This window comes from Stappia taiwanensis (assembly GCF_014635285.1).
Taxonomy (GTDB): domain Bacteria; phylum Pseudomonadota; class Alphaproteobacteria; order Rhizobiales; family Stappiaceae; genus Stappia; species Stappia taiwanensis.
On the sequence record NZ_BMCR01000001.1, the window covers coordinates 454,589 to 685,274 of the forward strand.

Genomic DNA, 230,686 nt, shown 5'->3' on the forward strand with positions numbered 1-230,686 from the left:
GGCCGACGGGGGAGTGGAAAATGTCGAGATTTCTTAAGGTTGCGGCCCTGTCGGTCGGCGCGGCGCTGGCGCTGTCGCAGCCGCTCCAGGCCGGCTCCCTCGGTCTTGGAACGCCGGCCACGCCGGAGGAAATCGCCGGTTGGGACATCGACGTGCGCCCGGACGGTGCCGGCCTGCCGGAGGGGCGCGGCACGGTGGCGGAAGGCGAGGCGATCTTTTCCGAGCAATGCGCCGTCTGCCATGGCGATTTCGGTGAGGGCGCCGGGCGCTGGCCGGTGTTGGCCGGTGGTCAGGACACCCTGACCAGCGAAGCGCCGGTCAAGACCATCGGCTCCTACTGGCCGTATCTGTCGACCGTCTACGACTACATCCACCGGGCCATGCCCTATGGCAACGCCCAGAGCCTTTCCGCCGACGAGACCTACGCGGTGGTCGCTTATCTGCTCTATCTGAACGACATCGTCGACGATGAGGAATTCGAACTGTCGAAGGAGAATTTCGCCTCCATCCGCCTGCCGAATGAAGACGGCTTCATCGACGATGGCCGCCCGGATACGCCGCTGGCGAGCGAAGCCCCCCCTTGCATGAGCGAATGCAAGGCCGAGGTGAAGATCACCAAGCGGGCGCGCATCATCGACGTGACGCCGGAGGACGACGGCGAAGTCAGCGGCATGGCCGTCGACTGATCGCGGCGAACGTATTGCCTTGAGATGAAGGGCCCGGCCGCACAGGTGGTCGGGCCTTTTTCATGGGCGCTGCTCGCCTCTAGCGCGCCTGCGGCTTCAGCCGGGCAAGCAGCCGCAGCGAGAGCCGCTGCACCAGCGCCGGCGGCGCGGTCGCCAGCACCAGACCGCTCATCACCAGCAGGAACCCGGCGAAATGATAGGCATGCAACGCCTCGCCCAGGAACACCACCGCCATCAGCACGCCATAGGGCGGCAGGAGATACATGAAGACACCGGTCACCGCCGGGCCCACCACCTTGATGCCATACTGGAAGCAGGAAAACGCCAGCACCGAGGAGACCACGGCAACGCCGAAGATCGACACCCACGCATCGGAGGTGACCGGGAACCGTTCGGTCTCGGCGATCTCCCAGATCGCGAAGGGAAAGAGGGTCACGGCGCCGGCCAGGGCCAGCGCGGCGAACAGCGACAAGGTCGGCACAGAGGTGAATTCCCCCCGCTTCAGCAGCACGGAATAGACCGCCCAACTGAGGGCGGCGAGGGCGAAGATCACGTCGCCGCCGTTGAAGCTCAGGCTGAGCAGGGCCGACAGCGAGCCTTCGACCACGATGGTGATCACCCCGAGAATGGCGAGGACGATGCCCACCGCCTCGCGCGCCGAGATGGAGCGTCCGCGAAACAGCCACTCCAGCAACAGGATCAGCACCGGCGAGGAGGTGTAGATCAGCGTGCCATTGGTGGCGGTGGTGAAGCGCAGGGCGAAATAGACGCCAGCACCGCAGAACCACATGCCGAGCAGCCCCATGATGCCCAGAAGGTCCCAATGGCGCAGCAGCGTGCCCCGATGGCGGACAAGACCGCGATGGGCGAACGGCAACAGGATCAGGAACGCCAGCGTCCAGCGCAGGAAGGCCAGCGTCCACGGCTCGACCGTTTCCACCGCCGCCCGCCCGATCACCATGTTGGAGGAGAAGAACAGCGGCATGACAAACAGCAGCGCGAACGCCCGATGCCGGGGGGAGGACAGGTCAAACATGAGGGCAAACCGTCGCGTCGAAGGGAAAAGAACCATTGGAAGCGGGCGCGGGGCATCCGCCGGGAAACATCAATTTATGAGCCGGGAGCGTTATTTCACAAAAACCGTCGGCTTGCAGGGGAATTCCTCTGCCGTCAGGAAGACACAGGCACCGGCGGCATCGGCCGCGTTGGGGAAAGGGCCGGCGGTCAGCCGGGTACCACCCGTGTCGGCAGCTTCGTCGAGAATCCGGCGGCGAACGCCGGAAAGCAGCTTCGGGTATTTTCCTGTCAGGCCGCTCCAGGCCGCTTCGGCGGCCGCCAGCGATCCGTAGGCGCCAAGATCCACGGCGAAATCGGTGCGGCTGATCCGCTCGCCGCTGATCGAGGCCACCCGCCCGGCGGCCCGCGTCACCGGCAGGGCGTAGCGCTGCGGCGTGTCGTCGGTCTCGCTCGCGCTGGGACCAATCGAGGCGGTTGAGGATGGAGGAGTGCTGTCCTGCGGCGGAAGGACGATCCGCACCGGTGCAGGAGGAGGGACTGGGATGACCTTCGCCGCCGGCGCTGCGACGGAGGCTGCGGCGACAGAGGCTGCGACGGAGGGGGCTTCAGCCGGTTTGCCCTCCGGCTTTTGGGGCAGGGCCGGAGCCGGCAGGGTCGCGACCTTGCCCGCCGGGCCGACAAGCCGCTCCACCGCGGCCAGAATGCGATCGCCAAACCTCGCCACGGGCGCGGGCAGGGCGGCGACCGCAGGTTCCGTGGGGACACTTCCGGTGGTCGCCGGGGTCTTCGGTGTTGTGGCCCGCGCGTCCGGCGCGGATGTGCGCTCTTTCGCCGTCGGTGCGGCGGGGAGCGTTTTGCTGGCCTGGGACACGGGGCGCAGCTGCAAGTCGTCCCTCAGCGAGGCGAGTGCATGTTTCAGCGTCCCGACCTCCCGTTTCAGGGCGGTGATATCCAGCCAGATGCGCCGGTGCTCGTCGGCGGCGTCGCTTCCCCCGGCGGAGGGGTAAAGGCCAACATCCAGCGGCGACACGCCCTTGATCGAGGCGGTGGAGGAGACATCCCCGGACGGCGGCAAGGTGACCTGAGCGAAGCTGCGCACCGTGAAGCCCATTGTCTGGTTGATGAACAGCGAGGAAATACCGACCACGCCGAACAGAATCGCGGCACCACCCCACAGGAGCACCCAGCCCATGTCCTGAGACACGGACCGTCGTGGCGCCTTCCCTCTGCTGGTTTTGAGTGGTTTCACGCCACGGGTCCCGGATTCTCGCTCGCTCCTTTGTAGAGAACTCCAAATATGGTTAACAACCGATAAAATCACCGGTTAAGGTCAGGGGGAACGCGGCGGAAATGCGCCTTTTCAACCGGCTTTTCCCGGGCCCCGGCGGCGTTTGTCACGAAGTGAAACAGGTTTTGATTGTGCGGATGGGCTCTCGCCTCTCTATGAGTGAGCGCCATCGGGCCAGTCCGATGCCAGACTGCGTGAATCAGGAGACAGCAATCGATGTGCGGTATTGTCGGAATTCTTGGAAGCCAGGCGGTTGCCGCTCAGTTGGTCGACGCGCTGAAGCGCCTTGAATATCGCGGATATGATTCGGCCGGCATCGCCACCCTGGATGGCAGCCAGATCGTCCGGCGTCGGGCCGAGGGCAAGCTGCGCAACCTTCAGGAGAAGCTGGAGCGGGCGCCGCTGGCCGGTAACATCGGCATCGGCCACACCCGTTGGGCCACCCACGGCGCGGCCACCGAGCACAACGCCCACCCGCACGCAGCGCCCGGGGTCTCCGTCGTCCACAACGGCATCATCGAGAATTTCCTCGAACTGCGCATGGAGCTGGAAGGGCAGGGCGCGCGCCTTTCCAGTGACACCGACACCGAAACGGTGGCCCATCTCGTGTCGCGGGAACTGGCCGGCGGCGCCGACGCACGTACTGCGGTTGCCCGGGTGCTGCCGCGCCTCAAGGGGGCCTTCGCTCTTGCCTTCCTGTTCGAGGGTGAAGAGGATCTCTTGATCGGAGCCCGGCGCGGCTCGCCGCTGGCCATCGGCCACGGCGATGGCGAGATGTACCTGGGCTCCGACGCCATCGCCCTGTCGCCCTTCACCGACCGGATCACCTATCTGGAAGAAGGGGATTGGGCGGTCCTGACCCGCGCCGGCTGTGAGATCTTCGATGAGCAGAACGCCCCCGTGACGCGGCCGGTGCAGACCTCGCGCGCGATGGCGCAGATGATCGACAAGGGCAACTTCCGCCACTTCATGGCCAAGGAAATCCATCAGCAGCCCGAAGTGATCGGCCATACCCTGTCGCGTTATCTCGATCTGGCTAACATGAAGACCGTGCTTGAAGGTGCGGAAAAGATTGATTTTTCCAAGCTTGACCGATTGATTATTTCGGCTTGCGGGACCGCCTATTACGCCGGGCTGGTCGCCAAGTACTGGTTCGAGAAGGTCGCCCGCCTGCCCGTCGATATCGATATCGCTTCCGAGTTCCGCTATCGGGAAATGCCGGTGAAGGCGGGCGATCTGGCGCTGTTCATTTCCCAGTCCGGCGAAACGGCGGATACCCTGGCGGGCCTGCGCTATTGCAAGGGCGAGGGCATGACCATCGCCGCCGTGGTCAATGTGCCGGAATCGACCATTGCCCGCGAAGCCGATGTGGTGTTCCCCACGGTTGCCGGTCCGGAGATCGGCGTTGCCTCGACCAAGGCCTTCACCTGCCAGCTCTCGGTGCTGGCCGCGCTTGCGGTTCATGCGGGCTATCAGCGCGGGCATCTGGATGACAAGGGCGCGGCGGAGCTGGTGCGCGCGCTTGGCGAAACCCCGGGCTACGTCAACAGGGCGCTTGCGCTGGAAAGCGAAATCGAGGCGCTGGCGCAGCCGCTGTCGCGGGCCTCGGATGTGCTTTATCTCGGCCGGGGCACCAGCTTCCCGCTGGCGATGGAAGGGGCGCTGAAGCTCAAGGAAATCTCCTACATCCACGCCGAAGGTTATGCGGCGGGGGAGTTGAAGCACGGCCCGATCGCGCTGATCGACGAGGACATGCCGGTGATCGTCATCGCCCCGCATGATCCGATCTTCGAAAAGACCGTTTCGAACATGCAGGAAGTGGCCGCCCGTGGCGGCAAGATCATCCTTATCACCGATGAAAAGGGCGCGGAGGCAAGCGCGGCGCTCGCCTGGAAGACCATCGCACTTCCGGACGTGCCGGAGTTCGTCGCGCCAATCATCCACGCGCTGCCCGTGCAGTTGCTCGCCTATCATACGGCGGTCTTCATGGGCACGGACGTGGACCAGCCGCGCAATCTGGCGAAATCCGTCACGGTCGAATAACCGCTTCCAGCAAGAAAAAAACCGCCCGGCGCTGGTCCGGGCGGTCGCGGCTTTGGTTCTGACAAAGCAATGAATGTTATCGCCAATCTATGCATCCATATGATCTTATTGGATTTTCAAACTTCTCGAGTTTGCGGATCAGCGATCCATAAACCTTTCAGTAGGCAATAGGGAAATCCAGTCGCTCTGCATCGTCCCTTCCCGTTTTGGGAAAAATCTTGACAAGAAGAGCTGATTGGCGTAGTTCCCAATTTGGGAAACTGGCGAATGAGGATCATCAAGACCCTTCACTTGCAACACTATGCTCAGAAGCACCCGGAGGTCGCCGCCGCCATTTTGCACTGGATTGCAACGGTCAAAGCTGCGAACTGGCGGACACCGCAAGAGGTGCAGGCAGCATTCAGCAAAGCCAAAACGCTTGGCTCTGACCGTGTTCGATTTGAGCTTGCAGGTGGGAACTATCGATTGATAGCGGCATTCGACTTCAAGAGGCGAGCGGTTTTTATCAAGTTTATTGGAACTCACGAAGAGTACGATAAGGTCGACGCTCGCGCCATCGCACAATACTGATGGAGATATCGATGAAGCCTAAAATCATCAAGACAAAGGCCGAGTATGAGGCTGCGACGGCTGAAATTGAGCGTCTTTGGGGTGCTGAGGCGAATACCTCCGACGGCGATATGCTTGAGCTTCTGATGCTGATTGTCGAGGATTACGAGACCCGGAATTCGGTCGCAATCGATGCTGATCCTGTCAGCCTTCTGAAGGCGCACATGGAAGCGACCGGACGCACGCAATCTGATCTTGCAGAGCTTATCGGTTCGGCCTCGCGTGCCTCGGAAATTCTGAACCGCAAACGCAGCCTCACCAAAGAGCATATCTTCAAGATCAACACCAAGTGGAAGATGCCCGCCAATCTTCTGATCGCGCCCTATGAGCTTGAAGTGGCCTGATAGAGCGATCGGATCGCCGCCAGCGATGACATTCACGCGGGGAGACCAGCCGCGCAATCTGGCAAAGTCCGTCACGGTCGAATAACCGTCGTCAGCAAGAAGAAAACCGCCCGGCACAGGTCCGGGCGGCTTCTTTTTTACGCTCCTGGTCGTTACTGCGCGGCGGGAGCCTCACCGGAACCGGCTTCGCCTGCGGATGTGTCCTCAGGCTCCGGGCACAGCAGGCCGAGCGACCCGACGCTGATGCAGGACTGGCACCAGGTGATGCCCTGGGCCTCCGCCCGTTCCTGCAACTGGGCATCGTCGAGCCCCTCGGGCGGCGGGATGCAAGCACGCCCGCACGGCTCCACCGATGCCCCTTGCGCGGTCAGCAGCGTGTAAAGCTTGCCCGTCGCGCATTGTGCACGGTCCGGTGCGAACTCTCCCAGTGCAGAGGGATCAGCCGGGACAGGGGCAGGGGCCGGCGTCGAGGCGTTGCCGGCGTCATCCGCAGGCGTGCTTCCCTCGCTGTCATCCGGCTTGCTGCCATCGGCCCCATCATCGGCAGGCGGCGCGCCTGCATCCTCCGGCTGACAAGCCTTGAACAGGGCCGCCAGGGTTTCCGGATCGGTGTAGGGGACCCTCGCGTCGCCGAGACCGGCAGCGGAGCGGAACTCCTCCCAGGCGGAGCGGGTGCGCCGGCCGGCCAGGCCGTCGACCGTTCCGGCGTTGTAGCCGGCGGCGTTCAGGCAGGACTGGATCCAGGTGATGTTGTCCTGCGGGGTCGGGCGGGGCCGCTCGGGGGCACAACCGGCGCCATAAGGCCGGTACCCTTCAGCGCAGACACAGCGCCCCTGGTTCGCCGAATAGACGAAGGGGAAGCTGCAGGCCCGGCTGTCACGCCGGACGCATTCACCACCCTCGACCACGTATCCGGACGGACAGATGCAGCCGCCGGCGGAGGGGGAATACTGCCATGGAGCAATACACGCCGGCGGGGGCGCGATCGGCGGAATCGGGACGGGCAGAATGCACCGACGCTGGCGTGCCGAATAGACATAAGGCAGCCGGCAAACCACCGGCGGACGCGGCCTCACGCAGCGGCCATTGCGCAAGACGCGCGGCGGGGCACAGACCACCGGCGGGCGCGGCATCACGCAGCGGCCGTTGCGCAAGACGCGCGGCGGGGCACAGACCACCGGCGGGCGCGGCATCACGCAGCGGCCGTTGCGCAAGACGCGTGGCGGGGCACAGACCACCGGCGGACGCTGGGGCCTCACACAGCGACCGTTGCGCATGACACGCGGCGGAGCGCAGACCGCCGGCGGACGCTGGGGCCTCACACAGCGACCGTTACGCAAGACGCGCGGCGGAGCACAGACCACCGGCGGACGCTGGGGCCTCACACAGCGACCGTTGCGCATGACACGCGGCGGAGCGCAGACCACCGGCGGACGCTGAGGCATCACACAACGGCCATTGCGCATGACACGCGGCGGAACACAGACGGCGGGCCGCAGATCCGGCCGGATATCGGGAAGGTTCGGGCGGAAATCCGGCACCTGGGCCTGTGCGGAGCCAATGGCAAGCAGGGACGCGAGCAAGGCAAGGCATGCGCACAGAAGCCATCCGGCTCGGGGGGCGATCCGCTCTCGGTGTCGGTCCGGCGCCGATCCGGGGGTGTCTGGGCCTCTGATGAACATTCTTCTCACCTCTCGCTTACCTGCTTTGCATGACTCCAACGCACGTTCCTGATGGTCATCGCGCCGAGGCTTCCATCCTGACGATTGTCAGCCATCGTGCCGTGACCCGCGTCACAGCGTCTCACAAGAGCGTGATTTTTGGTAAACGAACTGCGCGGAAAACTTCAGGCCCGCGTCAGGTTTCCGGCGTCGGGCGCGACAGCACATAGGCCGCACAGCAGGCGAGGGTGAGGGCGACGGCCAGCGCAAGCGGCCAGTCCGGCTCGGCGCCGAGATAGAACATGTAGAAACCGAATCCCATGCCGCCGACCGCCAGCATCTTCGCGCGCGGCGCAATCGCGCCATTTTCGCGCCAGGCACGCACCCCGGGGCCGAATTGCGGATGGGAGACGATCCACTCTTCCAGCCGCGGCGAAGACTTGGCGAAGCAGCCGGCGGCGGCAATGAAGAAGATGGTCGACGGCAACAACGGCAAAAAGGCGCCAATCACGCCAATGGCCACCGAGAAGGCACCAAGCGTCATGAAAAACGCACTTCTGGTGCGTTGATGTCGGATAAGCTCGGAAAGCTGGCGCATATTCCCCGTTGCCGCCTGTGTATCAATTCCCCTTTGACCGGGAGTGGCCTATGTAGGTGTCATCATTGTCACGGAAACCCGGGCATGATGGCTGGCAAGAACGATCCGGCCGACTTCGACACAAGATCAAGGTCGGCACAAACAAGGTTGAGCACGCAATGACCGGCAGTTCCGAGGCGGACGATCACGACGATGCAGCGCCGAAACATGCACATTCGAGCGGCATGACTCGTTTGCGCAATTACTTTCTGACCGGTCTGGTCATTGCCGGCCCGCTCGGCATCACCGCCTACCTTACGTGGTCCATCGTTCAATGGATCGACGGCTGGATCAAGCCGCTGATCCCCTCCGTTTACAACCCCGATACATACGTGCCTTTTCCGGTCCCCGGTATCGGACTGATCGTCGCGTTCGTCGGCCTGGTGCTGATCGGCTTCTTCACCGCCAATATCGCCGGGCGCACGCTGGTCTCCTATGGGGAGTTGCTGCTCGGCCGGATGCCCGTGGTGCGCAATCTCTACAGCGGGCTGAAGCAGATCTTCGAAACGGTGCTGGCCGAGCGCTCCAACTCCTTCAAGAAGGCCGCCATCATTGAGTATCCCCGGCGCGGATTGTGGGCGATCGTCTTCATCGCCACCGAAGCCAAGGGGGAGGTGGCGGACAAGCTGCACGCCGGAACGGAGGTGACGGCGGTGTTCCTGCCAACGACACCGAACCCGACCTCCGGCTTCCTGCTGTTCGTGCCGCGCAACGAGATTATCGAGCTGGACATGACGGTGGAGGCGGCGGCGAAGCTGGTGATCTCCGCCGGCCTGGTCAATCCGGATTACGACAAGACCCTGCCGCGCAAAGGGGCCAAATCCGACGCGGACACCGACACCATCCAGACGCCGGAGTCGGTGGACTGACGTTGGGGGCGGGTGTCTATCCCGCCCGCAGCAGCCGGATCGCCTCGTCGCGGGAAAACAGATAGAGCAGGGACCGCAGCGCCGGGCCGCGCTTGCCGGTCAGATCGCCATCGGTCTCCAGCACCAGCTTGGCATCGTCGCGCGCCATGTCCAGAAGGCTCGCGTGCTCGTCCGCCCGGGCGATCTTGAACCCCGGCGTCCCGGACTGGCGGGTGCCAAGGATCTCGCCCTCGCCGCGCAGCCGCAGATCTTCCTCGGCAATGCGGAAACCGTCGTTGGTCTCGCGCATGATCGCCAGCCGGGCCCGCGCCACCTCGCCGATCGGCGATTTGTAAAGCAGAAGGCAGGTGGACGCCTCGGCGCCGCGTCCGACCCGGCCGCGCAACTGATGCAATTGCGACAGGCCGAACCGTTCCGCATGTTCGATCACCATGATGGTCGCATCGGGCACATCGACCCCCACCTCGATCACCGTGGTCGCCACCAGAAGGCGCTTCTCGCCATCCTTGAAGGCGGTCATCGCCGCGCTCTTTTCCTCGCTGGAAAGCCGGCCATGCACCAGCGCGACCCGGTCGCCGAACACCTGCCGCAGCGCCTCGAACCGCTCCTCGGCGGCAGCCAGATCCGATTTTTCCGATTCCTCCACCAGCGGGCAGACCCAATAGGCCTTGCGGCCCTCATCGAGCGCCCGGTGCAGCCGGTCCACCACCTCGTCCATGCGCTCGGACGGCACGGTGACAGTGGTGATCTCCTGACGCCCGGCAGGCTTTTCGGTCAGACGCGAGACGTCCATGTCGCCGAAATAGGTGAGAACCAGCGTGCGCGGGATCGGCGTTGCCGTCATCACCAGCATGTCGACCCCATCGCCCTTGGCCGAGAGCGACAGGCGCTGGTGCACACCGAACCGGTGTTGTTCATCGACCACGGCAAGGCCGAGGTTGTGAAACGCCACATCCCCCTGAAACAGCGCATGGGTGCCGATGACCAGATCCAGCTCGCCGGCGGCCAGCGCCTCCCGGGTCTCGCGGCGATAGCGTGCGCCGTCCTTGCCGGTCAGCACCGCCGCGCGGATGCCGGCAGCCTCGCACAAGGGTGCCAGCGAAGCATGATGCTGGCGGGCGAGGATCTCGGTCGGTGCCATCATCACCGCCTGCGTCCCGGCTTCCACGGCGGCGGCCACCGCCAGAAGCGCGACAATGGTCTTGCCGGCGCCCACATCGCCCTGAAGCAGGCGCAGCATCCGCACCGGTTCGGAAAGATCGGCTTCGATCTCGGCAACGGCGGCGGCCTGCCCGGCGGTCAGCGCATAGGGCAGGGCGGCGAGGATCTTGGCCTTCAAGCCGCCGGAAAATACCCGGGCAATGCCCTTGGTCTGGCGCAGCTTGCGCCGCACCAGCGCAAGTGCCAACTGGCTGGCAAGGAACTCATCGAAGGCCAACCGCTCCAGCTCCGGTGTCACCGCGCTCCACGGCCGTTCCGGATCCGGGTGGTGCAGGGCAAGCAGCGCTTGCCGGAATGATGGCCAACCATGCTGCTGGCGCAAGGCCGGATCGAGCCATTCGTCGAGATCGGGAACGAGGTCGAGCGCTGCTGTCATCGCCTTTTGCAAGGTCTTGCCGGACAGTCCTTGGGTCAGCGGATAAACCGGCTCGACCAGCGGCAGATCGTCCGCGTCCTCCGCCGCGACGATGTGATCGGGATGCACCATTTGCGGCTGGCCGTTGAACCATTCGATGCGGCCGGAGACCACCAGATCGGCGCCGACGGGCAGGGTTTTCTCCAGCCACGCCGTGTGCGCCCGGAAGAAGACCAGTGTCAACTCGCCGCTGTCGTCATGCACCCGGATCCGGTAGGGCGCGCGGCTGGACCGGGGCGGTGCCTGATGGCCATCGACCCGCACCTCCAGCGTGACGATTTCCCCCTCTGGCGCGACGGCGATGCCCGGCCTTGCGCGCCGGTCGATCACCGAGGTGGGCAGGTGCAGCAGGAGGTCGATGACATGCGGCTCGCGCTCCACGCCGGTGCCCAGAAGCACGGCGAGCTGGCGCGCGGTGCGCGGTCCGATGCCGGGAAGCGAGGAAACGGGCGCGAACAGGGGATCGAGTTGGGTGGGCCGCATGGTCCTCTTGCCGGCTGAGGTGGCGAAACAGCGACGGATTGAGTTTCCCGCCGAGGCCGTTATAACCCGCGAACCGGTTGCCGTCTGTCAAGGCCGCTGCTTCGAAACGCAAAGCAAGCGGTGGATGATGGCCCGCGCCGGCGACGATCACCCCCGGGGCGAAGGAACCAGAGCATGGGCGAGCAGTTGCAGACGCCATCGACCGACGACGCGGACCCGAACGCGCCGCGCCGCAAACGGATCCTCTATCGCTGCCAGCATCGCGGCATGAAGGAAATGGATATCCTGCTTGGCGGCTTCGCCCAGCATCGTCTGGCCGAGCTGAAGCCGGAGGAACTGGACATCCTCGAAACCCTGATGGATGTGCCGGATCAGGACCTCTTCAGCTGGATGATCGGCCGGGTGCCGGTTCCGGAGGCGTTCGACACCCCGATCTATCGCGAAATCGTCGCATTGCGCGGCAAGATCTGAAGCGGTCGATCCACGGACGCCGGGCGGCGCGCGCTGCCCGCCGGTGAATGGCAAAGCGTGAAGCGCAAGGAACGAAACGGTGCTTGAGACCCTATTCCAGCAGCAGAGCAACACCGTCGTCACCGGCGTGCCCGATGGCGCGGAGGCCTATGTGCTGGCCCGGCTGCTGGCCGGGGGCGCCAAGGGGCTTTCCTGCCTGTTCATTGCGCGTGACGCGCCGCACGCCCGCTCGGTGCAGGATGCGCTCGGCTATTTCGCTCCCGAGGTGGAGGTGATCGACCTGCCGGCCTGGGACTGCCTGCCCTATGACCGGGTTTCCCCCAACGCCGCGGTGGTGTCCCGGCGACTGGCGACGATGGGGCGCCTTGCCGGCGGCCTTGCGGATGACCGTCAGACCGTGCTGATCACCACCGTCAACGCGGCGCTGCAGCGGTTGCCGACGCGCGACTGGGCGCGGGCGCAGAACTGGCACGCGCTGCCGGGCAACAGCGTCGACATCCAGGCGCTCGTGACCTGGCTGGAGACCAACGGCTTTTCCCGCTCGCCCACGGTGCAGGACACCGGCGAGTACGCGGTGCGCGGCGGCATCATCGACATTTTCGCCCCCGGCATGGCCGCGCCGGTGCGGCTCGACTTCTTCGGCGACACGCTGGAATCGATCCGCGAATTCGACGCCGACAGTCAGCGCACCACCCGCCAACTCAAGCGCATCGAATTGCTGGCGATGAGCGAGACCACCCTGTCGGAGGAGGTGATTTCCCGCTTTCGCAAGGGCTATGTGGCCCAGTTCGGCGCCACCGACCGGGACGACATTCTCTACCAGTCGATCAGCGAGGGGCGCCGCTACGCCGGCATGGAGCATTGGCTGCCGCTGTTCCATGAGCGGATGGAAACCGTCTTCGACTACGCCGAGGGCGCGCCGGTGGTGCTGTCAGCGGCCATCGACGACGTGGTGCGCGAACGGCTCGATCAGGTGGGCGAACACTACGCCGCCCGGCAAGAGGCGATGGGAGCCGGCAAGGCCAGCGGCGCCGTGCCCTACCGGCCGCTACCGCCGGATGCGCTCTATCTCGACCAGAGCGGCTGGAACGCGGCGCTTGCCGATGGCACCTCGGTGCGCCTTTCGCCCTTTGACCTGCCGGCGGATGGCAGCGGCCGGCAAACGGTGGCGCTTGATGGCCGCAAGGGCCGCAGCTTCGCCGCCGAGCGGGCTGCCGGCGACATCAACATCTTCGACGCGCTGACCGCCCATGCCTCCGCCCGGCGCAAGCAGGGCAGCCGCATCGTCATCGCCTGCTGGAGCGAGGGCTCGCGCGAGCGTCTGTCCCATGTGCTCGCCGATCATGGCCTTGACCGGGCCGCGCCGGTCGCCTCCGACGCCGATGCGCGGGCGCTGCCGCAGGGCATGACGGCGCTGGCGATTCTCGGCGTGGAAGCCGGCTTCGAGATCGACGACCTGACCCTCGTCAGCGAACAGGACATTCTCGGCGACCGGCTGGTGCGTCAGAGCCGCCGCCGCGCCAAGGGCGCCAACGTGCTGACCGAGGCGGCCAGCCTGTCGCAGAACGATCTGGTGGTGCATGTCGACCATGGTATCGGCCGCTTCATCGGCCTGAAGACCATCGAGGCGGTGGGCGCGCCGCATGACTGTCTGGAGCTGCAATATGCCGGCGGCGACAAGCTGTTCCTGCCGGTGGAGAACATCGAGCTTCTGACCCGCTACGGCTCGGAAGATACCGAAGCCCAGCTCGACAAGCTCGGCGGCGGCGCCTGGCAGGCGCGCAAGGCGCGCATGAAGAAGCGCATCCTTGAGATCGCCGATGGCCTGATCAAGACCGCCGCCGCCCGGGCGCTGCGCACCGCGCCGCCCATCGATCCGCCGGAAGGCGTCTATGACGAATTCGCCGCCCGCTTCCCCTATGACGAGACCGACGACCAGCTCAATGCCATCGACGCGGTCTTCGCCGATCTGACCTCCGGCCGGCCGATGGACCGGCTGATCTGCGGCGACGTCGGTTTCGGCAAGACCGAGGTGGCGCTGCGGGCCGCCTTCATCACCGCCATGACCGGGCGCCAGGTGGCGCTGGTGGTGCCGACCACCCTTCTGGCGCGGCAGCATTTCAAGACCTTCTCCGAACGCTTCCAGGGCCTGCCGATCACCGTCTGCCACGCCTCCCGGCTGGTGCCGCCCAAGGAGCTGTCGGCCACCAAGAAGGGGTTGGCGGACGGGTCCGTCGATATTGTCGTCGGCACCCATGCGCTGCTCGGCAAGGGGATGAGCTTCCGCGATCTGGGCCTGTTGATCATCGACGAGGAGCAGCATTTCGGCGTGAAGCACAAGGAGCGGCTGAAGGAGCTGAAATCCGAGGTCCACGTCCTGACCCTGTCGGCAACGCCGATCCCGCGCACCTTGCAACTGGCGCTGACCGGTGTGCGCGAGCTGTCGCTGATCGCCACCCCGCCGGTGGACCGGTTGGCGGTGCGCACCTTCATTTCGCCGTTCGATCCGATCGTCGTGCGCGAGGCGCTTCTGCGCGAGCGCTATCGTGGCGGCCAGAGCTTCTATGTCTGCCCGCGCGTGTCGGACCTCGCCGACACCAAGGCGTTCCTCGATGAAACCGTGCCGGAGGTGAAGGTGGCCGTCGCCCATGGCCAGATGCCGCCGGGCGAGCTGGAAGACGTGATGAACGCCTTCTACGAGGGCAAGTACGATGTGCTGCTCTCCACCACCATCGTCGAATCGGGCCTGGATGTGCCCACGGCGAACACGCTGATCGTGCACCGGGCGGACATGTTCGGTCTGTCCCAGCTCTATCAGCTGCGTGGCCGCGTTGGCCGGTCCAAGACCCGCGCCTATGCGCTGTTCACCGTGCCGGCCAACAAGACGCTGACCGCCACCGCCGACCGGCGGCTGAAGGTGCTGCAATCGCTCGACAGCCTGGGCGCCGGCTTCCAGCTCGCCAGCCACGATCTCGACATTCGCGGCGCTGGCAATCTTCTGGGCGAGGAACAGTCCGGCCACATCAAGGAAGTCGGCTTCGAGCTTTACCAGCAGATGCTGGAAGAAGCGGTGGCCCAGCTCAAGGCCGGCGATGACAGCCTTGGCGAGGAGGCCTGGTCGCCCCAGATCCAGGTCGGCACGCCAGTGCTGATTCCCGAGCCTTACGTCCCGGATCTGCAACTGCGCCTGTCACTCTACCGCCGCCTGTCGGAGCTGGCCGAACCGGAGGAGATCGACGCCTTCGGTGCGGAGCTGATCGACCGCTTCGGGCCGCTGCCGGAGGAGGTGGAGCATCTTCTGAAGATCGTCTTCATCAAGGGCCTGTGCCGCCGCGCCCATGTGGAGAAGATCGACGCCGGCCCCAAGGGCGTCGTCATCGCCTTCCGGGGCAACGAGTTCGCCAATCCGGCGGGCCTCGTTGCCTATATCGCCGAACAGGGTGTCCTGGCCAAGATCCGCCCCGACCAGAAGGTCGTGCTGTCGCGCGACTGGGATACGGCGGAGCAGCGGTTGAAGGGCACGGCTGCCGTGCTGCTAAAGCTGGTGCGGCTGGCGGAGGCGGAAAGCAAGGCGGCCTGAGCGGCCGTTTCCGCCTCGCAAGGCGACCAGGGGCGCGTCGTCGTCTCCTCATCGGCAGGTGAGGGCGCGAGAAGGTGACATGCGCGGGAAAATGCATTTCGGCGGGCGCTGGCAACGAAGCATTAAGCCTGATGGCACATAGTGAGGGCCGTCGAGCAGTGTGTTCCTGTCAGGTCTCGTCCCCGTGTCATTCAAAACCACCCGATATCGTCGCAAGACCCTTTGGCAGCGCCTCATCGCCCCGTTCGTGGCGGTCGCCTTGCTGGGCTATTTCGGCTTCCATGCGCTCAATGGCGAGCTGGGGCTTGTCGGCAAGGCACGCCTCGAGCACCGCTTCGCGGCACTGGAAACCGAGCTTGCCGAGCTGCGCAGCCAGCGCGAGGAGCTGGAAAGCCGGGTTGCCCTGATGCGCCCGGAAAGCCTTGATCCGGACATGATCGACGAGCGCGCCCGCGCCAGCCTCAATCTCGTGCACCCGGACGAACTGGCCATTCTGCGCCCTTCCGCAAGAGCGGGAATTTAATCGAAATTCAGTTGAATTGGTCGTTTCAACTGAATTTCGATTAATATCTGAATCTGTCATATAATTCATATGCTAAACGCTGTACGGTTCTCGCCGTACGTGGCCTTTTATTGACATTCGCCATCAGGTACCGTCCGCTAGGATTTTCTAGGGGAAGCGCCGTCCCGCAAGGGACTTAAATCATTGAGACGAGGGACATGGCAGCAACGTCGAAGAAAGCAGCCGCATCGCGCGCGGGAAGCGCCGGGCGGTCCAGGGGAGGGGCGGCGAAAGCAGCGCCCGCGGTCGCGGATTTCACCAAGGAACAGGAGTTCGATGCCTATCGGCACATGCTGCTGATCCGCCGGTTCGAGGAAAAGGCCGGCCAGCTCTACGGCATGGGGCTGATCGGCGGGTTCTGTCACCTCTACATCGGTCAGGAAGCGGTCGTCGTCGGCATGCGCATGGCGTCGAGCGAAGGCGACCAGATGATCACCGGATACCGGGATCACGGCCACATGCTCGCCATGGACATGGACGCCAAGGGCGTCATGGCCGAGTTGACCGGGCGCCGGGGCGGCTATTCCAAGGGGAAGGGCGGCTCCATGCACATGTTCTCCAAGGAAAAGAACTTCTACGGCGGCCACGGCATCGTCGGCGCGCAGGTGTCGCTCGGCACCGGTCTGGGCTTTGCCAACAAGTACCGCGAAAACGGTGCGGTCGCGATGACCTACTTCGGCGATGGCGCCGCCAACCAGGGCCAGGTCTACGAGAGCTTCAACATGGCCGAGCTGTGGAAGCTGCCGGTGATCTACGTCATCGAGAACAACAAATACGGCATGGGCACCAGCATCGAGCGCGCCTCCGCCACCACCGACCTTTCCCATCGCGGCGCCTCCTTCGGCATTCCCGGCGAGCAGGTCGATGGCATGGATGTGCGCGCGGTGATGGCCGCCAGCGAAAAGGCGCTGGAGCACTGCCGCGCCGGCAAGGGCCCCTACATCCTGGAGATGATCACCTACCGCTATCGCGGTCATTCCATGTCCGATCCGGCCAAGTACCGCTCCAAGGAGGAGGTGCAGAAGATGCGGACCGAGCACGACCCGATCGAGCAGGTTCGGGCCCGTCTTCTGGAAAAGGGCTGGGCCACCGAGGATGAGCTGAAGGCCATCGACAAGGAGGTTCGCGAGATCGTCGCCGAGGCGGCCGAATTCGCCCAGACCGACCCGGAGCCGGATGCCTCCGAGCTCTACACCGACATTCTTCTCTGAGGGCGGGGACCTACGATGCCGATTGATATCTTGATGCCGGCCCTCTCGCCGACCATGGAAGAGGGCACCCTGGCGAAATGGGTGAAGAAAGAGGGCGACCAGGTGTCGTCCGGCGACGTGATCGCGGAAATCGAGACCGACAAGGCGACCATGGAGGTCGAGGCGGTCGATGAGGGCACCATCGGCAAGATCCTGGTGGCCGAGGGCACCGAGAACGTCAAGGTGAACACGCCGATTGCCGTGCTGCTCTCCGACGGCGAGGACGCCTCCGCCATGGACGCGGCTCCCGCACCGGCGCCGGCCGCCGCTGAGGCCGCCCCCGCACCGCAGGCGCCCGCGCCCGTTGCCGCAGCGCCGGTCGCCGCGCCTCAGGCTGCAAGTGAGCCGGATGTGCCGGAAGGCACGAAGATGGTCAGCTCCACCGTGCGCGAAGCGCTGCGCGATGCCATGGCCGAGGAAATGCGCCGGGACGGCGATGTGTTCCTGATGGGTGAGGAGGTCGCCGAATACCAGGGCGCCTACAAGATCTCGCAAGGGCTGCTTGAGGAATTCGGCGCTCGCCGGGTGATCGACACGCCAATCACCGAGCATGGCTTCACTGGTCTCGGCGTTGGCGCGGCGATGGCCGGGCTGAAGCCGATCGTCGAGTTCATGACCTTCAACTTCGCCATGCAGGCCATCGATCACATCATCAACTCCGCCGCCAAGACGCTTTACATGTCCGGTGGTCAGATGGGCGCGCCGATCGTCTTCCGTGGCGCCAACGGCGCGGCGGCGCGCGTCGCCGCCCAGCACAGCCAGGACTATGCCGCCTGGTATGCCCATGTGCCGGGCCTGAAGGTGGTTCAACCCTATTCGGCGGCGGATGCCAAGGGGCTCCTCAAGGCCGCCATCCGCGACCCGAACCCGGTCGTGTTCCTGGAAAACGAGATCCTCTACGGCCAGTCCTTCGATCTGCCGGATGTAGAGGACTTCGTGCTGCCGATCGGCAAGGCGAAGATCGAGCGCGCCGGCAGCGATGTTACCATCGTCTCCTGGGGCATCGGCATGACCTACGCCATGAAGGCAGCGGCGGAACTGGAAGCTGCCGGCATCTCCGCCGAGGTGGTCAACCTGCGCACCATCCGCCCGCTCGACATCGACACGGTCATCGCCTCGGTCAAGAAGACCGGGCGGCTCGTGACGGTCGAAGAGGCCTATCCGATGTGCTCGGTCTCCGCCGAGATCGGCTATCAGGTGCAGGAAAAGGCGTTCGACTGGCTCGACGCGCCGATCCTGCGGGTTACCGGCAAGGACGTGCCGATGCCCTACGCCGCCAACCTGGAAAAGCTGGCGCTGCCGACGGTCGGGGAAGTCATCGACGCGGTGAAAGCCGTGACCTACACGGCCTGAGGGGGAGACACAGATGCCGATCAAGATTCTGATGCCGGCCCTCTCGCCGACCATGGAAGAGGGCAATCTTGCCAAGTGGCTGATCAAGGAAGGAGAGACCATCTCCGCCGGTGACGTCATTGCCGAGATCGAGACCGACAAGGCGACCATGGAAGTGGAAGCGGTCGACGAGGGCACCATGGGCAAGATCCTGGTGGCCGAGGGCACCGAGGGTGTGAAGGTCAACGAGGTGATCGCCCTTCTGCTGGAAGATGGCGAGGATGCTTCGGCGCTGGAAGGCGCCGCAAGTGGCGTCGGCGGCGACAATGGCGGCCCGAAGGCCGCCCCGGTGGAAACGCCCGCACCGGCCCCAGCGGCAGCGGTTGCACCAGCTGCAGAAGCGCCGACACCGGCCGCGCCCGCAGCGCCTGTTGCCGCTTCCGGCGAGCGCATCTTCGCCTCGCCGCTGGCCCGCCGGCTCGCTGCCCAGAACGAACTTGACCTCAAGGCCCTGACCGGCTCCGGCCCGCATGGCCGGATCGTCAAGCGCGACATCGACAAGGCCGTCAGCGAAGGCACCGGCAAGGCCGTGGCCGCGCCGGCCGCGGAAGCGCCGAAACCTGCTGCTGCGGCGCCTGCGCCGGCCATGGCAGCCGGCCCGTCCAGCGATCAGGTGCTCAAGCTGTTCGAGGAAGGCTCCTACGAGCTGGTGCCCCATGACGGCATGCGCAAGACGATCGCCCGCCGCTTGCAGGAATCCAAGCAGACCATCCCGCATTTCTACGTCACCGTGGATTGCGAACTGGACGCCCTGCTGGCCCTGCGCGCCCAGCTCAACGCCGCTGCACCGACGAGCAAGGACGGCAAGCCCGCCTACAAGCTGTCGGTCAACGACATGGTGATCAAGGCCATGGCGCTGGCCCTTCGCGATGTGCCGGAAGCCAACGTCTCCTGGACGGATGACGCCATGGTCAAGCACAAGCACGTCGATGTCGGTGTTGCCGTGTCGATCCCCGGCGGCCTGATCACCCCGATCGTGCGCAGCGCCGAGATGAAGCCGTTGTCGGTCATCTCCAACGAGATGAAGGACATGGGCACGCGCGCCAGGGAGCGCAAGCTCAAGCCCGAGGAGTACCAGGGTGGCACCACGGCGGTCTCCAACATGGGGATGATGGGGGTGAAGGACTTCGCGGCGGTGGTCAATCCGCCCCATGCGACGATCCTGGCCGTCGGCGCCGGCGAAAAGCGCCCGGTGGTGAAGGACGACGCGCTGGCCATCGCCACGGTGATGTCCGTGACGCTTTCCACCGACCACCGTGCAGTCGATGGTGCGCTCGGGGCGGAGCTTCTCGCCGCCTTCAGGAGCTACATCGAAAACCCGATGTCGATGCTGGTATAAAGTATACTGAAAGGATTTATACGTGGCAAAAGTAAGTTTAGGGATGAAGAGTCACCCTCTTAGCCGAGAGGAAAATGGTGTTGAATTTGAAATTCATGCTAATGATGGCGCAAAAATAGGTGAATTAGTTGTCAGCAAAGGCGGCGTTCGATGGAAACCCAAAGGTCAACACGATCATTTTTTTGCTGATTGGAAAAAATTCAATAAAATAATGTCTGATGCAGGGCTAAAGAAGAAGTGACGCAACTTGGTTATTTCGGTGCGTTTTCTTCGCTGATCTAAGTGCACGCGGTAGCTAGGTGTGCCTAGCTACCGCTGTCTACGGGATTTCGAAATTCTCGGACGTAAGGCAATGCGCTTCTGTCCGATTTAGCCGTCCGAGCTGGAGGAATTTTCATGAGCGCAACGTCATATGACGTGATCATCATCGGCTCGGGGCCGGGCGGCTATGTGACGGCAATCCGCGCCGCGCAGCTGGGCCTGAAGACCGCGATCGTCGAACGTGAACATCTGGGCGGCATCTGCCTCAACTGGGGCTGCATCCCGACCAAGGCGCTGCTGCGCTCCGCCGAAATCCTCGATCATGCCAACCACGCCAAGAGCTACGGCCTGACGCTCGAAGGCAAGATGACCGCCGACGTCAAGGATGTGGTCAAACGCTCGCGCGGCGTGTCGGCGCGGCTCAATGGCGGCGTCGCCTTCCTGATGAAGAAGAACAAGATCGACGTGATCTGGGGCGAGGCCAAGCTGACCAGGCCCGGCGAGATCACTGTCGGGAAATCGTCCAAGCCCGTGGTCGAGCCGCAGAACCCGGTTCCCAAGGGCGTGAAGGGCGAGGGCACCTACACGGCAAAGCACATCATCGTCGCCACCGGCGCCCGTCCGCGTGCGCTGCCGGGCATCGAGCCGGACGGCAAGCTGATCTGGACCTATTTCGAGGCGATGAAGCCCGATGTCATGCCGAAATCGCTGGTGGTGATGGGCTCGGGCGCCATCGGCATCGAATTCGCCTCCTTCTACCGGTCCATGGGCGCGGACGTGACGGTGGTCGAAGTGATGCCGCAGGTGATGCCGGTGGAAGATGCGGAAATCTCCGCCCTGGCCCGCAAGCAGCTTGAAAAGCGCGGTATGAAGATCCTGACCGAAGCCAAGGTCACCAAGGTGGAGAAGGGCGCCGATTCGATCACCGCCCATGTGGAGACCCGGGACGGCAAGGTGCAGACCATCACCGCCGACCGGCTGATCTCGGCCGTTGGCGTGCAGGGCAACATCGAAGGGTTGGGCCTTGAGGCCCTCAATGTGAAGACCGACCGGGGCTGCATCGTCATCGACGGCTACGGCAAGACCAACGTGCCGGGCCTTTATGCCATCGGCGATGTGGCCGGCCCGCCGATGCTCGCCCACAAGGCGGAGCATGAAGGCGTCGTCTGTATCGAGAAGATCGCCGGGCTGCCGAACGTCCACCCGATGGACAAGGGCAAGATCCCGGGCTGCACCTATTGCAATCCGCAGGTGGCGTCCGTCGGCCTGACCGAGGCAAAGGCGAAGGAAGCGGGCCGCGAGATCCGTGTCGGCCGCTACAGCTTCGGCGCCAACGGCAAAGCCATCGCCCTTGGCGAGGATCAAGGCATGATCAAGACGATCTTCGACAAGAAGACCGGCGAACTGCTCGGCGCGCATATGGTGGGCGCGGAAGTGACCGAACTGATCCAGGGCTTCGTCGTCGCCATGAATCTGGAGACGACCGAGGAAGAGCTGATGCACACGATCTTCCCGCACCCGACCCTGTCGGAAATGATGAAGGAAAGCGTGCTCGACGCCTATGGCCGGGTGCTGAACGCCTGAGGTGGCGGGCAGCCCCGGACTCTTTCCCGGCAGACGGCCAATGCGCCGCCCTTCGGGGCGCTCTTGAGTTGTCGCGGGGAAGGGGTACCCTTGGAAGGCGCCGGGATCGCCCCGGACGCGGAGACACGTGAACGGGGGATAAGGACATGGACATCAAGAACATCGTCATCTGGTGCGTCATCGGCATCATCGCCGGCTGGCTCGCCAGCCTCGTCATCGGCGGCGGCGGTTTGATCCGCTACCTTCTGACCGGCATCATCGGTGCCTTCGTCGGCGGCTTCCTGTTCAGCTTTGCCGGCATCAACATCAATCTGGGCAATGCTTACGTCAATCAGGTGGTGGTCGCCGCCGTTGGTGCAATTGTCGTCGTGCTGATTGCCCGGGTGCTGGCATGAACTTCATTTTCTGGATCGCCATCGGGCTGATTGCCGGCGCGGTGGCGCACCGGGTGTTCGATAGTCGGGGCGGCTTTCTCGGCAGCCTCGTCGTCGGGCTGATCGGCGCCCTGCTTGGCGGAAAGCTGGCGGAAATCCTCAGGTTGAGCGTGACCGGCGGATTCATCGACCAGTTGGTCATCTCGACAATCGGCGCCATCCTTTTGCTGTTTGTCTGGCGAAAAATACGCGGAAACTGATGGCCGGCGACGGCTGCGACCATTGCGGCGCTTGACGCGCACGGCGAAGAAGGACATTTGAGGCGCATGGTTACGATCCTCGACACCGTCTCGACACCGGCGAAGGACGACGCGCGTCCCCGCCATCCGGAAAAAGCGCATCGGCCGGACAATCCGATCAAGCGCAAGCCTGCCTGGATCCGGGTCAAGGCGCCGACCTCGCCGGTCTATCGCGAAACCCAGCAAGTGGTGCGCGGCAACAATCTGGTGACGGTCTGCGAGGAAGCGGGCTGCCCGAACATCGGCGAATGCTGGTCGAAGAAGCACGCCAGCTTCATGATCCTCGGCGATACTTGCACCCGCGCCTGCGCGTTCTGCAACGTGCGCACCGGCATGCCCGGTCCGGTCGATCCGAACGAACCCTCCGGCATCGCCGAGGCCGTCGCGGCGATGGGGCTGGAGCATGTGGTCATCACCTCGGTCGACCGCGACGATCTCGACGATGGCGGCGCCGGCCACTTCGCTGATGTGATCCAGGCTATTCGCGGCCGCTCACCCTCGACCACCATCGAGGTGCTGACCCCGGATTTCCTGCGCAAGCCCGGCGCCCTGGAAACGGTGGTCACCGCCCGTCCGGATGTGTTCAACCACAATCTGGAAACCGTGCCGTCGAAATACCTGAAGGTGCGCCCCGGCGCCCGCTACTTCCACTCCATTCGTCTGCTGCAGCGGGTGAAGGAACTGGATCCGGCGATGTTCACCAAGTCGGGGATCATGGTCGGGCTTGGCGAGGAGCGCAACGAGGTGTTGCAGTTGATGGACGACCTGCGCACGGCGGATGTCGATTTCCTGACCATCGGCCAGTATCTGCAGCCCAGCTCCAAGCATCACGCGGTGGAGCGTTTCGTCACGCCGGAAGAATTCAAGGCTTTCGAGAAGATCGCCTATGCCAAGGGCTTCCTCAAGGTCTCGGCGAGCCCCTTGACCCGCTCCTCCCATCACGCGGGCGAAGACTTCGCGGATCTGCGCAAGGCCCGCGCCGCGCGGATCGGAACCTCGGCGGACGCCGCCAACTAAGCGGGGCCGCGGGGGCGGATCAGCCGCCCCGGCTATCGGCCTTGACTGTGAGCTGTGCCTTTCCCATGCCGGCGCGAACCGCGCCGGCGGCAGCACTTGGGCCAGCACCGAAAACAAGATAGACAGACCCGATCACGAGCACTGCCTCCCATGCCATCCTTTGAGAACCTGCATCCGGTCGCGCATTCAGCGGACGACATGTTCGCCCTTGTCGCCGATGTGGAGAAATACCCCGAGTTCGTCCCGCTGTGTTCTGCCTTGCGGGTGCGCGGGCGCAAGGATCTGGAGGACGGGCGCAGCCTGCTGGTTGCTGACATGACCGTCGCCTACAAGATGTTCCGGGAAACCTTCACCAGCCGGGTGACCCTGTCGCCCGACACGCGGGAGATCCTGGTGGAGTATCTCGACGGCCCGTTCAAGCATCTGGAAAACCGTTGGACCTTCCGCCCGACAGGGGAGGGCCGAAGCGAGATCGGCTTCTACATCACCTACGAGTTCAAGAGCCGGACCCTGGGCACGCTGATGTCGACCATGTTCGACCGGGCGTTCCGCAAATTCTCCGCCGCCTTCGAGGCGCGCGCCGACCTCGTCTATCCGACGGCCTGAGCTTGCGGGCAGGGGGAGGCTCCCCACCTACCAGAGGTGATAGGACTTTGTCTTCTCGCCGGAGTTCTTGTAGTCGGAAAATGCCTTGCTGATGTCCTTGAACCGCTGGCGGCGGGAAACGGCGCCATCGCTGGAGCGCATGACGTCCGCATTGGTGCCGGGAACGCCAATATCCTTCAGCGAGACCTGCTTGTCCGGCTCTTCGCAGACCCGGAACCAGCCCTGCCCTTCGTTGTACTCCAGACCGACGTCGCGCCCTTCCGAGGCCTCATAGTTGAGCCAGCCGACGGTTGCCGCCCGGGCGTAATACTCCCGGCCGCAAAGCGTGATCCGGTACAGGTTCTCGCCGGCCTTTTCAAACACCCGGTGACTGGCGAAAAAGGCCCCGTCCGCCTGGCGCGAGATCATGTAGAACTCGCCAGCCGTGGCAGGCGCGGCGAAAAGCACAAGCGCCATTGATGCATACCGCATGGACCGGATGGACCACATGGAGGTTTCCCCTTCGAGCCTTGAAATTGCATACAAAAATCCGCGCAAGCAACTCATGGGCAGCGTATACGATCGCCCCTGGCAATAAAGCGCTTCTTTAGCCGGTCAAATTTTAAGTACCTCCAGATCCAGCAGACCTTCCAGCGCCTGAGCGATCGCATCGCCGCGAATGGCAGCCCGGCCCCGGTCCTCGAACCGGCGCACCACGTGGCGCACCGGCGCGCCGCGCGCGGCAAAGCCGAAATGCACCAGGCCGACCGGCTTTTCCGCCGATCCGCCGCCCGGGCCGGCGATCCCGGTGACCGACACGGCGATATCGGCGCGCGAAGCCGCCAGCGCCCCTTGCGCCATCGCCTCCGCGACCTCCCGGCTGACCGCGCCCACCCGGCCGATCAGCTCGGCCGGCACGCCGATCATCCCGGTCTTGGCCTCGTTGGAGTAGGTGACGAAGCCGCGATCGAGCACGGCGGAGGAGCCGGCGATTTCGGTGATCAGCCCGGCAATCAGCCCGCCGGTGCAGGATTCCGCGGTGGCGAGCATCAGCCCGCGTTCCGTACATAGCCGCACCAGGGTCTCGGCGGCGGGCAGGAGGGGGGCAAGGTCGGTCAGCATGACGCGTCCTCCGGCAGGTAGTCGAATGGCAGCCGCAAAGTGGCCGTGGCAAGCGTTGCAATGCCTTCCTCCCGCCCGGTGAAGCCGAGCCGCTCGGAGGTGGTGGCCTTGACCGCGACCCGCCCCACCGGCAGGTCACAGATTTCCGCGATCCGCGCCCGCATGGCCTCGCGATGTGGGCCGACCTTCGGACGTTCGCACACCACCGTGGCGTCGAGCAGGGAAATCGCCCCGCCGGCGCGGCGCACCCGCTCGGCGGCGAAGCGCAGGAACTGATCGGAGGGCGCGCCGCGCCACTGCGGATCGCTCGGCGGGAAATGGTGGCCGATGTCGCCGTCGCACAGGGCCCCGAGAATGGCATCGGTCAGAGCGTGCAGCACCACATCCGCATCCGAGTGCCCCTTCAGCGCCCGGTCATGAGGAATGGCGATACCGCCGAGAATGACCTCGTCCCCCGGCTCGAACGCATGAACGTCATAGGCGGTCGCCACCCGCACATCGCTGCACCGGGCGAGCTCCTCCAACTGGATGATCCGGTCCGCCTGCATCAGGTCCTCCATGGTGGTGATTTTGCTGTTCGCCGCATCGCCCGGGCTGATTGCGACCGCCAGCCCCTGCCATTCGGCAACGGCGGCATCGTCGGTCAGCCCTTCGACCCCCGCCGCCGCCGCCCGCCGGTGAGCCTCGAGGATATCGGCGAAGACGAAGCCTTGCGGGGTCTGCGCCGCCCAGAGCCCTGCGCGTTCCACCGTGCCGCGTACCTGAACGCTGCTTTCCGGCGCCGTCACCTCGCCGCGCTTCAGCGTATCGGCCACCGGCACGGCGGCGACCACCGCCCGGGCGCCACCCGCAAGGGCATCGAGAGTGCTAAGGACGACATCACCGGTGACGAAGGGGCGGGCGGCATCGTGAATGAGCACCAGATCCGGCGCTTCTGCGCGCAGGGCCTCCAGGCCGTTCAGAACCGATGCCTGCCGGCTGTCGCCGCCGCCAACCGGTGGACGCAGTTTTGCATGAGCGGAACTGCCCGCCAGCGCCGCATCGTACATCGCGCGATCATCGGCGTGAATCACCACCTGAATCGAGTCGACCCGATCGACCCCGGCAAAGGCCTCGACGGTGCGGCGCAGGACGGCAACACCGCCGATCCGGCGATACTGCTTCGGCGTCTCGCCGCCGCCGGCCCGGGTGCCGCGTCCGGCGGCAACGACAAGAACCGCCACCTTCGTGGCGGATGCAATTTCAGGCATGGTCAATTCCGACCCCATTTTTGGAAAATCGAGTTGCTACGGTTTTGGCGGTTTCCGCGCGGGCCCTCAAGCCTTATGTGCAGTGCGAAAAAATGAGGCTTGCGGGCCAGTCGTGAATGACTATTCTGTAGGCACAATGAAAAGTGCACATCATATGAGCATAAATAGCCAGTCTCCGACGGAGGCGCCGATGCGGATTGCCGATATTCCCGTTCCCAACCGCGCCTTTCTCGCGCCAATGGCCGGCGTGACCGATGTTGTGTTTCGCCGGCTGGCCCATCGCTTCGGCGCCGGTCTGGTGGTGTCGGAAATGGTGGCGGGCGAGCAACTGGCCGACGGCAATGCGGACACGCGCCTGCGCAGCGAAAGCGCCGGCGTCGATCCACATGTGGTGCAGCTCGCCGGACGCGAGGCCCGCTGGATGGCCGAGGGCGCGCGCATGGCCGAAGGCGCTGGTGCGGCAATCATCGACATCAACATGGGCTGCCCGGCGAAGAAGGTCACCTCCGGTTACTCCGGTTCGGCCTTGATGCGCGATCCGGATCACGCGCTGACGCTGATCGAGGCGACGGTGGCCGCGGTCAAGGTGCCGGTCACCCTGAAGATGCGGCTTGGCTGGGACGATGACAGCATCAACGCGCCAGAGCTGGCCGCCCGGGCCGAGGCGGCGGGCGTTGCCATGATCACCGTGCACGGTCGCACCCGCTGCCAGTTCTACAAGGGCTCGGCCAACTGGGATGCGATCCGCCTCGTGCGCGAGCGGATTTCCGTGCCGCTGGTGGCCAATGGCGATTGCCAGTCTGCCGAAGATGCGCGTCAGATGCTCGCTCGCTCCGGCGCCGATGCGGTGATGATCGGACGCGCCTCCTTCGGGCGCCCCTGGCTGCCGGGTACCATCGGCGCGGCGCTCGACGGCACACCGGCGCCGCGAGTGCCGGCCGGTCCGGATCTGGCGGACCTCATCTGCGAGCACGCGGAAGGGATTTTCTCCCACTACGGAACCGAAAAGGGCGTGCGCAATGCCCGCAAGCACATCGCCTGGTACCTCGATGGGGCGGAAACGCCGATGCCGGCGGAGCAGCGCCGGGAGCTGCTGACCGCGACCGTGCCCGCCCAGGTGCTGGCCATGCTGCGAAGCTGGTTCTCCTCGACGCAAATGGGAGTGGCGGCATGAGTGGCGGCGCTGACATGACCTCTGGTGCCCTGATGCCCGGCGGAGGATCGCAGGTGCAAATCCTCGATGCCCTGCCGCATCCGCTGGTGCTGGTCGGCCCGCAAGGGGAGATCGAGGAGGCCAACACGGCGGCGGAGAACTTCTTCCGCGCCAGTGCCCAGGTGCTGCGCCGGCACCCGATTGCCCATTTCGTGCCCTTCGGCAGCCCGCTCCTGCTGCTGCTGACCCAGGTGCGTGAGCGTGGCACCCCGGTCAATGAATACAAGGTCGACATCGGCTCGCCGCGCATCGGCGCGGAAAAGGTCGTCGACATCATGGCCGCCCCGGTGGCCGACCGCCCTGGCTTCGTGGTTCTGATGCTGCAGGAACGGGGGATGGCGGAAAAGATCGACCGGCAACTGACCTCGCGCGGCGCGGCTCGCACCGTCTCGGGGCTCGCCACCATGCTGGCGCATGAGATCAAGAACCCGCTCTCAGGCATTCGCGGCGCGGCGCAATTGCTGGAAGCCTCCGCCGATGAGGACGACCGCCCGCTGACCCGGCTGATCATGGACGAGACCGACCGGATCGTGAAGCTGGTCGACCGGATGGAGGTGTTTTCCGACGAACGCCCGATCGAGCGCGAGCCGCTGAACATCCACGTGGTCCTCGACCGGGTGCAGCGGCTGGCCACCTCCGGCTTTGCCCGCAACCAGACCATCAACGTCGACTACGATCCCTCGCTGCCGCAGGTGCTCGCCAATCGCGACCAGCTCGTGCAGGTGTTTCTCAATCTGGTGAAGAACGCCTCGGAGGCGCTGTCCGGTCAGGAGCACGGGGAAATCACCCTGACGACGGCCTATCGCCCCGGCATTCGCCTTGCCGTGCCCGGCTCCCGGGAGAAGGTCAGCCTGCCGCTGGAGTTCTGCGTGCGCGACAATGGCATCGACGGCGTGCCGGAAGAGCTTCTGCCCCACCTTTTCGACCCCTTCGTCACCACCAAGGCCAATGGCTCCGGCCTCGGTCTGGCGCTGGTCGCCAAGATCATCGGCGACCACGGCGGGGTGATCGAATGCGACAGCCAGCCCGGACGCACGGTGTTTCGCATTCTCATGCCGGCCCATGTGCCGGGCGACGAGCGCTAAGGACAGGATTTCGACATCATGGCAAACGGCACGATCCTTGTCGCCGACGACGACACCGCCATCCGCACCGTGCTGAACCAGGCCCTGTCCCGGGCCGGCTACACGGTGCGTCTTACCTCTAATGCGGCCACCCTGTGGCGCTGGGTCAGCTCCGGCGACGGCGATCTGGTGATCACCGATGTGATGATGCCGGATGAAAACGCCTTCGACGTACTGCCGCGCATCAAGAAGATGCGGCCGGACCTGCCGGTGATCGTCATGAGCGCCCAGAACACCTTCATGACGGCGATCCGCGCCTCGGAGAAGGGCGCCTACGAATACCTGCCCAAGCCGTTCGACCTGAAGGAACTGATCGGCATCGTCGGGCGGGCGCTGGCCGAGCCCAAGCGCAGCCGCACCGAGACCCTGGAGGAGGGGGGCGAGAACATCCCTCTGATCGGCCGCTCCCCCGCCATGCAGGAAATCTACCGGGTGCTGGCACGGCTGATGCAAACCGACCTGTCGGTGATGATCAACGGCGAATCCGGCACCGGCAAGGAGCTGGTCGCCCGCGCCCTGCATGACTACGGCAAGCGCCGCAATGGCCCGTTCGTTGCCATCAACATGGCGGCGATCCCGCGCGACCTGATCGAGGCGGAACTGTTCGGTCATGAAAAGGGGGCCTTCACCGGTGCCCAGCAACGCTCGGTCGGCCGTTTCGAACAGGCCGATGGCGGCACCTTGTTCCTTGACGAGATCGGCGACATGCCGATGGAGGCCCAGACCCGGCTCCTGCGGGTGCTGCAGCAGGGGGAATACACCACCGTTGGCGGCCGGGTGCCGATCAAGACCGATGTGCGCATCGTCGCCGCCACCAACAAGGACCTGCGCCAGCTGATCAACCAGGGCCTGTTCCGGGAAGACCTCTACTATCGACTGAACGTGGTGCCGATCCGGCTGCCGCCGCTGCGCGAGCGCACCGAGGACATTCCCGACCTTGTGCGCCACTTCTTTTCGCTCGCCGAGAAGGAGGGCCTGCCGCCCAAGCAGATCGAGACGGCGGCCGTCGACCGGCTGCGCCGCTATCGCTGGCCCGGCAACGTGCGCGAGCTTGAAAACCTCGTGCGCCGGCTGTCCGCGCTCTATCCGCAGGATGTGATTTCCGCGGCCCTGGTCGATCAGGAATTGAGCCAGCCGGTGAACGGCGTCGCCGAGGAGGAGGCGGAGGAGGGCGCGCCGATCGACCTGTCGGCTTCCGTGGAGCGTTACCTCAACACTTACTTCCAGACCTTTGGTGACGCCCTGCCGCCGCCGGGGCTTTATCATCGCATCCTGCGGGAAGTGGAATATCCGTTGATTGGCGCCGCGCTCGCCGCCACCCGCGGCAACCAGATCAAAGCGGCCGAACTGCTCGGGGTGAACCGCAACACCCTGCGCAAGAAGATCCGCGATCTCGACGTTCAGGTGATCCGCGCCCATCGGTAGCGCCTGATCCGAGAGCACGGTCCGTCGCGTGACGGGCCGCGCCGGCAACGGGGGCATTCACATCTCGTTATCCCTGTCGTATTTTGGCAACATTGTGTGGTAACGGTGCCGCATTCGGTGGACCGTTCCGCCCGTTTCGATTCTTCAAGGTGGTTGCCAGACCGTGATTGCGGACAAATCCATGAGTGACGATCTCCAGATGGAGCGCGGCGGGCGCAACCGGCGTATCCGCAAGCTTGGTCTGGTGTTCGTGATCGCCGCGCTGATTTCGATCACCGCCACCTTCTTCGTGCTGATGGGGGTGACGCCAATCGCCCCCGATGGCATGGCCACAACGGTTGCCATGATCATCAATGGCATCCTGGTCGCCGGGCTGCTCGTGCTGATCGCGCTCGAGTTCATCAGCCTGCTGCAGGCCCGCCGGCGCGGCCGGGCCGCCGCGCGACTGCATGGCCGGATCGTGACCCTGTTCAGCGTCGTCGCCGCCGTGCCTGCGGTGCTGGTGGCGATCCTTGCCACCATCACCCTCGACCGGGGGCTCGACCGCTGGTTCGAGGACCGTACCCGCCTGATTATCGACAACGCGCTGACCGTGGCCCAGGCCTATCTGCAGGAACATGCAAGGGTGCTGCGCGGCGAGTTGATCGCCATGGCCAACGATGTGGACCGGGCCAAGACCGTCTACGATTTCGAGCCGACCCGCTTCGACAGTTTCTTCCAAACGCAGACCTCGCTGCGCTCCTTGCTTGGCGCCTTCCTGATGCGCTCGGACGGCACCGTTATCACCCGGGTGATCGTCAATCCGGACGTCGAAGTTCTGCCGCCGCCGCCGGAGGCGTTCGGTCAGGCCGATGGCGGCGAGCCGGTGTTGATCGCCCCGGGCATTTCCAATCTGGTCGGCGGGGTGATGAAGCTTTCCGCCTATGACGACATGTATCTTTATGTCGCCCGGGCCATGGACAAGCGGGTGGTCGACTACATGCGGCTGGCGCAGGAGGGGGCCAGCCAGTACACGGTGATGGAACAAAGCCGCTTCGGCGTACAGGTCGCCTTCGCGCTGGTCTACACCGGCGTCACCCTGGTGCTGCTGCTCTCCTCTGTCTGGATCGGCTTCGGCTTCGCCAACATGCTGGTCTCGCCGATCCGCCGGTTGATCGGCGCCGCCGATCAGGTCTCCAAGGGCAATCTCTACGTCCAGGTCGAGACCGACAAATCCGCCGGTGACCTCGCCAATCTCGGCGCGACCTTCAACAACATGACCGCCCAGCTTCGCGGCCAGCGCGAGGCCCTCTTGGCCGCCAACGATCAGATCGACCGCCGCCGCCGCTTTACCGAAGCGGTGCTGTCCGGCGTCACGGCGGGGGTGATCGGCGTTGACGACGGCGGCCGGATTACCCTGGTCAACCGCTCGGCGCTGGCCCTGCTCGATGTCGAGGAAGACGACCTGCTCGATCAACCCGTAGGCACCGCCGTGCCGGAACTTGCCGAGATGCTCGGCGAGGTGCTGGCTCGGGAAGACGACCGGATGCGCGAGGAGCAGATTTCGCTTCACCGTCAGGGCCGGGAGCGCACCATCAACGTGCGGGTCACCAGCGAGCAGTCCACGCGCAGCGAGCACGGTTTCGTCGTCACCCTCGACGACATCACCGATCTGGTCTCGGCGCAGCGCACCTCCGCCTGGGCTGATGTCGCCCGGCGCATCGCCCATGAGATCAAGAACCCGCTCACCCCGATCCAGCTCTCGGCGGAGCGGATCCGGCGGCGCTACGGCAAGAAGATCACCGACGACCGCACCGTGTTCGATCAATGCGTTGACACGATCATTCGCCAGGTCGGCGATATCGGTCGGATGGTCGATGAATTCTCCTCCTTCGCCCGGATGCCGAAGCCGACAAAGAGCAGCGCCGATCTGCGCAACACCGTGCGCGAGGCGGCGTTCCTGCAAACGGTCGCCAACCCGGACATTTCGATTTCCACGCAGCTTCCGGAAGAGCCCGCCCGCGCCTGCTTCGATGCGCGGCTTGTCGGCCAGGCGCTGACCAATGTGATCAAGAACGCTGCGGAATCGGTGTCGGCCCTGCCGCCGGAGCAGCTTGAGCATGGCCGCATCACCGTCACCCTGCGCAACCAGGGCGACCTGCTGGCGATCGAGGTGGTCGACAACGGCATCGGCCTGCCGGTGGAGAACCGGCAGCGGCTGCTCGAACCCTACATGACGACCCGCGAGAAAGGCACCGGCCTTGGCCTCGCCATCGTCAAGAAGATCATGGAAGAACACGGCGGCGGCATCGAGTTGCTGGATGCGCCGGCGAATGCGGACGGCTCCGGCGGCGGACGCGGCGCAATGGTGCGGCTGACCATGGCCACTGAGCGTCAGGACACCGCGACGGACGCCACGGACGAACACCTTACCTCGGGAACGGTTGCGACAGATGGCCTATGATATTTTGATTGTCGATGACGAAGCGGATATCAGGGACCTGATTGCCGGTATCCTTGAAGACGACGGCTTCGATACCCGCACGGCCAGTGACAGCGATACGGCGCTGGCCGCGATCCAGGAGCGGCGGCCCTCGCTGGTGGTGCTGGATATCTGGCTTCAGGGTAGCCGGCTCGACGGTCTCGGCCTGCTCGACGTGATCAAGGAGCAGGATCCGGACCTGCCGGTGGTGATCATTTCCGGCCATGGCAACATCGAGACCGCCGTCTCGGCCATCAAGCGCGGCGCCTACGACTATATCGAAAAACCGTTCAAGGCCGACCGGCTGGTGCTGATCACCGAGCGGGCGCTGGAAGCCTCCTCGCTGAAGCGCGAGATACGCGAGCTGAAGCAGCGCAGCGCCGACGCGCTCGACCTCCTGGGCAACAGCGGTCCGATGAACCAGCTGCGCAACACCATCGAACGGGTCGCACCGACCAACAGCCGGGTGCTGATCACCGGCCCGTCCGGCTCAGGCAAGGAGCTCACGGCCCGCAGCATCCATGCCCTGTCGCAGCGGGCGCGCAATCCCTTCGTGGTGATCAACGCCGCCACCATCACGCCCGACAGGATGGAGGAAGAACTGTTCGGCATCGAGGATTCGGACGGCCGCATCCGCAAGATCGGTGCGATGGAGGAAGCCCACGGCGGCACGCTCTACATCGACGAAGTCGCCGACATGCCCTATGAGACCCAGGGCAAGATCCTGCGCGTGCTCGTCGACCAGACCTTTACCCGGGTCGGCGGCGCCGGCCGGGTCAGCGTCGACATCCGCATCCTGTCTTCCAGCGCCCGCAATCTGGAGCAGGAGATCGCCGAGGGGCGCATGCGCGAGGACCTGTTCCACCGTCTGGGCGTGGTGCCGATGCACGTGCCGGCGCTGGCCGAGCGGCGCGAGGATATTCCCGGCCTGGTGGAATTCTTCATGGAGCAGATTTCCGTGGCCTCGGGCCTGCCGATCCGCCGCATCGGCGCCGATGCCATGGCCGTGCTTCAGGCCCATGACTGGCCCGGCAACGTGCGCCAGCTGCGCAACAACGTGGAACGGCTGATGATCCTCACGAGGGCCGATCCGGAGGCGGTGATCACCGCAGACCTTCTGCCGAGCGAAATCGGCGCCGACGCCCCGAACCTGCCGACCAATGGCGGCGGCGAGCATCTGATGGCCTTGCCCTTGCGCGATGCGCGCGAGATGTTCGAGCGGGACTATCTTCAGGCGCAGATCAAGCGGTTCGGCGGCAACATCTCCCGCACCGCCGAATTCGTCGGCATGGAGCGCTCCGCCCTGCATCGCAAGCTCAAGTCCCTCGGCCTTTCGTGATACAAAACGCGCCGAATGGCACACTAAGAGGACGCGCTGACCCATGAGAGTGGTGATTTGTGGAGCCGGCCAGGTTGGCTACGGCATAGCGGAAAAACTCGCCTCGGAGCAGAACGACGTCTCGGTCATCGATTCGTCGCCGCGGCTGATCAACGCCATTCGCGACACCCTCGATGTGCGCGGCTTCGTCGGTCATGGCGCCCATCCAGACGTTCTGGCCCAGGCAGGCGCCGACCAGGCCGACATGCTGATCGCCGTCACCCTTTACGACGAGGTCAACATGGTCGCCTGCCAGGTGGCCCATTCGCTGTTCAAGGTGCCGACCAAGGTCGCCCGCGTGCGCGCCCAGAGCTATCTGACACCGCAGTGGAGTGACCTGTTCTCCCGCGACAACATGCCAATCGACGTGATCATCTCGCCGGAAATCGAGGTGGGCGAAATGGTCATGCGCCGACTGGCCTTGCCCGGTGCGGTGGAGACCATCCGCTTCGCCGACGATCAGGTCGTCGTCGTCGGCGTGATCTGCCGTGAGGATTGCCCGGTCGTCAACACACCGCTGCGCCAGCTCACCGAACTGTTCCCCGACCTTGGCGCGGTGGTCACCGGCGTCTTTCGCGGCAATCACCTGTTCGTGCCCAAGAGCTCCGATTCCCTGCTGGTGGGCGATCTGGTCTATGTCACCGCCCGCCGCGACCGGGTGCGGCGCACCCTGGCGATCTTCGGCCACGAAGAGCCGGAGGCGAACCGGGTGGTGATCGCCGGTGGCGGCAACATCGGCCTTTATGTCGCGCGTACACTGGAACAGCGGCAATCGGCCGCCAAAGTGAAGATCATCGAGCACTCGCGCGAACGTGCGGTGAGTGTCGCCGACACGCTGAAGCGGGCGGTGATCCTGCACGGCAGCGCGCTGGATCAGAAGCTGCTGCTGGAGGCCGATGTTCAGGACGCCGATACGCTGATCGCCCTGACCAACGAGGACGAGGTGAACATCCTGTCCTGTGTCATGGCCAAGAAGCTCGGATGCAAGCGCAACCTGTCGCTGCTCAACAACCCCAGCTACCCGGCCTTCGCCCATGCGCTTGGCATCGATGCCTTCGTCAATCCGCGCCAGGTAACGATTTCCAAGATCCTGCAACACGTGCGCCGGGGCCGCATCCGCGGGGTGCATGCCCTGCAGAACGGCGCCGCCGAGGTGATCGAGGCCGAGGCGCTGGAAACGTCGCCGCTGGTCGGCCGCCCGTTGCGCGACATCGACCTGCCGGACGGCATTCGGGTCGGTGCGATCTTCCGCGATGGCGAGGTGATCACACCTGACGGCAGCACCATCATCCGGGCCCATGACCGGGCAGTGCTGTTCGCGATCGCAGAGCGCGTGCGCCAGGTGGAGCAGATGTTCCGCGTCAGTCTGGAATTTTTCTGATAGGTGTGGGATCGAATGGGGCATCCAAGCGTTTGCGCGCAGTATGCCCGGGGATGCGAAAGACACCGCGCGAGACATTCGGAGGAATGATGAGTCGTATTGCATATGTGAACGGTCGCTATGTTCGCCATGCCGAGGCGGCGGTGCATATCGAGGACCGGGGCTACCAATTCGCCGATGGCGTCTACGAGGTTTGCGAGATCTGGCGCGGCAAGGTCGTCGATGAGCGGCGGCATCTGGATCGGCTGGAACGGTCCTTGCGCGAGCTGTCGATCGCCATGCCGATGTCGCGCGCCGCACTGGCGCAGGTGATGCGCGAGGTGATCCGCCGCAACCGTGTGCAGTCGGGCATTGTCTATCTCCAGGTGACCCGGGGTGTGGCCCGGCGCGATCATGTGTTCCCGCCGGCCGGCACCAAGCCGGCGCTGGTGATCACCTCCCGCGCCGTTCGTCCGGAGGTCGGCGACAAGGCCGCCGAGGCCGGCGTCGGCGTCATCACCGTGCCGGAAAACCGCTGGGAGCGGGTGGACATCAAGTCGGTCGGCCTGCTGCCGAACGTTTTGGTGAAGCAGAAGGCCAAGGAGGCCGGCGCCAAGGAAGCCTGGTTCGTCGACGCGGACGGGTTCGTCACCGAAGGCGGCTCGACCAACGCCTGGATCATCACCACTGACAACACCCTTGTCACACGCCCGGCCGAACATGGCATTCTGGCAGGGATTACCCGACGGGTTGTTCTCGATATGATTGAACGTGAGGGTTTATCGTTTGACGAACGCCCCTTTACCGTGGAAGAAGCGAAGAATGCGAAGGAGGCATTCATCACCGCCGCGACGACCCTCGTCATGCCGGTGGTGAAGGTCGACGATACCGTGATCGGGAATGGGCACCCCGGTTCGTTCGCAAGCGAACTTCGTTCAAAATTCCATGAGGTTAGTGAATTGGAACCAGTTTGAATGCCGCGCTTGACGTTTTGTAAAAACGGGCAGAATTCCCCATAAGGATGCGATAGACTGTCCGCCGCGTTGTCATGCGCCTTCCTCCAGGGCACGTGACTTCGGGCCCGCCGTGCGCGATTGCGCCGGCTGGCCGGGCATGCGAAACGTCGGTGCGGGCGCACCTATAATGCAAAGGCAGAATCAGGAAAAAATAAAACATGGCTGACCGCGCTCAAAACCTTCAGGACACTTTTCTCAATCACGTTCGCAAGCAGAAGACACCGCTAACGATCTTTCTGATCAATGGCGTCAAGCTGCAGGGCGTCGTGACGTGGTTCGACAATTTCTGCGTTTTGCTCCGCCGTGACGGCCATTCGCAGCTCGTCTACAAACATGCGATCTCCACCGTGATGCCGAACGCGCCGGTGCAACTGTTCGATCCGTCCGATGAAGCGGGCGAGAAAGCCGCAGGCTGATTGAAAAAACAGTCACGTCAGACCTCCGGCACCCCTGGCGGGGGCGGTCCGGATCATGCCAGCGACGGCCCGCGTTCCTCGACCGGAGCGCGGGCTGTCGTGATCGTTCCCGTCCTCGATCCTCGCCGTCGCCCGGACACCGGTCCGGAGGCGCCGCGCCGGTCGCCCGAAGCCCGGCTTGAAGAGGCCGTCGGCCTTGCCGCTGCGATCGAACTGGATGTGATCTCCAGCGCCATCGTTAGCGTGAGCGCGCCGCGTCCCGCGACCTTGCTTGGCAGCGGCAAGGTGGAGGATCTCGGCGCCATCGTCCGGGCCGAGGAGGTCGAACTCGTCATCGTCGACCACCCGCTAACGCCGATCCAGCAACGCAACCTGGAAAAGGCGCTGGAGTGCAAGGTGCTCGACCGCACCGGTCTGATCCTGGAGATCTTCGGCGCCCGCGCGAGCACGGCGGAAGGCACGCTTCAGGTCGAACTGGCCCATCTCAAGTGGCAGAAGAGCCGCCTCGTGCGCTCCTGGACCCACCTGGAACGGCAGCGCGGCGGCCTCGGCTTCATCGGCGGTCCCGGCGAAACCCAGATCGAGGCCGACCGGCGGCTGATTCAGGAGCGGATCACCCGGCTGGAGAAGGACCTGAAGCAGGTCAGCCGCACCCGCGAGCTGCACCGGTCCAAGCGGCGCAAGGTGCCGCAGCCGGTGATCGCGCTGGTGGGCTACACCAATGCCGGAAAATCGACCCTGTTTAACCGGCTGACCCAATCCGAGGTGTTTGCCAAGGATCTGCTGTTCGCGACCCTCGACCCGACCTTGCGCCGGATCGCGCTGCCCCATGGCGGCGAGGTGATCCTGTCGGACACGGTCGGTTTCATCTCCGATCTGCCAACCCATCTGGTCGCCGCTTTCCGGGCGACGCTGGAGGAGGTCACCGAAGCCGATCTGATCCTGCATGTCCGCGACATCTCTCATGAGGACAGCGAGGCCCAGGCCGCCGATGTCGCCGACACGCTGGCGCTGCTCGGCCTTGAGGGCGACCAGGACGCGACCATCATCGAGGTGTGGAACAAGATCGACCTGCTGGCGGAAGACCGCAAACGGGCGATCCTGGCCGAAAACGCCCGGCGCCCGAACGGGGCGATCGGCCTGTCGGCGCAAACCGGGGAGGGGGTCGACGCCCTGCTGGCGCGGATCGAGGCGGAGCTTTCCAGCCGAAGCATCACCTATGAGCTGCGCCTGCCGGTCGATGACGGCGAAACCCTCGCCTGGCTCTATCGCAACACGGAAGTGATGGCCCGGCAGGACAGCGAAGACGGTGTGCGGATCAGCGCAAGGGTGAGCGAGCGCCACCGGGGCGGGTTTCTTGCCCGGTGCCGCGGTTACCTCGCAACGCCTGACCCGTTGCCCTCAGCGGATGACGACCCGAGCAACGAGGCCCCCCCCAAAAAATCAACGGGCTACGATCCTGCCTCGGGATCAGGAACCGACTGACTCCGAAGCGGCGGCCTCAGAGGCAGGGACGGCCGGCGCCGTGCCGGTGGAGGTCTCTTCGGGCAGGCGCTTGGCCGCCTGCCACGCCGCCTCCATTTCCTCAAGGGTCATGGCGTCGAGCGTCACCCCTTGTGCTGCAGCGGTGTCCTCGATGGCAGCAAAGCGGCGGCGGAATTTCCGGTTGGTTCGCTTCAGGGCTTCCTCCGGGTCGATATCGAGATGGCGGGCGAGATTGGCCAGGGCGAAGATCATGTCGCCGATCTCATCGGCGATCCGCTCCCGGTCCCGCTGCTCCGCATCGACCTCATCGGCCAGTTCCTCGACCTCTTCGCGGATCTTGTCGAGCACCGGACCGGCCGCGCCCCAGTCGAACCCGACGCGGGATGCCTTGCGCTGCAGCTTTTCCGCCTCCGTCAGCGCCGGGAATACCGGTGGTACGGCGTCGAGAAAGCGCGGTGCCTCCTCGCCCAGCCCCTCGGCGGCGCGTGCCTCCGCCCGCAGACGCTTTTCCTCCTGCTTGATCCGCTCCCAGGCGCCCTTGGCCATGCCGGCGCTGCGCGCATCCTCATCGCCGAACACATGCGGATGCCGGCGGATCATCTTGGCGGTGATGCCCTCCACCACATCGGCGAAGACGAACGCCTGATCCTCCTCGGCGATCCGCGCGTGATAGACCACCTGAAGGAGCAAATCGCCCAGCTCCTCACGCAGATCCGTCATGTCGCCGCGCGCGATCGCGTCGGCGACCTCGTAGGCTTCCTCGATCGTGTAAGGAGCAATGGTGCCGAAGTCCTGCTCCAGATCCCAGGGGCAACCGGTTCCGGGCGTGCGCAACGCCGCCATGATCTCGATCAGTCGCTGAATGTCACGTGCCGGCTGCATGGCAGTCTCCCCGAAATGACGTTGGCCTGTGCCGTGAGGCTGGTCTGTCCCGTGACTTAGATCAGGCACAGCCAAAGGGGAACCGGTTTTCCGCGCGGGGCATTTTGTAAGGTCGCCGGATCGCCAAACGAAAAAGCCCCCGCCGAGGGGATCGGCGAGGGCTTTGTGAGCTTGAAATTTCAGCGCGCGAGGCGGTGGCCGCGTGTCTCAGCGGCCGTTGATGCCGAGGCGAGCGGCAAACGAGGACACCGGCTCACCGAAGCGAAGGGACTTGAACCGGGCGCGCGCGGCTTCGCTATCGGCAACGCCAATATCGGACAGGCTGCGCGCGTCGCGATCCGCCACCTGCAAGGTGTGAACGCGGGATGCGACACCGAGGGTCTGGCCGAGAACCCTGGTCAGATAGGACATGATGTTCTCCTCTTGCGAGATCGACATGGGGACACGCGCTGCGCCAAGCGTCAGCGCCATTGGCCGGGATATGTGCGCATTTGACCTGTCAATCAAACGAAAAGAACTTAAGTATGGGATCAAATAATTTGAACGATCGAGGCTGAGATGGACAACCTGCCGGGCAAGGGCGCGCCGCTGGTCGAAATGGACCTTTACCGTACGTTTCTCGCCATCGCCGAGACGGGGGGATTCACCAAGGCGGCGGAGGCGGTGGGGCGGACCCCGTCGGCCGTTTCCATGCAAATCAAGAAGCTGGAGGGGCTGCTGGGCGTCTCGGTCTTTGCCCGGGAAGGGCGCTCGGTGCGCTTGACGGCGGAAGGGGAGGCGCTGCTCGGCTACGCGCGGCGCATCCTGATGCTGAATGACGAGGCGGTGTCCCTGTTCCGGGCGCCGGCGGTGGAAGGCGAGGTTCGCTTCGGCGCGCCTTCCGATTTCGGCACCCGTTTCCTGCCGAACATTCTCACCCGCTTTGCCCGCTCGCACCCGGCGGTCAATGTGGATGTGCACCTGGACGGCAGCCCGCCGCTCTTGCAGAAGCTGAAGGACCGGCAACTCGACCTGATCCTTTACACCGCGCGCCCCGACAGCGAGCTCGCGCGCGGCGGTGAGATCGTCTACACGGAACCGCTGGTCTGGGCCGGCCTTGAGGGGGGCGTTGCCTATAGCCGCGACCCGGTTCCGCTGGCGCTTTCGGTCTCCGGCTGCCCCTGGCGCAAGGCGGCACGTGCCGCGCTCGACAAGGCCGCGCACCCTTATCGCATCGCTTATCAGAGCTTCCACAGTGCCGGGCAGGAAGCCGCTCTGCTGGCGGACCTCGCCATCGCCCCATTCCCGGCAAGCGTTGTCGAGCCGCCCTTGCAACGGTTCGGCCGGCGGCACGGGCTTCCGGAGATCGGCACCTATCATCTGATCCTCAAGGAAGCAGGCAAGACCGGAAAGGCGACCGACGCCTTTGCCAACCATGTCATCGCCTGTTTCGGCGAAATGATGCATGGACAGGTTGGCGATGACGATGAGGCGGATATCTCGAAAAAAGATTGAAATAACAGATAATTATTCGAATACCCTCACAAACAAAACAAGGACCGCCGCCTTCTCGATCGGCGACCTGTAATGCATGAAGTGAGAAATCACTCTCAACCATCTGAATAAAAACCACTATTCTGATTTTTCTTGAATTCCCACCATGGACGACGATCCGGCCCTGGCCTGCGCGAACCACGCCCAATCCTGCCGCTGCTCGAATCGCGAGACGTTGTTTTTTTCGTCTGAGCAAGGCATCAACTCCGTCCCGAAACCGCTTTTCCCATCTTTTTGCAGGTGCGAAAAGCCGTGCGCCGCGTGTGGGTACGGCTGTGGGGCAGCAAGTTTTCGGCAAGGTTAGGCAGCGGCTCGAACAAGCTGACTGCAATCGTCCCGGAATACACGGTTTACCTACCCGCGCGACGTGTGGCCGAGGGGCGCGGGCCGCGCCGCTCCGGCGAGGGGCGGTTGCCTACCATTTGTCGCAGCGCAAGAAGACGAAATAACAAGCGCAAATTCTCATGAATTTCGTGCGCAGGCGGGTGATGAAGTTTCAGGTATATTTCCTGTTCGCCTCAAAAACGCGTGAGATTAATTAATTTTCCCACAAATTCAGAGGCGACAAGACGGACGGCAATAGCCAGCCGCGAACGGCACCATTTCTGCCGCAAAGCAAAAAAATCAAATTTGAGGCTTTGCGAAATTGACCTGATCGTGTGCTAAATTAAGATCATAGCCAAGAGACAGGCTCGGCGATGTAACCGAATGAGATCAACAAGCATCAGCCATGCTCCCCGATCGGGGAGGGTGAAACTCACCGAGAGACCTCGGCCTTTCGCCGCCTGCCGAACACGCGACACCGCCTCCGCGCGGTCTTCGCACCCCGACAGTTCGACACCGGACAAACTGGAAATGAGGAGGTAGACAGGGCAAATGTCGACCAACAATTCTTCTACGGAATTGCATTCGAAGGTTCCGCAATTGCGGAAGCAGATGAAGGATGGCGCGCTGAGCCGCCGCGAGTTCGTTCGCTTCGCCGCGCTTCTCGGCGTTGGCGCCGGCGCCGCCTATTCGATGGCCGGCCTGCCGAGCCCCGCCTTCGCCGATGACCAGGCCAACATGCCGTTCCCGCCCGATGATCCCAATGCCCAGTCCGGCGGCGTGCTGAAGGTCGCCATGCAGGTGCAGAAGATGGAGGATCCGGCGACCTACTCCTGGGTGGAGATGTCCAACCAGACCCGGCACATCCTGGAACACCTGACGATGACCGGTCCGGACAACGTCACCCGGCCGATGCTGGCCGAGCGCTGGGAGGCCTCGGACGATCTCAAGACCTGGACGTTCTACCTGCGCAAGGGCGTGAAGTGGAACAATGGCGACGACTTCACCACCGAGGACGTGAAGTTCAACTTCGAGCGCTGGATGAACCCGGATCTCGGCTCGTCGAATGTCGGCCTGTCGTCCATCGCCGCGCTGATGGAGGAAAAGGACGGCAAGAAGGTGATGCGCGACGGTGCCATCGAGGTAATCGACGACCACACCATCCGCTTCCATCTGTCGAAGGCGGTGCTGTCCTTCCCCGAGGACATGTACAACTACCCCACGGCGCTCGTGCACCGCAGCTTCAAGCCGCCGTTCTCCGACAATGCCATCGGCACCGGCCCGTTCACGCTGGTTGAGAACACCGTCGGTGACCGCTGCATCCTGAAGCGGGTCGAAGGCATCGAGTACTGGGGCGGCAAGGTCTATCTCGACGAGATCCACTACTACAATTTCGACGAGGACAACCAGCTCACCACCTTCGCCGGCGGGGACGTGGATGCGATCTACGAGTTCGGCGTCGAGCAGATGGAACTGGCCAAGGCGCTGGATGGCAACATCATCGCCGCGCGGACCGCGCAGACCCTGTGCTGCCGCTTCCAGGTGACGGAAAAGCCGTTCGACGACAAGCGCGTGCGCCAGGCGATCGTCAAGGCCGTCGACAACGCGCTGATCAAGGAGCTGGTCTATCCGGAGGGCGGCGACGTTGGCGAGAACCAGCACGTGGCGCCGATCCATCCGGAGTATTTCAAGCTTCCGCCGCTGGTACGGGACGTTGACGCCGCCAAGGCACTGCTCGCCGAAGCGGGCTATCCGGACGGGCTGGAGCTGACCATTGACGTCGGCAACACCGATGGCCCGTGGCACCAGACCGTGGCCGAGGCCATGCGCGACCAGTTGAAGGACGCAGGCATCACCCTCAACGTCAATGTGATGCCCGCCTCGAAATACTGGGAGATCTGGGACAAGACGCCGTTCGGTGCCACCGCCTGGACCCACCGCCCGCTCGGCACCATGGTGCTGTCGCTCGGCTACCGGACCGGTGTTCCCTGGAACGAGACGAAGTACTCCAACCCGGAATGGGACAAGGCCCTGGACGAGGCCGAAGCAACGCTCGACGTGGAAAAGCGCCGCGCCTTGATGGAGAACATCGAGAAGGTGCTTCAGGACGATGCGGTGATGGTGCAGCCGATCTGCCGCCCGGTCTACACCATCGCCAGCAAGGCGGTGCATGGCTACCCGGCGCACCCGACCCAGTATCACCAGTTCAACAAGGTCTGGAAGGCGTCCTGACGCCGATGACAATCCGGCCGGGCGGGGGACAACCTCCCGCCCGGCAGCCCTGCGCCGCGCCGCCTCTCCAGGGCGGCCCGGCACCGGGCTCCAGACATGGTGACCCAATATGCTGAAACTGATCCTGCGACGGCTTCTCCAGATGCTGTTGATCATGGCCGTCGCGTCGCTGCTCTTGTTCGCGATCTTCGACACGCCGGAGTTCAAGAAGCGTCTCGCGGTTCAGGAACTGGGCGGCTTTGCCGTCTCCGCGCTGACGGAGGAGAGCTACAACGCTTGGCTGGCGGAGAAGGGGCTGGATGTGCCCTTCCACACCCGCTACCTGAACTGGGTCGGTGACATCCTGCAAGGCGACATGGGCTTTTCCTATGAAAAGAACCGCCCCGTGGGTCCCTTGCTGCTCGACCGACTGGCGAACACGGGCATTCTTGCCTTCTTCGTCTTCGCGCTGATGATCCCGCTGTCGCTGGTGCTGGGCATTCTCGCCGGAATGAAGGAGGGATCAGCTCAGGACCGAACGATCTCCTTCCTGTCGGTCTTCACCACCAGTATCCCGGAAATCGCCACGGCGATCCTGCTGACGGTGGTGCTGTCGCTCGGCCTTGGCTGGCTGCCGGCGAAATCGGCGATGATCAACGGCTTCAGCTTCCGTGAGCTGCTGCTGCCGGTGCTGACGCTGGTGATCTACGACTTTGGCTATGTCGCCCGCATGACCCGGGCCTCCATGGCCGAGGTGATGACCTCGCAATACATCCGCACCGCCGTGCTCAAGGGGCTGCCCTACCGGCGGGTGGTGATGAAACACGCCCTGCGCAACGCGCTGATCGCGCCCTTCACGCTGATCGTGCTGCAGCTCAACTGGCTGCTCTCCGGCGTGGTCGTGGTCGAGGTGTTCTTCGAATACGACGGCTTCGGCAAGCTGTTGCTGGAGGCCGCCCTGTTCCCCGATGTGGAGGTGGTGCAGGCCTGCACCCTGGTCGCCGTGGCCGTGGCCGTGCTGTCGCAGATCATTTCCGACATCGGCTACACCTTCCTCAATCCGCGCATCCGCTTCGCCTGAAGGACGGGAGAGACCCTCAATGGCTGTTACCGAAATCGAGGCGGGACCTTCGGCGCTGGAGCGCCTGTCGCACCCACGGGCCCTGATCGCCCTGGGGCTGCTGATGTGGCTGCCGCTGATGAGCTATGTCATGGGCGGCACCGCGCTTGGGCCCGCCGCCGACTACATCCTGTTGCCGGCCATTCCGGCAACGCTGCTGCTCTATGTGCTGGGCGTGCGCGCCTTTCGCGAAAGCCGGGTCGCGGTGATCGGGTTGACCCTCGTCTTCTTCTGGCTACTTGCCGCCGTCGCGGCGCCCTATCTGCCGCTGCTCGACCCGAACAAGCCGATCGCGCCCTTCGTCACCCCGCTCAGCGAAAAACGCGACGTGTTCTTCTGGCTCGGCACCGATTTCAAGGGCCGGGACATGCTGTCGCGGATGATCTGGGGTTGCCAGCGGGTGATCGTCTGGGGCGTGTCGGCCACCTTCGTCGCTTATGTGGTCGGCGCGCTGTTCGGCCTGATTTCCGGCTATCTCAGCGGCTGGTGGGATGAGATCATCTCCTTTGTCGCCAACGTGCTCCTGTCCTTCCCAGTGATGGTGCTGTTCATCGTCATCCTCAACTATCTCGGGCCCTCCGGCTTCAACATCGTGGTGGCGGTGACCTTCGCCTCGGCGCCGGCGATCATGCGCATCGTTCGCGGGCTGACCCTCGATATCAAGACCCGCGACTATGTGTTCGCGGCGCAGACGCGCGGCGAGCATCCGCTCTACATCATGATCGTCGAATTGCTGCCAAACGTGCGCGGACCGATCATCGTCGATGCCTGCCTGCGCCTTGGCTACACCACCGTTGCGATCACCACCCTGACCTTCCTTGGCCTCGGTCTGCAGCCGCCCGACCCGGACTGGGGACTGATGATCCGCGAGAGCGCCAAGACGGCGATGCTCTGGAAATTCTCCTACATGCTGCTGGTGCCGGCGCTGGCCGTCTCCAGCCTGATCCTCGGCTTCAACCTGATGGCCGACGGCCTTCGGGAAATGAGCCTGCGGGACTGAGGAGCCACATGATGACCGAACAGACACCGGTGCTGGAGTGCCGCAACCTCTGCATCTCCTATTACACCCGGGCCGGCGAAATCCCCGCCGTCGTCGACTTCAATTTAAAGCTCATGCCCGGCGAGGCCCATGGCATCGTCGGTGAGAGCGGCTGCGGCAAGTCCACCGTGGCGCTGGCGATCATGCAGTACATGGGCCGGAACGGCGCCATCGTCGGCGGCGAGATCCTGTTCGAGGGGCGCGATATGCGCACCATGTCCGAGGAGGAGCTCCGACAAATCCGCGGCTCGAAGATCGCCATGGTCTATCAGGAGCCGATGGCCTCGCTGAACCCGGCCATGACCATCGGCGATCAGCTCGCTGAAGTGCCGATCTATCATGACGGCCTGTCCGAGAGCGAAGCGCTAGCACGGGCGGAGGAGATGCTCGCCAAGGTCCGCCTGCCGGATCCGCGCCGCATCCTGCGCTCCTATCCGCACCAGATCTCCGGCGGGCAGCAACAGCGGGTGGTGATCGCCATGGCGCTGCTGTCGAACCCGCGCCTGTTGCTGCTCGATGAGCCGACCACCGCCCTCGATGTCACCGTGGAAGCGGGTATCGTCGAGCTGATCAACGAGATTTCCGCCGAGTTCGGCACCTCGATGATCTACATCTCGCACAATCTCGGCCTGATCCTGGAGACCTGTCACCGGCTGACGGTGATGTATTCCGGCGAGGCGGTGGAGGTCGGCGACATCGAGGATGTGTTCGACGAGATGCGCCATCCCTATACGCGCGGCCTGTTCGGCTCGATCCCGCTGCCCGGTGCGGACAAGAACGCCCATCCGCTGATGGCGATCCCCGGCCAATTGCCATTGCCGCACGAGCGCCCGCCGGGGTGCAACTTCGGTCCGCGCTGCAGCTTCTTCAAGGGCGGGCTGTGCGATGCCCGCGCATTGCCGATGCATCCCGTGCCGGGCGACGACGATCACCGGGTGCGCTGCGAGCGCTTTGCCGAGATCGACTGGGACCGGGACCTGCCCAAGGGCGAGGCCAAACCGCCGATCAAGGCCGGTCCGGTGGTCCTGTCGGTCAGGGACATGACCAAGCATTACGCCATCGAGACCGGCGGCCTTCTGGCCATGGGCGGGGCGACCCGCACGGTGAAGGCGAACGAGAAGCTGACCTTTTCCGCCCGCGAAGCGGAGACGGTGGCCATCGTCGGCGAAAGCGGCTGCGGCAAGTCGACCTTCGCCAAGGTGCTGATGGGGCTGGAGGACGCGACCGACGGTCAGGTGCTGCTCGGCGACACCGAGCTTGGTGATCTGCCCGTGCAGAAGCGGAGCAAGGACACCATCGCCAATTTGCAGATGGTGTTCCAGAACCCGTTCGACACCCTCAACCCCTCGCACACCATCGGCGCGCAGATCGGCCGGGTGATCCGCAAGTTCGGCGTTGCCCGGAGCGAGGAGGAGGTCAACGAGATCGTCTACCGGCTGCTCGACACGGTGAAGCTGCCGCGCGACTTCGCCAAGCGCAAGCCACGCCAGCTCTCCGGTGGCCAGAAGCAGCGCGTTGGCATCGCCCGCGCCTTTGCCGGCAACCCCAGCGTGGTGATCGCCGACGAGCCGGTCTCCGCCCTCGATGTCTCGGTGCAGGCCGCCGTCACCGAGTTGTTGATGGACATCCAGCGTGAAAACCGCACCACCATGCTGTTCATCAGCCATGACCTTTCAGTGGTGCGCTATCTCGCCGACCGGATCGTCGTCATGTATCTCGGCCGGATCATGGAGCAGGGGACCACCGAGGAGGTGTTCTCGCCGCCCTATCATCCCTACACCGAGGCACTTCTGGCCGCCGTGCCAATCGCCGACACGCGGGTCAAGAAACGGCATATCGTGCTGAAGGGCGAAATCCCGTCGCCGTCCAATCCGCCGAAGGGCTGCCCGTTCTCCACCCGCTGCCCCTACATGATCCCCGGCACTTGCGATGTGGAGCTGCCGCCGAACCGCACCTTCGGTCAGGACCACCGGATCCTGTGCCACCTCCAGCCCTCGGAGCTGGAGGGGATGGAGCCGGTGATCAGCCCCAGGGCGGAGGCCGCCGAATAGGCCGCGTTGACCGGGACGGCGAAGGTGCTACTTTCGCCGCGACCCGCCCAACGGAGCCGCCCCCATGTCCCGCATCGACAGCATTGCCCAGCTGGAGGCCCTTTACGGGGTGCCAGGCGCCGCCTCGACGGTGAAGGAAATCGACTACGTGTCGGAGGACTACGCGGCCTTCATCGCCGCTTCGCCCTTCCTGACGCTGGCGACCTCCGGACCGAAGGGGCCCGACTGTTCACCTCGCGGCGACCGGCCGGGGTTTGTTCGCATTGCCGATGAAAAGACGCTGATGATTCCCGACCGGCGGGGCAACAACCGGGTCGATTCCTTGCGCAACATCATCGCCGACCCGCGCGTCGGCCTATTGTTCCTGATCCCCGGCAGCGGCACCACCTTGCGGGTGAACGGCACCGCCCATCTGTCGGTAGATCCGGAGCTGCTGGCCTCCTTCGCCGTCGACGGCAAGGCCCCGCGCAGCGTGATCGTGGTCACCATCACCACCGTGTTCTTCCAATGCGCCCGGGCCATCGTCCGCTCCGCGCTCTGGGATCCGGAACGGCAGGTGGCCCCAGATAGCCTTCCGACCCCGGGCAGCATTCTGGCGCGGCTGAGCAAGGACACAGTCGGCGGTGCGGAGTATGACCGGGCGTGGCCGGAACGGGCGCGGAAGACCCTCTGGTAACGCAAAGGCCCCGCAAGGGGCGGGCGAGGGGAAAGCCCGCGCCGCCAGAGCCTCATTCCGGGCGGCAGATCTCACCGCGCAGAATGCCCCTGCCGGTCTTGACGAGCAGCAGCGCGATCACCACCGCCAGCACCGCATAGGTCGCGTACATCGCCGCCATGTGAAACTCCGACCCGGTGCGGGTGCCGAAATGGGCCGAGGCGATGGTGAAGGCGGCAAGCGGGAAGGAATAGGCCCACCAGGACATGGTGAAGGGCAGGCGGAACAGCCGGTGCACCTGGGTCAGCAGGATCAGCACGAACATCAGCGCGACATAATAGAGCACCCGGGCCAGCGGATCGAGCACGCCGCCGTTGATTTCCTGCCAGGCGATGAAGCCGGCGGAGGGCGGGGCGATCAGAATCACCAGGGTCGGCAGCAGCCGTTCCGGCAGCGGGTTGTGAAAGATCAGCCGGTTGAACACCAGTGTCAGGAACACCAGCCAGAACAGGATGCCGACGGAGAAGAAGAACCAGGACACTTCCACATAGCCAAGGCGCACGCCGGCGACCGGCACCAGCACATTGCCGACGGCGGGAATGAACCAGGCCGGGGTCAGATGCGCCTGTTCGAACGGCCGGTGGCTGATCCAGGCAGAAACGACGCCAAGGGTCACCGCAAGATGGGCGACGGTCGCCGCGCACCACAGCCCATGCGCCAGCGGCTCCGACACAGGCAGCAGGCCGGCGGAGATCAGAAGCACGCCGATGGTGATTGCCGGGAAGAAGGCGATGCGCACCGGATGGTTCCATTCCGCGCGCAGGGCCGCCGGATAGCGCAGGCCCTTGGCGATGAAGAAGACCGCAATGGCGAGGAAGACCAGCGCCGTTGCGCCGATCACCAACCGGCTGGCGGTGAAGGGAAGGTCAAGCGCCAGCTCGATCTGCCGGGTGGCAAGGCCGAACCCGGCCAGCCCCATCACCGCCGCGAAAAACGTCACCGGGAAATGCATCAGCCTCGGTTCCTCGGCTTCGCTTTCCATCCGTTCGACCACCCCGTCCGTCATTGCCATCCTCTGTCTGCCAGTCACACGGGCCGCGTTGCGCCGCGCCGCGCCGTCGCCCTTACTTGCACAGCTTCGCCTGCGGCAACAGGGCACAGATCGTCTCAGGTGAATATGTTTCACCGAACAGTTTTCCCAATCGCGCATGCCATGACTTGACGAGCGCGCGCGCGCCGTGGTGACTGACCCTCATCCCTGACCCCATCTTGAGGATGCCGATGCGCACTCAGTCCTGTCTCGCGATCATCCTGGCCGCCGGCCTTGGCACCCGCATGAAATCGCAGCTCCCGAAAGTGCTGCACGAGGTCGGGGGGCTGTCGCTTGTCGGGCATGTGCTCGGAAGCGTGCGCGCTGCGCAATGCGACCAGGTGGCGGTGGTCATCGGGGCCGAGATGCCGGAGCTTGCGGGCCATATCGCGGCGCTGGATCCCGCCGCCTCAATCCATGAGCAGGTGGAACGGCTCGGCACGGCCCATGCCGCCCGTAGCGCCGCACCGGCCTATGCCGAGCCCGCCGATCACATCCTCGTCCTGTTCGGCGATACCCCGCTCGTCACGCCGGAAACGATTGCCCGGGTGCGTCAGCGCCTGACCGCCGGCGCCGATGTGGTCGTCCTCGGATTCGAGGCCGCCGACCCGACCGGCTACGGCCGGCTTTTGACGGAGGGCGACAGCCTGACGGCGATTCGCGAGGAAAAGGACGCCAGCGCGGCGGAGCGGGCGGTCACCTTCTGCAATTCCGGGATTATGGGCTTTCGCGGCGCGCACTTCGCAGGCGTGCTGGAGGCCATCGGCAACGCCAATGCCCAGAATGAATTCTACCTGACCGATGCGGTCGAGATCGCGCGGGCGCAAGGGCTCAACGTCGCCGCCGAAACCGCGCCGGAAGCCGAGGTCCAGGGGATCAACACCCGCGTTCAGCTCGCGGCGGTGGAAGCGGAGTTCCAGTCCCGCTGCCGCCAGGCCGCGATGCTCGGCGGTGCCACCCTGATCGCGCCGGACACCGTGTTCTTTTCCCATGACACAAAGCTCGGGCGCGATGTGGTGATCGAGCCGAATGTGGTGTTCGGCCCCGGCGTGTCGGTCGCCGATGGCACCCGCATCCGTGCCTTTTCCCACCTGGAGGGGGCTGACGTGGGCGCCCGCGTCACCGCCGGGCCCTATGCCCGTCTGCGTCCGGGGGCGCGGATCGGTGCAGGTGCGCATATCGGCAATTTCGTCGAGATCAAGAATGCGCGGGTCGATGAGGGCGCGAAGGTCAACCATCTCAGCTACATCGGCGATGCCACCGTCGGCGCCAAGGCGAACATCGGCGCGGGCACCATCACCTGCAATTACGATGGCTTCGGAAAGCACCTGACGGAGATCGGCGCCAACTGCTTCGTCGGCTCCAACTCCACCCTGGTCGCGCCGGTGCGCATCGGCGATGGCGCCTATCTCGCCGCCGGCAGCGTCGTCACCGAGGAGGTGCCGGCCGAAGCGCTGGCGCTTGGCCGCGCCCGCCAGACGGTGAAGCCGGGCAAGGCGGAAGAACTGCGCACCCGCTTCGCCGCCGCCAAGGCGGAAAAGGCCGCGAAGCAGGGAAAGTGACGCCCGAACAAGGGTCAATGCACCCTGGGATCGGGGAGCGAGAAGAGAAGCATCTCCAATGGGCTGGAACCGAGAGGCCGTGGCCCTCCGGTCCCGGATCGCTGCCCCACGCAGCCTTCGTCACACGTTGTAATGGGCGCGGTACCAGTCAACGAAGGCCTTGACGCCATCACGCACGCTGGTTTGCGGCCGAAACCCGGTGACCTCGATCAGGTCTTCCACATCCGCCCAGGTCGACAGCACATCGCCCGGCTGCAGCGGCATGTAGTTGCGGATCGCCTTGCGCCCGCAGGCTTCCTCAATGGCCTCCACGTAGCTCATCAGCTCCACCGGCTGCGAATTGCCGATGTTGTAGAGCCGGTAGGGTGCGCCGCCGCTGCTCGCCGGGTCCGGATCAAGCGGCTGCCAGTCGGGATCCTCCGCCGCCGGCCGGTCGGCGATGCGAACGATGCCTTCAACGATATCGTCCACATAGGTGAAGTCGCGCACCATCTGACCGTTGTTGTAGATGTCAATCGGCTCGCCGGCGAGGATCGCCCGGGTAAAACGGTAAAGCGCCATGTCCGGCCGCGCCCAGGGGCCGTAGACGGTGAAGAAGCGCAAACCCGTGACCGGGATCTTGAACAGATGCGAATAGCTGTGCGCCATCGCCTCGTTCGCTTTCTTCGTCGCCGCATAGAGCGAGATCGGATGATTGCCGCCGCGATGGGGTGACAGCGGCATCGCCCCGTCGAGCCCGTAGACCGAGGAGGTGGACGCATAGACGAGATGCTCCACCGGAAAGGCACGCGCCGCCTCCAGCACCGTCAGGAAGCCAGTGACATTGGCGTCCACATAGGCCTGCGGCTCGGTCAGCGAGTAGCGCACCCCCGGCTGGGCGGCGAGATGAATGATCCGCGACGGCGCTTCGCGCTCCACCAGCGCCAGCACCGCCTCGCGATCCTCCAGCGACATCCGCGCTTCCTGAAACCGGTTGGAGCCGCGCAGGATCGCCACCCGCGCCTCCTTCAGCTCCGGATCGTAATAGGGGCTGACGCTGTCGAGACCGACAACCCGCCAGCCATCGGCCAAGAGCCGCTGGCAGACGTGAAACCCGATGAAGCCGGCGGAGCCGGTGACAAGAACAGTGCGCATCATGATCCGGTGGTAAGACGGCGGGAGCGGCGAGGGGCCTCCCGTCAGAAAAGGCCTGTCACGAGTTGAGGATCTCGGCAAGCAGGGGGCGAATCTGGCCGGCCAATTCCTCATTGTCCAGCGCGTAGGCGATATTCGCCGCCAGGAAACCCGGCTTGGAGCCGCAGTCGAAGCTGCGCCCCTCATAGGCGACCGCGCTGAAGCTTTGCGTCTGCATCAGGGCGATCATCGCATCGGTGAGCTGGATCTCTCCGCCCGCGCCGGTTTCCTGGGTCTGCAACAGGTCGAAGATCTCCGGCTGGAGAATGTAGCGGCCGGTCAGGCTGAGGTTGGACGGGGCGGTTCCCGGTGCCGGCTTTTCCACCATGCCCTTGATGGAAATCTCGCGGCCGCCATCCCAGTCCTGCGGATCGACGATGCCGTAATTGTGGGTCTGATCCGGCGCAACCTCGTCCACGGCGACCACATTGCCGCCGCGCTCCTCGTAGGTATGCACCATCTGCGCCAGACAGCCGACCTCGGCCTTGACCAGAACGTCCGGCAGCATGACGGCAAAGGGCTCGTTGCCGACGAGATCGCGGGCGCACCAGATGGCATGACCCAGACCGAGCGGCGCCTGCTGCCGGGTAAAGCTGGTGGTGCCGGGTGCGGGGCGGATCGCGTCGAGCAGCGCCATCGCCGATTTCTTGTCCCGCTCCATCAGCGTGTGTTCCAGCTCATAAGCGATGTCGAAGTGATCCTCGATCACCTGCTTGTTGCGGCCGGTGACGAAGACAATGTGCTCGATGCCGGCGCTGCGCGCCTCGTCGACCACATATTGAATGATTGGGCGGTCAACGATGGTCAGCATTTCCTTCGGCACTGCCTTGGTCGCGGGCAGGAAACGGGTGCCGAGACCGGCGACCGGAAGAACAGCCTTGCGAATTTTCGTGGGAGCCATGAACGTGCCTTCTCAAATATGCTGAGCCTGAAACGGCAAATGCGTTTGTATCCCGGCTCGTGCCAGGAACCAAGTCGAAGCGGCCTGCCGGTAACGATCCCCCCCCCATTCCCGGCCTTTGCCGGCCTCGCCAAGCCCGCCGGTGCTTGCGAACGGGGGGGGATGCGTTTAATCAACCCGGGAACTGCCGGCCACGGGGGCAATGTAGGAGCTGATTCCGAAATGACGGTTAATTGCAACAAGACCGTGCGCGCGGGCGCGGTCGCTTTCGACAATTCGGCACCGATTGCCCTGATTGCCGGCCCTTGCCAGATGGAAAGCCGGGCGCATGTGCTGGAGTGCGCCGCCGCGGTGAAGGAAATCGCAGGTGCGCTCGGCATCGGCGTCGTGTTCAAGGCCTCCTTCGACAAGGCGAACCGCACCTCGATTTCCGCAAGCCGGGGCGTTGGCCTTGACGAGGCGCTGCCGGTCTTTGCAGAGATCCGTGAAACCTATGGCATGCCGGTTTTGACCGACATCCACTCGGCCGACCAGTGTGCGCCGGTGGCGGAAGTCGTGGACGCGCTGCAGATCCCGGCCTTCCTGTGCCGCCAGACCGATATTCTCGTTGCCGCCGCCAAGACCGGAGCGGTGGTCAACGTCAAGAAGGGCCAGTTCCTCGCCCCTTGGGACATGAAAAACGTGCTGACCAAGGTTCTTGAGAGCGGCAATCCCAACGTGCTCCTGACCGAGCGCGGCGCGTCCTTCGGCTACAACACGCTGGTGTCCGACATGCGCGCGCTGCCGGTGATGGCCGCCACGGGCGCCCCGGTCATCTTCGACGCCACCCACTCGGTGCAGCAGCCCGGCGGCAAGGGAAGCTCCTCGGGCGGCGAACGCGACATGGTCGCGGTGCTGGCACGCGCGGCTGTTGCCGTCGGCGTTGCGGGCCTGTTCATCGAAACCCATCCGGATCCGGACAATACCATCTCCTCCGACGGGCCAAACATGATTGCGCTCAAGGACCTGAAGGGACTTCTTCAGGAGTTGATGGAGATCGACGCGGTGTCCAAGAAGTACCGCGCCACCGCCTGACCCTCCGCCGCCGACCGGCGGCGGGCTTGCCCCCTTTCATCCCGCTTCCGGCCAGCCGCCGCGAAGCAATCCCCTCCGACCTCCGGCCCACAATCACCCAGCCGGACCGACATCTTCAGGGAGATGACTATGACCGCTATCGTGGACATCATTGGCCGCGAAATTCTCGACAGCCGTGGCAATCCGACCGTGGAAGTCGACGTTTACCTGGAGGACGGCTCCTTCGGCCGCGCCGCCGTGCCGTCCGGCGCCTCCACCGGCGCCCATGAGGCGGTTGAGCTGCGCGATGGCGGCTCCCGCTATCTCGGAAAGGGCGTCACCGCGGCGGTCGATGCGGTCAATGGCGAGATCTTCGACACGGTCGGCGGCCTCGACGCGGAAGACCAGATCAAGATCGACGAGGCGATGATCGCCCTCGACGGCACCGAGAACAAGGCCCGCCTCGGCGCCAATGCGATCCTCGGCGTGTCCCTTGCCGTCGCCAAGGCGGCCGCCGATGCCAGCGGCCTGCCGCTCTACCGCTATGTCGGCGGCAGCGGCGCGCGCGTGCTGCCGGCGCCGATGATGAACATCATCAACGGCGGCGCCCATGCGGACAACCCGATCGACGTACAGGAATTCATGATCATGCCGGTTGGCGCACCCTCCCTGCGCGACGCCGTGCGCATGGGCGCGGAGGTGTTCCACACCCTGCGCAAGGCCCTGAAGGATGCCGGCCACAACACCAATGTGGGCGATGAGGGCGGCTTTGCTCCCAACATCGGCTCCACCGACGAGGCGATCGGTTTCGTCATGAAGGCGATCGAGACGGCCGGCTACCGCCCGGGCGAGGACATCTGCCTTGCGCTCGACGCGGCGTCGACCGAGTTCTTCAAGGACGGCAAGTATCACCTGGCCGGCGAAGGCAAGGTGCTCGGCCCGGACGAGATGGCCGCTTATCTCGCCGATTTCGTGAAGCGCTACCCGATCATCTCCATCGAGGACGGCATGGCCGAGGATGACTGGGCCGGCTGGAAGGCGCTGACCGAGATGACCGGTGACCGCTGCCAGCTTGTCGGCGATGACCTGTTCGTCACCAACTCCGCACGCCTGCGCGAAGGCATTGAGAAGGGCGTGGCCAACTCCATCCTGGTCAAGGTCAACCAGATCGGTACGTTGACGGAGACCCTGGACGCGGTCGAGACCGCCCACAAGGCCGGCTACACCGCCGTGATGTCGCATCGCTCGGGCGAGACCGAGGACGCGACCATTGCCGATCTTGCCGTTGCCACCAACTGCGGACAGATCAAGACCGGCTCGCTGGCGCGCTCCGACCGGCTCGCCAAATACAACCAGCTCATCCGCATCGAGGAAGAGCTCGGCCAGCAGGCCCGCTACGCCGGCAAGGGCATCCTGCGCCGCTAAGCCGGTAGCCCAATAGCAGACAAAAAACGGCGGCCCATGGAATGATGGGCCGCCGTTTTGCGTTTCAGGCTCTGAACCGGTGGAATCAGGTGTCGCTTCCAGGCCGGGTCTCATGAGCGTGGCGGATGGCCGCCGCCAAGGTTTCCGGCGCTTCCGCCCCCATCACCATGAAGCGCTCATCGATGATGAAGCAGGGAACGCCGCTGACCCCGATGGCGCGGGCATTGTCGAGATCCCGCTGCACCTTGTCCTTGTCGGAATCGGTCGGCAGCAGCTCCGCCACCAGATCCGACATCATGCCCACATCATCGGCCGCCTGAATCAGGGTTTCCGGGTCGGTCAGATCGGCCCCTTCCACGAAATAGAGCTGGAACAGCCGCTCCGCCATTTCGCTCTGGGCGTTTTCCGCGCGGGACCACAGGATCAGCCGGTGGCAATCGAGGGTGTTGGGCGATTTGCGAATGCGGTCGAAGGCGAAGGGAATGTCTTCCGCAGCACCCGCCGCCCGCACGGGCTCATAGGCAGCCTCGGCCCGCTCCGCGCCGCCGAATTTCTCATTGAGATATTGCGCCCGGTCCTTGCCTTCCGGCGGGAGCGTCTCATCGAGCTGAAACGGCATCCAGCGCAAGGACACCGCGATATCGGGCACTTCGGCCAGGGCCTTTTCCAGCCGGCGCTTACCGATATAGCACCACGGGCACATCACATCGGACACGATATCGATACGCAGGGGATCGCCTTCTTCCATCAAACAGTCCTTCAGCGTTGACGGCACCCGAGGAGTGCGGGCGGGCGTCTGTTCCGGATCCGCGCGCGAGCCGCCTCAGAGGAAGCTGGTCGCGCTCACGATCGATGACAGGCGACGGGCCAGCCGGCCGACGGCGGACGCGTCGCGCAGGACGACCATGTCGCCCAGCCCTTCGACCGTAGCAACAAAATCTTCCTCGCGCGAGGCAGCCAACGCCGCCGACCGCAAGGGATTGTCGCCTGCGGGAAGAAACGCTTCGTCATTCGCCGCGCTCCGCCACAGCGGATCGGGATGAAACGAGGCAAGCGGCACGGCCAGCGGCTCGCGGCCTTGCAGGGCCAGAAGCCTGGTGAGTTCAGAAAGGTAGCGATCATAGCCGGCACGCGGCAGCCGACCACGCTCGCCCAGATGCCGGTGGCGAAAGCGGCGCAGCAACGCGCCGGCCAGATGGCGCCGCGCCCCGGCTCGGATGGCGATCCGCACCCGCTCCGAAAGTTCGGCTGGGTTCAGCCCATGGGCCAGCACATCGCTCGCGCCCGCCGCGTGCAACCGGGCCGCGTCCGCACCATTGCGCGCACAGGCGATCACGGGAAGGTTGATATACCTGGGGTCGAAGCGCAGGCGGGTCACATAGTCGACCGCCATCTCCGGCGGACAATCGATCAGAACCGCATCGAACCGCCGGCTTTCCAGAAATTGCGTCGCCATGTCGAACGTAAAGGCGCCGACGATTTCGAACCGTCCCGCGCCCACGCCGAACACCGCGCCGAACCGATGGCTGAGACCGAGGGCCAGAAGGCCAATGGTCGAATGCTCTGGCGCACCGGCCGGCCATTCGCCCGGCAAGGGGCCGAACACCTGCCGCCGCAGCCGGATTTCACTGAGACGGCCGACCTCGCGGATCATGTCGCCCAACCGGTCCGCGAACAGCGGGGCCGAAAGGCTTGTGTCCGCATAGGCGGCAGGGCGCACGGTCCCGTCATGCTGTCCGGCGCGCCCGCCGATGACGAAGACAGGAAGTTCCAACCCGCGAGCCCGGGCGAGGTGCACCAGTTCCGCCAGCGGGCTGTTGCGGATCGGCGCGGGGGCATGGCCCCGAAAGTGGACGACGGCATCGGGAAACCGACTATGCTCCCGTGCCAACTGGAGGGCTTCCTTCGACGTTAGCTCGAACCAGCCGACCAGCCCGTCAGTCAGCCAGGGCCGTGCCTGAGGCATCTCCGCATCGACTTCGATTTCGATGGCAACCGATGGCGCAACGCCGGCGCCGCTGCGCGGCAACGGCCCCAGTTTAGCGGGCACGGCATCGCCTCCCGCTGGAGTGGAGAGAGGCTTCAGTCCGCACGGCCACCGCTGTCACCCTCGTTTCACGCAACCGCAGCATGGCGCAAGCTCACCCGGTCCGACAGGGCCGACCGGTCGACCGCACCGTTCTCCTTGCGCGGCAGGGCAGTCAGCGACAGGATCCGGTGCGGAATTTCCGCCAGGCCGGCCCGCTCCGCATCGAGATAGGCGAAGAACCCTTCAATATCGAGATGGAAGCCGTTTTGCGGCACCAGGGCAGCATAGACCCGGGCGCCGAGAATGCCGTCATCGACCAGAAACGCGGCCGCCTCCTTCATGCCGGGGAAGGCACCATAGAGCGCATCCAGTGCGGGCAGGGAGAACACGCCCGGCGCGGAGTTGCCGGGAATGCCAACGCCCGAAACCCCATGTTCGGACATCCTGACGGGCAGAAGCGTATCGACGAACCCCGCCTTGTCGGTGGGGATCCGCACCCGCGAGGACGGCCAGGCGGAATCGGCGACCATGGCACCGCGCACCTTCAAGGTGTTCGGCCCGCTGCCGCCCTCCATCTCGGTATCGACCTCGATTTCCAGGAGCGCGGGGCCATTGGCGGCACTTGACGGCGAACCGATCCGACCGCTGCGGAATGGACGGGGCAGGGCGCTGCCCTCCCGGCGGCGGGCGATCATCGCGAACTCGTCGATCACATGCAGATCGACGAGGTCCCGATTGGTGGCGCGCGGAACGGGGGCGGCCGAATGAGCGCTCCACACCGCGACAACCCTGCATTCCATGTTGTCCAGACGCTTCTCCAGACTGCCGACGAGGCTGCCGGGGCAAAGGACGCAATCGGCACCGACGGCATCCACATGCGCGGCCAGCCGCCGCAGGGACCGGGGCTGGTGCAGATGCAAGGTGCCGCCGGAGAGCAGCCAGGGCATCAGCCCGGCGCCGATCCCGGCCATGCCGGTCACCGCATAGGGCAGTACGAATTTCGGCGCCTCCGGCAGGGAAAGCTCCAGATAGGGCATCAAGCCTGCGGCAATCCACTGATTGTGGCTGCGGGCGATCGGCAGCGGCTCGCCGCTGGTGCTCTGGGTCCAGGTCAGCGTCGCCACATGATCGGCGGCATCCGTTCCCCTGCGCGGCAGGTTGCCCGACAGATCGCCCATGCTGTCCGCACTGGCCCCGAGCACTTCGCCAAGCTCCATCACCCCATCGGGGACATCCCGGCCCAAGCCGAACACGAACCGCAGGGAGAACATTTCCGCCGCCGCGTCCCGCGCTTCCAGCCCGAGGCTCCGCCCGCCGAAGCTTTCGCCAGCGATCAGCGCCTTGGCCCCGGCGCGGGACAGGGCTTCCAGAACGTTCTTCTGGCGCCAGTAGAGCGGCAGCGGGGCCACCACCAGTCCGGCCCGCAAGGCGGCGAGCAGGGCGATGACACCATCCACCGTGTTCGGCGTCTGCAGGCCGATCACGTGATCCGGCTGAAGCCCCACCGCACCGAAGAAGCTGGCAAGCTGGGTGATTTCCTCATCCGCCTGGCCATAGGTCAACTGGCGTGCGGCACCGGGAATCCAGCCCGCGCGATCCGCCGGGTCGCATAGGGCGAGCCGGTCCGGATGGGCCATCGCGGTCTTGCGGAACAGCGCGTCGAGGGTGACGCGGCCCCAGATGCCGCTCTTCTGATGCGCTTCAATGGTCTTCAGCGGTGTCAGGATCATCGCAGGTCTTCCAGCGCCTATTGCCCGGCCTCAGTGGCCCACCAGGTTTCGAAACGAGGCCCGGAAACGGCATGTTTCCCGGGCCGGCTGATCTTGTCCCAACGGGCCACCCACTTTTCCGGCAGGTGAAACAGCGGAACCACATAGTGGCCCGAAATCAGCGCCCGGTCGAACGCCCGCACCGCCGAGACGAAATCGCCGGCGCTGCGCGCGGCCAGCATCGCGGTGATCATCGCATCCACGGCGGCGCTCTGCACCCCGGCATAGTTGAAGGAGCCCTGCTGCCCGGCGGCGGCACTGCCCCAGCGGTAGCGCTGTTCATTGCCGGGCGACAGCGACGCAAGCCAGGTGTTCAGCACCATGTCGTAATCGAAGCTCTGACGGCGACGCTGATACTGGGCGCTGTCGGCGCTGCGCACCGTTGCCTTTATCCCGACCAGCGCCAGCACCCGCTGATAGGCGAGCGCAAGCCGTTCCTGATCCTTCGCCGCAACCAGCATCTCGAAGGTGAGGGGAGCACCGTCCGGCCCCTTCATCTCACGCCCGTCGATGGTGTAGCCGGCCTCTCGCAGCAGACCGACCGCCGCGCGCAGAACCTTGCGATCGCGCCCGGACCCATCGGCCTCGGTCGGGCCCCAGCGTCCTTCCAGCACATCTGGCGCGATCTCTTCCATGTACGGCTCAAGCAGCGCCCGTTCGCGCGCATCGGCCGGACGGCCGCGCGAGGACAGGATGGAGTTATCGAAATAGCCACCGGTGCGCTGGTAGAGCCCATGATAAAGGTTGCGATTGACCCATTCGAAGTCGAACAGCATAGCCAGCGCCTGCCGTACGCGCGGGTCAGAGAACACCGGCCGGCGGGTGTTGAAGACAAAGCCATACATGCCCGCCGGGGTCCCCAGCGTGAAGCTGTCCTTGATCACCTTGCCCTCGGCCACCGCCGGGAAGTCGAAGCCGGTCATCCAGCGCGCCGGGTCGGCCACCGGCAACAGCGAGACAAGGCCCTTCTTGAAGGATTCCAGCAGGGTGTTCTCGTCGCGGTAATACTCGATGCGCACCGTGTCGTAGTTGTAAAGGCCGCGCCGAATTGGCAGATCCTTCGCCCAGTAGTCCGGATTGCGCCGATAGGTGATGTGATTGCCCGGCTCGACCTCGTCGATGATGTAGGGACCGGAGCCGAGGGGCGGCACCAGCGTGCTCTTGTCGAAGGTCTGCGGGTCAATCGCATGGCGGGCGAAGATCGGCGACAATCCGACCAGGAGCGGTAGTTCCCGGTCGGATCCGTCCTCGAAGGTGAAGCGCACACTGCGCGGGCCGGTCTTTTCCATCGCCGTGATGCGGTTATAGCGGGCACGGAAATGCGGACGCCCCTTGTCTCGCAGGATCTCGAAGGAAAAGATCACATCCTCGACGGTGACGGGCGTCCCATCGGAAAACCGCGCCTTTTCGTTCAGCGTGAACTCAATCCAGTCGCGCGCCTCCGGCATCCGCACCGCCTCGGCGAGCAGGCCATAGAGCGAAAAGGGCTCGTCCATGTTGCGATCGAGCAGGCTTTCGATCACCAGCGCGCCATAGTCGGAATCCCGGATGCCGCGCGCGGTGGTCGTGCCCCCTTGCACGATGAACTGATTGAGACTGTCGAAGCTTCCCTGCACCCCATAGGTGACCGCCCCGCCCTTGGGAGCATCCGGGTTCGCATAGGGAAGATGCGAAAAATCCGCCGGCAGGGCAGGCGCCCCGTGCATGGCGATACCATGGGCGGGTGCCGGCATCTCGTCGGCGGCCAGGACGGCGCTCGATGCGCACACCCCCAGGGCACCGGCTACCAGGACCCGCGCGGAGGACAGAATCAGGAAGCGAAAGCGTTTCATCATGGTCAGACCGTAGCGGCTCAATCACTTTGTTATGGTTAACACAATGTCAAAATCCCAATCTGGTGTGGAGCCCCACCCCAGCCAAGGGATTGAGGGCCCGGCGCGGCCAGTCAATCCGGGGTGAAGGTGATGCAAATTCGCACAGGTGCCGAGTTTTTTGTCCTCGCGTGGGATGTGGTGCGGCAGATTTCGCCGGTCATTCTGGATATTTGAGTAGCAAGGCTGTAAAGATGCGCGCGGAGCAGACAGGTCAATGTCTCGCCGCAATCGCCACGCACATGAAGGGCGAACGCGAGTTATCACGGCGCGACGGATCTAGAAGCCACTTCGGTTTCAGTGCGAGGCAACGGCGCGTCGCATCCAACCGCGCCGCAGCGACACCACGGACGTAGGGACGCATTTGATGGTTATGAGTTTCAAGACGCAACTGGCGGGGCTGTCGATTGCCGCTGCCGTATTCGCCGCGGCACCGGGCGCCCTTGCCCAGACCGTTGAGCCGGCCGCGGACTCGCCGTGGGTCAAGGTCTGCAACACCGACCCGCAGTCCAAGAAGGAAGTCTGTGTCGTCACGCAGGAGCTGCGCACCGACACCGGTCAGTTCCTTGCTTCCGTCGCCGTCCGTGAAATTGGCGGCGAAGCCCGCAAGACGCTGCTGATCGCCGTGCCGCCGGGAATGCTGATCCAGCCGGGCCTGCGCGTTCAGGTCGACGCCGGCAAGCAGAACGAAGCCAAGTATGGCATCTGCTATCCGAACGCCTGCTATTCCGAGCTGGTCATCAACGACGAGTTCATCACTTCGATGAAGAAGGGCAATGCGCTGATCCTGACCACGCTGAACCAGCAGGCCAAGCAGGTCCCGTTCCAGCTCACGCTCACCGGCTTCACCAAGGTCTACGACGGCGCGCCGATCGACGCTGCCGCACTTCAGCAGAAGCAGCAGCAGTTGCAGTCGGAGCTGCAGAAGCGGGCCGAGGAGGCCCGTCAGAAGCTGATCGACAAGCAGAACGAGGCGACCGGCGCCAACTGACCGGCCAGCCAGATTTGAAGACCCGAAAGCGCCGCAGTTCGACTGCGGCGCTTTTTTGTTGGCCGGCCTTGTGCAAGCGCGTCCCTTGACTGGCATCCATTGCCAAACAAGGACAGGAAAGCGGAAAAAGGGGCTCGATCCCCTGACAGTAAGGCACCCTCCTTTTGGGCGCATGGAAAGGGTGCTAGATTGACCAGTGCAAGAGGGGAGATTGGCCCAGTGCATGGGCCTCCTGCGCCAGCACCTGCGGAACCATTGGGGAAGGCCCGCAGTTGTTATCCTGAATATGCGGCCGTCCTGTTTCCAAGGAGCTACGCCATGCATTCACGTGATACCTCACCCCACCCCAAAACTCTTTCCGGAGGCGCGGCGCTGTCTGCCCTCGGCGCCTGTCTTCTTCTGGCCGCTCCCGCCTTCGCGCAGGAAGCTCCCGATGCGAAGGCGATGATCGCCGATGCCTTGCGGGCCGCGCCGCCAAGCATTGCCAAAACCGCCACGGTTTCGGACCTGGAAGGCAATATCCTGCGTGAAGGAAACAGCGAGTACACCTGTTATCCCGCCCCACCCACCGTCGCAGGCCCCATGTGCATGGACGCCGAATGGCGCCGCTGGATGAAGGCATGGATGGGAAAGGAGCCATTCACGGCCGAACGGGTGGCCATCGCCTACATGCTGGCCGGTGACATGCCCGGCGGCGGCGCGAGCAACATCGATCCGGCAGCCGACACCCCGACCGCCGACAATCAGTGGGTCGTCGAGGGACCGCATATCATGATCATCTCGCCCGACCCAGCGGCCTATGCCGGGTTGCCGACCACGCCGGACACCGATGGCCCCTATGTGATGTGGAAGGACACTCCTTACGTCCACATCATGGTGCCGGTTGCGGAAAGGCCGGAACAGCGCAGCATTCAGTAAAAACGCGCAAATGAATGACGCGGCCCGGAGGCGCCTTGCCGTCCGGGTCGTCCACCGAACCGCTCAGGCGCTCAATGAGACGCTGGCAGCGGGTTCGAAGCTGTTGCTAATGCAGCTCTACGTCTCGGGGCAGATAGGAGCCGTCGGCCTGTTGCTCGAAAATCTCGTCCACCTGCGGATGGCGCACCGGTTCGCCGCTCTCGTCCGGGACGAGGTTCTGCTCCGAAACATAGGCGACGTATTCGGTTTCGGCGTTTTCCGCGAGCAGATGATAGAAGGGCTGGTCGCGGTCCGGACGCACATCGTCGGGGATCGCCTCCCACCATTCCTCCGTGTTGCCGAAGGTCGGATCGACGTCAAAGATGATGCCGCGGAAGGGATAGACCCTGTGGCGGACAACCTGACCGATCATGTATTTCGCAATGCGCATCTTACTCTTCGACCCTTTCCGCGCCCGAAGGCGCGGTGGTTCAACGGGCGCTCTACAAGTCACGCCCGCTTGCCATTGTCAAGCCCTGGCGGGAAGAGGCGTCAAGCCACCTCCCGCAAGGGCATTTTATCTCATTCCGCGGCGTAGACCCGAGCAAAATCCGGGTCTTTTTCCGTCACCAGCCGGGCCAGATCGTCGATCACCTTGGCCTGCTTCCAGGTGGCGTCATCCTGCATCTTGCCGTCGATCATCACCGCGCCGGTGCCATCGGGCATGGCCTTGATGATCTTGCGGGCAAAGGCGACCTCGCCCGGCTCCGGGCTGAACACCTTCTTGGCGATATCGATCTGGCTCGGATGCAGCGACCAAGCCCCGACACAGCCCATCAGGAAGGCATTGCGGAACTGCGCCTCGCAGGCGGCTGCATCCGAGAAGTCGCCGAACGGGCCGTAAAATGCCTTGATGCCGGCGGCCATGCAGGCATCCACCATCTTGGCGACCGTGTAGTGCCACAGATCCTGCTGGAAACCGGCGCGCGGCGCGCCCTCGGCCGTGCCGTCGGCCAGCACCATGTAATCGGGATGTCCGCCGCCGACCCGCGTCGTCTTCATGCCGCGCGAGGCGGCAAGATCGGCCGGGCCAAGGCTCATGCCATGCATGCGCGGGCTGGCCGTGGCGATGCTCTCCACGTTCTTCACGCCTTCGGCTGTTTCCAAAATGGCGTGGATCATGATCGGGCGGGAGATCCCGGCGCGGGCTTCGAGCTGCGCCAGCAACTGATCGAGATAGTGAATGTCCCAGGCGCCCTCGACCTTGGGCAGCATGATCACATCCAGCTTGTCGCCGACCTCGGTGACGATCTCCATCAGATCATCGAGCACCCAGGGGCTGTTCAGGCAATTGATCCGTGTCCACAGACCGGTGGAACCGAAATCATTTTCCCGTGCCATCTCGATGAAGCCGCGCCGCGCCGCCGTCTTCTGATCGGCGGGAATCGCGTCCTCCAGATTGCCCAGCACCACATCGACCCGGGAAATCAGATCGGGCACCTTCGCCCGCATCTTCTCCACATGCGGCGGCACGAAATGAATCATCCGCTCCAGTTGCACGGGCAGGTCGCGAAGCGGCGCGGGTGCACCGATCGCCAGCGGTTGGTAAAATGCGCGGGGTGTCTTCAAGGGGTCCTCCCAACAAAAAGCCAGCCTCCCGCCACCACCTCTTGAGAAAATGGCCGGAGGGATCAGATCGCAGATGCTCCCTGTCTATACCGCTTTTGCTGCGGTGCAAACAAACTCATGCCGGATGGCTGGGCCGCATCGGCCGAAAGGGCAGGGAAGTGGAACGGCTCAGCGGGCTGGACCGTCGATCCATTTGCGCATGATCCACATCCACTGTTCCGGGTATTCGCGAATCCATGTCTCGAACCGGGCGTGGTAGCGGCGGGTCGCCTCCAGCGCATCGGCCTTGCGGTCGCCGCTCTGCGGCATGGGCACCACCTCGGCCTCAATGCGGAATCGGCTGCCGGGCAGGCGGATTACCCGGCAGGCGATCAGCGGCACCCGGGCTGCGAGCGCGATGGTGGCCGGATAGGGGGTGGCATAAGCCTCCCGGCCGAAAAACGGCACGACCACACCGCGCAGATCGCGCAGATCCGCCAGCATCGCCACCCGGCCGCCGGAGCGGGCAAGGCTGAGAAGGCGCCGCGCGGTGTCATGTCCCTTGGCGAAAAGACCGGCGGGATAGACCGGCGCCCGCAGGTCATGCAGCAGGGTTTCGGTGAGCGGGTTCTTCAGCGCCTGATAGACCCCGGCGGTTTGCCATCCGGCGGCATGCCCGCCAAGCGCGGTCACCTCCCAATTTCCGGCATGCATGGAGACGATCACCGCACCGCCCTCGCCAACCGTCTCGCGCACCCCATCCACGTCGAACTCGAAACGGGACCGGTCGGCGACGATCCGGTCCAGCTGCAGGGTTTCGGCCATCACCTGACCGAGGTTTTCCCATGCATCGCGGGCCAGCGCCTCGCGCTGGTCTACGGGCATGTCGGGAAAGGCATGGCGGATGTTCTCCAGCGCCCGCTGATGCCGCCGGTTGAACGGAGCCACCCAGCGCCAGCCCTTGCCGATCGCCCGGGCGGCCATGGTCGGCGGCATCAGCCGCACCAGGGCAACGCCCGAGCGCAGCAAGGCCCACTCCAGCCAATAGCGAAGCCGCCGCAACACCCCATGCCGGGGGGCGGAGCCACGTGCGCGATCCATCGCCGTCATCCTGTGCGCCCGGTCCCTTTGCGTCCCGTTGCGGTGCGGTAAGGTGCGGCGTTGACCGCCCCCCGCGAACCCGATAGGCCTCGTGGTGCTTACCCAAGCACCGGAAGGAAGGCAACCTGCCGCGCCAGCTTCGGGGCGATCCGGTTCGGAGATTTCGATGAACAGTGTGATTTCCTTGGCACTTCCGTTCTTCGGGCTGATCTTCCTTGGCATCGCCGCCGGCAAGTTTCGCAAGATACCCGCCGAGGGTCTTGCCTGGATGCAGTTCTTCGTCATCTACCTCGCCCTGCCGGCCCTGTTCTTCCGGCTGCTAGCGCAAACGCCGATCGAGGAACTGACCAACGTCGCCTATGTGGCGGCAACGACCTTCGCCACCTATTGCGCCTTCGCCCTGGCGTTCTGCGTCGGCGTGTTCGCCTCGCGCGGCAATATCTCCGAGGCGACGATCCAGGCGCTCGCCGGGTCCTATTCCAACATTGGCTACATGGGGCCGGGGCTAACGCTGGCGGTGCTCGGACCCGCCGCCGCCGTGCCGACGGCACTGGTGTTCTGCTTCGATAACATCCTGCTGTTCACCCTGGCGCCGCTGATGATGGCGCTCGGGGGAACGGAAAACCATCCGCCGCTGGTCACCGTCCTGACCGTGCTGCGGCGGATCTTCACCCACCCGTTCATCCTCGCCACCATCGCCGGGGTGCTGGCCGCCGCCGTCGGATTTCAGCCGCCGCAGGCCATCGACACGCTGCTGACCTATCTTTCGAACGCCGCCGCCCCTTGCGCCCTGTTCGCCATGGGGGTGACGGTGGCCCTGCAACCGCTCGGGCGGGTGCCACTGGAAATGCCGGTGGTGCTGGCGGTCAAGCTGGTGGTGCATCCGCTGATCGTGCTCGGCCTTTTGAACTGGGTCGGCGGCTTCGACCCGGCCTGGGTGGCCACGGCGGTGCTGATGGCCTGCCTGCCGCCGGCGGCGAATGTCTTCGTCATCGCCCAGCAGTACAACGTCTATGTACAGCGGGCGTCGAGCGCCATCCTGATCGGCACCATTGCCTCCACCATGACCGTATCTCTGTTCATTTATGCCATTACCGAAGGAATCCTGCCCTTGCGCTGAACCGCCCGACCGGGAAGGATCATGCCCCAGACCACAGAGTGACGGGATGGATTTCATGCATGACCAGCCGCTGTCCGGGATCCGGGTGCTTGACTTCACAACGCTGCTGCCCGGGCCGCTCGCCAGCCTGATGCTGGCCGAGGCTGGCGCCGAGGTCATCAAGGTCGAACCGCCAGGCGGGGAGGCGATGCGCGGCTTTCCGCCGAAACACGGCCCGGCAAGCGCGCTCTACGCCATGCTCAACCGGGGCAAGACGACGCTGGAGATCGACCTGAAGGCGAAGGATGCCATCGAGCGCATCCATGCGCTTCTGCCCTCCGTCGATATCGTCATCGAGCAGTTCCGCCCCGGGGTGATGGACCGCCTCGGTCTTGGCGCCGAAGCGTTGCGGGCCCGCCATCCCCGTCTGATCTATTGCTCGATCACCGGCTTCGGGCAGTCGGGACCGCGCGCGCCGCAGGCCGGCCACGACATCAATTATCTGGCGCTCAGCGGCCTGCTTGCGCTTTCCCATGGCCCGGCGGAGGCGGCCGTTCTGCCCCCTGCGCAGATCGCCGATATCGGTGGCGGCAGCTTTCCGGCGGTGATGAACATCCTGCTGGCGCTGCTCAGGCGCGAGCGCGGCGGCAGCGGATGCCATCTCGACATCGCCATGACCGACGCCATGTTCACCTTCGCCCTGTTCGCCCAGGCACGTCTCGCAGTCACGGGCCGCGCGCCGGACAATGGCGCCGACCTTCTGACCGGCGCCTCGCCGCGCTACCGGATCTATGCCGCCGGTGATGGTGCGCCGATTGCCGTCGGTGCGCTGGAACAGAAATTCTGGGAGGCGCTGTGCGAGGTGATCGGCCTGCCAGAGCCCTTGCGCGATGACCGAAAGGATCCGGCGGCAACGATCAGGGGCGTTGCCACGTGTTTCGCCGCCCGTTCCGGCGCCGACTGGGCCGATGCGCTGCACCAAGCCGACTGCTGCGCCACACCGCTGGCGAGCCTTGCTGAGGCCTTCGCCGATCCGCATTTCCGCGAGCGCGGCCTGTTCGATTTTCAGGTGGAAACCGGGGAGGGGGAGATCCCCGCCATTCCGCTGCCGATCGCCCCAAGGTTTCGCGGCGCGCATCGGGCAGCGTCCCCCATCGTCAAGGCGATGGCGCCGCTGGACGAGCGGTAGACCGCCTTTGCGGGGAACGGGGCGGCGAGCGGGATCAGCCCCCGTTGCCGCCGATGGAGAGGCCCCGCATCAGCCGGGGACGGCCCAGCGACGGGGCGATGCCCTCGCGCATCATCATCCGGCGCAACGGCCCGATCCGGCCAATGGCGTAAAGCCCGAGACCGCGCAGTGCCTGAACCGGCAAAAGGTCCGACAGAAGCGAGCGGTTGAGCAGATCGACGGCGGCAACGCGCGAAGCGATATCCGGCCGCCGCGCGCGCTCATAGCGCTCCAGCGTGGCCGCACCGCCGATATCCTCGCCGCGTGTCTTGGCCGCCACCAGGATTTCGCCAAGGGCCGCCACATCGCGCAAGCCGAGGTTGAGCCCCTGCGCGCCGATGGGCGGAAACACATGGGCCGCTTCGCCGATCAGGGCACAGCGCGCCGCGCCGAGCCTGTTGGCGCTGAGCCCGCCGAGCGGGTAGATATGCCGCGCCCCGGCGATCCGCATGGCGCCCAGAACCGAATGCGCGCGCCGTTCCAGCTCCGCCGCCAGCGCATCGTCCGGCAGCGCCTTGAGCCGTTCGGCCTCTTCCGGTTCGACCACACAGACCAGTGAGGAGCGGTTGCCCTTCAGCGGCACCAGCGTGAACGGCCCGGTGGGCGTGTGGAACTCGGTCGAATGATCGTGATGGGGAACGTCATGTTCCAGATTGACGATCAGCGCCGCCTGCGGATAGCGCCAGTCGCGGGTGTCGATGCCGGCGGCTTCGCGCACCATCGAGCGGCGCCCGTCGGCGCCGACGACCAGCGCCGCCGTCACCGTTTCGCCGCTGTCGACGGTCACCGAGGCGCCCGTGGCATCCGAGCGGATCGCCTCGACCCGGCCGATGACCCGCACCAGGCCCGGCGTTTCCGCCGCAGTGGCGCCCAGCGCTCCGTTGAGATCGCGGTTGCGAATGTTGTAGCCGAAGGCGGGCAGGTCAAGTTCGGCGGCATCGAACACGGTCTCGGGCGCGCGAATCAACCGTCCGGTATCGTCAACGATGCGCATATGCGCCAGCGGCGCGGTGTGCGGTTCGATCTCCTGCCAGAGATCAAGGGCACGCAACAGCGCCACGGAAGAGTCCAGCAGCGCGGTGGTGCGGTCGTCCTCAGGCGGATCGGCCGGAGCCACCAGCGCGGTGGTGAACCCGTGGCGCGCCAGAAGGATCGCCATGGTCAGGCCGGACGGCCCCGCGCCGATGACGGCGACATCCACCCGGACCGCCGCCGTGTCCTTTTGTGTCGCGCTTCCCATGTGCCGGCTCCGTCGGTCGATGTGTTAGATTCTGCCGGAGAATGGCGCGCGGCGACGGATTTGCAAGTCCCCCCATCGGGCATATGGTCGCATTGGGAGGGTTACGGCTCAAAAAAGCCGGGCACAATGGCCTAGAAGCGGTACGACGCCGCAATACGAATTCGTGCATCCGTGCTGCGATGGCGGCGAACCGGTTTACAGAGTTGCGAAGGATTTTCTGCCCACCATGACCCAGATCTACGGAGAGTCCGGCAAACAAGGCACATCCCCGGGGCTATGGTCCCGCAGCCCCAGGATCGTGGTCTTTGCCGCCGTTGCGCTCGCCGCGCTGGCGGGCTGGGCCTATCTGGGAGCTATGGTCGCGGCCATGGTGCCGATGATGGACATGGGCGAGCTCGGCCCCGGCATGGCCATGTTCAACGCCTTCAACATCTTCGCCGGTCTGCCAGCGGAGGCGCGCGCGGCGCTCGCCGCCATCTGCCTGCCGGAAGGGGCGAGCACCTTCGGCATGCCTGCCTCGCAGATCTGGAACATTGCCGACGCGGGGCTTGTGTTCCTGATGTGGGTGATGATGGCGCTGGCGATGATGCTTCCCAGCGCCGCGCCGATGATCGCCCGCTTCGCCGAACTGCCGCAGCCGATGGTGGATCGGCCGGGCCGTGTCGTCCCAGTCATGATGCTTGCCGCCGGTTATCTGTCGATCTGGGGCGGCTACGGCCTTGTTGCCACGGTGGCCCAAGGGGTGCTGACGGCAGCGCGGATGATGTCGCCGATGATGTCCCCAGCCACCATGGTTCTGGCGGGAACAACATTGCTGGCCGCTGGCATCTATCAGTTCACCCCGGCGAAGATGGCCTGTCTCATCCGCTGCCAGCGGCCGATCCCGTTTTTCATGGAACGCCGACCGACGTCGCTGTTCGGGGTCTACCGGCTCGGCCTCATCCAGGGGCTTTTGTGTCTCGGTTGCTGCTGGGCGTTGATGACGGTGATGTTCGCGGTGGGTGTGATGAATGTGTTGTGGATCGCCGTGCTTGGCCTGTTGATGACCGTCGAGAAGACCGTGTTCCGGTTCTGGATCCCGCGTGCCATCGGTGTGTTCCTGATCGTCTGGGGCCTGTTCGTTCTCGCCCTTTCCGATGCCGGACAGAAGATCCTGTTCGGGTGAAAGGTAGCTTTTTGGAACATTTCCCTTGCAATTGGGGTGTTGTTGCAGTTGCGGAAACGCCCTTGTGCGGGCATACGGAAGATTGAACAGATGCGCCGCTGTCTTTTTTTGCGCGCGCTCGGCAACGATTTTTAGTACGAGGCAGAGCCCGTGGGAAAAGGCAAGATGGCAAATATTGACCAGACGGGCGCGGTGGCACGGGTTCCCAGCGCCCACCCCTTGTTCCTGATCCATGTGCTGACCGCACTGGGTGCGCCGATCGCACTTCTGGCGCTTTTGGCCGGCGCCCAGGGCAACTGGCCCATGCTGTTCGTCTGGCTTGGCATCGCCCTTGTGGTGGACGGGGTCGACGGCCCGCTGGCCCGCCGCTTCGATATCGCCCGGCGGATGCCGCAATGGTCCGGCGCCTCGCTCGATTTCGTCATCGACTATGCCACCTATGTGTTTCTGCCCGCCTTCGCCCTTGCCGGAAGTGGCATGCTGGACGGGCCGTGGAACTGGATCTGCGGCGGTCTGGTGGTGTTCACCGGCGCGCTCTACTTCGCTGACAACGCGATGAAACAGCCGGACGGCTCGTTCAAGGGCTTTCCCGCCGGCTGGAACATGGTGGTGTTCGGGCTGATGGTGCTGTCCTCCTCGCAGGTCTTCACCGTGCTGTTCGTCCTGGCCCTGTGCGTTTTGACCTTCGCGCCGATCCGCTTTGTTCACCCGGTGCGGGTTGCCCGCTGGCGTGGCCTCACCCTGACGATCACCCTGATCTGGTTCATCGCCGCCGGCTTCGCCGTCGCCAACGGCATGTCGGCCGAGGGCCTGGTGAAATGGGCGCTGTCCCTGTCGAGCCTCTACCTGTTGCTGGTTTCGGCCGTACACCAGCTCCTGGAGCAGTTGCGCTGACGCTCCGCGCGATCTGACGGACCAGCAGGCACGGCAATGATGGACCTTCTCGGCAACCCGGCGGTTTGGGCAAGCCTCTTCACCCTGACGGTGATGGAAATCGTTCTCGGTATCGACAACATCATCTTCATCTCCGTCATTGTCAGCCGGCTGGAAGAAAAGGCCGCCAAACGCGCCCGGCAAATCGGCCTGGCGCTGGCGCTGATCTTCCGGATTGCCCTGTTGTCGATCCTGACCGTGCTGATCGGCCTGACCGAGCCGGTGTTCTCCCTGTTCGGCGAAGCCTTCTCCTGGCGCGATCTGATCCTGCTGGCCGGCGGGTTGTTCCTGATCGTCAAGGGCACCCACGAGATCCATCAGGGCATCGAAGGCGGCCATACGGAGCAGTCCGGCGCGGCAGCGGTGGGCTTTGGCGCGGTGATCGCTCAGATCATCGTCATCGACATGGTGTTCTCGGTCGATTCCATCGTCACCGCCATCGGCATGGCCCAGCACGTCGAGGTGATGGTGGCCGCCGTGGTGATTGCGATGATCGCCATGTATATCGCCTCCGGACCGATTTCCGCCTTCGTGCAGCGCCACCCGACCACCAAGATGCTGGCGCTGGCCTTCCTGCTGCTGATCGGCGTTGCCCTGGTGGCGGACGGCCTCGGCTTCCACATTCCGCGCGGCTACATCTACTTCGCCATGGCGTTTTCCGCCGGTGTCGAGATCATCAACATTCTCGCCTCGGCCCGCCGCAAGGCGGGATAGGCGAGGGGCTTGCCGCCAGCGGCGCGCGGCTCCATGATCCGGATACGAACACGAGTTCAATCATCTGGAGCAAAACATGGTTCACGCGATCACGGTGCATGAGACGGGCGGTCCCGACGTTCTTCGCTGGGAAGAGGTGTCCGTCGGCGCACCGGGGCCGGGCGAGGTGCGCCTGCGCCATACGGCCGTCGGCCTCAACTACATCGACACCTATTTCCGCTCCGGGCTCTATCCCGCACCGGCCGGTCTGCCGTTCATTCCGGGCAACGAGGGCGCCGGCGTGGTCGAGGCGGTCGGCGAGGGGGTGACCCATCTTTCCGCCGGCGACCGGGTGGCCTATGCCGGCCCGCTCGGCGCCTATTCGGAGGAACGGCTGATCGCCGCCGACCGGCTGGTGCGCATTCCCGAAGGCATCGACGACCGCACCGCCGCGGCGATGATGCTGAAGGGCATGACCGCCCGCTATCTGCTGCGCCAGACCTACAAGGTCACCAGCGAGACTGTCCTGCTGTTCCATGCCGCCGCCGGCGGCGTCGGGCTCATCGCCGGCCAATGGGCGGCAACGCTCGGCGCCACCGCCATTGGTACCGTCGGGTCGGATGAGAAGGCCGAGCTGGCGCGCGCCAACGGCTACGCCCATGTGATCAACTATCGCACCGAGAATTTCGTCGAGCGGGTGAAGGAGATCACCGGCGGCAAGCTCTGCGACGTGGTCTACGATTCCGTTGGCAAGGACACCTATCCCGGCTCGCTCGACTGCCTCAAGCCGCGCGGCCTGTGGGTGTCCTTCGGACAGTCCTCCGGGCCGATCGAGGATTTCAACCTCGCGATGCTGTCCGCCAAGGGATCGCTGTTCGCCACCCGGCCGACGCTGTTCAGCTACATCGCGGAACGCGCCGATCTGGAGGAAACCGCAAATGACCTGTTCGATGTGGTCGGGTCCGGCGCGGTGACCATTGCGGTCAACCAGGACTATCCGCTGAAGGACGCCAAACGCGCCCATGAGGACCTTCAGGGGCGCAAGACCACTGGCGCCAGCGTCTTGCTGCCCTGACAACGGCTCGGGAGACGGGCGTGGCCAGAAATTGGTCACGCCCGCGACCTCCCACCCGTCACCGGAGGCCTGTTTTCGTCCATGGACCGCGTCCGCCATCTGCATGGTCCGGCCCTGCGCTACTTCGCCGCCGTGGCCGAAGCCGGCTCGATCCGCGCCGCCGCGCGGGAGTTGCATGTCGCCTCCTCGGCGGTCAACCGGCAGATCCTCTGGCTGGAACGCACGCTCGGCCATGAGCTGTTCGACCGGCTCGGCCGGGGCGTGCGGCTGACCGAGGCCGGCGAGGTGCTGCGCGCCCATGTGCTGCGCACCCTGTCCGACTTCGAGGCCACTGCCGGGGAGCTCGATGCGCTGACCGCCATGCGTCGGGGCACGGTCGAGATCGCCACGGTCGAAAGCGTTGCCGAAAGCCTGCTGCCGGGGGTCATCGCCGCCTTTCGCGACAAGTTCCCCGGCGTTCATGTGTCGGTACGCCTGGCCAGTTCCGACAAGGTGGCCGCCGCCATCATTGCCGGCGAGGCCGATGTCGGCTTCACCTTCGAGCCGCCGGAGGACAATCGCCTCGCCATCGCCTTTTATCAGGACCTGGCCATCGGCGCGGTGATGCATCCCCGCCATCCGCTGGCCGCCGAGGCCCCGCTGTCCTTCGGCCAGTGCCTTGCCTATCCGGTGTGCCTTCCCGCAAGGGGGCTCTCCTTGCGCAAGCGTATCGACGTGGTGCTGTCCGAAACGCCGATCCGGGAGCGCGCCCATGTGGAAGCCAACTCCCTGAAACTGATGAAAGCAATCGCCCGCAGCGGTGATACCATTGCCTTTCAGACGATCCTGGGGCTGGAGCGGGAGATCGCCGAAGGCTCGCTCCTGTTTCGCACGCTCACCGATGCGCCCTTGCAGCGGGACCGGTTCACCATTCTTGCCACCGCCCACCGGGCGCTCAGCCGGGCGGCACAGGCCTTTTTCGATCATTCCGTGGCCGCATTGCGTGATCGGCTTTCCCTAATCGATGCCGATCCGGCATCATAGGGAACGCGAATCTGTTCTGGTGCCGATCTGCGTCCTGTTGCACTCTTCAGGTTTACGGGGCACCGGGTCGCAACCGGAGGTCGGACGCCGGGGCGTACTGCCCCCCGAGACTGGACGGGCTGGAGACGAAGGGGCAGGGGGCGGACCTTCACCCGGCCGGGTTTGTCATTCACACTGGAGCATGTTCCGGACCGAATTTCAGGTTCTCGAACAGGAGCATGCTCGACACTCAAGAGGCAGGATCTCTTTCCGGGGCCAAGGGGGGCGCCGAGGGAGTTTCAGAAGGCGCGGAGCCGACAATGGGACGACTGACCACCCACGTTCTCGATACGGCGCTTGGCCGGCCGGCCGACGGTCTGGCTCTCACGCTCTGGCGGGCGAGGGGACAAGCGGGCGACGGAGACTTCGAGCAGATCTGCAGCGCTGTGACCAACGCCGACGGGCGGGTCGATGCGCCGCTGCTGGAGGGCGATGCCTTCAAACCGGGGATCTACGAGCTCCGCTTTGAAGCCGGCGCCTATTTGCGCGCCCGCCACGGCACGGCGGGCGCCTTGCCGGATCCGTTATTCCTCGATGTCATCCCGCTGCGCTTCGGCATCGCCGAGCCGCAGGCGCATTATCATGTGCCGTTGCTGCTGTCGCCTTACGGCTATTCCACCTATCGGGGGAGCTGACCGCCATGCGCCATTCCATCCGCTTCCTGCATCGCGGAAAGGTCGTCGACCTGTCGGAGGTCGGCCCGACCGAGACGGTGCTCGACTATCTGCGTCTGCGCGCCGGATTGCCCGGCACCAAGGAAGGATGCGGCGAGGGCGATTGCGGCGCCTGCACCGTGGCCGTCGGCCGGCTGATGGAAGGCCGGCTGGTCTACCAGCCGATCAACGCCTGCATCCAGTTCCTGGCCATGCTCGACGGCACCGAACTGGTGACCGTGGAGGATCTGGCCGAGGATGGGCGGTTGCATCCGGTGCAACAGGCGCTGGTCGCCTGTCACGGTTCGCAATGCGGCTTCTGTACCCCCGGATTCGTGATGAGCCTCTTTACCCTCTATCACGCCGACGATGTGCCGCCGACGCGCAAGACCGTCACCGACTGGCTGGCGGGCAACCTGTGCCGCTGCACCGGCTACCGGCCGATTGTCGAGGCGGCCTTGCGCAGTTGTTTCAACGAGATCGACGACGCCTTTTCCCGCCGCGCCGCCGAAACGGTGAGCGCCTTGCGGGCGCTTGCCGATGGCGAGGATGTGTGGATTGGCGACGCGGAGCGGTTCTTCGCCGCGCCGCGCACCCTCGACGCGCTGGCCGAGCTCTACGCCCGCCATCCGGATGCAACTCTGGTGGCCGGCGCCACCGATGTCGGGCTCTGGGTCACCAAACAACTGCGCGATCTGCCGAAGGTGATCTGGATCGGCCGGGTGGAGGATTTCGACCGGGCGGAGGAAACCGCCGGCGGCGTCTTGATGGGCGCGGGCGCCACCTTCGCCGATGCCGAACCGCTGATGGAGCGGATCGACCCGGATCTTGGCGCGCTGTGGCGGCGGATCGGCTCCAAACAGGTGCGCGCCTCCGGCACGGTCTGCGGCAACATCGCCAATGGCTCGCCCATCGGCGACAGCCCCCCGGCGCTGATCGCCCTCGGCGCCACCCTTGAGCTGCGCAAGGGAGAGATCGCCCGCACCCTGCCGCTGGAAGACTTCTTCATTGACTATGGCAAGCAGGACCGGGAGCCGGGCGAGATCGTCACCGGGCTTTACGTGCCCCGGCTCGATCCCAATCAGGTGTTTCGCTGCTACAAGATCTCCAAGCGCTTCGATCAGGACATTTCCTCGGTGCTGTGCGCCCTGCGCCTGACCCTGGCCAATGGCACCATCACCGAGGCGCGCATCGCCTTCGGCGGCATGGCCGCGACCCCGGCCCGCGCCGAGCTGACAGAAACCGCCCTGATCGGCGCCCGCCCGGCCGAGCCGGCGAGCTGGGGCGGGGCCCTGCGCGCCCTTGCCGATGACTTCTCGCCGATCAGCGACATGCGCGCCAGCGAAGGCTACCGCCGGGAAGTGGCACGCGCCTTGCTAGCGAAAGCCCTGGTGGAAATCGGCGGCACACCGGAGGACAAAACGCGGGTGACTGGCCCTAGAGTTTCGGAGGCGCCCCATGCGGCATGAGGAGATGCAGCCGGATTTCTCGGAAATCCGCCAGCCGCGCCCCCATGACAGTGCCGTCCGGCATGTCACGGGCGAGGCGGTTTACGTGGATGACATCCGCGAGCCGTCGGGCACCTTGCATGTGGTGCCAGGTTGGGCAGATGACGCGGTTCGCGGCACCATCGCCGAGATCGACCTGACGGCGGTCCGCGCCGCGCCCGGTGTCGTTTCCGTGTTGACCGCCGCCGACGTCTCCGGCGCCAATGATGTGTCGCCCGCGCTCGGCGATGAACCGATGTTCGCCACAGACGAAATCTCCTTCTGGGGCCAGCCCGTGTTCGCCGTCGTCGCCGAAACCCGGGAGGCGGCCCGCCACGCCGCGCGGCTGGCGCGGATCGTCACCGATGCGCTGCCGCCGCTGCTGACCATTGAGGACGCGCTGGAGGCGAACGAAACGGTGCTGCCCGACTACCAGTTCCGCAAGGGCTCACCGGAGACCGGACTGGCAACGGCCGAACGCACCCTGACCGGATCCTTACGGATCGGCGGGCAGGAACATTTCTATCTGGAAGGTCAGGTGTCGCTGGCCGTACCGGGCGAGGAGGGGGACATGTTCGTCCATACCTCCTCCCAGCATCCGAGCGAGACCCAGCATGTAGTCGCCCGCGTGCTCGGCGTGCCCGATGCCGCCGTGACGGTCGAGGTCCGGCGCATGGGCGGCGGCTTCGGCGGCAAGGAAACCCAGGCCAATCACTGGGCGTCCATCGCCGCCACCGCCGCCCGGGTCACGGGCCGCCCCTGCAAGCTGCGGCTCGACCGTGATGACGACATGATCATGACCGGCAAACGCCACGACATGCGTGTCGACTGGACCGTCGGTCATGACGCGCAAGGGCGAATCCGTGTGGTGGACCAGCGCATCCATGCCCGTTGCGGCTATTCGGCGGATCTGTCGCTGGGCGTGGTCGACCGGTCGATGTTTCACGCCGATTCCTCCTATTTCTACCCGGACGCGCTGATCCGCTCCCGCCGGCTGAAGACCCACACCTGTTCCAACACCGCCTTTCGCGGTTTTGGCGGGCCGCAGGGCATGCTGGCGGCGGAGCGAATGATGGACGCGCTGGCGATCACCCTCGGGCGCGATCCGCTCGATCTGCGCAAGGAGAATTTCTACGGCGCAGGCCGCGACACCACCCCATACGGGATGCATGTCGAGGAACATGACACGCTGCATGCACTGGTCGCGCAGCTTGAGGAAAGCGCCGATTACCGCGCCCGCCGCGCCGAGATCACCGAGGCCAATGCCACCAGCCATATCCTCAAGCGCGGGCTGGCGCTGACCCCGGTGAAATTCGGCATCGCCTTCACCCTGAAGCATCTCAACCAGGCCGGCGCGCTGGTGCACCTTTACACCGACGGCTCGATCCACCTCAATCACGGCGGCACCGAGATGGGGCAGGGGCTGTTCCAGAAGGTGGCGCAGGTGGTGGCCGAGGTGTTCGGCGTCTCGCTCGACCGCATCCGCATCACCGCCACCCACACGGGCAAGGTGCCGAACACCGGCCCGACGGCCGCCTCCTCCGGCACCGACCTTAACGCCATGGCCGCGAAGATCGCCGCCGAGACCATCCGCGACCGGCTCATTGCTTTCGCCGTGGAGCATTTCGACGCCAATGCGGACACAATCTCGTTCCGCGACAATCAGGTTCTGATCGGCAACCGCTCGCTTTCGCTCGGCACGCTGGCGAAGGAGGCGCATCTGGCACGGGTGCAGCTCTCCTCCACCGGCTTTTACAAGACGCCGGACATCACCTGGGACCGACAGAGCGCCAGCGGGCGCCCGTTCCACTATTTCGCCTTCGGCGCGGCCTGTTCGGAAGTGACCATCGACACCATGACCGGCGAAATGCGGGTCGACCGGGTCGATATCCTGCATGACGTCGGCCATTCCCTCAATCCGGCCATCGATCTTGGCCAGATCGAGGGTGGTTTCGTGCAAGGCATGGGGTGGCTCACCACCGAGGAACTGGTGTGGGACGACAGCGGGCGCCTGCGTACCCATGCGCCCTCCACCTACAAGATCCCGACCGCCTCGGATGTGCCGGAGGATTTGCGCGTCGCGCTCTACGCCTCGTCCGGCAACCCGTCTCCGACCATCCATCGCTCCAAGGCGGTGGGCGAACCGCCGCTGATGCTCGCCATCTCGGTGTTCAGCGCGATCACCGACGCTATATCCAGTATCAACCCGGGCGTCGTGCCTGAGCTCGACGCCCCGGCGACGCCGGAGGAAATCCTCAAGGCGGTCGCCCGGATCAAGCGGACAAAGGCAACGAGATGACCCCCTGGCCCGCCATCGTCACGGCCCTTCGGACCCATGGCACCTGCGCCATGGTGACGGTGCTTGACGTGGCCGGGTCGGCGCCGCGCGAGCCCGGCGCGCGCATGGTGGTCGCGCCGGATCTGACGTTTTCCGGAACGATCGGCGGCGGCACGCTGGAATATCAGGTGATCCACAACGCCGCCGAGGCGGCCGCTGCCGGCCAGGACCGGTTCGCGGTGCAGCGTTTCTCTCTCGGCCCGGACCTCGGCCAATGCTGCGGCGGGCGGGTGAGCATCGCGATTGAGACCTTCACCCGGAACCGGCTGGCGGAAGCAACCCGGATGGCGGAACTCGGGGAGGGACCGTTTGCCACCGTCCTTTCAGTCGATCCGGCGGGGAACGTCGGCGCACGGCACCTCCTTGATGACCCTGCCGAGCGCACCTTTGGCCTTCATGCCGGTGAACTCGTGGAACGCTTCGGCGACACTCCGACGCCCGTGATGCTGTTCGGCGCCGGCCATGTGGGCAAGACGCTGGTGCTTGCGCTGGCCATGCTGCCGTTCAAGGTGGAGTGGATCGACAGCCGCGCCGATGTCTTTCCGGCCGCGGTTCCGCGCAATGTTACCTGCCGAACGGCGGAGCGACCGGAAGAGCTTGTCGGCATGGCCGCCCCCGGCACTCTGGTCTTGATCATGACCCACAGCCACGCGCAGGATCTGGCCATCGCCGATGCGGCCCTGCACCTGGCAGCCATCCGCCATGTGGGGATGATCGGCAGCGCCACCAAGGCGGCACGAATGCGCTCCCGCCTGCGCGCGGCCGGGCATGGGGAGGCGGCGCTCGCCCACTTCGTCTGCCCCATCGGCATTGCCGGCATTTCCTCGAAGGAGCCGGCGGTGATCGCCGCCTCGGTGACCGCCGATCTCTTGATGCGGCGCGAGGTGCTGTCGTCCGTCGTTGACACCACTGTCCACAATTATGACGGCAAGACGCTTGCCCACAGGATGCGAGCCGGATGATAAGGGGGTGGGGGACGCTATGACGCAAGACCATGAGACGAATCCGCCGCCCGGCGCAGGAACACGCCGCAGTGGCGAGGTTCTTCTGGAGGCGCGCGGCATCACGAAGCAGTTCGGTGACGTGCGCGCCAATGACGACGTGTCATTGGTCCTGCGCGCCGGAGAAATCCATGCCTTGCTCGGCGAGAACGGCGCCGGCAAGTCGACCCTGGTCAAGATCCTGTACGGCGCGCTGGAGCCCAATGCGGGCACGCTCCACTGGCGCGGCGCGCCGGTGCGCATCTCCAGCCCGGCGGAAGCGCGCGCCCTCGGCATCGGCATGGTGTTCCAGCATTTCTCGCTGTTCGAGGCGCTGACCGTCGCGGAAAACATCGCCCTTGCCCTGCCGGGCGGCACCCCGTTGCGCGACCTTTCCAAGCGGATCCGCAGTGTCTCGCAGGACTATGGTCTTGCCCTCGACCCGGACGCCATCGTTGCCGATCTGCCGGTTGGCATCCGCCAGCGCATCGAGATCGTGCGCTGCCTTCTGCAGGAACCGAAACTGATCATCATGGATGAGCCGACCTCGGTGCTGACGCCGCAGGAGGCCGACCAGCTGTTCCTGACCCTGGAACGGCTGACGGCGGAAGGCTGCGCCATCCTCTACATTTCCCACCGGCTGGAAGAGGTGAAGCGGATCTGCCATCACGCGACCATCATGCGGCACGGCAAGGTGGTGATGGAATGCGATCCCGCCCAGGAAACCGCCGGCTCGCTCGCCCGACTGATGGTCGGCTCCGCCGTTCACGACCTGAAGCGCGGTGCGCAGGCCGCCGAGGGCGGGCCGCGTCTTGAGCTTCGGGGGCTGTCCGCCCCGCCGGACGGGCCGTTTTCCGTGGCCTTGCAGGACATCAACCTGTCGGTGACGGGCGGCGAGGTCGTGGCCATCGCCGGTATCGCCGGAAACGGGCAGGGGGAGCTGTTCGATCTTCTCTCCGGCGAGCGGCGCGCGCAAGACAGCGGCGCCATTGTCATCGACGGCACCGCCAGCGGTCATCTCGGCATCACCCTCCGGCGCCGGCAGGGCTGCGGCTTCGTGCCCGAAGAGCGGCTCGGCCATGGGGCGGTGCCCGGCCTCAGACTGTCGGAGAACATCGTTCTGACCCGGCACGGCACCGGCGATGGGCTGGTGCGCGGCGGCATGCTCGACATGGGGCTGGCCCGGCGCATGGAACAGCGGATCAAGTCCAATTTCGATGTACGCATGTCGCATGACGACCCGGAGGCGCGGGCGCTTTCCGGCGGCAACCTCCAGAAATTCGTCATTGGCCGTGAGCTGGACCGGACGCCCGGCGTTCTGGTGGTCAATCAACCGACCTGGGGCGTCGATGCCGGCGCCGCCGCGCTGATCCGCCAGGAACTGATCGACCTGTCGCGGCAGGGATCAGCTGTTCTGGTCATCAGCCAGGATCTCGACGAGATCTTCGAGGTCGCCGACCGGATTGCCGTGATTTCCCGCGGGCACTTGTCGCCGGCGGAACCCGCCGCGCAGCTGACGCGGGAGCGGATCGGCCTGCTGATGGGCGGGCTGGAAGAGGGGCAGGGGAAGGCAGGTCATGCGGCTTGAGCTGGAAAAGCGCGCCGAGCATTCACGGACCATGGCGGTGCTCTCACCGCTGCTTGCCCTCGTTCTGACGCTGATCAGCGGCGCGATCATGTTCGCTCTGCTCGGTCAGGACCCGGTGCGCGCGCTCTATACCTTCTTTATCGAGCCCCTGACCGCCTCCTGGTCGCTGCAGGAGCTGGTGGTCAAGGCGGCACCGCTGATCCTGATCGCCGTTGGTCTGGCTGTCTGCTACCTGTCGAACACCTGGAACATCGGCGCGGAAGGGCAATTCACCTTCGGCGCGATTGCCGGCTCGCTGCTGCCGATCGTGTTTCCCGGATTTGAATCGCCGCTCACCCTGCCCCTGATGCTGCTCATGGGCATCGCCGGCGGCATGCTCTGGGGCGCCATTCCCGCCTTTCTGAAAATCCGTTTCGGCGCCAATGAGATCCTGACCAGCCTGATGCTGGTCTATGTGGCCCAGCTCTTTCTCGACTGGCTGGTGCGCGGTCCCTGGCGCGATCCGGAAGGCTTCAACTTCCCTGAAAGCCGTCTGTTCTCCGATGCGGCGATCCTGCAGCCGCTCGCCGATGGCCGGATGCATGTGGGCGCGCTGTTCGCGCTGCTTGCCGTCATCGCCATGAGCGTGATCCTGATGAAGACCCTCAAGGGCTTCGAGGTGCGCGTGCTCGGGCAGGCGCCGCGCGCCGGACAGTTCGCCGGCTTTTCCCGCAACAAGATGGTGCTGTTCGCCTTCCTGCTGTCGGGCGGGCTGGCCGGCCTTGCCGGCATCAGCGAGGTGTCCGGCTCGATCAACCAGCTCACACCGGTGATTTCGCCCGGCTACGGTTTCACCGCGATCATCGTCGCCTTTCTCGGCCGGCTCAATCCCATCGGCATCTTCATCGCCGGCTTCCTGCTGGCCCTGTCCTATCTGGGCGGGGAGGCGGCGCAGGTCTCGCTCGGCCTGTCCGACAAGACCACCCGCGTGTTCCAGGGCATGCTGCTGTTTTACGTGCTCGCCTGCGACACGCTGATCCTCTACCGCATTCGCCTGACCAGGGCCTACGCACCGTCGGGAAAGGAAGCCTGAGATGGGCGGGTATGAATCCATCATCCTCACGGTCATCACGGCGGCAACGCCCTTGCTGCTGGCCGCCATCGGCGAGCTGGTCGTGGAGCGATCCGGGGTGCTCAACCTCGGCGTCGAAGGCATGATGATCGTCGGTGCCGTCCTCGGCTTCGCCGGCGCCCAGGCCACCGGTTCGGCCTATATCGGCGCACTCTGCGCCCTTGGCGCGGGCATGGGGCTGGCACTGCTGTTCGGGTTCCTGACCTTGCACCTGGTGGCCAATCAGGTGGCCACCGGTCTTGCCCTGACCCTGCTCGGCCTCGGCCTGGCCGGCATGATCGGCGAGGCCTTCGTCGGCCAGCCGGGCATCCGGCTTGAGCGGCTGCACATCCCTGGCCTCAGCACGCTGCCGTTCATCGGCCCGGTGCTGTTCGGTCAGGATCTGCTGGTCTATCTCTCCCTGGCACTTGTCGCCGGCGTGTCCTTCGTGCTGTTCCGCACCCGCGCCGGGCTGATCATCCGCGCTGTTGGCGACAATCATGGCTCCGCCCATGCCCTTGGCGTCTCGGTGATCCGGGTGCGCTATTTCGCGGTGCTGTTCGGCGGCGCCTGCGCCGGTCTTGCCGGCGGCTACCTGTCGCTGGCCTATACGCCGCAGTGGGTCGAGGGCATGACCGCCGGCCGGGGCTGGATCGCGCTGGCGCTGGTGGTGTTCTCCACCTGGCGGCCACTGCGGCTTCTCGCCGGGGCCTATCTGTTCGGCGCCGTCGGCATTCTCCAGTTTCACGCCCAGGCGGGCGGGGTGGCGATTCCCTCGCAATTCCTGACCGCCTTGCCTTATCTTGCAACCATTGTGGTTCTTGTCATCATTTCCCGGAATCGTGTGCTGACCCGGATCAACACGCCGGCCTGTCTCGGCCAGCCCTTCGTTCCCGACCGGTAGACCCGCACGACACCACAAGATGAAGCGGGACATGCCATCCGCCGCTTCTTTTTGCTTGAAAACAAAACGGATGCTCAACGGGGATGTGGAGTTCACAGATGCGTAAACTTCTCAGCATGGCCGCCGCGGCGGTTCTGAGCTTCGGGGTTGTCGGCGCCGAAGCCGCCGACAAGCTCAAGGTCGGTTTCATCTATGTCGGCCCGATCGGCGACTATGGCTGGTCCTACCAGCACAACCAGGGCCGGCTGGCCATTGAAGCCGCCCTCGGTGACAAGGTCGAAACGGTCTACATCGAAAACGTGTCCGAGGGACCGGATGCGGAACGCGCCATCGAGCGCCTCGCCCGTGACGGCGCCGGCCTGATCTACAGCACCTCCTTCGGCTTCATGAACCCGACCCTGAAGGTGGCCAAGAAGTTCCCGAACGTGAAGTTCGAGCATGCCACCGGCTATAAGCGGGCGGCCAATGTCTCGACCTATTCGGCCCGCTTCTACGAAGGCCGCTATGTGATTGGCCAGATCGCCGCGCGCATGTCGAAGACCGGCACCGCCGGCTACATCGGCTCCTTTCCGATCCCGGAAGTGATCCGCGGCATCAACGCCTTCATGCTCGGCGCGCAGTCGGTCGACCCGGACTTCAAGGTCAAGATCGTCTGGGCCAACAGCTGGTACGATCCGGGCAAGGAGGCTGACGCCGCCAAGGCACTGCTCGACCAGGGTGTCGACGTCCTCGCGCAGCACACCGACAGCCCGGCGCCGCTACAGGTCGCCGAGGAACGGGGTGCAATCGGCTTCGGCCAGGCTTCGGACATGATCAAGTTCGCGCCGAAAGGCCAGCTGACAGCGATCGTCGACGACTGGAGCGTCTACTACGTCAACCGCACCAAGGCCGTGCTGGACGGCACCTGGGAAAGCACCGACACTTGGGGCGGTCTGGATGCCGAGATGGTGCTGATGGCGCCCTTCACCAACATGCCGGAAGATGTCGCCAATGCCGCCAAGGAGACGGTGGAGAAGATCCGTTCCGGCAAGCTGCATCCCTTCACCGGCCCGATCTACAAGCAGAACGGCGAACTCGCCGTGGCCGACGGCATTCTGCTTGACGATCAGGCCATGCTGGGCATGAACTGGTACGTCAAGGGCATCGACGACCAGCTGCCGCAGTAAGCGACAGCGCCTTTTTACCGAAGCGCGGCATCGGGAAACGCTCCCGATGCCGCAAGATCTGCGGCCTTGAAATCGGCGCCGCTGAATTCGGCCCGTCCCGTCCCGCGCTTTGACACGAGCCGCGGACAGGACCTTCGGCCAAACAGCAGGGACGGGGGACATGCAACGTCAACGTCGGAACAGGGCAGGGCACCGCACCCGACGTCGCCCCGGTCGCCCCCTTGACGCAGCATTGCTTTCATCCAGCATTTCAGCTAGCTGCTCAAATCTCACCACTTGTTTCGCTTTCCCGGCAGGACCGCACTGCCGAGAGGGTGCGCAGCCAGCCCAACAGGCGCGCGTCATCACGCGAATGGGGCGCTGATCTGATGTCTCCGGAAAACCACTCAGACGACCAGACAGACGATCAGGCCGGCAGTTCTCCGGACCGACAGCCGAACGCCGCCTCCGCCACTCCGCTCTTGCCCAGCCTCGGTTCAGCGATCGACACCAGATGGGCGGAACAACTCGCGTTTCTGAAGACCCTGGTTCGGATGCCAAGCGAGATCCCCCCCGGGGACATGGAGCCTTTTGCCGGCGACATTGCCGATGCGCTGCAGGCTCTCGGTCTCGAGGTGGAGCGCCACCCGGTGCCCGAGCCTTTTGTCCGCCAGACCGGCATGCGCAGCGTCACCAACCTGATTGTTCGGCGTCGGTTCGCCGATGGTCACGGCCCGGTGGTTGCCCTGTGTAGCCACGCCGATGTGGTTCCGCCGGGGGAGGGGTGGCGTCATGCGCCCTATGGGGCCTCGGAAGTGAACGGTCTCCTGTTCGGGCGCGGTACCGCCTTCGGAAAATCGGACATCGCCGCCTATGCCTTCGCGCTGCTGGCTCTTGAGGAAGAAGCGCGCGCTGAAGACGCGGCGCCCGGAGGCGCGAAACTCTCCGGCACGGTCGAGCTGCATATCACCTTCGATGAGGAAGCCGGCGGCTATGTCGGCCCGAGCTGGATCCTCGGGCAGGAACTGAGCAAGCCGGATTTCGTCATCGCGTCCGGATTCAGCCGCTTCGTCACCACGGCCCACAGCGGCTGCCTGCATCAGGAAATCATCGTCCGCGGGCGCGCCGCCCATGCGGCCGAGCCGGGGGCCGGTGTCGATGCACTGGAGGCAGCCTCGCGCATTCTGCATGCCCTTTACCGCGAGCGCGACCGGCTCGCCGCCTGCCGCAGCACGCTGGATCCGGACATTGCCGCGTCGCTCACCATCGGCCTGATCCAGGGCGGGGTGAACACCAATGTGGTGCCGGATCGGGTGCTGATCCGTCTGGATCGCCGGCTGCTGCCGGAGGAAGACGGGGAAACCGTCGAGCGGGCTCTGGGCACCCTGATCCAGAATGCCGCCGGCGAGCAAGAGGGGCTTGAGGTCGAGTGCCGCCGCATCCTTCTGGCCGAGCCACTGCGTCCCGTCACCGGCGTCGGCGAACTGGCAAGCGCCGCGCACCGGCACATTCGCGAGGTCTTCCCCGACGCGGACACCCGCACCAGTGGATCACCGATCTTTTCCGACGCCCGTCACTACGCCGCCGCCGGCATTCCGACGATCCTCTATGGCAGCGGCCCGACCTCACTGACGGCAGCCAACGCCCATGGCGCCGATGAACATGTGGTTCTTTCCGATCTCAGAGCCGCCACCGTCGTCGTTGCGGCGACCTTGGGCGATCTTCTGCGCACCTGACGCCGTGTGCCTCGCCCGTCCACGCGTGGCAGAGGCGAGGGGATCGCGAGCAACACCTCTGCAACCTTTTCGATATATGGTATTTTACGGATTGGCGAAAAACGACCTTAAGGTCGTCCATCCATAGTCGCCTCGCCTTCAGAACCTGCACCATTGGCCTGCTTGTAACAGCGGGCTAACGGTGCTTGCGATACGTCCTGGATCATGCACCTCGATTTTCAGACCCTATATGTTGTCATCATCCTGAATTCGCTGAGCCTGATCGTTGTCTGGGCAGCGATTGTCTGGGTCAACAAGCCGTTTCTGGCCGCGCGCTACTGGCTGGCATCGCTGGTGATGACGAGTATGGGCGGTGCGTTTCTGGCGCTGGACGATGCGCCGACGGCAACCGGCATCACCGGCTTTGGCATTAGTCTGATCGGTGCCGGCTTTGGTGTGATGTGGCAGGGAGTTCGTGTCTTTTATGGTCGAAGGCCGCGATGGGGCTTGCTCGCGCTGATCGTTCTGGGAAGCGCTCTGGCCCTCGCCTTGGTCCTGTCCAGCCAGCACCGCGCTCAGCAAAATGTGGTGTTCGCCGGCGTCCAGATGATACCGATATTCCTCGTGGTGATGGCGCTTGTGACCTTGCGCCCCAGGAAGCTCGGCGCCCTGGTGGCCGCCGGCGCCGCTATCATCGCCTTCGCCGGACACGCAGGCGAGGCGGGGAGCAACATTGCCCGGCTCATCGGTTTCATGCATGACGATACCTATTATGATTTCGCAGCCTGGTTCCTTGTCGCCGTCGTGATCGGATGCAGCCTCTGGAACCTCGGTTTTCTGCTCATGGCGATCGATCGGCTGAAGGCCGATCTGGCCCATCTCGCAACCCGGGACGACCTGACGGGCCTTCCAAACCGTCGCGGCTTCCGCGAGATGGTGCGCCTGTGCGAACAGGAGGGGCGGCGGCGGCGTCTGGGGGCTGCCGTGATGATGATCGACCTCGACAATTTCAAGTCCGTCAACGACCGCTACGGCCATGCGGCCGGCGATGCCTGCCTTGTGCATGTGGCACGGCTTGCGCAAAGCATCGAGCGCCCGGGCGACTTGCTCGCCCGATTGAGCGGCGATGAATTCTGCCTCCTGCTGCCGGACACGGACATCGCCAAGGCCGCGCGGGTGGCGGATCGGCTGCGGGAGGCGGTCGCCTCCAACCCCTTCGCCTGGCACGGTCACCTGATCCCGCTGTCGCTCAGCCTCGGCCTCAGCACCTGGTGGCCCGAGACCGGCGACGACATTCGCGACGCGCTGCATCGCGCCGACCTCGCTCTTTATGAAACCAAGCATGGCGGCCGCAACGGCGTGACCGTTCACCAACCCGAAGCGTCCCCGTTCCCCCTGGCCGGCAGGGCGATCTTGTCCCGACCGGCGGCGGTCTCGTGATGGAATGGCTATGTCTGGGTCCCGTCCATTCCACTGGCGCCAATCTGTGTCGATGTTCCCAACACTCAAGACTGAAGCCGAGTTCCGGGAGCCGAAGGTATAGACCCTAGGGAAATCTAGAGAACATCAATAAAGGGGCAGGGCAGTGTCATCTTCTTTTCAGCGTGAATGGCTCACGGACCTTCTCGAAACCGCACCTTCTGTTGTGTTCTTTGCAATATTGAGATCTGGACACGATTTGGAATTGGCTGGATGGATCGGGACCGGACTTTCCGCCATGGTGTTATTTGGCTTTTTAGCGTCCCGCGTGCGTTTTAACCCGATCTTACTCGGTATCAATATTCATCTCTTCATCGTTACGCCACTCATCGTGTCAGTGTACCAATTCGGATTTCCTGAGGTCGGAGCGACACTGACCCGCTATTCACAAAGCGCCGTCCTTGTCACCATCCTTCTTGTCGGTATAGCGCTAACTCTATTGTCTCGTGACGGCTTCATCGGCGCTGGCGAGCTTTCACCCACGGCAGCGCAGAGCCATTCAGCAAAATTACTCATCGCGACATTGGCCGCAACGGCCTGGGCAATCACTCACCACGAGAGTGTCATCACGGGGGTTGCCTTGCCCATTATCGCGCTGTTCGGCCTCCGCCGTTTCCTGATTGCACGATGGCTAGATCGCAACAATCAGATCACCGGCATTGCTGCCGTTGGGAGCGGCGCAATGTTCTCAAACGGACCTGAGAGCGGTGCCGTCTCGTAAGTCGCTTTCAGCTCGCTCCCAAACACATGGTAGTCAGTCCGGAAACCTCGACAGGCGGGGCTCAGACCGCCCCCATTTCCCCACATCCATCCGCGACAAACTTAATTCGCATAAGATATATTATGGAATATTTTTGGATGGACGCGAAAACGGCGAATGATCAGTGGTTTCAGACGGTTGCCCGCCCGCGGTTTGAAATGGTAGCCCGTCAGAGAGTTCAGATGGTTGCCAGTCAGAGAATTCGGGTGACCGCTCAGGTCTCATCGCCGAAGCGATCATCATCGGCCGCCATCCACCCACCAAAGCCGGCACCGACGTTGCCCGCGTCCTCCACGTCTTCCATCAGCGATGCAATGCTCGGCGCCTCGATGACACGGCGCGACAGGCCCACGGAAAATCCGGCACGGCACAGCGCGGCAATTTCCTTCTGCCGGATGGCGAAATCCGCATCGCTCCGGCGCCACGGTCCGATGCGCTTCTTGCGCGCCGCGATACAGGCCGCCGAGAGATCGTCACCAGATCGCGCATCGTGCATCAGCCGCTCGATCAGATCCGCATCGACACCCTTAGCCGCGAGCCCCATGCCGATCCGCCGCGCGGACCGGCCCTTACGGCGCTCACTGGCGATCCGCGCCTCGGCATAGGCCTTGTCGTCGATCAGCCCGGCACGAACGCAACGCGCCACCACCGGGTCGATCAACGGCAGATAATCGGACGGATCGGTTCCAAGCTGCATGGCCAGACGGCGCAGCTTGCGTGCCAGCACCTGGCGCAGATTGGCTTCGCTGGAGCCGTAGCGATCCAGATACGACAGCGCCGAACGCATCAGCCGATCCTCGCTCGGCGGGACCGGTTTGCGCGCCATCAGCCGGTGGTCGCCCGCGCCATCGCCGGCACTTCGAACCGCATCCCGTCATAGCCGGGCTCCACACCTGGCGGCAGTTCACGCTCCAGCGTGCGGTAGTCCAGATCCACATGCATGTTGGTGAGAATTGCCCGCTTTGGTCCCATCTGCGCAATCCACCCCAGCGCATCGTCGAGCGAGAAATGGCTCGGATGCGAACTGCGCCGCAAGGCATCGATAATCCAGACGTCGAGGCCGGAGACGCCGTCGATTGAAGAAGGCGGAATATCTTTTACATCAGGCAGATATGCGACGTTCTCAAAGCGAAACCCGAGCGCGGGAATATCGCCGTGGTCCACCTCGAACGGGGTGAAACGGATTGGGCCGCCCGCCCCATCGATGACCTGTTCGCACCCGGCAACAATCCGGTGCTCGCTCAGGATCGGCGGATAGCTGGAGCCTTTCGGCGTGTGAAAACCGTAGCCGAAAAGCGCGTTCGCCCGCTCGGAGGTCAGCGCATCCATATAGACCGGAATGCGCTTGCGATGGGTGATCGCCAGCGGCCGCACATCGTCGATGCCATGCAGGTGGTCCGCATGGGCATGGGTCAGAAGCACCGCGTCAAGATCGGTCACCGCCGCATCGAGAAGCTGCTGACGCAGGTCCGGTCCGGCATCGACCAGGACGGTGGTTTCCCCTTCCGGGCCGATGCGCCGCACCAGCAGCGCGCAGCGCTTGCGCCGGTTGCGCGGCTCGTTCGGATCGCAGGCGCCCCAGATGTTGCCGACACGCGGCACGCCCGCCGACGAGCCGCAGCCCAGAATGGTGAAATGCAGGGTCTCGCCGGTGGGATTGCCTGTCGTCATGCCAGCTCCACCTTCGGCACCTTGGAAAACAACCGGAAGAAATTCTCGGTGGTCTGACGCGCCATCTCTGCCTCGTCGACGCCACGCGCCTCCGCCAACACCTTGTTGGTATGCGCCACATAGGCCGGCTCGTTGCGCTTTCCGCGCCAGGGCTGCGGCGCAAGATACGGCGCATCGGTTTCGACCAGCAGGCGATCCGCCGGCAGTTCGGCGGCGATGGCCCGCAAGTCTTCCGAGCGCTTGAAGGTAAGGATCCCGGAGAAGGAGACGTAAAGCCCCAGCTCGATCCCCGTCAGCGCCAGATCCCGCCCGGAGGAGAAGCAATGCAGCAGGGCCGGGAAGGCCCCCTTCCCCATTTCCTCGCGCAGGATTGCCGCCATGTCCTCGTCCGCATCGCGCGAATGGATCACCAGCGGCAGGCCGGTCTCGCGGGCGGCGGCGATGTGCCGACGAAGCCCCATCGCCTGCGCCTCGCGCGGCGCCTTGTCGTAGAAATAGTCGAGCCCGGCTTCGCCGATGGCGACCACCTTGTCATCGGCGGCAAGGCGGACGAGATCGGCCGTGGTCACGTCCATTTCCTCGCCGGCGCTGTGCGGATGGGTGCCCACCGAGCAGTAGACGCAAGGGTAACGGTCGGCGATGGCCTTCACCTGATCGAACTTGGCCACCCGGGTGGAAATCGTCACCATGACGCCGACCCCGGCGGCATTTGCCCGAGCGACGATCTCGTCACGCTCCGCGTCGAAATCGGCGAAGTCGAGATGGCAATGACTGTCGACCAGCATCACGCTTTTCCACCATCGGTTTCCGCTTCCGCCTCGACATAGCGGGGGAAGACGCCCGCCGGCTTGGGCAGTTCGGTACCGCCGGCCAGCCGCCCCGCCGGGCCGAGCCGGTCAAACGTCCGCGCTTCCGCCGGCACGCTCAGAAGATCCAGCAGACGGCCGGCGCTCTCCGGCATCACCGGCTGGGCGAGGATCGCCACCTGGCGGATGATTTCCGCCGTGACATAGAGCACCGTTCCCATCCGCTCCGGATCAGTCTTTTTCAGCGCCCAGGGTTCCTGTCCGGCGAAATAGCGGTTGGCGTCGGCGACAACCGCCCAGACGGTCGACAGGGCCTGATGGATCGCCTGACGCTCCATCGCCGTGCGGCAGGCCTCCAGCATCGCATCCGCCTGAGCCAGGATTTCCGTATCCGCCTCGCTGAAGGCCCCGGGCGTCGGCAGCGTGCCCTGACAATTCTTGCCGATCATCGACAGCGAACGCTGCGCCAGATTGCCCAGATCGTTGGCCAGATCCGCGTTGATCCGGTTGACGATCGCCTCATGGCTGTAGTTGCCATCCTGGCCGAACGGCACCTCGCGCAGGAAGAAATAGCGCACCTGATCAAGGCCATAGTGCGACACCAGCGCGAACGGATCGATCACATTGCCGACCGACTTCGACATCTTCTCGCCGCGGTTGAACAGGAAGCCATGGGCGAACACCCGCTTTGGCAGCTCGATGCCGGCGGACATCAGGAACGCGGGCCAGTAGACCGCATGGAAGCGGACGATGTCCTTGCCGATCACATGAAGGTTGGCCGGCCAGTAGCGCCAGTTCTCGGCGTTCTCATCGGGGAAGCCGAGCGCGGTAATGTAGTTGGTCAGCGCATCGACCCACACATACATCACATGCCGCTCATCGCCCGGCACCCGTACGCCCCAGTCAAAGGTGGTGCGCGATATCGACAGATCCTTGAGCCCGCCCTTGACGAAGCTCATCACCTCGTTGCGCCGCTCGTCCGGACCGATGAACTCCGGGCAGTTCTCGTAGAGCTCCACCAGCCGGTCCTGATAAGCGGACAGGCGGAAGAAATAGCTTTCCTCCTCGACCCACTCCACCGGGCTGCCTTGCGGGCCGTAGCGCACCCCATCGGCGCGCAGCTCCGTTTCGCTTTCCTGGTAGTAGGCCTCGTCCCGCACCGAGTACCAGCCGGAGTAGCTGTCCTTGTAGATGTCGCCATTGGCATCCATCCGCCGCCAAATCTCCTGGCAGGAAGCATGATGGCGCGGTTCGCTGGTGCGAATGAAATCGTTGTTGGAACAACCCAGGGCCGCGACCATGTCGCGGAACCGCCCGGCGTTTCGCTCCGCCAGTTCCTCCACCGGCATATCCGCCGCCCGTGCGGTCTGAAGCATCTTCTGGCCGTGCTCGTCCGTTCCGGTCAGGAAGAACACATCACGCCCATCGAGCCGGTGAAACCGGGCGATGGCATCGGTCGCAATCGCCTCATAGGCATGGCCGATGTGCGGCACGCCGTTCGGGTAGGAAATCGCGGTCGTGATGAAAAAGGGCGGGCGGTCGGTCATGGCCAAGGTTCGGGTCCGGCGGTTCGCTGTCATTGGGTGGCGCGAAGAACGACTGTGTTCATCCGCGCTTCGGAAGGAATGGCCGGATGCCAAGCGATCCGGCGGGAAATCATCTGTCATGTCCTGTCGGCAACGGCAATCGTCGCCGAAACGTTTGTCTCCACATGGCCTTGCGGCAAATCCGGTTCCGGTCGCAACCTAATGGATTTCCGCCAGATCGCGAAAAACATTCAAGACAACCTGCTTGCGGTCGAGATTGAAGGCGTCGGCCTCGCGCGCGGCGCGGGAGGCTTTTTCCCATACCTCGCTCACCCTGACAAGGCGGTCCAGCGGCACGTCGGCCCCGCCGTGCATGGACTGGTGCAAGTGCTCATCGACCAGCGAGCGGAACAACTGCCAGGCATCCTCCGCGCCATTGGCGGCAACCGCATCGGCGAAGCCATGCAACCGGGCAATATCGGGCCGGGGCAAGGCCTGCGCCAGTTGGCGGAACCGGTCGGCCAGATCGAGCGCGCCGCTGCCAGCGAGCTGGATTGCCTTGCGCAGGCTCCCTTCCGCCAGGGCCGCCGCACGCCGCGTCTCGTCGCCATCGGCGCCGCTCACGCCAAGCCGCTGCAGCCCTTCGGCGATTTGCGGCTCGCTCAAGGGGCGCAGATTCAAGGTCCGACAGCGGGAGCGAATGGTCGGAAGCAACCGGCCCGGCGCATGCGCCAGAACCAGGAACAGAGATTGGCGCGGCGGCTCCTCCAGCACCTTCAGCAAGGCGTTCGCCGCATTGGCGTTCATGTCATCGGCGGCATCGACAATACAGATCCGCCAGGCACCACCAGACGCCGTCCCGCCAAAGAACGGCACCGTCCGGCGTATCTCATCCACGGTCAGGTCCTGTTTGAACTTGTCCTTGGCTTTGCGTTTGGCATCGTACGGGCGGCGCAGATGCAGCAGTCCCGGATGCGCCCCGGCCACCACCTTGCGCGCGTCCGGATGATCTGACGACAGCGCAAGATCCGTGGCGGCCAACGCCTCCGCCGCATGCCGGTCGGGATTGGCGAAGACGAATTTGGCGAAACGGAACGCCAGCGTCGCCTTGCCGATTCCCTTCGGGCCGGCAAGAATCCAGGCATGGTGCATCCGCTCGGAGCGATAGGCCTCCAGCAGCGCCGCCTCCGCGTGGCGCTGCCCCACCAGGAACGAGGATTCGCGCGGCAGCGGCACGCCGTCGATTGCGTCTGGCTCCGTCTCATGCGCATCAAGAATTGGGGCCAAGGCCATGGAATTAATCCTGTTTCTGTGCCGGCGCCCCTGCGGTAGCGCCATGCGCTCGCCGCCGGAGATCATCGGCGAAGCGATGCTCGACCCCCTCGCGAATTTCGCGCGCCACCGCCTCGGCGGGAAGCGCCCCATCGACGACGATGAACCGGTCATGCTGCGCCTTGGCGAGTTCGAGAAACAACGCCCGGCGCCGGGCGTGAACGGCGGTTTCCTCCGCCTCGAACCGGTCCGGATCGCCGGTCTGTTCCGCTGTCTGGCGTGAGCGCACCCGCGCCAGTCCCACTTCCGGCGGCACATCGATCAGCACCGTCAGATCCGGACGGCGCCCCATGATCGCCAGGGTTTCCAACTGATCGAGGAACGCCGGGTCCACCCCCGCTTCTCCCTGGTAGACCCGGGTTGAATCGGAGAACCTGTCGCACAACACCCATTTGCCCGCGGCAAGCGCAGGCAGTATCCGCTCATCCATATGGTCGGCGCGGGCGGCGGCGAACATCGCCGCTTCCATCTGCGGACCGAGCGCGCGGATCTTGCCGGAGAGCAACAGACGCCGGATCGTCTCCGCAGCCGGCGAGCCGCCGGGCTCCCGGGTCACCTCGACCGGGATGCCCGCCTCCTGCAGAAAAGCAGCCAGGCGCGCGATCTGGGTGGACTTGCCCGCACCCTCCCCGCCTTCGAAGGTGATGAAACGTCCTTCGGCCGGCACGTTTCCCGCAGTCATCGCATCATCCCTTGTCGAGCCACCAGCCAAAGAGGGTTTCCCGTATCGCATCCATGGCCCGGTCGCTGACACTGCCTTGCGCAACATTGCCGGCGGTGACGAGCGGTGCGCGGAAGCGCACCTCTCCCTCGTGCAGAAGGCGTAGCTCGCCAATGCTATGCCCCTCACGGACAGGCGCCTTCAGCGGCCCTTTGTAGACCACGCGCAGCCGAAAGGCGCGCCGGTCGCCGCGCGGCAGCAGCACCCGAACCGGCTCGACCGTTTTCAGCGCCACCGCCGAAGCCGTGCCGCCGAACACCCGAGCCTCGGCGACGGTATCGCCGGCCGCATAGAGATCAACCGTTTCGAAGTCCTTGTCCACGCTCTCGAAAAGCCGAGCAAGCGCTTTTGTGCGCGCTTCGGCCGAAGAATGACCTGCCACCACGCCGATGAACCGGCCCTCGCCACGCAGCGCCGACCCAACCCCATTGTAGCCCGAGCGTTCGGACGTGCCGGCGGTGAACCCGTCAAGCCCCCGGATTTCGCCGATCAGCGGATTCCGGTTGCGCTGGTAGATGCCATTCCAGGTGAACTCTTCCGCGCCATAGAGCGGATACCAGTCCGCATGCCGGCCAAGGATGTACCCGGCCAGAAGGGCAAGGTCGCGACTGGTGGTTACCGCCTCGGGCGCGTCGAACCCCGCCGGATTGGCGAACCGCGTTCGCGTCATGCCGATCTCCTTGGCCAGCGCATTCATGCGTCCGGCAAATTGCGTCTCGTCGCCGGCCAGCCCCTCGGCCAGGGCGATGGCGGCGTCATTGGCATTCTGGATGATGAGGCCGCGCAGGAGGTCGGCAACCGGCACCTCGCTGCCCAGCCGGGCAAACATGGTCGGCCCGCGCGCCGGCGCGCCGCCATCGCGCCAGGCATGTTCGCTGATTTTAAGGGTCGTCTCCGGCGTCACCTCACCGCGGGAAAGCGCCTCGAAGACCACGGCCGCGGTCATCAGTTTCGCACTGTCGCCAGGCGCAAAGGGCGCCTCCGGTGCCTCGCTGGAAAGCAGCGTGCCGGTGCTGGCATCGACCAGATAGGAAGACGTCACCTGATCGGCCGCGAATGCCTTGCCGGACGGGATGACGCCGGGCAGGAGTGGAGCACACACAAGCGGCATGGCAAGCGACAACGCCATCGCGGACTTCAAGATGCGCGGCAGCATTCAACCTCTCCTACCGGATCGCACGCTCGCAAGTGTCACGAATGCCAGATCCGCAGGCGAGCCTTGTCGTGCGACAATAGCCGGGCCCTCGCTCGGGCACCACCGGCGATCTCAGACATGATCCGAGCTCGAAAAGCAAACCACAAATGGCCGAATGCGAAAACCGCAAGGGCTTTCGCATACGAGATGCTTGGGAGTTCACCGAATCAAAGGAGGCGCTTAGCGATCCTGAAGCGCAACCAGCTTCAAGGGAGCACCGCCACCGACACTCATGACCGCCTCATAAGCACCGGCGATGCGCGGCGCGGCGCGGAACGACGACACCGCAGAGCCCGCCACGAACGTGCGCGGCGCAACCTCCGGCAAAGCATGCCCAGCCCCAGCCGGCGCCAACGTGCCGGCATTGGGAATGGCCAGATCGCCAGCGGACGCCACCGTCACGCTCTGACTGGTCGTCTCGTAGGCCACGGCTGGATCGAAGGCAGCGGTGACCGTGCGCCCAAAGGCGACCCTTGCGGCAAGCACTGCTTCATAGGGCCGCACACGCGGCACCGGAGCCGGACCGACAAGCGCCGCCGGCAAGGCCGGCGCGGCCTTCGGCTCGGCCATCGCCAACATGGTGCCCGGCATCGTACCACCCGGCTGGCTGGCACCCGGACCCTGATAGGAGGCCATCAGATACTCGTGATCGCGGCCATCCATCCGGGCCTTGCCCAGATATTCGATCTTCACCTTGGCAACGCCATTCGACTTGTAGTCAAGCATGGTCGCCGCCCGCTCGGACAGGTCGATCTTGCGATTACCGTGGAACGGACCGCGATCATTGACGCGAACGATCAGCGAGCGCCCGTTCTTCAGATTGGTCACCCGCGCATAAGACGGTAAGGGCATGGTGGTGTGCGCAGCGGTCAGCGCATTACGGTCGAAGATCTCGCCGTTGGCGGTCATCCGGCCATGAAAGGTCGGCCCATACCAGGATGCCAGACCGACGGCCTTGTAGTTCGGATTGGCCTTCGGCTTATACCACTTACCGGCCACCTTGTAGGGCTTGCCGACCATGTAGCGGCCACCACCCTTGGGCACGGCCTTGCCATCGGCCACCACCTTGGGGCTGGCCGGAACACCGTACTTCTTCTCGCTGAACTTGACTTTCTTGTCGCTTGAGGAGGTCGTCCCGCAGCCCGCCAGCGCCAGACACAGCGCCGACACCGCCAGCACAGCAACGGTGCTCCGGTGATTTTGGGGGAAGGTGACGCCGTTGGTGTTGCCAACGGGCATCCCGGTCTTGCCGCTCTTGATCATGCTGCCCTACTCGATACCTGAACCGGCCACGCGCCTTTTCGGCACATCTCTCGCTTGCCAACGCAACGCACACACTCAGGCGCGCGAAACCGCGGGAAAACCAACCGGTTGGACTCCTGCATTCGACCCATCGATGCCGCCCCCCCAATGGCGCATCGCAAGATAAAATACGGCTACAGGTATTACTTTAGGGTGAAGCCGGCGTCGAGGTGCCGCGCACGTCTGGATTGCCGTTTTTCCACAGGGTGATGCAAAATTGCCTCAGTTTTCTCGCCATCGAGGGCCGAAAGCGGTGTGCAGCGCCTCCCCCAACCGTTGCGAGCGATACGCCACACTGTGACGCCGATCACATCCCGAGACCGCCCCACCCTCTACAACACAGGACGTGGCGCGAGCCCCCGCGCCCCAACGCCGGACCAACCGGCGCAAACCGCCGATCCGGTCGTCCCTGCCTCGACCTTCCGGATCGGCGGTTTTTTTGTTCGCGGGCCCGACAGCGTATCTTCAAGGAAAACGTCACCTTCGGCGAGCGAGGGCGCCGGCGACGCACGAGTTTCCCGTGCAAGCGCCTTGACAAAAAGACCCATTCCGCCGAAACGAGAGACCTTCGCGGAAGAGTGGCCGAGTGGTTGAAGGCACCGGTCTTGAAAACCGGCAGGCGGGTAACCGTCTCGTGGGTTCGAATCCCACCTCTTCCGCCATTTTTGCACTGTCCGCCTGCGGTTCTGGTGGCCTGGCTCACACCTCCCGCGTTGTCCCTCATATTGACAACCACCACCATCAACCACACAAAAGCGAATTATCCGCGCGTATGTCACCACAAAGCCCACACGCGCCGACTGGTCCCGGAGCAAGGCTGTCATGGATTGCGAAGACGGCCTCTATCTTTCCGTTTATGCGCATGTCGACCGGCTCTGCCGCACCCGGAACATCCCTGTCCGCCACGATCAGAACATGGCCCTCTGGCGGAAGACGGGGGCACATGTAGAGCTCCTTAGATACTGGGAGTTTGAACGCTACTCGGGACAGAAGCACCATTCAGCCTCTTTCGTCGACCGGGCGCAGGCACTTGCCCTCGTTGATACCCTTCTGCTTGAGGCCGGCGTTCGGCGGGATCAGCTCATGGCCATCATCGGCACCCCGGGCCTGTCCACGCAAGACGACCGCCTGTTATGCCAGGAGGGCTTCAATCCCCATACGGCCGCGCATCTTTTCGGCGCGCTGTTGTTTGATACAGAACGCTATTTCCGCGGCGACATGATCGGCCTGGCGATGGACGGCGGCCCGGACGCGGTTCTGACCCGGCCCGGGATGGGAGACCCGATCTATGCCGGAGCGGTTGTCCGCCAAGGCAAGACGAAGCTGTTTCCGGTCCCCTCGCCCGGTCCTTTCTGGTCGGCGATGCGGACGGTGACCGGGATGGAAGAAGGATCGCTGATGGCGTTGGGCAGCGCCGCAACCGTTGAGCTTGTCGCTCCTCCCTCGCCTCCGCCCCTCGTCATGACAATGAGGGACTTCAAGGCGGCATTCGACTGGGTGCGACAGCTCCACGAAGAGGTTTCCGCCCTGACCGCAGATGACCGCGAGACACGCCATACAGGCTTCGATCCGCGCTTCAGCGAAGCGGAGAACCGGATTTCCATTCTGGCCAAGATCGTCCAGGCCCGATCCATCCAGCAGGTCTGCGACACGCTGAAGAAGATCATCCACACCGAGGGGCTGGATCCTGCCGCCACCACCCTCGCCATAAGCGGCGGGTTTGCGCTCAATTGCCGCGCCAATTCCCAGGTCATGCAGCATTTCGGTTTCGCCCGCTTTCAGGCGCCACCGGCGGTTAACGACAGCGGTATCTCGCTGGGCTACGGATTGCTTTATTTCCTCCGGAAGATGCAGCGCTTCCACTTCAGGGGCGGACCGGCAGGCATGGGGGCGCTTGCGACCGCCCTCCCCCAGAACGATCCACCCGACCTCGATAGGATCCTGGATGATCTGATGGCCGGCCCGGTGGTCTGGATCGAGGGCGGCGCCGAAATGGGCCCCCGCGCCCTTGGCCACCGGAGCCTGCTGGGAGATCCGCGAAATCCGGCGGTGAAGGACCGGCTGAACCAGATCAAGCGGCGCCAATGGTGGCGACCGGTGGCGCCGGTCATTCTCGAAGAGCATGTCGATGCATGGTTCGAGAGGGCAGATCACTCTCCCTACATGCTACGCACCTTCACCCTTCGCCCCGAACGCGCCGCACAGGTCCCGGCGATCTCTCATCTCGACCGGTCCGCGCGCATCCAGACACTGGCGCGCGACGAGGCGCCGAGGCTCTACGGCGTGCTCACCGCGTTTCATCAGCGGACCGGCGTGCCGATGGTGTGCAACACCTCGCTCAACGACAGGGGGGAACCCATCATCAACACGCAGGACGAAGCCCTTGCCTTTGCCCGGCGCCGGGGTGTTCGCATAGTCTATGTTGATGGCCGGCGCCATGAAGTGCCAGCGGATGGGATGGAGGATGCAAGCCCCCTCCCCGAACGACGGCACGCGGCGCTGTTCCGCCACGATGCCTCGCAGGACGACCGCCTGGAATGCGAAGAGAACCCGCACGGCCTCGACCGGACGGCTCTGGCCATGCACAGGTTCCTCCCCGCATTCCAAGCGCTCGACATCCGCGACAAGGCCGATGCGGAGCGCCTGCGCCGCCATTCCCGCCGCCTGGCAAGAACAGAGTTCCTGCCCTGGGAGCTTATCCTGTAGCGCCGGCCACCTGACTGAACCGGGGTGTCAACGCGCTTAACTCGACCTTCATATCGGCCGTGGGCGAGAGCACCAGCTTGCTGGTCAGCCCCATGCGGTCCGCCTCTGAGGTTGTCCAGGCGAACCGGTCGAGCAGCACCGCCAGAACCGTTGCCATCTCGTACATGACACTGCGCGCCGCCACACAGGTATGGCGCCCGGCGGCAAAAGGCAGGAACGCCATGGGATGCTTCAAGGGCCGCAGGAACCGTCCAGCATCGAAACTGTCCGGATCGTCCCACAAGCTCCGATGGCGATGGACCGCGTAGATCGGAATGACAATCACGCTGCCTTGCGGAACCTTCCGGCCGCACAGTTCCGTCTCCTGCGCTGCTGTACGAACGGTGGCCGCAGACGGCGACAACAGCCGCATCGTCTCCCGGAACACCGCGAACAACGTCTTCATTGTCGTGATGGCATCCGTCGAAAGGCTTCCCGCCTCGGCCACCGCCTCGCGGACTTCATGCCGGAGACGGGATTGCAGCTCCGGATCCTGCCCCAGGATCCAGAAACACCAGCTCATGGTCAGCGCCGTGGTTTCCTGTCCGGCATAAAGCAGGGCAAGCCGGTTGTCGTGCAGGTAAGGCTCCTCCAGCGGTCGCGGTCGCGGTGGGGTCGCGCCGGCCAGATCCACCCCGGCGATGGCCTCCGGGCCCGGGCCTCGGGCTTCACAAGCGACCGCCAGATCGTGGATATGCCGCATTGCTCCGCGCAGATCGCCAGCGTGCTGCATCCGCACCAACCCCTCCGCCATTCCCGGCAGATCGTACGGGGTCTCCCCCTCCGCCCCATCGCCGACCAGGGTGCGGTAGACGACATCGACGGAAATCGCCGTGAAGAAGCGCTCGATACCGTCGACCGGAGAGCTGGCGCAGGCCTGCAAGGTCACATGCCGCGCAACCTCGACCAGCAGCGCCCACCGGCTGCTATGGAACAGGGGATTGATCGCCCGGCGGATTGGCAACCAGTCCTGATCATTGGCGGCGAAGATCGTTCCCGTGCCCGTTTCACGGGCGGCGGAATGACGATAGATCGGCAGCCACTTGGGAAACTCCGCTTCCCTTTCGACGATCACCCGCTTGATTTCCTCCGGCGCCGCCAGCAACGCCACGGTCTTGCCCGCCTTCTCGCCGATGCAAAGGGGCTCGTCCAGAATTTCCGCCGGCCAATTCGTCTCCGGAGACCGACATGCCCTGATCGGCGACCCAAGGCTCGCCTTGGTTCCGTTCAGCGCGAGCTTCGGCACATGGATCATCAACTGGCCTCGAATGGGTAGGGAAAGAGGAAGATCTGGCCAACGGTCTCGATCATGCGCAACCAGCCTTCAAAGGAGGACGCGCCTGCCAGATGTTTTTCCGTCGGCCGGAAGAGCGTTGACCACCCGCCGCTGTAGAGGCGGCAATGGGTGCAATCCACATCAGGGGTGCAGCATTTCACCTGCCTGGCCGTGCCGGAGGCATCGAAATACCGCAAGGGCTCGCGAATGCGTGAACCGCAGTTTTCCGCAAGACCGCTTTCCGGGTCCATTTCATAAAGCGGCCCCGGCTTGGTGATCAGGTCGCAATATTCTTCCGCAAACAGCACCGTTCCGGGAAACCGTTGCATCGCGCTGCGAATAGACTCTGATGCCTTCTTCAGGTCGTCATCGGAAAATACCGGCCGCGTCCGAGTTGGCCCGAGACGAAAATAACTCGAATCCGCCGGAGCCCCCTTGTCGAGCTTCTCCAGATACGTCTTCGTCGGCGAGAACATCGAGAAGGTGACCTTCAGGCCATGGTCTTCACTTGCCTGCACCACATCATTGATGTCGTCCAAGTTCCACGGAGACAGGGTGAACAGCATGATGGCACGCGGATCGCCTGCATAGTTCCGCATTGCCTTGCGCAAAACCGATCCACCGCGCAGCACCGCATCGTCGGTTTCGTTACCCCAGACGGAAACGCCAATACGAAACCGGACCTCATCCGGGATACGGATCGTTCCGTTCGTACCTATCTTTCCGAAGCGGATGTTGCGCGATGCTGCTTTCAGCCGCTCGGGATAGAGCGCCGGCTCGGCGCCGACGAGATAGGCCATCGACACGCCGCGTTCGCGTTCGCCCGCGAAGAACGTGCTCCACGCCGTCTCACTCATCTCCGCGCTCGCGGACTTGCGGGCGGCATCCTCGAAATAATAGCAGCCCTCGCACCAGAGATTGCACTTCTGGCTGACCTCATAAAAACTCGGACGTCGGAATGCGCGAATAATCCGCCGGGCGTCCCCATAGCGCTGTTCCAACCCCGGATAGTCGCGGACAATCTCCCGGATCCGCCCCTGGATATAGCGCGCCTGAGCCGCTGTCGTATCCACGCTCGCGGCGCGGCGGGTGCGATCCGCAACCTTGCGCGGCGTCCCGAGAGCATCACGCTTGCGGCGTGTGTCGTCTGGCTGTTCGTGGGTCACTTATGGATGATCCCAAAGAGTGTGTATCGTCGACCGACGTACCCAGACACATAGGAGCGTTCGCTCATCCAGTCACCACATCTTATACTTATACGTGTACTGATGTCACGTGCATTCATTAGATTGATCTCAGCAACATTGGTAACGGCGTGACATGGATCAGGGGTCAAAGCGACAGGTTGGCGGGGCTAGCGCCGAGGTTACGGTGCACGAAACCTGAAGGACCGGACGCATGATCGTGTGGCGCAGAGCGCGCATCCAAACCAATACGACAGATGAGCAGCAGAGGGCGTGACGATTACCACACCTCTTCCACTGTTAAAAATATCAATAATCGCCCCATCAACAAGAAACCGACTCAGCGGCGATCCGCCGCTTGCCTCGTCCCGCAACCGCGGAACAACTCTTCGAGGAGCCCGGCTCCAAGGCAAAGATTTTCCGGGCTGGATTGCAAGGTCGCTTCCACGAGCTTGCCATAGGCCCCGATCCACTGTTTGATCCACGCCTCGCGATCAAGGGAGTAGTCGGCATCCGGCAGACGGACCAGTTCGATCCGGATTCGGCCGTCGGCAAGATAGGATTGCACCCAGTAGCTCGGAAGGTTCATCTTCCAGGCAAGCTTGGGAAGAAAACTTGGCACGCGTAGCGGCGCGAAATCAAAGACCTGAAGCTCTGTGGTATTGGCTGCCAGGGCTTTTTCGTCCATGCTGGCAGCTCCCGGTAGCACCTGATCCAGAGTGGCTGCAACCGGAGAGCCCGCGCGAACTGCGCGGAGCAATTCGCGCGTCGAAGCCATATCAGCCCCCAACCGCAATGCAGCCCTCGTGACCAGATGATCGCGTCGCAACTGCGCGTGAGCAGACGCCACACGAAGCTTCGGGAACGATTGCAGAAGCCGCCATACGACTGCGTTGGGCCCCTGATGTGTGCCAGCCACCAGAAACGGTCCCGACCGTCGCTCGTGTTTTTCCAGAACGCCTATGTCGGGAAAATCAATCAGGTCAGCAAGTTCATCCAGTTTCTCCGGGTACTCCGTATAGCAATGAGAGACGGCCTGTCGGACAGTCATTCCCTTGAGGATCTGCTTCAACCAATGTTCGTAGGCGCCATCGGGTGGAGATGAAATCCGTCGTGCAATCGCAACGTCTTCGGGATGGAGACGCATGGGCCGGAGGCCATCCCCTCGCAGGATCGCTTTCAGAGAAGGCCCTCCTGCTGCCGAAGAGATGTTCTCTGGGATATCTTCGACGTCGTTTTGTTTAAGAAACCCATGTTGGATGGAGACAAAATAATGCCTGTTCGCAGCTGTTAAATTCTTGAGAGACAATGCCGCATCCACGGTTCTGGCGAGAGCAGGCCCGTCATTGCGCAGCATCTGCAATACACACATGCGTCTCAGGAATTGCTCCTTTACGTGAAGCGCCGGCGCCGTGACGATCGCCTCCTCAAGCCTTGGCAGCAATGCGTCGGCCTCGGTGCGCCGACCGTCCATGACAAGCTTGCCTGCCAAGTCGAAAAGATGGGGCGCCCGAAGCTCGGGGAAGCCCCGCACCAGATCAAGGCAACGATCGAGCTTGTTGATCCGGAGAAGAAACTGGAAAAGATAGCCGAGGACCTCGACCGAGTTCGGGTTTTCCCGCAAGAATCCCACGAGAATGACAGCTACGCCGCCGAAATCCAGGTTGAATTGCCGTCTTCTGGCGCGTGCGATCGCGAACGCGCTCGATCCTTTAAGGCCCCCCAGAAGATCGCTTTCAAGCGTCGAAAGATCAACCGGGGCTGCGGGGAGTTCGCAGCAAGCCAAATAGAATGACAGCTTGGCATCGAGGCTGTCCGGAAAGTCGTCAACCCAGCTTCTGGAAAGGTCGATAGCCTTTGAAATCTCCCCATACTGCAAGCAGAGGAGAACTTGCTGCCTACGGCCGTTGTTATCGAGAACCGGTGTGCCGATGAAGCGTCGAAAAACCCCAATAGCGCTGTCGTAGCACCAGTTTTGCACCAGAGCATCGATCAGCCTTTGGGCGACGACAGAGGACTGAGGGACTTGCCGGAATAGGGCCTGCAGTTGCTCGACCGTACCTTCCCGGTCGCTTGTTTGGGCGAGGATGTCCGCTCTCTGATTGAGCAGCTGGGTATCATCGGAAAAGATACTCAACGCTCGGGAATTCGTTGCGAGTGCCTCCTCGACATCGCCACAGGATAGGCAGTGTCCCGCGAGTTGTATCAACGCCACCCGGTTGCGGGGCTCCGTGGCCAACACAGCGTCGAGCAGCGACCTGCTTTCCTCATGCGCACCAGCGAGGCGCAGGGAGATTGCGAGCTGCAGCCGGGCTTCGACGTACTCCGGATGTTGTGCGGCAAATTCCCGCAAATGCGCCACGCTCTCATCCAACCGCTGCGCTTGACGCAGCAAGATTCCTTGCTTGACCTTCAGGTCGAGATGATCGGGGAAAAGCGCCTGTACCACGCCCAATGCGTCCAGCGCCTCGGCAAACTGCTGCCGGTGCGCAAGCGTATCGACCTTGGCGACCAGTGTCGCCCGTTGCCGGGGCTCAATCTCAAGTACGGCGTCGAGCAGCGCCGCGCTTTCGTCACAGGCACCGGCGAGGCTTAAAGAGACTGCGAGCTGCAACCGGGCGTCGACACGCTCCGGATGCTGCGCGACAAGGTCCCGCAAATGCGCCACGCTCGCATCAAGCCGCAGTGCCTGCCGCAGCAGGACGCCGCGCTTGATCTCAAGATCAAGCTGATCCGGATAGAGCCCCCGTGCGACATCCAGCGCAGCCAAGGCCTTCGCGAACTGCTGCCGGTACGCCAAAGTATCGACCCTGGCGTTCAGCGCCGCCCGATGGCCAGGCTCTGCGGCAAGGACAGAATCCAACACCGCAAGGCTTTCATCATGCATACCAATGAGACGCAGCGAGACGGCAAGCTGCACCTGGGCAGCGCCGTGCTTCGGATACCGCGCAACAAGCGCCCGCAAATGCCCCACGCTTGCATCCAGCTGCCGTGCCTGGCGCAGCAGAACGCCCCGCTTGATCTCAAGATCGAGCTGATCCGGATAGAGCCCCCGCACGGCATCCAGCGAAGCCAAGGCCTCAGCAAACCTCTGCCGGTGCGCCAGAGTGTCGACCTTGCCCACCAACGCCGCCCGATTTTCGGGGGCCCCCTCAAGGACAGCGTCGAGCAAGGTCAGGCTTTCCTCATACGCACCGACAAGGCACAGCGAAGCGGCAAGCTGCAGCCGGCCCCGGACATTCTCGGGATCTTGCGCCATCAGCGCACGAAAATGCGCCACGCTTGCCTCGAGCTGCTGTGCCTGGCGCAGCAAAACGCCTTTTTCTATTTCCTGTTTGCTCACGTTGCCGCCGGTTTTTATCTGAGAGTCCTCTTCTCTCCCAGAGCAGACGGTCACTGTCAAGTTGCTATAAATCATAGAGAAACCGCTGAGGTTGCGCGAGAAAACCTGCTGAAACCGGCAATGACTGGAAGACGCACCCCTTGATTTTCAGCGCGCAGATGTGGTCGATTGCCGGGCCTTTTCCGGAGATCCCTCAATGCGTTCCATCTATCCGATTGCCCTGGCGCTTCTTCTCAGCGCCTGCCAGACCATCTCCGGTCCCGTGGACATGGTCCACAAGACCGGCTCGATACATGAGCAGCGTCAGGATGCGGTCGATCAGTGCCGCATTGCGAGCATCAACAAGATCCCCCAGATCATCGGCACCGAGACGGTTGGCGGTAGTTACATCCCCGGGACGACCAATTGCTATGACACAGGGTTCGGAGTGAGCTGCAACACGTTCGGCGGCGGCTACACACCCCCTCAGAGCTACAGTTTCGACGTCAATCAGGACCTCAGGGAGCGCGAGATCCGACGCTGCCTGCGGCGCAAGGGCTACGAGATCTATCAGCGCCCCCTGTGCTCCTCGGATGACTTTCCCTATGATGTCAACGCGCCGCAGCCCCCTGCCGATCGGATCGCCTGCGTCACCTCCTCACTGCTGTAACGCACCGCTCAAGACTTGGAGCGCGCGGGGGGTACTCGGCTCGCGCGCGCCTTCCTTCCTCCTTGGACAGGCGGGAGCCGCACACCGGATCCGCCTGTCCAACCTCGTGCGTTACTCTCCAGCCTGATAGAAGGCTGCCGGCTTGTCTGCCGCACCGCCGAAGGCATAGACCGTGTAGCGTGCGGACGGATCTTGCCCCATGCCGAGCGAGCCCGCCGGCATTCCCGGCACGGCGATGCCCCGTACATCGGGTTTCTCCGCGCGGAGCTTGTCGATCGCCTCAAGCGGCACATGCCCCTCAAGCACGTAAGACCCCATCACCGCCGTGTGGCAGCCTTCAAGATCGGCGGAGACACCCGCCTGTTTCTTGATCGGCGTCAGGTCCTCCATATCCTTGACGGTAACCTGGTAGCCGGCGGCGCGCATGGCGTCGGTCCAGACCTCGCAGCAGCCGCACCAAGGGGTCTTGTAGACGGTCATCGCCGCCCCTTCATCGGCATGAGTGGCTGGCGCGGCAAGCGCGACAAGCGGAGCGGAGACAAGAAGAGCCAGCAGCGGCCCAGAGAGGTGCAGGGAAAGTTTCATGACAGATGACCTTTCGGGTCTTGGGAGTGTGGCAAGCGCCGCCCCTGACGCGATGCATCGTCAGAGGCACCAGCGCGCAGCCGAAGGCGGGCAGTATCGAGAGAGACAGACGGAAGACGCATTGGGTCTCCAATCCCCTTGAACGGAACCATCCGCCCTGTTTAAGGCGGACCCCGTTTCGGTTCAGGAGATCGGAGGTCGCAAGGTCAGCGGCGGCGCGAAGGCAGTGCCCTCGCGCAAGACCAAGGAGCTGTCACGCACCCGCTGGCGCTCCAGGTTCAGCACAGACAGCGGCAGGATAAAGAGGCAATCGGCCTGGCAATGCCCCGCCGCCATATTGTCGGCAAGCTCCGCCAGCGCACAGCACCCCATTGTCGCAGCCGTGCTCATGCCACGATGCCCGGCGGAGATGCCTTCCGCCCTATCCGGCCCCGACATCTTGGCCGCCATTCCGGTGACCACTTCTGATGCCGCGAGCGGACCCGCCGCCGGCAGGGCATGGCCCAGCAGCAGAACCGCACTCAGCAGCAGCACCAAAAAGGTTCTCATGGACCGGGTCCAGCGGGGTTGGGAAAGAAGGTCAGGCAACGTCGAACCACGTATTCATGCCAGCCGCCGCATGTTCAAGCATATGACAATGCAACAGCCACTTGCCCGGATTGTCGCAGATAAAGGCAACCCGTGTCGTTTGCCCCGGGCCGATCAGGAAAGTGTCCCGCCACGGGCGCCCTTCGTCAACCGTGCTGCCGACCCGCTCGGTGATCCGGAAGTGGTGCCCATGCACATGCATGGCGTGGACGAAGGCGGTGTTGTTGATCGTCTCCAGAAGAATGGTCTCGCCACGCCGTGCCCGGAACAGCGGTTCGTCCGCCAGATTGGCCACACCGTTGAGCGCCCACATCTGGCCGGTGCGGCGAAGATCCTCCCCTTCCAGTTGTCGGCCGCGATAGACGATGTCATCGAGCCGCCCCATCATCCCGCCGGTCATGTCGAGGGTGACAGTGCGGGCGGCGCCCATGTCCGGCTCTGGCAGGTCGTTGACCGAAAGCACGGGCGCCGGCGCGCTCTGGCCCGCGGTCCCGGTCACCCGGAAATCGGCGAGCGGATAGGGCTGCCCCTGCGACAGCTCGTCCAACGAAAAATCCTGACCGGCCTCGGGCGTGACCAGAAGATCGACGCGCTGGGCCGGCCCCAGAAGGAACGGTGCGTAGTCGAGCGTCGCCGGCTCTGGCAGAGCCTGCCCGTCATAGGCGAGCACCCTGGCGCCGAAGCTGGCCGGATCGAGTTGCAACACCCGCGCGTTCGCGGCGTTGATCAGCCGCAAGCGATGCGGCCGGTTTGCGGACAAGGACAGCACCGGGCGAATGGCGCCGTTGACGGTGAGCAGATTGCCAAGCCGTCCGCCATGGCTCCAATCCATCAACGCGCCGAAACTTGCCGTCTCAAGCGCGCCGCTGCCATCGACCCGCCAATCGTCCAAGAGCAGGACATGATCCTGCTCGGGGGGAAACACCGGCCCCTCCTCGTCGACGATCAGCGCCCCGTAGAGCCCGCGCGCCACCTGGTTCCAGCTCCGGTTATGGGCGTGATACCAATAAGTTCCGGCATCGGGCACGACAAAATCGTAATCGAAGGTGCCGCCCGGCGGCACCGCTTGCTGGGTCAATCCGGCGACGCCATCCATCGCATTGACAATGCGGATGCCGTGCCAGTGAATGGAGGTCGCCTCCTCAAGCTCATTGATCAGCCGGGCCTGCACGCGCTCGCCCTTGCGCAGCCGGATTTCCGGTCCCGGCGCGCGGCCATTGTAGGTCCACAACGGGGAGACGGCGCCGCGCTGCCCCAGCAGCTTCTGCTCGGCCCGGCGCGCCCGCAGCTCCAGAACGCCATCGGCGGCGAAGGCACCGTGCCAGGTCGCGAGTGAGGTTGCGGCGACCATAGCCGCGCTCTGGGAGAGAAACTGGCGCCTGCCAATCATCATTCGTTCAAACCTGCCATTGGCCGCCATGCGCGGCACCCTCACCGTGTCCCCCAGCGCCGAGGCAGCAAGGTGAGGCTTCCAGCAGGAGGAAGGTCAAGCCCCTTGGAGCATTCGGCCTATTTCTCCAGCGTCTTGCGTCGCTCTTCATACTCGGCGACATCGATCTCGCCGCGCGCAAGCCGTTCGCGCAGGATCTCCTGCGCATCGCTACGCGTTCGCTCTCCGATTCCGCGCCGGGCGAGCCAGATCCCCCCAAGGATGGCGACCCCGATCAAAAGGATCCAAAACAACATCATGAGGCCCATTCTCCATCCTCCTATTCCCGGGCCATCGCCCCACATGTGACCACCAGCCCCCCAAAGACTGCCAGCGGCCTGAGCCGGGGCCGAACCGGCTGAAGCCAGCAAAACGCCAATACTTCCAAAAGTCGCTTTCATCGCGGCCTCCTTGCGCCCCCGATTTTCACCACGGCCCACCGCAAAATCACAACCGGATATTGCGCAACCGCAACGCATTGGCGATCACCGACACCGAGGAGAGGCTCATGGCTGCGGCGGCGATCATCGGCGACAACAGGGTTCCAAACAGCGGATAGAGAACACCGGCAGCAACCGGGACGCCCAGTGAGTTGTAGACAAACGCAAAAAAGAGATTCTGCCTGATGTTGCGGAGCGTCGCGCGGGCCAGCTTGCGGGCACGGACAATGCCATTGAGATCGCCCTTGACGAGGGTCAGGCCGGCACTTTCCACCGCGACATCAGCGCCGGTGCCCATCGCGATCCCCACATCGGCACCGGCCAATGCCGGGGCGTCATTGACCCCGTCCCCGGCCATGGCAACGGAGCGCCCCGCTGCCCGCAGCTCCTCCACCAGTGCCTGTTTGCCCTCTGGCAGAATGCCAGCACGCACATCGTTGATCTCAAGCCGGCCCGCGACCGCGCGGGCCGTGCGCTCGTTGTCGCCGGTTGCCATGATGATGAAAAGGCCAAGCGCATGCAGCTTGCCGATCGCTTCCGCCGTTGTTTCCTTGATCGGATCGGCCACCGCCACAAGACCGAGCAATTGGCCGTCGGCGGCAACGAACATTGCCGTCTTGCCGACATCGCGCAGGTCATCGGCAACCGTCTCCAGACTTGAGGTGGACAGGCCGAGCTGCGTCATCAGGGCCGGATTGCCGAGCGCAGCCACCCGCCCCGCCACCACACCGGTCACGCCCTTGCCGGTCACCGCGTCGAACTCACTCACAGCCTGAAGCTGCAAGTCCCGCGCGCGTGCGCCGTCGACAATGGCATCGGCCAGAGGATGTTCCGACCCGCGTTCGAGGCTCGCGGCGAGAGCCAGAAGGTCATTCTCGGCGCCGCGCCCCTCCCCACCTCCGCCCCTGCCGCCGGCGATGGCAACGACATCGGTCAGCCTTGGCTTGCCTTCCGTCAGGGTCCCGGTCTTGTCGACAATCAGCGTGTCCACCCGGGAGAAGCGCTCCAGCGCTTCGGCATCCTTGATCAGGATGCCGGCCTGTGCCCCGCGCCCCGTTGCCGTCATGATCGACATGGGCGTTGCCAACCCCAGCGCGCAAGGACAGGCGATGATCAAGACCGACACTGCCGAGACGATGGCGAAGATCATCGCCGGATCCGGACCGACCAGCGCCCAGACGGCAAAGGCAATCACCGCGACCAGCACCACAGCCGGCACGAACCACGCGGAAACCCGATCGACCATTCCCTGAATGGGCGCGCGCGAACGCTGGGCCTTCGCCACCATGCCGACAATCCGCGACAGCATGGTCTCCGCCCCGACCCGCTCGGCCCGCATCACCAGGGTTCCGTTCTTGTTCAAGGTGCCGCCGGTGAGCCCGTCGCCCGCGCTTTTCTCCACCGGCACCGGCTCGCCGGTCAGCATGGATTCATCGACGGACGAGCGCCCGTCCAGCACCACGCCATCGACCGGGATTGCCTCCCCTGGCCGAACGCGCAAGCGGTCGCCGGCAATCACCAGATCAAGGGGGACCTCCTCCTCCAGATCGTCCGACCCGAGGCGGCGCGCGGTCTTGGGAGCCAGATCGAGCAGCGCGCGGATCGCCGATCCGGTGCGCTCGCGGGCGCGCAGCTCCATCACCTGGCCAAGGAACACCAGCGCGACAATCACCGCCGCCGCCTCGAAATAGACCGGCACATGCCCCCCTTCGAGCCGGAAGGACGGCGGAAAGGCGAAGGGAAACAGCATCGCCACCACGCTATAGCCATAGGCAGCCCCGACCCCGAGGCCAATCAGCGTCCACATATTCGGGCTGCGATTGACCACCGACTGCACCGCCCGGACGAAGAACGGCGCGGCGGCCCAGAGAACCACCGGCGTTGCCAGCGCGAACTCCACCCACAGGCTGACGCCCTCACCAATCCATGCCCTGAGCGGCAGGCCGAACATCGGCGCCATTGCCAACACCAGGAGGGGCAAGGCACAGGCCGCGCTGATCCAGAACCGCCGGGTGAAGTCGATCAACTCCGGGCTTGGCCCTTCCTCCGCTGCGGGAACACCCATCGGCTCCAGCGCCATGCCGCAAATGGGGCAAGCGCCGGGCGCATCGCGTATGATCTGCGGATGCATCGGACAGGTGTATTTGGTCCCCGCAGGCGCCGGCGCCTTCTGCCCGTCTCCACCCGTGTATTCATCGGGAGCGGCCGCGAACATGTCGCGGCAGGACGTACTGCAGAAGTAGTGGCGCTCGCCGCCGTGATCGAGACTCGGTGCCTCCGGTCCTGGCATGACCACCATGCCGCAGACCGGATCGCGCACCCCATCCCCCTTGCCCTGACCTTCATGCGCCATCGCCAGGCTCCGTCTATCACGATGCGTGCAATGTAGGGCTTCCAGCCGCAGGAAGGTCAATGGTGGCCAAAAATGACTGTTTCAACAGGGGCATGGACAGTGCGTCAATTAGCTCCGGTGCGGAGGATTGACACCCTGGCGGAGCACGCAAAAAAAATGAGCGCGACCTGCACAAAATGGTGACAAAAGCACGACGATGCGCTAATGTGCCGTCCCATAAGAGAGCAAGAAAGCTGCAAGGCTTCCCTTGCCAAAATAATCGGACATCGCGGTCTGAGTCTTGGGAGGAAGCGCCTTCAGGCGCGTCGTTATGACAGCAGCCCGTGTAACAGATTAAAATCTGCTCTGCACGTTTGAAGGTTTGATACGCGAAACCTGAAAAGCAAGGCCTCTGGCCTTGCTTTTTTTCTTTTCAGACCGAAAAACAGAAAAGATGATCGACGAAACCGTCCGAACATCTTTCCCACCCTCTCCCTGCCTCTTTCAATAGGCGGCACTGGGATCTGCCTTCGCGACAAACGTGTTCCGCTTGGGCAGGGAGAGGTCAGCTTCGGGCCGCGAACCACGCCTCCAGAGGCATGATCACCGGCGGCACACCATTGGCTTTTGGCCAGGAATCCACCGCATAGGCAACCCCGCCGGGACGCTCCGCAACGACCGCCGTGGCATGCGGATAGCGCCCATCGAGGAAGAAACCGCGCGCCACCGGCACGCGCACCTCATGATGGCGCAGATAGCCATTGCGGGCGGCCACGAGCAAGACGCTGGTGGTGTTGGTGGCCTCGTCGATACAATCCATTTGCCCGGGCACCCCGGCGTTGTGCAAATCATAGCCGCCAATATCGGCGCTTGATCCGACCTCCGCGCCGATCCGCTTTTCCGACCAGGCAATCGCCCGTGCGATGGCCTTGCGCTCTTCCCGTGCCGATGTCTTGCCCTTGGCCAAGATGGTACGCAAGGTCCGCAGATCCTTTTCCGTGAACTGAACCGGCGTCTTCCGGGCGCAACCGAACGCATGGCACACATAGATCCGGTTTTCGCCGCGCGGCATCACCCCATCATGCGCTGCGTACCAGCTGCCCGCGTGCCCGTTCACCTGGCCGCTGCACCCGGCGGCGAAAAGCAGGCTCAGCGCCAGCGCCGGCATTGCCCTAGACCGTCCTTGATGTCTCATTCTTCCTCTCGATCATTCCTCAGGTGTTATCTCCTGTTTCGTTGCCTCTGACCAGCCGACGCGCTACATCCCTCGCAGAACCGCCACGCGCCAGGGCGGAGCGCAGATCACGACCGCGCTCCCCCGCCGCGATGGCCCCTTCCCTCATCCACGCAAAGCGAAGGATCTCATGACGATGCAGCCTGTTCATGTTATCGGCGGCGGCCTCGCCGGTTCGGAAGCTGCCTGGCAAATCGCCCGGCGCGGCATTCCGGTGGTGCTGCACGAAATGCGCCCCGTAAGGGGCACGGCCGCGCACAAGACCGAGGATCTGGCGGAGCTGGTCTGCTCCAATTCCTTCCGGTCCGACGATGCCGACCACAACGCGGTGGGGCTGCTGCACGACGAGTTGCGCCGGTCCGGATCGCTGATCATGTCCTGCGCCGACGACCATCAGGTGCCCGCCGGCGGTGCGCTCGCAGTCGACCGGGACGGCTTTGCCGCAGCCGTCAGCGCCGCCCTTGCCGCCCACCCGCTGATCACCATCGAACGCGAGGAGATCACCGCGCTGCCGCCGGAGGACTGGGACAGCGTCATCATCGCCACCGGCCCGCTGACCTCCCCGGCGCTTTCGGAGGCGGTATTGCAGGCAACCGGCGAAGATGCCCTGGCCTTCTTCGACGCCATCGCGCCGATCATCCATTTCGATTCCATCGACTTCGACACCGCCTGGTTCCAGTCGCGCTACGACAAGGTCGGCCCAGGCGGGACCGGCAAGGACTACATCAACTGCCCGATGGACAAGGCGCAATACGATGCCTTCATCGATGCGCTGATCGAAGGCCCCAAGGCCGATTTCAAGGAGTGGGAGACCAACACCCCCTATTTCGATGGCTGCCTGCCCATCGAGGTGATGGCCGAACGCGGTCGCGAAACCCTTCGTCATGGCCCGATGAAGCCGATGGGCCTGACCAATGCCCACAAGCCTGACGAAAAGCCTTATGCGGTGGTCCAGCTCCGGCAGGACAACGCCCTTGGCACGCTCTACAACATGGTCGGCTTCCAGACCAAGCTGAAGCACGGGGCGCAGCTTGAGATCTTCCGCATGATCCCCGGCCTTGAAGACGCGGTATTCGCCCGCCTTGGCGGCCTTCACCGCAACACCTTCCTCAACTCGCCGAAGCTGCTCGACGGCACCTTGCGCCTGAAGGCCCGTCCCGCCCTGCGCTTTGCCGGCCAGATCACGGGCTGCGAAGGCTATGTGGAATCGGCCAGTATCGGCTGCCTCACCGGCCTGTTCGCCGCCAGCGAACGGCTCGGCCGCACCCTGCCGCCGCCGCCGCCGACCAGCGCGATGGGGGCTCTGCTCGGTCACATCACCGGCGGGCATATCCTGCGCGACGAACCCGGCCCCGGATCCTTCCAGCCGATGAACGTCAACTTCGGCCTGTTCCCGCCCATCGAGACACCGAAGGCCGACGCCGAGGGCCGGCGCTACAAGGGCAAGGAAAAGTCCAAGGCCAAGAAAGCCGCGCTGACCCGGCGTGGCCGTGCCGATTTCGCCGACTGGATGACAGCGCATGTGCCGCCCGCCACGGCGGAATAAACGCCGCATTCATTCTCGCACGGCGTAAAAAACCCGCCGCGATCCCCTGTCGCGGCGGGTTTTGTTCTTCGCCCCCCCCCCCAAACGGCCGGACATCAGGCCACCGAGGCGGCGGCCTCCTTCGGCTGCGATGGCAGGTCTCCCCCCGCCGGCCGCGGCTGATCTTCGGCCTTGACCTCCGGCAACCCGCCATCGCGCCCCAGATAGGTCACATTGGAAGGGAAGGCAAAGTCCGAACCGTTGGCCTGGACAATGCGGCCAACCTCGAACAGGAGTTCCTGCTGGATTTCCATGAACTGGTTGCGGTCAGAGGTTCCGATGAGGGTGTAGATGCTCACATCCAGAGAATAGTTGCCATAGGCCACGAAGGTGACACGCAGCACCACCTGATCCAGCACCTTGGGATGCTCCGCCATATAGGCCCGGATCTGCTCGATGATCCGCTCCAGTGCCTCCGGGCTGGTCTCGTAGCGCAGGCCAATCGTGTGCATGAACAGAGACCTGTCGCGGCGGCTCATGTTGACGATCTTGAACTTCGCCAGATCAGAATTCGACACCGTGATCAGCGAGCGGTCGAGCGCGCGGATCCGGGTCGAGCGAATGCCGATGGCCTCAACCGTGCCGGACATCCCCTCGAATTCGCAGTACTCACCAACCCGGACCATGCGGTCGGCGTAAAGGATGATGCCGCCGATCAGGTTCTCCAGGGTCGGCTGGGCGGCAAGGGCGACCGCCAGACCACCGACACCGAGACCGGCGATAACACCGTAGATCGGAATGCCGATCCGCGTTGCCCCGTAGCCCATGACGACCACTGACAGCGTGAAGCCGAAGGCACGGAACGCCGTGCGCAACAGACTGGAATCCAGGCTTTCGGCGGACATCGCCGGGTTCTTCATCACCCAGCTCGCGATCAATTCGATAGTCTGGTAGAGGAGCCATGCCATGGTGGTCCACATCAGAACCGTGGTTACGGTGCTGATCACAACCATCGGATCCCCAGTGATGTTGACTTCCTGTTCGACCAAATAGCGGAACGAGGCAAGCGTCGCCATGAACAGAAGCGGGAACTGAAGCCGGCGCACCTGACGGCGGAAGTCTGAGGTTGGAACGGCGCGCCACCGATTCCACCGATGGACCAGCATCAACAGCGTGACCGAGATCACAATCAAAGCCGCAAGTGCAATCCACTGCCAGTAGGTCTGCGACATGAACTCCGTTCGCAACCAAGGCGGACCGGCAAGGATCACATCGTACCAGCGTGGCGCTACAAGATTGCCGGGGGTGTAGATATAATATTTGTAGAGGTCGATCCCCTTGTCCGAACGGGCGGGAAACTGCTTGATCAGTTCATAGTCGTCGGGGATACGCTCCACGGCCTCCCGTGTAACGAGGTAGCTCCCTTTCCCCTCCGTCGCGGCAAATTCGATATCCGTTCCGGGAATGGTCCAGCGGTCCGGAAGGCTGTCGCGGTTCATGTGATAGTCGAACGATCCAGCGCTTTCGCCAGGCACCGTACTTAGCTTGGGCAGGTGAATTCGGTCGAGAATTTCCTGAAACTGCAGAACGATCTCAATGCTGGCGCTCTCGCGCGCGGTCTCGGCAATATCGCCAAGGTCGAAGATCCCGGCAGCCTTGGCGATCAGTAGCCGGACAAGCGCGAGATCCCGCTCCTGCTCCTCGGAAAGCCGAGGCTGTTTGCTTTCCTGAAAGTCCTTGGCCACCCGCATCCAGATGGTTGAGGCCTCGCGCATGATGGCTAGGAAACTGCCGAGTGAAGCGCGCGGGCTCGAGGTGTCCGGCGGAACGATCGGATAGTCGCGCAAATAGCTTTGGATGTCGATCTTGGTAACCGTGCCAGCCGGCTCCGCCGCTTCCAGAGACGAGTCATCGGCCGTTCCAACCACATGCACAGGCGGCGGAACGACCTCTTCCCCCAGTTGTTCGGCGCTTGCTACCGGCACGAGGGGGCTGGGCATGACAATTGCCCCAAGCGCCAGCCAACCGGCGGCCAGCATCCCGCCAAATGATGCCGCCAGCGATCGCCCCTGCTTCCTCATTTCCACCACCCGAAAAATCTCCAACCGAATTTGTAAAGCGATCAATAGCGCAGAATGTTGAAGAGCGGGTTACACCGGCCGCATGTTCTGCGTGCGAGCTTGTGAAGGCTCAGACGCGCTTGCCCGCACGCCGCCAGGACCGCCACAAGATCCACTGCCGACGCAGGCGCGACAGCTCCGGCGGATTGGCAAACAGGTCGAAATCCGCGCGCGCCATCCGCTCCAGCAATGGCTCGACAAGGCAGACTGGAAGGAAAGCCGGCACCACCGCCGTAGGCAACCCATCGATCCGCGCGCGGGTTCTGGCAAGGTGCGAATGGGCAATTCCGGCGAGCTCCCGCAAGGCGGACTTCAGCGCCGGGGTGCACTCTCCCCGAAACACCGTTTCCCGGTCGACCCCATGGGCATCGAGAAGATCGGCAGGCAGATAGAGCTGGCGCCGCGCGGAATGCCAGGGTAAGGCCCGCATCAGACCGGTCAGCGCGTAGGCAACCCCCGCGTGGCCGGCGATCTCGGCGGTATCAGGGTCGGCGCCCCTGGAAAGAACAATCGCGGCAAGCTGGATCAGCGCCGACGACGTCTCGCCGGCATAGCCTTCCAGATCGCCAAGACACGGCATCGGATCGTCATAAAGATCGAAGATCCGCGCATCGATCAGATTGAGAAAAGCGTCGAGCGGCAGGTGATAGGTCTCGATGGTGCGGCGAATGGCTCCGGCCACCGGATGCTGATCCACATCCCCGCCTGCGGAGGCCTGCAAGGCATCGCGCCACCATTGCAGCCGGATCTCCCCGGGCATCGGATCGGACACGATCTCCCGCGCCCGAGCAATCTCCATGTTGAAGGCGTAAAGCGCCGCCAACCCACCTCGCTCGGCCTCGGGAGCGAACAGCAGCGACAGGTATCGGTCAAAATCATGCTGGCGGACGAGCGCCAGACAGTGCTCGTCGCCGGAAGTCTGGTCAGCGCTCATGGGACGACACCTAGGGCTCCACGCGCCTCAGTCCACGGCCAGCAGGACCGTGGCAACGGCACGGTCCTCCGACAGAAGAACATTGTAAGTGCGCACCGCCGCACCGGTGGACATCGGATCGGAGCGAATGCCGGCCTCCCGCAGGGCAGCCTTGAGATCCGCCGGGATCGGCACCAGCGTCTCGCCCGTGCCGACCAACAGCACCTCGATATCCCCAGCTTCCTGGAACACCCGATCCAGCGCGGCGGCATCGATATCGGCGACCGCCCGCGCATCCCAGCCGTAGATCCCACTTGGAACGCAGAGGATCGAACCGCGGTGCGACATTTCCGCGAAACGGAACCCGCCTTCACCATAGGCGTCGATCGGAACCCGTCCCGGGAAATGGGCATCGCGGATCACGATGCCTTCGCCGCGCTTTGCCATATTCGTCTCCTGGCGTCGCCTCGCCGACGGCGCGCCGCCCTCAGGTCGAGGCAGCCTTGTTGTCTTCGCCCGATGCATCGCTGGCGTCGCTGTCCGGTCCCGTCACGGCGGACGGGCGCAGCTTGAGTATGATCAGCATCGGCGCGGCCAGGAAGATCGAGGAATAGGTGCCGATCACCACGCCGAAGATCATCGCCAGCGTGAAGGAGCGAATCACCTCGCCGCCAAAGGTGTAAAGCGCCAGCAGCGCCAGCAAAGTGGTGACCGAAGTCATCACGGTGCGCGACAGCATCTCGTTGATCGAGCGGTCGAGCAACTCCGGCAGCGGCATCTTCTTGTAGCGCCGAAGGTTCTCGCGGATCCGATCATAAACCACAACGGTATCGTTCAACGAATAACCGATGATGGTCAACACCGCCGCGATACTCGACAAGGAAAACTCCAGCTGCAGCACCACGAACAGGCCGACAGTGATGATGATGTCGTTCACCGTGGTGACGATCGCGCCGATGGCGAAGTGCCACTCGAAGCGGAACCAGATGTAGAACAGGATCACCAGCAGCGAGGCAACCACGGCAATGGTGCCAGCCTGGGCCAGCTCGCCGGACACACGCGGGCCGACAACCTCGACCCGCCGGAATTCGACGCTTTCGCCAAAGGTCTCGCGAACCAGCGATACCACTGATTGCTGTGCCAGCTCCCCGCCTTCGGGCTGCTGCACCCGCACCAGCACTTCATCCGGCGCACCGAACTGCTGTACCTGCACATCGCCCAGATCGAGCGTGCCGAGCTGGGTGCGGATGCCGGAGATATCCGCCGGCGATTCCATCGTCTTCATCTCGAAGACCGTGCCGCCCTTGAAGTCGATGCCGAAATTCAGCCCGACGGAAAAGAACAGACCGATCGATGCCAGAATGAGCACGATGGTGAGCGGATAGGAGATGGTCCTGAGCCGCATGAAGCGGATCTGGGTGTTGTCCGGGATGAGTCTGAGTAGCATGTCCTGGGTCCCCGGCGGTCAGATCGGCAAGCGGCTTGGGCGCTGCCAGCGCACCCAAAGGGCGACAAGAAGCCGCGAGAAGGTAAAGGCGGAAAACACGGTGGTGAAGATACCGATTGCCAGCGTCACCGCAAAGCCGCGGATCGGTCCCGAACCAAGCTGGAACAGGATCAGGGCCGCGATCAGCGTGGTGATATTGGCATCCAGGATGGTGCCCAATGCCCGCGAATACCCGGCGTCGATCGCGCTGATGGCCGACCGACCGGCGCGCGCTTCCTCGCGAATACGCTCGAAGATCAGCACGTTGGCGTCCACCGCCATGCCGATGGTCAGGACGATGCCGGCAATGCCCGGCAAGGTCAGCGTTGCCTGAAGCGTGGTCAAGGCACCAAAGATCATCAGGATATTGGCGATCAGCGCCAGATCGGCGATCACACCAAAGCGGCCGTAAGCCAGGATCATGAAGACAATCACCAGCGCCGCGCCGATCAACGAGGCGATACGGCCCGCATCGACCGAATCCTGTCCGAGCCCCGGACCGATGGAGCGTTCCTCGACCACCGTCAGCTTGGCCGGCAACGCGCCCGCACGCAGCAGCACCGCCAAATCATTGGCACTTTCAACCGTGAAGCTGCCGGAGATCTGCCCCGAACCGCCGGTGATCGGCTCGCGGATCACCGGAGCGGAAATCACCTCGTTGTCGAGCACGATGGCAAACGGGCGTCCAACATTGCGCTGGGTCACCACGGAGAAGGTCCGGGCGCCAGAGGTGTTGAAGCGGAAGTTCACCACCGGCTCGTTGGTGCGCTGATCGAAGGAGACCTGCGCATCGACGAGGTCCTCACCGGACAGAAGCGGTGCTTCTTCCAGCAGGTAGGGAATCGGCGGATCGTCGGCGGAATACGTCACGACGGAGCCCACTGGCGGACGCGACTGCATCGCCTGTTCCGGGCTCATCGACTGATCGACCATATGGAAGGTCAACTGCGCGGTCTGGCCCACCAGCTCCTTCAGCCGCTGCGGATCGCCCTCACCCGGCGCCTCCACCAGGATGCGGTCCTCGCCCTGACGCTGAATGCTCGGCTCCGTGGTGCCGAATTCGTCAAGACGCAGACGGATCACCTCGATAGACTGCTGGACGATCGAACTGATGCGCTGCGACAGCCCCTGCTCGGAATAGGCGAAACGGATCAGCCCGTCTTCCGACACGGTCATGTCGAATTCATCGACCGCCTGCCCGCCGAAGAGATTGGCGACCAGCGGGTTCTTCAACTCGGCCAGCCGCTTTTCCGCTTCGGCCAAACGCTCCAGGTCGCGAATGCGCACCTGCGCGCCATTCCCCTGCACGCCGAGACCAGTATAGCCGATGCGCGGATCATCGCGCAGCGTCTGCCGAATATCGCCGACCAGCGTCTTCAGCCGCTTGGCGACATAGTCCTTGCGATCGATCTCATAAAGCAGATAGGCCCCGCCCTGCAGATCGAGGCCAAGCACGACCTGGCGCTTGGGCAGCCAGTCCGGCCAGGCCTTCAGCGTGTCCGAGGAGAAAAAGTTCGGCAGGGTCGTTACCAACCCGGCGAGGACGACGAGGACGATCAGGCTGATCTTCCAGCGTGCAAAGTAGAGCATGGCGTGGCCGTTTCTGGTTTCCCCGCGCCGCCCGGAGTGGCGGCGTGCGGCGGGGAGCGTCTATCCTTGGCGGCGTGTCAGCCGTTGTCCTTGACCGGCTCCGTCTTGGAGCGGACTTCCTGGATCATGCTGCGCACGGTGCGCACCTTCATGCCCTCGGCGACCTCGATCTGCACTTCCGTCTCGTCGACCACCTTGGAGATCTTGCCGATCAGGCCGCCGGCCGTCACAACCGTATCGCCGCGGCGCAGATTGGCGACCATTTCCTGGTGCTGCTTCATGCGCTGACGCTGCGGGCGGATGATCAGAAAGTACATGATCACGAAAATCAGGACGAACGGCAGGATCGACATCAGCATTTCCTGCGTGCCGGCACCACCGACACCTTGCGCATAGGCAGGCGAAATCAGCATCTTCAATTCTCCTCGGCCAGCGGGATGGATTCGCACGGCGACGCGCGCTCAGACCCCGGCACGGCAACTGAACCTCAAGTGGCGCGGACTATACAAGCCATACACGGGTTTGCAAGACGAACCGGAGACGATCCGCACTGGCGAACCGCGCCATCTTTCGAGTGTGCCGGCGAACGTGCTACAGGACACGGGAGCGCGGGCTCGGCCCTTGCTCAGTCTTTCCCTTCCACATGGCAACATCGCGACGGCATCATGGACAGCGCACAGCAACAGGCATCTGAACTCAAGCACCTCGTCGCCCGCCTCGACATGCTGCTCGACCTTGTCGGGCGCGCAGTGCCCCCCGCCCCACGCACGCCGGACTTCACCAGGGCCGATGCCTTCGTCTGGCATCCCTCACCGGAAGAGCTGGAACCGGTGGAGCGGGTCAACCGGGTCGAGATCGACCTGCTTCAGGGTGTCGACCGGGCCCGCGACCTCCTGCTTGAAAACACCCGGCGTTTCGCCGAGGGATTCGCCGCCAACAACGTGCTTCTGTGGGGCGCGCGCGGCATGGGCAAGTCCTCACTGGTCAAGGCCGCCCATGCCACCGTCAACGCGCAATTCGCCGCGCGTGGCTCCGAGGAGCGGCTGAAGCTGATCGAGATCCACCGGGAGGACATCGAAAGCCTGCCGGCGCTGATGAAGCACCTGAAGGCCGCGCCGCACCGGGCCATCATCTTCTGCGATGATCTCAGCTTCGACGGCGACGATGCCTCCTACAAATCGCTGAAGGCGGCGCTGGAAGGCGGCATCGAAGGTCGGCCGGAGAGCGTCCTGTTCTACGCAACCTCCAACCGGCGCCACCTTCTGCCGCGCGACATGATCGAGAACGAGCGCTCCACCGCCATCAATCCCGGCGAGGCGGTCGAGGAGAAGGTCTCGCTCTCTGACCGCTTCGGCCTGTGGCTCGGTTTCCACAAATGCAGCCAGGATGACTATCTGGCGATGGTGACGGCCTATGCCGCGCACTTCGATCTGGGCGTGGATGAGGAGACCTTGCGGGCAGAGGCGCTGGAATGGGCCACCACGCGCGGCAGCCGGTCCGGTCGTGTCGCCTTCCAGTTCATTCAGGACCTGGCCGGCCGGCTGGAGCGCCGGCTCGGCTGACACCAAGGCATGGTGACGCTCCGTTCATCGGGCGCGTCACCTCCAGCCCCTATCCACAGAACGCTTATTGCGGCGGTTTGCGCCGCGGCGTCACCGCGCCGTCGCCAAGCGGCTTGGCGGTGCCGGCCAGCGGATCGTTGGCATCGCCACCGGCCTGAATCGGCGGACCGCTGTAACCTTCCGGCGGTGCCACATTGGAGGTCTGCTTGCAGTCGGTGAGCCACACGTCATAGACCGCGTGCTCGACCGCATGGAGCCCCGGGCTGGCTGCGAACATCCAACCGGTGAAAATCCGCCGCACCTCGTTGCTCAGGGTGATCTCGTCGACCTCGACGAAGGCGGTCGTCTGCGGCGTCTCCGTCTGCGGGCGGGTGTTGCATTGGCGCGGCGTGACCTGCAACGCGCCGAACTGCACGGTTTCGCCCACATAGACGTCAAACGTGATGATTCGTCCGGTGATCTTGTCGAGGCCGGAGAACACCGCAACCGGGTTCTCGATCCTTTCCGCCCGTGCATTCTGCACAGGCAACGCAACGGCAGCCAGCACCGAGAGTCCGGCAATCAGAAACCGGGGCGTGCGGGATCGCTTCACAAGCGGTCGCGGCATTCGCATCATTTCCTTGTCCCGTTCACCTTCCGGCCAGATGATTCTGGCCGGAAGGTCTTGATTGAATACCGGAAAAACGGCGCTTTCAGGAAATCAGGCCAGATCTTCCAGACGCCGGCGTGCATCCTCGACCCGCTCGCGCAGCACCAGATACTCCGAGCGCTTTTCCTTCTCCGCCTCGACGATTTCTTCCGGCGCCTTGGCAAGGAAACCGGCATTGCCCAGTTTCTTATCGATCCGGGCGATTTCCGTTTCGAGACGCGAGCGCTCCTTGGTCAACCGCGCGGCCTCCGCCTCCAGGTCGATGACCCCGGCAAGCGGCAGACACACGGTCGCCTCGCCACTGACCAGCTGCACCGCACCGCGCGGCGCCGCATCGGCGAAGGTCACGTTTTCCGCTCGCGCCAGCCGCAGGATCAGCGCTTCATGCGCCTGCACCTGAGCCCGCGTGTTCTCGTTCGCCCCGGTGATCACCAGCGGCACCTTGGCGCCGGCCGGAACATTCATCTCCGCCCGGATCGAGCGGATCGACGAAATCAGATCGACCAGCCAGTTGATCTCCGCCGCCGCCTTGGCATCGCCGCCAAACGACACAGGCCAGCGGGTGTGCACCAACAACGCCGCCCGGGCCGCCTCCGGCTCCCCTTCGACCGTGCGTGCCCACAGCTCCTCAGTCATGAAGGGCATGAACGGATGCAGCAGCTTGAGGATTTCATCCAGAACCCAGGCCGCGGTTGCCCGCGTCTCCGCCTGTGCTTCCGCATCGCCATCGGTGAAGATCGGCTTGGCGAATTCGAGATACCAGTCGCAATAGGTGTTCCAGACGAACCGGTAAGCCGCGCCCGCCGCATCGTTGAAGCGGTAGCCTTCCAGCGCCTCGGTCACAGCGGTGATGCACCGGCCAGTCTCCGTCACGATCCAGCGGTTGACGGTCTCGCGCACCGTCGCCGGATCGAAGCCTTGCGGCCGCGCCCCGCCGTTCATCTCCACGAAGCGCGCGGCGTTCCACAGCTTGGTGACGAAGTTGCGGTAGCCCGCGACCCGGCCCGTCGCCAGCTTGATATCCCGCCCCTGGGCCGCCATTGCCGCCAGAGTGAAGCGCAACGCATCCGCGCCGTACTCGTCGACCAGTGCCAAGGGATCGATCACATTGCCCTTGGACTTGGACATCTTCTGCCCTTTCTCGTCCCGGACGAGGGCATGGATGTAAACCGTGTTGAAGGGCTCGGTCTTCATGTAGTGGTTGCCCATCATCATCATCCGGGCAACCCAGAAGAAGATGATGTCAAAGCCGGTGACCAGCACGCTGGTCGGATAGTAATTGGCAAGCTCCGGCGTCTTGTCCGGCCAGCCAAGCGTGGAGAACGGCCACAGCGCGGAAGAGAACCAGGTGTCGAGCACGTCCTCGTCCCGGTAAAGGGCGATGGTGGCCTCACCGTCGGCGCCGGCGGCCTCCCAGCGGCCAAGCGCTGCTTCCATCTCGACCACCTCGACCGGCTTGCCATAGTGGCCGGTGGCCGCTGCCACGGCCTCTTCCTCGGTCTTTTCGACAAAGATCTTGCCGTCCGGCCCGTACCAGGCGGGAATGCGATGACCCCACCAGAGCTGGCGCGAGACGCACCAGGGCTGGATGTTCTCCATCCACTCGTAATAGGTCTTGTCCCAGCTCGGCGGCACGAAATTGGTACGACCCTCGCGCACGCTGGCAATCGCCGGTTGCGCCAGCGTCTTGGCATCCACGTACCACTGATCGGTCAGCAGCGGCTCGATCGGCACGCCGCCGCGATCGCCATGCGGCACCATGTGCAGATGATCCTCGATGCGATCGAGCCGGCCCGCCTCTTCCATCATCGCAACCAGACGCTTGCGCACATCGAACCGGTCGCAGCCATCGAAGGCGGCGATGGTCGCGCGCAGCTCCTCGCTCTGCGGAACATCGGCGAGGAATACTTCGTTCTCCGCCAGAACCACCCGCGCTTCCCGATCCAGCACGGAGATCATCGGCAGGTCATGCCGGCGACCAACCTCGAAGTCATTGAAATCATGGGCCGGGGTGATCTTCACCGCGCCCGAGCCGGCCTCCGGATCCGCATAGTCATCGGCAACGATGGGAATGCGCCGGCCGACCAGCGGCAGGATGACATGCTTGCCGATCAGACCGCGATAACGCGGATCTTCCGGGTTCACCGCAACCGCGGTGTCACCAAGCATGGTCTCCGGGCGGGTCGTCGCAACCGTGATGTAATCGCGGGTTTCGAACTCCGTTGGCTTGCCGTCTTCATCCCAGGCGATCGGCGCCTCGAAGGTCTCGCCGCCGTCCAGCGGATAGCGGAAATGCCATAGATTGCCCTTGATCTCGACCTGCTCGACCTCCAGATCGGAAATCGCCGTCAAGAGCTTCGGGTCCCAGTTCACAAGGCGCTTGTCCTTGTAGATGAGACCTTCGCGATACAGTGAGACGAACACCTCGAGAACCGCCCGCGACAGGCCTTCATCCATGGTGAAGCGCTCACGCGACCAATCGCAGGACGCCCCCAGCCGCTTCAACTGGTTGAGGATCATCCCGCCGGATTCGCCCTTCCAGTCCCAGACACGCTTGACGAAGGCCTCGCGCCCCATGTCGCGCCGTCCCGGTTCCTTTCGCTCCGCAAGCTGCCGCTCGACCACCATCTGCGTGGCGATGCCGGCATGGTCCATGCCCGGCTGCCATAGCACATCGCGCCCGCGCATCCGCTCGAACCGCACCAGAATGTCCTGAAGCGTATTGTTCAGGGCATGCCCCATATGCAGCGAGCCGGTCACATTGGGCGGCGGAATGACGATCGAATAGGACGCAGCCCCCGGCTCCGCGCCCGCCCCCGCCTTGAAGGCATCGGCCGCGTCCCAGGCTTCGGAAATCCGCGGCTCAACCGCGGCAGCGTCATATGTCTTGTCGAGCATGGATTTTTCTCAGGATGTGTGTGTCTCAAGGGTGGTAATCGGAGGGGCGACGCCAAGTCAACCGCGACCAGCATTCTCGTCCGCGGTGCACGCCGACCCTGAAACGCAAAACGCCGCCCGGGAAGGCGGCGCACGGTAGGTCTGAAAGGGATGGCCGCCCGGTCAACGCCCCCTGGATACGCGCTCGATTTCCTGGCGTACGAGACGCTCGACCAGCGACGGCAGATTGTCGTCAAGCCAGGACTTCAGCATCGGACGAAGCATGTCCTTCACCAGGTCTTCAAGCGTGCGGGCGTTGTTGGTCAGGATGGTTCCGGCGAGATTGTTGAACGCGTTATGAACCGCCTCGTTGGTTGCCGGCGACAGCAACTCCTCTGCCGCCCCGCTCATCTGCGGAGCCTCAGCCTTCGCAGGTTCGGCTTTGGGCGCAGGCGCCGCGGCCGCAGCCACCTCGTCCGGCTCGTCGACAAAGGCGACATCGCCAACCGTGTCGCCCTCCACATCGAGGCCGTCGACCATATCGAAGTCGTCGACCTGCTCGCTCTCTTCGACGGCAAGATCTTCGGTCAGTTCGAGGACATCGTCTTCCGCGTCATCCTCCGCCGCCACAGCGACCGGCTCATCGATATCCGCATCCCCGTCGGAATCGAACAGCTTGTCGAGATCGTCCTGGGACATTTCCGTGCTGTCCCCGGCCATCGCTGCCGCCATGTCATCCTCGCCCGCAGCTGCCTCGCCTTCCGGCGTCGTTTCTTCATCGGAGATGATCCGGCGAATAGAGGCCAGAATCTCTTCCATTGAAGGCTCCTGCGCCTGATTGGCATTGGCCATGACGATCCCCAAGTCCTTAACGTTACATCCATCGGCAGCGCGATGCCGGCGTTTCGCCAGATCACGAGGCGACCGTTCGAATCCGCCCCTTCCGGTTTCGCACTAACCGGAAGATCCCATGGACCGACGGTCCGACTCACTTTCTAGCAATATAGCGCGTTCCTGCACGCAGCGGAAAGCGGCGCCCCTACCGAATCCCGCCATTCGAAGCTGTCAAGGGCAGGAAATCTCACAAAACGACCGGCGGCGCCCCTTAGGCACCGCCGGCCGATTGAATTTCCATCCGTTCGACCGCCAAATCAGGGTTACCGACCGTCTGGCGTCGTCAGCCCGTACCAGCTGTTGCGCACCTTTTTGTAATGCGCGGTCGAATCATACTGGGCAACGGCGAGCCCGAGGCGATCGGACGTCAACGCCCCGACGGTCGACAGCAATCCAAAGGCGGCCACCGCGCGGTTTCGCTGCGCCGTCACCAGGCTGACGCGGCTGTTGACCAGCTCGAACTGGGCATTCAGCACGTCAAGCGTGGTCCGCTGACCGACCCGCTGTTCTTCGATCACCCCTTCCAGGGCGAGCTGGTTGGCCGCAACCGCGTCCCGCGCCGCAGCGATCGAGGCCACTGCCGCCTGATACTGCCCCCAGGCGGAGACAATGCTGGCACGCACTTGATCCCGCGCCACATCCACCTGGATCCGCGTCTGGCCAAGGTCTTCCTTCGCCTGCCGCACCTGCGAGGACACCGCGCCGCCCTGGTAGAGCGGAATGGACACCCGGCCAAAGATGCTGGCCGAATCGACCGTATCGAGGGTCGAGGAGGTAGGCGGGCTCCACTGCCGCTGCAGGTTACCCTCCAGGGTGACCGTTGGCAGAAGCTCGCCCTCGGCGGTCTTCACGGCAAAAACCGCGGCATCCACCAGATGCTGCGCCGAAAGGATCGACGGATGCTGCGCCGCACCCATGGCCATCGCCTTGTCCAGCGACTTGGGCAGCATGCCATAGACATTGGTCCGGGCCGACAGCTTCTTCGGATCGCTGCCGATGACCTGCCGGTAAACCGCCCGGCTGGTATTGACGTTGGCCAGAGCCAGGTTCAGATCCGACTGGGCCTCAGAATAACGGGCGCGCGCCTGGGAAACGTCGGTGCGTGTTCCCTCGCCGACCTCGAAGCGATCGTTCGCCGCCCGCACCTGCTCGGCCAGGAAGCTGAGGTTGCTGCGCCGCAAGGAGACGATCGCGGAATTGCCGATCACATCCATGTAGGCGGTTGCAGCGTCGAACAGCACCGCCTGCTCGGTCGCCCTCAGGCTTTCTCGCTCGGCCCGCACCACCGCTTCGGCCTGACGGGTCGTATTGACCGTGCGAAATCCGCGAAACAATGCTTGCGTAACCGAAATGCCGGCAATCGCCGTGTTCCGATACGAATCCCGTCCGGGAGAATTCCGATTGTACTGCGCACCGACATCGAAGCGGCCGAAGATCTGCGGACGCCAGCCGGACAAGGCTTGCGGCACCGCTTCGTCTACCGATCGCAGGGCGGCACGCGCGGCGTTGATCGTCGGATTGTCGGAGTAAGCCTGCGCAAGCGCCTCCCCGACCGATTGCGCACCAGCCCCGGAGGGGGCAAGGGCGGCGGCCGTCAGCGCGACCCCGACGAGCAAGGAATGACACAGCTTCACGTTGCGCACCTCTGTTCAATTTTTGTCCGACGCGAAATCCTTCCGCGCCCGGCAGGTCCGGCGAGCGCCTCGACCGACCGTCTTCGCCTACCCGACTCCACGGAGAACGGTCCCCGGAAACAGGCATGACAACAAATGGGTCCACTAGCGAGCCCGGCCGCCTGCCACGCTAAAGACGCGCCGCAGACGTGAGAATCCCACTTCGGACACAATTCCACTTGCGGTACTGTGACCGTGAAGTCGCAGCGAAACAACCGGAGAGTGGCGCATTTCGGTCACATTGATGGGCAGCTGCGTCCTTCAGGCAACACTTGAAGTATCGTTCCCGCAAAGAAAAACGCCCGGCGCGCGGCAATGGAGGTCATTGCGTCGTTCGCCGGGCTCCGAAGAGTTCAGTCACACCGCCTCCAACAGGAGAAATGCAAAACCGGTGCGGGCCCTGGCTAGAAAACGAAAGCCTTCGGCCGCGCGAAGCCGGGAAGCAGGTGGGCGGTGGCATTGAACGCGAACCGCCCCGAGACCACATCGCCCGAGCGGGTGTAGAGCTTGGCGACGGCAGCGCCGCCCTGCCCCTCGATCACGACGAGTCGCCCGCCGTCCTTCAACTGAGCGGTCAGCGCCTCGGGCAACTCTTCCACCGCACCATCGACAAGGATCACATCATAGGGACCCTCGGCCGCCCCACCGGTGGCAAGCGCCCCATCCAGGATCGCCGCGTTTTCGATCCCCAGCTCGACCAGCAGCGCCGAAGCAGCCTCCGCCGTCGCCGCATCCTCTTCCAACCCAACCACGGAGCCGGCGAGACGGGAGAGGACGGCCACGCTGTAGCCAGTGGCGCAGCCTACGCTTAGCACAACGTCGTTCTCGGATATGTCAGCCAGTTGAACCATCTTGGCAAAGACATGCGGCTTCATCAGGTAGCGCGTCGCGCCGTCGCCAGAAACGGCGATATCCTGATCGCTATAGGCAATGCAGCGCTTTGACGCAGGCACGAACCGCTCGCGCGGGATTGCCCCCATCGCATCGAGCACCCGCAGGTCCGTGACATCATTGGTCCGCAGCTGATTGTCCACCATATGAATGCGGGCCTGATCGAAGTCGCCCATTGCGTGCCTCTTCGTTTTGCTGGTGTGTCGCTTGGGGTTCCTTACCCATGTCAGCCACCGCTGACAAGCGCTGTCGCATGTCCGGCGGCAATCTTCGACATCCCAGTGACCATTCAGCGCCCAATGCCTCCCACGCCAGACCGGAGGCCCGACCAATGGCTCACCCCATTTGCGTTGGCCCGGAGGGCCAGAATGCCTCCCCAACGAAGATCCCGAAAGTCGTTCAAGAGAAGTTCGACTGCCCGATCAGTCACCACCCCCCAGATCACCACCTTGAAGAGGTATAACGATCAAATCACGCGCATTGCGCTAGATTAAACAATTGATTTGTATTTCTTGATTTATCCGCTCATGCCCCATTCCAGCCTTCTGGTGACAACCACGAACAGGAGCATGGCCATTGCCGCATCGGCAGGAGGATATTGGATGATTTTCGGTGATCCGCATGAAGGCCAGCAGTCCGATTTGGGCTGGTCCGTCGATTGGCGCTTCGACCAATTGATGCAAAAGCTCAGACGTTTCGATCTGATGATATTCGCTCAGATGGTGGCCCAGCAGCAGTTCGGCGATCCAAGCCTTGAGAACTTGACCGAGAGTCAGAAACAGGTTCTGATCGACGGGTGCCAGAAGGCCATCGTCGAGGCCAGTCTGCAGGAGAATGACTCCGCTTGAATGGATTTGTGCAGCCCTACTCGCTGGCCCAACTCGAACGTGGCCACAGCGACGACGTTACGGTCTCTCTTTACCGTATGTGGCTGAACAACAAGGGGAAATTCAATCGAGGGTTGCTAGGTTTATCATCGCACCTCCTCCTTTTATCCAGTCGGGCCGCCGTGGGCGACAGCCCGCAGATTCTGTTTTCCGGCAGCCATACCCTTGCCACCAACGTCTACGGCAGCGACTGGGCCACCGGTGAAGAGGATATGCGCGGCAGCATCAATGCGGAGTTCCGGGCACTGGTTTCCGATGGATATCATGCGGTGATCCAAGACCGGGAACCGCAGTACGAACTGATATCGGGCGACCTGCCCCTACCCCAGGGACAAACCATCCTGGTCCGCTACGAGCGCCTGCTTTTGCCCTGGCGAACCAGCACCGGTGTCCGGCAACTGGTCTGCCGCACCTCGCCTATAGAAATCCTTCTGAAAGAAGACGGATCATCCTGCTTCCGGCACGTGCTGAATTACCGACTATGGCCAGATCATTATCAATCGCGACGGGCCCGCTTTCCCATAGGATCGCGCGGCGGTGCTCCTCACTGAACCCCCAGCGGGAATGCAATCCGGCCTCAATGTGCCGCGGACGCATCCAGCTATAGAGATAATCCGGATCGAACAGATTGAACGCCAGAACTTGGCCCATGCGGCACAAAGTCGTCGACAGATGCTTGCCGCGCCAGCCGGTTGAAATGAACAACTCCCCCATATAGGCGATCCGACCGGAGATCTCGTCGGAAAACAGATCCTCCTGCGGCTTGACCCGCACCGGCCCACCGTCAACGCCCCGAAAGCATCGCCCCCAGTATTCCTCCAGATGTTGCGTAAGGCTCTGACTGCCAAGATCATTCAGCCGCACGGCGACAATACCGACAATCTCGTTGGCCGCCGTGTCAACCGTCAGCCAGAACGCCTCCTTTGGGGAGTACGTGTTCAGAGCTGGCGAAAAATGCTCCAGAAGGGGCCCCTTGGACTGCTGCGGCGCGCGTCGTTTCTGCTCGATCAGCCTCGCATTCAGCTCCCTGAAATCACGACCAAGTACCGGCTGCACCCCCACACTGTTCAGGGAGCTCTCAAGTCGAGCAAAGGCGCGAAAATCAGCAATCGGATTTCGTTCTTTTCGCATGATCTACCCCACAAATTACGGTGCAGAAACAGACATGCTTAAAATTTAAAGAATGTACACCTTGAATGAGGAAGGAAATACAAAACAGGAGAAAAATGAGACAAAAATTTTGAAGTATACAGAAAACCAGAACACAGAATCCTTCCTCCAAGTGGAGCCAAAGCGACTCAACCGACTATCCTAGCGTTGCAACAATCACAATCAAAACGACAAAAATTGACAACTTGCAATCAGAGCGGATCCGTACTCCCTTTGTCCAAGACCGGACAAAACGGCAAGTATTCCGCTGAGTCCGCACCATCGGTCGAAATTCGTCTTGCCGGAATCTTCACCACTGTCTTTGGGGCTTCGGATGACCTATTCACCAATCCTCGGTTCACGCGCGGGTCTCGCAAAAGGCCCGCTTGTCCTCAGCCGTACGGCCCTGTTCGAGATCTGGAGACGCAAGGGTGTGAGGCCTGAGCCAGATGCCGACCACTATGCCGGCGTCTGCTATACCTATCCTGTTCATCTCGCCGCGACGCTCGCCCCTTATGCCGACAGCGCCGCCCGGCGACAGATCCGCGCGCACGCACTCTACATCGCCGGCAGTCGCCTGTTTTCGTCGGCCGACCCGATTGTGCGCAAGGTACAAGCGGAACTGGGAGCAGCAGCCCTTGGCATCAATGGCATTGCGGACGCGCCGACCGCTGCCACACAGTTGGCGGCAACCGAATAGCGGTTGCCCCGGCCGCCCGGGTCTCGGTGAAGCGCCTGCCCGAAATCAACCGCTGGGCGGGCGAAACGGAAAGTCGTCGAGCGTCAGGCCGGAGTGCACTAACAGCCAGTAAACCCCTGCGAACACGACGCTTGCGAGAACCGTCGTCAACAGCGCCTTCTTCAGCAGATGTGGGCGGCTGGGCGCACTCGGATCAGAGCCGGGCACCACCGCCCCATCCTCTTCCTGCGTCACCACCCCAATGGGCAGGATGGTAAAGAGGATCACCCACCAGAGAATAAAAAAGATCGCAATCGACGAGATCATGGACACGGGCGAAACGCTCTTTCTGTCTGCTCGGTTACGGCAAGTCCACCCTTGAGGTACTCAAACCTGTTCGAGCTCCACAAGGGTGCCGTTGAAGTCCTTCGGATGCAGGAACAGGATCGGCTTGCCATGAGCGCCGATCTTCGGCTCGCCAGTGCCGAGCACACGCGCCCCTTTTGCCTTCAGTTGATCGCGGGCGGCGTAGATATCCTCCACCTCATAGCAGATATGATGGATACCACCGGCGGGATTGCGCTCCAGGAAAGCGGCGATCGGCGAGGTTTCGTCCAGCGGCTCCAACAACTCGATCTTGGTGTTGGGCAACTCGACGAACACCACGGTCACGCCGTGATCGGGCTCGCGCTGGGGCGGCGACACCTGGGCGCCTAGGGTATCGCGATACATATCGCTGGCCACCGTCAGGTCCGGCACAGCGATGGCAACGTGGTTCAAGCGTCCGATCATCGTCAAGGTCTCCCGCTACCAGAGCGCTTCCAGCGAAAGTCATCTCGCAAGAAAAGGCTCCACCTCTTTGATTCATAATCGGGTTCTTGTCCGAAATCCGCGCAAGGCTTCGGGAACCCGCTTCAGCCAAACGAAACGTCCCACCGGGGCCGTGCAACCGGAACTCCGGCGGCTCCCCCCCGGCATGTGCTAAACCCGCATCACCAGAGCCTGCGTCAGCGGCTTCTTGCCCCAGCACTCACGAACAGCCGCCCGGGCCGCGCGACGTGCCGCCTCGGCGACAAGCCCATCGTCTTTGCGCCGGTTCTTCGGAATGCTCTCGAGTGCGTCGATCACCTCATCGATGACAATATCTTCCATGTCATCGCCCTCCTCGTCCACCTCGGGCAGGCCGAACAGCGCCACCTGGGGCTCGCCAATCAGCGCACCCTTGGCGTCGACCACGACTGACACCACCACCGATCCGGCAAAGGACAGCTTCCGGCGTTCATTGACACCGGTTTCCTCCGGGTCGCCCAGCATCAGGCCATCCTTGACCAGGATGCCGCAGGCGATCTCATCGAGCCGCTTCAGCTTGCCCGGAGCCAGCCGCACAATGTCCCCATTGCGGGCGATCAGCGTATCGGAGATACCATGATCGCGCGCCAAATCGCGCTGCGCCCGCAGATGCATCGCTTCGCCATGCGCCGGGATCAGCGCCTGCGGTTGAAGCAGATCGTAAAGCCGGGTCAACTCACCGCGCCGCGGATGCCCGGACACATGCACCAGCGCATCCCGGTCGGTTACGATCTCCACGCGAGCTTCCGCCAGCTTGTTGATGATCGCATTCACCGCCTTTTCGTTGCCGGGAATCGTGCGTGAGGAAAACACCACCATATCGCCGCGCGACAGGGCGACATTGCGATGATCGCCAGCTGCGATCCGCGCCAGCGCCGCCCGTTCCTCGCCCTGGCTGCCAGTGACCAGCAACACCACCTTCTCCGGCGGCAGGTAACCATAGGCATCTTCCGACAGGAAGGCCGGGAGATCGTCCAGATAGCCGAGTTCGCCGGCCACATCGATCACCCGATGCATCGACCGGCCCATCACCACCACATCGCGCTCGCACGCTTTTGCCGCCAGAGCGATGGAGCGGATCCGCGCCACATTCGAGGCAAAGGTGGCAATTGCCACCCGGCGCTTGGCGCCGCGAATGACATTGGCCAGTTCAGCAGCGACATCCGCCTCGCTGGGGCTAACGCCATCGCGCACCGCATTGGTGGAATCGCAGATCAGCGCTGTGACCCCTTCCCGGCCGATCTCCGCCAGCCGGTCGATGTCAATCGGCTTGCCGACGCCCGGCGTCGGGTCGATTTTCCAATCGCCGGAATGCACCACGGTGCCGGCGGGCGTACGAATCGCGAGGGCGCAAGGTTCGGGAATGGAATGGGACATTGCCACCATTTCCACCTCGAAGGGTCCGAGCGCGATGCGCCCGCCCTGTTCCACCACATGCACCGGCATCTCCGGCGCCCCCGGCTCGCTCTCGCGCTTGGCCGCCAGCAACCCTGCGGTGAACGGCGTCATGTACAGCGGCGCCTGAAGTTTCGGCCACAGATGCACCAGGGCCCCATAGTGGTCTTCATGGGCATGGGTGATGACGATACCTTCCAGCCGCCCGCGCTGCTCTTCGATGAAGCTGGTATCCGGCACGACCACATCGACACCGGGCAAATCGGACCCGGCGAAGGTCACGCCGCAGTCGACCATCAGCCAGCGGCGATCATGTTCGGGACCATAGCCGTAAAGGGCCATGTTCATACCGATCTCGCCAAGCCCGCCAAGTGCGACGAACACGAGCTCGTTCTCGCTCGTCATAAAGAAACTCCTGTCTGGCCGCCGGAGCGGCCCGTCTCTGATTCAACATGCGGGAAAAACACGTCTCCCGCGGAAATAACTCGGTTCGCCCCATCTTCGCCGCGCAGCAGCAGCCGGCCCTCGTCGTCAAGTCCGACGAACACCCCCTCAAGCTCCCGGTCGGCAAGCCGCACCCGGATCGGACGGCCGATGCCGGTCGCCCGGCCGCGCCAGTCATCCAGAACGGCGGAAAACGGCTCGCGCCGCCACCGATCAAGCTGTGTCGCCATCGCTTGGTTCAGCGCCCGGTAGGCTGCCTCGGGCTGCACCGGATAGCCAAGCCCGGCGAGATCCGCCGTTGGGTAACCGGGCAGGTCCGGATGATGGGCGAGGTTGAGCCCGAAACCGCAAACCACCGCCCGGCGCCCATCAGGCCCGGTCGACGCCTCGATCAGGATACCGGAAATCTTCCGCCCGCCGATGAGCAAATCATTCGGCCATTTGAGCTGAGCGAGATGATAGGCGGAACACATATGGTCCACCGCATGCGCAAGCGCAAGCGCGGCGACAATCGGCAATTGCGCCAGCCGCTCCGGCGTCGCCGGATCAATCAGCAGCAGCGATGCATAAAGATTGCCCGGTTCGGACACCCAGGCCCGCGCCCGGCGTCCCCGCCCGGCGGTTTGCCGCCGGGCAACAATCCAGAGATTGCCCTCGTCCCCATTCGCGGCAGCTTCAAGCGCCACCGCGTTGGTCGAGGAGACATCCGAAAAGGCGGCGACCCGAAAGCCGCCCGCCTCCGGATGCGTGCGCCCGTCGAAAACCAGGGCGCTCAGAACAGCGTCCCGGCCGCCGCGCCGGCCAGTTCAACCACCGGCCCGGCGAAGACGATGAACAGCAGCACGAACGCCGTCGAAAGCCCAAGGGTGAACTTCAGCTCCGCCGGCATTGGCAGGAAGGCCGGTGCCGGCTCGTCGAAGAACATCACCTTGACGATCCGCAGGTAATAATAGGCACCCACCACCGAGGTCAGCACGCCGATCACAGCCAGCGGGTAAAGCCCGGCCTCGACCGCCGCCAGGAACACGTAGAACTTGGCGAAGAAGCCGACGAACGGCGGGATACCGGCCAGCGAGAACATGATCACCGCCAGGAGCACGGCCATCGGCAGGTTGGTCCGCGACAGGCCGGCCAGATCGGAGATGTCCTCGACCATGCCTTCCTTGCGCCGCATCGACAGGATGCAGGCAAACGCGCCAAGGGTCATCGCCAGATAGGCGGTCATGTAGATCATGACCCCTTCGACACCCTGCTGCGACCCGGCGGCCAGACCCACCAGCGCAAAGCCCATGTGACCGATGGAGGAATAGGCCATCAGCCGCTTGATGTTGCGCTGACCGATCGCGGCGAAGGCACCGAGCGCCATCGAGGCAATGGAGATGAAGACGATGATCTGCTGCCAGTCACGGGTCACCGGTTCGAAGGCGTCGAACACGATCCGCACCAGCATGCCCATGGCAGCGATCTTCGGCGCGGCCGCGAAGAACGCGGTCACCGGCGTCGGCGCGCCCTCATAGACATCCGGCGCCCACATGTGGAACGGCACGGCGGAAATCTTGAAGGCGATACCGGCAAGGATGAACACCAGGCCGAACACGAGACCAATGGAAGCGCCGCCTTCTTGGGTGAGCGCGGTGGCAATCGGGCCGAATCCGGTCTGACCGGTGAAGCCATAGACCAGCGACATGCCATAGAGCAGCATGCCGGAGGACACCGCACCGAGCACGAAATACTTGAGGCCCGCCTCGGTCGAGCGCGTGCTGTCCCGATTGAACGCGGCAATCACGTAGAGGGCGAGCGACTGCAGTTCGAGCCCGAGATACAGCGTGATCATGTCGTTCGCCGACAGCATCATCAGCATGCCGAGCGTCGCCAGCAGGATCAGCACCGGATACTCGAAGCGCTCGAAGTTGGCGTTCCGGGCATAGGCCACCGACATGGCGATGGCAAAGCCGGACCCGATCAGCGTCAGCACCTTCAGGTAGCGGGCGAACCCGTCCAGCACGAAGGCACCGTCGAAGGTCGTTTCATTAACGATGCCGAATTCAACCGGTAGCAGCAGCGGCAACGCCGCCACCGCAAGAACCGCCACCGCCAGCGCGGTGACATAGGGCGTGATCCGCCGCTCGCCGAACACGCCGAGCATCAGGAGAAACAGCGCACCTGCCGCCAGAAGCAGCTCCGGCAGTGCCGGCATCAGGTCCGGGAGTTGAGTGTAAGCTTGCATGGCGTCTTTTCTCGTCCTCGGCAGCGTCAGTGCGCCAACATGGCGGTCTGTTGCGCCGCCTCGAGCGCGGCGTGGTAATTGGCGAGAAGGGCATCCACCGATGCGGCCGTGACGTCAAACACGGGCGCGGGGTAGAAGCCGAAGAAGATGGTGAGAATGATCAAGGGCACCAGGATCACCCGCTCACGGACGCTGAGATCCATGATCGACTTCAGGCTCTCCTTGTCCAGCGCGCCGAACACCACCCGCTTGTACAGGTACAGCGCATAGGCGGCGGAGAAGATCACCCCGAGCGTGGCCATCAGCGCCACCCAGGTGTTGACCTGGAACGCGCCCATCAGCGTCAGGAACTCGCCGACGAAGCCGCTGGTGCCCGGCAGACCGACGTTCGCCATGGTGAAGATCATGAACGCGACTGCGTAGAACGGCATCCGGTTCACAAGGCCGCCATAAGCGGAGATGTCGCGGGTGTGCATCCGGTCGTAGATCACGCCGACGCACAGGAACAGCGCGCCCGAGACGATGCCGTGCGACAGCATCTGGAACAGCGCACCCTGCACGCCCTGCTCGGTCATCGTGAAGATGCCCATCGTCACGTAGCCCATATGGGCGACCGAGGAATAGGCGATCAGCTTCTTGATGTCTTCCTGGGCCAGCGCCACCAGCGAGGTGTAGACGATGGCCACCACCGAAAGGGTGAAGACAAAGGGCGCGAACATTTCGCTGGCCAGCGGGAACATCGGCAGCGAAAAGCGCAGGAAGCCGTACCCGCCCATCTTCAGCAGGATCGCCGCCAGGATCACCGAACCTGCGGTCGGGGCCTCCACGTGCGCATCCGGCAGCCAGGTATGCACCGGCCACATCGGCATCTTGACCGCGAAGCTGGCAAAGAAAGCCAGCCACAGCCAGGTCTGCATCCCGGCCGGGAAGTCATGCGCCATCAGCGTCGGAATGTCGGTGGTGCCAGCGTCCCAGTACATCGCCATCAGAGCGATCAGCATCAGCACCGAGCCGAGCAGCGTGTACAGGAAGAACTTGTAGCTGGCATACACCCGCCGTTTGCCGCCCCACACACCGATGATCAGGAACATCGGAATGAGGCCCGCCTCGAAGAACACGTAGAACATCACCAGATCGAGCGCGCAGAACACGCCGATCATCAGCGTTTCCAGCACGAGGAAGGCGATCATGTACTCCTTCACCCGGTTCTGGATGCTGTTCCAGCTGGCCAGGATGCAGAAGGGCATCAGGAAGGTGGTAAGAATGACGAACAGCATTGAAATGCCGTCGACACCCATGCGGTAGCCGATGCTGCCGCCGAGCCACGCTTCGCTTTCCTCGAACTGGAAGCCCGGGTTCTGCGGGTCGAACCCGCCCCAGATGAATAGCGAGATCACGAAGGTGAAGACGGTGGTGATCAGGGCCACCCGCCGCATGTTGTCCTTGGCGCCATCGTCATCGCCGCGAACCAGCAGGATGAAGAAGACACCGACCAGAGGCAGGAAGGTGGTGATGGAAAGAAGCGGCCAGTTGCTCATCAGTGAGCGCCCCCGACGGAGAACATGGACCAGGTGACCAGCGCGGCAACGCCGATCAGCATGGCAAAGGCATAGTGATAAAGGTAGCCGGTCTGAAGCCGGACAACCCAGCTGGTGACATTCTGCACGCGGGCGGCAACGCCGTCCGGCCCCATGCCGTCGATGATCGCGCCATCGCCCTTCTTCCACAGCTGCCGGCCGATCCACATGGCGGGCCGCACGAAGATCGCGTCATACAGCTCGTCGAAGTACCACTTGTTGAGCAGGAACTGGTAGAGCCCGTCATGGCGCTCCGCCAGCCGCCGCGGAATGTCCGGCGAGCGGATGTAGAAGATCCAGGCCACGATGAAGCCGCCAAGCATCATCACGAACGGCGAGGCCTTCACCCACAGCGGCACTTCATGAATGTCGTGCAGGATGTGGTTCTCAGCGGAGGTGAACAGCGCGCCCTTCCAGAAGGCCTCATACCCTTCGCCCATGAACACCCCGGCGAAGATCAGACCGGCGAACAGAGCGCCAGCGGCCAGGATCATCAGCGGCACGGTCATCACCAGCGGGCTTTCATGCACGTGCTTCATCACGTCCACCGAGGCGCGCGGCTTGCCATGGAAGGTCATGAACGCCAGACGCCAGGAGTAGAAGGAGGTCAGCGCGGCGGCTGCGACCGTCAGCCAGAAGCCATAATGGGCAAAGGCGTTGTGGCCCACATAGGCGGCCTCGATGATGCCGTCCTTGGAAAAGAACCCGGCGGTCAGCGGGAAGCCGGTCAGCGCCAGCGTGCCGATAACCATCATCCAGTAAGTGATCGGAATATGCTTCCGGAGCCCACCCATCTTGCGCATGTCCTGCTCATCGGACACCGCGTGGATCACGGAGCCGGCACCAAGGAACAACAGCGCCTTGAAGAAGGCGTGGGTGAACAGGTGGAAGACGGCGATCGAGTAGGCCCCGACACCGAGTGCCACGAACATGTAGCCGAGCTGCGAGCACGTGGAATAGGCGATCACCCGCTTGATGTCGTTCTGCACCAGGCCGACGGTCGCGGCGAAGAACGCCGTGGTTGCACCGAAGAAGGTGACGACGGTCAGCGCATCCGGCGACAGCTCGAACAGCGGCGACATGCGCGCCACCATGAACACGCCGGCGGTGACCATCGTCGCCGCGTGGATCAGCGCGGAGACCGGCGTCGGGCCTTCCATCGCATCCGGCAGCCAGGTGTGCAGCAGGAACTGAGCCGACTTGCCCATGGCTCCCATGAACAGCAGCAGGCAAACGGCGGTGAGCGCACCCTGCTGGGTCAGCTCGTAGCCGAGGAAGTTCAGCACCACAGCCGGCTCGGCTTCCACGAAGCCCTTCGCGTTGGCGAAGATCGTGTCGTAATCGGTGGACGTGAACAGGTAGAAGATGCCAAAGATGCCGAGCAGGAAGCCGAAGTCACCGACACGGTTGACGACGAAGGCCTTCATCGCCGCCGCATTGGCGGAGGGCTTCTTGTACCAAAAGCCGATCAGCAGGTAGGAGGCAAGGCCCACGCCTTCCCAGCCAAAGAACATCTGCAGCAGGTTGTCCGACGTCACCAGCATCAGCATGGCGAAGGTGAACAGCGACAGATAGGCGAAGAACCGCGGCCGGTGCGGATCGTGATGCATGTAGCCGATGGAATAGACATGCACCAGCGCCGAGACAGTGTTGACCACCACCAGCATCACCGCCGTGAGCGTGTCGACCCGAATGGTCCAGTCGACGCTCAGCGGTCCGGATTCCATCCAGCGGAACACGGTCTCGCGGACCACGGCACCATCGCCGTAGCCGATGGTGAAGAAGGCCACCCAAGACAGCACCGCGGCGATGATCAGGAACCCGGAAGTGACATATTCGCTGGCCTTGGCGCCGATGGCCCGGCCAAACAGTCCCGCGATCAGAAAGCCGATCAGCGGAAGAAAGACGATAGCCTGGTACATCGTGCCCTCAGCCCTTCATCATGTTGACGTCTTCAACCGCGATCGAACCACGGTTGCGGTAGAACACGACCAGAATGGCAAGTCCGATCGCCGCTTCGGCAGCCGCCACGGTGAGAACCAGCAGTGCGAACACCTGGCCGACCAGATCGCCGAGGAAGGAGGAGAAGGCCACCAGGTTGATGTTCACCGCCAGCATCAACAGCTCGACCGACATCAGGATGATGATCACGTTCTTCCGGTTCAGGAAGATCCCGAAAATTCCGATCGTGAACAAAATCGCGGCGACCGACAGGTAGTGTGACAGACCGATTTCCATGGGCGCCTCGCAATGCTCCCCAACATGACCAGCCCCGTTCGATCGGCCCGGCTGGGCCCCGAACGGACGACTGCTTTCAAACTCGACGAAGGTCCCGGCCTGCCGGCAGACGGCGACCGATGACCCTTGATGATCCTCAACATACCGGCACCGCCGAAAGGCCGGCGCCGGTACGGTAACCTCAGGCGGGACCCGTTAGATCCCCTTGCCCGTTTCGACCTTGCGCACCTCGACCGCCGCCTCGCGGGTCCGGCCGACCTGCGTCGCGATATTCTGGCGCTTCACCCCGGGCTTGTGCCGGAGCGTCAGCACGATCGACCCGATCATCGCCACCAGAAGCACCAAGCCGGCCATCTGGAAGAACAGGATGTAGCGGGTGTAGATCAGCTCGCCGAGCGCGCGGATATTCGACACATCCGCAGCAGCCGGCGCCGGCGCGGGCAAGGTTCCGGCGAGATCGGGCGAAATCACCCAGGCGCCGAGACCGAGCAGCAGCTCCACCAGAAGCACGATGCCGACCAGCGCGCCGACCGGCAGATACTGGAGGAACCCCTGCCGCAACTCGACGAAATCCACATCCAGCATCATCACGACGAACAGGAACAGCACCATCACCGCGCCGACGTAGACGACGACGAGCAGCATGGCGAGGAACTCCGCGCCAATCAGGATGAACAGTCCCGCCGCGTTGAAGAACGCGAGGATCAGAAACAGCACCGAATGCACCGGATTGCGCGCGGCGATCACCATGAAGGCGGATGCCACGGCAATCGCCGCGAAGAGGTAGAAAAAGACGGCTTGCAGAACCATGTCTCGGATTGCCCCCGTCACCGTGTTGAGTGGCGCCGTGCCGCCAGCAGGATCGCTTGTGTCTTAGACCAGCGGCGATACGACGTCCACTCCCAGCGCCTTAGCGATAAGGCGCGTCCATGGCGATATTGTTTGCGATTTCCCGCTCCCAACGGTCTCCGTTGGCGAGCAGCTTTTCCTTGTCGTAGTAGAGTTCTTCGCGCGTTTCCGTCGCGAATTCGAAGTTCGGCCCTTCGACGATGGCATCCACCGGACAGGCTTCCTGACAGAAGCCGCAGTAGATGCACTTGACCATGTCAATGTCGTAACGGGTCGTGCGCCGCGTTCCGTCATTGCGACGCGGGCCCGCTTCGATGGTGATGGCCTGCGCCGGGCAGATCGCCTCGCACAGTTTGCAGGCGATGCAGCGTTCCTCACCGTTCGGATACCGCCGCAGCGCATGCTCGCCCCGGAAGCGTGGCGACACCGGCCCCTTTTCGAAGGGGTAGTTGATCGTCGGCTTCGGCTTGAAGAAGTACCGCATCGCCAAGAAGAAGGCGGAGACGAACTCCTTCAGAAAGAGCGATTTGGCAGCCTGTTGCAGTGCCATATCATCAAGCCTCGTTCTTTCGTGTCCCCTCAGCCCACAAGCGAGTGGGCCGCAAGATAACCAATCACCGGAAACCCGATGAGCGTGAGTGCCAGCAGAAGCCACCGCAAGGGCGCTTCATACCGGGCGAGCCATCCCTTGCGGCCCGCCCCCTGGCTGTTTTTCTCGGCGGCCCCCCGGAGGACGCCCACCATGATCTTGTAGTCGATCCACCCGATATAGAGCCCGAGGGCCGCGCCGATCAGTCCGGCGATCGAAATCGACATGTTTTCTCCTGCGTCTCCGCTTGCCTCAGGGCGCCCAGCCGGTCGCCATCAGCACTGCGGCGACGACGAACACCATCGCCAGCGACAGCGGCAGAAACACCTTCCACCCGAGCCGCATCAACTGGTCGTAGCGGTAGCGCGGGACCATCGCCTTGACCATCGCGAACATGAAGAACACCAGAAGCGACTTCAGCAGGAACCAGACGATGCCCGGGACCCAGGTGAACGGCGCCACATCCACCGGCGGCAGCCAGCCGCCCATGAACAGGATGGTGGTCAGCGAGCACATCAGCGCAATCGACACATACTCACCCAGCATGAACATCATGTACGGGGTCGAGCCGTATTCGACCATGAAGCCGGCGACCAGCTCCGATTCCGCTTCCGCCAGATCGAACGGAGGACGGTTGGTTTCCGCCAGCGCCGAAATGAAGAAGATCACGAACATCGGGAACAACGGCAGCCAGTACCAGTTCAGGAAGGTCAGGAACGGCAGGCCGATGGCCGAGGCCAGCCCGGTCTCCTGAGCCCGCACGATCTCGCTGAGATTGAGCGAACCGGCACACAGCAGCACCGTGACGATGACGAAGCCGATGGACACCTCATAGGAGACCATCTGCGCCGCCGACCGCAGCGCCGACAGGAACGGGTACTTGGAGTTGGACGCCCAACCGCCAATGATGATGCCGTAAACGCCGAGCGAGGAAATCGCCAGGATGAACAGGATGCCGACGTTGATGTCGGCGATCACCCAACCATCCGCCACCGGGATCACCGCCCAGCCGGCCAGGGCCAGCGTCACGGTCACCAGCGGCGCCAGCAAGAACAGCGCCTTGTTCGACCCGGCCGGAATCACCGGCTCCTTCAGCACGAACTTCAAGAGGTCGGCAAAGGACTGCAGCAGCCCCCATGGCCCGACCACGTTCGGGCCGCGCCGGATCTGCACCGCCGCCCAGACCTTGCGATCTGCGTAAAGGATATAAGCCACGATCACCAGAAGCACGACGAGCAGAAGAACGCTCTGTGCCAGCATGATGACGAAGGGGAAAAGATAATCCGCCCAGAGGTCCGCCATGATTGTCCCCGTTTACTCCGCGGCTTCTGCCGTGCGAGCCTTGGCGAGGGCCGAACATTCGGCCATCGTCGCGGAGGCCCGCGCGATCGGATTGGTCAGATAGAAATCGGCCACCGCATTACGGAACGCGGCATCGTCGACCGTCCCGCCAAGCGCCGCCGCATTGCCAACACCCTCACGGCCGGCCGCCGGAATGCCGTCGATCTCCGCCATCGCGGGATAGGCCGCATAAAGCGCTGCCCGCAGCTCACCCAGTGAATCGTAGCCAAGCTGCGCGTCCAGCTGCGCCGACAGCGCCCGCAGGATCGCCCAGTCCTCGCGCGCCTCGCCCGGCGGGAAGCCGGCCCGTTCGCCAAGCTGGACCCGACCCTCGGTGTTGACCCAGGTACCGGACTTTTCCGTGTAGGTCGCGCCGGGCAGGATCACGTCGGCGCGGTGCGCCCCGCGATCGCCATGGGTACCCTGGTAGACCACGAAGGCCCCGTCCGGCACATTGACCTCATCGACGCCGAGCAGGAACATGACGTCAAGCGCCCCCGGCTCCAGCATCGCACCGGTCGAAAGACCGCCCTCGCCCGGCACGAAGCCGACATCGAGCGCGCCGACCTGCGCCGCTTCCGTGTGCAGAATATTGAAGCCGTTCCAGTCCTCGCGCACCGCGCCGACCGCCTGTGCCACCTTGGCCGCCAGCGCCAGCACCGCGGCGCCATCGGCCCGGTTCAACGCGCCCTGGCCGACGATCACCATCGGCCGCTCGGCCTTGGCCGGCATATGATCGGCAAGCTTGGCCAGGCTGTCAGGCCCCGCCCCGAGATAGGCATAAGGATAGGTCAGATCGGCCTCTTCGCCGATCACGCCGATATGCACACCGCCCATCGCATAGCGCTTGCGGATCCGGGCGTTCAGCACCGGCGCTTCCTTGCGCGGATTGGTGCCGATCAAGAGGATCGCATCCGCCTCCTCGATCCCGGCGACCGTGGAGTTGAACAGGTAGCTGGCCCGGCCGAGCGCCGGATCGAGCGGTGAATTCGGATAGCGGCAGTCGGTGTTCTTGACCCCGAGGCCGTCCATCAGCTGCTTGAGCGCGAAGATTTCTTCAACGCTGGTCAGCTGACCGACCAGCGCACCGATGCGTTCCGGCTTGGTTGCCTTCACCTTCTCCGCGATCCGTGCGAACGCCTCGCCCCAGCTCACCGGCGTCAGCTTGCCGTCAACGCGGGCATACGGCCGGTCGAGCCGCTGGGTCTTGAGACCGTCCCAGATGTAGCGGGTCTTGTCGGAGATCCACTCTTCGTTCACCGCCTCGTTCAGCCGGGGCAGAACGCGCATCACCTCGCGGCCACGGGTGTCGACGCGGATCGCCGAGCCGAGCGCATCCATCACGTCGATGGTCTCGGTCTTCTTCAGCTCCCAGGGACGCGCCTTGAAGGCGTAGGGCTTGTGGGTCAGCGCACCCACCGGGCACAGGTCCACCACATTGCCCTGCATCTCCGAGGACAGCGCGTTTTCCAGATAGGAGGTGATTTCCGCATCCTCACCACGACCGATCAGGCCGAGATCGGCGACGCCGCACACCTCGGTCGTGAACCGCACACAGCGGGTGCAGTGAATGCAGCGGGTCATGATCGTCTTGACCAGCGGCCCGATGTACTTGTCCTCGACGGCGCGCTTGTTCTCACCGTAGCGCGAGGCATCGACGCCATAGGCCATGGCCTGGTCCTGCAGATCGCACTCGCCACCCTGATCGCAGATCGGGCAATCCAGCGGATGGTTGATCAGCAGGAACTCCATGACGCCTTCGCGGGCCTTCTTGACCATCGGCGTCTTGGTGAAGATTTCCGGCGCCTCGCCATTGGGGCCCGGACGCAGGTCGCGCACGTTCATGGCGCAGGAGGCGGTCGGCTTCGGCGGCCCGCCCTTCACTTCCACCAGGCACATGCGGCAGTTGCCGGCGATCGACAGCCGGTCATGGAAACAGAAACGCGGCACCTCGGCGCCAGCCGCCTCACACGCCTGCAACAGCGTGTACTCCGGCGGGACCTCGACTTCCTTACCGTCGACGAAGATGACCCTTGTCATGCGTTGCTGCCCTCGCGGCTTGAATTCCGTTCCCGTCCGGCGCCGGGAAATTCCGTCATTGCGATCCGGTTGCCCGTCATGCCCCTACTCCGCCGCCATGGACGCAGCCGGCGCGCGGCCCTTGGCAGTGAACTCGTCGATACGCGCCTCGATCACCGGCCGGAAGTTCTTGATCAGGCCTTGGATCGGCCAAGCGGCCGCATCTCCAAGCGCGCAGATCGTATGTCCTTCCACCTGCTTGGTGACATCGAAAAGCATGTCGATTTCCTCACGGGAGGCATTGCCCTCGACCATGCGTTCCATCACCCGCCACATCCAGCCGGTGCCCTCGCGGCACGGCGTGCACTGGCCGCAGCTCTCGTGCTTGTAGAAGTAGGACAGCCGCGCGATGGCCTTGATGATGTCCGTGGAGCGATCCATGACGATCACCGCCGCAGTGCCAAGGCCGGAGCCTTGCGCCTTCAGACTGTCAAAGTCCATGCCGCAATCGATGATGTTCTCGGCGCTCACGCAAGGCACGGAAGATCCGCCCGGGATCACCGCCAAAAGGTTGTCCCAGCCACCGCGAATGCCGCCGCAATGCTTGTCGATCAGCTCACGGAAGGAGATGCCCATCTCCTCTTCCACCGTGCAGGGCGTGTTCACATGGCCGGACACGCAGAACAGCTTGGTTCCGGTGTTGCCAGGCTTGCCCAGCCCGGCGAACCAGGCTCCGCCGCGACGCAGGATCGTCGGCGCAACGGCAATGGACTCCACGTTGTTGACCGTGGTCGGGCAGCCATAAAGGCCGACATTCGCCGGGAACGGCGGCTTCAGACGCGGCTGACCCTTCTTGCCCTCAAGGCTTTCCAGCAGCGCGGTTTCCTCACCGCAGATGTAGGCACCAGCGCCATGATGGACATAGATGTCGAAATCATAGCCGTGCTTGTTGTTCTTGCCGATCAGCCCGGCCTCATAGGCCTGGTCGATCGCCGCCTGCAGGCGCTCGCGCTCGCGGATGAATTCGCCGCGCACATAGATGTAGGCGGCAATCGCGCCCATCGCGAAACCGGCGACGAGACAGCCTTCCACCAGCGTGTGCGGATCGTGGCGCAGAATCTCGCGATCCTTGCAGGTGCCCGGCTCGGATTCGTCGGCGTTCACCACCAGGTAGGCCGGACGACCGTCCGATTCCTTGGGCATGAAGGACCATTTCAGGCCGGTCGGAAAGCCCGCTCCGCCACGGCCGCGTAGGCCAGAGGTCTTCATTTCGTCGATGATCCAGTCGCGGCCCTTTTCGAGCAGCGCCTTGGTGCCATCCCACTGGCCGCGCTTCAGCGCGCCCTCAAGGCCCCAATCGTGCAGGCCGTAGATGTTGGTAAAGATCCGGTCCTGGTCCGTCAGCATCCCTCGACCTCCCCTTAGCTCTTGCTCGAGGGCACGTCGCCCGTGTCGACGCGCCTGGAGAATTCGGTCTCGCCGCCGCTGGCAAGAAGCTTTGCCTGCTCGACCCACTCTTCGCGGTCGATCCGGCCCTTGAAGCTCAGCCGCGTGTCGACCCAGGCCTTGTTTTCCGCGTCCCAGCTGGCGATCTGCTCGAAGTGATAGACGCCAAGCTCGTTGAGGAGCTCCTCGATCTTCGGCCCGACGCCCTTGATCCGCTTCAGATCATCGGCGCCCTCGCTGCGCGGCGCGGCCAGAAGCTCCGGCTCGCGCTCGGGCTGGTCACCGGCGGGCGACAGGTCCAGACTTGCCTGCGCAGCCGGCTTCGCCGCTGCAGGGGCCGCCGCCTTCGCCGTCGAGACACCCGGAACGCCGTTGTAATCATGGCCGCCGTGATTGATCGACGGCCCGGCGAAGACATGGGACGCGGGCTCGGAGCCAGCCACCACATGCGGACAGGGATCCCCGCCCTTGGTGTCGTCCTTGATGTCCTCAAGCGACGTCACGCCACCTTCGGGGGCGGAGAACCGCCGCCCGTTCTGCGGACCCGGCGTCACCTCGCGCCCGGCGGCGATATCGTCGATCAGCGCTTCGAGGCTTTCCGGCGTCAAATCCTCATAGGTATCCTTGAAGATCTGGATCATCGGCGCGTTGACACAGGCACCAAGGCACTCGACCTCTTCCCAGGAGAAATCGCCGTCTTCGGACAGCTCATGCGCATGGGCCGCGATCTTGCTCTTGCAGACCTTGATCAGATCTTCCGCGCCGCGCAGCTGGCAGGGCGTGGTTCCACAGACCTGGATATGCGCCTTCTTGCCCACCGGGGCGAGCTGGAACATGGTGTAGAAGGTCGCGACCTCCAGCACGCGGATGTGCGGCATCGACAGCATGTCCGCCACATAGCGGATCGCCGGCTCCGGCAACCATCCCTCGTGCTGCTCCTGCGCCCGCCAAAGCAACGGAATCACCGCGGAGGCCTGGCGGCCTTCCGGGTAGCGGGAGATCACTTTCTGTGCCCAGTCCAGATTGTCCGCCGTGAAGGCGAAGCTTTCGGGCTGCTCGGGGTGAAGGCGACGAACGGCCATTACCGGTCAACCTCTCCAAAGACGATATCGAGGGAACCGAGGACCGCCGACACATCGGCCAGCATATGCCCGCGGCACAGGAAATCCATCGCTGCGAGATGCGCGTATCCGGGCGCCTTGATCTTGCAGCGATAGGGCTTGTTGCTTCCGTCGGAAACGAGATAGACGCCGAACTCGCCCTTGGGCGCCTCGACGGCGGCATACACCTCGCCCTCCGGAACCCGGTAGCCTTCGGTGTAAAGCTTGAAGTGATGGATCAGCGCTTCCATCGACCGCTTCATCTCGCCGCGCTTCGGCGGGACGATCTTGCCGTCCATCGAGGAGACGGGCCCCTTCTCAACCGTCAGCTTCTCCAGGCACTGCTTCATCAGCCGCACCGACTGCCGCATCTCTTCCATGCGGATCAGGTAGCGGTCGTAGCAATCGCCGTTCTTGCCGATCGGAATGTCGAAATCCAGCTCCGAATAGCACTCATAGGGCTGCGACTTACGCAGATCCCACGGCGCGCCGGAGCCGCGCACCATCACGCCGGAGAACCCGCGCGCCCAGGCGTCTTCCAGCGAAACAACCCCGATATCGACATTGCGCTGCTGGAAGATGCGGTTGCCGGTCAAGAGCCCCTCGATATCGTCCAGGGTCTTCAGGAACGGATCGCAAAAGTCCCAGATGTCGTCGAGAAGGTCATTCGGAAGGTCCTGATGCACGCCGCCCGGACGCACGAAGGCCGCATGCATGCGCGCGCCGCAGGCCCGCTCGTAGAACACCATCAGCTCTTCGCGCGGCTCAAAGCCCCAGAGCGGCGGCGTCAGCGCACCGACGTCAAGCGCCTGGGTGGTCACGTTGAGCAGATGCGACAGAAGCCGGCCGATCTCGGAATAAAGCACCCGGATCAACTGCCCGCGCTTGGGCACCTCGACGCCGATCAGCTTCTCGACCGCCAGCGCGAAGGCATGCTCCTGATTCATCGGCGCGACATAGTCGAGCCGGTCGAAATAAGGCACCGCCTGCAGGTAGGTCTTGTGCTCGATCAGCTTTTCGGTGCCGCGATGCAACAGACCGATATGCGGATCGACACGGGTCACGACCTCGCCGTCAAGCTCCAGCACGAGACGCAAAACGCCATGCGCCGCAGGATGTTGCGGGCCAAAGTTGATATTGAAGTTACGGACCTGAGCCTCAGCCATGTTGAGGATCCTGGTTGGGCGCGAAGAGAGCGAACACCTCTGCGCCAGTCAGTTTCTGGGTCGAATTGGCAAACGAATAGGCGTCTGGCTTTTCGTCGATGAAGATCTCGGTCGTGAACGCGAAGGACGAGGGATCGTCGAACGCCGGGGCCGCGACGGTAATGTGCGACCCATCGCGCATGCGCCACATCAGCGACGAACCGCAGCTCTTGCAGAACACGCGCTCACCGTACTCCGAGGAGCCGTAGACACCGAGCGCCGCCGGATCTTCGAAGTCCACGCCGTGGCACTCCACCGCCATGAAGGCACCGCCGCTCCAGCGCCGGCACATCGAACAGTGGCACACAGCCATCTCGCGGGCTGTCGGCTCCGCTGCAAAGCGAACCGCACCGCACAGACAACCGCCTTGAAGCCTCTCGTCAGCCATAGCCTCGCCCCCTCAGCTCGCCTTCTCGTCGCCCGGCAGCACGTAGTCCGTACCTTCCCAGGGCGACATGAAATCGAAATCGCGGAATTCCTGACTGAGGCGAACCGGCTGATAGACAACCCGCTTCTTCTCGTCGTCGTAGCGCACTTCGACATAGCCTGTGAGCGGGAAATCCTTGCGCAGCGGGAACCCGTCGAAACCGTAGTCGGTCAGGATCCGCCGAAGATCGGGGTGACCGGAGAACAGCACGCCGTACATGTCGTAGGTTTCGCGCTCGAACCACTCCGCCCCGGCGAAGACATCGACGATCGAGGGCACCGGCGTGTCCTCATCCGTGCGCACCTTCACGCGGATCCGCAGGTTCTGCTTCGGCGACATGAAGTGATAGACCACCTCGAAGCGCTTCTCGCGCGCCGGGTAGTCCACGCCGCACAGATCCGTCAGGTTGACGAACTGGCAGCTTGCGTCGTCGCGCAGGAACCGGACCACGGAGACGATCTCGGAGGCACGCGCCTCCACGTTCAGTTCCCCATAGGCCACCGTGTAGCCATCGATGGCGTCTCCGAGGGCTGCTTGAATGTGATCGCCAAGTTCAGCGAGCGTTTCGTCCATAGCCGTGATCCGTATGCCGGGAGGGTGTCCAGCGATCGTTCCGTGAAAGCCGGCCGATCAGCGCTCGATCGTACCGGTTCTGCGTATCTTCTTCTGCAACAGCAGCACGCCGTAAAGCAGCGCCTCAGCCGTCGGCGGGCAACCCGGAACGTAGATGTCCACGGGCACCACCCGATCGCAGCCACGCACGACCGAGTAGGAATAGTGATAGTATCCGCCACCATTGGCGCAGGAGCCCATCGAGATGACATAGCGCGGCTCTGGCATCTGGTCATAGACCTTGCGCAGCGCCGGGGCCATCTTGTTGGTCAGCGTGCCGGCAACGATCATCACATCGGACTGACGCGGTGAGGCACGCGGGGCAAAACCGAACCGCTCCGCGTCATAGCGCGGCATCGACATCTGCATCATTTCCACGGCGCAGCAGGCCAGACCGAAGGTCATCCACATCAGCGAGCCGGTACGGGCCCACTGGATCAGATTGTCGGTCGCGGTAACGACGAAGCCCTTATCGGCCAGTTCGTCGTTGATTTCGAGAAAGAACGGATCGTTCGCCCCGACCGGCTTGCCGGTGTTCGGATCGATGATTCCCTTTGGAGCCTGGGCTACGAGCGGCTCGCCCGATGTCAGTCCCATTCCAGCGCCCCCTTCTTCCATTCGTAGATAAAGCCGATCGTCAACACACCGAGAAACGCCATCATCGACCAGAATCCGTACCAGCCGAGATCGCCGAACGCGACCGCCCAGGGAAACAGGAAGGCCACTTCGAGATCGAAGATGATGAACAGCAGCGACACCAGATAGAAGCGGATGTCGAACTTCATGCGCGCATCATCGAAGGCGTTGAACCCGCACTCATAGGCGGACAGCTTTTCCGAATCGGGATTCTTGTAGGCGAGAATGAACGGCGAGATCAGGAGTGCAAGGCCGATGACCAGCGACACCCCGAGGAAAACGAGGATCGGCACATACTCTCTCAGCAGCTCTTCCATGGTCCATCTTGTCCTTGCGCCAAGCCCCGAACCGCCGCGCGGCGACCGTTCGTCCCGCGTCTCGCGGCCCAGCCTGTTTCAGGCGATCATTCGGCGCGAGCGTCACTATGGCGCCTCAGCCGAACTCATGGGGGCACGCTTAGCCCACGCTTCCCGGCAACGCAAGCCCAACAAGGTGCTAATCCCGCGCGCGATATCGCAACTGCGAAAACAAGTTGCCGCGCGGCCCGGCTTCGGCGCGCGCCACCACGGCCACGCAACGCCCATAAGCGCGTGCACTGCAGCAGGATCGCCGCGCGCATACGGCGGAGCACCACGCACGCGAAACAGGAAAGGGCCCTTGCGGGCCATCCTGTTCGCATCGAACTGTAAGGATAGTGGTCTTGAGACCGTTCGGCGAGTGGCGCGAGTGACGGGGCTCGAACCCGCGACCTCCGGCGTGACAGGCCGGCACTCTAACCAACTGAGCTACACCCGCTCGCCTCATCCGCCATTGGCGGACCGGTCTCCTTCTCCAGGTGAGTGGCGCGAGTGACGGGGCTCGAACCCGCGACCTCCGGCGTGACAGGCCGGCACTCTAACCAACTGAGCTACACCCGCTCACCTCGGGGCGACCAATTGGCCGCCGGGAGTGGCGGTGATGTACGGCGACGGGCCGAACAAGTCAAGCGCTTCAAACCGCCCCTCATGACGTTTCTGTGGCAATTGGCAGTTTCTCGCCCCGCGAACCATCGATCTTGCCGCATGCGTCTGTGGAAAACAACCACCCTCGCCCGCTGGGACCAAGGCAAGATTCGCTCTCCCCTCTCCTCCCTCGCCAGAAACGAAAAAACGGACCGCCAGAGCCCTGGCGGTCCGTTCCACTATTCGCTAGCCGCCCGCATCACGGCGAGCTCTGACACCCCTTACAGGCGCGCCAGATACTGCATCGGATCGACGGGCTTATTCCCGCGCCGCAACTCGAAATGCAGCTGCGGCTGCGTCACGGAGCCGGTCGACCCAGCCTTGGCGACAACCGCCCCCCGACGGATGGAATCGCCGCGCTTCACCAGCAACGCGCTGTTATGCGCATAGGCGGACACCCAACCATCATCGTGACGGATCAGCACCAGGTTGCCATAGCCCTTCAGCTCATTGCCGGCATAGATCACGGTGCCATCGTCGACCGCCTTGATATCCGCACCCTCGGGAACCGCAAGATTGATTCCGTCATTGCGCGTACCGCCCGGCTTGGAGCCGAACTCGGAAATGATTCGACCGCGCACAGGCCAGCGGAACCGGCGCACGCTATCGTCAGCCTCGGGCCGCGACACCTTGATCGGCTTGGTCGGCGCGGCCTCGGCCGACGTCGACGGCTTCGATGGCTTGACCGCAGCGACCTTGGTCGGCGTCACCGCAGCCGTGCGTGTGCCGCTCGTGGCGCGCTTGGCAGGCTTGCTCTTGGGGAACGCCTGGAGCGTTACCACCGGGACGGTCTGGGCGGTGGAGGCCACCTGCACCGTTCCCGCCGGCTTGGCACTGGGTCGCGGCACCGCCGCAAGCGCGCCGCCGGACGGGGCGCTTCCCGGAATGGAGCCGGTCACACTCGGCGCCGCCCCTGCCGGAGGCAGGCGCATGGGCGCTGTCGCCGTCGCTGCCGGGCGCGTCACGCCCGCGGACCGAGCACCATAGACATACGTCGGAATCACCACCTGTTGCCCGGCCGAGAAACGACCGTTGGGCGGCACATTGTTGATCTCCGCCAGAACATACTGCGGAACGCCGTAGCGCCGGGCCATCGACGACACCGAATCGCCGGAACGGGCACTCACCTGCGTCGCACCCGCCGTGGTCCAGCCACGGACGGTTCGCGGAGATGCAGTTGCAGCAGTTGCCGTCAGCGCCGGAGCCGTCGCAACAGGACGGGATGCTGCCGCCGGTCCGGTACTGGCACGCGGGACCGGCTTTGGCGCCACGCGCGCCTGCTGATAGGAGCCGCTGGAGGACGACGCCGACGGGACCGAGCCCGTTGCCATGTCACGATTGGATGACGTGGCCGGCGGCAGAGCCGCCCGCGTCACCGGCTGCGTCTTCGCAGGCCCGGCCACCACATCATCGAAACTGGGCTGGCTCACCGACCCGCTCATCAAAAGAGCGCGCTGGTTGTCGGTATTGCCGGTGAAGATCGGCTCCTCAAAGCGCTCGACACCGCCGCTGCACCCTGCCGCCAGAGCGGCAAATACCAACACCAGCGCCGTCCTGGACAGCAATCGCGAAGAAATTCTGGAAACCTGATTTGACATGGCGCTACTCGGACCCAAACACCTGAAGTCTCTTATCCCGATTAAAGCTCGGTAAGGTTGACAAAGGTTTAAGTCTGGGGAAAAGCGCCATCTGCCCCAAGGTTCGCGGCGGTCATGCGGCCAGCATTGACCGTGCGAATGCCCTGCCTCAGCCCGGCCGTTTTCCGCAAGCTCAGGCGGTGCACAACACGGCCATCAGCACCACGCCGACGCCGCCGTCATGGTAAACGCCGGACCCAGGGCCGAAGCGCATCTTGATCGCGGGAAAGTTTTCTGCTCACGCCGAGTCGGCAGCAGGAACAGCGCTAGAGACGCGAGGCGACGCCTTCGACCAAAGGCACGAACCGCACCTCCTGCAAGGCCCGGGTGACGATGGTCGCCCCCTTCTTCTCCGCCAGCGTCAGCACCTGGACGCCCCCTTTCGGGCCCACCGGCATGATCAGTTTTCCGCCATCGGCAAGCTGCGCCAACAGCGCGGGCGGAATTTCCGGTCCCGCCGCCGTCACGATGATCCGGTCGAACGGCGCTTTCTCCGGCAGGCCTTCGAGGCCATCGCCATGATGAACCGTCACCGAGGAGATCTTGAGGGTCGAAAGCCGCTCGCGGGCAAGATCGGCAAGGGTCCGGTAGCGCTCGATGCTGTGCACCTCCCGGCTCAGATGCCCCAGCACGGCTGCCTGGTAGCCCGACCCGGTTCCCACCTCCAGCACCTTGTGTTCAGGCGCGATCTCGAGCGCGGCGGTCATCCACGCCACCACGGTCGGCTGGGAAATGGTCTGGCCACATTCGATCGGCAGGGCCGTATCCGTGTGAGCGTGTTTCTGCAGAGCGGCAGACAGGAACAGGCGCCGAGGCACCCGCTCGATGGCCGAAAGCACACGATTGTCGCGAATGCCGCCCGAGCGCAGCCGCAGCGTCAGGGCCGCAATCGCCTCCCGGTCCGCGTCCTCTTGCGGGGAAGAGATCGCCGCCGGTTCTTCGCCGGCATTGTCCTTGTCGAAATCGCCCACGTGATATCCTCCCTGATCGCGCGGCCTCTCCTGAAGGAGCGCGAGCCGCGCGGCCGGTGCGCTGTTCAGCCGACCAGGGCCGAAAGATCGGCGAGCACGTCATGCGCCGTCAGATCGAGCTTCAGCGGCGTCACGGAAATGTTGCCGCGTGCCAGCGCCGCCAGGTCCGTATCCTCCGGTGGGGTCTCTTCGCCGCTGCGGAAGCCAAGCCAGAAATAGGGAACACCGCGCCCGTCCTTGCGCGCATCCAGCGCCAACTCACTGACCTTGCGCTTGCCCTGACGGGTCACAGCCACCTCGCCCACCGCGTCCGGCTCGCAGGCCGGGAAGTTCAGGTTAAGCAAGGTGTCGGGCGGGAAGGAGAAATTCAGCAGCCGGTCGATCAGCGCCGGAGCATGGGCCTCCGCCGTATGGTAGTTCGGCCGCTCGCCCGGCGCCCAGTTGTAGGCCTGGGACAGAGCCATGGAGCGAATGCCCATCAAGGTGCCTTCCATCGCCCCGGCGATGGTGCCCGAATAGGTCACGTCATCGGCCGCGTTCTGCCCCCGGTTAACCCCGGACAGGATCAGGTCCGGCCGCTCCGGCATCACCTCGCGCACGCCCATGATAACGCAATCGGTCGGCGTGCCGCGCACCGAAAAACGCCGGTCGCCCAGCTTACGGAAGCGCAACGGGTCATGCAGCGTCAGCGAATGGGCAACGCCGCTCTGGTCCGTTTCCGGCGCCACGATCCACACATCGTCGGACAGCTCGCGCGCAATCTTCTCCAGGGCGACGAGGCCATCCGCCTCGATCCCGTCGTCGTTGGTCAACAGAATACGCATCACGCGCCCCCGATCTTTTCCAGTCCGCCCATATAGGGGCGCAGCACGTCCGGGACGATCACACCGCCATCCTCGCACTGGTAGTTTTCAAGCACGGCGATCAGCGCCCGGCCGACGGCAATACCGGAGCCGTTCAGCGTATGCACGAACTTCAGCCCCTTCTCGCCCTCGCTGCGATAGCGGGCGTTCATGCGCCGTGCCTGGAAATCGCCGCAGACCGAACAGCTCGAAATTTCCCGATAGGCATTCTGACCCGGCAGCCAGACCTCGATGTCATAGGTCTTGCGCGCGGCAAAGCCCATGTCGCCTGCCGACAGGGTCATCACCCGATAGGGCAACTCGAGCCGCTGCAGCACCGTCTCGGCGCAGCCCACCATCCGCTCAAGCTCACCGAGCGATGCGTCCGGCGTGGTGATCGACACCAACTCGCACTTCCAGAACTGATGCTGGCGCAGCATGCCACGCACGTCGCGCCCGGCCGAACCGGCCTCCGACCGGAAACAGGGGGTCAGCGCCGTCACCCGGATAGGCAGCGCAGTTTCATCGAGGCTCGCCCCGGCGACCATGTTGGTCAACGGCACCTCGGCGGTCGGGATCAACCAGCGATCATCAGTGGTGCGGAACAGGTCCTCGGAAAACTTCGGCAGCTGGGAGGTGCCATAGAGCGCTTCGTCACGCACCAGCAGCGGCGGCGAGACTTCCGTATAGCCGTGCTCGCCGGTCTGCAGATCCATCATGAACTGACCGAGCGCCCGCTCCAGCCGGGCAATCTGCCCCTTCAGGAGCACGAAGCGCGACCCGGACATGGCCGCCGCGGTCTCGAAGGCCATGCCCTCAGCGCCGGCGGCAACATCGAAATGCTCCTTCGCCTCGAATGCGAATTCGGTCGGCGTGCCGAAGCGACGCAGCTCCACATTGGCGCTTTCGTCGAGCCCTTCGGGCACGTCGTCATGCGGCATGTTCGGCAACTCGCTCAGGGCGCGGGTCAGTTCGGCGGTCAGCTCGCGCTCCGCCTCCTCACCCTCGTGCAGAGCCGACTTGAGCTTGGCGACTTCCTCGATCAGCGCACGAGCCCGCTCCTCGTCGCCGGACGCCTTGGCCTTGCCGATATCCTTGGAGGCGGCGTTGCGCCGTTCCTGCGCCTGCTGCAGCGAGGCGATATGCTCCCGCCGCCGGTCGTCCAGCGCGATCAGCCGTGCCGCCTGCGGCTCCAGCCCCCGCCGTGCCATCGCGCGGTCAAACGCCGCATCATTGTCGCGGATCCACTTGATATCAAACATGCAACAACCCCGGGATTGGCCATGACGGCCATGATGCGCCCCGGCCCGAAACCCGGGACCGGCAGCGCACAGATCTCACCAGCGGAGATGGAAACGCGTGTCCAGCCGATAGCCGGAGCCAATCAGTCTTCCGCTTCGGCGGTTTCCCGTTCGGCGCGCTTCTTTTCCACCAGCCTGACGCAAATGATGGACACTTCGTAGAGAAGCAGGGTGGGGAGTGCAAGACCGATCTGGCTGATCGGATCGGGCGGCGTCAGGATCGCCGCCATGACGAAACCGATGACGATCGCGTATTTCCGTTTTGCCCGCAGACCATCCGACGTGACGAGCCCGACCCGGCCCAAAAGGGTCAGCAGCACCGGCAACTGAAACACCAGGCCAAAGGCAAAGATCAGCGTCATGATCAGGCCAAGATACTCGCTGACCCGGGCGATCAACTGCACCTTGGTCTGTCCGTCGACGCCATCCTGCTCCATGGACAGGAAGAAGCCCATGGCCATCGGCATGACCAGAAAGAACACCAGACAAGCGCCGATGACGAACAGGATCGGTGTTGCCACCAGGAACGGCAGGAAGGCGCCACGCTCATGCTTGTAGAGCCCCGGCGCAACGAACATGTAGATCTGCGAGGCGATCACCGGGAAGGCAATGAACAGGGCGCCGAAAAACGCCAGTTTTAACTGGGTGAAGAACCATTCCTGCGGCGCGGTATAGATCATCTCCACCGGATGCCCGGCGGCACGCTCATACGGAATGACGAGGATGTTGTAGATGTCTTGCGCGAAGTAGAAACAGGCGACGAAGGCGATCAGGATCGCGATCACCGTGCGCAACAGCCGCTGGCGCAGCTCGATCAGGTGCTCGATCAACGGCGCCTTGGAGGATTCGATGTCGTCCTGTGTCATGCCTTGGAATCACCCGCCGCCTTCGGTTGCTCGCCTGCCGGCTCGCTCTGGACCGCCGCCGTGTCGCTTGGGGTGGCGGGTGCCGGCGGCACCTCCGCCGCAGTGTCCGACGCCGGCACGGACGAGTTGGCAGCAGCCTCCGCCTTGGCCTTCCTGGCGGCTTTCCTCTTGGTGTCCTCCTCGATCGTGCGCTTCAGATCGCCGAGCGGATCGAGGTTGCCCACCTTCTCCACCTCCGCCTTCATATCCGCGATATCGGCCTGTTGCTCTGCCTCCCGAAGGGCATCGTTGAAGGTCGACTGAAACTCGTTCGCCATACGCCGAACCTTGCCCAGGGTCTGGCCAAAGGTGCGCAACATGCGAGGCAGGTCCTTGGGTCCGACGACCAGAACCATGACGACGGCGACAACAAGCAGTTCCGTCCAGCCGATATCGAACATGAGCGTCCGTTTTCCGCGGTAAGAAGGTCGTGAAGGCGAAGCGTGGTCACTCCGGATCGCAGCGAGGGGCATCGCCCGCGCGCGCGAAACCGGTCACGCCGGATGAGTCAGCCCGAGCTGTTCAGCCGGCCTTCGTCTTGTCCTCGGACTTGGTCATCGTGACCGTGTCGTCCGCCTTGTGATCGATGGTCTTCGCCGTCTCGGCCGGCGCATCGTCATCTTCATTGAGCCCCTTCTTGAAGCTCTTGATTCCCTTGGCCACGTCTCCCATCAACTCGGAGATCTTGCCGCGCCCGAACAGCAGAACAACGATCACCGCAATGATCAGGATCTGCCAAACACTGATACCCATACGCCCAACTCCTCGGTCTGTCCGGTGCCCGCGCTCCGGCGCGGCACTATTGCAACAAAGCGCAAGCAATCGCAACAGAAGCCTTGCGCTTCTTCGGCGTCAAACTGCGATACTCACCGACTGTCAGCTATCGTCATCCTGTCGGGCAAAGGCGAGCACGTCCCGCTCGTCCAGTCGCACACCGACATCCATGCCCACGGCAAAGCGGCCACCATCGCGAATCCGCGCCTTGATCGGCAGGTCGAGCCCTTCGACCGCGACATCGACCAGATCCACCTCGCCAATGAAGCGCCGACGCAGGACCCGGCCCGCGCGCCCCTCGCCCGGCTCCCCAAGAATAACACCTTGCGGCCGCACGCACACGTCCAGCGCATCGCCGGGAGAGATTCCCGGCGCGGCGTACCGGCCGAAGGCGGTCTCCACCTCGCCGGTGCCGGCGACCGCATCGATCTCGTTGAGCTCGGAAAAGAACCGGGCGACGAACATATCCGCCGGATGATTGTAAAGATCGTCCGCGCCGCCGAGCTGCACCAGCCGCCCCTTTCGCATCAGGGCAATCCGGTCGCCCATGCGCATCGCCTCTTCGGGATCATGCGTGACCAGCACGCAGGTTGCCCGGGTTTCGCGCAGCACCGACAGGGTTTCATCGCGCACCGCATCGCGCAGGCGCCGGTCGAGGCCGGAGAACGGCTCGTCCATCAGCAGAACGCCCGGGCGCGGCGCAATGGCCCGGGCGAGCGCCACGCGCTGCTGCTCGCCGCCTGACAAGGCATGAGGATAGTCGTCCGCGTAATCGGCGAGCCCGACCCGGGTCAACGCCACCACGGCTTCGTGCCGGGCCTCGCTCTTCGCCAGATGGGTGAGGCCGAAGGCAACGTTATCGGCGATGGTCAGATGCGGAAACAGCGCATAGTCCTGGAACATCAGCCCCACGCCGCGCTTTTCCGGCGGCAAGAAGGCGTTCGGACCGGCCACCTCGCGCTCGTTGATCAGCACCCGTCCTGTGCTCTGCCGTTCCACGCCGGCGGCAATCCGCAGCAACGTCGTCTTGCCGCAGCCGGAATGACCGAGCAGGCACAGAACCTCGCCCGGCTCCACAGCCAGCGTGACGTCGCGCACCGCCGCCAGCCCGGCATAGTCGTGACTGACATGCTCGAAGGTCAGCCGCGCGGCAATCGTCGCGGCGGCGGTTCCCCGCACGCCCCAGCGCTTTGCCGGCACGAGAGTGCGATCATCCGGTTTGGTCATCACGGTCATCTAGCGGTCCATCGCCCTCAAGAGGAAGTTCGTACATATGCTCATCGTCGATCGGATCCTCTTCCTCGCGAAGATCCGCCGAATCATCCGGGGACGGCACCTGGAACCCGGCCGGAATGGCACTGTCGAGCAATCCGGTCCCCTTCAACTCTTCAAGCCCCGGCAGGTCGCCGACCGAAGTGAGCATGAAATGCTCCAGAAATTCTGCGGTCGTGCCATAGGTCACCGGCCGCCCCGGGGTACGGCGGCGGCCGCGCATGCGGATCCATCCGGTCTCCAGCAGGACGTCCAGCGTCCCCTTGGAAGTGGACACGCCGCGAATTTCCTCGATCTCCGCCCGGGTCACCGGTTGGTGATAGGCGATGATGGCGAGGGTTTCCAGCGCCGCGCGCGACAGCTTGCGCTCCTCCACCTGTTCCCGGTGTAGCAGATAGGCCAGATCCTCTGCGGTGCGGAACCCCCAGCGGCCATCGACCTCCACCACATTGACCCCGCGCGTGGCATAGATCCCCTGCAGCTCCTTCACCAGCGCGCGCACATTGATCCCGCGCGGCAGCCGGGCGCGAATCTCGTCCAGGCTCAAGAGTTCGCTGGAGGCGAACAACAGCGCCTCGATCATCCGCAAGGTCCCGCGCCGGTCGGCACCGAGATCCGGCGTGCTTGCCTCGTCGTTTGTCGGCTGGGACGCCCCTTCCACGTCAAACCTCGTCTTGTTCGGGCCCGGTGATGGGCTTCAGGTCCTGCGGACGGCGCCGCAGATAGAGCGGAGCGAACGGTTCGCTCTGGCGCAATTCGATCTCCCCTTCGCGCACCAGTTCCAGACTGGCGGAAAAGGTGCTGGCCAGCACCGTGCTGGCCTGCTCCCGGTCCCGCTGAATGTAGCGCATCAGATAAGCATCGAGCGGCGCCCAGTCCACCGTTGATCCCAACAGGCGGGTCAAGAGGTCGCGGGCCTCCTGCAGGGACCAGACCGTGCGCCGGCGCACATGCACCGATGTGACCGAGCTACGCTGACGCTGCGCCGCATAGCCAGTGAGAAGGTCGTAGAGCGATGCGCTCCAGCGGCTTTGCCGCTCGATGGAAACGGTTTCCGGCCGCCCCCGGGCAAACACGTCGCGGCCGAGCCGGCTGCGGCTCATCAGCTTCGCGGCCGCATCCCGCATTGCTTCCAGTCGGCGCAGGCGAAAGGCCAGCGCGGCGGCCATTTCCTCGCCGCTCAGCGCATCCTCGTCCTTCTGCTCGGGAATCAAGAGCCGGGATTTCAGATAGGCAAGCCATGCCGCCATCACCAGATAGTCGGCAGCCAGCTCCAGTCGCAGGCGCCGCGCCTCGGCCACGAACTCCAGATACTGTTCGACAAGGGCCAGGATCGAGATCCGCGCAAGGTCCACCTTCTGCTTGCGCGCGAGCGTCAACAGAAGGTCGAGCGGCCCTTCAAAGCCTTCCACATCGACGACAAGCGCGGGATCGGTGCTGGCCCGGTCGTCCCGGACCTCCGCCGGCGTCATGCCATCGAGAAAGGAGTCCTGCACTGGCACCTCCCCTGTCCGGCACGTTTCGAGTACCAGACCCATGCCAGCCCATCCTAGATCATCATGCGAAAAACCGGAATCGCATAAACCGCCCCGGCAGTCTGTGGCTCAGGCCCCTTGCAGCAGCGCTCCCGCACGCGCCAGCATGGCGTCGAACTCGGCCCGCAGCGCCACAAGATCGACCGGCGCTTCCGGTGCGCGGCGCGCGGCAAGCGCCGCCTCCGCCCGCTCCGCCGCCCGGCCGGCGAGCTCCGGACTGTTGGCGGCAACGGCCCGCATCTCCGCGAAATCGCCATTGCAGTGCAGGGCCATGTCGCAGCCAGCGGCAAACAGATCGCGAATGCGCCCGCTCATGTCCCCGCCGAGTGCCTTCATCGACACATCATCGCTCATCAACAGCCCGTCAAAGCCGATGTCCCGGCGAATGATCCTGTCGATGATGATCGGCGACCGTGTGGCGCAGCGCTCCGCATCGAGCGCGGAATAAACCACATGCGCTGTCATGGCCATCGGCAGATCGCGAAGCCGGCGAAAGGGCGCGAAGTCCAGGGTCGAGAGATCCTCGGCAGAGGCATCCACCACCGGAAGCTCCAGATGGCTGTCGACCCGCGCCCGTCCATGCCCGGGAATGTGCTTCAGGACAGGCAAGACGCCTGCCGCCGCCAATCCATCCGAGAGGCCTCGCCCGATCTCCGTGATGGCTTCCACCGTCCGCCCATAGGCACGGTCGCCGATGGCATCGCTGGTTTCCGGCGTGGGCAGATCGACAATCGGCAGGCAATCGACGGTGATACCGAGTTCGGCAAGGTCGGCACCCATCAACCGGCCACCGAGCCAGGCCGCCCGGCAGCCGGCCGGCCGGTCCGCGTCGAAAAGCGCGCCGAAAACGGCACCAGCGGGATAGTCCGGCCAGTGTGGCGGCCGCAGCCGGCGCACCCGGCCACCTTCCTGATCGATCAACACCGGCGCGTCCTCCGCACCGACGCACGCCCGGAAGTCGGCGACCAGATCGCGGATCTGCTGCGGGCTTTCACAATTGCGCCCGAACAGAATGAGCCCCCAAGGGCGCTCCTCCGCAAAGAAGGAACGCTCGTCAGGGGTCAACTGCGAACCGGCGCAGCCGGTAATGAAGGCCTTCGACATTCGCGGCTCAGTTCCGGCGCACGAAGCAATCGCCGCCCGCCGCCTTCAGCCGCTCGCAAAGCGAGATGGCGTTGTCACGCGATCCGGCCGGGATCCGCACCCGGTAGAAGGTGCCACGGTCGCCGAGATCCGCCTTCTGGATGACCGGCGTCACGCCGCCAAGCACCGATCCATAGCGCCGCTGCAGGTCATCGAATGCCGTCTGTGCCTGGGCCTGCGAGCGCTGTGAGGACACCTGCACAACATAGGCCCCGGCGGGAATCGAACCGCTGGCGGCAGCCGCCGGAGCGGCCGGGCGCGCCGCGCCCCCATTTCTGGTCAGATCCATCGGCGCGGTTCCGGACGTGCTCGGCGCTGCAGCAACCTGGCGTGTCGCCGGCGGCGGCGTCGCCGCTGCTGCGATCCGCTCGATATCGATCGGCTTGCCGCGCGGCACATTCCCTGGCGCCGGCTGCGTGGCGCCCCCGGCGGCGGCGGTCGTCGGCGGTGTCGTGGTTGTCGCCGGTGTTGAAGCCGGCGTCGCGGTTCCGGCGGAACCAGAGGCCACGCCAGATGCTGGGGCGGACGTCCCGGCACCAGGCACCGTGACCGGACGGGTCGCCACCCGGGTCGGCGTATCCACATTGCCGCCTGCGGTAACCGGCGTTGCAGTGGGCGCGCTGGAGGTCGGCTCATCAGCCGAAATGATCGTTCCGTCCGGACGCACCACCACGGTACGCACGCGGCGCGGTCCCGAAGGCACCTCGACACCGCTAGACTGCGACCCGGTGTTGGTCGGCGCCGGCGGAAGGGAGGCAACCGGCGTTTCGTCCGTCTCCAGCAACTGTTCACCGCGCGGGGTTTCGACGCCGCCAACCCGATCGTAGATCAGTTTGCTCTGACCGGCGGCGGACGGCTCTTCCGGTTCGGGGAAGGTTTTCATCGGCCCGGTCTGCGCGGCAATCACCGGCGGAGGGCCGGAGAGCGCATCATCGCCACCGATGTTCAGCAAGGTGAAGGCACCGCCGCCAACCACGACCACTCCAAGCACAGCGGCAGCCGCATAAAGGCCGCGCCGGGAACTCTTCTCCGGCACCGCCGCCTGTTCGCTTTCCGAATGAGGCGGCAGAACGCCATGACCGCCAAGCTGCGGATCGCCCTCACGCATGGCCTGAGCCACCGCATCAAGGTCATATCCTTCCGGCGGAGGCGGCGCCTCGCCCTCCGGATCGAAATACGCCGGCTCGCGCGGTGCAGGCTCGGCAGCCCGCAGGTGATCGAAGGCACGCGGCGCGGGCGCCTGCCCTTGGGTCGCAGCGGCAACACCGGCAACACCAACGGCGGCCCCAGCCCCCCACTCGGCAGCCTCGGCTCCACTCTGGTCCGGGTGATCGCCAGGGAGCACAGGCTCTTCGAGAAAGATATCGTCGAACCGATCCTCAGGAACGGGAACAGGCTCGGGCTCGGGCGCCGACTCCACCGCGCGCTGCCCCGTATTCACGTAGAGCGCGCTCATCAACCCATCTTCAAGCGACGCCGAAAGATCGTCGGAAAGACTGGCCTCCTGCCGAACCGGATCGGCAGCAACCTCAGGCTCACTCACCGGCGCCTGGAGCTGATCACCCAGATGGGCTTCAGCCTCCCAGATCGCATCGCCGCTCCAATGGGCATCTGGCTGCTGAGCGCTGGATTCTCCGGCCAGCGCCATCGGATCCTCGTAGGTCTCCGGCGTCAGGGCCTCCTGATGACGCAACGCGGCGTCCGCATGAGGATCCGCCGCCGCATAAGGATCAACCTGGTACGGGTCGACCTGCTGAGGCGCCTCCTCGGCATAAGGCCCTTCCGCATAGGCTTGCGGCACGGCGGCATAGCCCTGCGGCTCATCGACATAGCCGTGCTCCGCATACGGCTGCGGAGCGTAGGGATCCTCCTGGGCGGCGGGAAGCTCCTCCTCCGCCCAGCCATCGCCGACCGGCGCCTCATGATAGGCGCCGCCGGCCTCTACCGGTGCGTAGGGTTCCTGCTCGACGGCATAGGGATCGCGGGACGCCTCGTCTGACAGCGGATACGGCTCTTCCACGACCGGCTCGCCGGCCTGCGGCGGCGTCACCGACTGAAATTGCGCATTTCCCTCACTGACGATCCGCGCCAACTCAACGAGCGGATCTTCCTCGAAAGGTGCGAAATCGTCATCCGCGCGCTGTCGTCCGTCGCGATTGTCCCCGTCATTGACCGAAAAGTTCGAACGATTGGGCATGATGCTGATGGCTTTCCCGCTTGTCTGTACCGGCCTCCCGCACGCGCCAACGGCATCTGCGCGAAAACCGCCCGCCGTTACCGCATCTCCTCGGGCGCGTCGACGCCCAGGATGGACAAGCCAGACGCGAGAACCTCGGAGACCGCCTGTACCAATCCAAGACGGGCCAATGTTGTTTGTCGATCTTCAATGTTAATAAAGCGTAATTGCGGCAAATCCTTGCCTCTATTCCAGTGGGAATGCAGGGCACTGGCCAGTTCGTGCAGGTAGAAGGCGACCCGGTGCGGCTCATGTGCTTCCGCCGCGCTGTCCACCAGACGGGGCCATGCCGCCAGACGGGCAATGATCTCGCGCTCGCCCGAATCGTCCAGAAGACCGAAATCGGCTTCACGCAGCGCGGCAACCGACTGATCCATATCGGTCAATTCCTGAGCCGCCTGACGAAGCACCGACCGGCACCGGGCGTGACCGTACTGAACGTAGAAAACCGGATTATCCTTGGACTGCTCGGTGACTTTCTTGAAGTCGAAGTCCAGCGGTGCGTCATTCTTGCGATACACCATCATGAACCGCACCGGATCGCGCCCGACCTCCTCGACCACATCGCGCAGGGTGACGAAATCGCCGGACCGCTTCGACATGCGCACCGGCTCACCGCCACGGAACAGCTTCACGAGCTGGCACAGGCGGACAATCACCTTGGCATCGTCATTGGAAATCGCCCGACCGACCGCTTCCAGCCGCTTGACGTAGCCACCATGGTCGGCGCCGAGAATGAAGATCATCTCCTTGAAGCCACGACGGAACTTCGAGCGGAAATAGGCGACGTCCGCCGCGAAATAGGTGTAGGAGCCGTCTGACTTCAGCAGCGGCCGGTCGATGTCGTCGCCATAGGCGGTGGCGCGGAACAGGGTCTGCTCCCGGTCTTCCCAATCCTCCGGCAACTGGCCCTTCGGCGGCGGCAAGGTGCCCTCATAGACCAGATCGCGCGCCCGCAGCTCCTCGATCATCTCCTCGATCTGAGACGGCTTGCCGTCGGCGCCTTCATGCAGCGTGCGCTCGGAGAAGAACTCCTCGTGATGCACGTTGAGCAAGGCAAGGTCCGCGCGGATCAGATCGAGCATCGCCGCGATCGTCGCATTCTTGACCAGCGGCAGCCATGCCTCCTCGGCCATGTCCTTCAGCCGCTCGCCGTATTCGGCGGCCAGCGCCTTGCCCACCGGCACCAGATAGTCGCCCGGATAAAGCCCCTCCGGGATCTCGCCGATGTCCTCGCCGAGCGCCTCGCGGTAGCGCAGGAAGGCCGAACGGGCCAGCACATCCACCTGGGCCCCGGCGTCGTTGATGTAATACTCGCGGGTCACGTCATAGCCGGCGAAGTCCAGCAGCGAGGCCAGCGCATCGCCCACCACCGCGCCCCGGCAATGGCCCACATGCATCGGCCCGGTGGGATTCGCCGAGACGTATTCCACATTCACCTTCAGCCCGCCGCCAAGGTCGGAACGGCCGAAATCCCGCCCCGTTTCCAGCACCGCGCGCATCACCTTCGTCCAGACCTCCGGGACCAGACGCATGTTGATGAAACCGGGCCCGGCGACGGACGCCTCGGCGACATCAGTGTCGCGCAACAGCAGCTCCACCAGCCCTTCGGCCAAAGCGCGTGGGTTGGTCTTCAGCGGCTTGGCCAGAACCATCGCCGCGTTGGTCGCCAGGTCCCCGTGCGCCGGGTCTCGCGGCGGCTCGACCACGATGCGCTCAAGCGCCTCCGGCGCCACTTCGCCATTCGGGTAAAGGTCAAGGACGGCGGCACGGACACGGCCGGTGAATTCGCTGAAGATGTTCATCGCTGGCTTCTTTCGACATTCCCGGGCGGACACCTCGGCGTGGGGCACGCGGGCAGTCCCTGGAAATCGGTGGAGAAATCGGACTGGCGGACTAGCCCAAATCCGGAGTGTGGTCAAACAGGCGCCGGTGCTCGTCCATCGCGAACCGGTCGGTCATGCCGGCGATGAAGTCGCAGACCCGGCGGGCGCGCCGGTCGGTGGCGGCATCTTCCAGGCCCCGGCGCCATTCCTCGGGCATCAGGGCCGGATCCGCGAAATAGGCCTCGAACAGCTCGCGGGTGACCTGCGACACCTTTCGCCGCACCGCCAGAACATCCGGATGCCGGTAGAGATTGGCGAACAGGAAGGCCTTCACCTCCCCTTCCGCCCGGGCCATTTCGGCGGAGAACGCCACCAGCGCCCCGGGAGCGGCGCGCACATCCTCCACGGAGGCCGGCGCGGCCGCCGCAATCCGCGTCACCGCTTCGCGGATCACATCCTCCACCATGCGGGTGATCGACCGGCGCACGATCTCATGGATGCGGCGCGGCTCCTCCAGATTCGGATACCGCGCGTCGACCTCATCCAGAATGCTGGCAAAGAAAGGCACCTCGCGGATCTGCTCGATACGGAGCAGCCCCGCCCGCAAGCCATCGTCAAGGTCATGGGCATCATAGGCGATATCGTCGGCGATTGCCGCTGCCTGCGCCTCCGCGCTCGGCCAGGTGTCGAGCCTCAGGTCTTGACGCTGCGAATGGGCGCGGATGGCGAACGGCAGCTCACTGCCGGCGAACTTGCCAAGCGGCGCCCCATCCGGCCCCACCAGCGGACCGTTGTGCTTGACCAGCCCCTCCAGGGTTTCCCAGCTGAGATTGAGCCCGTCGAACTCGGCGTAGCGCCGCTCCAGACTGGTGACCACCCGCAGTGACTGGGCATTATGGTCGAACCCGCCATAGGGCGCCATGCAGGCGTCCATCACATCCTCACCCTCATGCCCGAACGGCGTGTGGCCTAGGTCATGGGCGAGCGCCAGGCATTCGGCGAGATCCTCGTCGAGGCGCAGCGCCCGGGCGAGCGAGCGGGCGATCTGCGACACCTCGATGGTATGAGTGAGCCGCGTGCGGAAGTGATCGCCCTCATGATAGACGAAGACCTGGGTCTTGTGCTTGAGCCGGCGAAAGGCGGTGGAATGAATGATCCGGTCCCGGTCGCGCTGGAACGGCGTGCGGGTGGGGCTTTCCGGTTCGGGAAAAAGGCGTCCGTGGCTCTTGTCCGGATTTGTGGCAAAGGGCGCGCGCGGCTGTGCGCCATATCCAAGCGGTGCGGTCATCAAGCCTCTCCGATGCGGTGTCCCGTTGCACCGGACACGCGGTGCAAGTGTTGACGCTTGCTCGCTGTGTTCATACCTATCTGATAACGTCTTGCACAGACCAGCTTCGGGCCGGGTGCCGGATTTCTTGCAGGCAGCACCGCCGCCAGCCGGCGATGCCCAGGCACCGGACCGCCCGCCAACACGGACACGAGCGAAAGCCATGACCAGCCAAGTGACGGAAACCAGCCAGGAGGGCGTGTCGCTGAGCGACAGCGCCGCACGGCGCATTGCCAAGATTCTCTCAGCCGAACCGGACGGCACCTGCCTGCGCATCAGCGTGGAAGGCGGCGGATGTTCCGGCTTCCAGTACAAATACGATCTGGTGCGCGAGCGCGAGGCCGACGACCTGGTGCTGGAAAAGGACGGCGCCACCGTTCTCATCGACCCGATTTCGGTGCAATACATGGCCGGATCGGTCGTCGACTATGTCGATGACATCATGGGCCAGTCGTTTCAGATCCAGAACCCGCTCGCGGCCGCCGGCTGCGGTTGCGGCACCAGCTTCTCGATCTGACGCCTCCCCCAACCACGCGAAAGAGGACCGCCGTGAAAATCGCGACCTGGAACATCAACGGCGTCAAGGCGCGACACGACACGGCTCTGGCCTGGCTGAAGGAGGCAGCGCCCGATATCGCCTGCCTTCAGGAGATCAAATCCGTCGACGAGGCGTTTCCCGCCGCCGCCTTCGAAGAGCTTGGCTACAATGTGGTGACCCATGGCCAGAAGGGCTTCAATGGGGTTGCGCTTCTCAGCAAGTCTCCCCTTGAGGACATCACCCGGGGCCTTCCGGGCGAAGATGAGGACGTTCAGGCCCGTTACATCGAGGCGGTCACCGGCACCGCGCAAGGGGTGGTCCGCGTCGGCTGCCTCTATCTGCCGAACGGCAATCCGGTCGACACGGAAAAGTTCCCCTACAAGCTGCGCTGGATGGACCGGCTGCGGCGTCATGTGGCGCAGCGACTGACACTGGAAGAACCGTTCGTGCTGCTTGGCGACTACAACGTCATTCCCGAGCCGCGCGATGCCCGCAATCCCGACGCCTGGGTTGACGATGCTCTGTTCCGTCCCGAAAGCCGCCAGTCGTTCCGCGCGCTGTGTGCCCTTGGCCTGACCGACGCGGTGCGCGCGGCCAATCAGGCCGATGATGTCTACACCTTCTGGGACTATCAGGCCGGCGCCTGGCAGAAAAACAACGGCATTCGCATCGACCACGTCCTGCTCTCGCCCGAAGCCTGCGACCGGCTGGAAGGCGTTGGCATCGACGCCCATGTGCGCGGCTGGGAAAAGCCCTCCGATCATGTGCCCGTCTGGGTGGAGCTGGCGGCATGAGCCCGGAGCAGCGGGCGCGGCTCGCCAGTCTCGACACTCCCGCCCTGCTGCTCGATGAACCACGCCTCGTCCAGAACCTGACGAAGATGGCGAAACGGGCTGCGGCCGATGGCATCCCCTTGCGGCCGCATCTGAAAACGGCCAAATCCATCGACGTTGCCCGGCTCGCCGCCGACCTCGGCGCCGACCGCTGGACAGTCTCCACCTTGCGCGAGGCGGAATATTTCGCCGCGCATGGTCTCAGCGACATGCTCTACACCCTGTCGATCGTGCAGGCGAAGCTGGAGCGGGTGATGGCGCTCAACCGGACCGGCGCCGATGTCGCCGTCTGCCTCGACACCCCGGAAGGGGCCGCCGCCATCGCCGCCATGGCGCTCGACGGGCCACCGCTACGGGTGTTCCTCGAAATCGACGTGGACAGCCACCGCACCGGATTGCGGCCGGGCGAAACCCGGTTGATCGAAACCGCGGAGCGCATCGCCGCCGCCCCGCGCCTGTCGCTGGCCGGTGTGATGGCCCATGGCGGCGAAAGCTACGCCTCGCGCTCACGCGCCGACATCGAGGCCATGGCAGAGCAGGAACGCTCCATCGCCGTCGCCGCCGCCGAAGCCCTGCGGGCCGAAGCCATCGCCTGCCCCCTGGTGAGTATCGGCTCGACGCCGACCGCCTGTTTCAGCAGGTCCCGCGAGGGCGTCGGCGAACTGCGAGCAGGCGTCTACATGTTTCAGGATGTCTTCCAGGCCAATCTGGGCGTCTGTACGCTCGACGACATCGCCGCCAGTGTGCTGACGACGGTGGTCAGCGCCGCGCCGCATCTCAACCGGCTGATCATCGATGCCGGCGGCCTCGCCCTGTCCAAGGATCGCTCCTGCGCCAGCCAGGACAACGATTGCGGCTACGGCTTCTTCACCGACGAAGATGGCCGGTGGATCGAAAATCTCCATGTCACGGGGGTCAGCCAGGAACATGGTTATGTCACCACCCGGGATGGTACCCCGCTCCCCTTCGCCGATTTTCCCATCGGCAGCCGGTTGCGGGTCCTGCCGAACCACGCCTGCATGACCGCCGCCGCCTATGATCGCTACACGGTGCTGACCGCCGATGGCGGCACCGACGACTGGCAACGGATCAACGGCTGGGAACCCTACCCCTGAAAGCCTCCCCGCCGCGCAAACTGACGCAGCGGCAGAAACATGCTATCGTGACGCATGGCGAAACGATGGCGACCCTATTGCGTGCTGACCGCATGGACGCTGCTGCTGTTTCTGTTGGAAAGCGGCACGGCGATGGCGGCTGAGTGCAGTTGCCGCTACTTCGGTCAGTCCTACAAGCTCGGCGAGACGGTATGCCTGCGCGGGCCCAATGGCCTGCGGCTTGCCCGATGCGCCATGAATCTGAACAACACCTCCTGGCAGCCGCTCGACCGCCAATGCCCCTTGAGCGCGGTAACGCCGCCCTCTCCTGCATCGCATCCCGCAGCACCTGACGCCCCCCGGATTGGAGAGCGGAAGGCCGGGTAAAAGGCCTGCACTCTAGCGGCCGTCGGCCACCGAGACGTGATTGCTGGCGATCCAGTTTTCGGCAAGCATCGTCGCCCGGCGGCGCACCGGTTCGGAAGCCAATCCGAAGCAGCGCTCCTGGGTCTCGGCGATCCAGTCCGCCTTCGGGCCGACCGCGCGCTTGCGTGCGATCGTCAGCCACATCAGCCCGGAGGTCTGGGCGTCCGTTCCCCGGAAGTCGGAATTGAACAGCAATTCACCAAGCCGGGCCTGCGCCGTCACATGGCCCTTGCGCGCCGCAAGCTTCAGCCAACGGGCTGCCATGCGCGGATCGCGGTCGCTTTCATCGAGATACAGGATACCCAGATGATACTGGGCGTCGGCATCGCCGAAATAGGACGCAGCATAGGTGAAGATTTCCCGCGCGCGGCCGACATTCGGACGGATCGCGCTGTCATTGATGCCGGTGAGGTAATAGGACCCCAACTCGACGAAGGCGCTGGCGATAAAGGGCGCGCGCGGCGACGACGGGCTGTCGTCGGCATAGTTCGAGGCAATCTGACGGAAATACTCGAAGGCCTTGATGTCGTCTTCCTGGACCCCGTCGCCCTTGGCATACATGCGCCCGAGCTTCCAGGCTGCCAGCGGATGCCCCTTCTCCGCGGCGAAGCGCAAGGAATCGAGCGCCCGCTCCTTCTCGCCCGCATAGTAGAATCGCGTGCCCGCGCGCAGTGCCTCCAAAGGGGAGACATCCCCCTTCGGCACCGTCTCCAGCACCGCCGTTGCTCCATTCTCCGCAGGACGCCCATCGAGCGCCGCCACCGGGCCGGAGCAAGCCAGACCGAGCAGAAGAGAAGCCACTATACCTGAACTAGTGATCCGCATTCCCTGACCGCCTCGCGCGTTCATTCAACCTCCTTCGGCACATGCCGCTTCGCTCGAATGAAACGCGATCCTTCTTCTTTTTTGCCAGCCTGTGCCCTGGAACTCTCCGCCCAGGACAGTCTGTCCGGCATTGCCGTTCGTTCACCCCCAATGAACCGGCCGCCTCGTTTTACCTAGCTTCAGTTGTACCCCGTCAACTTGGCAACAGTTTGGCCTTTTCCGTCCTTCATCATGCAAGATCCAACCTCTTGCGATATCAGTACTTTCATCCATCGCGAGGCGACGCCTCGCGGGACAGGCGCAGCTCTCCCGGCCTTACCGCCACACCGCCGCCACATCCCCCGAGCGATGCGGATGACGGTGCTGCGCCTCGCCCCAACGGAGACGATCCAAAAATGGCCGAAACGCGGCGCCAGCCCCTTGCGGACGATCATAGCCGATAGAGAAGCAACATGGTGTGACCCGTTCGACACAACACCGGCCCTGCGCCGCTCTGGCGATGGCTTGGCATTGCGCAAAGCCCCCCACAGGGGCGCAGACGCCCCGCCCCCGAGTTCGTTGACGGCGTTCTGCCACGGTCTCCGCACAATCGGACGTTCTCCCTATCCGGAGATCACCAGCAGCAAGGCATTGACAACCAGAACCCCGGCCATGAAAAGATCCGCTTCACGCGGTAGAAATCTTGGCGAAAATCGCTTCATGGGCCCTCCCGCCCACGCGCACCGACGCGCTGGCCGGCTTCCCCTTGCCTTCGACGATCGGCCCGAGCCGATTGAAAACGGTTCCCGCAGCCGGCCCCATCGGCACGGTTTTGCCGAAATGCCGCGCTCTTGGCAGAATCGGGTATGATTCGGGGCTATGCTGCGATGCGCACCCTTCTTGACGGGACACATGATGACGGTGAATGACGACCTGTTTGATGCCAATGGCGGCAGCGCATCCGCGCCCAGTGCCCCGAACCGGCCGGAGACGGAGACCGCCACCCCTGCCGCGCCCGCCCGGCGCCGCCGTCAGCCCGCGCAAGGCTTTTCCGCCGATACGGAATACACCGCCGAACACATCGAGGTTCTGGAAGGGCTGGAGCCGGTCCGGCGCCGTCCGGGCATGTATATCGGCGGCACCGACGAGCGCGCCCTGCATCACCTCTTCGCCGAAGTCATCGACAACTCGATGGACGAGGCGGTTGCCGGCCACGCGAGCTGGATCGAAGTCAACCTGTCCGCCGACGGTTTTCTGTCCGTGGCCGACAACGGGCGCGGCATTCCCATCGACCCGCATCCCAAACATCGCGACAAGTCGGCGCTTGAGGTGATCATGACGACGCTGCACGCCGGCGGCAAATTCGACAGCAAGGTCTACGAAACCTCCGGCGGCCTGCATGGCGTCGGCGTCTCGGTGGTCAACGCCCTGTCGGAGGAACTCGTCGTTGAGGTCGCCCGGGCGCGCAAGCTCTATCGCCAGACCTTCCGCCGCGGCCAGCCCGATGGCGCGCTCGAATGTGTTGGCGATGTACAGAACAGGCGCGGCACCCTCGTGCGCTTCCGTCCCGATCCGGAAATCTTCGGCAAGGGCGCCACCTTCAAGGCCGACTGGCTGTTCAAGATGGCCCGCTCCAAGGCCTATCTGTTCTCCGGCGTGGAGATCCGCTGGCGCTGCGCACCGGAACTGGTCACCGGCAAGGATGAGGTGACCGCCGAAGCGGTGTTCCATTTCCCCGGGGGCTTGCGCGACTACCTCGGCGACGCGCTGGGCAAGGAACGCAGGGTCATCGACGACACCTTCGCCGGCCGCACCGCCGAAACCGGTCGCCATGGCGCCGTCGAATGGGCCGTCACCTGGTTCGCCGGCGACGGTTTCGTCAACTCCTACTGCAACACCGTGCCAACCCCGGAGGGCGGCACCCACGAGACTGGCCTTCGCTACGCGCTCCTGCGCGGGCTGAAGGCCTATGGCGAGCTGTCGGGCAACAAGAAAGCGTCGATTATCACCGGTGACGACATCCTCACCTCCGCCGGGGCCATGCTGTCGGTCTTCATCCGCGAGCCGGAGTTCGTCGGCCAGACCAAGGACAAGCTTTCGACCACCGAGGCCACCCGAATCGTCGAGAACGCGGTGCGCGATGCGTTCGACCATTGGCTCACCGCTTCGCCCAACCAGGCCAACAAACTGCTGGAATGGGTGATCGAGCGCGCCGACGAGCGGCTGCGCCGCCGCCAGGAAAAGGACGTGGCGCGCAAGACCGCGGTGCGCAAGCTGCGCCTGCCCGGCAAGCTGGCCGACTGCTCCTCCAACCAGGCGGCCGGGTCCGAACTGTTCATCGTCGAGGGCGATTCCGCCGGCGGCTCGGCCAAGCAGGCGCGCAACCGCGCCAACCAGGCGATCCTTCCCTTGCGCGGCAAGATCCTCAACGTGGCCAGCGCCGGTCGGGACAAGCTCGTCGCCAACCAGCAGCTTGCCGACCTCATCCAGGCGCTGGGCTGCGGCACCCGCAGCGCCTACCGCGACAGCGACCTGCGCTATGAGCGCATCATCATCATGACCGACGCCGACGTGGACGGTGCCCATATCGCCTCGCTGCTGATCACCTTCTTCTATCGGGAAATGCCGGAGTTGATCCGCAACGGGCACTTGTTCCTTGCCGCGCCGCCGCTTTACCGCCTGACCCAGGGCGGAAAGACCGTCTATGCGCGGGACGACGCGCATAAGGATGCTTTGCTGGCGAGCGAATTCAAGGCCAACGCCAAGGTCGATATCGGGCGCTTCAAGGGTCTTGGCGAGATGCTGCCGGCCCAGCTCAAGGAAACGACGATGGACCCGAACAAGCGCAGCCTGCTGCGGGTCGACATCGAACTTGCGGAAGACAGCCTGACCCGCACCACCGTCGAGCGGCTGATGGGCAACAAGCCCGAGGCCCGGTTCTCCTTCATTCAGGAAAACGCCGAATTCGCCGAAGGATTGGACATCTAGCGCGGGACGCATCTTCACGCCCCTCGCCGCCGGAGGACAGAGGCCCTTGCAGACCGCCCAAGCACGCCTTCCCCTGACGCGAGAGGCCCAGCCATGCTGACGACGCTCTACCGCACAGTCGATCGCCGACGGCGGCCGCTCCGCGATCACCACTACCTTGTGCTCCCCGCACTCGGCCTCGCCTATGGACGCTGCCCGAACGCGGCAAGCGACGGCATTCGCCAAGCCATGGCCACCCTGGCCCGAGCCTACGGGGACGACACTTCCGATGCCGAGGCAAAGCAACCGGCCTTTCAGACCCCGCAGACCGGTTATGCCACCGGCACGCTGTCCTCCTGGGTCGAAGGCATGACACTGCTCTCCGCCAGGGACCTGACCCGCCAACATCCCGACGCCCTGATCTTCAGTGCCATACGCGATCCGCTGGCCCGCCTGGCCGCCTGCTACCTCCGCCAGTATGGCGCCGGTCGCACGCCGCCGGTTTCAAGCAGCTTCCTCGGCTTCCAGCCCGGAATGAGCTTTGCCCAGTTCGCGCTGCATGTCTGCGCCATCAACGACCGGAAAAGCGCCAACGCCTACCGCAGCCAGACCGCCATCCTCAGTCACAACCGCGCCTTGCTGCCCCACCGCTTCATCCGCTTTGAGAGCCCGGAGCCGGACTGGCAGGCCTTGCGCGCGGAGGCCCGCCAGGTCCGCGGCATAGATATCGGCCCCCTGCCCGCGCGCGAGGACCCCAACGAAGCGGAGGTCCGCAGGTTGCTCTTGGAGACCGCTCCGGCTGTGCGCGATGCGGTGCGCAAACGCTATCGCCGGGACTATCAGCTCCTTTATGCGCAGAGCTGACCCACCAGCCGGCGGGCGACTGCGCCCTTGCCCTGATGGGGCCTTGCCGGCATCGTGACCCAGACACGGAAAGAGGAGACCGGCCCATGACACCCAGGCTCACCCGCATCGCCGCAGCCGCCCTTTGCGCAGCGCCCTGGCTGGCCGGGGGCGGGACCTCCGGCCCGGCGCTCGCCGACAACGATCCGGTCGCGGTACTGGCGCGCAACCTGCCCGCCCAGGTGCAGGCGCTGAGGCGCCTTGACGGTCCGGCAGACAGCGGCACCGGTTTCATCCTGATCCGCGAGGGCGCGCGCGACCGCCTGTTCGTCCGCCACGCCACGGGAAGCTCCACGCCCGTTATCATTGAAATCGCCGAGGTTTCGGCACTGGATGGCCGGGTCGCCGACCTGCGCAGCGAAGCGGACGCCCACGGCGTCGTCGCTTTCGTCGACGTTGTGACCGCCGGCCATGAGGAAACCACATATGAGCTATTCCTCGAGAAGGAGGATCCGGCAGCGTACTTGTTTCAGCCGGCAAGTAACTGACCGGCTCCCGGCGACGCCTTATCGAGCGCCAGCGCCTCCTCATCGAGGGAATGTCTTGCGCGTTTATCATGCGCGCCCATGAATCATTGACATTTTCTATTTGAACTGTAGTGTGCGCGCTCAGTGGCCGGGATCTGAGAGACAGATCGGATCACGGCAAGGATTTCTGTCATAACATCAAGGTCATATGTCCTTTTCCTCACTTGGACTGAGCGAAAAAGTGCTCGCCGCCGTGGAAGCCGCCGGCTACACCGAACCCACTGCCATTCAGGCGGGAGCGATCCCTCACGTGCTCGAACGGCGGGATGTTCTCGGGTTGGCGCAAACGGGGACCGGCAAGACCGCGTCCTTCACGCTGCCAATGCTGACGCTTCTGGAAAAGGGCCGCGCCCGCGCCCGAATGCCGCGCACCCTCATCCTGGAGCCGACACGCGAGCTCGCAGCCCAGGTTGAAGAGAATTTCAACAAGTACGGCGTCAATCACAAGCTGAACGTCGCACTTCTGATCGGCGGAACGTCCTTCGGAGATCAGGACCGCAAGCTGGATCGCGGCGTCGATGTGCTGATCGCCACGCCGGGCCGTCTGCTGGACCACACCGAGCGCGGCAAGCTGCTGCTGCAGGGTGTCGACATTCTCGTGATCGACGAAGCCGATCGCATGCTCGACATGGGCTTCATTCCGGACATCGAGCGGATCTGCAAACTGATCCCGATGACCCGCCAGACCCTGTTCTTCTCTGCGACCATGCCGCCGGAGATCCAGCGGCTCGTCGATACGTTCCTGCACAATCCCGCCCGCATCGAGGTGGCGCGGACCTCCTCGACCGCTGATACGGTGTCTCAACATGTGATCGGGTCCGGCAGCAAGGATTTTGACAAGCGCGCCACACTGCGCAAGCTGATCGACCAGGCGGAAGACCTGAAAAACGCGATCGTTTTCTGCAACCGCAAGCGCGATGTGCAGACCGTGTTCCGCTCCCTGCAGCGGCACGAATATTCCGTCGGCGCCCTGCATGGCGACATGGATCAGCGTTCGCGCATGGCTACGCTCGACCAGTTCCGTAACGGCGATCTGGCCCTGCTGATTGCCAGCGATGTGGCCGCGCGCGGCCTCGACATCCCTGACGTCAGCCATGTGTTCAACTACGATGTGCCGACCCATGCGGAAGACTATGTGCACCGCATTGGCCGGACCGGTCGTGCTGGACGCACCGGATCCGCCGTCTCGATCGTCACGGGGAATGATGCCAAATACCTGACCGCCATCGAAAAGCTGATCGACCGCTCCCTTCCCTGGATCGGAGAACCGATCGACTTCGAAGCAGCCGCGGTCGAGAGCAAGAGTCGGCGGCGGGGTGGCGCAGGGCGCGGTGCCAGCGATAAATCTGCCGATGCGGAGCAAGGCGGCGAAAAGTCGGCAACGCGCGGACGCAGCAACGCCAAGGACCGGGCCGCCAAGAAGGAAGAAACCGCTTCCCGCCCGGCTCGGCCGCGCCGTGAGGCAAAATCCGACCAGCCGCAAGCCCAGAGCAAGACCGCAGGCGCGAGCAAGCGCAAACGCGGCGGCTCGCAAAAAGGCGAAGAGCGGGTGATCGGCCTTGGCGATCACGTTCCCGCATTCCTGTTGCGCGATCCGCGCCCGAAGAAAGCCGGCTGAAAAGACCGTCCGGACATGAAGGCGGGCCAGGTTCTTGTGCCCGCCTCGACAATCCGCCGAAAGCCCCCTCCTCCCCTTGGGTGATTCTTCCAGAAAACGCGGCCGAACATTTCAAAACAACTTTAACGCGGCCTTAAACCTTGCTAGTCATGATCGGCATAGGATGTTGATCAGATTCGGGTTTATTATTCTTTTCCCGATATGACGCGTAGGAACCTCTATGGCCCAGGAAGACGACCACAAGCGGACGATCGTCTATGGTGAATCTGCGCTAAAGTACATCCGCAAGAACACCCTTCCTGCATACCCGCGCTTCTATGAGCTTTGGTACACGTATGCCGCCGGCTTCAACCATTCACTTAATCGCGCCGTCAACGAACTAGCTGGATCGAGCGACGGGATTACGAGTGACAAGCTTCAGAACATCTACAACAGCTTCTTGTCGCCAAACAAGCTCGGCGACCGGATCGATGAAGTCGGAGAGAAGATTTCCGACGAGATTCGCGACATGGTTGATCTTCTGGCCCAGAGCACGGCCAAGATCGACACTTATGGCGAGTCGCTCACAGGGGCCCAGGCGCAGCTCGAAGCCCTGCCTGGTCCGGAGCAACTGAAGAAACTCATCGCGCATCTGCTGCAAGCGACCCGGGATACAGCACAGTCCAACAAGACGCTGCACTCGCAACTGGTGGAGTCACACAAACAGATCGAGGACCTTCAGGAAAGCCTTGAAGCCATCCGGTATGAGTCGCTGACGGATGAGTTGACCACCCTCAGCAATCGCAAGCATTTCGACCACACCATCGAACGCATGGTTAAGGATGCGGAAACATCGCGAGAGCCGCTTTCGCTGCTATTGACCGATATCGATCATTTCAAGAAATTCAACGACACCTATGGTCATCAGACCGGCGATCAGGTGTTGCGTCTTGTTGCCCTGGCGGTCAAGCAGAACGTCAAGGGACACGACATCGCGTGCCGCTATGGCGGCGAGGAATTCGCAATCCTGCTGCCGCATACCTCCCTGCGCCAGGCGGTGACCGTCGCCGAACACATCCGCCGTGCCGTGCTCTCCAAGGAGCTGGTCAAACGGTCCACCGGCGAGAACCTCGGCCGGATCACCATTTCCATCGGCGTTTCGTCCTTCCGCGCCAAGGACACCTCGCAGACGATTATTTCCCGCGCCGATACCGCGCTTTACGCGGCAAAGGCCGCTGGCCGCAATCTGGTGCGCAGCGAAGCCGACCCTGACGTGGTCGGAGACATGCAGGTAGCCTGAAAGGCGCCGGAGAGAGCTGGCCCCGGTTGCAATCATTTCAGAAGTCATGCGTCGCTGCCGCCAGCGCGCGTGACCGGTTGCAGTAGGCGCCGCTCGCCTACCCTTGCTGGGAGCTCACATCGGCCAGTTCGTCGGCGCTGGCCGCTTTCAGCGAAACGGATTCGCCGCAGCCACAGGCGGAGACCTCGTTGGGATTGCGGAACACAAAGCCGGAGCGGAACTTCGTCACCTCGTGATCCATCTCCGTACCCAGCAGGAACAGAACAGCCGAGGGGTCGACGAAAATCTTGACGCCCTTGTCCTCGATCACGTCATCGCCGGGGCGCGCTTCTTCCACCAGGCTCATGTCGTATTCCATGCCGGCGCAGCCGCCCTTCTTGATGCCGACCCGCAACCCGAGCGCCAGCTTGTCGGCATTCTCGACAATTTCGCGCACCCGCTCCGCGGCAGCATCGGTCAATGTCAGCACCTGAAACCTGGAAGCCATGGCTCTGAATTCCCGCATTTGATGGGTCGGAGACGCCGCGCGGTCCCGCGCCGAAGTTGACAAGCGGAGACACGTGGCGGCTCCGCGTCACTTTAGAATATAGGATGAGGCGCCGGTCAGTACCAGTTGAGCGCGACCTTGGCCTCTTCCGACATCCGCTCCGGCGTCCAGGGCGGGTCGAACACCATCGTCACATTGACCGGTCCGACGCCAGCGACCGCGCCCACCGCATCCGCAACCCAGCCCGGCATTTCACCGGCCACCGGACAGCCCGGCGCGGTCAGCGTCATGTCGATCGCCACCGAGCGGTCATCCTCGATGTCGACCTTGTAGATCAGGCCCAACTCGTAGATGTCGCAAGGGATCTCCGGATCGTAGACCGTCTTCAGCGCGCCGACGATGTCCTCGGTGATCTGCTGCAACTCCTCGGCGGAAAACGCACTTCCCTTTGCCGCGATTTCCGCCTGCCGGTCGCTGTCCGCGCCAGCCGTCATGTTGTCGCTCATTCTGCCCTCACGCGAAGAAATCATGTGCCTTTTGCAGAGCCTCGACCAGCCGGTCGATTTCCTCCACGGTGTTATAGAGGCCGAAGCTCGCCCGGCAGGTGGAGGTCACGCCATAGCGGGCCAACAACGGTTGGGCGCAATGGGTGCCCGCCCGCACGGCGACGCCTTCCCGGTCGATCACCATCGACACGTCATGGGCATGAACGCCGCGCATTTCGAAGGAGACGATAGCCCCCTTGCCCGGCGCCTCGCCAAAGATGCGGATCGAATTGATCTGCTTCAGCCGCTCATGGGCATAGGCGCTCAGCCACGCCTCATGCGCGGCGATGCGGTCGCGGCCGATGCCGTCCATATAGTCGAGCGCCGCCGCCAGGCCGATGGCCTGGACGATGGGCGGGGTGCCGGCCTCGAAGCGGTGCGGCGGGTGGTTGTAGGTCACCCGATCCTCGGTCACGTCCTCGATCATCTCGCCGCCGCCATTGAACGGGCGCATGCGCTCAAGCAGCTCCTTGCGCCCCCAGAGCGCGCCGATGCCGGTCGGGCCATACACCTTGTGGCCGGTGAAGACGAAGAAGTCGCAGCCAAGATCCTGCACATCGACGGGCATGTGCACCGCCGACTGGCTGCCATCCACCAGAACGGGGATGCCGCGCTCGTGCGCCAACGCACAGACTTCCTTGATCGGCACCACCGTGCCCAGCACGTTGGACATCTGGGTGATGGCGACCAGCTTGGTGCGGTCGGTCAGCGCTTCTGAAAACGCGTCGAGATCGAAAGAGCCATCCTCGCGCACATAGACCCAGCGCAGCTTCGCGCCCTTGCGCTCCCGCAGGAAATGCCAAGGCACGATATTGGAGTGATGCTCCATGATCGACAGGACGATCTCGTCGCCCTCGCCGATGTTGTCCGCGCCGAAGCTGTCGGCAACCAGATTGATCGCTTCCGTGGTCGAGCGGGTGAAGATCACCTCATCGATTGACGGCGCGTTCAGGAAGCGGCGCACGGTCTCGCGCGCCGCCTCGAACTTCTCCGTCGCCAGGTTGGACAGATAGTGCAACCCGCGATGAACGTTGGAGTATTCGTTCGAATAGGCATTCGACACGGCGTCGATCACCGCCTGCGGCTTCTGGGCGGAGGCGCCATTGTCGAGATAGACGAGCGGCTTGCCGTAGACCTCGCGCGACAGGATCGGGAAATCCCGCCGCACCGCCATCACGTCATAGGCCGTATCCGTCCCCTGGCCGGAATTCGCGATGATCGCCATGCTTTACTCCTTTGCGGACAGCCAGCTGCGAATCCGCTCCTCGAATGCCTCAACGACCACCTCGTCGCCGATTTCCTCCACCGCTTCCGACAGGAAGGCAAGCACCAGCAGGGTCCGGGCTTCTGCTTCCGGAATGCCGCGCGCGCGCAGGTAGAACAGAAGGTCCTCGTCGATCTGGCCGCTCGTCGCGCCATGGGCACATTGCACGTCGTCGGCGAAGATCTCCAACTCCGGCTTCAGCGCCATGTCCGCATGTTCGGACAGGAGCAGCGACTGGGTCATCATCTGGCCGTCGGTCTTCTGCGCATGCGGACGCACGATGATCTTGCCCTGGAATATCCCCTTGGCATCGTCATCAACCACGGTCTTGAACAGCTCGCGGCTGTCGCAATGGGGCACTGCGTGATCGACGACCAGCGTCTGATCCACATGCTGACCGCCGCGCACCATGGTGATGCCCAGAAGATCGGCCCGCGAATTTTCACCGTTGAAACGGACGAAGGACTGATGCCGGGCAAATCCGGCTCCGATCCCGGCACCGATCAGCTTGACCGCGCTGTCGGCGTCCTGGGTTACCAGCGCCGTGCCCACATGGGTCGTGCCGGCCGCTTCGGTCTGCAGCCGCGCCGCCACCAGTTTCGCCCCGGTCGCCACCCGGAAATCGCTCACCGAGTTGGCAAAGCTGCCCTCGGTTCCGCCGACGAAGGTCTCCAGCAAGGTGACCTCGCTACCGGCGCCGGCCTTGACCACCACCCGTTCCGCCGTGCTCACGGCTGCGTCTGCCGACAGCGCGTGGACAATTTCCACCGGCTTCGACAGGCGGGTGTTGTCGGCAATCGTCAGCACCAGACCATCACCGCAGAAGATCGCGTTGAGGCCGATGGCCGCATTGTCCGCGGCAATCTCCGGCACCTCGAAAAGGTCGGCGCCGTCCTCAGCCAGCGCCTCGGCGAGCGGACGGACGACCACCCCCTCGCTGGCGAGCGCTGCCACATCAGACAGGCCAGCGTGAAACCGGCCATCGACAAGCACCAACCGGTACCGGTCGACGGCGGCGTAGACATCCCCGGCAGCCGCAACAATGGCGCCAGCCGCCGCGTCGTCGCGCGGTGCGGCAAAGGCAGGGACAGACTTCAGCCGGTTGCGCAGGTCGGAGTATTTCCAGTCCTCGACCCGGCGATGCGGCAGCCCGTTCTGGCGGAAGGCGGCAAAGGCCGCCTCGCGGGAGCGCGCCACCTCGGCGGCACCGGGAAGATCCTGGCGCAGCTTGTCGAACAACTCGGCGATTTCGGTTTCGGCATGGCTCTCCATGCCGCGCGGTTCCATGTTCATCGCATCATTCCCCGCTGTCACGCCGCGGCGCCGACGAACTCGGCATAGCCGTTCTTCTCCAGCTCAAGCGCCAGCTCCTTGCCGCCGGTCTTGACGATGCGGCCCTTGGACAGGACATGCACCACATCCGGCACGATATGATCGAGCAGCCGCTGGTAGTGGGTGATGACCACGGTGGAGCGCTCCGGGCTGCGCAGCTTGTTGACGCCCTCGGCGACCACCCGCAGCGCGTCGATGTCGAGGCCGGAATCGGTCTCGTCGAGCACGCAAAGGGACGGCTCCAGCAGCGCCATCTGCAGAATTTCCGCACGCTTCTTCTCACCACCGGAGAAGCCGACGTTGAGCGGGCGCTTCAGCATGTCCATGGTGACCTGCAACTCGCCGGCCTTGTCCTTCACGCGGCGCATGAATTCCGGCGTCGACAGCTCTTCCTCGCCGCGCGCCTTGCGCTGTGCGTTCATCGCCGACTTCAGGAAGGTCATGGTGGCGACCCCCGGGATCTCGATCGGATACTGGAAGGCCAGGAACACGCCGGCGCTGGCCCGCTCTTCCGGCGCCATCTCAAGGATGCTCTCGCCGTTGAACAGGATGTCGCCCTCGGTCACCTCATAGTCTTCCTTGCCGGCAAGGATGTAGGAAAGGGTCGATTTGCCGGAGCCGTTCGGGCCCATGATCGCATGGACCTCGCCCGGCTTCACGGTCAGGTCGACGCCGCGCAGGATTTCGGTACCGTCTTCGGCAATGCGGGCGTGCAGGTTCTTGATTTCAAGCATTGGGTCAGTTCCGTGATTTGGGTGTCGAACAGGCGGTACGGCGGGCTTAGCCCACCGACCCCTCGAGCGAGATCGAGATCAGCTTCTGGGCCTCGACGGCGAATTCCATCGGCAACTGCTGGATCACATCCTTGACGAAGCCGTTGACGATCAGGGCAACCGCTTCCTCGCCGGACAGACCGCGCTGCTGGCAATAGAACATCTGATCGTCGGAGATCTTCGAGGTGGTCGCCTCGTGCTCGAACACCGCTGTCGCGTTCTTCGATTCGATGTAGGGCACCGTATGCGCGCCGCAGTCCTGCCCGATCAGCAGGCTGTCGCACTGGGTGAAGTTGCGCGCGTTCGACGCCTTGCGATGGGCCGACACCAGCCCGCGATAGGTGTTCTGCGAACGCCCGGCGGAAATGCCCTTGGAGATGATGCGGCTGGAGGTGTTCTTGCCCAGATGCATCATCTTGGTGCCGCTGTCGATCTGCTGGCAGCCGTTCGACACGGCGATCGAGTAGAACTCGCCGCGCGAATTGTCGCCGCGCAGGATGCAGGAGGGATACTTCCAGGTGATCGCCGACCCGGTTTCCACCTGGGTCCAGGAGATCTTGGAGTTCTTGCCCCGGCAATCGCCACGCTTGGTGACGAAATTGTAGATGCCGCCCTTGCCTTCCGAATCGCCCGGGTACCAGTTCTGCACCGTCGAATACTTGATCTCCGCGTCATCCAGCGCGATCAGCTCGACCACGGCCGCATGGAGCTGGTTCTCATCGCGCTGCGGCGCGGTGCAGCCCTCCAGATAGGACACATAGGCGCCCTTGTCGGCGATGATCAGCGTGCGCTCGAACTGGCCGGTGTTCTGCTCGTTGATACGGAAATAGGTGGACAGCTCCATCGGGCAGCGCACGCCCTCCGGCACGTAGACGAAGGAGCCGTCGGTGAAGACCGCCGAGTTCAGCGTCGCGTAGAAATTATCCGTAACCGGAACCACCGTGCCCAGATACTTGCGCACCAGCTCGGGATGCTCGCGCATCGCTTCGGAGATCGAACAGAAGATGACCCCGGCCTTCTTCAGCTCTTCCTTGAAGGTGGTGACCACCGACACGCTGTCGAACACCGCATCGACCGCGACCCGATTCTTCGGCTCGACGCCAGCGAGGATTTCCTGCTCGCGCAGCGGAATGCCCAGCTTCTCGTAGGTCGCCAGCAGCTCCGGATCGACCTCGTCGAGGCTCTTTGGCCCGGCGGCCGTCTTCGGCGCCGAATAGTAATAGATGTCGTTGAAGTCGATGGGCGGATACTCGACCCGGGCCCAGGTCGGCTCGGTCATGGTCAGCCAGCGCCGATAGGCATCGAGCCGCCATTCCAGCATCCATTCCGGCTCTTCCTTCTTGGCCGAAATGAAGCGGATGATGTCCTCGTTCAGCCCTTTCGGCGCCTTGTCGGACTCAATGTCGGTGAAGAAACCGTACTTGTACTGGTCAACGTCGATCGACCGGACGCGGTCGATCGTCTCCTGAACTGCAGGCATTCGTGTCTCCATCCACTGCGGTGTCAAGGACCGCGGGTGTCACACCTTGTCCGGGGCGCCCGTCGGTGCCCCGTCCATTGAAAGTGGCGGCTCCATCAGGCGGCGCGACCAGCGCTCGCCTCCCGAATCCGCCGGGAAATCCGCTGCCAGGCAGCGAGAAACGTTTCAATCTCCGCCGCCGTGGTCTCTGGCCCCAGGCTGATGCGGATCGCGCAGCGCGCCAGGTCCCGGGGCACCCCCATCGCCAGCAGCACCGGCGATGCCGACACCTTGCCGCTGGAACAGGCGGACCCGGACGAGACCGCAATCCCCTCCATGTCGAGGGCGATCAGTGCCGTTTCAGCGGCAACGCCCGGCACGGCGAAGCAACAGGTGTTCGGCAGCCGCTGCGCATCCGTGCCAAACCGGATCGTGTCGTTCCATATATGGCAAAGACCCTGCTCCAGACCATCCCGAAGGCGCGTAATTTCGTCGCAAGCGCCGAGTTCGCCAAGAGCGGCGTGCGCCGCAACGCCAAATCCGGCGATGGCAAGGGTGTTTTCGGTGCCCGCCCGGCGCCAGCCTTCCTGCCCGCCGCCGCGCAGGAGCGGGCGCGGACCGGTCTGCTCATCGCGCAGCACCAGCGCCCCCGCACCCTGCGGCCCGCCGATCTTGTGCGCCGACAGCGCCATCGACGCCGCGCCCCAGGCCGTCATGTCGAGCGGAATCCGCCCGGCGGCCTGCACCGCATCCACATGCAAGAGACAGTCGCTGCCCGCCAGCGCCTCACCAATCCGCTCCAGCGGCTGCAACACCCCGGTTTCGTTATTAGCGGCCATGACGCTGACCAGCGGCAATTCGCCGTCTTCCTGAAGATAGGCGACCCGCCGGGCCAAGGCGTCGACGTCCACAAGCCCGGACGCATCGACCGGGATCGTCTCGACCGCCTCTGCCGGAAACCGACCGCCCGACGTGACCGACGGATGCTCGGTCGCCCCGACCAAAAGCCGGGTGAACCAGCGCTCCACACCGCTCACCTTCCAGTCAGGAGACAATGCGGTGACGTTTGCCTCGGTGGCGCCGGAGGTAAAAGTAACGTGTTGCGCAGGGATGCCGGCCAGCCGGCCAACCGCCGCGCGGGCGCTCTCAATGCGCGCTCGGGCGGCCCGCCCGGGGCCATGCACGGAGGAAGCGTTTCCCGGCTCGGCAAGCAACCCGCGAACGGCATCGACCACGCACGCACGCATTGGCGCGCTTGCATTATAGTCGAGATAGATCGCCGTCTTCGCCGCCATCACCTGTTCCGTCCCCTGCCCGTCCTTATCTACCATCAATTCCGATGATCGAGGCGGCCCGGCTTCACCTTTCCGCCATGCAATCCTTGCAATTCTTCGTGGAGATCGGGATAAGACGTCCCTATATATCACGAAGACCCATTCTTATGGGGCGATCCACGGAACCTTACGGGACGAGCAAATGCATCGCGCCGCCAAGTTTCGAACGATTCTAAAGAAGGTTCTATGAACTGGGCGCGGACGAGTCAAGGCAAGCCTACGCGAAACTGCTTATGCGCAGATCCCAACGCATGGGCCCGTCACGACACTCCCCGCTCAGCCAAGAGATGAAGGCCTCGCCTTAACGCTTGGTTCCAACAGTGGTTTTCGTGGATACGATGTCGGCCCTTCGCAAGGTGGGCCGGAGAATAAGAAGGAAGCTAACCCCCATGTACGAGGTGGTCCATGCCTGAAGTGATTTTCAATGGTCCGGCCGGCCGGATCGAAGGCCGATTTCAGCCGGCGAAATCGCGAACGGCGCCCATCGCCCTGATCCTGCATCTGCATCCGCAGTTCGGCGGGACGATGAACAACCAGATCGTCTATCAGCTCTACTACATGTTCGCGAAGCGCGGCTTCGCGGTGCTGCGCTTCAACTTCCGGGGCGTCGGCCGCAGTCAGGGCACATTCGATCACGGCCAGGGTGAATTGTCGGATGCTGCCGCCGCGCTCGACTGGGTGCAGAGCGTGCACCCGGATGCACGCGCCTGCTGGATCGCCGGCTTCTCCTTCGGCGCCTGGATCGGCATGCAGCTCTTGATGCGCCGTCCGGAGGTCGAGGGCTTCATCTCCGCCGCGCCGCCAGCGAACCTGCACGATTTCTCCTTCCTCGCCCCCTGCCCGTCTTCCGGGCTGATCATTCATGGCGATGCGGACAAGGTCGTGCCCCCCAAGGATGTCCAGAACCTCGTCGACAAGCTGAAGACGCAGAAGGGAATCGTCATCGATCAGAAGACGATCCCCGGCGCCAACCACTTCTTCGAGAACCACATGGACACCTTGATGGAGGAATGCGGCTCCTATCTGGACCGCAGGCTCGGCGTGACGACGGAAGTCGCCTGATCGATCAGGCCTGGCCCGACAGAGGCCTCATCACCGAACGCGTAGAAAGGCCCGCTTGTTCGGGCCTTTTTCATATCCGCCCCGCGCACCAGCCGCCTCGTTCGCCAAACCACGCGGCACAAAAAGAAAGGCCCGCTTGTGGCGGGCCTTACATGCAATTCTCATGGAGCAGGAAACTCTCCCGCCCTGAAAAGATCAAGGCGCCTCAGTTGCCCGGCGTCCAGGCTTCGTAGTCGCCGGTCACCTTGGGGCGCTTGCTCGCCGTCAGGATCGACCCCTTCGGCCGGTAGGCCGCAGCCGTTCCCGTCTGGTTGCCCTGATGCGGCGCCTGCCACTCGCGTGCGGTGTAGCTTTCCTCGGACGGCGGCGTATCGACCCGGTGGTGCATCCACCCGTGCCAGCCCGGAGGAATCATCGAGGCTTCAGCCAGATCCTTGTAGATCACCCAGCGCTTCTTGCCGCCGCGCTCGCGGTAGTAGCTGTTGCCGAACTCGTCCTGACCGACGAATTCACCCTTGCGCCACGTGAAGAAACGGGTGCCCCAGGTGGCGCTGTTCCACCAGGTGAAGAACTGAAGAAGCAGGGTTTTCATCTGATCGAGGGTTCCGGTTTGATGACGCGCCGGTTCGCCGCGCCGGGAATGCCATTTTCCGGACCGGGCGCCCGTCAGGCGCGCGCAGGCCGAAATTCGGCGCGACTATGCCCCGAGGACCGCCCGATGTCCAGCCATCCGATCGTGACAGTCCCCGACCGGGTTGCGACCGATCCGCCCAGCTCGTCCCCGGCCCGCGCCTCACTGCCCATCGCCACGCGTACCGCGGGGCGACGGGGAGCCAGACGTCGCCACATCGAGGGCAAGACCACTGCGCGCATCCACCAGTGCCGCCAACGGCTCCGGCGCCGGCAATTGCTGAGCCCGTGATGGCGCCCCATCACGCGCCCCCACGGCAGACGACCGGTCCTTGCCCAGGTCCACAACCCTGCCCGCGCCCATCCGTCGCCATTTCTGCGCCTTGGCATCCAGGCTGGCCGCCACTCCGTCAATGACGTATCGGCCGTCTTCGGCAAACACCAGCGGCCGCGGGTCATGCAGGGTCCAGATCAGCCGCTCATACAAGGAGGCCGGCGACAACGGCTTAACCAGGATGTTCTGCGCACCGGCACGCAGCACCCTGTCGATCAGCGTGCGGGTCCCATGGGCGGTAACAAAGATGATTGGCAGAAAGCACAGAGGCGCCAACCGGCGCTGGCGCATCAGCCGCAACAGACCAAGCCCCGACATCGGCTTCATGCGCCAGTCGGTGATGACCAGGTTCGGTGGATCGATCCGCATGACCTCCAGCGCCGCTTGCGCCGAATCGAACGTCCGCACCCGGCGCACGCGAAAACTCAGGAGAATCGACCGAAGAATAGTCTGCATCGGCTTGGAATCGTCAACGACGACCACATCGAGATCGGTGATATCGAGCCCATAGGCATAGTGCCGTGTCATCCGCGCCACCGCATCATTCCGCGCACAACCTGCGCAAGCGTCATGAAAACATACACGCCCTGCAATTCACTTGCCCCGCAGCACGCAATTCTCCGCGAGTTTTCTTAAAAATTGATGTGGCCCGATGGTACCATAGGGCGGCGGATATGATTCTGGCCGTCTCGAAGAGCTGGAAACCCCTCGCCATCGGCGCTACTGAGGGAGCGGCGGATGCGCCAGCGCCAAGCCGGGCAATGACAGCGGGCGTGCGGCTCGAGGCACCGGTTTTTTCGGCCAATCCTCGTTATCCACACGCATACCCCCTGCACCCACTAGACATTGTGGATCATTCTCAAAGACCCCCCAATAGCTAGCTTTGGGCGCTTGACGCTGGCGAACGATTCACCCTACCTTCGAAGCGTCAGGAACATCGTAACAAGGTTGGGGCAGCCGCCCCGCGTCCTCTTCATCGGGAAGCCGGATCTGTGTGCCCGTCACGAACGAATTCGTTCGCGGCGATGGCGTTTTCGCGTCTCGATGCATCGATATATCGTGACAGAAATCACGCGATGCACTATATTTAGTGCTCATCCACATAGACGGAAGTCGCGCGACCGGCGCGAAGACAAACAACAGGGTAGTGAGCAGCGACCCTCTCGTGCCAGCGGCGCGAGCGGGAGCGTACGGCTTGGCCGTCACTGCCGACATGCGGGTTCACCGCGATCGTTCACGACTGGCCGGGCGGGTCAGATGCACGTAAAGGGGCTCCAGGATGAAGATCGAACGGCGTTACACCAAGGATGGGCAGTCGCCCTACGCCGAGATCGCGTTTCGCAACGCGACGAGCGAAATCCGCAATCCGGATGGCTCCATCGTCTTCCGTCTGGAGAACATCGAGGTTCCGGCGCAATTCTCGCAGGTCGCTTCGGACATTCTGGCACAGAAGTATTTCCGCAAGGCCGGCGTTCCGGCGAAGCTGAAGCCGGTTGAGGAGAACACGGTTCCCTCCTGGCTGTGGCGGCACGAGGCCGATCTTGACGCGCTTGAGGCCCTGCCCGAGGACGAGCGCTACAGCTCCGAGATGGATGCCCGCCAGGTGTTCGACCGTCTGGCCGGCACCTGGACCTACTGGGGCTGGAAGGGTGGCTATTTCGACAGCGAAGCCGATGCCCAGGCGTTTTACGACGAGCTGCGCTACATGCTGGCGACCCAGAAGGTCGCGCCGAACAGCCCACAGTGGTTCAACACCGGCCTGCACTGGGCCTATGGCATCGACGGCCCGAGCCAGGGGCATTTCTACGTCGACTTCCAGACCGGCGAGCTGACCCGCTCGGCCACCGCCTATGAGCACCCCCAGCCCCATGCCTGCTTCATCCAGTCGGTCGAGGATGACCTCGTCAACGACAATGGCATCATGGACCTGTGGGTGCGCGAGGCGCGGCTGTTCAAATACGGCTCCGGCACCGGCTCCAACTTCTCCCGCGTGCGCGGCGAAGGCGAGAAGCTCTCCGGCGGCGGCAAGTCCTCCGGCCTGATGAGCTTCCTGAAGATCGGCGACCGCGCCGCCGGCGCCATCAAGTCCGGCGGCACCACCCGCCGTGCCGCCAAGATGGTGGTGGTCGACATCGACCATCCGGACGTCGAGGATTACGTCAACTGGAAGGTGCGTGAGGAACAAAAGGTCGCGGCCCTCGTCACGGGCTCGAAGATCTGCCAGAAGCACCTCACCGCGATCATGCGCGCTTGCGTCAATTGCGAAGGCACCGACGGCGATTGCTTCGACCCGGCGAAAAACCCGGCGCTGAAGCGCGAGATCCGCGCCGCCAAGAAGATGATGGTGCCGGAGAACTACATCCAGCGCGTCATCCAATTCGCACGCCAGGGCTTCACCAAGATCGAGTTCCCGACCTACAACACCGACTGGGACTCCGAAGCCTATCTCACCGTTTCCGGCCAGAACTCAAACAACTCGGTGCGGGTCACCGACGGCTTCCTCACCGCCGTGCTGGAGGATGGCGAATGGGACCTGACCGCCCGCAAGGACGGTCGCGTCACCAAGACGCTGCAGGCGCGCGAACTGTGGGAGCAGATCGGCTATGCCGCCTGGGCCTCCGCCGATCCGGGAATCCAGTACCACACCACCATCAACGACTGGCACACCTGCCCGGCCTCCGGCGAGATCCGCGCCTCCAACCCGTGCTCGGAATACATGTTCCTTGATGACACGGCCTGCAACCTGGCGTCGCTGAACCTGCTGCAGTTCCGCCGGGAGGACCGGTCGGTCGACATCGACAGCTACGAGCACGCCGTGCGGCTGTGGACCATCGTGCTGGAAGTGTCCGTGCTGATGGCTCAGTTCCCGTCGAAGGAGATTGCCGAGCGATCCTACCGCTACCGCACCCTCGGCCTTGGCTATGCCAACATCGGCGGCCTGCTGATGACCTCCGGCATTCCCTACGATTCGCCCGAGGGCCGCGCCATCTGCGGTGCACTCTCGGCGATCATGACCGGCGTGTCCTACGCCACCAGCGCTGAAATGGCCGGTGAGTTGGGCGCCTTCCCCGGCTATACCGACAATGCCGAGCACATGCTGCGGGTGATGCGCAACCATCGCCGTGCCGCCTATGGCGAGACAGAAGGCTACGAGGCGCTGAGCACCACCCCGGTACCGCTCGATCATGCCTCCTGCCCCGATGCCGCCCTGGTGGAGCGGGCACAGGCGGCCTGGGACCGGGCGCTGGAGCTGGGCGAAAAGCACGGCTACCGCAACGCCCAGGCAACGGTGATCGCACCGACCGGCACGATCGGCCTGGTGATGGATTGCGACACTACCGGCATCGAGCCCGATTTCGCGCTGGTGAAGTTCAAAAAGCTGGCCGGCGGCGGCTACTTCAAGATCATCAACCGCGCGGTTCCCGAGGCGCTGTCCGCGCTTGGCTATTCGGAAAGCGAGATCGCCGAGATCGAGGCCTATGCGGTCGGTCACGGCACCCTCGACCAGGCGCCGGCGATCAACCCGAGCACCCTGCGGGCCAAGGGCTTTGACGATGAGGCGCTTGAGAAGGTCAAGGGGGCACTGAAGTCGGCCTTCGATATCAAGTTCGTCTTCAACCGCTGGACCCTCGGCGAGGCGTTCCTGACCGGTGCGTTGAACGTCCCGGCGGACAAGCTCGACGATGTGGATTTCGACCTGCTGTCGTTCCTCGGCTATTCCAAGGCCGATATCGAGGCGGCGAACACCCATGTCTGCGGCGCGATGACGCTGGAGGGCGCCCCCTTCCTGAAGGAAGAGCATTATCCGGTATTCGACTGCGCCAACCCGTGCGGACGCATCGGCAAGCGCTTCCTGTCGGTGGAAAGCCACATCCGCATGATGGCGGCGGCCCAGCCGTTCATTTCCGGCGCGATCTCCAAGACGATCAACATGCCGAATGACGCGACGGTGGCCGATTGCACCGAAGCCTACATGCTGTCCTGGCGCCTGGCGCTGAAGGCCAATGCGCTCTACCGCGATGGCTCCAAGCTGTCGCAGCCGCTGAACGCGCAGCTTCTGGCCGATGATGCGGACGACGAGGAGGATGCGGTCGAGACGCTGATGGCCCAGCCGCATGCGGCCCGCGCGGAAAAGGTCGCCGAGAAGATCGTCGAGCGGATCGTCGAACGGGTGGTGGAACGGCCGGTGCGCGAGCGCGAGAAGATGCCGGACCGGCGCAAGGGCTACACCCAGAAGGCGCGTGTTGGCGGCCACAAGGTGTATCTCACCACCGGCGAATACCGCGATGGCCGGCTGGGCGAGATCTTCATCGACATGCACAAGGAAGGCGCCGCCTTCCGCTCCTTGATGAACAACTTCGCCATCGCCATCTCGCTCGGCCTGCAATACGGCGTGCCGCTGGAGGAATATGTCGACGCCTTCACCTTCACCCGGTTCGAGCCGGCGGGCATGGTGCAGGGCAACGAGGCGATCAAGAACGCAACCTCGATCCTCGACTACATCTTCCGCGAGTTGGCGGTCTCCTATCTCGACCGTCATGATCTTGCGCACGTGCCGCCGGAGGCGATCGGCAGCACGGTGATCAGCTCCGGCCAGAACGAGACCCGCAGCAGCGATGGGGCCCATGACGGCGTCGTCTCCAAGGGTCTGGTGCGCGGTCAGACCGAGCGCTTCCGCCTGGTCAGCAACCCGGACGAGCCGGCCGGCGCGCTTGGTGGCGCACAGACCGCGGGCACCAGCGGCGGCACGGCCCAGGCCGGCACGCCGGCCCAGGGACGCGCGGGCGGCCTTGCCACCGCCTTCAAGCGGGACGTGGCGGTGGAAGCAGCGCCTGAGGCCGAGGTCGGCACCGCCGCCCCTGCCCCTGCCAATCAGGCGCAGCAGATCGCCCAGGCCCGGATGAAGGGCTACGAGGGGGAAAGCTGCGCCGAATGCGGCAATTTCACCATGGTGCGCAACGGCACCTGCCTGAAATGCGACACCTGCGGCTCCACCAGCGGCTGCAGCTAAGCCGCCGGCCGCGCTTGTTGTTGTCCCGAGTCGCATAGGATGGCCAATTTGAGCCAATAAGCGGCTCAAACGACCCTGAAATAAAAGAACCCGCCCATCGGAGACGATCGGGCGGGTTTTCCTATAATCTACTCAGAGAATTCCGGGGCTATCCGCCGGAGAAAAGAATTTGTGCCCCGTGAAAGCTGTTTCCGCGACAGCAACCAGTGCTGCATGAACTTTGTCCGCATATGGCAGTGCCTATGCGCAAGCAAGTGGAGCGCCCCCTTAATCACGCTATCGATTCCGACATCAGCTTTTCGACCTATCCATGAAAGGATTGAGCCGCCACTCGTCGAAGATCAGCAGACTGCAATTCGTGGCTTATGCCAGTGTCCAAATTTCGAGGAGAGCTCATTCTGAACACGGCAGCGAGCACGTCTCCTCCCGAAGTTCGCGAACACGCCGTTCGCATGGTTTCGGACGGTGAACGTCAGCATGAGAGCCGCAGATTGGCAATCATGCCGATTTTGGCGAAGATCGGCTGTGTGCACCCACGCGAGACGGCGGTTCTCCGAACTGAGCACGATAGGCTCGTGAGAAATTTCCCACGTGAGCGTATCCAACTGCCACAGCTACCTCTTTCACGCTGTACTCACCGCCTGCCAACAACTCTTGCGCAGCAGTCAGGCGTTCAGCACGGAGAAACGCCGCGCAATTGAGGCCCGTTGCCTCGACGAACAACCGGTTGAGCCGGTTCGCGCTGATGCCCACTTGAGCCGCCAGAAACTCCACCGTGTTAGGCGCGGACAGATTCGCGCGAATGCGTTCGATCACCGCCTGTACGGCAACGCCTTGCCAATCTGCCGCATCAGTGGGCGACAGTCGGCCGTCCTCACACGCACTTTCAATTACATCCGACAGAAACAACGCGGCCGCCCCCTCCAACCGCATACCCCGTGCGACTCCCATCGTGCGCGGAGAGAACAGGCTGGTGGCCAGACCACGTATCCGGCTCGTGGTCGCGATGGTGTTCACGGCGCAAACCTCCCGCGTCTCATCGAAGTAGCCTCCCATCCGCCCACATACCTCCGCCTCCAGACGCGCCCGCAACCAGGGCAAGGTGGCGACGACGGAAACGTGACGCACCAGCTCACCCTCCGTCAGATGGAAGCAGGTGCCGGGCCTGTCGATCCGGCTGAGAAGAGTTTGCTGCCCCCGCCGCGCGATCTTTCGACCGTCGGGAAGTTCCATGACGGTGCTGCCGACAAGATGAAGACTGCCGCCCACCCAGGGTTCGTCAAGTGTCGGGTTGACTGCCAGCGTACAGCTCTCCAGCGCCTGAAACTCTCCCAGATAGAGAAGAAGCCCCTCTCCGAAGCGCATCGTCGTGAAGCGGCCATGCGCTCCCGGCACTGCAAACAGCTTTCCGCCCTTCAGGTCGAAGGGGTAAAGGGGCGCTTCACCGCCACTGCCGCGTCCACCCTGACCCACGCTCACCTCACCATGCGATTGAAAATGCCCCTTTCTAGTTGCACCCGACACATCCCGACAAGGGCGTTCTCACGCGGATAAAACTGCAAAAATTGATAAGCCTTTTTGGTGGCTTAGAACCATTCCCGGCTCTATGGTCCGGCCACCTCAGCTCTTGTTCAGCCAGCCGTTCAGGTCCCTTTCATGCCATCTCGTGTTTCGGCCGCCGTCGCGCAGCTTTCGATCCCCCATGCCTTTTTCTTGAACACCTCCCACAAAGCCGCTCGCCGACCCCTCATAGCCACGGTCTCCATCCTGTCGCTTCTCGCGGGCGGCACGGGGGCGGCGCTGGCCGGTCCCGGTGCAGGCAACACCTCCTCCTTCGGATACGACGGTCAGGACGGTCTGGCTGGCAGCGTGGTGTCTGGAACCGTCGGCAACCTGATCCGCGGCGGGGACGGCGGCGACGGCGGGGACGGCTTCGGGGGTCCGACAGCCGGCCAACCCGGCGGCGCGGGTGTGAATGGCGGCGGCGCAGGAGGGGCCGGAGGCGACGAAGACTGGGGCGATGGCGGCGGTGGCGGAGGCGGCGGCGAAGGCGCCCGGCTCGGCGGAGACCTTGACATCACCGATACGGGGCAGATCCTCGGAGGCAACGGTGGTGATGGCGGCAACCAGATCGGCAGCGGCGGAGACGGCGGCGACGCGCTCTCGGGCAGCGGCGGCCATACGCTCGTCAACAACGGGCGTATGCGCGGCGGCGATGGCGGCAGCGGCGGCCTCACGCCCGCCGCCCTCAGCGGCGACGGCTGGAATGGCGGCAACGGCATAACCGGCAGCGATCTGACCATCAAAAATGCCGGCACAATCACCGGCGGCACGGGCGGAGATGGCGGTGATTACAACGACACCGGGAAATCCATCGGCGGCTTCGGTGGGTTTGGTGGCCATGGTATCAAGGGCAACGGCCTGACGATTGACAATTCCGGTCTGATTGCCGGAGGAAACGGTGGCAACGGCCGGGATGGCGACGGTGGTGACGCCATTCGCGGCCGCAACCTCGTGATCAACAATTCCGGCCAGATCTCCGGCGGTTCCGGAGGAAACGACCCGCTCACCGGCCAGAATGGCAGCGATGGGTTCGCCATCGCCTTTACCGGCGGAACGAATGTGCTGCGCCTTGGCTCGGACCAGTCCGGTATTCAAGGCGCCGTCGACGGCACCGCAACCGCGAGCCATGACACGCTCATTCTCGCCGGACCGCTAGCAGGCGGCAGCGCAAACGCCAGCTTTGATGTCTCAGCCATTGGAACATCGGCTCAATTTCGCGGGTTCGAGTCCTTCCAGAAGGAAGGGGCCTCGACCTGGACACTCACCGGCACGGGCGATCAGGACTGGGTGATCGCCAAAGGAACCGTGATCGGCACCACCGACAGTCTCCAGGGCGATCTGGAACTGACCGGCACCGCCGCGCAGGTCGTCTTTTCCCAGTCGATCGACGGCACGCATGCCGGCAACATCACCGGCACCGGAAACCTGGCCAAGAACGGCAGCGGCACGGTCACGCTCACGGGCGTCAATACCCACACCGGCGGCACAACCGTCAATGCGGGCACCTTGCGACTTGGTGCGGCGGATGCACTGTCGGGCGGCGGCGCTCTCACAATCAACGGTGGCACACTCGACCTCAACGATCACGCGGTCACGACCTCGGCTCTTTCAGGTAGCGGCGGAACCATCGATATCGGCCCCGGAGGCAGCCCCAGCACCACCGGACTGACGATAGACCAGGATATCGACACCAGCTATCTGGGCGCCCTCACTGGCGGCGGGATGTTGACAAAGAGCGGTTCGGGTACGCTGACGCTTGCCGGCGACGGCTCCGTTTTCTCCGGCACCACCCACCTTGTCGAAGGCCGTCTCCACATCGGCGACAGTTCCGGAAACGGCACCTTGGGCGGGCACGTACAGGTCAGCGGCGGAGTTCTTGGCGGATCGGGGAGGATTTTCGGCGATGTGACCGTTGGAGGTAGCGGCGTGCACGCACCGGGCAACTCCATCGGGACGCAGACCATTTCGGGCAATTATGTCAACTCTGGCACATTGCAAATCGAAGCCACTCCAACGGCCTCCGACAAGCTCGTCGTTGGAGGCACCGTCGATATTTCAGGCGCGACGCTCGATCTTGTGCTGTCGCCGGCAACCGCATCGAGTTGGGACCCGTTCAATGGCCCCCACACGCTGATCGACAAACAGAGCGCCGGCCAGATCACCGGCCGTTTTGCCTCCATCGCCTCCAACCTTCTCTTCCTCGACACCTGGCTCAACTACGCGGGAGGGGACGGAAACGACCTGACCATGGAACTCGTACGCAACGACATGGCCTTCGTCGATGCCGCACGCACTCGCAACCAGAAAGCCACCGCCGGCGCCATCGAAGCCCAAGGCAACACCAGCGCTCTCTGGCGCGCCATCGCCCTGTCGCCATCAGAGGCAGCTGCCCGTGCCGGTTTCGACAGCCTCTCCGGCGAAATCCACGCTTCGGCCCAAGCTGCGCTTATCGCCGACAGCCGCCACCTGCGCCGCGCGGTCGAGCGGCGCATCCGCTCTGCCTTTGACACCGCCGCCCCGTCCCAAGGCACCACCCTGTGGGCAGACGGCTATGGCAGTTGGGGACGGCGCGACAGCGACGGCAATGCGGCCAGCGCGGACCGGTCGAGCGGAGGGCTGTTCGTTGGCGCAGACACCTGGATCTCCGGCTGGCGCGTGGGGGCACTGGTGGGCTACGGCCAGACCGGCATCGACGTTCGAGCCCGCTCCTCTTCCACCGATGCGACCGACGTGCATGCCGGTCTTTACGCAGGCTCGGTCTTCGGCGCCGTCTCGCTGCGCGCCGGCGCCGGTTTCACCTGGCATCGGCTCGACAGCACACGCGACGCCGCCGCCACCGGTTTTTCCGACACGCTGAGGGCCAAATACAACGCACACACCGCACAGGCGTTCGGGGAACTCGGCTATCAGGTGGAAACCGGTTTCGGTCGTGTCGAGCCCTTCGCAGGGCTGGCGCATGTCAGCAATCGCAGGGATAGCTTCGCCGAAGATGGCGGCCCCGCCGCCCTCAACGTCTCGGCGGAGACAATGGATAGCACCTTCACCACATTGGGTATGCGTATCGAGACCGCTCTGCCGCTCGAAAACCTGCAAGCAACGGCGCGCGCCGGCATCGCCTGGCAATATGCGTTCGGTGACACGGCACCGGTTTCCAGCCACGCCTTCCCCGGCGGAGCGGGGTTTCTGATCGCCGGCACCCCGCTTGCTCGCAACCGTGCCGTTTTGGACGCCGGGCTTGATCTTGCACTGACGTCTCAGGCGCGACTCGAGGTGAACTATCAGGGGCAGTTCGACGGCGCGGCTCACTCGCAGACCCTGAGCGGCGCGTTTCGAATCCGCTTCTAGGCGGCAAATTTTCAGGTCCGCCTGGCGTCTCGCGCAGCCGACGGCCTGAGACAGGCCGCTTCGGCCGGCAGCGAAGGATCAAGGCCCGAGCCAACTCCTTGAACCGGTTTCCAAGGTCGCCGAGCAGGCGGCCTGAGCCTGCGGGCAGCAGTTTATCTGTCGACGCCCCGGCCGCGAGTTCGGTATCAGAACGGGGAAAGATGTTCGTCCCGATTGAAGCTTGGCGGCGTTTGTGACACCCCTTCTCCAGACGGCGTGAAGGATGGGCCGTGCAACGGCTGCCCCCGAGCACCCCACGCCCACCGAAGCCCTCGAACCGGCGTATCCCCACGTCCCGATGCGGCTGGTAGCTGGCAGGCTCCCGCCCCGACGACCTAGGGTCTGGACTCATAAATGAGGCTGACATGGCATGGGAAATGGCAAGAGACTGCGAGGAAGGGCGTGCGGAGCGGGCTGGTTGCCCGGTCAAACGCGCTGACGACGCAGGGTGAAGCCATTTCCATGTCCTGAAGGATTTGACCGGATTGCGCCTGCTCTCACGTCGCGAAAGGCTTGAAAATGAACCACATTTCCTGTGCTTTCGCTTCTTGACCAGGAGCAATCCGTCTCAAACCATATCAGCCTCATTTATGAGTCCAGACCCTAAGGCTTCGGTGGGGCGAAGGGCATCACGTTTTGATTGAATGACGCGCTTCAGAGGTATGAGATGATTCGACATATTGTGTTCTTTACCGCAAGGGAAGAGAACCGCGAGGCCGTCCGGGCCGGCCTGTCGCGCCTGACCGGCATTTCCCACGCGACCAAGCTGGAAATCGGCGAAAACCTGAAACGCGACCAGTGGGGCAATGAGGTCGACTTCATCGTCTACGGTGAATTCGAGACCGAGGCCGATCTCGCCGCCTTCCAGCAACATCCGGACTACCAGCTTTCGACCGAGACAGTGAAGCCGCTGCGCGAAATGCGCTTTGCCGCCGATTTCGACAGTGACCAGGCCGTCACCCGGCCACTGGGCGTCACACCCGAGCTGGCGTGATTGCGTTGGGCTGAAAAGCCAAAACGCCAGAGATTGCGCCCTTTCGCCAAGACATTGCCTCGCCCGCCAGAGACGGCTTGGCGGGGCTTGTCTTGTCTGCCCCCGGCAGGCCGGATCGCCTGACGCGCCCCTCCCGACCATATTTCGACAGTCATGGAATGATCACTTGACGGCCCGCGCGCAGGCGCGCAGGCTATTTCCATGAACATCGAAATAGCCTCCCGCCAGCTTGAAGCTCTTGGCAACCCGACCCGGCTGACCCTTTACCGGACCCTTGTCCGCGCAGGTCGCGGTGGCTTGCCGGTGGGCCATGTGCAGGAGCGGCTCGACATGCCGGCCTCGACCTTGTCCCATCACCTCAAGCGACTGGTCGCAGCCGGTCTGGTTCGCCAGGAGCGGGCCGGAACCAGCCTGATCTGCCACGCGGAATATCCGGCGATGGATGCTCTTCTGGGCTTTCTGACTGACGAATGTTGTGCCGACGAGTGCTGTGCCGAGGAAGGCCGCAACCGGGGTGACGCCTGATGCTGTGCGGATGGAAAGACACAAGACTGGTGGCGGCGATACCGCCCGACTGGAAGCCTGGGCGGCGCAATCATGATCTCTGAACGCACACGGGTGATCTCCGCCCTCGGCCTGGTGATGATCCTCACCTGGGGCAGCACCTTCTACCTGCTGGCGGTCCTGTCCGGTCCGATCCAGGACGAGACCGGCTGGAGCGCGGGAGAAGTGACACTTGGCATCTCACTGGGGCTGCTGGTGTCCGGCCTTGCGGCCAGCCGGATCGGCAGCCTCATCCAGCTGGAGGGCGGCCGGCGGGTACTCGCAGCCGGTACGCTGCTGATCGCCGCCGGGCTTGCTCTTCTCGGGCTGGCGCACTCCCTGACGGTCTATCTGATCGCCTGGGGCATTCTCGGGCTTGGCATGGCGGCGGCGCTCTATGATGCCGCGTTTTCGACCCTTGGCCGGCTCTACGGGCGAGAGGCACGTTCGGCCATCACCGCCCTGACCCTGTGGGGCGGCTTTGCCAGTACCGTCTGCTGGCCGATCTCGGCATTTCTGGTCGAAAACGTCGGGTGGCGCGGCACCTGCTTCGCCTATGCCGCACTTCACCTCACTGTCACCCTGCCGCTGTGCTGGTACGCCCTGCCGGCAGGCGCGCCGCCCGTTCCTGCGCCGTCCGTTTCGGCGACGGTCGCCCCTGACCGCTCGCCTGGCCGTTTCGACCTTCGCTTCTGGTGCATTGCCTGCGCCGGGTCCGCGCTGGCGATGCTCGCCTCGCTGTGGTCGGTGCACCTGATCACCATCCTGACCGCCAAGGGCTACGCGCTTGCCGCCGCCGTCGGGCTGGGCACGCTGATCGGTCCGGCACAGGTCGGCGCCCGGGTTCTGGAGATGCTGGGGCGTGGCCGCCATCATCCGATCTGGACCATGCTCGTGTCGACCTCACTGGTGCTGATCGGATTCGTCGGGCTTCAGTGGGAGTTTCCGGCGGGTGCGGCTCTTGTGGCCTATGGGGCGGGCAATGGGCTGTGGTCGATCGCACGCGGAGCCTTGCCGCTCGCCGTCTTCGCTCCGGAGGACTACGCCCGGATCATGGGGCGGCTGGCCCGCCCGGCACTGATCGCCTCGGCCCTGGCCCCGCTCCTTGGGGCGATGCTGATCGACGCCTATGGCCCGCATGGCCTGCTCGGCCTGCTGGCGCTCGGCGCGCTGGTCCCGCTGGGCGCGGCCCTCGTGCTTGCCGTTGAGCTCAGTCGGCGCGCCCGCAGCCCCGCCCTGCACTGACAGCGACCACACTGCCGCACTTGCGGATGAGCGGGCGGGGCGGGCTTTGCGCCCCGTCCCTGCCCGGCCAAGCGTCATGCCGCCAGATGCATGCGGATGTTCTCAAACGGCAAGCCGTTGTCGTCGCGGGGGCGCCGACCGTTTTCCCTGAAACCGAGATGCCGATAGAACGCAACCGCCTGGCTGTTCTGCGCATAGACCTCAAGCGTCAGCTCTTGCTTGAGCTGCAGGCCATGGGCCACCAGAGCGCGACCAATGCCGCATCCCTGCACCGCCGGGTCGACGAACAGCCCACCGATGAAGCTGTCGAGCAAGCCGATGAAGCCGACGGGGCGCTGCGAAATCGTGGCGGCCCAGGTCTCGGCTTGCGGCAAATAAATCTCTTCGATCTGCCGGCGTTGGTCCTGAAGCAGCTCCCTCCCAAGGAAGGAATGGGCTTTGATGGATGCCCGGTACCAGATCTCGGATAGGCAGGCGGTGTCGGCCGCGCGAAAGGCGCGGATCGCAAGATGGTCATCTGTCATGATTTTTCCAGAAAATGAAATACGCACAGAAAATCAACGGCTAACAAGCCGTTTCGGATTCACCCTCTCAAGGGCGTGACTGATCTCTTCCGCGCATAGATCTCCTTCTTACCGGTGGCCGGAGACCTACCGCCTGCCCCTCGCCTCTGTCAATGTCGGCAAGGATGCGGGCGCCGGTCTCATCGCGTGTTCCAACGCTGCGACCAATTGCCGTGCAGCCGGTTGGGACTTCGAGCGCGCGGACCAGAAAACCGCAAAATCCACCGGCGGCAAAGCGGGAAGGCCCGACGTCCTTGCCTCCAGAACCGGAAGGTCCCTGGTGAAACAGGCGGCGAGCGGCGACACCGCCAGCCCCGCCTTGACCGCGGCCTGAATGCCGGAAAGGCTTGGGCTGGTGCAGACGACCTCCCAGCAGCGTCCGGCCCTGGCAAGCGCCTCAAGCGCCGCACGCCGGTAGACACAGGCTTCGGGAAAGAGCGCAAGCGGAACAGGGCGTTCCGGATCTTCCGCCAACCGGGTATCGCCCGCCCAGACCAGACGGTCACCGCCGATGACCTCACCGGTTGCGCTCCCGGGGACGGCCTTGCCAACCACCAGGTCCAGCCCTCCGGCCATCATCCGCTCGCACAGTGTTGCGGTCAGCCCCACCTGCACATCCAGCCTGACCGCGCGGTGCGACCGCTTGAACTGCCGCAGCACGTCGGGAAGAAGGTATTGCGCAAGATCGTCCGAAACTCCCAGTGACAGATCGCCCTGCAGTTCCGGAGCCGCCAGCCGGGCGGCTCCCTCCTCCGCCAGTTGCAGCAGAGAGCTCGCATAGCCGCGCAAGACCTCCCCCTCTTTCGTCAGCGCCACGGTGCGGGTGCTTCGGGAAAACAAAGGCTTGCCAATGCGGACCTCAAGCCGCCGCACCTGCTGGCTAACGGTCGATTGGGTCAGATGCAGTTGCTCCGCCGCAGCGGTAAAGCTGCCACAGGTGGCAACGGCCTCAAAGCTGCGCAACAGATGCAGATCGTATAGCGCCAGCTTATTCATTGCCAATTCCACTTAATCTGACCCCATAAATTAATTTCACATATCAACAGGAGCAATGCAACCTCCGCCGGCACCAAAACCGGGAGATGATATGTTCGACGGCTTTCGCACTGAGCGGATTTCCTTGGCCAATGGTCTGACCATACAGGCGCGCATTGGCGGCGACGGCCCGCCCGTGTTGCTGCTGCATGGCTATCCGCAAAGCTCGGCCTGCTGGCACAAGGTGGCACCGCTGTTGGTCGCAGCGGGGTTCAGCGTGGTTGCCACGGATTTGCGAGGCTATGGCGCCTCCGACAAACCGGCGTCGCGGAGCCATCACGCGACCTACTCCAAACGCGCAATGGCCGCCGATCAGGTCGAAGTGATGCGCCGGTTGGGGCATGACCGGTTCTTCCTCGCCGGACACGACCGGGGCGGACGGGTTGCCCATCGCCTCGCGCTCGACCATCCCGATGCGGTCCGAAAAGTAGCGGTACTCGACATTGCGCCCACGGCCGCCATGTACGCCCGGACAGACAGAGCATTCGCCACCGGCTACTATCACTGGTTCTTCCTGATCCAGCCCGCCCCCTTGCCCGAACGCCTGATTGCCGCCGACCCGGACTTTTTCCTGCGCAGCAAGCTGATGGCCTGGGGGCGCAGCGCTGCGGATGTTTTCGCCGATGAGGCTGTCGAAGAGTATCTGACGAGCTTTCGCGATCCGGCCTGTATCAGCGCGAGTTGCGAGGATTATCGCGCGGCAGCCACCATTGACCTGCGGCACGACGCGGACGACGCGAACCGGCGGATCGAAGCCCCGCTCCTGGCCTTGTGGGGAGCGAAAGGCTTTGTCGGCCAGCATTTCGATGTCGAAAAGCTCTGGCGCGAGCGCGCGCGCCAGGTCTCCGGCATGGGGCTTCCCGGCGGACACTTCCTGCCCGAGGAAGCACCAAAGGAGACAGCCGATGCGCTTCTCGCGTTCTTCGCAGGTGACGACCGGCAGGACGCATGACGAGATGCCCGCGCGCCCATCCGGCCGAGGCATCGAACACGAAACGACCCGGCGCGGGGCAGCCCCGGCCGGGTCGTTTTGTCATTCGCCCGTCGCACTCCCTGAAAAAAGGGAGTGCCGCCTGTACGGCTGGTTACTTCTTCCAGCGCACGAAGTAGCGTTCGAGCATGGTCACGAAGCCGAACACCGACAGGCCCATCAGGCTGAGCAGCAGGATCTGCGCGAAGACGCGACCGACGCGCAGCTGACTGGCGGCCACGCGGACCAGCTCGCCAAGACCCTCGCCGCCGCCCATGTACTCGCCAACGACCACGCCGATGACGCTCCACACCGCCGCCAGCTTCAGCCCGGCGAAGATATAGGGCGTGGCGAACGGCATCTGCAGCTTGATCAGGGTCTGCCAACGGTTGGCCTCAAGCGACCGGAACAGCATGGCCATGCTGCTGTCGGTCGCAGCAAGTCCCGCCGCCGTGTTGATGGTGACGGGGAAGAAGGAAATGAACGCCGCCATCATGATCTTGGATTCGATGCCGAAGCCGAACCAGGCCACGAACAGCGGCGCGAAGGCGACCTTCGGCATGGTGTTGATCGCCACCACATAGGGCATGATCGCCTTGCGGCCGAAGGCGGTGGCGCCGATAATCATCCCGAGCGTCAGGCCGATGGCCGAGGCAAGGGCGAAGCCGAACACCACCTCCACCAGGGTGATCCAGGTGGCATGGGCCACATAGCCGCCGCTGAACAGGTTCTTCAGCGTGAAGATCAGGTCCTGCAGCACCTGATAGGGCCCCGGCAGCACCAGTTCGGAAATACCGCTGTAGCTGACCGCGCCTTGCCAGACGCCAACAATCGCCGCGCCAAACAGGAGCACGAGCAGCCATTGCGGCGTGCGCTCGACCAGCGTCTTGCGCTCGTTCTCGGCCAGGGCAATGAGGGTTTCGGGATCGACAGACTGGGTCTCAGACATGCGCCGCTTCCTTTTCGCCGCCGAACAACAGGTCGTGAATCTCACGCACGTACTCGTTGAACCGGGTGCTGGTGATCATGTCCGAGGTGCGCGGGCGCGGCAGGTCGATCTCGATGCGCTTGACGATCCGCCCCGGGCGCGGCGACATCACGAACACCGCATCGGCGAGGAACACCGCTTCCTGGATCGAGTGGGTGACGATGATCGCCGTTGCCTCACGCGAGCGGCAGATGCGTTCGAACTCCACGTTCATCTGCTCGCGGGTGAACTCGTCCAGCGCGCCGAACGGCTCATCGAGAAGCAGAAGCTCCGGCTGGGTGACCAGCATCCGGCAGATCGCCGCCCGCTGGGCCATGCCGCCGGACAATTCGCCCGGCACCGCGTGGGCAAACTCCGCAAGGCCGGCCATCTGCAGAAGCTGCATGGCCCGGTCCCGGGCGGCCTTGGCCGCTCCGCGCCCCTCGCGGATCTCGATCGGCAACAGCACGTTTTCCAGCACGCTGCGCCAGGGCAACAGCGTCGGCTGCTGGAACATGATGCCGATCTGCTCGTTCGGACCGGTCAGCTTGTCGCCCTTGAGCTGGATCTCGCCGCCGGTCGCCGGGATCAGCCCGGCAATCATCTTCAGGACCGTGGACTTGCCGCAACCGCTCGCGCCGACGAGAGAGGCCAGTTGGCCCCTCTCCAGATCGAACGACACATCCTTCGCAGCATGAATGATGTCGCTTTGACCCTGTCTCGCGCGGCGGTAATGCTTGTTCACATTGGTGAGACGGAGAATGGGTGCTCCGTCAGGCCGCGGTGCATGCATCATTCGTCTCCAAGGTTCTCGACGAACTCGTTGGTGTAGACCACCGACAGATCCTCGATCGGCGCATCCAGCTCACCGGTGCTCAGAAGGCTCTTGTGCCAGGCGTCCCAACCGCTCTCTGGCAGGTAGCCGAGTTTGTTGGCACCGACCGGCATGTACTGCTGATTGACGGTCTCAAGCAGCGCCCGGGCATAGGCGGCACGCTCCACTTCCTGCGGATTGTAGGTCTCGCCATCCTTCAGCACGCCATCCGGGTTCTTCATGCCCCAGAGCGTCGCCTTGTGCACCGCCTTGGCAAAGCCGGCGACCATTTCCGGGGAGTCGCGGTAGATATCGCCGCGCACCGCCAGGCCGTTGCCGAACAGGTCGAGCCCTTCCGGCGTCAGATCGAACACGTCGACGCCGCGATCCTTGAGAACGGCAATGCCGGTGAAGGAGGCGGCAAAGGCGTGGATCGTGTCGCGCTGGAACGCGGTCACGGCCATGCCTTCCTGACCGATGGTGACGAACTTGTACTCGTCCGGCTGCACGCCAACGGAGCCAAGCGCGCTGCGGGCGAAGGAGACTTCGGCGCCGTCGGCGGTGGAGACACCGATCTGCTTGCCGCGCAAGCCCTCGGCGGAGGTGATGCCGTCGTTGCGGTCACCGGCGAGCATGAACAGCCCGCGCGAGAACAGGTTGTAGAAGAACTTCACATCGGCGCCGCGCGCCACCGCGTTCAGCGCCGGGCCCGGTCCGGGCGCGCCGAACTCGGCCCGGCCAGCGGCCATCGCCTGCAACACGGCGCCCGACCCGTCGAGGCTCTTGATCGTGACCTCAAGCCCTTCCTCGGCGAAGAAGCCCTGCTGCTGGGCCACAATCATCGGATACCAGGCCATTGCCGAGGAGCCCGGCAGCACGATGGTCACCGGCTTCAGCTCCTCGGCCGTTGCCAGGCTCCCGCCCATCAGGAGCGCGGCGGCGGCAATTCCCGTGCGCCGCAGGTTGCCGCCAACCCAGCCGGCCACCCTCTCCATCACCGTCATGCGATCTTTCGTCATGTAGTCCTCCCTAACAGCATGATTATTCATGCGTTCTCATGTGCAAGATCACTCCTGCACGGCCGGCAGCACCATGCCCCGGCATTCCCCGAAACCAATCGAGCGGAACCCGTCGCGCTCGCATTGGCCGGCGAAAACAACCTCGTCGTAGTCGTGCAGGAAGCCCCGCGTTTCCCCCTCGCCGAGGGCGAGCGGCTCGGCACCGCGGCGGGTCAGCTCCATCATCGAGCCTTGCGATCCCTCCGCCTCGCCGGAAATCGTGCCGCTGGCGATCATGTCGCCGGCGACCAGCGGACAACCGTTCGACATGTGGTGCGTCACCATCTGGGCGAAGGTCCAGTAGAGCCCGGCGGAATTGGTCTCGGCGATCACGTGTGGCGCTCCCTCGCCCGCCTCCATGGCCTTGCCGCGCAGCCCGACCTGCAAGCGGATATCCAGCGCGCCGGCGGCCGCGTCGTCGCTGTCGGCGAGGTAGTCAAGCAGCGCCGGATCGCCAGCCTCACGCGCCCGCGCCGGGACCTGGAATGGCGCCAACGCCGCGCGGGTCACCACCCAGGGCGAAATGCTGGTGGCGAAGCTCTTGGCCAGGAACGGCCCGAGCGGCTGGTATTCCCAGGCCTGGATGTCCCGCGCGCTCCAGTCGTTGACGAGACAGAAGCCGAACAGGCGCTCACGCGCTGCAGCAAGCGGCATCGGACCGCCCTTGTTGGTCGGGCCGCCAATGAAGGCGCCAAGCTCCAGCTCGAAATCGAGCATGCGGCACGGCGCAAACACCACGCCATCTTGCTGGCGCAACTGCCCGCTCGGCCGGTGCACATCGGTTCCCGAAACGACAATCGACGAGGCCCGTCCGTGGTAGCCGATCGGCAAGCTTTTGAAGTTCGGAAACAGCGGATTGTCCGGCCGGAAGATCTTGCCGATGTTGGTGGCGTGCTCCACCGAGCAGTAGAAATCCGTGTAATCGCCGATCTTCGCCGGCACCACCATGCGCAAGCCGTCCTGCGGCAGAAGACAAGCCTCCAACTGCCCCTGAAGCGCGGAGCCTTTCCGCAGCGCTTGGCTGAGCCAGAGGCGAAGGGCCTGCCAGTCGGCCGGCGGCCGCGCCATCAGCCCATTCAGAGTCCCTGCGGTAAGCACGACACGCGCCGCGCCTCCCATCAGATCATCGAACACACCAAGGTCCACGCAGGCAGTCAGGTCCAGCGCCTGATCGCCAATGGCAACGACGATATGCCGTGCCGCGCCCTCGCCTGTCTCCGCCACGCCGAACGGCAGGTTCTGAATCGGGAAGGAGCAACCAGGCGCATTCGCCGACGCTACCCAGCTTTCCAGTTTCGGATCGTGTGTCTCGTCTAGTCCCGGCACTTGCATCGTCTCGCCACGCTCGCAATTTGGTTACAAACTTTGCATGCAAACAAGCATGCTGATATGGATGCGTCAAGACATCCCTTTTGGCGATTGGATTGGCGACATATATGAGAGATTGTGACGACGCGGGCTGCACAACGGCCGCAGAAACAACGGACAGACACCGAGAGACCCGGAAAGCCGCATGAAAAATTCCATTGGCCTGCGCCCTGGAGACGAGAACTGGGTGATCGCCGGCCCACCGCGCCTGCCCCGCATTCCCCCGGCAGGAAGCGGCACACCCGAGTGGCTGGGTGATCTGGAAAACCAGGTGATCGCTGGCGCCGATTTCTGGCAGGTCGCGCATGACTTCCGCCAGATCGCCGCTGACGACGCCCCCGCCGGCACGCGTTTCGAAACACCCGTTGCCTTTGTCGAACTGGTCTACGAGGTGCTGCGCCTGGCGATTCGCACCGGCGCGCTGCCGACCGGCACACCATTGATCGAAGCGGAAATCGGCGAGTCGCTCAGCGTCAGCCGGACACCGGTCCGCGAGGCGATGCAGCGCCTTTCCGCCGATGGACTGCTGTCGCGGCGCAAGCGGGGCTGGGAGGTCAAGAAGCTCGACATCACCCAGATTCGCGAATCCTACGAGGTGCGCATGTCGCTGGAGAGCTTCGCCACGGCGCAGGCGGCGATTCGCGCCACCGAAGCGGAACTGGCGGCGATTCTCGAGGCGACCAACGCCCGCTCCCGCCTCACCCATGCGGATCTGTCGGAACGGCTCACGTCAAACCGCGACCTGCACAACCGCATCTACGCCGCCTCCGGCAACGAGCGGCTTGTCGATCTTATCAAAAAGAACACGCAGTATTATTTCGCCCACCGCTTCGCCCAGCTTGTGACGCCAGAGGAATCGGCGCTGTTCCAGGATCAGCACGAGGAGATCGGCCGGGCGCTGGAGGCACGCGACCCGGGCGCCGCCGAAACCGCCGCCCGCCAGCACATCCAGTCCACCTATCTGGTGTTCGAGAAGTTCTACAAGCTGCTGTAGCGGCGGCCGGCAGCGCCATCCGCCGCCTTACAGATAACGCTCCAGCAAATTGGTGACCTCGCGGTCGCGCTTTGCCTCGGTCTTGCCACCGATCACCACGGCAATAATGCTCTTACCGCCGCGCCGCGCGGAGGCTGCCAGATTGTATCCGGCCTTGCTGATGTAGCCGGTCTTGATGCCATCTACCCCGGCGACGCGGCCAAGCAGGTTGTTGGTGGTCTTGTAGGTCCGACCGTTGTAGGTAAAGCTGCGCGCGGTGAAATTGCGCGCCCGCCTTGCATGGTTCCGCTTCAGCGCCCGGGCAAGGGTCGCCATGTCCCGCGCCGTCGTTACCTGGCCCGGGTCTTCCAGCCCGGAGGCATTGACGAAATTGGTGCGCCGCATCCCCAGGCTGCGCGCCTTGCGGGTCATCCGATGGGCGAAGGCGGTCTCCGTGCCGCCGATGTTCTCCGCCACCACCACGGCAACGTCATTGGCCGACTTGACCGCCAGCGCCCGAATGGCCTGATCCACCGTGATGGTGGTGCCGGCCTTCACGCCAATGCGCGCCGGAGGCTGGGAGGCGGCCTTCCGCGACACCGTCAGCGGGCTGTCGAGAGTGACAATCCCGGCATCGAGCGCATCGAACAGCAGATAGAGCGTCATCATCTTGGAGAGCGAGGCCGGGTTGCGCAGACCGTCCGCATCTTCCTCGTGCAGCACCTTGCCGCTGCGCGCATCGATGACGATCGCCGAATGCGCCCGCGCCACGGCGCCGCCGGACGGGGCCAGTGCCAGCGAGGCGGGCCCGGGCGCCCGCGGCGCAGTGCCCACCGCCGAGGCAGCCAGCATGGCGTTTTCGGGAGCCGCCCCCCCATCTGGAAGAGCATCCGAAGTTTGGCCGGTCTGAACCGCTCCGGCCGCGACGGGCGACGCCATCCGGCCGGCGCTTCCCGAAGGCGCGGTCTGACACCCTGCGAGCGCGGCAATGGCCAGCGCCGCGATCCCGCACCGCAGCCACCTCAGGCCCTGCCCAGTCATGCCCTCATGCGTCACACCCAGATCTCCATCATCCGTCACGCCCCCGCGCCGCGCCGGACCATATAGAAACGCTGTTCACGGCGAAACCATGCCGCAGCGTTACGATGAATTTTCCGGTGCAATCCGGGCATGAGGCCTTTTCCCGTCAGGCAACCTCGGCTTCGGCCTCATTTTCGCCCATGTCCGCCTCGCCGGAGGACAGCGCCTGCGCCAGCTCGATGAACAGCGGCGCGGGCAGCGGCGGCGAGAAAATATACCCTTGAGCGGCGGAGACGCCCAACTCGCGCAGCCGCTCGATCTGCTCCATCGTCTCGACGCCTTCGGCGATGATGCCCATGCCCAGATTGTCCGCCAGTTCCACCATCGTATCGACGATGGTGGTGGAATTGTCGTCGGTCCCCAGGCTGTCGATGAACATCTTGTCGATCTTGATGATGTCGATCCCCAGCTTCTGCAGATAGGCAAATCCGCCATGACCGGTGCCCACGTCGTCCAGCGCGACACGCACCCCAAAGGCCTGCAACTCGGCGATGATCTTGCGGGCCGTTTCCATGTCCGACAGGGGCTGGCGCTCGGTGACCTCCAGCACGATCTGCTGATAGGCGATCTTCGAGCCGCCATAGATCTGCTTGATGTCCTCGATCACCTGCCGGTCCTCGAAATGGCCGGCGAACAGGTTGACCGACAGCTTGAACTCCGGGTTCTCGTGGTAGAGGTCGGCCACCTCGTCCCGGGTCTTGCGCATGATCTGCCGGGTCATCTCGAAGATGTGCCCGTGTGTCTCGGCAAAGGTCATGAAGGCGCCGGGCGAGATCACCGATCCGTCCGGCCGGGCCCACCGCATCAGCACCTCGCAGCCGCGCAGACGACCGGTCTCGATATCCATCACCGGCTGGTAGTAGGGCACGAATTCGCCGTTGCGGATCGCCTGGACGAAATCGTCCTCCGCCTCGCTTTCCGGTCGCCAGGAAATCCAGACGCCGACCGCGACGAACAGGATCGCGAAGCCAACGCAGGCAATCGCCGCCACCACCTTCAGATCCCGCACCAGATTGTCGGCGGCCGATGCCGGTGCCGTAACCTGCGCCACCATCGGATACTTTTCCGAACTGACCTCCACCATCAGCTCCGGATCCTCGCCGAAGCGGTCGCTCGGCGCCGGCTCACCGGATTTCAGCCAGACAACACCATCCCCCAGCCGCAACTCCGCCTGACGGTAGGCTCGCAGATACTCCGGACCGGGGTCGATCGAGATCGCCACCGGCGAGATTTCCGCCAGGAGCCGGTTGCCATTGCCGATCCGCCAACTCACCAGCGCGATGCGCGTTCCCTCGTAGGATCTGTCGCGCATGCCGATACCCACGAGCGGCGAATCCACCTTCAACGCCGGCAACACCGGCTCGCCGCTGGTGATCTGGTCCGGCACGTTGCACATCAAGACGCCGTTGGCGTCGACAACGCCGATCATCTGCACATAGGGCGCGGCGATCAGACCGGCGTGAAACGCCGCCCGGTCGATGGCAGCACAGGTGACATTGCCGTCCTTGTGCAAGGCCTGCAGCGCCGTGACCGCATCGTTGATCGCCTTTTCCGCGCGCATCACATAGCGTTCGGCGACGGCCTTCATCTCGGCCCGCGCCTGGGTCACAGCATAGTTATCGAGGATATAGTTGGCCGCAATCAGGGGCGCGACCGCGAGAACAAGCGCGATCAGCAGTGTCCTGAAGAAAAGGGCATATCGATGCGACACACGAGGTTCCGGAATTTCAGCCTGCACTCATCATGCACCAGCTTGGTAAATGACCCCTGAAGACATGACAAGTCTTTGAAAAAAACGCAAAGACCGGCTACCTGTTGAAGGTGGTTTTTCACAGTCCCGCCGCGAGGAGTTCCAAACTCATGCAGGCTTTATTTATCGGCCAGGCATATATCGACATTACCTTTCTCACCGACACCCTGCCGACGGGCGACGAAAAGGCCATTGCCCGCGACTACGCCGTCAGTTTCGGCGGCAACGCGGTGAACGCCGCCTTCACCTGCGCCCGGCTCGGCGTCCAGCCGGATCTGATGTGTTCCCAGGCCGATGACTGGCTGGCCCGCATGTTCCTCGACATGGCGGCGCAGTACGGGGTGACGGTCCATGGCCGCAAGGTGCATGAATCCTCCCTGTCCTTCATCATGCCCAAGGGCGGGAAGCGGGCGATCGTCCGCTGTCGGGACAACGACTTCCTGCACCCTTTTCAGAAGCTGAACCTTTCCGGCTGCCGCGCCCTGCATCTGGATGGGCATATGCCCGACGCCGCCCTTTATTATGCGCGCGCCTGCCGGGAAGCGGGCATCCTCACCTCGCTGGACGGCGGCGCGGTGCGCGAGGACACCGAGGAGCTGCTGAGGTTCGTCGACGTGGCGATCGTTTCCGCCCGCTTTTGCGAGCAACTGAACCTGAGCGTTCCGGACACCCTCGCCTACTTGCGCGAAAAGGGATGCCGGGTTGGCGGCGTTACCCTCGGTGAGGAGGGAATGTACTGGTATGAGGACACCTCGCCGATGCGGCATCTGCCGGCGCTCGATGTGCCCTCCGAAAAGGTGATCGACACCAACGGCGCCGGCGACGTCTTTCACGGCGCCTATATCAACGCGTTCCTGACCTCTCCGGATGCCCCGTGGTCGAAGCACTTCACCTTTGCCCGGGCCGCCTCCGCCCATGCCATCCAGCATCTGGGCAACGAAGCAAGCCTGCCCGCTCTCAACGATGTCTGCGCGGCGATGGCGAGCCTGCCTGAACGCCCCTTGTCCCCAGCGCAAGGCTGAGCGGACCGCCGGGACGCCCTGCTCCCGCTTGCGCGGGCGACGGATTTATGTCGCCCCCATCACATTTTTCACGATTTCCCCGTGCATGCACGCCCCCTGCCTGCCGCTACGGGTTGTCCTGCCCTGCATCTTGGCGCATCGTAACGGTCCGCTGGCAGGGAGCGGAAACCAACCCAACCGAGTTTGGAGACATCTTTCATGTTGCACTACCCTTCACGAACGGCCATGGCCCTCGTGCTCGCCTGTCCGCTGCTCCTGCCCTCCGCAGGCTTCGCCTTCGAGGCGTCCGACAACGCCATTGCCCAGCGGTTCCTTGAGACGGTCGAGGCCGGCGACGCTGTCGTGACCGGGTACAAGAGCGTCGAAAGTGCCAACGACACCGTCACCATCACCGGCCTTGAGGCCACCTTGGAGGATGATGACGAAGCGCGGCTGACAATCAACGAAACGCTGCTGTCCGGCGCCAAGATCCTTGAAAACGGCCGGCTGTCGGTCGTCACCATGACCCTGAAGGGCGTGAGCATCGAGGATGACGACGACGATGATGTGCGCATCACCGTCAAGACCATCAACGTCGCCGATGCGGTTCTGCCCTCCCCCGAGGAAGTGGAAGCGGAAGGCAGCGCCGACGCCGTCGCCCCGTCCTACTCGCGCGCCGAGCTGGTCGACATGCTGATCGACGCTGGCGAGGAAGGTCAGGTCCCGGTCGCTCGTGTACTGATGCAGATCGACTCCATGGACGGCGACCTGCCGACCGCCGGCTCCGTTCAGGCCGAAGGCATTACCATCGCCGCAGCATCGCTGGATGACGACGGCAAGAAGGCGATGACCGACCTCGGTTACGAGTCGATCACCCTCAGCCTGGAAATGCAGGCCAACTGGGATCCGGATGGCGGCGTCCTGTCGCTCAACACCCTCAAGGTTTCCGGTGAGGAAGCGGCAACGCTGATTGCATCCCTGCGAATGAGCGGCGTGACCCGCGAAGTGATGGCGGAGCTGGAGAAGGCGCAGGACAACCCGGAGCAGGCAATGGGCCTGATGCAGAATCTGCTGGTCGACCAAATCTCCATCCGGATCGACAACGATTCGCTGGTTGACCGCGTTCTCGACAAGCAGGCGAAGGAAGCGGGCTCCTCGCGCGAGGAATTCGTCGGCCAGTTGACCGGCGCTCTTCCCCTGATGCTTTCGGTCATCAACAACGCCGATTTCCAGAAGAAAGTGGCGAGCGCCGCTACGGCATTCCTGAAGGATCCGAAGTCGCTCACCGCCAAGGCGGCGCCGCCGGCACCGGTGCCCTTCGCGCAGATTCTCGGAACCGCCATGATGGCGCCGCAGTCCCTGCCCGATATCCTCGGTGTCAGCATCTCCGCCAACGAAGACTGACGAAAACGCAAGAGGGCCCTATGGGCCCTCTTCTCTTTGCACGACCATATCCATTGACCGACTGTCGGCCTCGCGCGGCTCCTTCCTCCACCGCTGGCGAGGCCATATTGAACGCATAGCAGGATCATGACGCACAAGATCAGAACCTACCTCATGAGCGGCGCGCTGACCGTGTCGCTGGGCTTTGTCGGCCTGACGCCGGCACTGGCCAATCCGGCCACCGACTCCGTCGAACGCTTCTTTGCCTGGGCCAAGGAAACCGGCGCGGTGACCGCCGAATACGGCAGCCTCATCGAGACCGCCCCGGAAGACGCGATCCTGCGGGACGCCAAGCTCGCCTGGTCCTTCTCCTTCAAGTTCGGCGGCGACGAACTGACCGTCGACCTGGCCATGAACGCCCCCGAAACCCGCTTCTTCGGTGCGAAGAAAAGCGACGACGGGGTGTTCTTCCAGAAGATCGAACAGCCGGGCGTGTTCGAGTTCCGCGTGAACGCCGCGGAAAAGGCGGCGGACGAGGGCGAGGAAAAGACCCTGTTCGCGCTGACCGGACGCCAGCATGACGCGGTCACCACCGGTTACTTCCAGCCGACCTTGCCGGTGATCGCCGAGGCGCCGGAACAGCCGGTATCGCGCTTCTTCCCGCTGCTGCGCACCGCCCTCGACACGCGGATCGAGGCTTCGTCCGCGCGGCTGGTTGAGGCCGAGACGCGCCTCGCCGACGGCTCCATCCAGACCGACCGCTACGAAGGCCTCTCGATCAAGGGCATGCACGACGGACGGATCGCCGAGCAGCGCATCGAGCGCATGGTGTCCGAAAGCACGCTCGACCTGACACCGGACGACGACACCGATAAACCCATGACCATGCGTCAGGAAAGCGGCGTCTACCTGGTGCTCGGCCAGGACCTGAAGCCGGTGCTGCGGCTGGTCGGTATCCTGCCCGCCGATACCAAGGTGCGCGACACCGTCATGGAACGGACGGAACTGAATGATCTGACCGTCTCCACCCCGGTCGGCTCCTTCAGCCTGAAGAAGGCCGCCGCCGACAACGCCCATATCGCGCCGCAGACGCCGGTGTTTCCGATTGGCGAGCTGGCGGACCAGGCGGTGCTCGGCACCGTGCCGGAGGATAGGGCGGCAGTTCTGGAGCTCGGCCGCAACGCACTGAGGACCCTTGAGGGCCTGTCGGTCGCCAATCTGGAGCTGGACGCTCTGGCGATCAAATCCGAAGAGGTCAGCGGCGGCATCGACAAGATTGCCGTGAAGAATGCGTCCTATCGCAACCTCGGCGACCTCACCATCGAGGGAACCGCCTTCAAGATCCGCGAGAACGACACCGATTTCGCGCTTGCGCGCTTCCAGATGTCGGATCTCGCCCTCAGCCCGCTTGCCTCCTATCTCGGCTTTATGGTGCTTGCGGACGAGAAGGAACCGTCCCTGACGGAGTATCTCTCAATGGTGCCGACCCTCGGCCTGATCGACATCCAGGGCCTGAAGGTTGCTTCCAACAAGCTGCCCACGCCGATCTCGCTCACCCACTACCGCTTTGCCATGAGCGACTTCATCGCCCCGTTCCCGACCCGGATCGATGGCGAAACCAAGGGCCTGGAAATCCCCGTCAGGGCGCTCGACAACAAGGACGCCCGCCGCATCTTTGGCCGGCTCGGCCTTGCCAGCCTGCGCTACTCCGATGAGATCAAGCTGGCCTGGAACGAGGACGACCAGACCCTGCGGCTCGATCCGATGAAGATCGCGATCGACGGCGGTGGCACTGTCGAACTGGCGTTCGAACTCGGCGGCATTCCCCGCATCGTCTTCGAGGATCCCGAGCAGGCACAGGCGGCGATGGCAACGGCCACCGTCAACCGGCTGCGGCTCGCGATTACCGATGCACGTCTGGTCACGTCGATCCTCGACAGCGTCAATGGCAACAAGGGCGACACGCCCGAGGACCTGACCGCGACCTCTGAAGAGTTCGCGCAGATGCTCGCGGACGAGGCCATGACCAACCTCGGCCCGGTCAAGGACACGTCCTTCGGCCAGAACCTGCATGCGGCGATCAAGACCTTCCTGGTCTCGCCGGGCCGGTTCGAGCTGCATGTCGAACCGAACGCTCCGGTGCCGGCGACGCAGATCCTCGGGATGCTCGCCACCTCGCCGCAAATGCTGCCCGGGCTGCTCAACGCTTCGGTCTCCGCAGCCCCCTGACGCAGAGACCGGATTTCCGGACGCGCCCTGCGTCCGGAAACACCGCCTACGCAAACGCCGCCGGGCTCACACCGGCGGCGTTTTTTTATGCATGGGGCCAGACAACATGCGGGCGCCCGCGCCCGTGCCGGCGCTTCGGCACGCAAGGCAGAGATACCAGAGGGGAACGGATCAGCCGTGCAAGAGTGCTTGCTCAGGAGGCGGCGCCAGAGCCGTTGAACTGGAGATCGCACAGGCGCCGGTAGAGGCCATCGCGCGCATGAAGCTCCCCATGGGAGCCGCGCTCCACCACTCGTCCCCGGTCCATGACAACGATCTGCGCCGCCTCGCGCACGGTCGCCAGCCTATGGGCAATGACGAGGGTGGTGCGGCCGCGCATCAGATTGGCGAGCGCCGCCTGAACCTTGGCTTCCGATTCTGAATCGAGCGCCGAGGTTGCCTCGTCGAGCAACAGGATCGGCGCATCGCGCAGCAAGGCCCGGGCAATGGCGATCCGCTGGCGCTGGCCGCCGGACAAGCGCCCGCCGCCCTCACCTACTTCGCTGTCGTAGCCCTGGTCCAGCCCCATGATGAACTCATGGGCATTGGCCTCGATGGCCGCCTGACGAATGGCCGCCTCATCCGCGCCGGGCCGTCCCATGGCGATATTCTCGCGCACGGTGGTGTTGAACAGGAAGGTATCCTGCGACACGAAGGCCAGCGCCGCCCGTACGGAAGCGGTGTCGGCGGCGCGGATATCCTGCCCGTCGATCCGGATCGCTCCCGCGTTGGGCGTGTAGAACCGCTCCAGCAGACCGAAGACCGTCGACTTGCCCGCCCCCGACGGACCGACCAGCGCGGTGATCTCACCCGGTCGCGCCTCGAAGGACAGGCCGTCGAGGGCCGGCGTCTCGCCGTAGTGGAAGCGGACATCCTCGAACGTGACGCGCCCTTCCGGCACGGCGAGCGGCGCGGAGCCCGCCGTCTCGGTTTCTCCGACCGCACGGTCGAGCACCTCGTACATCAACCGCACGCCGACCAGATTGTTCGACAGGTTGACGTTCAGCCGGGCCAGTCGGCGGGCCGGGTCATAGGCCAGAAGCAGCGCGGTGATGAAGGCGAAGAACGCTCCCGGATCGCTGCCCAGTTCGATCACCGCATAGCCGCCATAGAGAATGACAAGCGCAATCGCCACACCGCCGAGGGTTTCCATCACCGGCGAGGTGCGCGCCGTCAGGCGGACGATCTTGTTGGATTGTCGTTCCACCTCGGCGACAGCCGCATTCATGTCGGCCCGCATCCGCTCCTCAGCGCCGAACGCCTTGACCGTCCGGATGCCGGTCACCGTCTCCTGCGCCACCGACAGGATCCGCGAGAGCGAGACGAACTGAGACTTGGCGACCCGGCGCACCCGGCGGACCAGCCCGGCGACGAGCAGGATCGCCGGCGGCGCGATCACCAGCGCGATGAGGCTCATCACCGGATCCTGCGCCACCATCACCGCGACAAGGGCAATGACGGTCAGCAGATCGCGGCCGACCGCGGTCACCACCATATCGAGCGCGGCTCGCGCCGCAGAGGCATTGTGTGAAAGGCGGGTGGCCAGATCACCGAGACCGGAGCTTTCGAAAAAGGCAACGTCCTGCCGGGTGATCGTCTCGAACAACCGGCGCTGGGTGGCGGCGACAATCGCATTGCCGATCCGCCCGAGCACCACCATCTGGCCATAAGTGGCCGCGCCCTTGAGGGAAAAGATCACCAGGACGACGCCGGCGATTGCCAGCACCATCGTCGCGTTCCGCTCCAGAAACACCTGATTGATGATGTCCCGCATGATCCAGGCGCTGGCGGCGGTGGTCGCCGCGATCACGCCCATGAAGACAAAGGCAAGCGCATACTGCCAGGCGAAGGCCCTGGCGTTTTCCATCACCAGACGGCGGATCAGGAAGAGCGCCCCTTCCGTGTCGCCAAACAGCAGGCGTTCGATCCGCTTCAACACGTGACCATGCCTCGTTGCGCAATGAATCCGGTCGCGACCGGCCAGCGGCAGGCCGGCCCCAATCGGCCGGCGTGCCGTGAACCGGTCATCCGGGTCAGCCGTTTTCCGGCAGGTTGAGCCGGATATGCAGATCGCGCAACTGGCTCGGGAACACGTCGGACGGCGCGCCCATCAGGAGATCCTGCGCCTGCTGGTTCATCGGGAACAACGTGACTTCGCGCAGGTTCTTCGCGCCGACCAGCAGCATGACGATCCGGTCGATGCCGGCGGCCATGCCACCATGCGGCGGAGCGCCATACTGGAAGGCCCGGTACATACCACCGAAGCGCTCTTCCAGCACCGTCTCATCGTAGCCGGCGATCTCGAAGGCACGCTTCATGATCTCCGGCTTGTGGTTCCGGATCGCGCCGGAGGCGATCTCGTAGCCGTTGCAGACGATGTCGTACTGCCAGGCGTTCAGCTCCAGCGGATCGGTGGTCTCGAGCCCTTCCAGGCCGCCCTGGGGCATGGAGAACGGGTTGTGCGAGAAATCGACCTTCTTCTCGTCCTCGTCCCATTCGTACATCGGGAAGTCGACGATCCAGGCCAGCTCGAACCGGTCGCGGTCGACCAGGTTCAGCTCCTCGCCGGCGCGGGTCCGGGCCTTGCCGGCGAAATCGGCGAACTTCTTCGGATCGCCAGCGACGAAGAACGCCGCATCGCCTGCTTCCAGACCGAGCTGCTGGCGGATCGCCTCGGTGCGCTCCGGACCGATGTTCTTGGCCAGCGGACCGGCACCGGCGATAGCACCGTCCTCTTCGCGCCAGAAGATATAGCCAAGGCCCGGCTGGCCCTCGCCCTGCGCCCAGGAGTTCATCCGGTCGCAGAAGGCCCGGCTGCCGCCGGTCTTGGCCGGGATCGCCCAGACCGCGTTCTTCGGATCTTCCAGCATCCGCGCGAAGATCTTGAAGCCGGAGCCGGCGAAATGCTCGCCCACGTCCTGCATCTCGATGGGGTTGCGCAGGTCCGGCTTGTCGCTGCCGTATTTGCGGATCGCCTCTGCATAAGGAATGCGGGCGAAGGTCGCGCTCACCGGCTTGCCCTCGGCAAACTCCTCGAAGACACCGCGAATGACCGGCTCCATCGCCGTGAACACGTCTTCCTGCTCGACGAAGCTCATCTCCACGTCAAGCTGGTAGAACTCGCCCGGCAGACGGTCGGCGCGCGGATCCTCGTCGCGGAAACACGGCGCGATCTGGAAATAGCGGTCGAAGCCCGACACCATCAGCAGCTGCTTGAACTGCTGCGGCGCCTGCGGCAGCGCGTAGAACTTGCCCGGATGCAGGCGCGAGGGCACGAGGAAGTCGCGTGCGCCTTCCGGCGAGGAGGCCGTCAGGATCGGCGTCTGGAACTCGGCAAAGCCCACCCCTTCCATGCGGCGACGCAGGGAGGCGATGATCTTCGACCGGGTCATGATGTTCTGGTGCAGCGTCTCGCGGCGCAGGTCCAGGAACCGGTAGGTCAGACGGATGTCTTCCGGGTATTCCGGCTCGGCGAACACCGGCAGCGGCAATTCGCGCGCATCGCCCAGCACTTCCATGTCGCGAATGAAGAGCTCGATATGCCCGGTCGGCAGATTCTCGTTGATCACCTCAGCGTCGCGCCGCTTGACCTCGCCATCGATGCGCACGCACCATTCGGCGCGAACCGCCTCGGCCTTGGCAAAGGCCGGCGAATCGGGATCGACCACGCATTGGGTAATGCCGTAGTGATCGCGCAGATCGATGAACAGCAAGCCGCCATGGTCGCGCACACGATGAACCCAGCCGGACAGGCGCGCGGTTTCACCGACATGGTCTTCGCGCAGTTCCCCGCACGTGTGGCTGCGATAGCGATGCATTATTTCCTCGATGGCCTGACTTGGAAAAACGGGTGACCGGCGCATTCCTGCGCCGGGTGCACAAGCCACGGGAGCGCCGCAAAGTCAAGGATACGGCACGGTCGATCCACTTGGACACCGCTTGCCCGGTCTGGCAGCCAGGACACAGCTGAGAAGAAATTGCCGCCTGACCGCAGGCTCATGGCGGTTTCGTGGCGACAAGATGAAAAAGCTGGGATATACGTCGCGATCAACATGCAGATCGTAACCAGCACCTCCGACCTCGCCGACGTTTGCCAACGTCTTGCCCGCCATGACTTCGTCACGGTCGATACCGAATTCCTGCGCGAAACCACCTTCTGGCCGAAGCTCTGCGTCGTCCAGATGGCCAGCCCGGAAGAAGCGGTGATCGTCGACGCGCTGGCAGAAGGTCTTGACCTTGCCCCGTTCTTCGACCTGATGCGCGATGAAAGCGTCATCAAGGTGTTCCACGCGGCCCGGCAGGACATCGAAATCGTCTATCACCTCGGCGGTTTCATCCCTCACCCCGTGTTCGATACCCAGGTCGCGGCAATGGTCTGCGGCTTCGGCGATTCGATCTCCTACGACCAGCTCGTGCAGCGCATCACCGACAAGCGGATCGACAAGTCGTCCCGCTTCACCGATTGGGCGCGCCGGCCACTGACCACCAAGCAGCTCGACTACGCGCTCGCCGATGTGACCCATCTGCGCGAGGTCTACAGCTTCCTGAAGGCGAATCTCGCCGAGCAGGGCCGCTCCCATTGGGTCGGTGACGAGATGGAGGTGCTGACCTCCGAGGACACCTACCGCAGCGAGCCGGAAAACGCCTGGCGCCGTCTCAAGCTCCGGGTGCGCAAGCCGATCGAGTTCGCCGTGCTGCAGGAGGTCGCCGCCTGGCGGGAGCGCGAGGCCCATTCGCGCAATGTGCCGCGCAACCGCATCATCAAGGACGACGCGATCTACGAGATCGCTGCCCAACAGCCGACGACGGTCAGCGCCCTGGGCGCCCTGCGCACCATTCCGCGCGGCTTTGAGCGCTCACGCACGGCGGAGGATATCCTTGCCGCCGTCAAGCGGGCGCTCGATCTGCCGAAGGATCAGCTTCCGGAAGTGCCCAAGGGCCGGTCCGCGCCGGATGGCTCGGCCGCTGCGGTCGACCTTCTGAAGGTGCTGCTGAAACTCGTCAGCGAAGCCCATGGGGTGGCCGCCAAGGTGATCGCCACGGTCGAGGATCTGGAAAAGATCGCCGCCGACGACGAGGCGGATGTGGGGGCGCTGAAGGGCTGGCGCCGGGAGCTGTTCGGCGAGGTTGCGCTCAAGCTGAAGCGCGGCGAGATGGCGCTTGCCTTCAATGGCCGGCGGATCGTCGCCGTCGAACAGGGCGAACCGGTCGTCAGCGAGCAGCCCGCCAAGGCGCGCGGCAAGCGGCGCAGTCGCCAGCGGTCGTCCGCCCAGTAGGGCGCTTCTCGAAGGCCTCGACCAGCAAGTGTTGCCTCAGATACGGCCAGCGGAAACGCCGGCCGCATCCGTTTTGCGGGGCTGCCGGATTTGCAAGGCAGTCAGATGACCGCCTCGATGCGGCTGCGCAGTCCGAGCAGTCGGCTGAACTGATTGGCCCGCTTGCTCAGGCGCTCGCCTTCCAGCGCGGCCAGCTCGCCCGGCAGACGCAGGACGAGTTCGCCCTCCTCCACCGCCATGCCGATCTGCGGCAGGATGCCATCGACCGAGGCGCTCAGCACCGAGGCGAGGCGCAGGGCGCCACCCAGAAGCCGCGCGCGCTCCTTCAGCCGGGAATGCGCCAACTCGCGAATGCGCGGGCTGAGACTGTCGTCGATCAGCCCCTGATGGCGATAGAAGACGGACAGGGCCAGATAGGCCCGACCCGCGTGGTCGATACCGACAAAGCCCGCGTTGGAAATGATGTTCAGGCTCTGCTCGCCGCGATAGTCGGGATGGGCGCGCCAGCCGATGTCCGACAACAGACAGCCGGCGGTTCGCAGCCGCCGTTCATACTCGGTCTCATCGATCCCCACGGTGGGAAACAGCCGGTCGGTCCACACCACCAACTCTTCAGCGTAATCGGGCGAACGCGAGCGGAGCAGCGAGAGTTCCCGCGCCGCTTCCACCAGCGGATCCTGCGCCCGGATCTCCTCGCTGAGAAGGTCGTAGAGCAGCCCTTCGCGCAGGCCAAGGGCGGACATCACCACCCGGTCCGCCCCGCTCCGCCGCAGCACGTTTTCCATCACCGTCGCGCCATAGGCCAGGAGCGGCCGGCGGGCGCGGGAGACGACGTCGATCATGTCGAGACTGTCCGGATTGCGCCGGGCGACGATCTGGCAGAACTCGATCGCCTCTTCCGCGTCAATCGCATAGTCATGCATGACATTGAGCGGATAGCCGTTCTGGAACAGGTGCAGACGAGCCAGCGAACGCCAGGTGCCGCCAACCGCATAAAACGGCTTGCCGGACCCGACCGGCAGCCATTCCACCCCCGAGAGCGCCTGATCGGTGAGCTTTTGCGCCCGCGCCAGCTTGCCGCCCGCTTCTTCCTGCAGACGGATACCGCCGAGCGGCAGCGTCTGGCCCCGACCAATGGTGCTTCCGCTCAGCTCAACCAGCTCCAGGCTGCCGCCGCCAAGGTCGCCAACGATGCCATCGGGCCGCCACATGCCGCAGACAATGCCAAGCGCGGCAAGCCGCGCCTCGTCCCTGCCCGACAGCAGGCGCACCGGCGTCCGGCAGATCTCCTGCACGCCGTCGATGAACTCCGCGCCGTTTTCCGCGTCGCGGGTCGCCGCCGTCGCCAGGATGTTGAGATTGTCGACCCCGAGCTGATCGCACAGCCGGCGAAACCGCACCAGCGCCTTGTGCGCCATCTCCACGGCGGTATCGGACAGGCGCCCGCTGGCGGCAAGACCGCGACCGAGCCCGGCGAGCACCTTTTCATTGAAAAGGACCGTCGGCGTGCGGGCTTGCCGCTCATAGACGACCAGGCGGATCGAGTTCGACCCGATGTCGATAACCGCGATGGGACCGCTGCCGTTCAGCCGGCCACGGATGACACGTCCGGGCGTGTTGTCAGCCACGCTTCCTGGGCTCCACAAAAGATTTCGGTGAATGGTTGCGCAAGGATTTGCCCCGGCCGGAGAGTGAGGGATTTGTCATGAAGTACTGATGAGCGTTGAAGCGCTTCTCGCCGCGCGACAGCTTCACCCGCTCATGTCCTCCATCCGCAAGCAGACGCCAGCTCTGCTGGTTGTCCTTCAGGTTCGCCACCATGATCTGATCGAGCACCTGTTCATGCACCGTTGCGGTCAACAACGGAGCCAGCGCCTCGACCCGACGATCGATGTTGCGCGGCATCAGATCCGCCGAGCCGATATAAACGACCGCCTTCGGCGAGGGAAGCCCGTGACCGTTGCCGAAACAGAAAATCCGGCTGTGCTCCAGAAAACGGCCGACGATCGACTTGGCGCGGATGTTCTCCGACAGGCCCGGAATGCCCGGACGCAGGCAGCAGATGCCGCGAATGACCAGATCCACCTGCACACCGGCCTGGCTGGCGGCATAGAGCGCGTCGATGATCTGCGGATCGACCAGCGAGTTCATCTTCATCCAGATCTGCGCTGGCCGCCCGGCCCGGGCATGGTCCGCCTCCGCCGCGATCATCTCGGTGATGTCATGGCGCAGGGCGACCGGCGACACCATCATCTTCTCCAGCTTCACCGGCTCGGCATAGCCGGTGATGTAGTTGAAGATCTTCGCCGCCTCCCGGCCAATCTGCGGATCGGCGGTGAAATAGGACAGATCCGTGTAGATGCGGGCGGTGATGGGGTGATAGTTGCCGGTGCCGATATGGCAGTAGGTGCGCAATTCGCCATGCTCGCGCCGCACAACCATGGAAAGCTTGGCGTGGGTCTTCAGCTCCAGGAAGCCGAACACCACCTGCACGCCGGCCCGCTCCAGATCCCGCGCCCAGCGAATGTTGGCCTCCTCGTCGAACCTGGCCTTCAGCTCCACCAGCGCCGTCACCGACTTGCCGCTTTCGGCCGCTTCCGCCAGCGCCTTGACGATCGGCGAGTTGTTGGAGGTGCGGTAGAGCGTCTGCTTGATCGCCACCACATCCGGATCCTGCGCCGCCTGACGCAGATACTGCACCACCACGTCGAAGGATTCGTAAGGGTGATGGACGATCAGATCCTTCTGCTGGATCGCGGCGAAGCAATCGCCGCCATGCTCGCGGATTCGCTCCGGGAACCGCGGTGTATAGGGCTCGAACTTCAGATCGTCCCGGTCGATGGAGACGAGCTGCGACAGGTTGTTGAGCGCCAGCAGCCCGTTCACCAGGAAGGTCTCGTCGGCGGTGACGTCCAGCGCCTCGGCCACGAACTCGCGCAAGGAGGCCGGCGTGGTCGCCTCGATCTCCAGCCGGATCACCGAGCCGCGACGGCGCCGCTTGAGCGCGCTTTCGAACAGCCGGACCAGATCCTCCGCCTCTTCCTCGATTTCCAGATCGGAATCGCGAATGACCCGGAAGGCCCCCTTGCCGCGAATCTCGTAACCGGGGAACAGCCGGGTGATGAACAGACCGACGGCGGTCTCGATGGGAATGAAACGGCTGGCCTCGCCCGCCTCGTTCGCCGGCAGCCGAACGAAGCGTTCCACCTGGCTGGGAATGCGCAACAGCGCGGTCATGCCGCGCCCGCCCTTCTCCGCGACCAGCTCCAGCACCAGCGAGAAGCCGAGATTGGCGATGAACGGAAACGGATGCGCCGGGTCGATGGCCAACGGCGTCAGCACCGGAAAGATGTGCGACAGGAAATATTCCTGCAGCCATTGCCGGTCGCTGTCCGACAGGTCCGGCCCATCGACGATGACCACCCCTTCGCTGGCCAGAACCTTGCGCATTTCCAGCCAGACCGCCTGCTGTTCGCTTTGCAGCGCCAGCACGGCGGCGGAGATCTTTTCAAGCTGCTCGGTCGGCGTCAGGCCATCGTCGGAACGGTTGGTCACCCCCTCGCGCTGCTGGGCGCGCAGACCGGCGACGCGGACCATGAAGAATTCATCGAGATTGTTGGCCGAAATCGACAGGAAGCGCAGTCGCTCCAACGCCGGATGCGAGATGTTTTCCGCTTCTTCCAGCACCCGGCGATTGAACTGCAGCCAGGACAACTCGCGATTGATGAACCGGCTGGGGTGACCCGACAACGCCTCGGCGGCATCCGAGACGGCCTCATGCGCATCCGTCTCGCCGTTCTCCGCCGGGGTCGGTGCGTGCGCGTCAATCTCGTTCATGCCTGTCTCCTGTCAGCCGTCGTGCCGGGCGCCTCAAAACGCCGCTCGGCCATCACCTTATAGGACGGGTTTGACGGATTTGCATCGCTCCGGTCGTTTCCGGGAAAACAGCGCTCATGTGAACGCAAATTTGTGCATTCGCGCCTCTTTCGACGTTCATTCGAAAAGACCGAGGGGCGGATCGGCGTGCGATGCACAGCCTCCGCCACCTAGCCTTGCCGCGACTCGCCCTCCATTGCTTCCAGCACCTCGGCGGCCAACGGCCGGGTGATCCGGCGCCCCACCGACAGGGCCGCCCGATCAAGCGCATCCACCAGCACCTGCGCGGCGGCAATGGAGCGCTCCATGCGCACGGCGAGGAACTCGATCACCGCCGGATCGACGAACACCTGGCGGTCGGCGAACAGCTTGACCAGCACCCGGCGGAGCAGATCGTCATCGGGCTCGGCCATTTCGATCGGCGTTGCCGCGCGCAGGCGCGACGCGAGATCCGGCAGCTTCAGCCCCCAGCTTCGCGGCCAGGTGCGCGCGGTCACAAGCACCAGCGCCCCGCGCTCGCGCGCTGCGTTGAGCAGATGGAACAGGGCGTTCTCATCAAGCCCCTCATGGGCATCCTCGACCGCGACGGCTCCCGCCTCGACCAGTTCCGACACCTTGTCGCCGGTCAGATCGGACGCGGCGATCACCGCGCAGCCGCTGGCCTCGTGCCAGACATTCACCAGATGGGTTTTTCCCACGCCCACCGGACCGGCGAGAATGGCGACCGGCGCCGCCCAGTTCGGCCAGGAATCGATGAAGCGAAAGGCCGCCTCGTTGGAGGCGCCATGCAGGAAGTCTTCCCGCCCCCGGGCCGCTTCATGCGGCAGCACCAGCGGCAATTGCCGGGGTCCATTGGCCCGCTCAGACATCGGATCCCTCCTCATCGCCCTCCACGAGCGGCCGGCCACCCGGGCCATAGTAGAGGGAACTTGCCATGTATTGCGCCAGGGCGAACCGGGTCAGCACCCCGATCACCGCCGCCGCCGGAACCGCGATCAGCATGCCGACGAAGCCAAACAGATAGCCGAAGGCGAACAGCGCGAACATCAGCCACACCGGATGGAGGCCCACATTGCCGCCGACCAGCTTGGGCTGCAGCACATTGCCTTCCAGAAACTGCCCGGCGCCGAACACCAGCATCACCAACCCGATCGACATCCAGTCCGGCCAGAACTGCACCAGCGCCACCCCGAGCGAGACCACCAGGCCAAGGGTCGCGCCGACATAGGGAATGAAGCTGACCAGCCCGGCGCCGATGCCGATCAAAAGGCCGAAGTTAAGCCCGACGACGGCAAGGCCAATGGCATAGAACAGACCGAGCAGAACGCAGACACTTACCTGCCCGCGCACGAAGCCGGCCACCGCCCTGTCCATGTCCCGGGCCAGCGCGCGAATGACTTCCCTATGGTGCAACGGCAACCAGCCGTCGATCCGGGCGACCATCCGGTCCCAGTCGAGCAGCAGATAGAACGCCACCACCGGCGTCACCACGAACAGCGCGGCCAGCGACAACAGCGCCTGACCGCCGCTCCAGACCGATTTCACGAGCCCGCCGATCCAGCCCGCGCCCTCGCCAAGCAGCGTGCCGACGCTCGATTTCAGCTCCTCGCCGCCAATGCCGGAGATGGCCCGCAACTGATCGCCGAAGTTTTCCATCACCAGCGTCTGCAAGGCCCCGACAAGGCCGGGAATGGCCTCCAGGAACCCGGCGAGCTGGCCGCCCAGCACCGGCAGGAGCAGGAGCAGCACCAGCGCGAAGGCGACAACGAACAGCAGGAGGATGGTCACGGTGGCCAGCAACCGCCCCATGCCCAGGCGCTCCAGCCGATCGGCAATGGGATCGAGCAGATAGGCCAGCGCCATGCCGGCGATGAACGGCAACAGGATCGGGCTGAACAGATAGATGAAGCCGGCGAACAGCGCCAACGACCCCAGCCAGAAATAGATTTGCCGTTTCAACGACACGATGCCTGTCCCCGCAAGTTTTCCGATGGCCGGTGCCGGCGTCAGCGCGCGCCCGGCGGTTCTCAAAGTTAGCCGGTCTTTCGCTCCGCCATTCGCAAATGCCGGATCCAACTCAGCAGATAGGCAGCCCCGGACAGGAGCGTCAAGCCGCCGGTCCCCAGCATCAGGCAGTTTTCAAATGCGGGAAGCTCGATGGTAAACGCTGCCTTTGCGAGCAAGGTTGCCGCCAACCCGATCTGCATCACCGTGGTTGCCTTGCCGATCAAGAGCGGCTTGATCGTCACCCGCCGACCGATCACCTCCGACAGGCCGATGGCACCCATGATCAGAAGATCGCGCAGCACCACCGCCACCAGCAGCCACAACGGCAGCAGACCAGACAGATAGAGCGCTGCGAACACCGACAGCAGCAGCGCCTTGTCGGCCAGCGGATCGAGAAAGGCGCCCAAGGCGCTTTGCATCGCGAAGCGGCGCGCGATATAGCCATCGACACCGTCCGAAATTCCGGACAGAACGAACAGCCAGAACGCGGGTCCGAACCGGTCCTCAGCGATCAACCAGACGATCAGCGGCACCAGGGCCAACCGAACCAGGGTAATCAGGTTTGGCAGGGTCACGGCGTCACACGGTCGAAGGTTGTGAACAGGACGCCCGGTTTTTCTTGCATTCCGGTCTTTCTGTGTTTGTATGCCCGCCCAAATCGGGACTTGGAGACGACATCATGAGCCAGGCGCCAACAACCGGCGGCAACGGGATGACCTATGCCGACGCCGGAGTGGATATTGATGCGGGCAATACGCTCGTCAAGCGCATCAAGCCGCATGTCAAGGCGACGGCCCGGCCCGGCGCGGACAGCGACATCGGCGGCTTCGGCGGCCTGTTCGACCTGAAGGCGGCAGGGTTCTCCGATCCGGTACTGGTCGCCGCCAATGACGGGGTTGGTACCAAGCTGAAGATTGCCATCGACAGCGGTCAGCATGCCACGGTCGGCATCGACCTTGTCGCCATGTGCGTCAACGATCTCGTCGTTCAAGGCGCGGAACCCCTTTTCTTTCTCGACTATTACGCCTGCGGCGCCCTCGAGCTGGAGACGGCGACGGCGGTGGTCAAGGGCATCGCCGATGGTTGCCGCCTCGCCGGCTGCGCGCTGATCGGCGGTGAGACGGCGGAAATGCCGGGCATGTATGCCAGCGGCGACTACGATCTGGCCGGCTTTGCCGTCGGCGCGGCCGAACGTGGCCGCCTGCTGCCGCGCGGCGATCTTGCCGAGGGCGACGTGCTGCTCGGCCTCGCCTCCACCGGCGTTCACTCCAACGGCTTCTCGCTGGTGCGCCGCATCGTCGAGCGCAGCGGCCTCGGCTGGGCCGACCCCGCCCCCTTCGCCGGCGACACCACGCTCGGCGCGGCGTTGATGACACCGACCCGAATCTACGTCAAGTCGCTGCTGGAAGCGCTCGCCGCCGGTCCCGGCATCAAGGCGCTGGCGCATATCACCGGCGGCGGCCTGCCGGAAAACCTGCCCCGGGTGCTGCCCGAGGGGCTTGCCGCACGCATCGACCTTGCCGCGATTTCCGTACCGCCAGTCTTCCAGTGGCTGGCCCGCACTGGCGGCGTGGCCGAAGCGGAGATGCTGCGCACCTTCAACTGCGGTATCGGCATGGTCGTCGCGGTCGCCGCCGACGCTGTCGACGCGGTCACCGCCACCCTTGAGGGAGCCGGCGAGACCGTCGTGCGCCTCGGTGCGCTGGAAGCGCGCGCGACCGGAGCCTCTGACGGGGATGAGGACGCGGTCGTGTTCGACGGCGCGCTGGCCCTGTGACCTCTTCCGCTCGCAAACGCACGGCAGTGCTCGTCTCCGGGCGCGGCAGCAACATGGTATCGCTGCTCGCCGCTGCCGCCGATCCTGCCTATCCGGCGGAAATCGTGCTGGTGGTCGCCAATGTGCCGGGCGCACCGGCGCTGGAGCGGGCAGAGGCTGCGGGGATCGCCACCGAGACCGTCGCCCACCGCGCCTTCTCCGGACGCCAGGCCTTCGAGGAACGGCTCGACGCGGTGCTGCGCGAGGCGCGGATCGAGCTCGTGTGCCTTGCCGGCTTCATGCGCTTGCTCACCCCCTGGTTCGTCGACCGCTGGCGCGACCGGCTGCTCAACATTCATCCGGCCCTGCTGCCCGCTTTCAAGGGGCTCGACACCCACGCCAGGGCGCTGGCCGATGGCTGCAAGCTGCATGGCGCCACCGTCCATTTCGTCCGCAGCGAAATGGATGCGGGGCCCATCGTCGTCCAGGGCGCCGTGGCCGTTCTGGATGACGATACGGAAGAGACCCTCGCCGCCCGGGTGCTGACGGTGGAGCATGAGATCTACCCGCACGCACTGGCGCTCGTTGCCTCCGACCGGACCCGGATCGAGGGCAACCGGGTGATGACCGCCGAAACGGCCTCCGACGCGGCCAGCCACCGACTTATCAGCCCGCCCGCCAGCAACAGCTGAAGCCTCCGCGTTTTTTGCTTCCCGGCCCGGATCCGTCACACCTGAGGTGACCGGTCCGGGCTCTTGGTCCCATTCGATCCCCCTTCCCCGCCGGCGCGGACCTGACGCCACCAGTCCGCGTAAAGCCGCTTGCGTGACCGGGGCGAACGGCTGTCGAGCACCTTCAGCTCCAGCATCCGGTCGGTGCGGAAATTGCGGAAATCCTGGCGCAGCTCGCAATAAGCTGCCATCACCCGCGCCCGTTCGAAAAACGCCAGCACGATGGGCCACACCACCCGCCGCTCAGGGGCTCGCTCCGGCACCTGATAGAGAATCTCGACCTTCTGCTCGCTGCGCAGCGCCGCGCGCAGCAGCGACGGATCAATGATGTCGGCGGGCACAGGCGCCGGCGAGGGCGCATAAAGCGGCGCATCGATGAACGAGGCGCGCAGCCCCTCCGGCAGCACGGCGGCAATCTTCGCCACCGCATCGCGCGCGGCCCGGCCAAGCGCCGCATCGCCCTTGGCCTCGGCCATGCGCAGGCCCAGCATCACCGTTTCCAGCTCCTCGGCGGTGAACATCAGCGGCGGCAGGTCGTAGCCATCCTCCAGCACATAGCCGATGCCCGCTTCGCCGCGCACCGGCACGCCGGAGGCCTCCAGTGCCACCATGTCGCGATAGAGCGTGCGCAAGGACACTTCCAGCTCGCGCGCCATCGCCCCGCCGCTGACCGGTCCCCGTGACCGACGCAGGATCTGGATGATCTGCAACAACCTGTCCGCCCGGCGCATTCCCATCTCCCTGCCGCTTCGTCATGGCGCTCCGGCCCATGCTGACACCATGCTGTCAGTTGCCTTGCTCTATCACAAGCCCATCGCAACGTCACACCGGGAGCCGCCCCATGCTTGTCCTGATCGATTTTCCCTCCACCTTCGGCCTGCGCAGCCTGTCTCCCTTTGGCTACAAGGCTGAAACGTTGCTCGCCCTTGCCGGGCTGGACTACACCAAAGTGGCGCCGGAAGAAGCCCTTCTGCCCCATGGCAAGGTGCCTGTCTTGAAGAATGGCGACAGGCTCATTCCCGACAGCTCGCTGATCCAGCAGCATCTGGAACAGCACCACGGGCTCGATGCGGACCGGGACTTGACCGCCTATGAAATGGCCACCGCCGAGGCCTTCCGGCGCATGGCCGAGGAACACCTGCGCTGGAGCCTCGTCTACAGCCGCTGGATCGAACCGGCGAACGAAGTTGTGATGCGCGACAAGGTGCTGGGCTTCCTGCCCGAGCCGGCACGGGCGGGTGTTCTCGCCCAGGTGCGTGAAACCGTGGGCCAGGCGCTCTATCATCAGGGCCTGGGCCGGCACACCCCTGAGGCGATCTACGCGTTCGGCTGCCGCGATCTCGATGCCATTGCCGCCGTTCTGGACGACAAACCATTCTTTCTCGCGGACCGGCCGACGACCATTGACGCAACGCTGGCCGGGCTGCTGATCAACATCCTCTGTCCGGAACTACGCTCACCGTTGCAGCGGCACGCCGCCGCGATCCCCGCCTTCGGCGCCTATGTCCGCCGGGTGGAGGAAACGGTATTCGGAGCAGCGGCCATGCTGCCGGAAGCCGCCTGAGTTACTGCCGCCGACAAAGCGAGGCCGGGCGCGGCGATGCGCGCCCGGCCTCTTTGCGTTTACAGCCCCATGAAGTCGGCGATCTGGTCGATGATCTCGGCATGAACCCGGGCGCGGTCCGTGCCTTCCGGATCGTCGCACACCGGATCGTCCTGTTCCGCCGC

At 64.3% G+C, this 230,686-nt stretch carries 198 protein-coding genes and 3 tRNA genes (2 of these 201 cut by a window edge); 87 read left to right on the top strand and 114 right to left on the bottom strand.

The features are described 5' to 3' along the window. Together soxC and IEV83_RS02060 are read left to right on the top strand one after the other, a co-directional pair. On the top strand, positions 1 to 37 hold the final stretch of the coding sequence (gene soxC / locus IEV83_RS02055; protein ID WP_181761399.1) for a sulfite dehydrogenase. Its footprint begins 1,253 nt before the window's first position; the window shows 37 of its 1,290 coding nt (coding positions 1,254-1,290); the start codon falls outside the window, past its left edge; it ends in the stop codon at positions 35 to 37. Then, entirely contained in the window at positions 21 to 686 is a 666-nt protein-coding gene (locus tag IEV83_RS02060) for a c-type cytochrome (RefSeq protein WP_181761398.1), read from the top strand. The genes soxC and IEV83_RS02060 overlap by 17 nt, the downstream gene beginning before the upstream one ends. A 79-nt stretch (positions 687 to 765) precedes the next feature. Here the strand turns inward: IEV83_RS02060 and IEV83_RS02065 are convergent, their stop codons facing one another. Together IEV83_RS02065 and IEV83_RS02070 are read right to left on the bottom strand one after the other, a co-directional pair. Then, positions 766 to 1,722, bottom strand: a complete 957-nt coding sequence (locus tag IEV83_RS02065; RefSeq protein ID WP_209002934.1) for a DMT family transporter — start codon at positions 1,720 to 1,722, stop codon at positions 766 to 768. A gap of 90 nt (positions 1,723 to 1,812) precedes the next feature. Then, positions 1,813 to 2,907: an SPOR domain-containing protein gene (locus IEV83_RS02070; protein ID WP_181761397.1), complete on the bottom strand. Its 1,095-nt coding sequence runs from the start codon at positions 2,905 to 2,907 to the stop codon at positions 1,813 to 1,815. 300 nt (positions 2,908 to 3,207) lie between these two features. Between IEV83_RS02070 and glmS the strand changes: the two genes are divergently transcribed. From glmS to IEV83_RS02085, 3 genes are all read left to right on the top strand, one after another. After that, a complete protein-coding gene (gene glmS / locus IEV83_RS02075) occupies positions 3,208 to 5,034 on the top strand; it encodes a glutamine--fructose-6-phosphate transaminase (isomerizing) (RefSeq protein WP_181761396.1) in 1,827 nt (608 codons plus the stop codon). A gap of 267 nt (positions 5,035 to 5,301) precedes the next feature. Further along, a complete protein-coding gene (locus IEV83_RS02080) occupies positions 5,302 to 5,604 on the top strand; it encodes a type II toxin-antitoxin system HigB family toxin (protein WP_181761395.1) in 303 nt (100 codons plus the stop codon). An 11-nt stretch (positions 5,605 to 5,615) separates the two neighbouring features. Beyond that, a complete protein-coding gene (locus IEV83_RS02085; protein ID WP_181761394.1) occupies positions 5,616 to 5,987 on the top strand; it encodes a helix-turn-helix domain-containing protein in 372 nt (123 codons plus the stop codon). A 152-nt stretch (positions 5,988 to 6,139) separates the two neighbouring features. On the opposite strand, the gene IEV83_RS02090 is transcribed toward IEV83_RS02085, so the two are convergent. Beyond that, complete coding sequence (locus IEV83_RS02090; protein WP_181761393.1) at positions 6,140 to 6,895, bottom strand: peptidoglycan-binding domain-containing protein; 756 nt, start codon at positions 6,893 to 6,895, stop codon at positions 6,140 to 6,142. A gap of 949 nt (positions 6,896 to 7,844) precedes the next feature. Further along, positions 7,845 to 8,192 carry a YbaN family protein gene (locus IEV83_RS02095; RefSeq protein WP_181761392.1) on the bottom strand — a complete coding sequence of 116 codons (348 nt, stop codon included), beginning with the start codon at positions 8,190 to 8,192 and terminating at the stop codon, positions 7,845 to 7,847. A 278-nt stretch (positions 8,193 to 8,470) separates the two neighbouring features. Here IEV83_RS02095 and IEV83_RS02100 point away from each other — a divergent pair, with 278 nt between their 5' ends. After that, positions 8,471 to 9,154: a DUF502 domain-containing protein gene (locus tag IEV83_RS02100; RefSeq protein WP_209002958.1), complete on the top strand. Its 684-nt coding sequence runs from the start codon at positions 8,471 to 8,473 to the stop codon at positions 9,152 to 9,154. Between the two features lie 16 nt (positions 9,155 to 9,170). On the opposite strand, the gene recG is transcribed toward IEV83_RS02100, so the two are convergent. Beyond that, positions 9,171 to 11,273, bottom strand: coding sequence for an ATP-dependent DNA helicase RecG (recG, locus tag IEV83_RS02105; RefSeq protein ID WP_181761390.1), 2,103 nt, complete (start codon positions 11,271 to 11,273; stop codon positions 9,171 to 9,173). Positions 11,274 to 11,447: 174 nt separating this feature from the next. Here recG and IEV83_RS02110 point away from each other — a divergent pair, with 174 nt between their 5' ends. From IEV83_RS02110 to IEV83_RS02165, 12 genes are all read left to right on the top strand, one after another. Continuing rightward, positions 11,448 to 11,744 carry an FAD assembly factor SdhE gene (locus IEV83_RS02110; RefSeq protein WP_181761389.1) on the top strand — a complete coding sequence of 99 codons (297 nt, stop codon included), beginning with the start codon at positions 11,448 to 11,450 and terminating at the stop codon, positions 11,742 to 11,744. A gap of 79 nt (positions 11,745 to 11,823) precedes the next feature. Then, on the top strand, positions 11,824 to 15,324 hold the full coding sequence (gene mfd, locus IEV83_RS02115; RefSeq protein ID WP_181761388.1) for a transcription-repair coupling factor: 3,501 nt from the start codon (positions 11,824 to 11,826) through the stop codon (positions 15,322 to 15,324). A 184-nt stretch (positions 15,325 to 15,508) separates the two neighbouring features. After that, the gene (locus IEV83_RS02120) at positions 15,509 to 15,847 is read left to right on the top strand and encodes an FtsB family cell division protein (RefSeq protein WP_209002936.1); all 339 of its coding nucleotides are present in this window, start codon (positions 15,509 to 15,511) and stop codon (positions 15,845 to 15,847) included. A gap of 197 nt (positions 15,848 to 16,044) precedes the next feature. Then, entirely contained in the window at positions 16,045 to 17,097 is a 1,053-nt protein-coding gene (gene pdhA / locus IEV83_RS02125) for a pyruvate dehydrogenase (acetyl-transferring) E1 component subunit alpha (RefSeq protein WP_181761387.1), read from the top strand. 15 nt (positions 17,098 to 17,112) lie between these two features. Then, positions 17,113 to 18,489: a pyruvate dehydrogenase complex E1 component subunit beta gene (locus tag IEV83_RS02130; RefSeq protein ID WP_181761386.1), complete on the top strand. Its 1,377-nt coding sequence runs from the start codon at positions 17,113 to 17,115 to the stop codon at positions 18,487 to 18,489. A gap of 13 nt (positions 18,490 to 18,502) precedes the next feature. Further along, positions 18,503 to 19,867, top strand: coding sequence for a pyruvate dehydrogenase complex dihydrolipoamide acetyltransferase (locus IEV83_RS02135; protein ID WP_181761385.1), 1,365 nt, complete (start codon positions 18,503 to 18,505; stop codon positions 19,865 to 19,867). A gap of 22 nt (positions 19,868 to 19,889) precedes the next feature. Continuing rightward, on the top strand, positions 19,890 to 20,108 hold the full coding sequence (locus IEV83_RS02140; protein ID WP_181761384.1) for a hypothetical protein: 219 nt from the start codon (positions 19,890 to 19,892) through the stop codon (positions 20,106 to 20,108). Between the two features lie 155 nt (positions 20,109 to 20,263). Continuing rightward, entirely contained in the window at positions 20,264 to 21,712 is a 1,449-nt protein-coding gene (lpdA, locus tag IEV83_RS02145; protein ID WP_181761383.1) for a dihydrolipoyl dehydrogenase, read from the top strand. 146 nt (positions 21,713 to 21,858) lie between these two features. Next, entirely contained in the window at positions 21,859 to 22,107 is a 249-nt protein-coding gene (locus IEV83_RS02150; protein WP_181761382.1) for a GlsB/YeaQ/YmgE family stress response membrane protein, read from the top strand. Then, positions 22,104 to 22,346 carry a GlsB/YeaQ/YmgE family stress response membrane protein gene (locus IEV83_RS02155; RefSeq protein ID WP_181761381.1) on the top strand — a complete coding sequence of 81 codons (243 nt, stop codon included), beginning with the start codon at positions 22,104 to 22,106 and terminating at the stop codon, positions 22,344 to 22,346. Before IEV83_RS02150 ends, IEV83_RS02155 begins: the two co-directional genes overlap by 4 nt. Before the next feature lie 66 nt (positions 22,347 to 22,412). Then, positions 22,413 to 23,402, top strand: coding sequence for a lipoyl synthase (gene lipA, locus IEV83_RS02160; RefSeq protein ID WP_181761380.1), 990 nt, complete (start codon positions 22,413 to 22,415; stop codon positions 23,400 to 23,402). A 150-nt stretch (positions 23,403 to 23,552) separates the two neighbouring features. Next, entirely contained in the window at positions 23,553 to 24,008 is a 456-nt protein-coding gene (locus IEV83_RS02165; RefSeq protein WP_181761379.1) for a type II toxin-antitoxin system RatA family toxin, read from the top strand. A 27-nt stretch (positions 24,009 to 24,035) separates the two neighbouring features. Here IEV83_RS02165 and IEV83_RS02170 read toward each other — a convergent pair whose 3' ends face one another. From IEV83_RS02170 to IEV83_RS02180, 3 genes are all read right to left on the bottom strand, one after another. Continuing rightward, positions 24,036 to 24,464 (bottom strand): hypothetical protein, encoded by a 429-nt coding sequence (locus IEV83_RS02170; RefSeq protein ID WP_181761378.1) that lies wholly within the window; start codon positions 24,462 to 24,464, stop codon positions 24,036 to 24,038. A gap of 138 nt (positions 24,465 to 24,602) precedes the next feature. Continuing rightward, positions 24,603 to 25,106 (bottom strand): CinA family protein, encoded by a 504-nt coding sequence (locus IEV83_RS02175; protein WP_371873393.1) that lies wholly within the window; start codon positions 25,104 to 25,106, stop codon positions 24,603 to 24,605. Beyond that, complete coding sequence (locus IEV83_RS02180) at positions 25,103 to 26,359, bottom strand: bifunctional 2-C-methyl-D-erythritol 4-phosphate cytidylyltransferase/2-C-methyl-D-erythritol 2,4-cyclodiphosphate synthase (RefSeq protein WP_181761376.1); 1,257 nt, start codon at positions 26,357 to 26,359, stop codon at positions 25,103 to 25,105. Before IEV83_RS02180 ends, IEV83_RS02175 begins: the two co-directional genes overlap by 4 nt. 190 nt (positions 26,360 to 26,549) lie before the next feature. Here IEV83_RS02180 and dusB point away from each other — a divergent pair, with 190 nt between their 5' ends. The 9 genes from dusB to hflX all read left to right on the top strand — a co-directional run bounded on the left by dusB (position 26,550) and on the right by hflX (position 38,237). Continuing rightward, positions 26,550 to 27,533 (top strand): tRNA dihydrouridine synthase DusB, encoded by a 984-nt coding sequence (dusB, locus tag IEV83_RS02185; protein WP_244628025.1) that lies wholly within the window; start codon positions 26,550 to 26,552, stop codon positions 27,531 to 27,533. Between the two features lie 14 nt (positions 27,534 to 27,547). Then, positions 27,548 to 28,657, top strand: a complete 1,110-nt coding sequence (locus IEV83_RS02190) for a two-component system sensor histidine kinase NtrB (RefSeq protein ID WP_181761419.1) — start codon at positions 27,548 to 27,550, stop codon at positions 28,655 to 28,657. 18 nt (positions 28,658 to 28,675) lie between these two features. Beyond that, complete coding sequence (ntrC, locus tag IEV83_RS02195; protein ID WP_181761374.1) at positions 28,676 to 30,121, top strand: nitrogen regulation protein NR(I); 1,446 nt, start codon at positions 28,676 to 28,678, stop codon at positions 30,119 to 30,121. A 181-nt stretch (positions 30,122 to 30,302) separates the two neighbouring features. After that, the gene (locus IEV83_RS02200) at positions 30,303 to 32,564 is read left to right on the top strand and encodes a sensor histidine kinase NtrY-like (RefSeq protein WP_181761373.1); all 2,262 of its coding nucleotides are present in this window, start codon (positions 30,303 to 30,305) and stop codon (positions 32,562 to 32,564) included. Beyond that, entirely contained in the window at positions 32,554 to 33,921 is a 1,368-nt protein-coding gene (gene ntrX, locus IEV83_RS02205; protein ID WP_181761372.1) for a nitrogen assimilation response regulator NtrX, read from the top strand. Before IEV83_RS02200 ends, ntrX begins: the two co-directional genes overlap by 11 nt. A gap of 43 nt (positions 33,922 to 33,964) precedes the next feature. Next, the gene (trkA, locus tag IEV83_RS02210) at positions 33,965 to 35,341 is read left to right on the top strand and encodes a Trk system potassium transporter TrkA (protein WP_181761371.1); all 1,377 of its coding nucleotides are present in this window, start codon (positions 33,965 to 33,967) and stop codon (positions 35,339 to 35,341) included. Positions 35,342 to 35,430: 89 nt separating this feature from the next. After that, complete coding sequence (locus IEV83_RS02215; protein WP_181761370.1) at positions 35,431 to 36,294, top strand: D-amino-acid transaminase; 864 nt, start codon at positions 35,431 to 35,433, stop codon at positions 36,292 to 36,294. A 200-nt stretch (positions 36,295 to 36,494) separates the two neighbouring features. After that, positions 36,495 to 36,752 (top strand): RNA chaperone Hfq, encoded by a 258-nt coding sequence (gene hfq / locus IEV83_RS02220; protein ID WP_181761369.1) that lies wholly within the window; start codon positions 36,495 to 36,497, stop codon positions 36,750 to 36,752. Then, positions 36,753 to 38,237, top strand: coding sequence for a GTPase HflX (gene hflX / locus IEV83_RS02225; RefSeq protein ID WP_181761368.1), 1,485 nt, complete (start codon positions 36,753 to 36,755; stop codon positions 38,235 to 38,237). Here the strand turns inward: hflX and mazG are convergent. Together mazG and IEV83_RS02235 are read right to left on the bottom strand one after the other, a co-directional pair. Further along, on the bottom strand, positions 38,223 to 39,119 hold the full coding sequence (gene mazG, locus IEV83_RS02230) for a nucleoside triphosphate pyrophosphohydrolase (protein ID WP_181761367.1): 897 nt from the start codon (positions 39,117 to 39,119) through the stop codon (positions 38,223 to 38,225). The genes hflX and mazG overlap by 15 nt on opposite strands. A 207-nt stretch (positions 39,120 to 39,326) precedes the next feature. After that, a complete protein-coding gene (locus IEV83_RS02235; RefSeq protein WP_181761366.1) occupies positions 39,327 to 39,530 on the bottom strand; it encodes a hypothetical protein in 204 nt (67 codons plus the stop codon). A gap of 147 nt (positions 39,531 to 39,677) precedes the next feature. On the opposite strand from IEV83_RS02235, the gene IEV83_RS02240 reads away from it, so the two are divergent. The 6 genes from IEV83_RS02240 to IEV83_RS02265 all read left to right on the top strand — a co-directional run bounded on the left by IEV83_RS02240 (position 39,678) and on the right by IEV83_RS02265 (position 48,073). Then, positions 39,678 to 40,613 carry a LysR family transcriptional regulator gene (locus IEV83_RS02240; protein WP_181761365.1) on the top strand — a complete coding sequence of 312 codons (936 nt, stop codon included), beginning with the start codon at positions 39,678 to 39,680 and terminating at the stop codon, positions 40,611 to 40,613. A gap of 915 nt (positions 40,614 to 41,528) precedes the next feature. Then, positions 41,529 to 43,208: an ABC transporter substrate-binding protein gene (locus tag IEV83_RS02245; RefSeq protein WP_181761364.1), complete on the top strand. Its 1,680-nt coding sequence runs from the start codon at positions 41,529 to 41,531 to the stop codon at positions 43,206 to 43,208. 109 nt (positions 43,209 to 43,317) lie between these two features. Next, positions 43,318 to 44,268 carry an ABC transporter permease gene (locus IEV83_RS02250; protein WP_181761363.1) on the top strand — a complete coding sequence of 317 codons (951 nt, stop codon included), beginning with the start codon at positions 43,318 to 43,320 and terminating at the stop codon, positions 44,266 to 44,268. Between the two features lie 19 nt (positions 44,269 to 44,287). Then, positions 44,288 to 45,307: an ABC transporter permease gene (locus IEV83_RS02255; RefSeq protein WP_209002937.1), complete on the top strand. Its 1,020-nt coding sequence runs from the start codon at positions 44,288 to 44,290 to the stop codon at positions 45,305 to 45,307. Positions 45,308 to 45,318: 11 nt separating this feature from the next. Further along, positions 45,319 to 47,397 carry a dipeptide ABC transporter ATP-binding protein gene (locus IEV83_RS02260; protein ID WP_308683720.1) on the top strand — a complete coding sequence of 693 codons (2,079 nt, stop codon included), beginning with the start codon at positions 45,319 to 45,321 and terminating at the stop codon, positions 47,395 to 47,397. 64 nt (positions 47,398 to 47,461) lie between these two features. Further along, positions 47,462 to 48,073: a pyridoxamine 5'-phosphate oxidase family protein gene (locus IEV83_RS02265; RefSeq protein ID WP_181761361.1), complete on the top strand. Its 612-nt coding sequence runs from the start codon at positions 47,462 to 47,464 to the stop codon at positions 48,071 to 48,073. Between the two features lie 52 nt (positions 48,074 to 48,125). On the opposite strand, the gene IEV83_RS02270 is transcribed toward IEV83_RS02265, so the two are convergent. Then, complete coding sequence (locus IEV83_RS02270) at positions 48,126 to 49,124, bottom strand: SLAC1 anion channel family protein (protein ID WP_244628027.1); 999 nt, start codon at positions 49,122 to 49,124, stop codon at positions 48,126 to 48,128. Between the two features lie 209 nt (positions 49,125 to 49,333). On the opposite strand from IEV83_RS02270, the gene glmU reads away from it, so the two are divergent. Next, entirely contained in the window at positions 49,334 to 50,704 is a 1,371-nt protein-coding gene (gene glmU, locus IEV83_RS02275) for a bifunctional UDP-N-acetylglucosamine diphosphorylase/glucosamine-1-phosphate N-acetyltransferase GlmU (protein ID WP_181761360.1), read from the top strand. Positions 50,705 to 50,824: 120 nt separating this feature from the next. Here the strand turns inward: glmU and IEV83_RS02280 are convergent, their stop codons facing one another. After that, entirely contained in the window at positions 50,825 to 51,838 is a 1,014-nt protein-coding gene (locus IEV83_RS02280; RefSeq protein WP_181761416.1) for an NAD-dependent epimerase, read from the bottom strand. A 58-nt stretch (positions 51,839 to 51,896) separates the two neighbouring features. Then, entirely contained in the window at positions 51,897 to 52,778 is an 882-nt protein-coding gene (gene galU / locus IEV83_RS02285; protein ID WP_181761359.1) for a UTP--glucose-1-phosphate uridylyltransferase GalU, read from the bottom strand. Positions 52,779 to 53,000: 222 nt separating this feature from the next. On the opposite strand from galU, the gene kdsA reads away from it, so the two are divergent. Further along, entirely contained in the window at positions 53,001 to 53,852 is an 852-nt protein-coding gene (gene kdsA / locus IEV83_RS02290) for a 3-deoxy-8-phosphooctulonate synthase (RefSeq protein WP_181761358.1), read from the top strand. 129 nt (positions 53,853 to 53,981) lie between these two features. Further along, positions 53,982 to 55,256, top strand: a complete 1,275-nt coding sequence (gene eno, locus IEV83_RS02295; protein ID WP_181761357.1) for a phosphopyruvate hydratase — start codon at positions 53,982 to 53,984, stop codon at positions 55,254 to 55,256. A gap of 85 nt (positions 55,257 to 55,341) precedes the next feature. On the opposite strand, the gene IEV83_RS02300 is transcribed toward eno, so the two are convergent. The 4 genes from IEV83_RS02300 to IEV83_RS02315 all read right to left on the bottom strand — a co-directional run bounded on the left by IEV83_RS02300 (position 55,342) and on the right by IEV83_RS02315 (position 60,910). Continuing rightward, positions 55,342 to 56,004 (bottom strand): DsbA family oxidoreductase, encoded by a 663-nt coding sequence (locus tag IEV83_RS02300; RefSeq protein WP_181761356.1) that lies wholly within the window; start codon positions 56,002 to 56,004, stop codon positions 55,342 to 55,344. A 75-nt stretch (positions 56,005 to 56,079) separates the two neighbouring features. Further along, positions 56,080 to 57,306, bottom strand: a complete 1,227-nt coding sequence (locus IEV83_RS02305; RefSeq protein ID WP_181761355.1) for a PleD family two-component system response regulator — start codon at positions 57,304 to 57,306, stop codon at positions 56,080 to 56,082. A 65-nt stretch (positions 57,307 to 57,371) separates the two neighbouring features. Then, positions 57,372 to 59,015, bottom strand: coding sequence for an AMP-binding protein (locus IEV83_RS02310; RefSeq protein WP_181761354.1), 1,644 nt, complete (start codon positions 59,013 to 59,015; stop codon positions 57,372 to 57,374). A 17-nt stretch (positions 59,016 to 59,032) separates the two neighbouring features. Continuing rightward, entirely contained in the window at positions 59,033 to 60,910 is a 1,878-nt protein-coding gene (locus IEV83_RS02315) for an extracellular solute-binding protein (protein WP_244628028.1), read from the bottom strand. 388 nt (positions 60,911 to 61,298) lie between these two features. Here IEV83_RS02315 and IEV83_RS02320 point away from each other — a divergent pair, with 388 nt between their 5' ends. Continuing rightward, a complete protein-coding gene (locus IEV83_RS02320; protein ID WP_244628029.1) occupies positions 61,299 to 61,916 on the top strand; it encodes an invasion associated locus B family protein in 618 nt (205 codons plus the stop codon). Positions 61,917 to 62,360: 444 nt separating this feature from the next. Continuing rightward, on the top strand, positions 62,361 to 62,834 hold the full coding sequence (locus tag IEV83_RS02325) for a hypothetical protein (RefSeq protein WP_209002939.1): 474 nt from the start codon (positions 62,361 to 62,363) through the stop codon (positions 62,832 to 62,834). 106 nt (positions 62,835 to 62,940) lie between these two features. Here the strand turns inward: IEV83_RS02325 and hspQ are convergent, their stop codons facing one another. The 3 genes from hspQ to IEV83_RS02340 all read right to left on the bottom strand — a co-directional run bounded on the left by hspQ (position 62,941) and on the right by IEV83_RS02340 (position 65,522). Continuing rightward, on the bottom strand, positions 62,941 to 63,264 hold the full coding sequence (gene hspQ, locus IEV83_RS02330; protein ID WP_181761352.1) for a heat shock protein HspQ: 324 nt from the start codon (positions 63,262 to 63,264) through the stop codon (positions 62,941 to 62,943). 131 nt (positions 63,265 to 63,395) lie between these two features. Next, on the bottom strand, positions 63,396 to 64,442 hold the full coding sequence (locus IEV83_RS02335; protein WP_181761351.1) for an HpcH/HpaI aldolase/citrate lyase family protein: 1,047 nt from the start codon (positions 64,440 to 64,442) through the stop codon (positions 63,396 to 63,398). A 168-nt stretch (positions 64,443 to 64,610) separates the two neighbouring features. After that, a complete protein-coding gene (locus IEV83_RS02340; protein WP_181761350.1) occupies positions 64,611 to 65,522 on the bottom strand; it encodes a lysophospholipid acyltransferase family protein in 912 nt (303 codons plus the stop codon). A gap of 166 nt (positions 65,523 to 65,688) precedes the next feature. Between IEV83_RS02340 and IEV83_RS02345 the strand changes: the two genes are divergently transcribed. Together IEV83_RS02345 and IEV83_RS02350 are read left to right on the top strand one after the other, a co-directional pair. Further along, positions 65,689 to 66,642: an AEC family transporter gene (locus IEV83_RS02345; RefSeq protein ID WP_181761349.1), complete on the top strand. Its 954-nt coding sequence runs from the start codon at positions 65,689 to 65,691 to the stop codon at positions 66,640 to 66,642. A 55-nt stretch (positions 66,643 to 66,697) separates the two neighbouring features. Then, the gene (locus IEV83_RS02350; RefSeq protein WP_181761348.1) at positions 66,698 to 67,810 is read left to right on the top strand and encodes a CaiB/BaiF CoA transferase family protein; all 1,113 of its coding nucleotides are present in this window, start codon (positions 66,698 to 66,700) and stop codon (positions 67,808 to 67,810) included. Between the two features lie 34 nt (positions 67,811 to 67,844). Here IEV83_RS02350 and IEV83_RS02355 read toward each other — a convergent pair whose 3' ends face one another. Beyond that, on the bottom strand, positions 67,845 to 69,089 hold the full coding sequence (locus IEV83_RS02355) for a UbiH/UbiF family hydroxylase (RefSeq protein ID WP_181761347.1): 1,245 nt from the start codon (positions 69,087 to 69,089) through the stop codon (positions 67,845 to 67,847). 226 nt (positions 69,090 to 69,315) lie between these two features. Here IEV83_RS02355 and IEV83_RS02360 point away from each other — a divergent pair, with 226 nt between their 5' ends. From IEV83_RS02360 to IEV83_RS02435, 16 genes are all read left to right on the top strand, one after another. Next, the gene (locus tag IEV83_RS02360) at positions 69,316 to 70,254 is read left to right on the top strand and encodes a DUF2182 domain-containing protein (RefSeq protein WP_181761346.1); all 939 of its coding nucleotides are present in this window, start codon (positions 69,316 to 69,318) and stop codon (positions 70,252 to 70,254) included. A 165-nt stretch (positions 70,255 to 70,419) separates the two neighbouring features. Further along, positions 70,420 to 71,148: a CDP-alcohol phosphatidyltransferase family protein gene (locus tag IEV83_RS02365; protein ID WP_181761345.1), complete on the top strand. Its 729-nt coding sequence runs from the start codon at positions 70,420 to 70,422 to the stop codon at positions 71,146 to 71,148. A 36-nt stretch (positions 71,149 to 71,184) separates the two neighbouring features. Further along, positions 71,185 to 71,901 carry a TerC family protein gene (locus IEV83_RS02370; protein WP_181761344.1) on the top strand — a complete coding sequence of 239 codons (717 nt, stop codon included), beginning with the start codon at positions 71,185 to 71,187 and terminating at the stop codon, positions 71,899 to 71,901. 76 nt (positions 71,902 to 71,977) lie between these two features. Then, entirely contained in the window at positions 71,978 to 72,955 is a 978-nt protein-coding gene (locus IEV83_RS02375) for a quinone oxidoreductase family protein (protein ID WP_181761343.1), read from the top strand. Between the two features lie 81 nt (positions 72,956 to 73,036). Further along, a complete protein-coding gene (locus IEV83_RS02380; protein ID WP_181761342.1) occupies positions 73,037 to 73,978 on the top strand; it encodes a LysR family transcriptional regulator in 942 nt (313 codons plus the stop codon). Between the two features lie 299 nt (positions 73,979 to 74,277). After that, a complete protein-coding gene (gene uraH / locus IEV83_RS02385) occupies positions 74,278 to 74,652 on the top strand; it encodes a hydroxyisourate hydrolase (RefSeq protein WP_181761341.1) in 375 nt (124 codons plus the stop codon). A 5-nt stretch (positions 74,653 to 74,657) separates the two neighbouring features. Next, a complete protein-coding gene (gene xdhA, locus IEV83_RS02390) occupies positions 74,658 to 76,139 on the top strand; it encodes a xanthine dehydrogenase small subunit (RefSeq protein ID WP_181761340.1) in 1,482 nt (493 codons plus the stop codon). Continuing rightward, positions 76,129 to 78,456, top strand: coding sequence for a xanthine dehydrogenase molybdopterin binding subunit (gene xdhB / locus IEV83_RS02395; RefSeq protein ID WP_181761339.1), 2,328 nt, complete (start codon positions 76,129 to 76,131; stop codon positions 78,454 to 78,456). The genes xdhA and xdhB overlap by 11 nt, the downstream gene beginning before the upstream one ends. Then, entirely contained in the window at positions 78,453 to 79,457 is a 1,005-nt protein-coding gene (xdhC, locus tag IEV83_RS02400) for a xanthine dehydrogenase accessory protein XdhC (protein ID WP_181761338.1), read from the top strand. Before xdhB ends, xdhC begins: the two co-directional genes overlap by 4 nt. A 19-nt stretch (positions 79,458 to 79,476) precedes the next feature. Beyond that, positions 79,477 to 81,063 (top strand): ABC transporter ATP-binding protein, encoded by a 1,587-nt coding sequence (locus IEV83_RS02405; RefSeq protein WP_181761337.1) that lies wholly within the window; start codon positions 79,477 to 79,479, stop codon positions 81,061 to 81,063. Then, positions 81,053 to 82,135, top strand: coding sequence for an ABC transporter permease (locus IEV83_RS02410; RefSeq protein ID WP_181761336.1), 1,083 nt, complete (start codon positions 81,053 to 81,055; stop codon positions 82,133 to 82,135). Before IEV83_RS02405 ends, IEV83_RS02410 begins: the two co-directional genes overlap by 11 nt. Before the next feature lies 1 nt (position 82,136). Then, a complete protein-coding gene (locus tag IEV83_RS02415) occupies positions 82,137 to 83,057 on the top strand; it encodes an ABC transporter permease (protein WP_181761335.1) in 921 nt (306 codons plus the stop codon). A gap of 98 nt (positions 83,058 to 83,155) precedes the next feature. Further along, on the top strand, positions 83,156 to 84,223 hold the full coding sequence (locus IEV83_RS02420) for a BMP family ABC transporter substrate-binding protein (RefSeq protein ID WP_181761334.1): 1,068 nt from the start codon (positions 83,156 to 83,158) through the stop codon (positions 84,221 to 84,223). Between the two features lie 560 nt (positions 84,224 to 84,783). Beyond that, positions 84,784 to 85,938, top strand: a complete 1,155-nt coding sequence (locus tag IEV83_RS02425; RefSeq protein ID WP_244628030.1) for a M20/M25/M40 family metallo-hydrolase — start codon at positions 84,784 to 84,786, stop codon at positions 85,936 to 85,938. 204 nt (positions 85,939 to 86,142) lie between these two features. Beyond that, on the top strand, positions 86,143 to 87,357 hold the full coding sequence (locus IEV83_RS02430; protein WP_181761332.1) for a GGDEF domain-containing protein: 1,215 nt from the start codon (positions 86,143 to 86,145) through the stop codon (positions 87,355 to 87,357). 145 nt (positions 87,358 to 87,502) lie between these two features. After that, positions 87,503 to 88,117: a hypothetical protein gene (locus IEV83_RS02435; RefSeq protein WP_181761331.1), complete on the top strand. Its 615-nt coding sequence runs from the start codon at positions 87,503 to 87,505 to the stop codon at positions 88,115 to 88,117. A 253-nt stretch (positions 88,118 to 88,370) separates the two neighbouring features. Here IEV83_RS02435 and IEV83_RS02440 read toward each other — a convergent pair whose 3' ends face one another. The 8 genes from IEV83_RS02440 to IEV83_RS02475 all read right to left on the bottom strand — a co-directional run bounded on the left by IEV83_RS02440 (position 88,371) and on the right by IEV83_RS02475 (position 96,670). Continuing rightward, positions 88,371 to 88,982 carry a regulatory protein RecX gene (locus IEV83_RS02440; protein ID WP_181761330.1) on the bottom strand — a complete coding sequence of 204 codons (612 nt, stop codon included), beginning with the start codon at positions 88,980 to 88,982 and terminating at the stop codon, positions 88,371 to 88,373. Beyond that, entirely contained in the window at positions 88,982 to 89,827 is an 846-nt protein-coding gene (locus tag IEV83_RS02445; protein WP_181761329.1) for an MBL fold metallo-hydrolase, read from the bottom strand. The genes IEV83_RS02440 and IEV83_RS02445 overlap by 1 nt, the downstream gene beginning before the upstream one ends. Next, entirely contained in the window at positions 89,824 to 90,612 is a 789-nt protein-coding gene (locus tag IEV83_RS02450) for a TatD family hydrolase (protein ID WP_181761328.1), read from the bottom strand. The genes IEV83_RS02445 and IEV83_RS02450 overlap by 4 nt, the downstream gene beginning before the upstream one ends. Further along, positions 90,612 to 92,180 carry a methionine--tRNA ligase gene (gene metG, locus IEV83_RS02455; protein WP_181761327.1) on the bottom strand — a complete coding sequence of 523 codons (1,569 nt, stop codon included), beginning with the start codon at positions 92,178 to 92,180 and terminating at the stop codon, positions 90,612 to 90,614. Before metG ends, IEV83_RS02450 begins: the two co-directional genes overlap by 1 nt. A gap of 198 nt (positions 92,181 to 92,378) precedes the next feature. Further along, the gene (locus IEV83_RS02460; protein ID WP_181761326.1) at positions 92,379 to 93,452 is read right to left on the bottom strand and encodes a DNA polymerase III subunit delta'; all 1,074 of its coding nucleotides are present in this window, start codon (positions 93,450 to 93,452) and stop codon (positions 92,379 to 92,381) included. Positions 93,453 to 93,456: 4 nt separating this feature from the next. Next, entirely contained in the window at positions 93,457 to 94,173 is a 717-nt protein-coding gene (gene tmk / locus IEV83_RS02465) for a dTMP kinase (protein WP_181761325.1), read from the bottom strand. Positions 94,174 to 94,177: 4 nt separating this feature from the next. Beyond that, positions 94,178 to 95,368, bottom strand: coding sequence for a D-alanyl-D-alanine carboxypeptidase family protein (locus IEV83_RS02470; protein ID WP_181761324.1), 1,191 nt, complete (start codon positions 95,366 to 95,368; stop codon positions 94,178 to 94,180). A gap of 219 nt (positions 95,369 to 95,587) precedes the next feature. Beyond that, positions 95,588 to 96,670: a septal ring lytic transglycosylase RlpA family protein gene (locus IEV83_RS02475; protein WP_280513985.1), complete on the bottom strand. Its 1,083-nt coding sequence runs from the start codon at positions 96,668 to 96,670 to the stop codon at positions 95,588 to 95,590. A 611-nt stretch (positions 96,671 to 97,281) separates the two neighbouring features. Between IEV83_RS02475 and IEV83_RS02480 the strand changes: the two genes are divergently transcribed. Beyond that, positions 97,282 to 97,371 (top strand) — tRNA-Ser (locus IEV83_RS02480). Between the two features lie 160 nt (positions 97,372 to 97,531). Then, positions 97,532 to 99,415, top strand: coding sequence for a carbamoyltransferase C-terminal domain-containing protein (locus IEV83_RS02485; protein WP_181761323.1), 1,884 nt, complete (start codon positions 97,532 to 97,534; stop codon positions 99,413 to 99,415). Here IEV83_RS02485 and IEV83_RS02490 read toward each other — a convergent pair. The 3 genes from IEV83_RS02490 to IEV83_RS02500 all read right to left on the bottom strand — a co-directional run bounded on the left by IEV83_RS02490 (position 99,405) and on the right by IEV83_RS02500 (position 105,311). Next, a complete protein-coding gene (locus IEV83_RS02490) occupies positions 99,405 to 100,709 on the bottom strand; it encodes a cytochrome P450 (RefSeq protein WP_181761322.1) in 1,305 nt (434 codons plus the stop codon). The genes IEV83_RS02485 and IEV83_RS02490 overlap by 11 nt on opposite strands. Beyond that, entirely contained in the window at positions 100,709 to 101,896 is a 1,188-nt protein-coding gene (locus IEV83_RS02495) for a hypothetical protein (RefSeq protein WP_181761321.1), read from the bottom strand. The genes IEV83_RS02490 and IEV83_RS02495 overlap by 1 nt, the downstream gene beginning before the upstream one ends. Positions 101,897 to 102,254: 358 nt before the next feature. After that, a complete protein-coding gene (locus IEV83_RS02500) occupies positions 102,255 to 105,311 on the bottom strand; it encodes a tetratricopeptide repeat protein (RefSeq protein ID WP_244628055.1) in 3,057 nt (1,018 codons plus the stop codon). Positions 105,312 to 105,453: 142 nt separating this feature from the next. On the opposite strand from IEV83_RS02500, the gene IEV83_RS02505 reads away from it, so the two are divergent. After that, positions 105,454 to 105,906, top strand: coding sequence for a hypothetical protein (locus tag IEV83_RS02505; protein ID WP_181761319.1), 453 nt, complete (start codon positions 105,454 to 105,456; stop codon positions 105,904 to 105,906). A gap of 111 nt (positions 105,907 to 106,017) precedes the next feature. Here the strand turns inward: IEV83_RS02505 and IEV83_RS02510 are convergent, their stop codons facing one another. The 6 genes from IEV83_RS02510 to IEV83_RS02535 all read right to left on the bottom strand — a co-directional run bounded on the left by IEV83_RS02510 (position 106,018) and on the right by IEV83_RS02535 (position 112,475). Continuing rightward, positions 106,018 to 106,491 (bottom strand): DUF411 domain-containing protein, encoded by a 474-nt coding sequence (locus tag IEV83_RS02510; RefSeq protein ID WP_181761318.1) that lies wholly within the window; start codon positions 106,489 to 106,491, stop codon positions 106,018 to 106,020. A gap of 183 nt (positions 106,492 to 106,674) precedes the next feature. After that, positions 106,675 to 107,040, bottom strand: a complete 366-nt coding sequence (locus IEV83_RS02515; RefSeq protein WP_181761317.1) for a hypothetical protein — start codon at positions 107,038 to 107,040, stop codon at positions 106,675 to 106,677. 31 nt (positions 107,041 to 107,071) lie between these two features. Beyond that, complete coding sequence (locus IEV83_RS02520) at positions 107,072 to 108,472, bottom strand: multicopper oxidase family protein (protein WP_244628031.1); 1,401 nt, start codon at positions 108,470 to 108,472, stop codon at positions 107,072 to 107,074. Between the two features lie 116 nt (positions 108,473 to 108,588). After that, positions 108,589 to 108,777 carry an SHOCT domain-containing protein gene (locus IEV83_RS02525; protein WP_209002940.1) on the bottom strand — a complete coding sequence of 63 codons (189 nt, stop codon included), beginning with the start codon at positions 108,775 to 108,777 and terminating at the stop codon, positions 108,589 to 108,591. A gap of 178 nt (positions 108,778 to 108,955) precedes the next feature. Further along, positions 108,956 to 111,301: a heavy metal translocating P-type ATPase gene (locus IEV83_RS02530; RefSeq protein WP_181761316.1), complete on the bottom strand. Its 2,346-nt coding sequence runs from the start codon at positions 111,299 to 111,301 to the stop codon at positions 108,956 to 108,958. Between the two features lie 544 nt (positions 111,302 to 111,845). Continuing rightward, positions 111,846 to 112,475 carry a hypothetical protein gene (locus IEV83_RS02535; RefSeq protein WP_209002941.1) on the bottom strand — a complete coding sequence of 210 codons (630 nt, stop codon included), beginning with the start codon at positions 112,473 to 112,475 and terminating at the stop codon, positions 111,846 to 111,848. A gap of 175 nt (positions 112,476 to 112,650) precedes the next feature. Here IEV83_RS02535 and trmFO point away from each other — a divergent pair, with 175 nt between their 5' ends. Further along, complete coding sequence (gene trmFO, locus IEV83_RS02540) at positions 112,651 to 114,060, top strand: methylenetetrahydrofolate--tRNA-(uracil(54)-C(5))-methyltransferase (FADH(2)-oxidizing) TrmFO (protein ID WP_181761409.1); 1,410 nt, start codon at positions 112,651 to 112,653, stop codon at positions 114,058 to 114,060. Between the two features lie 95 nt (positions 114,061 to 114,155). Here the strand turns inward: trmFO and IEV83_RS02545 are convergent, their stop codons facing one another. The 6 genes from IEV83_RS02545 to yajC form a co-directional block, all read right to left on the bottom strand. Further along, positions 114,156 to 116,039 carry a mechanosensitive ion channel family protein gene (locus IEV83_RS02545; protein ID WP_181761426.1) on the bottom strand — a complete coding sequence of 628 codons (1,884 nt, stop codon included), beginning with the start codon at positions 116,037 to 116,039 and terminating at the stop codon, positions 114,156 to 114,158. 190 nt (positions 116,040 to 116,229) lie between these two features. Further along, positions 116,230 to 117,093, bottom strand: coding sequence for a phytoene/squalene synthase family protein (locus tag IEV83_RS02550; RefSeq protein ID WP_181761427.1), 864 nt, complete (start codon positions 117,091 to 117,093; stop codon positions 116,230 to 116,232). 27 nt (positions 117,094 to 117,120) lie between these two features. Further along, complete coding sequence (locus IEV83_RS02555) at positions 117,121 to 117,519, bottom strand: Mth938-like domain-containing protein (protein WP_181761428.1); 399 nt, start codon at positions 117,517 to 117,519, stop codon at positions 117,121 to 117,123. Positions 117,520 to 117,559: 40 nt separating this feature from the next. After that, entirely contained in the window at positions 117,560 to 118,519 is a 960-nt protein-coding gene (gene secF, locus IEV83_RS20130; RefSeq protein WP_181761429.1) for a protein translocase subunit SecF, read from the bottom strand. A gap of 18 nt (positions 118,520 to 118,537) precedes the next feature. Next, positions 118,538 to 120,148, bottom strand: coding sequence for a protein translocase subunit SecD (secD, locus tag IEV83_RS20135; RefSeq protein WP_181761430.1), 1,611 nt, complete (start codon positions 120,146 to 120,148; stop codon positions 118,538 to 118,540). A 77-nt stretch (positions 120,149 to 120,225) separates the two neighbouring features. Beyond that, positions 120,226 to 120,561, bottom strand: a complete 336-nt coding sequence (gene yajC, locus IEV83_RS02570; protein WP_181761431.1) for a preprotein translocase subunit YajC — start codon at positions 120,559 to 120,561, stop codon at positions 120,226 to 120,228. 252 nt (positions 120,562 to 120,813) lie between these two features. Here yajC and IEV83_RS02575 point away from each other — a divergent pair, with 252 nt between their 5' ends. Further along, the gene (locus IEV83_RS02575; RefSeq protein WP_181761432.1) at positions 120,814 to 121,710 is read left to right on the top strand and encodes an ATP-binding protein; all 897 of its coding nucleotides are present in this window, start codon (positions 120,814 to 120,816) and stop codon (positions 121,708 to 121,710) included. A gap of 64 nt (positions 121,711 to 121,774) precedes the next feature. Here the strand turns inward: IEV83_RS02575 and IEV83_RS02580 are convergent, their stop codons facing one another. The 5 genes from IEV83_RS02580 to IEV83_RS02600 form a co-directional block, all read right to left on the bottom strand. After that, positions 121,775 to 122,317: a DUF2155 domain-containing protein gene (locus IEV83_RS02580; protein WP_181761433.1), complete on the bottom strand. Its 543-nt coding sequence runs from the start codon at positions 122,315 to 122,317 to the stop codon at positions 121,775 to 121,777. Positions 122,318 to 122,410: 93 nt separating this feature from the next. Further along, positions 122,411 to 125,257 carry a valine--tRNA ligase gene (locus IEV83_RS02585; RefSeq protein WP_181761434.1) on the bottom strand — a complete coding sequence of 949 codons (2,847 nt, stop codon included), beginning with the start codon at positions 125,255 to 125,257 and terminating at the stop codon, positions 122,411 to 122,413. A 162-nt stretch (positions 125,258 to 125,419) separates the two neighbouring features. Next, positions 125,420 to 126,088 (bottom strand): PopZ family protein, encoded by a 669-nt coding sequence (locus IEV83_RS20390; RefSeq protein ID WP_181761435.1) that lies wholly within the window; start codon positions 126,086 to 126,088, stop codon positions 125,420 to 125,422. Between the two features lie 305 nt (positions 126,089 to 126,393). Next, on the bottom strand, positions 126,394 to 127,764 hold the full coding sequence (locus IEV83_RS02595; protein WP_181761436.1) for a TolC family outer membrane protein: 1,371 nt from the start codon (positions 127,762 to 127,764) through the stop codon (positions 126,394 to 126,396). A gap of 443 nt (positions 127,765 to 128,207) precedes the next feature. Continuing rightward, positions 128,208 to 128,870, bottom strand: a complete 663-nt coding sequence (locus tag IEV83_RS02600; protein WP_181761437.1) for a protein-L-isoaspartate O-methyltransferase family protein — start codon at positions 128,868 to 128,870, stop codon at positions 128,208 to 128,210. 393 nt (positions 128,871 to 129,263) lie between these two features. On the opposite strand from IEV83_RS02600, the gene IEV83_RS02605 reads away from it, so the two are divergent. Further along, positions 129,264 to 129,542, top strand: coding sequence for a hypothetical protein (locus tag IEV83_RS02605; RefSeq protein WP_181761438.1), 279 nt, complete (start codon positions 129,264 to 129,266; stop codon positions 129,540 to 129,542). Positions 129,543 to 129,998: 456 nt separating this feature from the next. Here the strand turns inward: IEV83_RS02605 and IEV83_RS02610 are convergent, their stop codons facing one another. Then, on the bottom strand, positions 129,999 to 130,712 hold the full coding sequence (locus tag IEV83_RS02610; RefSeq protein ID WP_181761439.1) for a hypothetical protein: 714 nt from the start codon (positions 130,710 to 130,712) through the stop codon (positions 129,999 to 130,001). A gap of 352 nt (positions 130,713 to 131,064) precedes the next feature. Here IEV83_RS02610 and IEV83_RS02615 point away from each other — a divergent pair, with 352 nt between their 5' ends. Further along, positions 131,065 to 131,430: a hypothetical protein gene (locus IEV83_RS02615; protein ID WP_181761440.1), complete on the top strand. Its 366-nt coding sequence runs from the start codon at positions 131,065 to 131,067 to the stop codon at positions 131,428 to 131,430. A gap of 45 nt (positions 131,431 to 131,475) precedes the next feature. Here the strand turns inward: IEV83_RS02615 and IEV83_RS02620 are convergent, their stop codons facing one another. The 36 genes from IEV83_RS02620 to IEV83_RS02795 all read right to left on the bottom strand — a co-directional run bounded on the left by IEV83_RS02620 (position 131,476) and on the right by IEV83_RS02795 (position 167,094). Then, positions 131,476 to 131,736, bottom strand: a complete 261-nt coding sequence (locus IEV83_RS02620) for a DUF1467 family protein (protein WP_181761519.1) — start codon at positions 131,734 to 131,736, stop codon at positions 131,476 to 131,478. 60 nt (positions 131,737 to 131,796) lie between these two features. Continuing rightward, on the bottom strand, positions 131,797 to 132,201 hold the full coding sequence (gene mce, locus IEV83_RS02625) for a methylmalonyl-CoA epimerase (protein WP_181761441.1): 405 nt from the start codon (positions 132,199 to 132,201) through the stop codon (positions 131,797 to 131,799). 189 nt (positions 132,202 to 132,390) lie between these two features. Next, positions 132,391 to 134,058 carry a ribonuclease J gene (locus tag IEV83_RS02630; RefSeq protein ID WP_181761442.1) on the bottom strand — a complete coding sequence of 556 codons (1,668 nt, stop codon included), beginning with the start codon at positions 134,056 to 134,058 and terminating at the stop codon, positions 132,391 to 132,393. Beyond that, positions 134,055 to 134,873 carry a biotin--[acetyl-CoA-carboxylase] ligase gene (locus tag IEV83_RS02635; protein WP_308683724.1) on the bottom strand — a complete coding sequence of 273 codons (819 nt, stop codon included), beginning with the start codon at positions 134,871 to 134,873 and terminating at the stop codon, positions 134,055 to 134,057. The genes IEV83_RS02630 and IEV83_RS02635 overlap by 4 nt, the downstream gene beginning before the upstream one ends. After that, positions 134,870 to 136,324: an NADH-quinone oxidoreductase subunit NuoN gene (nuoN, locus tag IEV83_RS02640; RefSeq protein ID WP_181761443.1), complete on the bottom strand. Its 1,455-nt coding sequence runs from the start codon at positions 136,322 to 136,324 to the stop codon at positions 134,870 to 134,872. Before nuoN ends, IEV83_RS02635 begins: the two co-directional genes overlap by 4 nt. 26 nt (positions 136,325 to 136,350) lie before the next feature. Beyond that, positions 136,351 to 137,862, bottom strand: coding sequence for an NADH-quinone oxidoreductase subunit M (locus tag IEV83_RS02645; RefSeq protein ID WP_181761444.1), 1,512 nt, complete (start codon positions 137,860 to 137,862; stop codon positions 136,351 to 136,353). Continuing rightward, positions 137,862 to 139,823, bottom strand: a complete 1,962-nt coding sequence (gene nuoL, locus IEV83_RS02650; RefSeq protein ID WP_181761445.1) for an NADH-quinone oxidoreductase subunit L — start codon at positions 139,821 to 139,823, stop codon at positions 137,862 to 137,864. The genes IEV83_RS02645 and nuoL overlap by 1 nt, the downstream gene beginning before the upstream one ends. A gap of 7 nt (positions 139,824 to 139,830) precedes the next feature. After that, positions 139,831 to 140,139 (bottom strand): NADH-quinone oxidoreductase subunit NuoK, encoded by a 309-nt coding sequence (gene nuoK, locus IEV83_RS02655; protein ID WP_181761446.1) that lies wholly within the window; start codon positions 140,137 to 140,139, stop codon positions 139,831 to 139,833. 195 nt (positions 140,140 to 140,334) lie between these two features. After that, positions 140,335 to 140,949: an NADH-quinone oxidoreductase subunit J gene (locus IEV83_RS02660; RefSeq protein WP_181761447.1), complete on the bottom strand. Its 615-nt coding sequence runs from the start codon at positions 140,947 to 140,949 to the stop codon at positions 140,335 to 140,337. Positions 140,950 to 141,049: 100 nt separating this feature from the next. Beyond that, a complete protein-coding gene (gene nuoI / locus IEV83_RS02665; RefSeq protein WP_181761448.1) occupies positions 141,050 to 141,538 on the bottom strand; it encodes an NADH-quinone oxidoreductase subunit NuoI in 489 nt (162 codons plus the stop codon). Positions 141,539 to 141,567: 29 nt separating this feature from the next. Further along, positions 141,568 to 141,804 (bottom strand): hypothetical protein, encoded by a 237-nt coding sequence (locus tag IEV83_RS02670; protein ID WP_181761449.1) that lies wholly within the window; start codon positions 141,802 to 141,804, stop codon positions 141,568 to 141,570. A gap of 25 nt (positions 141,805 to 141,829) precedes the next feature. Then, positions 141,830 to 142,879 carry an NADH-quinone oxidoreductase subunit NuoH gene (nuoH, locus tag IEV83_RS02675; protein WP_181761450.1) on the bottom strand — a complete coding sequence of 350 codons (1,050 nt, stop codon included), beginning with the start codon at positions 142,877 to 142,879 and terminating at the stop codon, positions 141,830 to 141,832. Between the two features lie 12 nt (positions 142,880 to 142,891). Further along, entirely contained in the window at positions 142,892 to 144,958 is a 2,067-nt protein-coding gene (gene nuoG, locus IEV83_RS02680) for an NADH-quinone oxidoreductase subunit NuoG (RefSeq protein ID WP_181761451.1), read from the bottom strand. A gap of 84 nt (positions 144,959 to 145,042) precedes the next feature. After that, on the bottom strand, positions 145,043 to 146,344 hold the full coding sequence (gene nuoF / locus IEV83_RS02685) for an NADH-quinone oxidoreductase subunit NuoF (protein ID WP_181761452.1): 1,302 nt from the start codon (positions 146,342 to 146,344) through the stop codon (positions 145,043 to 145,045). A gap of 14 nt (positions 146,345 to 146,358) precedes the next feature. Further along, positions 146,359 to 147,465, bottom strand: coding sequence for an NADH-quinone oxidoreductase subunit NuoE (gene nuoE, locus IEV83_RS02690; protein WP_181761453.1), 1,107 nt, complete (start codon positions 147,463 to 147,465; stop codon positions 146,359 to 146,361). Next, positions 147,465 to 148,649: an NADH-quinone oxidoreductase subunit D gene (locus IEV83_RS02695; protein ID WP_181761454.1), complete on the bottom strand. Its 1,185-nt coding sequence runs from the start codon at positions 148,647 to 148,649 to the stop codon at positions 147,465 to 147,467. The genes nuoE and IEV83_RS02695 overlap by 1 nt, the downstream gene beginning before the upstream one ends. Then, entirely contained in the window at positions 148,642 to 149,076 is a 435-nt protein-coding gene (locus IEV83_RS02700; protein WP_181761455.1) for a GFA family protein, read from the bottom strand. The genes IEV83_RS02695 and IEV83_RS02700 overlap by 8 nt, the downstream gene beginning before the upstream one ends. Positions 149,077 to 149,088: 12 nt before the next feature. Next, a complete protein-coding gene (locus IEV83_RS02705) occupies positions 149,089 to 149,688 on the bottom strand; it encodes an NADH-quinone oxidoreductase subunit C (RefSeq protein WP_181761456.1) in 600 nt (199 codons plus the stop codon). A 57-nt stretch (positions 149,689 to 149,745) separates the two neighbouring features. After that, positions 149,746 to 150,324: a NuoB/complex I 20 kDa subunit family protein gene (locus tag IEV83_RS02710; RefSeq protein ID WP_181761457.1), complete on the bottom strand. Its 579-nt coding sequence runs from the start codon at positions 150,322 to 150,324 to the stop codon at positions 149,746 to 149,748. Then, positions 150,315 to 150,680 (bottom strand): NADH-quinone oxidoreductase subunit A, encoded by a 366-nt coding sequence (locus tag IEV83_RS02715; RefSeq protein ID WP_181761458.1) that lies wholly within the window; start codon positions 150,678 to 150,680, stop codon positions 150,315 to 150,317. The genes IEV83_RS02710 and IEV83_RS02715 overlap by 10 nt, the downstream gene beginning before the upstream one ends. A gap of 401 nt (positions 150,681 to 151,081) precedes the next feature. Next, positions 151,082 to 151,158, bottom strand: a tRNA-Asp gene (locus tag IEV83_RS02720). A gap of 45 nt (positions 151,159 to 151,203) precedes the next feature. Then, positions 151,204 to 151,280 (bottom strand) — tRNA-Asp (locus tag IEV83_RS02725). A gap of 305 nt (positions 151,281 to 151,585) precedes the next feature. Beyond that, positions 151,586 to 152,962 carry a M23 family metallopeptidase gene (locus IEV83_RS02730; RefSeq protein ID WP_181761459.1) on the bottom strand — a complete coding sequence of 459 codons (1,377 nt, stop codon included), beginning with the start codon at positions 152,960 to 152,962 and terminating at the stop codon, positions 151,586 to 151,588. A gap of 305 nt (positions 152,963 to 153,267) precedes the next feature. Further along, a complete protein-coding gene (locus IEV83_RS02735; protein ID WP_308683721.1) occupies positions 153,268 to 153,972 on the bottom strand; it encodes a protein-L-isoaspartate(D-aspartate) O-methyltransferase in 705 nt (234 codons plus the stop codon). 65 nt (positions 153,973 to 154,037) lie between these two features. Continuing rightward, positions 154,038 to 154,796 (bottom strand): 5'/3'-nucleotidase SurE, encoded by a 759-nt coding sequence (gene surE, locus IEV83_RS02740; RefSeq protein ID WP_181761460.1) that lies wholly within the window; start codon positions 154,794 to 154,796, stop codon positions 154,038 to 154,040. Beyond that, the gene (gene serS / locus IEV83_RS02745) at positions 154,796 to 156,076 is read right to left on the bottom strand and encodes a serine--tRNA ligase (RefSeq protein ID WP_181761461.1); all 1,281 of its coding nucleotides are present in this window, start codon (positions 156,074 to 156,076) and stop codon (positions 154,796 to 154,798) included. Before serS ends, surE begins: the two co-directional genes overlap by 1 nt. 122 nt (positions 156,077 to 156,198) lie before the next feature. Further along, positions 156,199 to 156,981 carry a twin-arginine translocase subunit TatC gene (gene tatC, locus IEV83_RS02750; RefSeq protein WP_181761462.1) on the bottom strand — a complete coding sequence of 261 codons (783 nt, stop codon included), beginning with the start codon at positions 156,979 to 156,981 and terminating at the stop codon, positions 156,199 to 156,201. After that, entirely contained in the window at positions 156,978 to 157,421 is a 444-nt protein-coding gene (gene tatB / locus IEV83_RS02755; protein ID WP_181761463.1) for a Sec-independent protein translocase protein TatB, read from the bottom strand. Before tatB ends, tatC begins: the two co-directional genes overlap by 4 nt. Positions 157,422 to 157,542: 121 nt before the next feature. After that, positions 157,543 to 157,773, bottom strand: a complete 231-nt coding sequence (locus IEV83_RS02760) for a twin-arginine translocase TatA/TatE family subunit (protein ID WP_181761464.1) — start codon at positions 157,771 to 157,773, stop codon at positions 157,543 to 157,545. A gap of 123 nt (positions 157,774 to 157,896) precedes the next feature. After that, a complete protein-coding gene (locus tag IEV83_RS02765; protein ID WP_181761465.1) occupies positions 157,897 to 159,030 on the bottom strand; it encodes an ABC transporter ATP-binding protein in 1,134 nt (377 codons plus the stop codon). Next, positions 159,005 to 159,649 carry an SMC-Scp complex subunit ScpB gene (gene scpB, locus IEV83_RS02770; protein ID WP_181761522.1) on the bottom strand — a complete coding sequence of 215 codons (645 nt, stop codon included), beginning with the start codon at positions 159,647 to 159,649 and terminating at the stop codon, positions 159,005 to 159,007. The genes IEV83_RS02765 and scpB overlap by 26 nt, the downstream gene beginning before the upstream one ends. A gap of 79 nt (positions 159,650 to 159,728) precedes the next feature. Further along, the gene (locus tag IEV83_RS02775) at positions 159,729 to 160,538 is read right to left on the bottom strand and encodes a segregation and condensation protein A (protein WP_181761523.1); all 810 of its coding nucleotides are present in this window, start codon (positions 160,536 to 160,538) and stop codon (positions 159,729 to 159,731) included. 132 nt (positions 160,539 to 160,670) lie between these two features. Beyond that, complete coding sequence (nagZ, locus tag IEV83_RS02780; RefSeq protein WP_181761466.1) at positions 160,671 to 161,705, bottom strand: beta-N-acetylhexosaminidase; 1,035 nt, start codon at positions 161,703 to 161,705, stop codon at positions 160,671 to 160,673. Positions 161,706 to 161,712: 7 nt separating this feature from the next. Then, positions 161,713 to 163,941: an SPOR domain-containing protein gene (locus IEV83_RS02785; RefSeq protein WP_181761467.1), complete on the bottom strand. Its 2,229-nt coding sequence runs from the start codon at positions 163,939 to 163,941 to the stop codon at positions 161,713 to 161,715. Between the two features lie 77 nt (positions 163,942 to 164,018). After that, complete coding sequence (gene argS, locus IEV83_RS02790; RefSeq protein ID WP_181761468.1) at positions 164,019 to 165,785, bottom strand: arginine--tRNA ligase; 1,767 nt, start codon at positions 165,783 to 165,785, stop codon at positions 164,019 to 164,021. 91 nt (positions 165,786 to 165,876) lie between these two features. After that, on the bottom strand, positions 165,877 to 167,094 hold the full coding sequence (locus IEV83_RS02795; RefSeq protein WP_181761469.1) for a deoxyguanosinetriphosphate triphosphohydrolase: 1,218 nt from the start codon (positions 167,092 to 167,094) through the stop codon (positions 165,877 to 165,879). 202 nt (positions 167,095 to 167,296) lie between these two features. Between IEV83_RS02795 and erpA the strand changes: the two genes are divergently transcribed. From erpA to IEV83_RS02815, 4 genes are all read left to right on the top strand, one after another. Beyond that, a complete protein-coding gene (gene erpA / locus IEV83_RS02800) occupies positions 167,297 to 167,650 on the top strand; it encodes an iron-sulfur cluster insertion protein ErpA (RefSeq protein WP_181761470.1) in 354 nt (117 codons plus the stop codon). A gap of 32 nt (positions 167,651 to 167,682) precedes the next feature. Beyond that, positions 167,683 to 168,465: an exodeoxyribonuclease III gene (gene xth, locus IEV83_RS02805; protein WP_181761471.1), complete on the top strand. Its 783-nt coding sequence runs from the start codon at positions 167,683 to 167,685 to the stop codon at positions 168,463 to 168,465. After that, positions 168,462 to 169,619, top strand: coding sequence for an alanine racemase (locus tag IEV83_RS02810; RefSeq protein WP_181761472.1), 1,158 nt, complete (start codon positions 168,462 to 168,464; stop codon positions 169,617 to 169,619). The genes xth and IEV83_RS02810 overlap by 4 nt, the downstream gene beginning before the upstream one ends. Before the next feature lie 81 nt (positions 169,620 to 169,700). Then, positions 169,701 to 169,985: a hypothetical protein gene (locus tag IEV83_RS02815; protein ID WP_181761473.1), complete on the top strand. Its 285-nt coding sequence runs from the start codon at positions 169,701 to 169,703 to the stop codon at positions 169,983 to 169,985. A gap of 12 nt (positions 169,986 to 169,997) precedes the next feature. Here IEV83_RS02815 and IEV83_RS02820 read toward each other — a convergent pair whose 3' ends face one another. Then, a complete protein-coding gene (locus IEV83_RS02820) occupies positions 169,998 to 170,825 on the bottom strand; it encodes a tetratricopeptide repeat protein (protein WP_209002945.1) in 828 nt (275 codons plus the stop codon). A gap of 918 nt (positions 170,826 to 171,743) precedes the next feature. Here IEV83_RS02820 and parE point away from each other — a divergent pair. From parE to IEV83_RS02845, 5 genes are all read left to right on the top strand, one after another. Then, positions 171,744 to 173,816, top strand: coding sequence for a DNA topoisomerase IV subunit B (gene parE, locus IEV83_RS02825; protein WP_181761474.1), 2,073 nt, complete (start codon positions 171,744 to 171,746; stop codon positions 173,814 to 173,816). Positions 173,817 to 173,909: 93 nt separating this feature from the next. Continuing rightward, positions 173,910 to 174,659 (top strand): sulfotransferase family 2 domain-containing protein, encoded by a 750-nt coding sequence (locus IEV83_RS02830; protein ID WP_181761475.1) that lies wholly within the window; start codon positions 173,910 to 173,912, stop codon positions 174,657 to 174,659. Between the two features lie 86 nt (positions 174,660 to 174,745). Further along, complete coding sequence (locus tag IEV83_RS02835) at positions 174,746 to 175,186, top strand: hypothetical protein (RefSeq protein ID WP_181761476.1); 441 nt, start codon at positions 174,746 to 174,748, stop codon at positions 175,184 to 175,186. 187 nt (positions 175,187 to 175,373) lie between these two features. Continuing rightward, entirely contained in the window at positions 175,374 to 176,843 is a 1,470-nt protein-coding gene (locus IEV83_RS02840) for a DEAD/DEAH box helicase (RefSeq protein ID WP_181761477.1), read from the top strand. Positions 176,844 to 177,063: 220 nt separating this feature from the next. Next, the gene (locus IEV83_RS02845) at positions 177,064 to 178,122 is read left to right on the top strand and encodes a GGDEF domain-containing protein (RefSeq protein WP_181761478.1); all 1,059 of its coding nucleotides are present in this window, start codon (positions 177,064 to 177,066) and stop codon (positions 178,120 to 178,122) included. A gap of 97 nt (positions 178,123 to 178,219) precedes the next feature. Here the strand turns inward: IEV83_RS02845 and sufA are convergent, their stop codons facing one another. The 7 genes from sufA to IEV83_RS02880 form a co-directional block, all read right to left on the bottom strand. Beyond that, entirely contained in the window at positions 178,220 to 178,609 is a 390-nt protein-coding gene (sufA, locus tag IEV83_RS02850) for a Fe-S cluster assembly scaffold SufA (RefSeq protein WP_181761479.1), read from the bottom strand. Positions 178,610 to 178,725: 116 nt separating this feature from the next. Beyond that, a complete protein-coding gene (locus tag IEV83_RS02855; protein WP_371873394.1) occupies positions 178,726 to 179,103 on the bottom strand; it encodes an SUF system Fe-S cluster assembly protein in 378 nt (125 codons plus the stop codon). 19 nt (positions 179,104 to 179,122) lie between these two features. After that, complete coding sequence (locus IEV83_RS02860; protein ID WP_181761481.1) at positions 179,123 to 180,379, bottom strand: cysteine desulfurase; 1,257 nt, start codon at positions 180,377 to 180,379, stop codon at positions 179,123 to 179,125. Between the two features lie 3 nt (positions 180,380 to 180,382). Further along, positions 180,383 to 181,711, bottom strand: a complete 1,329-nt coding sequence (gene sufD, locus IEV83_RS02865; protein WP_181761482.1) for a Fe-S cluster assembly protein SufD — start codon at positions 181,709 to 181,711, stop codon at positions 180,383 to 180,385. Between the two features lie 17 nt (positions 181,712 to 181,728). Further along, a complete protein-coding gene (gene sufC, locus IEV83_RS02870; protein WP_181761483.1) occupies positions 181,729 to 182,484 on the bottom strand; it encodes a Fe-S cluster assembly ATPase SufC in 756 nt (251 codons plus the stop codon). A gap of 46 nt (positions 182,485 to 182,530) precedes the next feature. Continuing rightward, a complete protein-coding gene (sufB, locus tag IEV83_RS02875; protein WP_181761484.1) occupies positions 182,531 to 184,003 on the bottom strand; it encodes a Fe-S cluster assembly protein SufB in 1,473 nt (490 codons plus the stop codon). Positions 184,004 to 184,098: 95 nt separating this feature from the next. Then, entirely contained in the window at positions 184,099 to 185,313 is a 1,215-nt protein-coding gene (locus tag IEV83_RS02880) for a cysteine desulfurase family protein (protein ID WP_244628033.1), read from the bottom strand. Between the two features lie 408 nt (positions 185,314 to 185,721). Between IEV83_RS02880 and IEV83_RS02885 the strand changes: the two genes are divergently transcribed. After that, the gene (locus IEV83_RS02885; RefSeq protein WP_181761485.1) at positions 185,722 to 186,378 is read left to right on the top strand and encodes an alpha/beta hydrolase; all 657 of its coding nucleotides are present in this window, start codon (positions 185,722 to 185,724) and stop codon (positions 186,376 to 186,378) included. Between the two features lie 205 nt (positions 186,379 to 186,583). Here the strand turns inward: IEV83_RS02885 and IEV83_RS02890 are convergent, their stop codons facing one another. Next, complete coding sequence (locus IEV83_RS02890) at positions 186,584 to 186,970, bottom strand: NADH:ubiquinone oxidoreductase subunit NDUFA12 (protein WP_181761486.1); 387 nt, start codon at positions 186,968 to 186,970, stop codon at positions 186,584 to 186,586. Positions 186,971 to 187,171: 201 nt separating this feature from the next. Beyond that, positions 187,172 to 187,870, bottom strand: a complete 699-nt coding sequence (locus IEV83_RS02895; RefSeq protein WP_181761487.1) for a response regulator — start codon at positions 187,868 to 187,870, stop codon at positions 187,172 to 187,174. Between the two features lie 751 nt (positions 187,871 to 188,621). Here IEV83_RS02895 and IEV83_RS02900 point away from each other — a divergent pair. Next, a complete protein-coding gene (locus IEV83_RS02900; RefSeq protein ID WP_181761488.1) occupies positions 188,622 to 192,353 on the top strand; it encodes a vitamin B12-dependent ribonucleotide reductase in 3,732 nt (1,243 codons plus the stop codon). 498 nt (positions 192,354 to 192,851) lie between these two features. On the opposite strand, the gene IEV83_RS02905 is transcribed toward IEV83_RS02900, so the two are convergent. Then, entirely contained in the window at positions 192,852 to 193,832 is a 981-nt protein-coding gene (locus IEV83_RS02905) for an AraC family transcriptional regulator (protein ID WP_181761489.1), read from the bottom strand. A gap of 177 nt (positions 193,833 to 194,009) precedes the next feature. On the opposite strand from IEV83_RS02905, the gene IEV83_RS02910 reads away from it, so the two are divergent. The 4 genes from IEV83_RS02910 to IEV83_RS02925 all read left to right on the top strand — a co-directional run bounded on the left by IEV83_RS02910 (position 194,010) and on the right by IEV83_RS02925 (position 200,082). Beyond that, positions 194,010 to 197,261, top strand: a complete 3,252-nt coding sequence (locus tag IEV83_RS02910) for an autotransporter outer membrane beta-barrel domain-containing protein (protein WP_181761490.1) — start codon at positions 194,010 to 194,012, stop codon at positions 197,259 to 197,261. A gap of 706 nt (positions 197,262 to 197,967) precedes the next feature. Continuing rightward, positions 197,968 to 198,294 carry a Dabb family protein gene (locus tag IEV83_RS02915; protein ID WP_181761491.1) on the top strand — a complete coding sequence of 109 codons (327 nt, stop codon included), beginning with the start codon at positions 197,968 to 197,970 and terminating at the stop codon, positions 198,292 to 198,294. Positions 198,295 to 198,495: 201 nt separating this feature from the next. Beyond that, positions 198,496 to 198,819 (top strand): ArsR/SmtB family transcription factor, encoded by a 324-nt coding sequence (locus tag IEV83_RS02920; RefSeq protein WP_181761492.1) that lies wholly within the window; start codon positions 198,496 to 198,498, stop codon positions 198,817 to 198,819. 72 nt (positions 198,820 to 198,891) lie between these two features. Beyond that, entirely contained in the window at positions 198,892 to 200,082 is a 1,191-nt protein-coding gene (locus tag IEV83_RS02925; protein WP_209003379.1) for an MFS transporter, read from the top strand. A gap of 74 nt (positions 200,083 to 200,156) precedes the next feature. Here the strand turns inward: IEV83_RS02925 and IEV83_RS02930 are convergent, their stop codons facing one another. Together IEV83_RS02930 and IEV83_RS02935 are read right to left on the bottom strand one after the other, a co-directional pair. Further along, positions 200,157 to 200,606 (bottom strand): GNAT family N-acetyltransferase, encoded by a 450-nt coding sequence (locus IEV83_RS02930; protein WP_181761493.1) that lies wholly within the window; start codon positions 200,604 to 200,606, stop codon positions 200,157 to 200,159. 126 nt (positions 200,607 to 200,732) lie between these two features. Next, positions 200,733 to 201,641, bottom strand: a complete 909-nt coding sequence (locus tag IEV83_RS02935; RefSeq protein WP_181761494.1) for a LysR family transcriptional regulator — start codon at positions 201,639 to 201,641, stop codon at positions 200,733 to 200,735. Positions 201,642 to 201,732: 91 nt separating this feature from the next. Here IEV83_RS02935 and IEV83_RS02940 point away from each other — a divergent pair, with 91 nt between their 5' ends. Then, positions 201,733 to 202,632: an alpha/beta fold hydrolase gene (locus IEV83_RS02940; RefSeq protein WP_181761495.1), complete on the top strand. Its 900-nt coding sequence runs from the start codon at positions 201,733 to 201,735 to the stop codon at positions 202,630 to 202,632. A gap of 133 nt (positions 202,633 to 202,765) precedes the next feature. Here the strand turns inward: IEV83_RS02940 and IEV83_RS02945 are convergent, their stop codons facing one another. The 4 genes from IEV83_RS02945 to fahA all read right to left on the bottom strand — a co-directional run bounded on the left by IEV83_RS02945 (position 202,766) and on the right by fahA (position 206,821). Further along, a complete protein-coding gene (locus IEV83_RS02945) occupies positions 202,766 to 203,599 on the bottom strand; it encodes an ABC transporter permease (protein ID WP_181761496.1) in 834 nt (277 codons plus the stop codon). Then, positions 203,592 to 204,299: an ABC transporter ATP-binding protein gene (locus IEV83_RS02950; protein ID WP_244628035.1), complete on the bottom strand. Its 708-nt coding sequence runs from the start codon at positions 204,297 to 204,299 to the stop codon at positions 203,592 to 203,594. The genes IEV83_RS02945 and IEV83_RS02950 overlap by 8 nt, the downstream gene beginning before the upstream one ends. Before the next feature lie 110 nt (positions 204,300 to 204,409). Then, complete coding sequence (locus IEV83_RS02955; protein WP_181761497.1) at positions 204,410 to 205,450, bottom strand: ABC transporter substrate-binding protein; 1,041 nt, start codon at positions 205,448 to 205,450, stop codon at positions 204,410 to 204,412. A gap of 48 nt (positions 205,451 to 205,498) precedes the next feature. Beyond that, entirely contained in the window at positions 205,499 to 206,821 is a 1,323-nt protein-coding gene (fahA, locus tag IEV83_RS02960) for a fumarylacetoacetase (protein WP_181761498.1), read from the bottom strand. A gap of 181 nt (positions 206,822 to 207,002) precedes the next feature. Between fahA and IEV83_RS02965 the strand changes: the two genes are divergently transcribed. After that, positions 207,003 to 207,851 (top strand): GntR family transcriptional regulator, encoded by an 849-nt coding sequence (locus tag IEV83_RS02965; RefSeq protein WP_181761499.1) that lies wholly within the window; start codon positions 207,003 to 207,005, stop codon positions 207,849 to 207,851. Between the two features lie 27 nt (positions 207,852 to 207,878). Here the strand turns inward: IEV83_RS02965 and IEV83_RS02970 are convergent, their stop codons facing one another. Both IEV83_RS02970 and IEV83_RS02975 read right to left on the bottom strand, forming a co-directional pair. Further along, on the bottom strand, positions 207,879 to 208,682 hold the full coding sequence (locus IEV83_RS02970) for a D-alanyl-D-alanine carboxypeptidase family protein (protein ID WP_244628036.1): 804 nt from the start codon (positions 208,680 to 208,682) through the stop codon (positions 207,879 to 207,881). Positions 208,683 to 209,016: 334 nt separating this feature from the next. After that, positions 209,017 to 210,621 (bottom strand): EAL domain-containing protein, encoded by a 1,605-nt coding sequence (locus IEV83_RS02975; protein WP_181761501.1) that lies wholly within the window; start codon positions 210,619 to 210,621, stop codon positions 209,017 to 209,019. A gap of 149 nt (positions 210,622 to 210,770) precedes the next feature. On the opposite strand from IEV83_RS02975, the gene IEV83_RS02980 reads away from it, so the two are divergent. From IEV83_RS02980 to IEV83_RS02990, 3 genes are all read left to right on the top strand, one after another. After that, positions 210,771 to 211,682 carry a sugar kinase gene (locus IEV83_RS02980; RefSeq protein WP_181761502.1) on the top strand — a complete coding sequence of 304 codons (912 nt, stop codon included), beginning with the start codon at positions 210,771 to 210,773 and terminating at the stop codon, positions 211,680 to 211,682. Between the two features lie 198 nt (positions 211,683 to 211,880). Beyond that, positions 211,881 to 213,065 carry an aq_1923 C-terminal domain gene (locus IEV83_RS02985; protein WP_181761503.1) on the top strand — a complete coding sequence of 395 codons (1,185 nt, stop codon included), beginning with the start codon at positions 211,881 to 211,883 and terminating at the stop codon, positions 213,063 to 213,065. A gap of 126 nt (positions 213,066 to 213,191) precedes the next feature. After that, entirely contained in the window at positions 213,192 to 215,273 is a 2,082-nt protein-coding gene (locus IEV83_RS02990; RefSeq protein WP_181761504.1) for an aq_1923 C-terminal domain, read from the top strand. A 193-nt stretch (positions 215,274 to 215,466) separates the two neighbouring features. Here the strand turns inward: IEV83_RS02990 and IEV83_RS02995 are convergent, their stop codons facing one another. Together IEV83_RS02995 and aspS are read right to left on the bottom strand one after the other, a co-directional pair. After that, on the bottom strand, positions 215,467 to 217,251 hold the full coding sequence (locus IEV83_RS02995; RefSeq protein WP_308683722.1) for an ABC transporter ATP-binding protein: 1,785 nt from the start codon (positions 217,249 to 217,251) through the stop codon (positions 215,467 to 215,469). Between the two features lie 94 nt (positions 217,252 to 217,345). Further along, positions 217,346 to 219,130 (bottom strand): aspartate--tRNA ligase, encoded by a 1,785-nt coding sequence (gene aspS, locus IEV83_RS03000; protein WP_181761505.1) that lies wholly within the window; start codon positions 219,128 to 219,130, stop codon positions 217,346 to 217,348. A gap of 234 nt (positions 219,131 to 219,364) precedes the next feature. Between aspS and rnd the strand changes: the two genes are divergently transcribed. Further along, the gene (gene rnd / locus IEV83_RS03005) at positions 219,365 to 220,588 is read left to right on the top strand and encodes a ribonuclease D (RefSeq protein WP_181761506.1); all 1,224 of its coding nucleotides are present in this window, start codon (positions 219,365 to 219,367) and stop codon (positions 220,586 to 220,588) included. Positions 220,589 to 220,689: 101 nt separating this feature from the next. Here rnd and IEV83_RS03010 read toward each other — a convergent pair whose 3' ends face one another. The 5 genes from IEV83_RS03010 to IEV83_RS03030 form a co-directional block, all read right to left on the bottom strand. Next, entirely contained in the window at positions 220,690 to 222,216 is a 1,527-nt protein-coding gene (locus tag IEV83_RS03010) for a Ppx/GppA phosphatase family protein (protein ID WP_244628037.1), read from the bottom strand. Then, entirely contained in the window at positions 222,209 to 224,425 is a 2,217-nt protein-coding gene (locus IEV83_RS03015; protein ID WP_181761507.1) for an RNA degradosome polyphosphate kinase, read from the bottom strand. Before IEV83_RS03015 ends, IEV83_RS03010 begins: the two co-directional genes overlap by 8 nt. Before the next feature lie 209 nt (positions 224,426 to 224,634). Beyond that, complete coding sequence (locus IEV83_RS03020; protein ID WP_181761508.1) at positions 224,635 to 225,333, bottom strand: HdaA/DnaA family protein; 699 nt, start codon at positions 225,331 to 225,333, stop codon at positions 224,635 to 224,637. Beyond that, a complete protein-coding gene (locus IEV83_RS03025) occupies positions 225,326 to 226,429 on the bottom strand; it encodes an AI-2E family transporter (protein WP_181761509.1) in 1,104 nt (367 codons plus the stop codon). Before IEV83_RS03025 ends, IEV83_RS03020 begins: the two co-directional genes overlap by 8 nt. Positions 226,430 to 226,497: 68 nt before the next feature. Then, positions 226,498 to 227,046: a CDP-alcohol phosphatidyltransferase family protein gene (locus tag IEV83_RS03030; RefSeq protein ID WP_181761510.1), complete on the bottom strand. Its 549-nt coding sequence runs from the start codon at positions 227,044 to 227,046 to the stop codon at positions 226,498 to 226,500. A gap of 104 nt (positions 227,047 to 227,150) precedes the next feature. Here IEV83_RS03030 and purM point away from each other — a divergent pair, with 104 nt between their 5' ends. Together purM and purN are read left to right on the top strand one after the other, a co-directional pair. Beyond that, entirely contained in the window at positions 227,151 to 228,248 is a 1,098-nt protein-coding gene (gene purM / locus IEV83_RS03035; RefSeq protein WP_181761511.1) for a phosphoribosylformylglycinamidine cyclo-ligase, read from the top strand. Beyond that, positions 228,245 to 228,919 carry a phosphoribosylglycinamide formyltransferase gene (gene purN / locus IEV83_RS03040; RefSeq protein ID WP_280513986.1) on the top strand — a complete coding sequence of 225 codons (675 nt, stop codon included), beginning with the start codon at positions 228,245 to 228,247 and terminating at the stop codon, positions 228,917 to 228,919. Before purM ends, purN begins: the two co-directional genes overlap by 4 nt. Before the next feature lie 35 nt (positions 228,920 to 228,954). On the opposite strand, the gene IEV83_RS03045 is transcribed toward purN, so the two are convergent. Continuing rightward, on the bottom strand, positions 228,955 to 229,689 hold the full coding sequence (locus IEV83_RS03045; protein ID WP_181761512.1) for a helix-turn-helix transcriptional regulator: 735 nt from the start codon (positions 229,687 to 229,689) through the stop codon (positions 228,955 to 228,957). Positions 229,690 to 229,799: 110 nt separating this feature from the next. Between IEV83_RS03045 and IEV83_RS03050 the strand changes: the two genes are divergently transcribed. Further along, complete coding sequence (locus IEV83_RS03050) at positions 229,800 to 230,522, top strand: glutathione S-transferase family protein (protein WP_181761513.1); 723 nt, start codon at positions 229,800 to 229,802, stop codon at positions 230,520 to 230,522. Positions 230,523 to 230,581: 59 nt separating this feature from the next. On the opposite strand, the gene IEV83_RS03055 is transcribed toward IEV83_RS03050, so the two are convergent. Further along, positions 230,582 to 230,686, bottom strand: partial view of an alpha/beta hydrolase family protein gene (locus tag IEV83_RS03055; protein WP_181761514.1) — the final stretch only. Its footprint extends 930 nt past the window's final position; only the last 105 of its 1,035 coding nucleotides appear in the window; its start codon lies off the right edge, out of view; its stop codon occupies positions 230,582 to 230,584.

Excerpts from the sequence above, each read along its gene's own strand:
- IEV83_RS02080 (WP_181761395.1), top strand. The coding sequence starts at position 5,302 with ATGAGGATCATCAAGACCCTTCACTTGCAACACTATGCTCAGAAGCAC.
- sufB (WP_181761484.1), bottom strand. The coding sequence starts at position 184,003 with ATGCCTGCAGTTCAGGAGACGATCGACCGCGTCCGGTCGATCGACGTT.
- IEV83_RS02980 (WP_181761502.1), top strand. The coding sequence starts at position 210,771 with ATGCAGGCTTTATTTATCGGCCAGGCATATATCGACATTACCTTTCTC.
- IEV83_RS02325 (WP_209002939.1), top strand. The coding sequence starts at position 62,361 with ATGATCGCCGATGCCTTGCGGGCCGCGCCGCCAAGCATTGCCAAAACC.
- IEV83_RS02620 (WP_181761519.1), bottom strand. The coding sequence starts at position 131,736 with ATGATCTCGTCGATTGCGATCTTTTTTATTCTCTGGTGGGTGATCCTC.
- IEV83_RS02065 (WP_209002934.1), bottom strand. The coding sequence starts at position 1,722 with ATGTTTGACCTGTCCTCCCCCCGGCATCGGGCGTTCGCGCTGCTGTTT.
- nagZ (WP_181761466.1), bottom strand. The coding sequence starts at position 161,705 with ATGTCGAAGGCCTTCATTACCGGCTGCGCCGGTTCGCAGTTGACCCCT.
- IEV83_RS02355 (WP_181761347.1), bottom strand. The coding sequence starts at position 69,089 with ATGGGAAGCGCGACACAAAAGGACACGGCGGCGGTCCGGGTGGATGTC.
- IEV83_RS02710 (WP_181761457.1), bottom strand. The coding sequence starts at position 150,324 with ATGGGACTGACATCGGGCGAGCCGCTCGTAGCCCAGGCTCCAAAGGGA.
- IEV83_RS02785 (WP_181761467.1), bottom strand. The coding sequence starts at position 163,941 with ATGCCCAATCGTTCGAACTTTTCGGTCAATGACGGGGACAATCGCGAC.
- lpdA (WP_181761383.1), top strand. The coding sequence starts at position 20,264 with ATGAGCGCAACGTCATATGACGTGATCATCATCGGCTCGGGGCCGGGC.
- IEV83_RS02085 (WP_181761394.1), top strand. The coding sequence starts at position 5,616 with ATGAAGCCTAAAATCATCAAGACAAAGGCCGAGTATGAGGCTGCGACG.
- IEV83_RS02420 (WP_181761334.1), top strand. The coding sequence starts at position 83,156 with ATGCGTAAACTTCTCAGCATGGCCGCCGCGGCGGTTCTGAGCTTCGGG.
- nuoG (WP_181761451.1), bottom strand. The coding sequence starts at position 144,958 with ATGACAAGGGTCATCTTCGTCGACGGTAAGGAAGTCGAGGTCCCGCCG.
- erpA (WP_181761470.1), top strand. The coding sequence starts at position 167,297 with ATGACCAGCCAAGTGACGGAAACCAGCCAGGAGGGCGTGTCGCTGAGC.
- IEV83_RS02645 (WP_181761444.1), bottom strand. The coding sequence starts at position 137,862 with ATGAGCAACTGGCCGCTTCTTTCCATCACCACCTTCCTGCCTCTGGTC.
- IEV83_RS02860 (WP_181761481.1), bottom strand. The coding sequence starts at position 180,379 with ATGGCGATCATCGCGAATTCCGGCCAGGGGACGGATACGGCCTATGAC.
- trkA (WP_181761371.1), top strand. The coding sequence starts at position 33,965 with ATGAGAGTGGTGATTTGTGGAGCCGGCCAGGTTGGCTACGGCATAGCG.
- recG (WP_181761390.1), bottom strand. The coding sequence starts at position 11,273 with ATGCGGCCCACCCAACTCGATCCCCTGTTCGCGCCCGTTTCCTCGCTT.
- IEV83_RS02525 (WP_209002940.1), bottom strand. The coding sequence starts at position 108,777 with ATGGGCCTCATGATGTTGTTTTGGATCCTTTTGATCGGGGTCGCCATC.
- nuoH (WP_181761450.1), bottom strand. The coding sequence starts at position 142,879 with ATGGCGGACCTCTGGGCGGATTATCTTTTCCCCTTCGTCATCATGCTG.
- IEV83_RS02245 (WP_181761364.1), top strand. The coding sequence starts at position 41,529 with ATGTCGACCAACAATTCTTCTACGGAATTGCATTCGAAGGTTCCGCAA.
- pdhA (WP_181761387.1), top strand. The coding sequence starts at position 16,045 with ATGGCAGCAACGTCGAAGAAAGCAGCCGCATCGCGCGCGGGAAGCGCC.
- IEV83_RS02580 (WP_181761433.1), bottom strand. The coding sequence starts at position 122,317 with ATGCCGCGACCGCTTGTGAAGCGATCCCGCACGCCCCGGTTTCTGATT.
- IEV83_RS02945 (WP_181761496.1), bottom strand. The coding sequence starts at position 203,599 with ATGTCTGAGACCCAGTCTGTCGATCCCGAAACCCTCATTGCCCTGGCC.
- IEV83_RS02530 (WP_181761316.1), bottom strand. The coding sequence starts at position 111,301 with ATGGCGCATGAAGGTCAGGGCAAGGGGGATGGGGTGCGCGATCCGGTC.
- IEV83_RS02705 (WP_181761456.1), bottom strand. The coding sequence starts at position 149,688 with ATGGACGAAACGCTCGCTGAACTTGGCGATCACATTCAAGCAGCCCTC.
- mce (WP_181761441.1), bottom strand. The coding sequence starts at position 132,201 with ATGATCGGACGCTTGAACCACGTTGCCATCGCTGTGCCGGACCTGACG.
- IEV83_RS02270 (WP_244628027.1), bottom strand. The coding sequence starts at position 49,124 with ATGGCAATGACGGACGGGGTGGTCGAACGGATGGAAAGCGAAGCCGAG.
- sufC (WP_181761483.1), bottom strand. The coding sequence starts at position 182,484 with ATGCTTGAAATCAAGAACCTGCACGCCCGCATTGCCGAAGACGGTACC.
- IEV83_RS03050 (WP_181761513.1), top strand. The coding sequence starts at position 229,800 with ATGCTTGTCCTGATCGATTTTCCCTCCACCTTCGGCCTGCGCAGCCTG.
- IEV83_RS02660 (WP_181761447.1), bottom strand. The coding sequence starts at position 140,949 with ATGGTTCTGCAAGCCGTCTTTTTCTACCTCTTCGCGGCGATTGCCGTG.
- IEV83_RS02490 (WP_181761322.1), bottom strand. The coding sequence starts at position 100,709 with ATGATCCATGTGCCGAAGCTCGCGCTGAACGGAACCAAGGCGAGCCTT.
- IEV83_RS02545 (WP_181761426.1), bottom strand. The coding sequence starts at position 116,039 with ATGCCCAGCCCCCTCGTGCCGGTAGCAAGCGCCGAACAACTGGGGGAA.
- IEV83_RS02810 (WP_181761472.1), top strand. The coding sequence starts at position 168,462 with ATGAGCCCGGAGCAGCGGGCGCGGCTCGCCAGTCTCGACACTCCCGCC.
- IEV83_RS02935 (WP_181761494.1), bottom strand. The coding sequence starts at position 201,641 with ATGAATAAGCTGGCGCTATACGATCTGCATCTGTTGCGCAGCTTTGAG.
- nuoF (WP_181761452.1), bottom strand. The coding sequence starts at position 146,344 with ATGCTGACGGACCAGGACCGGATCTTTACCAACATCTACGGCCTGCAC.
- IEV83_RS02155 (WP_181761381.1), top strand. The coding sequence starts at position 22,104 with ATGAACTTCATTTTCTGGATCGCCATCGGGCTGATTGCCGGCGCGGTG.
- IEV83_RS02575 (WP_181761432.1), top strand. The coding sequence starts at position 120,814 with ATGGACAGCGCACAGCAACAGGCATCTGAACTCAAGCACCTCGTCGCC.
- IEV83_RS02260 (WP_308683720.1), top strand. The coding sequence starts at position 45,319 with ATGACCGAACAGACACCGGTGCTGGAGTGCCGCAACCTCTGCATCTCC.
- hfq (WP_181761369.1), top strand. The coding sequence starts at position 36,495 with ATGGCTGACCGCGCTCAAAACCTTCAGGACACTTTTCTCAATCACGTT.
- IEV83_RS02835 (WP_181761476.1), top strand. The coding sequence starts at position 174,746 with ATGACACCCAGGCTCACCCGCATCGCCGCAGCCGCCCTTTGCGCAGCG.
- IEV83_RS02280 (WP_181761416.1), bottom strand. The coding sequence starts at position 51,838 with ATGCGCACTGTTCTTGTCACCGGCTCCGCCGGCTTCATCGGGTTTCAC.
- xdhC (WP_181761338.1), top strand. The coding sequence starts at position 78,453 with ATGACCCCCTGGCCCGCCATCGTCACGGCCCTTCGGACCCATGGCACC.
- nuoL (WP_181761445.1), bottom strand. The coding sequence starts at position 139,823 with ATGTACCAGGCTATCGTCTTTCTTCCGCTGATCGGCTTTCTGATCGCG.
- IEV83_RS02955 (WP_181761497.1), bottom strand. The coding sequence starts at position 205,450 with ATGACGAAAGATCGCATGACGGTGATGGAGAGGGTGGCCGGCTGGGTT.
- IEV83_RS02405 (WP_181761337.1), top strand. The coding sequence starts at position 79,477 with ATGACGCAAGACCATGAGACGAATCCGCCGCCCGGCGCAGGAACACGC.
- IEV83_RS02700 (WP_181761455.1), bottom strand. The coding sequence starts at position 149,076 with ATGGCTGACGAGAGGCTTCAAGGCGGTTGTCTGTGCGGTGCGGTTCGC.
- IEV83_RS02485 (WP_181761323.1), top strand. The coding sequence starts at position 97,532 with ATGGATTGCGAAGACGGCCTCTATCTTTCCGTTTATGCGCATGTCGAC.
- IEV83_RS02440 (WP_181761330.1), bottom strand. The coding sequence starts at position 88,982 with ATGGCGCGCAAACCGGTCCCGCCGAGCGAGGATCGGCTGATGCGTTCG.
- nuoE (WP_181761453.1), bottom strand. The coding sequence starts at position 147,465 with ATGGCCGTTCGTCGCCTTCACCCCGAGCAGCCCGAAAGCTTCGCCTTC.
- IEV83_RS02990 (WP_181761504.1), top strand. The coding sequence starts at position 213,192 with ATGACGCACAAGATCAGAACCTACCTCATGAGCGGCGCGCTGACCGTG.
- IEV83_RS02550 (WP_181761427.1), bottom strand. The coding sequence starts at position 117,093 with ATGAGCGCTGACCAGACTTCCGGCGACGAGCACTGTCTGGCGCTCGTC.
- IEV83_RS02715 (WP_181761458.1), bottom strand. The coding sequence starts at position 150,680 with ATGGAAGAGCTGCTGAGAGAGTATGTGCCGATCCTCGTTTTCCTCGGG.
- IEV83_RS02600 (WP_181761437.1), bottom strand. The coding sequence starts at position 128,870 with ATGGGCGACTTCGATCAGGCCCGCATTCATATGGTGGACAATCAGCTG.
- IEV83_RS02555 (WP_181761428.1), bottom strand. The coding sequence starts at position 117,519 with ATGGCAAAGCGCGGCGAAGGCATCGTGATCCGCGATGCCCATTTCCCG.
- IEV83_RS02920 (WP_181761492.1), top strand. The coding sequence starts at position 198,496 with ATGAACATCGAAATAGCCTCCCGCCAGCTTGAAGCTCTTGGCAACCCG.
- tmk (WP_181761325.1), bottom strand. The coding sequence starts at position 94,173 with ATGACTGCGGGAAACGTGCCGGCCGAAGGACGTTTCATCACCTTCGAA.
- IEV83_RS02475 (WP_280513985.1), bottom strand. The coding sequence starts at position 96,670 with ATGATCAAGAGCGGCAAGACCGGGATGCCCGTTGGCAACACCAACGGC.
- IEV83_RS02255 (WP_209002937.1), top strand. The coding sequence starts at position 44,288 with ATGGCTGTTACCGAAATCGAGGCGGGACCTTCGGCGCTGGAGCGCCTG.
- mazG (WP_181761367.1), bottom strand. The coding sequence starts at position 39,119 with ATGCAGCCGGCACGTGACATTCAGCGACTGATCGAGATCATGGCGGCG.
- lipA (WP_181761380.1), top strand. The coding sequence starts at position 22,413 with ATGGTTACGATCCTCGACACCGTCTCGACACCGGCGAAGGACGACGCG.
- IEV83_RS02900 (WP_181761488.1), top strand. The coding sequence starts at position 188,622 with ATGAAGATCGAACGGCGTTACACCAAGGATGGGCAGTCGCCCTACGCC.
- IEV83_RS02910 (WP_181761490.1), top strand. The coding sequence starts at position 194,010 with ATGCCATCTCGTGTTTCGGCCGCCGTCGCGCAGCTTTCGATCCCCCAT.
- IEV83_RS02460 (WP_181761326.1), bottom strand. The coding sequence starts at position 93,452 with ATGGCCTTGGCCCCAATTCTTGATGCGCATGAGACGGAGCCAGACGCA.
- ntrC (WP_181761374.1), top strand. The coding sequence starts at position 28,676 with ATGGCAAACGGCACGATCCTTGTCGCCGACGACGACACCGCCATCCGC.
- IEV83_RS02190 (WP_181761419.1), top strand. The coding sequence starts at position 27,548 with ATGACCTCTGGTGCCCTGATGCCCGGCGGAGGATCGCAGGTGCAAATC.
- galU (WP_181761359.1), bottom strand. The coding sequence starts at position 52,778 with ATGGCTCCCACGAAAATTCGCAAGGCTGTTCTTCCGGTCGCCGGTCTC.
- IEV83_RS03015 (WP_181761507.1), bottom strand. The coding sequence starts at position 224,425 with ATGAACGAGATTGACGCGCACGCACCGACCCCGGCGGAGAACGGCGAG.
- parE (WP_181761474.1), top strand. The coding sequence starts at position 171,744 with ATGACGGTGAATGACGACCTGTTTGATGCCAATGGCGGCAGCGCATCC.
- IEV83_RS02370 (WP_181761344.1), top strand. The coding sequence starts at position 71,185 with ATGATGGACCTTCTCGGCAACCCGGCGGTTTGGGCAAGCCTCTTCACC.
- IEV83_RS02730 (WP_181761459.1), bottom strand. The coding sequence starts at position 152,962 with ATGTCAAATCAGGTTTCCAGAATTTCTTCGCGATTGCTGTCCAGGACG.
- IEV83_RS02470 (WP_181761324.1), bottom strand. The coding sequence starts at position 95,368 with ATGCTGCCGCGCATCTTGAAGTCCGCGATGGCGTTGTCGCTTGCCATG.
- IEV83_RS02840 (WP_181761477.1), top strand. The coding sequence starts at position 175,374 with ATGTCCTTTTCCTCACTTGGACTGAGCGAAAAAGTGCTCGCCGCCGTG.
- purM (WP_181761511.1), top strand. The coding sequence starts at position 227,151 with ATGAGCCAGGCGCCAACAACCGGCGGCAACGGGATGACCTATGCCGAC.
- IEV83_RS02130 (WP_181761386.1), top strand. The coding sequence starts at position 17,113 with ATGCCGATTGATATCTTGATGCCGGCCCTCTCGCCGACCATGGAAGAG.
- ntrX (WP_181761372.1), top strand. The coding sequence starts at position 32,554 with ATGGCCTATGATATTTTGATTGTCGATGACGAAGCGGATATCAGGGAC.
- nuoK (WP_181761446.1), bottom strand. The coding sequence starts at position 140,139 with ATGGAAATCGGTCTGTCACACTACCTGTCGGTCGCCGCGATTTTGTTC.
- IEV83_RS02165 (WP_181761379.1), top strand. The coding sequence starts at position 23,553 with ATGCCATCCTTTGAGAACCTGCATCCGGTCGCGCATTCAGCGGACGAC.
- IEV83_RS02350 (WP_181761348.1), top strand. The coding sequence starts at position 66,698 with ATGCATGACCAGCCGCTGTCCGGGATCCGGGTGCTTGACTTCACAACG.
- IEV83_RS02585 (WP_181761434.1), bottom strand. The coding sequence starts at position 125,257 with ATGCTCGACAAGACATATGACGCTGCCGCGGTTGAGCCGCGGATTTCC.
- surE (WP_181761460.1), bottom strand. The coding sequence starts at position 154,796 with ATGCGTATTCTGTTGACCAACGACGACGGGATCGAGGCGGATGGCCTC.
- IEV83_RS02100 (WP_209002958.1), top strand. The coding sequence starts at position 8,471 with ATGACTCGTTTGCGCAATTACTTTCTGACCGGTCTGGTCATTGCCGGC.
- IEV83_RS02760 (WP_181761464.1), bottom strand. The coding sequence starts at position 157,773 with ATGGGTATCAGTGTTTGGCAGATCCTGATCATTGCGGTGATCGTTGTT.
- IEV83_RS02170 (WP_181761378.1), bottom strand. The coding sequence starts at position 24,464 with ATGGCGCTTGTGCTTTTCGCCGCGCCTGCCACGGCTGGCGAGTTCTAC.
- IEV83_RS02450 (WP_181761328.1), bottom strand. The coding sequence starts at position 90,612 with ATGCTGGTCGACAGTCATTGCCATCTCGACTTCGCCGATTTCGACGCG.
- IEV83_RS02610 (WP_181761439.1), bottom strand. The coding sequence starts at position 130,712 with ATGCGAAAAGAACGAAATCCGATTGCTGATTTTCGCGCCTTTGCTCGA.
- IEV83_RS02765 (WP_181761465.1), bottom strand. The coding sequence starts at position 159,030 with ATGACCGTGATGACCAAACCGGATGATCGCACTCTCGTGCCGGCAAAG.
- IEV83_RS02535 (WP_209002941.1), bottom strand. The coding sequence starts at position 112,475 with ATGAGACATCAAGGACGGTCTAGGGCAATGCCGGCGCTGGCGCTGAGC.
- xdhB (WP_181761339.1), top strand. The coding sequence starts at position 76,129 with ATGCGGCATGAGGAGATGCAGCCGGATTTCTCGGAAATCCGCCAGCCG.
- IEV83_RS03020 (WP_181761508.1), bottom strand. The coding sequence starts at position 225,333 with ATGTCTGAGCGGGCCAATGGACCCCGGCAATTGCCGCTGGTGCTGCCG.
- IEV83_RS02915 (WP_181761491.1), top strand. The coding sequence starts at position 197,968 with ATGATTCGACATATTGTGTTCTTTACCGCAAGGGAAGAGAACCGCGAG.
- aspS (WP_181761505.1), bottom strand. The coding sequence starts at position 219,130 with ATGCATCGCTATCGCAGCCACACGTGCGGGGAACTGCGCGAAGACCAT.
- IEV83_RS02855 (WP_371873394.1), bottom strand. The coding sequence starts at position 179,103 with ATGACGGCTGGCGCGGACAGCGACCGGCAGGCGGAAATCGCGGCAAAG.
- IEV83_RS02520 (WP_244628031.1), bottom strand. The coding sequence starts at position 108,472 with ATGATGATTGGCAGGCGCCAGTTTCTCTCCCAGAGCGCGGCTATGGTC.
- glmS (WP_181761396.1), top strand. The coding sequence starts at position 3,208 with ATGTGCGGTATTGTCGGAATTCTTGGAAGCCAGGCGGTTGCCGCTCAG.
- IEV83_RS02505 (WP_181761319.1), top strand. The coding sequence starts at position 105,454 with ATGCGTTCCATCTATCCGATTGCCCTGGCGCTTCTTCTCAGCGCCTGC.
- yajC (WP_181761431.1), bottom strand. The coding sequence starts at position 120,561 with ATGCTGATTTCGCCTGCCTATGCGCAAGGTGTCGGTGGTGCCGGCACG.
- tatB (WP_181761463.1), bottom strand. The coding sequence starts at position 157,421 with ATGTTCGATATCGGCTGGACGGAACTGCTTGTTGTCGCCGTCGTCATG.
- IEV83_RS02320 (WP_244628029.1), top strand. The coding sequence starts at position 61,299 with ATGAGTTTCAAGACGCAACTGGCGGGGCTGTCGATTGCCGCTGCCGTA.
- IEV83_RS02110 (WP_181761389.1), top strand. The coding sequence starts at position 11,448 with ATGGGCGAGCAGTTGCAGACGCCATCGACCGACGACGCGGACCCGAAC.
- uraH (WP_181761341.1), top strand. The coding sequence starts at position 74,278 with ATGGGACGACTGACCACCCACGTTCTCGATACGGCGCTTGGCCGGCCG.
- IEV83_RS02060 (WP_181761398.1), top strand. The coding sequence starts at position 21 with ATGTCGAGATTTCTTAAGGTTGCGGCCCTGTCGGTCGGCGCGGCGCTG.
- IEV83_RS02300 (WP_181761356.1), bottom strand. The coding sequence starts at position 56,004 with ATGGAAGAAGGCGATCCCCTGCGTATCGATATCGTGTCCGATGTGATG.
- IEV83_RS02095 (WP_181761392.1), bottom strand. The coding sequence starts at position 8,192 with ATGACGCTTGGTGCCTTCTCGGTGGCCATTGGCGTGATTGGCGCCTTT.
- IEV83_RS02250 (WP_181761363.1), top strand. The coding sequence starts at position 43,318 with ATGCTGAAACTGATCCTGCGACGGCTTCTCCAGATGCTGTTGATCATG.
- IEV83_RS02515 (WP_181761317.1), bottom strand. The coding sequence starts at position 107,040 with ATGAGAACCTTTTTGGTGCTGCTGCTGAGTGCGGTTCTGCTGCTGGGC.
- IEV83_RS02895 (WP_181761487.1), bottom strand. The coding sequence starts at position 187,870 with ATGACACGGCACTATGCCTATGGGCTCGATATCACCGATCTCGATGTG.
- IEV83_RS02340 (WP_181761350.1), bottom strand. The coding sequence starts at position 65,522 with ATGGATCGCGCACGTGGCTCCGCCCCCCGGCATGGGGTGTTGCGGCGG.
- IEV83_RS02605 (WP_181761438.1), top strand. The coding sequence starts at position 129,264 with ATGGCCATTGCCGCATCGGCAGGAGGATATTGGATGATTTTCGGTGAT.
- IEV83_RS02180 (WP_181761376.1), bottom strand. The coding sequence starts at position 26,359 with ATGCCTGAAATTGCATCCGCCACGAAGGTGGCGGTTCTTGTCGTTGCC.
- IEV83_RS02380 (WP_181761342.1), top strand. The coding sequence starts at position 73,037 with ATGGACCGCGTCCGCCATCTGCATGGTCCGGCCCTGCGCTACTTCGCC.
- IEV83_RS02985 (WP_181761503.1), top strand. The coding sequence starts at position 211,881 with ATGTTGCACTACCCTTCACGAACGGCCATGGCCCTCGTGCTCGCCTGT.
- glmU (WP_181761360.1), top strand. The coding sequence starts at position 49,334 with ATGCGCACTCAGTCCTGTCTCGCGATCATCCTGGCCGCCGGCCTTGGC.
- xdhA (WP_181761340.1), top strand. The coding sequence starts at position 74,658 with ATGCGCCATTCCATCCGCTTCCTGCATCGCGGAAAGGTCGTCGACCTG.
- fahA (WP_181761498.1), bottom strand. The coding sequence starts at position 206,821 with ATGCAAGTGCCGGGACTAGACGAGACACACGATCCGAAACTGGAAAGC.
- IEV83_RS02845 (WP_181761478.1), top strand. The coding sequence starts at position 177,064 with ATGGCCCAGGAAGACGACCACAAGCGGACGATCGTCTATGGTGAATCT.
- IEV83_RS02235 (WP_181761366.1), bottom strand. The coding sequence starts at position 39,530 with ATGTCCTATCTGACCAGGGTTCTCGGCCAGACCCTCGGTGTCGCATCC.
- metG (WP_181761327.1), bottom strand. The coding sequence starts at position 92,180 with ATGACCGACCGCCCGCCCTTTTTCATCACGACCGCGATTTCCTACCCG.
- IEV83_RS02345 (WP_181761349.1), top strand. The coding sequence starts at position 65,689 with ATGAACAGTGTGATTTCCTTGGCACTTCCGTTCTTCGGGCTGATCTTC.
- secD (WP_181761430.1), bottom strand. The coding sequence starts at position 120,148 with ATGCTCTACTTTGCACGCTGGAAGATCAGCCTGATCGTCCTCGTCGTC.
- IEV83_RS02415 (WP_181761335.1), top strand. The coding sequence starts at position 82,137 with ATGGGCGGGTATGAATCCATCATCCTCACGGTCATCACGGCGGCAACG.
- scpB (WP_181761522.1), bottom strand. The coding sequence starts at position 159,649 with ATGATCGAGGCGCTGTTGTTCGCCTCCAGCGAACTCTTGAGCCTGGAC.
- IEV83_RS02885 (WP_181761485.1), top strand. The coding sequence starts at position 185,722 with ATGCCTGAAGTGATTTTCAATGGTCCGGCCGGCCGGATCGAAGGCCGA.
- IEV83_RS02310 (WP_181761354.1), bottom strand. The coding sequence starts at position 59,015 with ATGATCCTGACACCGCTGAAGACCATTGAAGCGCATCAGAAGAGCGGC.
- IEV83_RS03045 (WP_181761512.1), bottom strand. The coding sequence starts at position 229,689 with ATGCGCCGGGCGGACAGGTTGTTGCAGATCATCCAGATCCTGCGTCGG.
- IEV83_RS02200 (WP_181761373.1), top strand. The coding sequence starts at position 30,303 with ATGAGTGACGATCTCCAGATGGAGCGCGGCGGGCGCAACCGGCGTATC.
- IEV83_RS02890 (WP_181761486.1), bottom strand. The coding sequence starts at position 186,970 with ATGAAAACCCTGCTTCTTCAGTTCTTCACCTGGTGGAACAGCGCCACC.
- IEV83_RS02510 (WP_181761318.1), bottom strand. The coding sequence starts at position 106,491 with ATGAAACTTTCCCTGCACCTCTCTGGGCCGCTGCTGGCTCTTCTTGTC.
- IEV83_RS02965 (WP_181761499.1), top strand. The coding sequence starts at position 207,003 with ATGAAAAATTCCATTGGCCTGCGCCCTGGAGACGAGAACTGGGTGATC.
- IEV83_RS02670 (WP_181761449.1), bottom strand. The coding sequence starts at position 141,804 with ATGTCGATTTCGATCGCCGGACTGATCGGCGCGGCCCTCGGGCTCTAT.
- eno (WP_181761357.1), top strand. The coding sequence starts at position 53,982 with ATGACCGCTATCGTGGACATCATTGGCCGCGAAATTCTCGACAGCCGT.
- IEV83_RS02360 (WP_181761346.1), top strand. The coding sequence starts at position 69,316 with ATGACCCAGATCTACGGAGAGTCCGGCAAACAAGGCACATCCCCGGGG.
- IEV83_RS02135 (WP_181761385.1), top strand. The coding sequence starts at position 18,503 with ATGCCGATCAAGATTCTGATGCCGGCCCTCTCGCCGACCATGGAAGAG.
- nuoN (WP_181761443.1), bottom strand. The coding sequence starts at position 136,324 with ATGCAAGCTTACACTCAACTCCCGGACCTGATGCCGGCACTGCCGGAG.
- kdsA (WP_181761358.1), top strand. The coding sequence starts at position 53,001 with ATGACGGTTAATTGCAACAAGACCGTGCGCGCGGGCGCGGTCGCTTTC.
- hspQ (WP_181761352.1), bottom strand. The coding sequence starts at position 63,264 with ATGCGCATTGCGAAATACATGATCGGTCAGGTTGTCCGCCACAGGGTC.
- trmFO (WP_181761409.1), top strand. The coding sequence starts at position 112,651 with ATGCAGCCTGTTCATGTTATCGGCGGCGGCCTCGCCGGTTCGGAAGCT.
- IEV83_RS02425 (WP_244628030.1), top strand. The coding sequence starts at position 84,784 with ATGGAGCCTTTTGCCGGCGACATTGCCGATGCGCTGCAGGCTCTCGGT.
- IEV83_RS02775 (WP_181761523.1), bottom strand. The coding sequence starts at position 160,538 with ATGACGCCGGCGGAGGTCCGGGACGACCGGGCCAGCACCGATCCCGCG.
- tatC (WP_181761462.1), bottom strand. The coding sequence starts at position 156,981 with ATGACACAGGACGACATCGAATCCTCCAAGGCGCCGTTGATCGAGCAC.
- IEV83_RS02880 (WP_244628033.1), bottom strand. The coding sequence starts at position 185,313 with ATGGTAGATAAGGACGGGCAGGGGACGGAACAGGTGATGGCGGCGAAG.
- IEV83_RS02410 (WP_181761336.1), top strand. The coding sequence starts at position 81,053 with ATGCGGCTTGAGCTGGAAAAGCGCGCCGAGCATTCACGGACCATGGCG.
- IEV83_RS02940 (WP_181761495.1), top strand. The coding sequence starts at position 201,733 with ATGTTCGACGGCTTTCGCACTGAGCGGATTTCCTTGGCCAATGGTCTG.
- IEV83_RS02795 (WP_181761469.1), bottom strand. The coding sequence starts at position 167,094 with ATGACCGCACCGCTTGGATATGGCGCACAGCCGCGCGCGCCCTTTGCC.
- IEV83_RS20390 (WP_181761435.1), bottom strand. The coding sequence starts at position 126,088 with ATGGCCAATGCCAATCAGGCGCAGGAGCCTTCAATGGAAGAGATTCTG.
- IEV83_RS02695 (WP_181761454.1), bottom strand. The coding sequence starts at position 148,649 with ATGGCTGAGGCTCAGGTCCGTAACTTCAATATCAACTTTGGCCCGCAA.
- IEV83_RS02930 (WP_181761493.1), bottom strand. The coding sequence starts at position 200,606 with ATGACAGATGACCATCTTGCGATCCGCGCCTTTCGCGCGGCCGACACC.
- IEV83_RS02970 (WP_244628036.1), bottom strand. The coding sequence starts at position 208,682 with ATGCTGGCTGCCTCGGCGGTGGGCACTGCGCCGCGGGCGCCCGGGCCC.
- rnd (WP_181761506.1), top strand. The coding sequence starts at position 219,365 with ATGCAGATCGTAACCAGCACCTCCGACCTCGCCGACGTTTGCCAACGT.
- IEV83_RS02615 (WP_181761440.1), top strand. The coding sequence starts at position 131,065 with ATGACCTATTCACCAATCCTCGGTTCACGCGCGGGTCTCGCAAAAGGC.
- IEV83_RS02375 (WP_181761343.1), top strand. The coding sequence starts at position 71,978 with ATGGTTCACGCGATCACGGTGCATGAGACGGGCGGTCCCGACGTTCTT.
- IEV83_RS02240 (WP_181761365.1), top strand. The coding sequence starts at position 39,678 with ATGGACAACCTGCCGGGCAAGGGCGCGCCGCTGGTCGAAATGGACCTT.
- IEV83_RS02265 (WP_181761361.1), top strand. The coding sequence starts at position 47,462 with ATGTCCCGCATCGACAGCATTGCCCAGCTGGAGGCCCTTTACGGGGTG.
- sufD (WP_181761482.1), bottom strand. The coding sequence starts at position 181,711 with ATGAACATGGAACCGCGCGGCATGGAGAGCCATGCCGAAACCGAAATC.
- IEV83_RS02925 (WP_209003379.1), top strand. The coding sequence starts at position 198,892 with ATGATCTCTGAACGCACACGGGTGATCTCCGCCCTCGGCCTGGTGATG.
- argS (WP_181761468.1), bottom strand. The coding sequence starts at position 165,785 with ATGAACATCTTCAGCGAATTCACCGGCCGTGTCCGTGCCGCCGTCCTT.
- IEV83_RS02430 (WP_181761332.1), top strand. The coding sequence starts at position 86,143 with ATGCACCTCGATTTTCAGACCCTATATGTTGTCATCATCCTGAATTCG.
- IEV83_RS02630 (WP_181761442.1), bottom strand. The coding sequence starts at position 134,058 with ATGACGAGCGAGAACGAGCTCGTGTTCGTCGCACTTGGCGGGCTTGGC.
- sufA (WP_181761479.1), bottom strand. The coding sequence starts at position 178,609 with ATGGCTTCCAGGTTTCAGGTGCTGACATTGACCGATGCTGCCGCGGAG.
- IEV83_RS02445 (WP_181761329.1), bottom strand. The coding sequence starts at position 89,827 with ATGACGACAGGCAATCCCACCGGCGAGACCCTGCATTTCACCATTCTG.
- IEV83_RS02150 (WP_181761382.1), top strand. The coding sequence starts at position 21,859 with ATGGACATCAAGAACATCGTCATCTGGTGCGTCATCGGCATCATCGCC.
- IEV83_RS02830 (WP_181761475.1), top strand. The coding sequence starts at position 173,910 with ATGCTGACGACGCTCTACCGCACAGTCGATCGCCGACGGCGGCCGCTC.
- nuoI (WP_181761448.1), bottom strand. The coding sequence starts at position 141,538 with ATGGCACTGCAACAGGCTGCCAAATCGCTCTTTCTGAAGGAGTTCGTC.
- serS (WP_181761461.1), bottom strand. The coding sequence starts at position 156,076 with ATGTTTGATATCAAGTGGATCCGCGACAATGATGCGGCGTTTGACCGC.
- IEV83_RS02215 (WP_181761370.1), top strand. The coding sequence starts at position 35,431 with ATGAGTCGTATTGCATATGTGAACGGTCGCTATGTTCGCCATGCCGAG.
- dusB (WP_244628025.1), top strand. The coding sequence starts at position 26,550 with ATGCGGATTGCCGATATTCCCGTTCCCAACCGCGCCTTTCTCGCGCCA.
- IEV83_RS02365 (WP_181761345.1), top strand. The coding sequence starts at position 70,420 with ATGGCAAATATTGACCAGACGGGCGCGGTGGCACGGGTTCCCAGCGCC.
- secF (WP_181761429.1), bottom strand. The coding sequence starts at position 118,519 with ATGCTACTCAGACTCATCCCGGACAACACCCAGATCCGCTTCATGCGG.